The sequence below is a fragment of the Acuticoccus kalidii genome, assembly GCF_021556395.1.
GTDB lineage: Bacteria > Pseudomonadota > Alphaproteobacteria > Rhizobiales > Amorphaceae > Acuticoccus > Acuticoccus kalidii.
The window spans coordinates 55,609-284,646 of the sequence record NZ_JAKGCS010000006.1; the positions used below are offsets into that span (position 1 = coordinate 55,609).

The window sequence follows — 229,038 nt, forward strand, 5'->3', positions numbered from 1 at the left end:
CTCCATCACCGCGATGCCCGGCGCGATCCCTTCGACGCGGCCCTCGACCACCTCGCCGTTCGCCATGAACCGCACGCGGGCCGCGTCGCCATGGCGGATCCGGCCGAGCTGGGTTTCGAGGAAGAAGGCGTCGACGCGAAACGAGTCGGTGTCGACGAGCGCGATCACCGGCGTCCCCGTCGAGGCGAAATCCCCGGTATCGGCGGCGAGGTTGGCGACGATCCCGTTCACCGGCGAGCGAAGGTCCGTGCGCTCGAGATTGACCTCGGCGACGCGCATGGCGGCCTCGGCCGCCTTCAACGAGGCCTCGGCCGCTTTGGTCGCGAGATCGGCGTTGATCACCGCGAGGTCGGACACCGAGACGGAGCCCTCACGCTTCAGCGTGTCGTAACGGGAGGACTGCTGGCGGGCGATTTCAAGCTGCGCCTCCGCCTCGTCGCGGCTCGCGTTGGCTTGGGCGAGGGCGAGCTCATAATCGGTCTTGTCGATGGTGAGGAGGATGTCGCCCCGGTTCACGGTCTGGTTGTTTGTCACCGCGATCTCGGTGATCTCGCCCGAAACGCGCGGGGCGGTCTCCACGATGTCGGCGCGCACGTGGGCGTCTCGGGTCCACGGGTCGTAGAAGATGCCGTCCCACAGATAGAGGCCGGCATAGATCGCGCTGATCGTCAGGATCGTCGTGAGGAGAAGGCGGACGATGATCATCGGCTTCAAAAATCCGGTGTGAGCCAGGCGACGACCCCGAGCGTGACGACATAGAGCGACAGGCGCGCGAGAGCCGGGTGAAAGAAGTAGGACCAGAGGCCGAGCCGCAGCATCGCCGTATCGACGAGATACCAGATGAGCGCCGCGATGACGGCGCAGGCGAGGAGGCTCGGATAGAGCATTCCGATGAACGCGATCTCATGATGCATGGGCGCCCTCCGGCCTGCGCGACAATTGCCCCGTGGCGAGGATGGCGGCAAGCAGCTCGCTCACTGCCGCATAACGCAGCGATTCGAGACGGGCCTCCTCGTCGAGATCGGTGCGGCGATAGAGGCGGCGGAGCGTCTCGCGCAGCTCGGCGAAAACGGTCAAGTCCGCGGGGCCGCGCCGAACCTGCGCCGAGACGAGCACGGCCGTACACAGGCGCGGCCCGAACGCGGCAAGGTCCGCCGGCAGATGCCCCGCCGCCTCGATCCGGCGCTGATGATGGAGCTCGCCCGACACGATCATCGCCGCCCGGGCGCGCGTCCGCAGATGGATGCCCGGCGTATCGCTCGGCGCGATGCTGAGGCCGAGATCGACGAGAATGTCGACGAACTGGGCGATCAAGGTGCCGGCGCCGCCGTCGGTGGTGTTCCGCTTCGTGGTGGCCTCGGTCAGGAGCCGATCGGTCGCGCGGCGCAGATGCCGCCGGATCCAGGCGGCGTCCTCCGGAAAGATCACCGTCAACGCAATAATGAGGACGACCGGCAGGAGGGTGAGCGTGATGGCCGTGTTGACGAGCCCCACGGGTTCGAAGACCGGCGTATTCTGAGGCTGGAATCCCACCGAGATCGCGATGACCGACCCGATGGCATAGGGAATATTCTGCGGTCCCTGGGCGGTATAGAAAATCGCGAAGATCGCGCCGCCGAGGATCAGCGCCAGCGCGCCGAAGCCCTCGACATTCGGCAGCAGGATCATGAGCACCATGGCGATGGCGCCGCCGCACCAGATCCCGATGCCGAGCGCCTTCCCGCCGGCGATCCGCGCTTCACGCGGGGCGAGCATCGGGAAGATGAGCGTCACGGCCGTCGCGATCAGCGCGAGGACGAGCCCGTTGGGCCAGGCCGTCGCGAACCAGATCGCCGAGAGCACGAGGAGCACGATGGTCGGCCGCAAGGCGTATTCGAGCGCGCCGAGACGGTCGAAATAGCGTCCGGCGAACGGGGCGATCGGTTCGGCCGGGCGCGACGGATCGACGAGTGCGGCCTCGGCGCGCATCAGCTCCTCCACCGCGAGCGCCATGATGCGCATGCGGAAAAAGGCCGCGCCGACGCGCAACCCGCGGTCGGACAGGTCGCCGCCTTCGGGTGGCAGCACTTGGCGCGGATGGAGCGTTTCGGCGAGTGCCGCCATGTCGTTCGCGGCGGCAAGACGCTGCTCCGCCGAACTGTCGGCGGCGGGAAGGCGCTCGACGGCGGCGGCGAAACGGCGGCGGGCGGCGCTGATATCGGTGTCGCGCGCCTCGTCCGGGACGTGGGTGAGGGCGAAGCGCCCCGTCTCGGCACGGATCGCGAGCTTGTGGAGCGCGAGGGCGACGGCGGTCATGCGCGGACGCAGATGGTTGCGCCGCGTCCGTTCATAAGCGAGCCCCCGCAAGGCGATATTCGCGGCCGACAGGGAGGGGAGCACCGTCGGCTCGTAGGCGACGCCGACCGCGTCCGGGTCGTAACAGAGAATCGCGTGGACGAGCTTGAGCGTCGCCTCGCGCGTCTCGCGCAGCCGCGCGGCGGCCTGGTCGGAGATCGACCGCGGAAAGACGACGAGCATCACGATGAAGGCGATCACCACGGGGATCGCCGTCTCGGTGGTGCGCGCCAAAGCGAGCGTGAAGGCGTTGTCGACGTTCGGCCCGGTGTCGAGGATGATGATCAGCGTCACCAGCGCGCCGCTGCCATAGCCATAGGCATCGAGCCCGCGCTGCATTCGGCCGAACACCGCCGCGATGAACACGAAGACGGCAGCGGCGAGGACCGCGACCTCGCCGGTCTGGCCGAACAGCACCGCGATCAGAAAGCCGGAGAAGCAGCCGAGAAGGGTGCCGAGGAGGCGGCCGGTGGCGCGCCATACGGTCGTCCCGCCGTCGGGCTGGACGATGAAGGGGATCGTGATCAGCGCCCAATAGGTGTGATCGAGGTCAAGGAGGAAGGCGGCGTAGAGCGAGAGGACGACGACGAGGGCCACCTTCGACGCGTAGATCGCCGGCGATGCGGCGAGCCTCGCGCTCGTGGCGGCGAGCCACGCGCCGGGCGCGGTGCGGGGGGCGGCGTGACGGCGCTCGCCCATCGCGCCGCTGTTCGGCGTATCCGTCACCGTCATCGCGGCGCGGGAGTGGGGCGCGGCCGGCCCGTCATCACGGTCATCGCGAGCCTCCAGTCATGCGCCCGTCTCCTCGGGGAGCGCGCGGATATCCGATCCGCGCTCGTTCCGGGACGCCGTCGCCGGGGACCATAGGCCGGGCGGCGGGGTCGAGGATAGCGTCACCGACGCGAAGCGTGGGCCACCGCGTCTCATGCAGGTTTCGCGCCGGGTCGCCGCCGCCGCGTCGCATCTGCGAGGACATGGCCCGTCGCGGCCCTCGCCCAGCAGAACGCGACGCCACGCGCGCCCTGGACGGGTGGAAGGCGGCATCCCATAGTGGCGCGCCGGTGCGCTCGGGCCGGCGAGGCCGAGCGATGCGTGTCGTACGGAGCCGGTTGTGGGAGAGACTATGCAGAGCGAGACGGTTTTGGGTCGCGAATCCGGCGGACGGGTGGATCCGCGGGCGCATCCGAACGCGGTGAAATTCTTTCGCGGCGTGTTGGCGAGGGTGACGCAGCGCACCGTTCGGACCAACGTCGAAACGTTCGAGGGTCGCTGCCGCGCCTGGTGGACCGAAGAACTCGCGTACGGCGAACCGATCATCTCCTATGACGGCGTGATCTTTCCCTATGTCTCCCGCCGGTCCGAACATCGCGTTCGCTGCCGTGACAGCGAGGGGGATCAGGCCGCCGAACCGTTGCCGGTGTTGGAAGGACAGGTGACCTGTAATTACCGGATCGACGATGAGGGCCGCGTGGTCATCTGGTATCTCGCCGATACATTGCAGCATTTCAGCGAGGTACACGGCGCGCGCCAGCTCGTCGATCTCCTGCGCCGCGGAATCTCCATCCGCTGACGCCACCGCCACCGCCCATGCCCACGCCCGCGGCGCCAGGTCGGATGCGTGTCCCGCATGGCCGAGTCGCTTCGCGGCTGTCGCTGCTTGGCCGAGGCGCGCCGCTCTAGGTCTCCCCGGCGAGACCGCGCAGGGTCTCGAGAAGCGCCGCCTGCACCATGATCGGCCCCGCCTCGCGGCGTTTGGCGTGACGCCGCGCGCCGGGAAGGCGGACGCCCGGCATCGCGGCGAGACGGTCGATGAAGGCGTCCGCACGGGCGCGCGTGCCCGGTCCCCCGATCGCCTCGGGATCGAGAGCCAGCAGGAACACGCCGCCCGGCGGCATGCCGCTGCCCTCCGTTCCTACAGCCGCAAGATCGCTGAACAGGTCGCCGACGACCCCGCCCGAGAGCAGCTCTACCATCAACGCGATGGCCGAGCCCTTGTGCCCGCCGAACGGAAGTTGCGCTCCGCCCGAGAGAATGGCGGCCGGATCGCGCGTCGGCCGCCCTTCGGCGTCGATCCCGACGCCCGGGGGAACGCGTCGCCCGTCGCGCGCCGCGATCTGGATTTCGCCGCGGGCGATCGCGGAGCTCGCGAGATCGATGACGACCGGATCGCCGCCGTCGCGCGGATAGGCGAAGGCGAGCGGATTGGTGCCGAACACCGGCCGCGTCGCGCCGAACGGGGCGAGATAGGGAAGGTTCGCCGTGCAGGCGAGCGCCGCGAACCCGCGCGCGGCGAGCCATTCGACCTCCGGCCAGAGCGCCGCGAAATGCTGCGAGTTGCGGACCGCGAGAACCGCCGCGCCGAGCGCGGCCGTCCGCTCGGCGAGCGCCGGCAAGCCGATCCGATAGGCCGTCGGCGTCACCCCATGATCGCCGTCGACGACGACGACCGCCTTCGGCCCCTCGAGAAGGCGCGGGCGAGCGCTGCCGTTGGTGAGGCCGGTCTTCATGGCTTCCACGTAGCCCGGAATGCGAAAGACGCCGTGCGCCTCGGTGTCGTCGCGCTCAGCGGCGCAGACGGTGTCGGCCACGGCGAGGGCGTTGGTCTCGTCGGCGCGATGGCGGCGGAGGACGGCGACCACGAGGGCGTGCAGGGCGGCATGGTCGATCGGCCGCCGGGCCGGCTTTTCGGCGTCGGCATCGGCGTCGGCAGGGGCGAGGCGCAACGCGGCAATCTTGTGGACCTCGTCGAGCGCGGTGCGGAACTCGGCCTCCGGCGTCCCGTCGACGCGGGCGCGGAAGGCGCGCAGGATCGCCGCCCGGTCGAGGCCCTTGACGGCGATGATGAACGGGAAGCCGAAGCGCACCACATAGCGCGTGTTGAGGGCTTGGAAGGCGGCGAACTCCTCCTCGGTGCACTGGTCGAGGCCGGCGCCGCTCTGTTCATTCGCCGAATGGGCGGTCAGCGAGCGGGCGCCGAGCCGGTTTGCGAGGTCGGGATGGGCGCGGAGCAAAGCGAGCTGTGCTTCCGTTCCCGCGCGCTCCACGATGCGGCGGAAGACTGGGGCGAGCGCCTCGTCGAGAGCGATGCCGCCGTCCCAGGCGCGTTCGGCGACCCAGGGGCTGTGCTCGTAGATCGCCCCGTATCGGGTCACGAATTCGTCGCGTGTCACGAAGCCTCCCCTCGCCGCGCATGGCCGCGGGGCAATTTAGTCGCCCGCCGGCCGGGGCGCCGCAAGAGGCGGGTACGGGGAAATCGTCTCGTCCCGCTCCTCAAGGTTGCGCCGGCGCGTTCCCAAGCGGCCGAAGATTTGCATAGGATCGATCGGTCGAGGCGAGCCGCCGGGGAGACGATGGGCAGCGTGCACGATTTCCTTGCGCTCTTTATCCGCTGGGCGCACGTGGTGGCGGCGATCTCCTGGATCGGCTCGTCTTTCTATTTCATGTGGCTCGATGCCTCGCTCAAGCGCCGGGCCGGGATGCCGGCCGGGGTGAAGGGCGAGAACTGGACCGTCCATGGCGGCGGCTTCTACCACACGCAAAAATATATGATCGCCCCGGCCGAGATGCCGGACGAACTCCACTGGTTCAAGTGGGAGAGCTATTCGACGTGGCTGTCAGGTTTCGCGCTGCTGGCCGTCGTCTATTGGATGAACGCGCCGCTCTATCTGATCGACCCGTCGAAGGCCGATCTCACGGTGTGGCAGGCCGTGCTCTGGTCGGGCGGCGGCCTCGCCGTCGGCTGGGTCGTCTATGACGTGCTGTGCCGCTCGCCGCTCGCCGAACGCCCGGCGGTGCTGTTCGGCGTGCTCTTCGTGCTGATCACGGCGGTGTCCTATTTTTATGGGCACGTCTTCTCCGGCCGTGCCGCCTTCCTTCAGACGGGGGCGATGATCGCGACGGCGATGACCGGCAACGTGTTCTTCGTCATCATCCCCAATCAACGCATCGTGGTCGCCGACCTGAAGGCCGGCCGCACGCCCGATCCGAAATATGGGGCGATCGCGAAGCTCCGGTCGACGCACAACAATTATCTGACGCTGCCGGTCATTTTCCTGATGCTGTCGAACCATTATCCGATGACGTTCGGCCACCCGTCGGCCTGGGTCATCGTCGCCTTCGCGCTGTGCCTCGGCGCGATCGTCCGCCATTGGTTCAACACCTATGAAAGCGGTGCGAGCGGGCTGGCGATCGCCTGGCAATGGCCGGTGGCGCTGGCGCTTGCCGTGGGGATGACGATGTTCGCCAGTGCCGGCCGCAACACGGCTGATATGATCGCCAACGCCTCGGCCGGGGAGGGGGGCGGCGAAGCTCACCTCAACAGCGCCTTGGACGCGGCGGCGTTCGCCATCGTCGAGCGCCGTTGCGCGACGTGTCATGCGGCGAATCCGACATTCGCGGGCTTCGCGGCGGCGCCCGCCGGTGTCGTGCTCGATACGCCCGAGGCGATGCGCCGCCGGGCCGGTCAGATCGTCGCCCAGGCGGTCATGACGGAGGCGATGCCGCTCGGAAACATCACCGAGATGACCGAGGAGGAGCGCGCCGCGCTCGGCGCATGGGCCGGCGTCTCGCGGTAGCGGGCCCTTGGCGCGGCGGCGCTCGGCCGTCGCGCCGCGCTCGGACGGACGAGCGCTCTAGAAGCCGTCCGACAGCAAAAGCGCGATGATCACCAGCCCGACGAGCACGAGGAACCAGCGCCAGATATTGGCGGCGCCGCTGATCGGTTCTTCCACGATCGGCGCGTCTCGGCTCGCCTGGCCGAACGAGGAGGGTGGCGTGTAGGTCATTGGCGTGGCGCGCGCCGGTTCCGCCTCCTGGCGCATGGCGGGCTCGTCACCGGCGGCGGGTCGCTCGGTGGTCGCCTCATGGCCGATATAGGCGCCGGTCGCGTCGGTCATCGGGCCGCTGGTCGCCTCGGTCATCGGGCGAGGGGACGGCTCGACGGACCGCGTTTCGGCGAAGGCAGGCTCCAACTCGGCCCGTTCCGCCTCGCGCGCCATCGCCTCGGCCTCGATCTCGGCCCAGGGGCGCGACGCAACGACAGCGGCGGCCGGCGCGGCGTCCGCCAGGGCCGGCTCGGGATCGGCCTCGCGCTCGTGCGGGCCTTCGATGTGGAGCTGGAGGCGGGAGAAGAACTCGGCGACGAGGGTGCGCGCGGCCGGGTCGAGCACGGCGGTTTCGAGGGAGCCGATCTCACCGCGCAATGAGATGGTGAGGTGATAAGCGAGGTTCGTCGTCCACCCGTCGATCGCGGCGAGGGCGACGTGCGCATTGCCGCGCGCGGTGCCGTTCTCTCCGGCATTGGCCTCGCCGCGGATCGAGTATCCGGCCGGCCGATCCTCGTTATAGACCTCGATCGAGATGACGGGATCGATGCGCAGCGGGCCCACTTTGAGCCCGGCCGTCATCTCGTAACTGTCCTCGTCGAGTTTCCTAAGCGCATGACATCCGGGGATGGCTTGCCGTAGTACGACGGGATCATGCAACGCATCATAGACGGCAGTCTGCGATGCCTTGATGACCTTCTCACCCGTGAGTTCCAATTTCTTGCCTCGCCCCGCCCCGATAATGCGAACATAGGAACGTGCCTTTATGCCGTCAAAGCGAGCCGACGTCTGCCCCATCTGCTCCGGTGTGGAATTTGTCGCCGGGCCGAAGGGGCGCATGTCGCCGGCAGGGACGCCGCCGCGTTGCGCGCATTGCGGCGCGCTCGAGCGCCACCGCGCCTTTCGCTGCGTGTTCGAGGCGATCGCGCCGGCCTTTGCCGGAATGAAAGCGCTGCAATTCAGCGACGACTCGTCCGCGGTGCGGGACGGCTTCGACGTGTTCGAGGTCTCCTCCTATGGCGGATCGAATCATCTCGACATGGCGGCGATCGATCGGCCCGACGCGTCCTATGATCTCGTCATCGCCAATCACGTGCTGGAGCATGTTGCGGACGACCATGCCGCCCTTCGCGAGCTGGCGCGGGTCGCCGGACCGGACGGTGTCGTGTTCCTTTCGGTGCCGGACCTGTTGCGGATGGAGGCGACGGTCGAATACGGCGCGCCGCGGGCCGACAAGCACGGGCATTATCGCCTCTATGGTCCCGATATCGCGGAACGCTGGCGCCGGGCTGTGCCGGATTGGGCGGGTCTCGGCGTCGTCGCCGTCGATCCGGTGACGGGGGCGGAGGATCGCGCAACGCTCCTCGCGCGGAGCGGCGCACGGCTCGACGCGCTCGCCGGGCGCCTCGCAAAGGCCGGTTACGCGCCGTTCGACGCGTTCGCCTGACGGCCGCCTCACATGGCCGGGGCGAGCGCCGCGTCGAGCTTCGGGACGGGGCTCGTCGATGCGGGTTCGGGCTCGATGCCGGACCAATTGCCGTCGGCGGTCCTGACATTGCCGGCAATGTCCTCCTCCCAGAACGTCACGACGTTGGGCGTGATGTTGAGATAGAGCTTGCCGTCGACGATCCGCCACAGGTTCGGATTGCCCGGCACCTTGCCGCCTTGGGCGACGCCATAGGCGCAATGTCCGTCGAATTGCGGCGCGTAGCGGGCCGGATTGGCCTCGAACCGTGCGAGATTGTCGGCCGAGGCGAATGCGAAGGTCGCGCCGTTATAGGTCGTCGTGAATTGCTTCGAACCCGGCTGCGCGGGCGGCTGGTTCTGCCCGACCGGGGCTTGCGTCATGTCGAAATAGGCGACGACGTCATAACCGGAATTGGCGAATCCGCTCGCGTTCACGTACTGCTCGCCGGCAAGAGCCGCTCCAGCGAGCGTTGATAGGGTGACGGCGAGCGACAGAAAAAGGGCCCGTCTCATCGCGATTTCCTCCTGGCGATGCCGCACCGACGGATTCGGTGTGACATAGTGAGAGTTGCGATGCCCGCATGGTGCACGCAAATCACGAGGGTTCACCATTCGGCTCGGCGCGGTGATCGCGCCGTGTCCGGCGAAACGGCGATACGAGACCATTCGATCGGGAAGGGATTGAACGTGCTGCAGGCGCTCAACGACTGGCTTACGAAAATTTCCCACGCCGGAGAGGGGGAGGAGCATTTCTCGGTCGCCGATCCGCGGCTGTCGGTGGCTGCGATCCTCGTCCACATCGTCGCCGTCGACGGTGTCGTCACCGAGGACGAGAAGCGGCGCCTGCGCGAGGTGCTGAGCCAGCATTATGCGCTGTCCCCGAAGGAGACCGAGGAGCTCGTCGAAGAGGCGACACAGCGCGACGACGAGGCCGTCGACCTCTACAGCTTCACGTCGGTCCTCAAGCGCGAGCTCGATGAAGACGGCCGTCGCGAGGTGGTCGAACTCATGTGGGAGATGGTCTACGCCGACGGCGAAGTGTCCGAGTTCGAGGACAATATCGTCTGGCGCGTGGCGGAGCTGATCGGCGTCACCTCGCGCGATCGCGTGACCATCCGCAAGAATATCGAGGCCAAACGGGACGCGCGGTGATAGCGTAAAGGCTATTCGTCTGCTACGTTTTTAGCCCATGACCAGTTTCGCAGCACCTCCTCAACCGGCCGAGGGCGCGGTCAAACGCGAACGGCCCATCCTCATCATCCTTCATCAGGCGCATTCGACGCCGGGGCGCGTGGGGCACATGCTGGTCGAGCGCGGTTATCGGCTCGACATGCGCCGTCCCGCACTCGGCGACACCCTCCCTTCGTCGACGGCGGACTATGCCGGCGTCGTCATCTTCGGCGGCCCGATGAGCGCGAACGACACCGATGCGTTCGTCAAGCGCGAGATCGACTTCATCGACGTCCCGCTCAAGGAGGAGACGCCGTTTCTCGGCATCTGCCTCGGCGCGCAGATGCTCGCCAAGGCGATCGGCGGACGCGTCGGTCCGCATCCGAACGGGCAGGTCGAGATCGGCTATTATGACCTCACGCCGACCGAGGCCGGCCGGGACCTGATGGATTGGCCCGCCAAGGTCTATCAGTGGCACCGCGAGGGCTTCCGCACGCCCGACGGGACCGAGCGCCTCGCGAGCAGCCATCATTATGAGGAGCAGGCCTTCCGCGTCGGTCCGTGCGCCTATGGGCTGCAATTTCACCCCGAGTTGACGCTCGCGATGATGTATCGCTGGACGACGCGGGCGAGCGAGCGGATGAAGTTGCCCGGCGCCCGCCAGCGACGCGACCATTTCTCCGGCCGCGCGATCTACGATCCGCCGGTGAAGGCGTGGCTCAGCCGGTTCCTCGATGGTTGGACCGAGGCGGGCGAGGCGCGCAACGTCTCGGCGGCCGAACCGGCGCTGAAGCTCTCCGCCTGATCGGCGGATTTCCGATCCAAAGGGGCCGGCGCCGTCAGACGGCTGCCGGCACCGGATTGCGGATATAGCCGCCCTCGGTGATCGCGCCGGTCCAGTCGAGCGCGTAGGGGCCGGACATCACGATCCGCCCGTCGACCAGGCTGATCGACAGCGTTCCGCCCGGCAGCGTCACGTCGACTTTCGGATCGAGACGGCCGAGACGGTTGCCGACCGCGGCGATCGCGCAGGCGGCCGTCCCGCAGGCCCGCGTGGGGCCGACGCCACGTTCCCACACCACGGCGCGGACCGATGACGGGCCGTCGATCGTCGCGAACGAGATGTTGGCCCGCTGCGGAAACGCCGCGTGCGTCTCGAAGCGCGGCCCGACGGTGGTAAGCGGCACCACGTCGATGTCCGGGACGAAGAAGACCGCGTGCGGATTGCCGACATTGACGCAGGCCGCCGGCCCGTAGGCTGCGAGATCCGCCTCGTCGAACGTGAGGGCGAGCGGGTCTCCCGCGCCGTCTGCCAGCGGGATCGACGCGGCGTCGAAACGCGGCGGGCCCATGTCGATCGCGATATTGGCGCCCTCGGCGCGCCAGGCGCGGAGGGATCCGCCGGCGCTCGCGATCCGCACCTCGGGGCCGCCAGTCTCGTCGAGGAGGAGCGCCGCGACGCAGCGGGCGGCGTTGCCGCACGCCTCCACCTCGCCCCCGTCGGCGTTGATGATCCGCATCGTGGCGACCGACGGCGCCTCGGCGGGCTCGATCACGATGAACTGATCGAAGCCCGGACCGTTCTCACGGTCGGCGAGGGCGCGGATGCGGTCCGCCGACAGGGTGAGCGGATGGCGCCGCGCATCCACCACCACGAAGTCGTTGCCGAGGCCGTTCATCTTGCGAAATGGGATCATCGTCGTGCGCGTCTCGTGTTTTCGCCGATTACATAGGGGCCGATCGGCACCATCGCACGTCGCCATAACGCAGCGGGGAAGGCGATGCACCCTTCCGTCGGCGTGAGGCCCGGCCTCGCGACGTGGATGAAGATCGCCGAGCCGCCCCGAACGACGCGCGGGCGCTGGTTGTGATCCGTCACCATGACATAGTCATAAAGCGCGTCCTCGCGCATCAGCCGCTCGTGCGATCCGGGCTCCGGCAAACGGCAGGCGCGATTGTAGGTCGCGAAGCGGCCGAGATCGTCGCCCCATCCGTCGGCCGGTCCGACACGGCGGGTCGGGATGGGCGACATCGCCCGCGAGCGGGTCAATAATGCGAGCGGAACGATGCGCGCCCGCGGGCTCGCGCCGTCGCCCTCGCGCTTCAGCGTCTTAATTCCGCCGCGCCCGATCGCGACGATGTGATTGCGCCCGGCGCAGGTGAGGATCGCCTGTCGCGGCCGACCCGGTGCCGGACGGACCACGGCGACCGCGTAAGGCCAGGCATTTCCGGGCCTTTTGCGGCGTTTGCGGGGCGTGCGAATGGGACGCGGAGGGCCCCATGGGCCGCGCAGACGCGCCCCCTCGAGAAGATTTTTTTGCATGTACGACGCGCGGAATGCTCGTTTGCGGCGGATCGAGACCCCACACTAGGCGGGTAAGGATCAATCGACCAGGGGAGGCAGCGGTGACGAAACGGACCATCCTGATCATCGACGACGATGAGGATTTGCGAGAGGGGCTCTCGGAACAGATCGGACTTTACGAGGAATTCACCCCCCTCGCGGTCGACACCGCCGCAAAGGGCGTCGCCGCAACGAAGACCAACGACGTGGCGCTCGCGATCGTGGATGTGGGTCTGCCGGACCTTGATGGACGCGAAGCCGTCCGACTGATGCGCACGGCGGGCTTCAAGGCGCCGATCATCATGCTGACCGGCCACACGACCGACGCCGACGCGATCGTCGGCCTCGAGGCGGGCGCCAACGACTATGTGGCGAAGCCCTTCCGTTTCGCGGTGCTCCTCGCGCGCATCCGGGCGCACCTGCGCCAGTTCGATCAGAGCGAGGACGCGACCTTCGCCATCGGCCACTATATGTTCAAGCCAGCCTCGAAGATCCTGATGGAGCCCGACGGACGGCGCGTGCGGCTCACCGAGAAAGAAACCGCGATCCTCAAATATCTTTACCGCGCCGGTGAAAAACCGATCACGCGGGACGTTCTCTTGCACGAGGTGTGGGGCTACAACTCCGGCGTCACGACTCACACGCTGGAGACTCACATTTACCGTCTGCGCCAAAAAATGGAAAAGAACCCCGCGTCGGCGGAGCTGCTCGTCACCGAAGGTGGCGGCTACAAGCTCATGCCGCGGACGGCGTCACTCTAAGTGAGTCTCGCCCGTCACATGGCGGTGATGCGCAATGCGCCGTTTCTGCGCGTCCTCAGCGACGACGCGCTGAAGCTGCTTGCGTTCGCGAGCGACCCCGTCAATCTCAAGCCGCGCCAGAGCCTGTTTGAAGCGGGCGAGCCGGCCGAGGGCGCCGTTCTGGTCCTCGGCGGTCAACTCCGCCTCTACGGCATGGCGAACGGGGTGGCGCCCCGCGTCGCCGGCGTCGGCCAGCTCATCGACGAGCTCGCCCTCGTCGTGCCGACACAGCGCAGCGTGAGCGCGGTGGCACAAACCACCTGCGAGCTGCTTCTCCTCCCCCGCAGCCAGATGCTGAAGATCCTGGACGAGTACCCGGACGCCGCCGCGCAACTTCAGGGGCTCCTCGCTCAACGGACGTCCGCCTTCATGGCCGAGGTGGAAAATCTAACGACCCGCTTGCGCAAAGCCTGACACGGCCGGCGCGACGGGTCGCAGCAGATCGCGCGCCGGAATGCGGCGACACTGGGGCGGAAATAGGTCCGCGGCTTTATAAGTAGACCAGTTCAAGCAACGTGGGCGAAGCCGAGACATCGCGCTTCGCGCGCGTTGCGCTGCGTCCGGCTGCCGATTTCTATACACGGGCGGGTCGACCGCGCGCAGGATCTCGGCTATGAGCAGCCGACAAGAAAACTGTCCTCGTGTAAATTCACGGCGTTCGATTTGGAATGCACGCTCCGTGCGATACGACGCACTACAGCGGGTCGGCGAAAAGGTACTTCGCCGTCGATGCGGTGGTCGCCGGGTTACGATTGGGTAATCGTCCGAATTTATCGCCCAAAAGCCAATTGTGACAGAGTATGGTCGTATCTTCAGTGCCCGAATCAGACACAAGTTGCTTAGCTGACCGATGACGTCGAACATTCTCGCCAAAGCGATCAGCGCCACCCGGCGCACGTTCATCTCCGTCGGAATGTTCAGTTGCGTCGTCAACATCCTGATGCTGACCGGCCCGCTGTTCATGTTGCAGATCTATGACCGGGTGCTCACCAGTCGCAGCATTCCGACGCTCGTCGCACTCGTGATTCTCGTCATCGGCCTCTACCTTTTCATGGGGATCATCGACCTCGTGCGCTACCGCGTCCTGACGCGGATCGGCCATCGCTTCGATGAGCAGGTCGGCCGTGAGGCGTTCCTCGCGCAGGTTTCCGCGCCGATTCGCCTGGGTCCGCTGGCGCTGAAATCCGAGCCGGTGCGCGACGTCGACCAGCTTCGCCAATTCTTCTCTTCGCCGGGCATCACGGCCCTTTTCGACATGCCGTGGATGCCGATCTATCTCGCGATCGTCTACGCGCTCCATCCCTGGCTCGGCTATCTCGCCATCGTCGGCGCGATCATTCTCTTCATCATCGCGATCGCCACCGACCGGGCCGCGCGGCCCGAGATCCGCAAGAGCGCCGAGCTCGCCGCGCAGCGCAATGCGATCGTCAATGCCGGCCGGCGCAATGCCGAAGTTTTGCACGGCATGGGAATGATGTCGGCGATCGGCAACATCTGGGACCGGACGAACGACAGGTTCCTCACCACCAACGCCGCCGCGGCCGACACGATCGGGCTGTCGTCCGTGCTGTCGAAGGTGTTCCGCCTGTTCCTCCAGTCGGCGATCCTGGCGCTCGGCGCCTATCTCGCGATCGAGCAGATCATCACGCCGGGCGCGATGATCGCGGCGTCGATCATCATGGGGCGCGGCCTGCAGCCGGTCGAAATGGCGGTGCAGAACTGGCGCGGCATGCTGTCGGCGCAGCAATCGTATCGGCGGCTCAAGCAGCTCTTCGAACGTCCCGATCCGGTTGAGCCCATCGAGCTGCCGAACCCGCATCGCGATGTCGTCATCGACACGATCAGCGTCATCCCGCCGGGCTCGCGCACGCCGACGCTGTACGACGTTCGCTTCGGCATCAAGGCCGGTACCGCGATCGGCATCATCGGCCAGTCGGGCTCCGGCAAGTCGACCCTCGCACGCGCGATGGTCGGTGTGTGGCAACCGGTGCGCGGCACAGTCAATCTCGACGGTGCGCCGCTCACCCAGTGGAAGCCCGACCAGCTCGGCCGCCATCTCGGCTATCTGCCGCAGGATGTCGAGCTGTTCGAGGGGACGATCGCGGAGAATATCGCCCGTTTCCGCGACGACGCGACCGACGAGAAGGTCATCGCCGCGGCGAAGATCGCCGGCTGTCACGACCTCATTCTCACCTTCAAAGACGGCTACTCGACGATCGTCGGTGAGCAGGGCGCGACGCTTTCGGCCGGCCAGCGGCAGCGCATCGCGCTCGCGCGGGCGCTCTATGACGATCCGTTCCTGATCGTCCTCGACGAGCCGAACTCCAATCTCGACGGCTATGGCGACAGCGCGCTCAACCGGGCGATCACGTTGACCAAGCAGCGCGGCGCGATCGTGGTGGTCGTGGCGCATCGGCCCTCGGCGCTTTCGGCGACGGATAAACTCGCGTTGATCGAGAACGGGCGCCTCGCCGATTACGGTGAGCGCGATGAGGTGCTAAAGAAGGTGATGCGGCGCGAGAAGGTCGACAACATTCGGCCGACCCCGCAGATCCAAGGGACGACGACCCAAGCCGCCCCGCAAGAGCAGGACGGCGCGACCGACGAGGGCGACGATTCGCCGTCGTCCCAGCAGAACGCCTCGAACTGATGGTGGTTTCCGTATGAAGCTCCTCACCTCAAGCAAACCGGAAAAGCGGTTCTCCGGATCGATCCGTCGCTATGTGCTGATGGGCACGATCACCTGCGCGGTCCTGGTGTTCGGGTTCGGCGGCTGGGCGGCCACGGCGAAATTGTCGTCTGCGATCATCGCTGCCGGTCAGATCGTCGTCGCCTCGAACATCAAACAGGTGCAGCACCCGGACGGCGGGATCGTCGGCGAGATTCTCGTCAAGGACGGTGACGTCGTGAAGGCGGGCGACCTCCTCGTCCGCCTCGACGAGACGCTCGTCGCGGCGAACCGCGCCTTGGTGGACGGGCAGATCATCGCGATGGAAGCGCGTCTTGCCCGCCTCGAGGCCGAGCGGGACGATGCCGAAGAGATCACCCTTTCCGAGGAGCTGAAGCAGCGCGGCGACGATACGCTCGTCAAGCAGGCGATCGCGGCGCAGGAAAAGATGTTCCACGCCCGCAAGGCGACGGTCACCGGACAGGTGGACCGGCTGAACGAGCGGGTGAAGCAGCTCGACCAGCAGATCGACGGCCTGACGGCGCAGCGCAAGGCGAAGGAAGGCGAAATCAAGCTGATCGACGATGAGCTCGAGGTGCTCCAGGGCCTTTATGATCGCGGCCGCACCACGCGCGACAAGATCGTGAATCTGCGCCGCAACCGGCTGCGCCTCGAAGGTGAGGCGGGCGAGTTGGAATCGCAGATCGCCATGGCACGCGGGAAGATCAACGAGACCGAGCTCGAAATCATCCAGATCACGACCGACCAGCGCGAGAAGACCTTCACCGAGATCACCGAGATCGAGCCGGAGCTCGCCAATCTCAAGGAAAAGCGCGTCGCGGCGGACTTCCAGCTCAAGCGGATGGACATCTTCTCGCCGTCCGACGGCACCGTGTTCGAGTCGATCGTCCACACCGTGGGCGGCGTCGTGCAGCCGGCCCAGACGATCATGCAGATCGTCCCCGATTCCGACGTTCTGGTGATCGAGGGGCGGATCGCGCCCGCCGATGTCGACGAGGTGAATGTCGGCCAGGAGGCGCGCGTCGTCCTCTCCGCCTTCGATCACCGCACGACCCCGCAGCTCAACGGGCACGTCTCGTTCGTGTCGGCCGAGGCGAGCCGCGACGAGCAGACCGGGCTGCCCTTCTATCTCCTGCGCGTTTCGCTGGACGACAAGGAGCTCGACCGCCTCCCCGAGGAGCTGGAGATGATGCCGGGGATGCCGGCGGAACTCTATGTGTCGACCGGCGGCAAAACCGTGGTCGGCTATCTGATGCATCCGCTGACCGAGCAGATCCGCCGCGCCTGGCGCGAGAGCTGATCCGCGCACGACCGACCGTTCGAGAAAGGCGCCTTCGGGCGCCTTTTTTCTTGGTCGGCGGCCATCCCGGCATCACAATCCGATCCGTCCACGCTGATCGGGGCCGTCAGGTGTCGCGGGCGGCGGCTTCCACCGCGAGGCGTTCGCGCACCTCCTCCTCGACATCGTCGACCTCCGCCACGACATCGTCCGACATGACGACATCCGGGGCGACATCGTCCGGCGCCCTGTCCTCCGGCGCGCGGCGGACGAAGGGACGCGGCGTCACCTCGCGCCATTTCCGGTGCCCCTCGGCGAGCCCCTCGATGCGCTGCATTTCAAGGCGCTCGCGGTCCCATTTGCGGACCATGATCTCCGTTTCCTTGGCGTCCGTCGCCTCCATGCCCAGCGCGACGAGGGCGTCGCGGCCGAAGCGGATCGCCCCGTCGAAGGTCTCGCGCCGCTCATAGTCGACATTGTGGGCGGCGAGGGTGAGGGAGTGGCGGCGGTCGAACGAGCGCGCGAACAGCTTGGCGTGCGGAAACTGCTCGCGCACCAGGTCGACGATCATGTTGGTCTTCTCCGCCGGAGTCGTGAGCACGGCGATCATCCGGCAGCGGTCGGCCCGCGCGGCGCGCAGCACGTCGAGCCGGCCGCCATCGCCATAATAGACGCGGTTGCCGAACCGGCGCGCCTCCACGACGCGGTTCACGTCATTGTCGAGGATCGTGAGGTCGTGGCCGGCCGCGAGCAGCATTTGCGACACGACCTGCCCGAAGCGCCCGAAGCCGATCACCAACACCTCACCCTTGGCGTCGGAGAAATCCTCCTCGGGCTCGGCGACGGGCCGCTGACGGGCGAGGAATGGAGCGACGAAGCGCACGAGGAACGGGGTCGTCACCATCGACAGGGACACGACGGCGATGAGGAGGCTCGCCATCTCCTGGGTCATGACGCCCTGGGTGGCGGCGGTCGTGTAGAGGACGAAGCCGAATTCGCCGCCTTGCGAGAGCAGGATCGCCGATTTCGCCGACGTCACGTGATCCCCGCCGAACACGCGCACGAGGAAATAGACGACGATCCCTTTCGCCACGAGAAGGAAGGCGAGGCCGAACAGGAGGAGAAGGGCGTTGTCGGCGACGACCGAAAGGTCGATCAGCATTCCGACCGAAAGGAAGAAAAGCCCGAGAAGGACGCCGCGAAACGGCTCGATATCGGCTTCGAGTTCGCGCCGATAGTTGCTTTCGGCGAGGAGCACCCCGGCGAGGAAGGCCCCCATCGCCATCGACAGGCCGACCGCGACCATTGCCGTCCCCGCCGCGATGACGACGAGGAGCGTCCCCGCCGTCATGATCTCGGTGCCGCCATAGCGGGCGAGGGTGCGGAAGTACGGCGTCAGCAGATAGCGCCCGCCGATGACGATCCCCCCGATCGCAAGGAGGGCGACGGCGATGCTCTGCGCCGCCTCGATCCCCTCGATCTCCCCGCCCGGCGAGACGAGGCGCACGACGACGAGGAGCGGCACGATCGCGATGTCCTGCATCAGAAGGACGGCGAAGGTCTTCTGTCCGTAGGGCAGGCGCATCGCGCCCCGCTCCTCGATGATCTGCATGACGATCGCGGTCGAGGAGAGGGCGAGGCCGAGCCCGGCGACGAGCGCGACCTGCCAGTGCGTCCCCTGGACGATGAGGGGGAAGAGCATGATCACCAGCGCGCAAGCGACGACCTGAAGCGCGCCGAGGCCGAAAATATCGCGCCGCATCGACCAAAGCCGCCGGGGCTCGAGCTCGAGACCGATGAGGAACAGCAGGAAGGCGATGCCGAGCTCGGCGAACTGCATCACCTCGTCCGGCTCTTCGACGATGCCGAGAATGCCGGGGCCGAGGATCACCCCGGCGCAGAGATAGCCGAGCACCGGGCCGAGCCCCAGGCGCTTGAAGAGGGGGACGAAGATCACCGCCGCCGCGAGGACCGCGATGGCGATCAGAAAGGCGGAGGTCGGATCGTCCTGCATCTGCGTTGATCCTATGACGGCCAGAGGCCGACGGCGTTAGGCGATCTCCGAGGCGATGTCGATCGTGTCGCGCACGCCGATATCGTCGACGTGATTGTCGAGCCATTCCCGCGCCGATTCTTGCCCGATGTCACGCACATAGCGCAGAAAGCGCCACTCCCCGTTCATCTTGGAGGATGCCGAGAGCGGGTTGAGCGCGGCGCTCGCGATCCGGTGCACGCGGACGCGTCGATACTCCTCCGGGTCGAGCTTGCCCTCGTCGATCAGCCGGGTGACGAAGCGGACGGCGCGCAATTCTTTCAGGAGCGAGGCGTTGAAGGTGATTTCGTTGACGCGGTTGACGATCTCCCGCGCCGTGACCGGCGTTTCGTGCCGCTCGATCGGATTGATCTGAACGAGGACCGTGTCGGCGGTCTCCGTCTCGTAAAACAGCGGAAAGAGCGGCGGGTTGCCCATGAAGCCGCCGTCCCAATAGGGCACGTCGTCGATGAAGACGGGGCCGAAGACCTGCGGGATGCAAGCCGATGCGAGGAGCGCGTCGACTGTGACGGCGGCGCCCGAGAAGATCCGAACTTTTCCGGTCCACACATTGGTTGCGGCGACGAAGAGCTTCATGTCGCCACAGCTCGCGATGAGATCGGTGTCGACATGGCGCTCCACGATCGGGCGCAACGGGTTGATGTCGAGCGGGTTGCTGTAGGCCGGCGAGACGATGCGCGAGGCGATATCGTAGGCGAGATAAGCGGGCGAGGAATCGAGGCTCCAGTTCCCGAACGCGCGGTCGAGAAGGGTGCGCTGGAACGGGCTGAATTGCGCCGCCTTCGAAACGTCCTTCCAGAACGCGGTGAGCGCATCGGCCGCGGCCGCGGTGCCGCCCTTCATGTAGCCGGTTAGGAGGACGGCGGCGTTCATCGCGCCGGCGGATGTCCCCGTCACGGAGTCGATCGCGACATCGTCGCGCTTCAGGATCTCGGTGAGGACACCCCAGGTGAAGGCGCCATGTGCGCCGCCGCCCTGCAATGCGAGATTGATTCGCTTGCGGTTCATCGGTTCCCTCGTCGTTGGCGTCGCTCGGGCCGGAAAATCGTGGTCTCGTCGCGGGAGAGGCAATGATCACGCCAGCTGGCGGCGGAAAGGCGCCGCGTCAGCACGCGTTCGCGTTCGCGGCGCATCGACGTGCTCGTTCCGTCAACGATTGGCCGAGTGCGAAGCTGTTGTCGATGGTGAAGCGGACGACAACCGGAAGATGGTCGGATTCCGTCGGCGCCTCGGTGCCGGCCGAAACGACGTGGATGCCGCGGGAGACGAGCACGTTGTCGATCGGCAGCCCCACCCAGAAGGGAATGGTGTCCAACAGTTTCGGATGCATCCAGGTCGGGCCGATCCCGCCGACGGGCGACGTGCCCGATCGCGCAGCATAGCGGCGGACCGACGCGCTCCACGGCGCGGCGTTGAAGTCGCCGCCGATCATCACCGGCCAGTCGAGAGTGCCGAGCGTCGGCGCGAGTGCGTCGACGACCTCCCACTGGCCGTGCGGCCACGGCCACGACAGATGCTGCGCGACGAGCGTCAGTTCCGCCCCGTCAATCTCGATGCGTTGGGCGAGGAAGCCCGATTCCGGGCGGCAGATCGGCGGTGCGCCAATGAAGGGATGGCGCGACAGGATGGCCTGGCCCGGCGAATAGCCGCTCGCTTTGCACAGGCGCTGGAAGGGGTAGAGATCCCGCACCTCGGCAAACCGGGCGGCGCCGGTCTCGGTGACTTCCTCCAGCGTCACGATGTCGGGGGCGACCGTGCGGATCCGGTCGAGCGCGGCGTCGAGATTGGCGCCGTGAAAGACGTTCATCTGAAGGAGCGTGTAGGTCTGCGGCTGGGCCGAGGCCGTGGAGCCGTAGGTGGTGACATAGGGCGACACCGTCCACAGCGCGGCCATCGCGACGATCGTCGCGAGCCCGCCGACGAAGCGGGACGCCCCGCGCGCGGCGAACACCGACATCAGCCCCGCGATCAGCGTGACGGCGCCGAGCTGAGCCCGAAAATGGGCGAAACTGTCGAAGAAAGGGTGAGCCGGTCCCAGGAAGCCGAGAATGAGCGGAACGCTCGCCAACACGGCGACCAGAGCCAACAATGCTCCCAGCCATCTAGCCAATCGGATTCGCCATCAAATCAAAGCGGTGTGCACCGCGACCAACATGCTTCGCTTGCAATCCGGATACGCGATCGGCCCGTCCGTCGGATGCGCCCGATCGCCGCTGCGATGCGCTCATACGCGTCTGTACGGCGCAGGTCTTGCCTCGGAGGCGCGGGCCTGCGTTGCGGCCCGCGCCTCATCACGATTTCGCGAGCGTCGAGGCCCGCGGTGCGGCTTTATTCCGCCGTCCATCCGCCATCGACCGGCAGCATGGCGCCGGTGATCGACGCGGCCGCGTCCTGACACAGGAACACGGCGAGCGCGGCGACCTGTTCCACCGTCACGAACTGCTTCGTCGGCTGGGCGGCGAGGATCACCTTCTCCTTCACCTCTTCTTCGCTCATGCCACGGGCGCGGGCGGTGTCGGGAATCTGCTTCTCCACGAGCGGCGTCCAGACGTAACCGGGGCAGATCGAGTTGACGGTGATGTTGTCCTTCGCGACCTCGAGCGCGACGGTCTTCGTGATGCCGGCGATGCCGTGCTTGGCCGCGACATAGGCGATCTTGTCGGGCGAGGCGACGAGGGCGTGCGCCGAGGCGGTGTTGATGATGCGCCCCCAGCCGGCTTTGCGCATCAGCGGCACGGCGTGCTTGATCGTATGGAACGCCGATGACAGGTTGATCGCAATAATCGCGTTCCACTTGTCGTCCGGGAACTCCTCGACCGGCGCGACATGCTGAATGCCGGCATTGTTGATGAGAATGTCGCATCCGCCGAGATCGGCAGCGCATTGTTCGATCATGCCGGCGATTTCGTCGGCCTTCGTCATGTCGGCGTTGGAGTAGACCGCTTTGACGCCTGCCGCTTCGAGGCCCTTGCGTTCTTTCTCGATCGCGGCTTCGTCACCGAAGCCGTTGATCATGACATTGACGCCTTCGGCCGCGAGAGCCTTGGCGTAAGCGAGGCCAATGCCGGAGGTGGAGCCGGTAATGACGGCGGATTTTCCCTTGAGCATAATCGAAATCCTCTGACGCGATCAGCGCGACACTACCGCCGTTACCGCAACGCACAAGAGCAAGTGACGTTGTCCGAGCGGTGGCGGGTCGATATATCGGGCAATACGGAACATGCCACGTCGCACACGGACATTGAGGGCGCCATGAACGTCGCAGCACGCATCAGCCAAAGCGGGCCCCTTCCGCGTCGCCGGTCGATCCCGGTCGATGTCGGCGGGGTCACGGTCGGCGGCGGCGCGCCCATCGTCGTCCAGTCGATGACGAACACCGACACCGCCGACATCGCCGCCACCGTCACGCAGGTGGCCGCGCTCGCCGCGCAGGGCTCGGAACTCGTCCGCATCACCGTCGACCGGGACGAATCGGCCGCCGCCGTGCCGAAGATCCGCGATGCGCTCGCCGCGCGCGGGGTCAACGTCCCGCTCGTCGGCGACTTCCATTATATCGGCCACAAGCTGCTCGCCGATCATCCGGCCTGTGCCGAAGCGCTCGCCAAATACCGGATCAATCCGGGCAATGTCGGCTTCAAGGCCAAGCGGGACACGCAGTTCGCCTCGATTATCGAAATGGCGGCGCGGTACGACAAGCCGGTCCGAATCGGCGTCAATTGGGGCTCGCTCGATCAAGAGCTTTTGACCACGCTGATGGATGAGAATTCCCGCTCGGAGACGCCCGTCACCGCGGCCGCCGTGCTGCGCGAGGCGATGGTGGTCTCCGGCGTCTCCTCGGCCGACCGGGCGGTGCAGCTTGGTCTGCCGGCGGACCGGATCCTGATTTCGGCGAAAGTGTCCGACGTTCAGGAGCTGATCGCCGTCTATCGCGACCTTGCGGCGCGTTGTTCCTACGCGCTGCATCTCGGTCTCACCGAGGCGGGGATGGGCTCGAAGGGCATCGTCGCCTCCTCCGCCGCGCTCGGCATCCTCCTCCAGGAGGGGATCGGCGACACGATCCGCATTTCGCTGACGCCCGAGCCCGGCGGCGACCGCACGCTCGAGGTGAAGGTCGCCCAGGAGCTGTTGCAGACGATGGGCTTCCGCGCCTTCCTGCCGGTGGTCTCGGCGTGCCCCGGCTGCGGCCGGACCACTTCGACGGTGTTCCAGGAGCTCGCCCAGGATATTCAGGGCTATATCGGCGAGAAAATGCCGGTCTGGAAGGCCGACTATCCGGGCGTCGAAACGATGAAGGTCGCCGTGATGGGCTGCATCGTGAACGGCCCCGGCGAGAGCAAGCACGCCGATATCGGGATTTCGCTCCCCGGCACCGGCGAGCAGCCGTCCGCGCCGGTTTTCATCGACGGCGAAAAGCGGATGACGCTGCGCGGCGCCGGCATCGCCGACGAGTTCAAGACCATCGTCGAGGATTATGTGATGAAGCGTTACGGCGCGCGGGACGCCGCGGAGTAGACCAAGCTCCCGCACGTGTGGCGAGACCGTTCGGACCGCTCAACCCGGTTCGCGCGTGGTCGGGCGCGGGTGTCGGCGTCCGGCCTCCGCGAGCCCAGCACGCCGAGAACGCCGATGTTCCGCATCATCCTGTCCACCGTCACCACCACAATCACCATCGCCGCGATCGCCGGCGCCGCCACTCCCGTTGCGGCGCAGAACGTGCCCGACGCGTGCATGCCGATCGTCGGCACCTTCCTCTATCTGCGGCCGCGCGCGCCCGATGCGATCGAACCGCAGGTCGGCCGCATCCTCTTGTCGCTCACCGACAGCGGCCAGGCGATGATGACCGATTCGGCCCAGGGCGGCGTCTCGGAGCGCTATCAGCCTTTCAGCGAGGCGCGCGGCGGCTGGACCTGCCGGGTCGAGGGCGGCGACCTCCATCTCGATGCCGTTCTCCTCGACTTCACCTTTCCGACAGTCGAAATGCCGGTCCAAAAGCTCGCGCGGGTCGACATCACCGGCGTCTATGACCGCGACGAGGCGACGATGAAGGGCGACACGCTCGTCTCCTTCTTCCCTCTGGACGCCGATCCGTTGAACGGCGAGGCCGGCGAAAATCCGATGCGCTATCGCTTCACGGGCTTCAAGATCGTTCCGCCACACTGACGCGCCGCGGGGACGAATTGCGCTCGCCGAAGCGAACCCTACATCCGTCTCGACCGTTGTGGAGGTGTGTTGAGGAGCGACGAATGGCCGATCCGATGACGATCGAAGACGCGCGCCAGGCCTTGTCCGAGTTGCCGCAATGGACGCTCGAGGACAGCGGCACGGCGATCGTGCGGGACTTGAAGTTCGCCAATTTCAGCGCCGCGTTCGGGTTCATGACGCGGGTCGCTCTGGCGGCGGAGAAGATGAATCATCATCCGGAATGGTCGAACGTCTATAATCGCGTGTCGATCCGCCTCACGACGCACGACACGGGCGGTCTGACCGAGAAGGACATCGCGCTCGCGCGCGTGGTGGATAAGGTGGCCTCATGATAAAGCCGGCCCTCGATGGCGAGATTCTCGGCCCCGAAATGGTCGACGAGGAGGACCAGGAGCGGGTCGAAGCCAAGATCCGCCGCCGCTTCTGGCCGACCTTGCGCAAGGCGGCGCGGCACATCCCGTTCATGCACGATCTGGTGGCGGCTTATTATTGCGCGCTTGACCCGTCGGTGCCGTGGAAGGTGCGCGGCACGCTGTTCGGCGCGCTGCTCTATTTCGTGACGCCGCTCGACGCCATTCCCGATTTCCTGGTGGGCATCGGCTTCACGGACGATGCGACCGTGCTCCTCGGCGCGATCACGATCGTCGCGGCACATATTACGGCCGAGCATCGGCGGCGCGCAGAAAAGGCGCTCGCCGACTGAAGGCGAGCGCCCTGATGACGCGCCGGCAATGCGGACCTCGTGGGCGCTACCAACCTTGCATCATGCGTTTGGTGGGAGCGTCCCAAGGGGCGCGCTCGCTCTCATATCGCGCCTCGTCCGGGGTGACGCCGATATCTTTCAGGAGCCTGTCGTCGAGCATGGCCAATGCGCGACGCTCGCTCCAAAGGTTGAGCCAAAGGCGGGCCATCAGCGCCGCTTTGCGCGATCCCCACCCCACGGGCCACGTGGCCCGAGCCAAAATCTCGTCCATGAGTCGCCTCCTTGGGCTTACTGTGCGATTGATGTGCTGCGATATCGGCGATAAGTGAAACGAAACGTTCTGATCATATTGATCACGGAGATTGATCGTGGCCCGTTCGCTCGATCTGGCAGCTCTTCGCAGCTTTGTGGCGATCGTCGACGCCGGTGGCGTCACGCGCGCGGCCGCACGGCTGAACCTCACGCAGTCCGCCGTGTCCATGCAGCTCAAGCGGTTGGAGGAGTCGCTCGGCCAGTCCCTCCTGGAGCGTTCGCGCAAGGGGATGACGCCGACGTCCAACGGCGAGCTGCTGCTCTCCTATGCGCGGCGCATGCTTGATCTCAATGACGAAGTGTGGGCGCGCCTCACCGACAAATCCTTCGAGGGCGAGCTCGTCCTCGGGGCGCCGCACGATGTCGTCTATCCGCACGTTCCGGAGGTGCTTCGACATTTCGCGCGCGCCTATCCGCGCGTTCAGGTCTCGCTGCAATCGTCCTACACGCATCAATTGAAGGACGCCTTGGCGCGCGGCGAGGTCGACGTGATCCTGACGACCGAGGCCCATCCCGACCGGGGCGCCGAGGTGCTGCAGATCAGCCCGTTGATCTGGGTGGGTGCGCCGGGCGGCAACGCATGGCGCCAGCGTCCGCTGCCGCTCGCCTTCGAAGGGCGCTGCATTTTCCGCTCGGCGGTGCAGCGCGCTCTGGACGATGCGGGAATCCCCTGGGTGATGGCGGTCGATTCGGTGTCGATTCGCACCGTCGAGGCGAGCGTCGCGGCGGATTTTGCCGTTCATGCCGGGATCGAGTATACGCTTCCCCCGCAGCTCGAAGCGATCGACCATGGCGGCGCGCTGCCGACCCTTCCGGCGACGCAGATCGCGCTTTACGTCAACCGCGGTGCGAATGCGGACCTTGCCGAAAAGCTCGCCGATGTCGTTCGTGAAAAGTGGGCCGCTTCGGACGCCGGCTCTGAAATGCGCCAGTTCGCCGCCGAATGAGTTCAAGCCCCAGGCAAGTTCGTCGGTCTAACCAGAGGACAGCTTCGCGTCAGTTCCGGTCGCTTTTCGCCCGCGCCCTCTTGCGGGGACGGGCGAATTTTGGCCGCATCTGAATTACGATCGAGGCCGACAATGCGTCGCGCCTCATTCACCCCTCCTTCAAGTCGTTCGGGTTAGGGTGGCGTCTGTGCCCTCCTGGACACGGTCAAGAACCTTCTGTTCATGGCCAACCGTTAAGGGGGACAGGACTTGACCCTGGTGCGCGACACCTGAAATGGAGAACGCGTGCCTCGACGGACTTAGGACAAGAACAGACATGCGGTCATTCGCAGCCCTCATACTCATCTTCATGTTGCCCTTCTCCGCCGCCGCGCAGGGCGCTCCGACACTCATGGAGCAGTTCGGAGACTGGGAGGCCTACCGCTACGATGCGAATGGGCAGACCACCTGCTACATCCTGTCGAAGCCGAAGACGCTGTCGCCGTCCAATCGCAATCATGGCGACGTCTTCTTCTTCCTCACGACGCGGCCCGCGGAAAACGTCACGAACGAAGTCAGCATTCTGGTGGGCTACCCCTTCGAGCCCGACTCCACCGTGATCGTCGACGTCGACGGACAGGAATTCAGCCTGTTCACGAAGGATGACGGCGCGTGGGTGGAGTCCACGGCGGAAGAGCAGCAGCTCGTCGCCGCGATGCGCGCTGGCCGTGCGATGTCGGTGCGCGGCACGTCGGCCCGTGGTACGAATACGAGCTACAGCTTCTCCCTGTCCGGGGTGACGGCCGGCTCGAACCGTATCTCCAACGGCTGCGATTGATCCATGGCCAATCTCGCTCTCCTGCGTCGGCGCTCCCGCGAGGCGATCACGCCCGAGGTGCGCGTCGCGCCCGACCGGGCGGAGGGCGAGACACAGCTCCTCGGCGCCTCGCGTGAGGAGCTCGCCGCGTGCCTTGCCGCCGCCGGCGTACCGGACGCGCAGATCAAGATGCGCGTCGCCCAGCTCTGGCACTGGCTCTATATCCGCGGCGTCGACGATTATGGCGCGATGGCCAATGTCGCCGCCCCGGTGCGCGCCGCGCTCGCGGATCGCTTTCCGATCGGCTCCGCCGAAATGGTCGACGAGCAGATCTCGACCGACGGCACGCGCAAATGGCTGTTGCGCTTTCCCGCGCGCGGCCCCGGCGCCCCGGTCGAGGTCGAGACGGTCTATATTCCCGAAGAAAATCGCGGCACGCTGTGCGTGTCGAGCCAGGTGGGCTGCACGCTCAATTGCACCTTCTGCCACACCGGCACGCAGCGCCTCGTGCGCAATCTGACCGCGCACGAGATCGTCGAGCAGGTCGTTTTCGCGCGCCGCCGCCTCGGCGATTTCGCAGGCGGGCCCGGCGCGTCCGGCGGACCGGCGACGGGGCGGATGGTCTCCAACATCGTCCTGATGGGCATGGGCGAGCCGCTCTATAATTTCGACCACGTCAAAGCCGCGATGGCGGTCGCCTCGGACGGAGACGGGCTGTCTTTGTCGAAGCGGCGGATCACATTGTCGACATCGGGCGTCGTGCCGATGATCGAGCGGGTGGGGCGCGAGATGGGCGTAATGCTCGCGATTTCGCTCCATGCCGTGCGGGACGAGGTGCGCGACGTCCTCGTTCCCCTCAACAAAAAATACCCGATCGCCGAGCTGATGGACGCCTGCCGCGCCTATCCGGGCCTGTCCAATGCGCGCCGTATCACGTTCGAGTACGTGATGCTGAAGGGCGTCAATGACAGCCTCGCCGATGCGCGGGCGCTGGTGGAGCTCATCCGCGGCATACCGGCCAAGATCAACCTCATCCCGTTCAATTCCTGGCCTGGCTCTCCATATGAGTGTTCAGACTGGGAAACGATCGAGGACTTTGCAGACATCGTGAACCGTGCCGGTTACGCGTCCCCCGTCCGCACCCCCCGTGGGCAGGACATTCTCGCCGCCTGCGGCCAGCTTCGCTCGGAAAGCAAGAAGCTCTCCGCGCGGGAGCGTCGGGCCGCCGAGCCGGCCTGAGGTCCGGCATGTACGCGATTTGGGCCCTCACGGCGCAGGCGATCATGGTGATGATCGCCTACACCACGGCCGCCCTCGCCGCCGGCACCTTCGCGACCTTCGCGATCACCCGCGTGACATTCGCGCAGTTGCAGGCGAGCTGGCCGGCGTTTGTCGAGACCGTCATCCTCATCACGTCGACGAGCATCACCGCCTTCGCCGCCGCCTTCTGGCCGGCTGCGATCGCCGTTGCCATCACCGAGGGGCTGAAGCTGCGCGGCATCGCGGTCTATCTGGCGGCGGGCGGTCTCGTCGGCCTCGTTCAGGCGTTGCCATTGCGGGCGGCCTTCAATGGCGACGCGTTTCCGCCGATTACCCATGAGGCGGTGATCCTGTGCGTCGCGTGCGGCGCGGTGGGCGGGCTCACATATTGGGCGATCGCCGGGCGAACTGCGGGGCGCTGGCTCGAACTGCCTTGGTTCGCCGAGTATCCGCGCTGATCGGACCGCTCGGCCTGCCGGCCTTTCCCGCGTCCTGAACCGGAAACCCGATCGCGAGCGCGCTCCGGCGGGTCTCAGAGTCTCACATTGATGTGTCCGAGCGTGCGTCTCGCGCGCGCTGCCCGGCCGGCGGCGCTGGTTCGCCGCGCCGTGTCGCCTTACCGCCCCTGCGGGTCGTAAAGGCCTCGGCCGGCGCTCCGTGCCTCGTCGGCGAGCGAAGCGAAGGCGTCGGGCGCGTCGGCGGCGGGGCGGGCCCAGCCCTGTTCGACGAGCCAGCGGGACAGGTCGACCCCGGCCACCGTGCAATTGGCGATGCTGGGGCCGTCGGCGGCGGCCGGCGCGTCTGCTGCGGTTTCGGCGCCCGCATCGAGGTCGAGGCAATCGACCGCGCGGCGCTGCACGAGGCGGCGGAGCGCCGTGCGGGCGCGCATCCCGCACGGCCATTCGCGGCCGTCGGCGGTGGTGCATTTGTCGTCCGCGGCCGGCGCGTCGACATGCGCGAGCTCGATCATATGGGTGCGGGCGTTGATGAGGCCGGCGCTCTCGATGATGACCAGGCGATAGCGGGTCGGATCGGGCGCACGTTCCGGCTCGGCCTCGACCACGACCGGCGATTCGGTGCGGGTGAGGGGGCCTTCGGGCGGGAGGCTGATGATGCCGGACTTGTTCAGATAGCGAACGCCGTCCTGGCGCTCGGTCGTGCCGGCCGGGTCGGCGCGTGCGGCCTCGATGGCGGCCTCGCGTTCCCGCGCACGCTGGCGCGCGCGTTCGGCGACGGCAGGCGCGTCGGCCGAGGCGGTCGCGATCTCGTTGCGGGCGGGCATCTCGGTCAGCGCACGCCAGCCGATGAAGCCGAAGAGCCCGAACAGCCCGAGGGCGCCGAGAAAGAAAATGGATGCGATGAGGCTGCGGATCATTGTGCGCAACAAAGCGCCCGTGCGGCGCGGTGGCCGACGGTTGAGGTCACGCTAGAGAGGTGCCCGCATTTCCGCCGGACCGCCGCCACACCGAGGGATCGGTGGGCGTAGCGGCGGATCATCGTCAGGCTGGCAGGATCAGGCGTTCGCCGCGGCCGGGCGCTTTTCCTTGCGCTCGGTGATGCGGGCAGCCTTACCGGTACGGCCACGCAGATAATAAAGCTTCGCGCGGCGAACCTTACCGCGGCGCACCACCTCGACCGACTCCAGCATGGGGGAGAAGATCGGGAAGACGCGCTCGACGCCCTCGCCATAGGAGAGCTTGCGCACGGTGAAGTTCTCGTTGAGGCCGGCGCCCGAGCGCGCGATGCACACGCCCTCATAGGCCTGCACGCGGGTGCGGGTGCCTTCGGTCACGCGTACGTTCACGCGGACCGTGTCACCGGGCTGAAAAGCAGGCAGCTTACGCTTTTCTTCGATCGCCGCCATCTGCTCGCGGTTGAGCTCGTCGATGATGTTCATGTCGTTGGATCCCGTCACGCCGCCGCGGCGGCGCGTTGCGTCTTGATCGCATCTGAAATGCCAGGCCGCTTTGAATAGTGTGTCTCATCCCCTTTGTCGAGGGTGGCGAGACAGGATTCCGGGCTGAGCCGTTATGCGCCGATCCGCATGGCTCATCCCTCGACCGGCCGTTCGTCCACGATAACCTTTCCGTCATTGGGAAGCGAGCCGGAATCGGCGAGCGCGATCGTGCCGGAAAGCTGGGTGACGGCCTTGAGCGTCGCCTCGATCTGGGCGGGGTCGACGGCGCCTTCCACCATCAGGGTCATCGCGTCGGTGTGGCCGGCGCGGGTGACGACGAGGCGGGCGCGGCGGATCTCGGGATGGCGTTTGACGATCTCGGCGATCTGGGCGGGGTCGACGAACATGCCCTTCACTTTGGTCCGCTGGTCGGCCCGGCCCATCCAGCCGCGGATGCGCAGATTGGTTCGGCCGCACGGGCTCGGGCCGGGAAGGTGGGCCGAAAGATCGCCGGTCGCGAACCGGAAGAGCGGAGCCGTCGGCGAGAAGCGGGTGACGACGATTTCGCCGACCTCGCCTTCGGCGACCGGATCCCCGGTCCCCGGGCGGACGATCTCGAGAATGAGACCCTCATTGAGGATCAACCCCTCCCGCGCGGCGCTCTCATAGGCGACGACGCCGAGATCGGCCGTCGCAAAGCATTGCGAGACGCGGACGCCGCGCGCCTCGATCCGGGCGCGCAGGTCCGGCGGCAAGGCGGCGCCCGAGACGAGCGCTGTCGTGAGGCACGAGAGGTCGGCGCCCACCTCCTCCGCGCGATCGAGCAGGATGTTGAGGTGGTCGGGCACGCCGCAATAGGCGGCGGGACGAAGCGCGGCGAGGAGCGGGACGGCCTCGGCCGCGTTGCCCGGCCCCATCGCGAACACCGTCGCCCCGAGCGCCGCGAGCCCGCTTTCGAGGATGAACGCGCCAGGCGTCAGATGGTAGCCGAAAGCGTTGACGGCGAGCATTCCGGGCCGAAACCCCGCCGCGAAGAGCGCACGGGCGGCGTTCCACGGGTCCGCCTCGCGCCCCTGCGGCACGAACACCGGACCGGGAGAGACGAAGATGCGGGCAAGCTCCGCCGGCGGCACGGTGACATGGTCGAGATAGGCGGGCGGGCCCTCGCCCATGAATGCGCTCTTGCGGGTGACGGGCAGGCGGGCCAGCGCCTCGCGGGAGGTGATCGTGGCCGGGTCGACACCCTCGAGGCGGCGGGCCCAGCCGGGTGCCTTCGAAATCGCCTCGGCGAGCGCGCCGGGGAGCGCGGCGAACAGCGCGGCCTCGCGCTCGGCGGCCGGGCGCGTTTCCTCGGCATCGAACGTCTCGGTCATCGGTTTCCCCCCAAGCCCGAATGCCGTCCGAGCTTTGCGAAAACCGGGCAGGGCGGCAAGAGAAGAGAGGCGCACGGCGACGCTGAATTCTTTTTACTTTGTAGCCATTTTAATTTAGTTGCGCGACAAGTCGACGCATGGTTAGAGATCGTCGTCCGAATGGGCCAAAGCGCATGGTGAGGGCGATGACGCGTCTTTTGATTGTGCTGTTTGGGTTGGTTTCGAGCGCGGCGATGGCGGACGAGGCGCTGGTCGCGCGGGGCGATTATCTCGTCAATACGGTGATGGCCTGTGGCAACTGCCACACGCCGGTCGGACCCACGGGGCCGATGATGGACCGGGCGCTGTCCGGCGGCCTTCGCTTCGACATGCCGGCCTTCGACGTCTATGCCGCCAACATCACCCCGGCCGAGAAGACCGGGATCGGAAGCTGGTCCGACGAGGAGATCGCGACGGCGATCGTCGACGGGATCCGCCCCAACGGGATCAAGCTCGCGGCGGTGATGCCGACGGCCTTCTACAAGGTGCTCTCCGAGCGCGATCTCGACGCGATCGTCGCCTATCTGCGATCGGTCCCCGCGGTCGAGAACGAGGTGCCGATGCCGCACTACAAGATGGCGCTCGACGAGCCAGCCTTTCCGGGCGCGGAAACGCCGATCGACGAGGCGGCGCGGGCCGGGGATCTCGTCAAGGAAGGCTTCTATCTCGCGACGATCGCTCATTGCATGGAGTGCCACACCGGCTGGACCGACGGGCACCCCGATCCGGTCAACCGCATGGGCGCAGGCGGGCTCGAGTTGCCCGGCCCGTGGGGGCTGTCGGTGGCGCGCAACATCACGCCGCATCCGACGCGCGGTATCGGCGCGTGGAGCGACGAGGAGATCGTCACCGCGATCCGCACCGGGACGCGGCCTGACGGCACCAAGCTGAAGCCGCCGATGGCGTTCCCTTATTATGCGCATATCGAAGACGCCGATCTCGCCGCCATCGTCGCATGGCTGCGGACGATCCCGCCCCTCGAATAGAGGCGGGGCCGTCGGCGGCCGGCGTTCTCGAGCGGGCCGCCCATCGCGTCAGGTCAGCCAGCGCTTGCGGCGCTTATAATGTTTGACGTTGCGGAAGGATTTCCGCCCCTCGCCGGCGACGCCGAGATAGAACTCCTTCACGTCCTCGTTCTGGCGGAGTTGCTCGGCGACCCCGTCCATCACGACGCGGCCGGATTCCAGGATATAGCCGTAGGTCGCATAGCGCAGCGCGACGTTGGTGTTCTGCTCGGCGAGGAGGAAGGAGACGCCCTCCTGCGCGTTGATCTCGTGCACGATCTCGAAGATCTGCTCGACGAGTTGCGGGGCGAGGCCCATCGACGGCTCGTCGAGGAGGATCATCTTCGGCCGGCTCATGAGGGCGCGGCCGATGGCGCACATCTGCTGCTCGCCGCCTGAGGTGTATCCGGCCTGGCTGGAGCGCCGCTCCCGCAGGCGGGGAAAATAGGCGTACACCTTATCGAGGTCGGCCTTGATGGCGCTCCAACCGTCGCCCCTTGTATAGGCGCCGGTGAGAAGGTTCTCCTCGATCGTCAGGTGGCCGAAACAGTGCCGCCCCTCCATCACCTGAATGCAGCCTCGGGTGACGAGGGCGTTGGGGCTCATTGCCTGAATCGCCTCTCCCTCGAAGAGGATGGCTCCTTTCGTCACGTCTCCCCGCTCGGCGCGAAGGAGGTTGGAGATCGCCTTCAAGGTGGTCGTCTTCCCGGCGCCGTTGGCGCCGAGCAATGCGACGATGCCGCCGCGCGGCACGGTGAGCGACACGCCCTTGAGGACGAGGATGACGTGATCGTAGATCACCTCGATGTTCGCGACGTCGAGGATCGTGTCGCGGCCGGTGGTGGCGGCCTCCGTCATGCCGGCCGCCGGGATCGGGGAGCGCGGCGCGGAGGCCGGCAGTTGGAAACGCGGCGCGGGCGCCGGCAGGGAGAAACGGGGCGCGGACGCCCCGTTCGGATCAGCTCGCGTTCGCGCATGGCACGTCGCGTTGCGGCCAGGGCTGGTTAGCGGCGACGTATTCCTGCGCCGCCTCCTCCAGCATCGGGCGGACCTTCTCGACCATCGGGGAGAACCAATCGGAGATCTTCTCCCACGATTCACCGTTCCATTGCTGAATGTAGAGGTCGGACTGGCCGGCATGGTCCTCGCAGCTCAGCACCATCGGCTCCATGAACCCTTCGAGGCCGATCTCCTTCAGCCGGTCGGCGGAGATGTTGAGCGCCTCGAGACCGTCCCGCACCTCGGCCGGGGTGACGTTCGGGTGGCCGTGCAGCTCCTGGGCGGTACGGATGGCCTCGGCCATGATCAGCGAATTGACGAGGCCGCGATTATAGAGATTTTCGCCGATCTTCGAGCGGTCGGACACCTGGCTGAGGCCCTTGTCGAAGACATGGGTCACGATGTCCTGGATCGCCGGGAACTCGTCTCCGACAGCATGGAAGTTCAGCATCTTGAAGCCGTCGGCGCCGGCGCCGGCGGGGCGCACGTCGTCCTCGCCGGGCCACCAGACGGAGATGAACTTGTCCATCGGGTAGCGCACTTTGGCCGCTTCGCGCACGGCGGTCGCGTTCATCGCGCCCCAGCCCCACATGATCATGTAGTCCGGCCGGTCGCGGCGGACGTTCAGCCATTGGGACGACTGGTTCTGCATGGTGTCGGCCGGGACGGGATACATCGTCAGCTCGAAGCCGTATTCCTTGGCGAAGTCCTCGAGGAGGGGGATCGGCTCGCGGCCATAGCCGGCATCGAGAAAGAGATAGCCGATCTTCTTGCCCTTGAGGTTCTCGATCCCGCCTTCCTGCTCGCCGATATATTTGATGATGGCAGAGGCTGCGTCCCAATAGCTCGCCGGCGGGTTGAACACCCAGGGAAAGACCGTCCCGTCGGCCGCGGCGGAGAGGCCGTAGGCCATCGAGAGGATGGGCGTCTTGTCGACGGAGGCGCGGGGGATGAGCTGGAGCGTGATGCCCGTCGACCAAGGGTTGACGATCAGCGGATTGCCGGGCTTCACCGAGTCGTAGCACTCGACGCCCTTTTGGGTGTTGTAGCCGGTCTCGCACTCCTCGATCCGGATCTTCACGCCGCCGATGCCGCCATCGCGCTGGTTCAGCATCTCCAGATAGTCCCGCATGCCATTGGCGATCGGGATGCCGGAGCCGGCGAACGGGCCGGTGCGGTAGGTGAAGAGGGGGAGGAAGAGTTCGTCGTTCTGCGCCGAGGCGGGGGTGAGGGGCACGGCCGCGGCCAACGCGGCGACGAGACCCAAGACAAGACTATGCTTCATGCTCGCTTCGTCTCCCTATCGACTTATGTCGCGCGGGCTTATGCGCCCGTCGACCGGGAGGTTACGGCATACGAGGCGAAAGGGGAACGACTTTCGCGCAGAGCGTGCAATCGCGTTGTCGTTCGATAGGGGGTCTCAATACGGGAAAGGCCAGACGCGCAGCTTCTGCCGAAAGACCGCCCACAACCTGGCGAGCCCGTGCGGCTCCACGATCAGAATCGCGATGATGAGCGCGCCGACGATCATGAAATTGAGCTGCTCGGCCGTCGCCGCGCCGATATCGAGGTCGAGCGCCGCCGGCAGCATGCGGATGACGATCGGCAGGATGAAGATAAAGGCTGCGCCCATGAAGGAGCCCGCCATCGAGCCGAGCCCGCCCAGGATCACCATGAAGAGGATCTGGAACGACAAGCGGATATTGAAGCTCGACGGCTCCGCCGCGCCGAGCCACAGGAAGACGAACATCGCCCCCGCCACCCCGCAGACGAAGGAGGAGACGGCGAACGCCGAGAGCTTCGCCGCGAGCGGCCGCACGCCGATCAGCTCGGCGGCGATGTCCATGTCGCGGATCATCATCCAGGTCCGTCCGATGCGGCCGCGGATCAGGTTGCCGATCAGCAACGTGAGGACTGAGACGATGACGAGGACTGTGAAATAGCGCGTCAGCGGATCGGCGGTCGGCCCGGTGATGGCGATCCCCGCGAGCGTGCGCGTCGGCACCTCGATCGCGCCCGAGGCGTTGTTGTTGTAGAGCCAGGGGACGCGGATGAAGCACCATTCGAGGAAGAACTGCGCGGCGAGCGTCGCGACCGCCAGATAGAAGCCCTTGATCCGCAAGGACGGCAGCCCGAAGAGGACGCCGATCCCCGCCGAAAAGATCCCCGAGGCGAGGATCCACACGATGATGTTGATGTCCGGGAACGTCGTGGTGAGCTTGTAGCAGGCGTAGGCCCCGACCCCCATGAACGCCCCGGTGCCGAGCGAGAGCTGCCCGCAATAACCCGTCAGGATGTTGAGCCCGATCGTCGCCAAGGCGAAGATCAGGAACGGGATCATGATCGTGTTGAGGAAGAAATTCGACGCAAGGAGCGGGATGGCGATGACCGCGACGAGCAGAAGGATCGCGATCCCGATGCGGTCTTCGAGGAGGGGGAAGGCGGCTTGGTCCGCCGCATAGCTCGTCTTGAATTGCCCGGCCTCGCGATAGAACACGCGCCACGTCTCCCCGATCTGTTTTTGGGCCGGCACGGGCGTGCACCCGGCTGGCCGTTCGGCGCATTCCGCGCGGGATCGCGTCTCGCGTCAAGATGGTGGCGCGGGGAAGGCGCCACCCTTGCGATCGGTGGGGCGTCAGCCGAAGGCGCGGAGGCCGGCGAGCATCGCGGCGCAGACGAGGACGGTGATCGTCGGGCCGAAGCGGAAGCTGAGGGCGACGGCGACGGAGAGCGTCAGCGCCTCGCGCCAGTCGCCGGAAAAGACGGCGGGGGCGAAGAGCGTCGTGATCACCGCCGGCGGCACGGCCTCGAGCGCGACATTGAGGCGGGGCGGGATCTCGGAGAGGCGGCAGAGAATGAGATAGCCGCCGGCCCGCGTCAGGAAGGTGAGCGCGCCGCAGACGAGAATCACCGTCAGGAAACCGTCGGTCATGACGAGCACTTCGCGGGTTGGAGCGCGGGCGAGGCCGCATGATCGGCGGCCCGCTCGGCCGAACGGCCGGGCCCTTTGGGAGTGGCGAGGAGGACGGCGGTCACGATCCCGCCGATGGCGCCGATCGTGATGTGCCAGGGCGGGCCGAGAAAGGTGAGGCCAAATTGCGGGGCGTAGTAGACGAGGATCGAAAGGAGGCCGCTCACGAGGACGGTCGGCGCCCAGTTGGGGCGGGTGCGGAAGCTCATGACGATCGTCAGGAAGTAGATCGGCAGGAACATGTCGAGCGCGAAGGTGCGCGGATCCTCGATCAGGCTGCCGGACACCGCGCCGAGGAACGTGCCGAGCTGCCACATCGCATAAAGCGACAGCGCGAGGCCCAGATAGAGGGGGACGGAAAAGGCCTTCCCCTCCGCCGTGCGCTTCTCGGTGATTGCGAAGACCGGATCGACGAGGAGCGCGAAGAGGGGGAGCTTGGCGCTCCATTTCAACGGGCGGAACACCGGGGTCAGCGCCGCCGAATAAAGCACGTGGCGGAAATTGAGGGCGAGCACCGACAGGAGGATCGACCAGGCCGGAACGTCCTGGCCGAACAGGTCGACTGCCACGAACTGACTGGCGCCGGCGAAGAGGAGCATGCTCATCAGCACCGCGTCGAACGGGGTGAGTCCGTTGCCGATCGCGACCGCACCGAACAGCGCCGATAACGGCACGATGGCCGCGAGGAGCGGAAGGCTCAGCGCGGCGCCGCGGCGGAAGTCTGTGAGGGTGGTCGACTGCGAGTTGAGCACGTTCATCGCGGTACACAAGGCGGGCGACGCCAGCAAGGGGCATTGATGCAGGGCAGTCATCCCCGCCCGCGTCCGACGGGGGAGCGGGCGCCGGGGCGACCGGGAGCGGGGCGGCGCCCCGCCCATTATGCGGCGCGTCGCCCGCGCGGCGGACGGCGGCTCAGCCGGCGGTCTCGCCGCCGGCGGGCGGGGCCTTCTCGGCAAAGTCCGCGCGTTGTGGATTGACGACGCAGAAGCGATGGCCGGTCGGCGCTTCCATGACGATCCAAGTCTGGATCTCGGCGACGACCTTCGCGCCGAGCGCTTCGAGGCGGGCGACCTCGGCGGCCTTGTCGTCGGTCTCGATGTCGAGATGGACGCGGCTGTCATGGTCGACGGCCTGGAGGATCACGATCGGCTCGCCCTCGACCGGGGCGATTTCAGCGTACTTTCCGCCCGGATCGAGCTTGCCCGGCCGGCCGAGCGCTGCGGACCAATAAGCGAGGGCGGCGGGCAGGTCGTCCGTCTTGCAGTCGATGCAGATGGTGCCGAGGCGGCTTTTGTGGGTCATGTCGGTTCCGTTGGTTCGTCCAGCGACGGGCGGGACAGGAGGTTCAGGGCGTCACCCGGTGAGGGGGCGCGGTTCGCCGGTCCACTGGAACGGCGTGCCGAAGGGCGCGGACGAGGCGAAAGGCGGGACCATCGGCGCGATGTCAGATCCGCTCGATGATCCGTTCGCCGAAGAGGCCCTGCGGACGCACGAGCAGGAAGGCGAGCGCGATCATATAGGCGAACCAGCTTTCGATCCCGCCGCCGACGAGAGGCCCCCAATAGATCTCGCCGAGCTTCTCGCCGATCCCGATGATGAGGCCGCCGACGATCGCGCCGGGGATCGACGTGAGGCCGCCCAGAATGAGGACGGGCAGCGCCTTGAAGGCGATGATCTCCAGCGCGAACGAGACGTCCGACCGGGCGCCCCACATGATCCCGGTGAAGAGGGCGACGACGCCGGCGGCGAACCAGACGATCACCCAGATCTGATTGAGCGAAATGCCCACCGAGAGGGCGGCCTGATGGTCGTCCGCGACGGCGCGCAGGCCGCGACCGATCCGCGTCTTGGAGAAGAAGAAGCCGAGCGCGGCGACGAGGGCGAGCGCGATCGCCGCCGCCGCGACGTCGAGATGCTGGAAGAGGATGAAGCCCGGCTCGCCGTCCGGCCCGAGGCCCGCGGGCTCCCAGACCGAGGAGCCTGTGGGCAGGAACAGCGCTTCGGTGACCATCGTCTTCGGTTCGCCGCCGAAGATCAGCTCGCCGAGCCCGATCAGGAAGAAGGTGAGGCCGATCGTGGCCATGAAGAGGATGATGTCCGGCTGATTGACGAGCGGGCGCAGCACCAACCGCTCCACCCCGATCGCGAGCACCAACATGATGCCGAGGCACAGGAGAAAGGCGATCGGCGCCGGTACGCCGAGCTCGACGAGACCGACGAGGGAGAGGGCGGCGAACACCACCATGATCCCCTGCGCGAAATTGAACACGCCGGAGGCCTTGAAGATGAGCACGAAGCCGAGCGCGATCAGCGCATAGAGGACGCCGGCGACGAAGCCTTCCCAAAGAACCTGAATGAAGAAATCCGGGGTCGACGCCATTTGGACGAACGGGTCGACCAGAACTGCGTAGAGCGTCTCCACGGTGCCTCGCTCAATCCTCGACTGCGACCACCTTTGCGGGAGCGGGGCCGAGGGGCAAGCGCTTTTTCATCCTGCGGGCGACTCGGGAGGCGCGCGCGCCGTCAGGTTGCGGCGTCGAGCGCCGCCTGCCGCCGCACGATCTCGGCGTGGGAGATCCGCTCGGTGTGGGTCGAGATCCACCAGGTGTTGCCGGCCATGTCCCGCACGCCGCTCGCCCGGTCGCCATAGAACTGGTCGGACGGCTCCATGACACTCTCCGCGCCGGCCGCGAGGGCCTTGCGATAAATGGCGTCGCAATCGGGGACGTAGACCTGGAGGAAGGCCGAATGGTGATGTTCGGGGGCGCGCGGGTCGCCGAGCATGATGGTCGTATCGCCGAGCTTGATCGCGGCGTGGGCGAGAGTCCCATCCGCCCGCAGGATCGGCTCCTCGATCGGCTCGGCGCCGAACACGGCCTTGGCGAAGGCGATCACGTCGAGCGCCTTGTCGGACACGATGAACGGGCTGACCGTCGAGCAGCCCGGCCAGATATGATGTTGGATCGTTGCCATGGGGCGCGTTCTCCGCATCATGTTCGACCGCAGACGGAGGGGAAGTAGCGCGCCATCGCCCGCCAGCAACGTGTACCCGCCCGATCGCGCCGGATGTCGGCGCCAGATCAGCGCGTTTCGTCGGACAGCGCCTCCGCGAGGCGGGTGACGAGGCGATGGCCGACCTCTTCCTTGGAGAGGCGCGGCCAATCCTCGACGGCGTCGGCGGTGATCAGATGGACGCTGTTGTCCGCCTCGCCGAAAACGCCGGTTGAGACGTCGTTCGCGAGGATCCAGTCGCAGCCTTTGCGCGCGAGCTTGGCGCGGGCGTGCTCGATGACATTTTCCGTTTCCGCCGCGAAGCCGACGACGAGGCGGGGGCGCGCCGCCGATCGGCTGATGGTTGCGAGGATGTCGGGATTTTCCGACAGCGTCAGCGCGGGCGGGCCGGACGCCGTCTTCTTCAGCTTCTGCGCCGCCGCCTCGACGTGCCAATCGGCGACGGCGGCGGCCATCACGGCGATGTCGGCCGGCATCGCCGCCTCCACCGCGGCGAGCATGTCGCGCGCGCTTTCCACCGCGTGCAGCGTGACGCCGGGCGGGGTCGGGATCGTCACCGGGCCGCTCACCAGCGTGACGCGCGCGCCGGCCCGCGCCGCCGCCGCCGCGATCGCGTGGCCCTGGCGGCCGGACGAGCGGTTCGCGATATAGCGCACCGGGTCGATCGCCTCATGCGTCGGCCCGGAGGTGACGACCACATGGCGGCCGGCGAGCCGGTCGTCGCGTGACAGGTGCATTTCGATCGCGTCGAGGATCGCCTCGGGCGCGGCGAGGCGGCCGAGCCCGGCTTCGCCCCGCTCCGCCATCTCGCCGCGTTCGGGGCCGACAAAGCGGACCCCGTCGGCGCGAAGCTGGGCGACGTTCCGCGCCGTCGCCGGGTGGGCCCACATATGCGGGTTCATCGCCGGGGCGACGAGGATGGGCGCGCCGGTCGCGAGGAGGGCGGCGGTGGCGAGATCGTCCGCCCGGCCGACGGCCATGCGGGCGATGATGTCGGCGGTCGCGGGCGCGACGAGCACGAGGTCGGCGGCACGGGCGAGGCGGATATGGCCGATCTCCCGCTCGCGATCGAGGTCGAACAGATCGGTGAGCACCGGCTGGTTGGACAGCGCGCCGACGGACAGGGGGGTGACGAAGCGGGTCGCCGCCTCGGTGAGGATCGCCGGCGTCTCGTGCCCGCGCTCGCGCAGACGGCGGACGAGCTCCAGCGTCTTGTAAGCGGCGATGCCGCCCGAGATCACGAGGAGAATGCGGGCCATCGGGTCACTCGCCGTTGGCGGCGGGCGAAAAGCCGGCCGCTGCTGAGGGCGCCAGGATTAAAGCATCGCCTCGGTCCGTGGGAAGGGGAAGGCGAGGGAAGGGAGGGACGAAGCGGCGGGCGGCGTCTCGGTGCCGTCCCGCTGGAGCCCGGCCTATCCGCCGTTCCCGAAATTGGTCGGCGCCGGCGAGATCACCCTGTTGCCGCCGCCATTCGTCACTTCGTAGACCGCGAGCCCGCGCTCCGACAGGCCGTTGGCGGTGAGGCGGAAAACGCCGTCGACCCCCAGGAAGCCGTCGCGCGCTTCGAGCGAGGCCGGGTTGAACGCGCCCGGCCCGCGCGCACCGACGAGGCCGTTCGCGAGCAGCGCGGCGTCGTAGACGAGCGAAGCGGTGCGCGGCGGCGTGCTGCCGAATTTTGCCTGATAGCGCTGGGCGAACGCCTCGAAGCCGCCCGGCGCGGGGCCGGGATACCAGGCGCCGACGAGGCTCGGCGAGGCGAGGACCTCGCGGTTGCCCCATTGGCCGCTGCCGAGGAGGCGGGCATTGTTCCCGCCATTGCGCAACTCGCGCGCGGCCGCGGCCGGGTCGTTGCCGCCATTGGGCATGAAGACCGCCTCGAACGCGCCGCGTTGACCGAGCCGGGCCGCGCCCGCCGCGGCGTCGCCCTCGGCATAGCGCTCGACCGCGACGACGGAGCCGCCCGCGGTCGCCACCGCCTCGCGGAATGCAGCCTCCATCACGAGGCCATAGCCGTTGTCGGGCACCAGCGCCGCGAAGGAGCGCAGCCCCTGGCCGGAGGCGTAGGAGATGATCCGCGTCGCGTCCTGTCGCGGCAGGAAGGAGAGGAGATAGACCCCGCGTCCGGCGACGCTCGCGTCGGTGGAAAAGGCGATTACGGGGACGGACGCCGCCCGCGCCGCATCGCCCGCGCCGGCCACCGCCGGAGCGAAGACGGGGCCGAGAAGCAGCTCCGCCCCCGAGTTGACGGCGTTCTCGGCGGCGATCCGCGCCGTATCGGCGTCACCCGCGGTGTCGCTGACGACGATGCGGATATTGTCGGCATTGACCTCTTCGAGGGCGAGCGTCGCCGCGTTCTCGAAGGATTGGGCGAGGCCGCTCGCGCTGCCGCCCGCCGAGATCGGCAGGAGCATCGCGATGGTCGTCCCACCATCGCCGATCACCCGCTGCTCGACCGGAGGCGGTGCTTGCGTCACGATGTTGCTCGGCGACGGCTCGTCCGGGCCGCCCATTCCGAAACACCCGGCGAGTGTGCCGGTCAGTGCGATCGTCGCGATGCGCAGTCCGGCGAATATGTTCTTGATCTTGCCCACCCGGCGATCCTCTACCATTGATCGGCCACCTTTCAAGACGGGAGATCCTGTGCCGGAACGAAGTTATGTGGTGGAGGGAGCGCGATTCGTGGCGCCGACGCCCCAGGCCGGCCTTTATATCGTCGCAACGCCGATCGGCAATTTGGGCGATATCACCCTGCGTGCGCTGAAGACGCTCGCCGCCGCCGATGCCGTCGCGGCCGAGGACACGCGTCATACCGGTCGCCTCCTCGCCCACTTCGAAATCGACGCGACACTCGTCCGCTATGACGAGCACGGCGCGGCGCATCAGCGCCCCAAGCTCCTCGCCCGGCTCGATGCGGGCGAATCGGTCGCGCTGGTGAGCGATGCGGGAACGCCGCTCATTTCCGATCCGGGCTATCGGCTCGTGGAAGAGGCGCGGGCGGCGGGCCATGCGGTTCATGTCGTGCCGGGGCCGTCCGCGCCGGTGGCGGCGCTCTCGGTCTCGGGCCTGCCGACGGACGCCTTCCTGTTCGCCGGCTTTCTGCCGACGAAGAGCGCGGCGCGGCGCTCGCGCATCGGCGAGCTCGCGGCGGTGAAGGCGACGCTCGTCTTCTTCGAGGCGCCGCACCGTGTGGGCGCGGCACTCGCCGATCTCGCCGAGGTGCTCGGCCCGCGCGAGGGCGCCGTCGCGCGCGAGCTTACCAAGCGCTTCGAGACGGTGGAGCGCGGCACCCTCGCCGCGCTCGCCGCCCGCTTCGGCGAAGGTGAGACCAAGGGCGAGATCGTCCTCCTGATCGGTCCGCCCGGCGAGGAGGCCGGCACTCTCGACGAAGCCGATATCGACGCGCTCCTCGTCGCGGCGCTTGCAAAGATGCCCGCGAGCGCCGCCGCGGGCGACGTCGCCAAGGCGACCGGCCTCAACCGGCGCGAGCTTTATCGCCGTGCGCTCGCTCTCAAGGAGACGTGAGCGCGGCGCAATCGCGCAAAGGGCGCTTGCCTTCGTGCGTCGAGGGTCGCATGTGGAGGCGGCAACGGGAGACGTTTTATGGCCAAGGTCGTCGTCCAGATGGACCCCATCGGGGGCATCAACATCGCCGGCGATTCCACCTTCGCGCTGCTTTTGGAGGCCGCGCGGCGGGGACACGAACTGTTCCACACGACGCCCGAACGGCTGTCCATGCGCAATGGCGAGGTGTTCACCGTCGTCGAGCCGCTCACGGTGCGCGACGAGGTCGGCGATCACGCGACGCTGGGTGAGAAGACGACCGTCTCGCTGAAGGACATGGACGTCGTCCTCCTGCGCCAGGATCCGCCGTTCGATATGGCCTATGTCACGTCGACGCATCTCCTCGAGCAGGCCGGCTGCCTCGTGATGAACGACCCGGCCGGGGTGCGCAACGCGCCCGAAAAGCTCTTCGTCATCGAGTTCGCCGATCTGATGCCGGACACGCTGATCACCCGCGACCGGGACATGATCAAGGCGTTCCGCGAGGAGTTCGGGACGATCGTGGTGAAGCCGCTTTACGGCAACGGGGGCGCCGCCGTCTTCAAGCTCGCCGAGGACGACCCGAACGTGAATTCCCTCCTCGATTTCTTCGAGGCGACCTTCCGCGAACCTTATGTCGTGCAACGCTTCCTGCCGCGGGTGACCGACGGGGACAAGCGCATCATCCTGATCGACGGCGAGTTTGCCGGGGCGGTGAACCGCGTCCCGCCGAAGGGCGAGATCCGCTCGAACATGGTGCGCGGCGGCGCGGCGAACGCGACCGAGCTCACCCCGCGCGAGCGGGAGATCTGCGCCCGTGTCGGGCCGCGGCTCAAGGAGGTCGGCCTCGTCTTCGCCGGACTGGACGTGATCGACGGGCTTCTCACCGAGATCAACGTCACCTCTCCGACGGGCATTCGCGCGGTGGAGCGGCTCGGCGGCCCCAACGTCGCGGCCATGTTCTGGGACGCCGTCGAGGGGCGGCTCTGAGAGAGGCTGATCGCGCCGGTTGGCGGGACGGTCAGGCCCAGCGGGCTTTGGCGCGTTCGTCGGCATCCGTCGCGTCGACCCAGGGCCCGACGGTGCCGTCGACGAGATGCTCCCGTTTCCAGAAGGGCGCCTCGGTCTTCAGGAAGTCCATCACGTAGCGCACCGCGTCGAAGGCCGCGTCGCGGTGGCTCGAACGGGCCGCCACGAACACGATCGGCTCGCCCACCTTGACGATCCCAAACCGATGGATCGCGACGATCCCGCGCACCGGCCAGCGCGACATGGCGCTTTCGGCGATCCGCGTGATCTCGGCTTCGGCCATGCCGGGATAATGTTCGAGCTCCAACGCGGACAGCCGTCCGGTCTCGCCTCGGCAGAGGCCGAGAAAGGTGGCGATCGCGCCGGTGTCGGGATCGTCGCCGAGGCGGGCGGCGGCTTCGGCGAGGTCGAGCGCCTCGCCGGTCAGGCGAACGTCGATCATCCGCCGGTCATCGGCGGGAAGAGGGCGACCTCGCGCGCGCCGGAGAGCGGCGCGTCGTGCCGCACGTGCCGCTGGTCGAGGGCGACGCGAATGAAGCGGTCGCGTTCGAGCGCGTGGGCGTACTCTTCCCCGCGGCCCTTCAGCCAGACGATCAGCTCGCCCGCGGTGCCGACATCGGCCGGCAGCTCGATCTCCTCTTCCGCGCGGCCGATGCGCTCGCGGACCCAGGCGAAATATTTCACCTTCACGCCTCTTCCCCCCATGCCTTGCGGGTGCCCCAGATATATTGCCAGCCGCTGACGAGCGTCATCACGACGGCGGCCCACAGGATCACCAGCCCGATGACCACGAACGTCGCCGGCGCCCAGGTGAGCGGCGCGCCGATCAAGACGGCGATCGCGACGAGCTGGATCGTGGTCTTCCATTTCGCGAACAGCGAGGCCGGGACGACGATTCCCTTGGTGCCGAGATGCTCGCGCAGTCCCGAGATGGCGATTTCCCGCATCAGGATCAACGCCGCGGCGAGGGAGTTGAGACCGCCGATCGTCCCTTCGGCGCACAGCATCAAGAGCGCGACGCCGACGAGGAGCTTGTCGGCGATCGAATCGAGCATCCGCCCGAACGCCGAAATCTGGTTGAGCTTGCGGGCGAGATAACCGTCGAGCCAGTCGGTGAGGGCGGCCAGCACGAAGACGATGAGCGCCGCGAGACGCACGTCCCCGAACGGCCACACGAGGAGCACCGCGAGCGCGAAGACGCCGAGACAGCGCAGGATCGTCAGGATATTGGGAATCGTTGTCATCGGGATGCCGGTGCGTTGGCCGCGTGGAAATGATCGTAGACGCGCTTGGCGACGCTTTCGGAAATGCCTTCGACCTCGACGAGATCGTCGACGCCCGCCTTCGCGACCGCCTTCGCTGTACCGAAATGGCGCAGCAGCGCGCGTTTTCGAGCCGCACCGATGCCTGGAATGTCATCGAGCGGGTTCGCGGTGAACGCCTTTTTGCGTTTGGCGCGGTGGGCGCCGATCGCGAAACGGTGCGCTTCGTCGCGCAGACGCTGGACGAAATAGAGCACCGGGTCGCGCGGCGGCAGGCGGAAGGGCGTGCGCCCGGCCTGGTGAAATTCTTCGCGTCCGGCATCGCGGTCGATCCCCTTCGCGACGCCGACGAGCGGCACGTCGGTAATGCCGAGCGCCTCGATGACCTCCCTCGCGGCCGTGAGCTGGCCCGCGCCGCCGTCGATGAGGACGAGATCCGGCCAGGGGCCGAGCGTGCCGTCGTCGATGTCGTCGGCATCGGGTTCGGCGTCGCTGTCGCGCGGCGGCGTCTCGCGCGGCGCCTCTTTGAGGAGGCGGGCGAAGCGGCGCGTCAGCACCTCGCGCATCATGCCGAAATCGTCGCCGGGGGTCAGATCCTCCGACTTGATGTTGAACTTGCGATAATGCGCCTTCGAGAAGCCCTCCGGCCCCGCGACGATCATCCCGCCCACGGCGGACGTGCCCATGATGTGCGAGTTGTCGTAGACCTCGACACGGCGGGGCGGGGCGGGAAGGCCGAAGGTCTCGCCGAGGGCGGCGAGGAGCTTTCCCTGGCTCTGCTTGTCGGACAGGCGCCGACCGAGCGCCTCGCGCGCGTTGGTGAGCGCGTGGTCGACGAGCTCGCGCTTCACGCCGCGTTGCGGCACCGAGACGTCGACCTTGCGGCCGGCCTTTTCGGAGAAAGCGGCGATCATCAACTCGCGCTCCGGCACCTCGTGGGAGAGGAAAAGGGCGCGCGGGACGGGCTTGTCGTCATAGAATTGGGCGAGAAAGGTCTGGAGGACGTCGGGCGCGTCGAGCCCTTCGTCGCGCGGGAAGAAGGCGCGATTGCCCCAGTTCTGCCCGGTGCGGAAGAAGAACACCTGGACGCACGTCTCGCCGCCGTCCTGATGGACGGCGAACACATCCGCCTCCTCGACGCCTTGGGCGTTGATCCCCTGGTGGCTGTCGACATGGGAGAGCGAGGCGAGACGGTCGCGGATGCGGGCCGCGCGCTCGAATTCGAGCGCGTCGGCGGCCGTCTCCATTTCGGCGCCGAGCTTCTTGCGGATCGCCTGCGACTTGCCCGACAGGAACGCCTTCGCCTCACCGACGAGGTCGCCATAATCGGCGAGCGAGATTTCGCCGGTGCATGGCGCCGAGCAGCGCTTGATTTGGTAGAGCAGGCACGGCCGCGTCCGCGTCTCGTACACCGAATCGGAGCAGGAGCGGATGAGGAAGGCCTTCTGCAGCGCGTTGATCGTCCGGTCGACGGCGCCGGCGGAGGCGAAGGGGCCGAAATAGTTGCCCTTCCGCGAGTGTGCGCCGCGATGCTTCAGGATCTGCGGCGCCTCGTGATCGCCCGTGAGGAGGATATAAGGGAACGACTTGTCGTCCCGCAGGAGCACGTTGTAGCGCGGGCGGAAGCGCTTGATGAGGTTCGCCTCGAGCAGAAGCGCCTCGGTCTCCGTGTTGGTGGTGACGAACTCCATCGCGACGGTGCGGTTGACCATCGACATCAGCCGCGCTGACAGACCCACCGGGCGCGAGTAGCTGACGACGCGCTTTTTGAGATTGCGCGCCTTCCCGACATAAAGAACGTCGCCCGCTTCATCGAGCATCCGGTAGACACCGGGCGCGTTCGGCAGGCGCTTCACCGTTTCGGCGATGAGTTCGAAGCCGGTCGCCTCGCTCGTCGGCCGGCGGAAGCGGACCTCTTCGCCGCCGGCGCCACGAGCGGTGCCGTGATCCGGTGCATCGATGATTCGGGTGGGTTGATCCATGTCCTTCAATCTGGCGTCCCAATGCGGCCGCTGCAATCGCCGAGCGCTGGTTGTGGGTGGTGGGCGGTGCTGATAACAATCAAAAGAGGACGAAATATTTTCTGCAATCAAAGGTTGACATAGCGTCGTCATTTGCGTTCAGTTTCGCTAGGGCGCGATTCAAAGGGACGGCAGAGAAATGGCGACACATCATCCGGAAAAAGCCGATAAGTTCCGCGAAGCGGCCATTCGGCGCGTGCGGAACGTGGAAACGACATTGCGGCGGGTCCGCAATTTGTCGAACCCGTCTTCCTACAGCTACACGGAGGACGAGATCGAACGGATCTTCGAGCACCTTCAATCCGTCCTCGACCGGACGCGGGACAGCTTTTCCCGGCCGCAGGGACGGGAGCAATTCTCTCTTTGATCCATTCATTCAGGGACGACGGCGTCCGGGGTCCGCCAGGCGAGGTGCTGCCCCCCGTCGAGGGCGATCATCTGGCCGGTGATCGAGGGCGTGGCGTGAAGAAAGCGTATCGTCGCGCCGAACTCGTCGAGTTGCGGAGCCGTATGGAGGGGGAGCGTTGCGACGAGGTCGGCAAACTCCCTCTCCGTTTGCGCCGCTGACTTCAGCACCGGCCCCGGCCCGAGCGCGACGACGCGAATGTCGGGCGCGAGGGCTTGAGCCAATGTCTGGGTCAGCCACCACAGCGTCGCCTTGGAGGCGCTGTAGCTGAGATAAAGCGGCGTCGGCTTCCACACCCGCTGGTCGATCATGTTGACGACGAGGCCGCGGCATCCGGCAGCGGCGAATGCGCGGGTGAGATGGGCGGGCGCTTCGGCATTGATCGCCATCTGCCGCCGCCACCGCGCGGAGGCGAGGTCCGCGATCGTGTCGGCCTCGAACACCGATGCGTTGTTGACGAGGAGGGAGAGCGGGCCGACCGCCTCGATCGCCGCCGGCAACAGCGTCTCGACCGAGGCGGGATCGGTGAGGTCGGCACGCACCGTCGCCGTCTTCACGCCGTGCGTCTCGGCGAGCTCGACCGCGAGTTTGCGCGCGGCCGCGTCGGAGCGGTTCGCGTGGATCACGACATCGTAACCGTGGGCGGCAAGGTCGGTGGCGATCGCGCGCCCGATGCGGTGGGCGGCTCCCGTCACGAGGGCGCGGCGTGGTGGGGTCGTCAATTTCGTCTCGTTCTTTGTGGCGCGACGGGAGGAGAATACCGGGAGAAGCGGCGAAATTGCGCCGCCGATCTAGAGGTCATTCGCAGCTCGGACGCAACGGGTGGCGACCGTCCGCCCGGCGCCTCGGACGGCGCCTCGCCGACTTCGGCCGCCGCCGTTCGCCCCTCGCGTCCCCATGCGGGGCCCATGCGCTCGCTCTCGGTCGAGCGCCTGGCGCACCATCACGGACGCATCATCCGAGGGGGACGACTTGACGCGGGGGTGATGACAGGCTTTGCCCCAGGGACAGGCCACGAGGCTTCCGCCGGTCCATGACAGCCACGATACGATTTCCTGAGGCACACGCCTTCCGATTGCCGCAGATCGACCGCCTCGCACCGGGAACGGTCGTCGCGGCGATCCTTCTTTATGTCGCGGCGCTCTTTGTGCTTCGCCTGTCGCTCTCGCCCTTTCTCGAGATCGACGAGGCGCAGTTCATGGGCGCTGTCGATTTCCGCCTCGTCTACGACAACTCGCATCCGCCACTTTATAATTGGCTCGTTCGCGTCGCGCTCGATCTGACGGGGTGGCGCTGGGCGCTCGCCGTCGCGTTGGTGAAGGCCGCGCTCCTCGCCGCGACGCATCTTTTCATCTTCGATGCGGCGCGGCGGCTGCTCGGCACCGGCGGCGGCATCGTCGCGCTCGCCGCGGCGGCTCTGCTGCCGCAGGTGAGCTGGATGTCGGCCCATACGCTCGCCCATTCCGTCCTCGTGATGGCCGCCGCCGCGGCGGTGGTGAACGCACTGGTGCGCATCGCGGTGCGGCCGAGCGCGCCGGCGTTCGCACTGCTCGGCCTCGCGGCCGGCATCGGCGCGATCGCGAAGTTCAACATGGCGCTGCTTCTCGTCCCGCTGGCGATCGCGATCGCGACGGATCCGTTCATGCGCGAGCGCTTCCACCGGACCGCGGCGCTGCTTGCCCCGCTGATCGGCCTCGTGATCGCGACGCCGGCCTGGATCGCCGCCGCGCTCGATTTCGCCGACTCGACCGAGCGGATGGAAAAGCTCTACCGCCACAACGTCTTCGAGATCGTCGACCTTCCGGTCCTCGGCATCGACGGCGTTCTGATGCTCACCCTCGCGATCCTCGCTTGGGGTGGCGTCGTGCTCGCCCTCATCGCCGCCTTCGGCGAAACGCCCGAGCATCAAGGCGAAATCGCGACCTCGGTGCGCCGCGTCCTGTGGCGCACGATCGGGATCGGGCTCGTCCTCACCTTCGTCTTCGTGCTCGGCAGCGATATGTCGGCCGTCGCCGAGCGCTATCTGACGCCGCTCCTGATGCCACTGCCGCTGCTCGCGGCGCTGGCGCTCTCGTCCTGGCGGTGGCGCGGCGTGCTGGTGGTCGCCGGTGCGCTCGCCTTCGTGGCGGTGCTGTTCGGGATGGTCGGGATGGTGGCCTTCGACAAACACCGTTGGGCGCGGCCCTATGATGCGGTCGGCGCGGCGATCGCGGCCGACGCGCCGGACGGACGGATCACGGTCGCCTCGCCGGTGCCCGATCTCGCCGCGAACGTCACGCTGGCGCTGCGCCGGGCGGGGCGCCAGGCGGTGGTGGAGGGGGACCGGCTCGCCGAGCAAGGCCCGCTCCTCGTGCTCCTCTGGCTGGGTCACGACCCGTTGCCGGCGGGCGAGTGGGAGGCGCCGGGGCCGCTCTGTCCGGTCGCGACGCTGACGCCCGACCCGAAACTCCTCAACCTCACGGGCCGCACAATGCCCGTCACCGCCGCGATCTATCGGCGGGGGACCTGTCCGGCCGGATAAAGCGCCGCAGGCCGGGGCCGTCCGGTCCGCATCTCGATCGGGGCGGGCGCGCTTGGCACCGCGGCGCACGGCGATCGATGACGCCTGGCGGTCGCGGCTTGCGTCACGCGCGCGCTCGGCGCGCAGTGCGCGGCGGCGCCGGGGAGCGGCGCCGCCGGTTCGGCTCAGGCCGCGGCGTCGGCGGCTTCGAGCTCGTCGATCAGGCCGGCGATCACCGCGAGGCCCTTTTGCCAGAAGGCGGGGTCGCGCGCATCGAGGCCGAAGGGCGTGAGAAGCTCGGAATAATGCTTCGTGCCGCCGGCGGCGAGGAGCGCGAAATACTTGTCCGCGAAGCCGTCCTGGCTGGTCTCGTAGACGCCGTAGAGCGAGTTCACCATGCAATCGCCGAACGCGTAGGCGTAGACATAGAACGGCGCGTTGATGAAGTGCGGGACGTAGGACCAGAACACCTCGTACCCGTCGGACAGGCGCACCGCCGGACCGAGCGACTCGGTCTGCACCTTCAGCCACAATTGGCCGAGGCGCTCGGAGGTGAGCTCGCCCTCACGCCGCTCGGTGTGGACGTGGCGCTCGAAGGTGTAGAACGCGATCTGCCGCACCACGGTGTTGATCATGTCCTCCACCTTGGAGGCGAGCATCACGCGCCGCGTCCGGGCGTCGGGCGCCGCGTCGAGGAGGCGGCGGAAGGTCAGCATCTCGCCGAACACCGAGGCGGTCTCGGCGAGCGTCAACGGCGTCGGCGCCATCAAGGCCCCGTTCGGCGCGGCGAGGATCTGATGCACGCCGTGGCCGAGCTCGTGGGCGAGCGTCATCACGTCCCGCGTGCGGCCCTGATAATTGAGGAGCACATAGGGATGCGCCGACGGCACCGTCGGATGCGAAAAGGCGCCGGGCGCCTTGCCGGGCCGCACCGGCGCGTCGATCCAGGGCTTGTCGAAGAAGTTCTTCGCAAGGTCGGCGAGCTTGGGCGAGAAGTCGCCATAGGCGGAAAGGACGATGTCCTTCGCGTCGTCCCAGGGGATCGTGCGGTCGTCGGCGTCGGGGAGGGGGGCGTTGCGGTCCCACGTGTCGAGCGCGTCCTTGCCGAACCAGCGGGCCTTCATCGCATAATAGCGATGGGACAGGTTCGGGTAGGCCTCGCGCACGGCCGATACCAGCGCGTCGACGACCTCACCCTCCACGCGGTTCGCGAGATGGCGTGAATCGGCGACATCCTTGAAGCCGCGCCAGCGGTCGGAGATCTCCTTGTCCTTCGCGAGGGTGTTGGTGATCAGCGTGAAGGTGCGCTCGCTGCCCTTGAGGGCGGCGCCGATCCCCTCGGACGCCGTCTTGCGGACGGCCTCTTTCGGATCGAGCAGATTGTTGAGCGCCTCCTCGAGCGTCACCTTCTCCTCGCTGCCGACATCGACGCGCAGCGCGGCGATCGTCTCGTCGAAGAGGCGGGACCAGGCGCTGCGGGAGGGCACCGACTTGTCGAGGAAGAGCCGCTCGATATCGTCGGAGAGCTGGAAAGGCCGCTCCTTGCGCAGATCCTCGATGAAGGGGCGATAATGGCCGGCCGCCGCGTCGGCGAGCGCCGTCTCCATCGCCGCATCGTCGATCCGGTTGAGCTCGAGCAGGAAGAAGAGAAGGTGCGCGGAAAGCTGGGTCAGCTTGTCCGACACGTCGCCATAGGTCTTGGCGTAGGCCGGGTTCGTCGTGTCGGTCGCATAGAGGAGGCCGGCATAGGAGCCGATGCGGCCCATGCGGTCCTCGAGCCCCTCATAACGCTTGAGCGCCGCGGCGAGTTTGGCGCCGCCGCCCGCTCCAGCAATCATCTCGGCGAGCTTGCCTTTATATGCGCCCTCGAAGGCGCGTGAATCGTCGGCGAGGGAGGAAAGGTCGTTGGCGAGCGCCGGCGCGTCGGGCGAGGCGTAGAAATCGCTGAGATCCCACTCGGGCAGGCTTCCGAGCGGTGTGCCCCCGCTCGCCCGGTCGACTGTCTCATGTGGCAAAATTGCGCGTGTCGCGTGCAAAGTCATCGGGAAGCCTTCAACGGAATGTGAGGCGGCGGTCTTCAGCCGCCGGACCAATGCTATCTGTCAGCTCCATAGATGGCCATGGGTTTGCGATTGTAAGGCCGGAGTTGCGTGAAATGACAGAAAGGTCGACGGGCAAGGCCACCGTGAGGGTGGGTTTGTCCTTTGCGGCATTGTCCCTGCTGGCGATGTCGCTGGCGTTGCCGGCCGCCCCCGCCATGGCCGAAGTCCCAGTTCCGCGCTTGTCGCCGAAGTCGGACGTCGCGCTCGCGATGCTGACGACGGCGCCGCCGGCCGCACCGATCAGGATGGGGCCACGCCTTCCCCTTCGCTACGCGATCGAGCGCGAGGCCAAGGTCGACGTCTCGATCGCCGTCGCCGAGTTCTACGCCGCGCGCGACTATGAGCCGGTGTGGACGGAGGAGCGCGCCGAAGCCTTGCGCGCGCGCCTCGCCGCGGCGGCGGGCGACGGGCTCGACCCGGACGATTATAGCGTGCCCCGCGCGGCGCCGGGTGTCTTCAGCGCGGCCGCCGAAGACGTGACGCTGACCGAGGCGGCGTTGCGCTATGCGAACGACGCCTATTCCGGCCGCCTGGAGCCGCGCTCGGTCTCGCGGATCATGACGATCGAACCGCCCAAGCTCAACGAGGCGCGCTTCCTGCGGCGCATCGCGCGGGCCGGCAACATCGACGCCGTGCTCGAAAGCGTGCACCCGCAGCATCCGCAATTCCAGGCGCTGCGCGGCAAGCTGCGCGAGATGCTGGGCGAGAGCGAGGAGCGTCCGCCCGCCGTGGGCGCCGGTCCGAACCTCAAGCGCGGCGTCCACGAGCCGCGCGTCGCGATCCTGCGCACCCGCCTCGGCGCGACCCTCGTCGACGGGGACGATCCGAACGTCTTCGACGAAGTGGTCGAGGAGGCGGTGAAGGCCTATCAGCGCGAGCGGGGGCTCATGGCCGATGGCATCGTCGGCCCCCACACGCTGCGTTTGATCGACGAGGGCGCGGGCGAGGCGCCGATCGCTACGCTGATCTCCAACATGGAGCGCTGGCGCTGGATGCCGCGCTCGCTCGGCGAGCACAATGTCTTCGTCAACATCCCGAAATTCGAGGTGACGGTGACGCAGAACGGGGCCGTCACCTACGAGGGCCGCGTGATCGTCGGCGCGCCGGGCACGCCGACGCCGATCTTCTCCGACGAGATCCAGCACATGGTCGTCAATCCATACTGGAATGTGCCTTACTCGATCGCCTCGTCGGAGATGCTGGGCGGCATCCGCGCCAATCCGTCGGGCTATTTCGCGCGACGTGGTTACGAGGCCGTTTACAATGGTCGCGTCGTCAATCCGGCATCGATCTCCTGGAATCGGGACACCTTGCGCCGTGTGCGGATCCGGCAGAAACCGGGGCGGAACAACGCGCTCGGTTCGGTGAAATTCATGTTCCCGAACGAGCATGCCGTCTATCTCCACGACACGCCGACAAAGCACCTCTTCTCGCGGGACGGCCGGGCCCTCAGCCATGGCTGCGTGCGGGTCGATCAGCCCTTCGAATTCGCCGATGCGCTGCTTTCCGAGGAGACCGACCTCTCCGGCAAGGCGCTGGAGCGCATGGTCGGCGGCAAGGAGCGTTGGCTGAAGATGGCGGTCCATATTCCCGTCCACCTCGCCTATTTCACGCGCGAGGTCGGGCCGGACGGCGCGCTCGTCCGCTATGGCGACATTTACGGGTACGACGCCAGAACCCAGCGCGCGCTGGGTCTTTGAGGCGCGCAGACCGTGCACAGGGTCTGCCACCTGATGTTGCGCCGCCGCAACATCAGGTGGCGATTCCCAAGATGGTCTTTCCCAAGGGGGATTGATCGGTTAAGCCTCCGTCAAGTGTTGGCAGGTAATGCGAGTACCACGCCGGATGATCGGTGTGCCCTGGCTATGGGTTCGACAGGGGGCGGTTTGTCTGCATCTCGAGTGATTTCCGGTCATGATGACCAACGGAGCTGTTCCAACGCCGGCATCGCGCGGCGATTTGGGGCGTATGCCTTTGGGCGCATGGACCGATTGATCGCGGCGGCGCTTCTCGTCGCGGCGATCCTGGGTGGAGCGGTGACGCCGGCCTTCGCGGCGAACCGCACGATCGAGCTCTACTTCACCCACACCCGCGAGACGCTGAAGATCGTCTATAAGCGCAACGGCCAATATGTCCCGTCCGCGCTGCGCGATATCAACCGCTTCCTGCGGGATTGGCGGCGCAACGAAGCCACCAAGATGGACCCCGAGCTGCTCGACCTCGTCTGGGACGTGCAGCAGCATTTCGGCGGCCGCACGATCCATGTCGTGTCCGCCTATCGCTCGCCGGCGACGAATTCGATGCTGCGCGGCCGCTCGCGCGGTGTCGCGAAGAATTCGCAGCACATGCTCGGCAAGGCGATGGATTTCTATATCAAGGGCGTGAAGATCTCCGACGTGCGGGCCTACGGCATGTCCCGCCAGGTCGGTGGTGTCGGTTATTATCCGCGCAGCAACAGCCCCTTCGTCCATCTCGATACCGGCAGCGTGCGCGCTTGGCCGCGCATGAGCCGGGGTGAGCTGTCGCGCGTGTTCCCCGACGGAAAGACCTTGCATCTGCCGTCCGACGGCAAGCCGCTGTCCGGTTACGCCGAGGCGCAGCAGCTCGAAAAGTCCGGCAAGCTCGCCAAGCTCGATCGTTCGGGTGGCGGCGGCGGCGGCTCGTTGTTCGGCTTCGGCGGTGGTGGTGGCGGCGGCGGCGGTTCGCGCTCCTCCGGCGGCACCAATGTCGCCAGCCTCAACACCGGCGTCATCCGCCCCGGCAGCGTGAGCGCCCAGGCGCCGACGACGCGGTCGCGTGCGGCGAGCCGCGCCGAGGAAAAGAAAGTCGACGAGCCGGTTCGCGTGCAGACGGCATCGCTCGGAACCGCGGCTTCGTCGTCCTCCAGCAACGATGATAGCAGCCAATCGGGCGGCCTTTTCCGGCAGCTTCCGAACGTGTCGCTCGGTGGCCTGATCGGCCGCTTCCGTGACGATGACGAGGCGGAAGACGAAGCCGATGCCGAAGTCCGGTCGGTCGCGCCGCCCTCGGCGCCTCTGACAGCCGTCGCCTCGCAGGCCCCCGCGACCCCCGCGGCCCCCGAGGAAGCGCCCGCACCGGTGGCGACCGGGCCCGCGCCGATCCCCCGGATCGCGCCGCGGACGGACACCCCCCCGAGCGTTCCGGCGACGGCCGAAGGCGCGCCTGACGAGACGCCGAGCGAGAACGAGCTACCGATCGTCGTCGCCGCGCTTCCGCCGCAGCGCCCGACCTTGGTCAGCGCCACCCCGGCGAGCGACACGACGACACTCGGCTACGCCACCAACAGCGGCCCCGACTTGGACACGGCCTCGCCGCTCAGCCAGACGGCGGCCATGATCCCGCGGAGCGCGTTATCGGAGCCGGTGCCGCCGGCTTCCTCGCCGCAGCTCTCGCGCCAGCTCGCACCGCCGCCCTCCGTCACGCGTCCGATGGTTGACGCGGGTCTGTCTCCCGTGCGCGGGGCGAGCCCGGCGCTGATTGCCGACAGCTCGGGCATCTCCGAAGGCCGCTTCGCGACCCTGACGGCGCCCGATCAGGACAATGCGGCCCGGGGCGGCATCCTGATGGCGCAAGGCTTCCTCGGCACCCCGTCCGGCTTCCAGGACGGCGTCACCGACTGGCCGACCACGGATCGCTTCACCGGCGTGCGGATCACGGTCTTCGCGAAGCCCCGATCCTGACGGTCGCCCGTCTGGTCGGGGCCGCGAGTCGGCCCCGCCGCGCGTTCCTGTTCCGAACTGAAACGTGATTTGAAGGCCGCCGCTTCGGCGGCCTTTTTCGTGGTGCGGTGTCAAGGCGAGGAGCGTCGGACGGTCGTCGGTCGAAAGCGTCGAGCATCGGGCCGTCGGACGAGGGGCGTCGGGCAAGAGCAGAGGACGAGAAGGGCGCGGCATCGTTCGCCTCGCGGCCGGATGCGCGGCGGCGTGGGGCGGGGCGTCCAGTCTATCGGGAAAGGGGACCGCGGGGCGGTGGGGCTCGGCCTCTTCGTCGTGCGGCGCGGGTGGCGGCCGTCTTCGCGAAGCGGAGCGGGTCGTTCAAAGGAGGGTGGAGCGCGATCGCGGCGGTTGATCCGCCTTCAAAGCGGGCGCGCTCCCCGTGTCGTAACCGTTGCGGCGTCGAGTCCGGCTATCAAGCGCACAGGTCGCCGGAGCGGGTGTTACGCGGCTTCGGCGCGTCGCTCGGCGTCGTCTTCGCTGAAGCGCATACCGAGAGCCTGCATATAGAGATCGAGGATCGCCTCGTGCTCCTGGCGTTCGTTGGGCTCCTGCTTCCGCAGACGCACGATTTGTCGCAGGACCTTCGCGTCGAACCCGTTGGCCTTCGCTTCGGCATAGACGTCCTTGATGTCGTCCGCGATGCCTTGCTTCTCTTCCTCGAGCCGCTCGATCCGTTCGACGATCGCGCGAAGCTGATCGCCGGCTACACCACCATTCACCATGGTCGCACTCCTTGTGTTTCTAGCCCAGCGAGCTTGCCGAAGGATGCGGCGGGATCAATTGGGGGAGGCATCTTGGTCCCCGTTGTCCTCGCTTTCTCGGAGCCAGAGTGAATCGCGCGTTAAGTCGGAACGGCGCCTTGCGTCGGCGGAGTGCGCGAGGAGGAAATGCGTGAAGCCAATTGGGCGAGAATTGGTGCGCATATGGGATCACGTTCCGATCGGAATCCGGGTGCCAAACGAGGTTGCTGCGATTTTCTGTTGATAAGCGATTGGCCATCTCGGGTCGTTGCAAAAATAGAACATACTCGAATTGGGTGTGGTCGATTCGCGTGTGGGGGCATTGCTTTGTGCGTCGGCTGCCGCATGTGGGATGTTCAGCACGTTGCAACCCAAAGAAGTTCCCAAAGAACAATTGGTGGAAAATCTTTGACGTTGACGCGGTGTTAAATTTTTCTTCACGCGAGACAGCAATACTGCTGTCCGTCACGGCGTATAAAAACGGATGACTATAATAGGTCGAATTGTCGAGATTTCAGCTTCGCGTCAGCATGATGGGCTATCGATCGACAACATTGTGTTGCGGAATCGATTCGCAGCGGTTAACCAGCAAGTCGGTGTATCCGGCGTGTTAGGCGTGTCCAGTACGACGCGATTGACAAGGAGCGAGCAACCTCGCATGAACGCGTGGGTTAGCGCCGCGAACACGTGTATGATGAACGAAAAAAGGACGGCTCGCAGCACATGTTCCGCTTCTTTGGCCGAGTAGCCTTCTCCGTCTTCCCGCTTCTTCTCGCTGGAGCGGCGCTGGTTTCAGCTCCTACCGAAGCCCGTGCAGAGCTCCGCCTCTGCAACAAGACCCCGGTCCAGATCGGCATCGCCATCGGCTACAAAAGCCATGAGGAGTGGGTCAGCGAAGGCTGGTGGAATCTCGAGGCGGACAGCTGCCAGGTGGTGGTCGAAGGCCCGCTTCCCTCCCGCTATTATTATCTCTACGCGCTCGACTACGAAGAAGGCGGCGCCTGGGGTGGCACGGCATTCATGTGCACGCACGACAAAGAATTCACGATCGAAGGCACCAGCGACTGCGTGGCGCGCGGATATGAGCGTCGCGGCTTCGTCGAAGTCGATACCGGCGACAAACTCTCCTGGACGGTCCAGCTCACCGAGCGCCCGAAAGTGGGTATCGGCGGACAATGAGACGCGAGCGACGGGTTCGAATCGTCGCCACTCTCGGTCCCGCATCTTCCAAGCCTGAACAGATCGACGCCCTTCACAGGGCCGGTGCGGACGTCTTCCGCATCAACATGAGCCACACCGACCACGCTCTCCTGCGCAGCCTCGTGTCCCATATTCGAGGTGTCGAGGAGGCCGTCGGCTCGCCCATCACGATCCTGGCGGACTTGCAGGGGCCGAAGCTTCGCGTCGGCACATTCGAGGATGGCAAGGTCACGCTGGAAAGCGGGCAACGCTTCACGTTCGACCAGGTGGACCAGCCGGGCAACGCAGAACGCGTCTTCCTCCCGCACCCGGAAATCCTGCGCGCCCTGCGGCCCGGACATCGCCTCCTCCTCGACGACGGCAAGCTCTCCCTCAAGGTGATCGAAGCCGGCCCGACAAAGGCGGAGACCGAAGTCGTCCAGGGCGGCGTCCTCTCCAACCGCAAGGGCGTTAGCTGTCCCGACACGCTGCTGCCGGTCGGTGCGCTCACCGAGAAGGACCGCTCCGATCTGGAAGCGGCGATGACCGTCGGCGTCGACTGGGTGGCGCTCTCCTTCGTGCAGCGTCCGGACGATCTCGCCGAGGTGCGCAAGGTGGCGCGCGGCCGGGCCGGCCTCCTGTCGAAGATCGAGAAGCCGCAGGCGATCGACCGGCTGGACGAGATCATCGAGCTTTCCGACGCGATCATGGTGGCGCGCGGCGATCTCGGCGTCGAAATGCCTCTCGAGGTCGTGCCGACACTGCAAAAGCGGATCACTCGCGAGGCGCGCCGCGCGGGCAAGCCCGTCGTCGTCGCGACGCAGATGTTGGAGAGCATGATCACCTCGCCGGTGCCGACCCGCGCCGAGGTCTCCGACGTCGCGACCGCCGTCTATGAGGGCGCCGACGCGGTGATGCTGTCGGCCGAATCGGCGGCCGGACAGTTCCCGGTCGAGGCCGTTTCGATGATGGACAAGGTCGTCCAGGCGGTGGAGCGGGATCCGAATTACCGTTCGATCATCCGCGCCCAGCGGCTCGAACCGGAGGCGACCGGGGCCGACGCTCTCGCCGCCGCCGCGACGCAGATCGCCGAGACGCTGAACGTGTCGACCATCGCATGCTACACGACCTCCGGCTCGACGGCCCTGCGCATGTCGCGCGAGCGGCCGTTCGCCGAGATCCTCGCCCTTTGCCCCGAGCTCGCCACCGCGCGGCGCCTGGGTGTCGCCTGGGGCGTGACGACGGTGGTCTGCGAGCGGGCCAGCGACCTCGAGAATTTCATCGCCATGGCAGGCGCCCGGGCGGTCGATCTCGGTGCGGCGAAGACGGGGGATCGCCTCGTCGCCGTGGCCGGCGTGCCGCTCCATACGCCGGGTGTGACGAACGTTCTTCAACTCGCATTCGTCCGCTCCTCCGACGAGCGCTGACCCGCCCCGCAGGATGATCCTTCGAACGAACTGATTTCGCTCGCTGGCCGCGGGGTGCGGCTCGTCTCTTGCCAATGCAACTCAAGGGTGTTTATGCTACCTTAGGTGTTGCGGCGAGGGAAGGACATGGTGGACTTTTCGTTCGGAGGTCGGTTTCGCCGGCGCTCACGCCCGAAGCACCCGGTCGGGACCGGCTCGGAGGCAGCCCGGCCGCTGCTGTCACGCCCCTTGGGCAGCTTGAGGTCGAGTTGGGGCGGCGGCGTTTTCTTTCGCCGCAAGGCCGCCCGGGATCCGGGTGAGGCGCTGCGCGATCCGCGCCAGGCCGCGATTGTGTTCGGCCTGCGCAATCAACGTCCGCGGGCCACCATGCCGAAGGCCGATGCGCGCCTCGCGGCGCTCCTCGACCGCGCCGCGCCGGATGAATGTCTGAACGCCGCCTTCGTGCTGCGGTGGGGCCGCCCGTCGGAGATCGCGGCTGCCGGCACCTCGTCGGAGCCCGTCAGACCCCCGTTCCGCGACACCGATTATTATGAGGCGCTCGCCCATTGGCTCGGTTGCCGGTTCGACCATGGCCACACATTGAGCGAGCTCGTTCGCGATTCGCGGGCCGAATCGGTGTTCTGCGAGGATGGTGCGATCCTGCGCTTCCTCGTCGACGGGCGGCAGGTCGTGGCGATCGCGCCATCGCCGACGTGGCTGCCGTCGCTCGCAAGCCTCGTCAGCCGCTGTCCGAAGGCCGCCGACCGGATCATCATCGTGCCTCCGCATGCGATCGACGCCGCGGTGGGCGAGGAGAGGCCGCGGATCAGCGCCGGCCGGCTCGATCCGATCCATGAGATCCCCGCCATCGCGCTCGCCGACCGCGTGGTGACTCGGCCGCAGGTGCTGGCCTTCGGCCTCGCGCTCGCCGCCTTCGCCGTCGTCGTCGCGGTGGCGCCGTTCGTGATGCTCGGTTTGCTCTTCGTCACGACGACAGCGATCCTCCTCGCCTATGCGGCGAGCCGGGGTCTCGCGCTCATGCGGCCCGATCGGCCGCGCCAGCCCCGCCGGCGCCTGAAAGCGTCCGAGCTTCCCGAATATTCGATTCTCGTCCCGCTTTTCCGCGAAGGCGAGGGGATCGCCCATCTCGTGCGCGCCCTCCGCCGCCTCGACTACCCACCCGACAAGCTCGACATCCAGTTCCTCGTCGAAGCCGACGACGCGATCACCCGCCGCGCCGTGATGCGCCATGCGCACGATCTGTCGTGCCGGATGACCATCGTTCCCCCAGGCTCACCGCAGACAAAGCCGCGCGCGCTCAATGTCGGTCTGCGTCAGGCCCGCGGCAGCCTCGTGACGATCTATGATGCGGAGGATCGGCCCGAGCTCGATCAGCTCCGCGTCGCCGCCGAGACCTTCGCCGCCGCCGCGCCCGACATGGCCGCGCTGCAAGCCAGACTGTCGATCGATCATGCGGGCGACACCTGGCTGACGCAGATGTTCGCCATCGAATATGCGTGCCTCTTCGACCACGTGATGCCGATGGTCGCGGGCGAGGAGCGGATTCTGCTCCTCGGCGGGACGTCGAACCATTTTCGGACCGACGCCTTGATCCGCGTCGGCGGGTGGGATCCCTACAACGTCACCGAAGACGCCGACCTCGCGATCCGTCTGCGGCGCGGTGGATACCGCATCGCGATGATCGAATCGCGGACCTACGAGGAAGCGCCGATCAGTGTCGATGCCTGGCTGAAGCAGCGCTCACGCTGGTTCAAGGGCTATATGCAGACGTGGCTCGTGCACAACCGCCGGCCACTGGTCTTGCTCCGGGAGCTCGGCTGGGCCGACACGAGCCTCGTCCATCTGTTCATCATCGGCGCTTTGACGGCGGCGCTCGCCCACCTCGTCTTCGTGGGGCAGCTCGTCCTCGCGCTGACCGGCCTCGCGCCGCTTCTCGCCGGCCCGTCCGGCGCGCTCACGGCCATCCAACTCGTCAGCGTGCTCTTCGGCTATGGGGCGAGTTTTGCGCTTGGCGCCGTCAGCATCCAGTCGCGGCGGGGCGAGCGGATCAGTGTCTGGGCGGTGCTATGGTTTCCGCTCTATTGGATCCTGATGGGGGCGGCCGTTCTCCTGGCGCTGCACGACCTCATCCGCTCTCCTCATTATTGGCGCAAGACGATGCACGGTATCGCCTCGCGTCCGGCCCGCCTACGGGCCCGCCCCGTGCCCCTCGCCGGCCATCCGACGAAGCGCGCGCCAACGCCGACCGGGGAGAGGCGATCGACCTCGTCGGATCGTGCCTGATCCGGCGCGGCTCGCCGCCTGCCATCTGCGCTTCGGCGGGCCAGATCGGCCGGACAACCACGGCGCGTCGAGATTGGACGCCGGACGAGCGGTGGATGTGGCGCCAGCGGCGATTGAGCCTGCTCGCAGTCGCAGCCGCAGCCCGTGCCGAGGCCGAGACCTGGCCCGAGGAGCGACTGTTTCGACGGCTCGAAACCGGGGCGTAGCTGCGCAAAAGGCAAGTTTGGCTGCTCGACCTTGGGCAGGTCACTGGTGCTCGGGAGGTGATCGCGGCGTTCGTGTGGTTCGACCTCCTCCCCCTCGAAGCGCCATGGCGAGGCCCGAGCTTCAGGGGCTACGAGAAGGATCGGGGCGTGATTGAAAGGAGGTCGATTGTTTGGCGCCGCTTGTCCGAGCGGGATCGGATAAGCGGCGCCAGCATAAAGCAGGGTGACGCGCGCCATGGCACAAGCGTGGAAGCACAGCGTGTTTCGTTCTGATTAGCGGGTGCGCCACGCACGAAGATGCCCCCTGCCTAGGAGACGCGGCCAGGTCCGAGTGTGGCCGGGCGGCTTTTCCGCCCTCGTGGCCTCGCCGTGCTCGTGGCCTCGCCATGCTCGTGACCTCGCCGTGCTCGTGACCTCGCCGTGCTCGTGGCCTCGCCATGCTCGTGACCTCGCCGTGCTCGTGGCCTCGCCGTGCTCGTGGCCTCGCCGTGCTCGTGGCCTCGCCGTGCTCGTGGCCTCGCCGTGCTCGTGGCCTCGCCGTGCTCGTGACCTCGCCGTACTCGTGGCCTCGCCGTGCTCGTGACCTCGCCATGCTCGTGGCCTCGCCATGCTCGTGGCCTCGCCGTGCCCGCGGCCTCGCCATCCTCGCGGCCTAGCCGAACCCGCCCCCTCCCGGCCGCGACGTCAGTGGGCGAAGACGATCGGCATCTCGGCTTCCTCCATCATGTAGGAGGTGAAACCGCCCACCAGCATTTCGCGGAACACGCTGTGTCCGTAGGCGCCCATGATCATGAAATCGCAGCCGCGGGCGCGCACTTCGTTGAGGACGGCCTCGGCGGCGCTCCCTCCATCGCGCGCCACGGCGGCGATCTGGGCCTTCACCCCGTGGCGGGCGAGATAGTCCATCACGACGGTGTTCTCGTGCGCGTCGAGCGGGCGGTTGCGCTCCGTCGCGACGAGGACGTGAACCTCGTCTGCGTTCACCATCAGATCGCGCGCCGAGAGCACCGCGCGGATCGCCTCCGGACTGTCGTTCCAGGCGAGGGCGCATTTGCGGCCCATCCATGCCGGCTCCCCGTCCGGCTTCGGCCGCACCACGAGGAGCGGCCGGCCGGTCGAGAAGAGGGCGAGCCCGGTGATCGAATTGTCGGAAACGTCGGACGAGCCTTTTTGCGCGCCGATCACCAGGAGATCGCAGAGGCTCATCTCGCGCACGAGATCGCCGTTCGTGCGATTTTCGAGAACGAGGAAGGTGCCGGACGCCTCGCCGATCACCGGCGCCGCCTCGTTGTAGGGAAGGCCGTGCTTACGGCAAAGACGCTCCGACATTTCGCGCGCATGCTTGAGGCGCGCTTCGGCCTGCTTCTCGACGATGCCGTCCCAGCCGCCGCCGACCATGATCGCTTCGCCGAAAAAGCCGGAATAGGAATAAACCGGATACGACACGTGGATGAGGCGAAGCTCGGCCGCGTTCGTTTGGGCGAGCTTGATGGCGGCCTCCACCGCCGTCTCTTCGTGCTCGAATCCGATCACGAGACAAACGATCGATTTGGTGGCCATAGATCTCGCTCCAATCTTCGCGGCGGGCCGGGCGCGGGAGGGTGCGCCAACTCGCGCCATGGCGTGTTGATCCTGGTCAACACCTCATCCGAGCCTGTCACTATAGACACGCAAGATGACAGGTTGGAGTCGGATCTCGATCGCCCCTCTCCCCGATCGGGGCATGCGGCGTTCCTCCCACTTTCCGATCGTTGCGCCATCGGGGCCGACCCGTTCGCGTCGCCCCCGTTCGCCCAGATGAGGAACGCCTCATGACGACCCTGCCCGCGACATCCACCTCGGAGGCGAACCGCGGCGATAGGCGCACCGCCTGGCATTCGATCGACGCGGCGACCGTGCTCGACGATCTCGCGACTTCGCCGCGCGGCCTCACCGCGGCCGAGGTCGAGACCCGGCGCCGCCGCTATGGGCCGAACGCCTTGCCCGAGACCGCGCGGCGGAGCCGCCTCGCGCGCCTCGCGGCCCAGTTCAACAACGTCCTCATCTATGTGCTTCTCGGCGCCGCGTTCGTGACGCTGCTCCTCGGGCACGTCACCGACATGGTGGTGATCCTCGCCGTGGTGCTGCTCAATGCGGCGATCGGCTACTGGCAGGAAGGGCGCGCCGAAGACGCGCTGGCCGCCGTGCGCGGCATGCTGTCGGAGACGGCGGAGGTCATTCGCGCGGGGGAGCGGTCCACCGTCGCCGCGGCCGATCTCGTTCCCGGCGACATCGTTCATTTGGAGCCGGGCTCGCGCGTTCCCGCCGATCTGCGCATCATCGAGGCGCGCGGCCTGACGACGCAGGAAGCCGCGCTCACCGGCGAGGCGATGACCGTCGTCAAATCGGTCCCGCCGGTCGCCGAGGACGCGCCGCTCGGCGACCGCACCTCGCTCGCCTTCTCCGGGACGATGGTGACGTCGGGCCGGGGCACGGGCGTCGTCGTCGCCACCGGCCAGGCGGCGGAAATCGGCCGCATCGGTGCGATGCTCGGCGATATCGAAGAGCTGTCGACCCCGCTCCTCGACCAGATCAACCGCTTCGCGAAGTGGCTGACCATGGTGATCCTCTCGGTCAGCGCGGTGGTCTTTTTGGTCGCCGTCTTCCTGCGCGACTATCCGCTCGACGAAGGGTTCATGGCGATGGTCGGCATGGCCGTCGCGGCGATCCCGGAGGGGCTGCCCGCGGTGATCACGATCACGATGGCGCTCGGCGTGCAGCGGATGGCGAACCGGAACGCGACGGTGCGCCGCCTCACCGCGGTCGAGACGCTCGGCGCCGTTTCCGTGATCTGCACCGACAAGACCGGCACCCTCACCATGAACGAGATGGTGGCGCGCTCGCTCGTCACCCACCCGCTCGCGCCGCCGACCGAGGTGAGCGGTACCGGATACGCCCCCGAAGGCACGATCGAGGGCGACGAGACGCCGGCGCGCGCCCGGCTGATCCGCGCCGGCCTCCTCTGCAACGACGCGCATCTGCGCCAAGAGGGGGACGGCCGATGGGAGGTCGCCGGCGATCCGCTGGAGGGGGCGCTCGTCTCCCTCGCGCGGAAAGCGGGGCTCGATCCGGCGCGCGCCCGTGCGGCGATGCCCCGGCTCGACGAGGTGCCCTTCGATGCGGCGAACCGCTATATGGCGACGCTGAATCGCACCGAGGACGGCAATGTCGTTCTCCTCAAGGGCGCGCTCGACCAGCTTCTGACGATGTGCGCCGATCAGGCGGCCGCAGACGGGGCGGAGCCGCTCGACGCGAACGCCTGGCTGTCCCGCATGGAGACGCTCGCCGCGGACGGGCAGCGCGTCCTCGCCTTCGCCGAAAAGCGCGTCGGCGCCGACGAGGCGATCGCGGAGGGCGCGATGAAGGACGGGTTCACGCTCCTCGGCATCGTCGGCTTCACCGACCCGCCCCGACCCGAGGCGATCGTCGCGGCGCGTGATGCGCTGCGCGCCGGCGTCGCCGTCAAGATGATCACCGGCGACCATGCCGCGACGGCGCTCGCGATCGCCGACCAGCTCGGCATCGACATCACGGCCGGCGCGCTCACCGGCCGTGAGATCGACGAGATGGACGACCAGCATTTGCGCGGCAAAGCGGGCAAGGTCGACGTGTTCGCCCGCGCCGCGCCCGAGCACAAGCTGCGCCTCGTCGAGGCGTTGCAGGCGGAGGGCAACGTCGTCGTGATGACGGGTGACGGGGTGAACGACGCGCCGGCGCTGAAGCGCGCCGATGTCGGCGTCGCGATGGGCATCACCGGCACCGATGCGGCCAAGGACGCCTCGCGCGTCGTGCTCGCGGACGACAATTTCGCCACCATCGTCGCCGCGGTGCGCGAGGGGCGCGCGATCTACGACAATATCAAGAAGGTGATCGCCTGGACGCTGCCGACCAATGGCGGCGAATCGCTCGTGATCACCGGGGCAATTCTCGCCGGGGTGATCCTGCCGATCACCGCTTTGCAGATCCTCTGGATCAATCTCGTGACGGCCATCGCGCTCGGCCTGACGCTCGCGTTCGAGCCGCCGGAGGAGACGATCATGGAGCGCCCGCCCCGGGCGCGTAATGCCGCGCTTCTCGATGCGGAGATGATCTGGCGCGTGGTCTTCGTCTCGGTCCTGATGGCGCTCGGCACGTTCGGGGTCTTCTTCCTGGCGATCGGGCGGGGAGATGATGTCGCCTATGCGCGCACGCTCGCCGTGAACGTGATCGTGGTGATGGAGATCTTCTATCTCTTCTCGGTGCGCTATCTGCACCTCACCTCGCTCACCTTCGTCGGGGTCGTCGGCACACGGGCGGTGCTCATCGGTGTCGCGCTGACGACCGCCTTGCAATTCGCCTTCACCTACGTCCCGTTCTTGCAGCGGGTGTTCGATTCCCGGCCGGTCGTGTTCGCCGACGGGCTCCTCGTCGTCGGGATCGGCGTTGCGCTGTTGCTGGTGCTGGAGGTCGAAAAGTTCGTCCGGCGGTCCCTCGGCCGCCGGATCGGTCGGCGTGGTGCCACCCGCCCGGCCTGAGGCCGTGCGGGTGAACGCTCCGTCAGGGGGTGATCGCCACCTTGAGGACGCCATCGCGCTGGTTGGCGAACAGATCGTAGGCGTCTTCGATCTCGTCGAGCTTGAAACGGTGGGTGACGAGGGCGCGTGTGTCGAGCCGGTCGGAGGCGATCACGTCCATCAGCCGGCGCATCCGCTCCTTGCCGCCGGGACAGAGCGTCGTCACGATCTTGTTGTCGCCCAGGCCGGCATGGAACGCGCCGAGCGGGATCGTGAGATCGTCCGAATAGACGCCGAGCGAGGAGAGCGTACCGCCCGGGCGCAGGATCCTGAGGGCGGCCTCGAACGTCGCCTGCCGTCCCAGCGCCTCGATCGACACGTCGACCCCGCGCCCGCCGGTGAGGCCCATGATCGCCTCGACGGGGTCGACCTTCGAGAAGTCGACGACATGGTCCGCGCCCATCGTGCGGGCGATCTCCTGACGGGCCGGGACGGCTTCGACGGCGATGATGGTGCTCGCCCCCATCAGCCGCGCGCCGGCCGTGGCACACAGCCCGATCGGCCCCTGCGCGAACACGGCGACCGTGTCGCCGATCTTCACGGCGCCGCTCTCCGCGCCGGAAAAGCCCGTCGACATGATGTCGGGGCACATCAGGACCTGCTCGTCCTCGAGACCGTCCGGGATCGGAGCAAGGTTCGTCATCGCGTCCGGGACGAGGAGATATTCGGCCTGCGCGCCGTCGATGGTGTTGCCGAAGCGCCAGCCGCCGAGCGGTTTGAAGCCGTGCGGGGTGTCGGGGCCGTCCTGCGAGTGACAGCCGCACAGGCAGGCGTTCGAGTACCCGCTCGGGGTGATCGCCCCGGCGATGACGCGCTGACCTTCGGTGTAGCCGCGCACCGCCGAGCCGAGCTTCTCGATGATCCCGACCGGCTCATGACCGATCGTGAGCCCGCGCTCGACGGGATATTCCCCCTTCAGAATATGGATGTCGGTGCCGCAAATGGTGGTGGTCGTGATGCGGATCAGCGCGTCGAGCGGCCCCACGTCCGGGATCGGCTTTTCGTCGAGGACGATCCGGTTGGTGTCGACGAAGATGGCGGCTTTCATCGTTTTCGGCATGTGACCTCCCCCAGGCGGGCAATATGTTCGCCGGAAACTTTGCCGATCCCGGAGCGAATTTGTTTGATGGACATCAACGATGCGTCGCGTCGTTTCGTCCATCGGTCGCGCTCGCCGCGCCAGGGCGGGACCCTAAGTCCTGAAAAACCGCACAATGTCTGTGCGGGGGCTCGGTCATGAGCGTGCGATGAGCGACATTACCCTCGACAGGTCGCGTTATGATGGCGCGGTGTTCGATATGGACGGCGTGATCACGACGACGGTCGGCGTGCACGAAGCGGCATGGCGCCGCGTGTTCGAGCCGGCGCTCGCCGCGCATGGCGATCCGCTCCCCTTCACCCACGCCGATTATCGCGCCCATGTCGACGGAAAGGCGCGCGCGGTGGGCGTGCGCGATTTCTTCGCCGCGAGGAGGATCAGCCTCGACGAGGCGGAGATCGCGCGGATCGCGGCCGCGAAGAACGAGGCCTTTCTCGCCGCGCTGGAGGCGACCGGCGTCGCCCCGCTCGACGGGGTGGTGCCGCTCCTGCGCGCCCTCCGCGCTGCGGAGATGAAGGTCGGCCTGTTCTCGGCGAGCCGGAATGCGCGCCACGTCCTCACCACCGCCGGCGTTCTCGGCCTCTTCGACGCGATCGTCGACGGGGTCGTCGCCGCCGAAGAGGGGCTTCGGAGCAAGCCCGCGCCGGATCTGCCCCTCGCGCTCGCCGCCCGGCTCGCCCTCCGCCCGGACCGGACGGTTCTCTTCGAGGATGCCGTCGCGGGGATCGAAGCGGGTCGCGCGGGCGGTTTCGCCCTCGTCGTCGGCGTCGCCAATGCCGAGGATGCGCCGCGCCTTCGCGCCGCGGGCGCGCATACGATCATCGCGGCGCTGTCAGAAGCGCACCTCGACCGATCCGAGGAGATCAACATTTGACCTGGACGCTGACCTACGAGGGTTACGACCCTCAGACCGCCGGATTGCGCGAAGCGCTCTGCACGCTCGGCAATGGCCGCTTCGCGACGCGCGGCGCCTTTCTCGATGTCGATGCGGACGGAACGCATTATCCGGGGACCTATCTCGCCGGCGGCTACGATCGCCTGACGACCGAGATCGCCGGCCGCAGCGTCGAGAACGAGGATCTCGTCAATTGGCCGAACTGGCTGCCGCTCCGCTTGTCGATCGACGGCGAGGCGGAGCTTGCGCCGGGCCGCGAGACGATGATCCGGCACACCCAATCGCTCGACATGAAAGCCGGCGTGCTCCGGCGCGAAAGCGAGATCAAGGACGCCGCGGGCCGCATCACGCGCCTTGCTGAGGAGCGGATCGTCAGCATGAGCGCGCCGCATCTCGCGGCCGTGTCGCTCTCGATCACGCCGGTCAACTGGTCGGGCACGCTGCGCCTGCGCTCCTTCATCGATGGGTCGGTCACGAATTGCGGCGTCAAGCGTTATCGCGACCTCGCCGGCAAGCATCTCGCGGTGGTCGATGCCGACCACACGGAGGCTCATGTCGCGCGGCTCACCTGCCGCACGGTCCAATCGGCCATCGAGGCGACGATCGCGGCGCGCACGTCGCTCTTCAACGCCCACGAGAGCGCGCCGGCCGAGCCCTATATTGACGGCGAGATGGTGGGCACGGTCTTCTCGCTGGCGGCGCGGGAAGGCGCCACGATCCGCGCCGAGAAGACGGTCGCCTTCGTCACCGTGCGCGACTCGGCGATCGCCTCGCCGCTTCTCGCCGCGACCGAGGCCGTCACCACCGCGCCGGACTTCGGCCGCCTCCTCGCCGATCATGAACGCGCTTGGGCGACGCTGTGGGCCGACTTCGACATCTCGGTCGAGGACGGGGCGAGCCAGGCGCAGCTCCATCTGCGCCTTCACCTCTTCCATCTCCTCCAGACGCTGTCGCCCCACACCGCCGAGCGGGACGTCGGCGCGCCGGCGCGGGGGTGGCATGGCGAGGCCTATCGGGGCCACATTTTCTGGGACGAGATCTTCATCTTCCGCGTCCTCAATCTGCGCGCCCCGCGGCTGACGCGCGGTCTTCTGCGCTATCGCTATCGACGGCTCGACGAGGCGCGCAAGCTCGCCGCCGCGCACGGCCTCAAGGGGGCGATGTACCCCTGGCAGAGCGCGTCGAGCGGGCGCGAGGAGACGCAGACGCTCCACCTCAACCCCAATTCCGGCCGATGGCTCCCTGACTCCACCGATCGCCAGCGCCATGTCGGCCTCGCGATCGCTCACAATGTCTGGCGCTATTATGAGGCGACGAACGATCTCGACTTCATGATCGAGGGCGGGGCGGAGATGCTGATCGAGATCAGCCGCTTCTTCGCGAGCCTTGCGAAGCACGATCCCGAGACCGGCCGCTATCATATTCGCGGCGTGATGGGCCCGGACGAGTTCCACACCGCCTATCCCGACCGGGACGACGAGACCGACCAGGGCATCGACGACAACGCCTATACCAACGTCCTCTGCTCCTGGGTGCTGACCCGCACCGTCGACGCCGTCGCCGACCTTCCCGAGCGGCGCAAGCGCCAGCTCGGCGTCTCGCTCGGCCTCACCCGCGAGGAGGTGAATCACTGGCTCGAGATCGGCTCACACCTTTACGTGCCGTTCCTGTCGAACGGGCTGATCGCGCAATTCGAGGGCTATGAGGCGCTCGAAGAGCTCGACTGGGATGCGTACCGGGCGAAATACGGCGATATCCACCGGCTCGACCGGATCCTCGAGGCCGAAGGCAAGGCGGTGAACCGCTACAAGGTCTCCAAACAGGCCGACGTTCTGATGCTGCCCTTCCTGTTCTCCTCCTCCTCGTTGGCGGAGATCTTCGAGCAGCTCGGCTATGGGTTCGACGCCTCGGCCATCCCGCGCCTTGTCGAATATTACGACGCGCGCACTTCGCACGGCTCGACGCTTTCCCTGATCGTCCATGCCTGGGTCGTCGCGCGGACGAACCGGGCGAAATCCTGGGATCTCTTCTGCGACGCGCTCCGCTCCGACGTCGACGACGTGCAGGGCGGCACCACGGAGGAAGGCATCCACCTCGGCGCGATGTGCGGCACCATCGACATGCTGCAGAGCGCCTATGTCGGGTGCGAGGCGCGCAGCAACGGCTTCAACGTCGATCCGGTGCTGCCCGAGACGCTGCGGCGGGTGCACACGAACGTGCGCTATCTCGGCCATGACGTGGAGGTCGAGGCGACGCGCGACACGGTGCGCATCGCCGTCGGCGAAGGCAGCGGCGGGCGCGTCGAGGTCGTCTATCGTGGGCGGGTGCGGCGGGTGTCGCCGGGTTCGGAGACGACCTTCCAGCTCGTCCATCCGCCGGAGAGCCGCCGCCTCATTTCAGGCGATGCCGCCAAGACGGACGGCGCCTGAGCCGCGCCGCTCAGGCGTCGCCGAGCGCGTCGTCCGCTTCGGTCTCCTTCGGCCAGACGCCGCCGATCAGGTTGCGGCCGGCGAGGAATTCCGACGTGAAGCTGTTGCGCACGCGCGGGGTGAGGACCGTCACCCGCTCCGCGATTGCGCGGCGCCGGTCCCGCGCGGCCGCCTCGTCGATCCACTCGAAACGGATGGTGTCGCCCGGCCGATGCTGGGTGAGGCGGGGCCGGTCGGCGCTCGCGACGATCGCGATTTTCGGATAGCCGCCAGTCGGCGCGCGGTCGGCGCAGAGCACGATGGGCTGGCCGTTGCCGGGCACCTGGATCGCCCCCTCGACGATCCCGTCGGAGATGATGTCGTGCCGGATCGCCTCGATCTTCGGCCCTTCGAGGCGGTAGCCCATCCGGTCGAGCGCGTCGGTCAGCGTGAACGGTTCGGCGGCGAAGCGGTCGCGGACGGTTTCGGGGAACATGTGATGTTGCGGGCCGGGAAGAACGCCGATCGTCCCGCCGGTCGGATATGGATCGTCGAAGAGGGCGGGCTCGGCAAAGGCGGGGGCAGGGCAGGGGAAGGCGGTTCCCATGTCGCGCGCGCCGAGGCCGGTGCGGGCGTTGGTCGCGAGCGAGCCGAGAACCGGCGGGCCGAAATCGATCCCCTTGACGGCGACATAGGCCCACATGCCCGTCGAGCCCGGCGTCACCGTCAGCGTCTCGCCCTCTTCGAGCGTGAGGCGCAGCGGCGGCTCGAACGTCGCGGTGCGGCCGCCGCTGATGCGGGCGGTGAAGCCCGGTCCGGTGACGGCGAGCTGCACGCGCCCCTCGGCGAAGAAAGCGGCGCCGGCGACGCCGATCTCGAAGGCGGCGCTGGTGTCGGTCGCGAGGTGGATCGCGAGCTGGAAGCGGACCCAGTCCATCGGGCCGGATTGGGAGACGCCATAGCGCATCGCGCCCTGGCGGCCGGCGTCCTGGACGGTGAGGAGGTGGTTCGGCCGGACCACCTTGAGGCGGGAGGTCTTCGCGCTCACGAGGTCGTGCGGGTCAGCCCGCCATCGTGGGTGGCGGCGAGCCGGTCCAGCTCGTCGAGCGGGACGGCGCGGAAGGCGATGCGATCACCGACCGCGAACGGCACCATGGGCTCCGCCTCGGGCCGGAAGAGGGTGATCGCGGTGCGGCCGATCACGTACCACCCCGTCGGCATCGAGATCGACGTCAGCGCGGCCATGCCGCCGGCGAGGATCAGGCTGCCCGCCGGCATGGGCGGACGGGGCTGCGGCCGGCGCGGGATCGCCAGCGCCTCGTCGACGCCGGAGAGATAGGCAAAGCCCGGCGCGAAGCCGTACATGCCGACCTGATAGGTGCCGGCGAGAAAGATCTCGCGAAGCCGCGCCTCGCTGATGCCGAGACCCGCCGCGCACTCGGCGATATCCTCCGCCGCCTCGCCTTCGAGGCAGACGGGAAGCGTCCAATGGGTGCCGGTCTCGTGCGAAGGATCGTCGTCGGGCGCGGGCAGCGCGGCGAGGAGCGCCTCGCGCGTCGTCCGCTCCGGATCGTAGAGGACGAGGAGGGAGCGGAAGGTCGGCACCACCTCGACGAGGCCGTCCGGCGCCGCGCGGTCGAACGCGTCGGCGAGGGCGGCGACGCGGCGGCCGATCTCGGGCGCGATTTCTTCGCCATATTCGACGACGAACGCATCCTCGCCGCTGCCCCGCAGAACGGCGCCGTCGAGCCAGTCCATCAGCGGCCGGCGAATGGGGCGAGGGTCACGCCCGCGCCTTCGAGCGCGGTGCGGACGGCGCGGGCGGTGTCGACCGCGTGCGGATTGTCGCCATGGACGCAGATCGAATGGATCGCCGTCGGCACGCGCGTGCCGTCATGAGCGAGGATGATGCCGTCCTTCACCATTTCGACGATGCGGCGCGCGGCAAGGTCCGCGTCCTCGATCATTGCGCCCGGCTTGGCGCGGGACATCAGATTGCCGTCCGCTTCATAGGCGCGGTCGGCGAAGATCTCCGAGGCGACGGTGAGGCCGACGGCCGCCCCCGCCCGTTCGAGCTCCGTCGTCGCGACGGCGAGGAGGGTGAGGGTGGGATCCACCGCCTTCGTCGCGCGGGCGATCGCGTCGGCATAGTCGCCTTCGACGCAAGCGAGATTGGAGAGCGCCCCGTGCGCCTTGACGTGCGTCACCGGCACGCCCTCGAGCGCCGCCGTCGCGACGAGCGCGCCGATCTGATAGGCGACCATGCGCTCGACCGCTTGCGGCGTCATCGGGATGATGCGGCGGCCGAAGCCGGCGCGATCCTCGAACCCCGGATGGGCGCCGATCGCGACGCCGTTCGCCTTGGCGAGGCGGATGGTCTCCACCATGGTGTCGGGATCGCCGGCATGGAAGCCGCAGGCGATGTTGGCGGACGTCACGATCGAGAGGATCGCCGGATCGTCCCCCATCGACCAGGGGCCAAAGCTTTCGCCGCAATCGGCGTTGAGGTCGACGGTGGTCATTGGCACTTCGATTGTCGGACTATTCGGTCGGCGGCGATGGTGCCGGGCCGGCGGTGCCCGGTCAACCGGCAGGGCGTCATTGAAGGCGGGGCGCGATGTCTCGGCCGCTTGCGGGCGCGCATGGGCGCGGCCTCACCCGTGCGCCGGAAGGACGTCGGAGATCGCCGCCCCGATCCGCTCGACGATGACGTCGACATCGTCCGCCGTCACGATGAAGGGCGGGGCGACGAGGATATGGTCGCCGAGCGCTCCGTCGATCGTGCCACCCATCGGATAGACCATGATATCGCGGGCCATCGCGGCCTTCTTGATCGCCGCATGGGTCTTCCGTTCCGGCGCGATCGGCGCTTTCGTTTCCCGGTCGGCGACGAGCTCGATGCCGAGAAAAAGGCCTCTGCCGCGAATGTCGCCGACGTTCGGATGCTGGCCGAGGCGGGCCTCGAGGCCTTCCTTCAGCCGCGTTCCCATGGCGCGGACATTGGCGAGGAGGTCGCGATTCTCGATCTCTTCGATCACCGCGATCCCGCCGGCGCAGGCGGTCGGGTGGCCCATATAGGTGTGGCCGTGCTGGAAGAAGCCGCTGCCGGCGGCGATCGTCGCGTGGATCTCTTCGGCAACGAGGGTCGCGCCGATCGGCTGATAGCCGGCGCCGAGGCCCTTGGCGATGAGGATCATGTCCGGCCGCACGCCGTCGGCGTCCGCGGCGAAGAGGTGGCCGGTGCGGCCCATCCCGCACATCACCTCGTCGAGGATGAGGAGGACGCCGTACCGGTCGCAGATCTCGCGGATACGGGTGAAATAGCCCGGCACGGCCGGCACCGCCCCCATCGTCGCCCCGACGACAGGCTCGGCCATGAAGGCGGCGACCGTCTCGGGGCCGAGGCGGAGGATTTCGGTCTCGAGCTCGTCGGCGACGCGGCGACCATAGGCCTCCTCGCTCTCACCGGGCTCGGCGAAGCGCCAATAGTGGCACGGGGCGATGTGGCTCATCGCGTCGGTGAGGAGCGGGGCGAACTGGCGGCGGCGCCACTCGTTGCCGCCGGCGGCGAGGGCGCCCAACGTGTTGCCGTGATAGGACTGCCGCCGCGCGATGATGCGCCGGCGCTCCGGCTCGCCCTTTTCGAGGAAATATTGCCGGGACAGCTTGATCGCCGCCTCCGCCGCCTCGGATCCGCCGGAGACGAAATAGGCGCGGCCGATCCCCTCGGGCGCACGCTCCACGAGCATTGCGGCGAGGCGCTCGGCGCTGTCGGAGGTGAAGAAACCCGTGTGGGCGTAGGGCAGCGCGTCGAGCTGGGCCTTGATCGCGTCGACCACGACCTTGTCGGAATGGCCGAGACAGGAGACCGCCGCCCCGCCGCACGCGTCGAGGATGCGCCGCCCGTCCGCGGTTTCGACGAAGATACCGTCGCCACGAACCGCGACCGGCATATCGGCCGCGCTCGCGCGCTGGAACACATGAGGTGACGCCATCAGAAGGCCGGCTCCGTTTGCCGCCGCCGCTGGAAGAGGATCACCACGGCGAGCAGAAGGAAAGCCGGAATATAGAACACTTCCTTCGGCATCCGCTCGGCCGGCGTCTGGACGGATTGCAGCACCACCGGCTCGTCGGCGTAGAAGTCGAAATCTTGCGACAGGTAGGCGAAGGGCGTGCCGGGGAACGGCTCTTCCATGACCATGTTCTCGCCGTCCTCCATGAACAGGAGATCGGAGCCGAGCTTGTCCTCGCCGGTCGCGCCGTCATTGAGGCGCGTGACGATGAAGATCGTGTTGCGCTTGTTGGGATTGTTGAAGTCCGTGCCGACGAGCTCGAGGCGGAGATTGCTGCCGACCGGCTCCTGCTCGGCGATCTGGAAGACCTCGGACCCGGCGTGCGAATGATAGGGCGGCTGGACCATGTCGAGCCAGATGCCCGGCCGGAAGAGGGTGAGCGCGACGAGGACGAGCGCCGCCGTCTCCACCCAGTTGCAGCGGGTGAAGAAATATCGCTGCGTCGCGGCGGCGAAGGCCAGCATCGCGATCACCGCGATCACGAACGCCTTGAGGCCGATATACCAAGGCACGAAGACGGCCTTGGCGACGCCGTCGACGATTTCGACGTGCATCATCAACAACTCGGTGTTGAAGATGAAGAGGAAGGGCAGCAGCGCCGTCCGGATATCGTAGGCGAAGCCCTGGAAACCGGTCTTGATCGGGTCGCCGCCCGAGATGCCCGCCGCGGCATAGGCGGCGAGACCGACGGGTGGCGTGTCGTCGGCGAGGATGCCGAAATAGAACACGAAGAGGTGCGCGGCGACGAGCGGGATGATCAGCCCCTCCGACGCGCCCAGCGAGACGATGACCGGCGCCATCAGCGAGGCGACGACGATATAGTTCGCCGTCGTCGGCAGGCCCATGCCGAGAATGAGGCTCATCACCGCAACGAGAATGAGCATCACCATCAGCGAGCCGCCCGCGAGCGCCTCGATGAACTCGGCGACGACCTGATGCGCGCCGGTCAGCGAGATGGTGCCGACGATGATGCCGGCGGCGCCCGTCGCGACGGCGATCGGGATCATATTGCGCGCTCCGGCGACCATACCGCGGGCGAACTCGTCCCAGCCGCGCAGGAAGCTGCCGGACAGGCCTTCGCCGCGCCGCAGGACCGCTTTGATCGGATGCTGGGTGAGCGCGATGAAGATCATCGCGAGCGCCGCCCAGAAGGCCGACAGGCTCGGCGAGAGGCGCACGACCATCACGCAATAGAGCAGCACGATGATCGGCAGGATGAAGTGCAGCCCGGTGAGGACGACATCGCCCGCGCGCGGCAGCTCGGTGATCGGCGCGTCCGGATCGTCGACCTCGAGGTCGGGGCGGCGGGCGGCGACCACGAGCGTGCCGAGATAGAAGAGCAGGAAGATCAGGATGCCCGCTTCAAGTGAGGCACCCGGCATCTGCGCCGCCACGAAGCCGAGCACATAGTGGACGAAAAGGCCGAGGGCCGCGATCAACCCGGCGCCGAGCAGGAAGCCGCCGAGCTTGCGGGCGAGCGACTGCGCCTTCGAGGGCGGCCGCGGCAAGCCCTTCAGCCCGAGCTTCAAGGCTTCGAGGTGCACGATATAAACGAGCGCGATGTAGGAGACGACCGCCGGCAGGAAGGCATAGACGATGAGGTCCGTGTAGGGCGTGCCGGTGAACTCGGCGATCAGGAAGGCGGCCGCGCCCATCACCGGCGGGGTGAGCTGCCCGTTGGTCGACGAGGCGACCTCGACGGCGCCGGCCTTCTCGGCCGGGAAGCCGGTGCGCTTCATCAGCGGGATGGTGAACGTGCCCGTCGTCACCGTGTTGGCGATCGAGGAGCCGGAATAGATGCCGGAGAGCGCCGAGGCGACGACCGATGCCTTCGCCGGACCACCGCGCAGGTGACCGAGAAGAGCGAAGGCGATCTTGATGAAGAAGTTGCCGGCCCCCGCTTTTTCGAGAATCGCCCCGAACAGCACGAACAGGAAGATCAGCGAGGCCGACACCCCGAGCGCGACGCCGAAGACGCCCTCGGTCTGCATCCAGAAGTGCCACATCGCCTTGCCGTAGGACGCGCCCTTCCAGCGGATCGCGTCGAGAAGCCATGGCGAGGAGCCGAAGAAGACGTAGGCGAGGAAGATGCTGACGACGATCAGCAGCGGCAATCCGAGCGCGCGATAGACGGCGATGCCGAGCGTGATCAGACCGAGCGTCGAGACGACGAGATCGGTCGTGGTCGGCAGGCCGGGGCGGCTCGCGATCTGATCCTTGAAGACGACGAGATAGAGACAGCAGGCGGCGCCCAGGATCGCGAGGATCCAGTCGTAAATCGGGATCTTGTTGAGCGAGGCGCGGGCGCTCAGCGGAAAGGCCATCGAGACGAGGACCATCGCGAACGAGAGGTGGATGACCCGGACTTCGGTGTTGTTGAAGACGACGTGAAGCCCCGTCGCCTGCTGGATCATGAACGGAAGGGGCGAGGCGGTATAAAGCTGGAACAGCGACCAGACGAAGGCGATGCAGGGGATCAGATATTTCTGCCAACCGATCGGCTGCCGCGCGCCGCTGTCGACCGACGCAACGATATCGTCGCCGGAGGTCGCGGCACCTGGCGCGTGAAGATCCGTGGCCTGCGTCGTCATCGTCCCATCCTGTGCTCGCCTTCCAGTAGCGTTCCATGCTTTGGGTGAGCCGCAAAGGGTTTTTTATCCGCAGACGGCGAGAACGAAATGGATAGCGTTGAGCATCGCGAGGCGTTGGACCTCGTCCACTTCTGGTTGCGCGCGGGTCCGGTGCGTTGGTTCGACCGAAATGACGGGTTCGACGAGGCGTGCCGCGGCTGGGTGAACACTTGGGAACGCGCCTGCAAGGGCTATTGCGATGACTGGGCGCGGACCGCGACCGGCAGCCTCGCGTTGATCATTCTGTTCGATCAGATCCCGCGCAATTCCTTTCGCGGCCTCGCCGATCAGTTCGCCTCGGACGACAAGGCGCTTGCGGCGGCCGACGCGGCTGTCGCCGCGGGGCACGACCGGTCACAGGTGATGCCGGTGCAGAACTTCTTCTATCTGCCCTACCAGCACGCCGAGGACCTCGCCGCCCAGGAGCGCGGCCTCGATCTCTACCGCGTCGCCGGGGACCAGAACGCGTATTTTTACGCCCTCGTCCATGCCGATGCGATCCGCCGCTTCGGGCGCTTTCCGCATCGCAATCCGATCCTCGGCCGCGAGAGCACGGCCGAGGAGATCGCCTACATGGAAAGCGGCGGCTTCGCGAACTGACGCGGGCGCGCCGCGGCGCTCAGATCGGCCAGGCGCGCCGCTGGTGCGCGCCGTTCCAGAACATCCATTCGAGCTGCGTCGCGGTGGTGTAGGCGACATGCATCGCCTCGATCATCCGCGGCGAGGCGGTGGCGGCGGCCTCGTCGGTCGCCGCGCGCATGGCGCGGACGGCCTCGTGAAACTCTTCGCCGGCATAGGTGTCGATCCACGCCTGATAGGCGTTGCCGGCGGAGGCGCGGCCGAGAATGTCGCGTCCGACCTCGGCATAGATCCAGAAGCAGGGCAGAAGCGCGGCGAGCACCACCTCGTAAGGCTCGGCATAGGCCGTCGCCATCAAATACGAGACATAGTGATGACACGTCGGAGAGACGGGGCTCGCCTCGAAATCCTCTGGCGAGATTCCCCAATCGGCGAAGAACGAGCCGTGCAGCGCCCGCTCGACAATGACGGCTTCCTTGGCGGCGTCGCAGAATTGGACCATGCGGTCGGGGTCGGGCGCCTTCGCGGCGGCGATCGCGAGCGCGCGGCCGAAGCCGATCAGATAATGCGCGTCCTGGACGATATAATGCTCGAACTGCGCCCGCGAGAGCGTGCCGGCGGCGAGCTCCTCATTGAAGCCCATCGTGCGGATCGTCTCATAACGGGCGGCGTTGCGGGTCCATGCGTCGTCGGAAAAGGTCATTCGCGCGTTCCGGGTTTGGAAAGTCGCCGCCCGCGCCGGGACATCGGCACGCGTCACCGTTCGTCGGGGGCGGGTGGCGGTCGATCCGGCTTAACATGGCCGGGCACGGTCACGGAACCGGGCCGGCCGCCGCAAGTGTCGCAGCGAGCCAGTCGGGCGCGTCGGAGGCGATCGCGGTGTATTGCGCGCCGGCGAGTTTGGCGAGACGCTCGTAGACGTCGGACCGGCCGGCCGGCTTGATTTCGACCACACGGCTTCCCGAGCGGGACGCGAGTAGGTTGGTGAGCGCGGCGCCATGGCCGCCGACGACGATATCGGCCGCTGCGAAAAGGCCGAGTTGATGAGCCGGCGAAAGATCGGCCGTATCGACCGCGACGAACCCCTTCCGGCCGAGCGCTGCGACGAGCTCGCCTTCATCGGCCACACGGGCATCGGCGATCCCGCGGCGCTCGAGGACGATACGCCGTGTCGGCGTCTCGGGCGCGATGGCGAAACGGGTGATCGCGGCGCGGATCGCCTCCTGCGTGGCAAGGCTCCGTTCGAGGAGCGGATGGGCGATCGGCTTGCCGAACGCGTCGTCAGCATAGATGAGGCGGCGGACGCGATAGGGAACGCCTTCCTTCAGGAAGAGCGCATCCGGCATCACCTCGGCGACGAGCGCGCGGGCGAACGGCCAGGCCGCGCCGTAAAAAGCCACGGGAGCGGCGGCGAACCCACGTCGCGCCTCGACCGCGCGCACCAGATGGTCGACCAGGACGTGGCACATATTGCCGTCGCAGAAGCGGTCACCGGCGAGCACGATCTCGTCGAGCGGCACGGCGTTCGCGGCGAGCGCGCGAAAGAGCTGCGGTCGCCCGACCAGGGTGGAAAGATCAAGGAGCGTTCCGTCGGCACGGAAGACGGCGACGCCGCGCCGGCCGAGCTGCGGCTCGTCCTGGAACGCGTGTTTCGGCCCCGAATAATAGATCAGATGAACATCGTCGAGGACGTGAAACGGCACCGCGCCGTCGTGCCCGCGATAGGCTCCGTCGTGCACGCGGCGTCGGGCGTCCAAATGGGGCTCGGCGGCGTAGCGCGGCCAGTTTGCCCGCTGAGCCTCGGGGACGACGGAGATGCTCGCCTTGTTCAATCCGCGAATGCCCTTGGGCATCGGCTGTGGCGCCGTCGGCGGTTCGTTGCGGTGGGGCATGAAACGATCTGCGGGCTTTGCCGTCCTGAAACGAAACAAGGCCGGCCGATGCCCGGCCGGCCTTGTCCGATCATGCGTCGTCCGAAAGGACGCGCGAATTACATCCAGCCGCGCTCTTTATAATAGCGCTCGGCGCCCGGATGGAGCGGCGCGGACAGGCCGTCCGAGATCATCTCCTCTTCCGACAGGTTCGCGAAGGCGGGGTGGAGCTGCTTGAACTGGTCGAAATTGTCGAACACAGCCTTTACCACGGCATAGACGACATCGTCGGAAACGTCGGCCGAGGTGATCAGCGTCGCGCCGACGCCGAAGGTCGTCGTGTCCTGATCGTTGCCCTTGTACATGCCGCCGGGGATGACAGCGGTCCGGTAATAGGGGTTGTCAGCGACCAGCGTGTCGATCGGCTCGCCGGTGACGTCGATCAGCTTCACGTCGCAGGAGTTCACGGCTTCCTGGATCGCGGCGGCGGGGTGGCCGACGGTGTAGATCATCGCGTCGATCTTCCCGTCGCACAGAGCCTGCGCCATTTCCGAGCCCTTCAGCTCGGTCGCGAGGGAGAAATCGTCCATCGTGATGCCGAACGCATCCATGACGACTTCCATCGTGTAGCGCTGGCCGGAGCCGGGATTGCCGACATTGACGCGCTTGCCCTTCAGATCCTCGAAGCTGTTGATCCCGGAATCGGACTTGGCGAGCAGGGTGAACGGCTCGGGGTGGATCGAGAAGACGGCGCGTTCCTTCTCGAACGGGCCCTGTTCGGCAAAGCTCGAGCTGCCATTATAGGCGTGATACTGCCAGTCGGACTGGGCGACGCCGAAATCGAGCTCGCCGGAGCGCACGGTGTTGATGTTGTAGACCGAGCCGCCGGTGGATTCCGCCGAGCAGCGGATGCCGTGATCGCGGCGGCCGCGATTGACGAGCCGGCAGATCGCGCCACCGGTCGGATAATAGACGCCGGTCACGCCGCCGGTGCCGATCGTCACGAAGGTGTCTTGCGCGGAAGCGCCGGTGGTGGCGCCGGCCGCCGTCATCGTCGCGGCGGCTACGAGCGCCAATACACTCTTTTTCATAGATGCTCTCCCACTCGATGGCCCCGGTCTACGCCGCAGCCAGATCGCGATTGATCGGGGCCGGGCCCCGCTGGCCGACGTTACCCCAACGCTGAGGTTGAACGCCACCCGCAATCCGTCCGGGCCGACCTTGTCAACGTTCGGTCGGCCACTCGCGTCTGGAACGACTCGTCGCGACACGTCGTTACCGCTTCAGGATAGCAAACCTATTCAGAAACGAATTTCTAAACGGAAGGAGCAAGAAATGGCCCGCAACTGGTTAAGCGGAACAGCCCTTGCCGTCCTCTTGGTCGCGTCGCCGGCGATTGCTCAAGACCAGCCGGTCTGCGCCCTTTCGGGTGCAAATGCCGACGGCTCGCTGGCTGAGCGCATTGGCCAGATCGATGCGAACGGGGACGGCGAAATCACGCTGGCCGAATTCGAGGCCTGCCTCGCCGACAACAATGTCGCCGAAGCGGATCGCGCGACCTATCTCGCCGAGTTCGACAATCTAGACGCGAACGCGGACAAAATTCTTTTGATCGCCGAACTCGAGGCGCCGCAGACTGCGGACGCGAACATGGGTGGTCAGCCTGAGGGTCGCGTCGAGGTCACGCAGCAGGCCGCCGAGGTTCAGGTGTCGGAGACCGCGCCGGAGGTGACGGTCGAGGAGGCTGCCCCGCGCATCGCCGTGGACCAGAAGGCGCCGGAGGTCGAAGTCTCCCAGCCGCAGCCCGAGGTGAGCGTGCAGCAGCCCGAGCCCGAGGTGACGGTCGAGCAGGATGAGCCGCAGGTGGCCATCAATCAGCCGGAGCCGCAGATCTCGGTCGACGCGCCGCCGCCGCAGGTCGAGGTTCACCAGGCCGATCCCGAGGTGCGGGTCGAGCAGACCGAGCCGCGCGTGTCGGTGGAGCAGCCCGATCCGGTGGTCAACATCGAGAAGGCCGAGCCGACCGTCGAGGTCGAGACCGAGGAGCCGAAGGTCGTCGTCAATCAGGCCGAGCCCGAGATCATCATCCAGAAGGTGACCGAGGCGGACGCCGGTGGTGACGTCGCCGAGAATGCGGCCACCGAGGCGACCGAGGCCAACACGGACGCGATGGCGCAGGCCGACCAGGCTGCGACCGCCGAGGCCGACACGGCCGCCGCCGATGAAGCCGCGCCGGCCCAGACCGCCGCCGCCGAATCCGCCGAGCCGACCGACGCGGGCGCCGCGACCGCCGGCGTTCCCTTCGACGAGCTCGACGGCGCCGACGCCTACAACGCCAATGGCGACGAGCTCGGCCGGATCAATCAGGTCGTGATGCGGCAGGGGACGAGCGATCTCTATGTCGTGGTGGCTGCCGGTGGCTTTCTCGGCATCGGACAGAGCGAGATCGTCTTCCCCTATGAGGACGTTTCCATCGTCGACGACGAGGTGGTGATCGACACGCCGCTCACGAAGGACACGATCGAAGATCGCGAGGACTACGAAGAGGAGCTCTACGTCGAGGTTCCCGACGATCGCGTAGTGGAGTGATTCCGCCGCGGCGCGCCGGTCCAGGCGCGTCGCACCGACCCGGTGAGACACACGCCACAGATCAACCCGCACACGAAAAAATTTGAGGAGCCCGACCCATGCTCATCCGCACAGCATTCGTCGCGCTGATCGCCACGACACCCGCTCTGGCGCAGGCGCAAAACCCGCAACAGGCCGAGCAGCCGCAGGCCGTCCAGACCGAGGGCGCCGCGACGCCGAACCAGGCCGCCCAGAACGCGCCTGCGGCCCCGGCGACCGATGGGGATGCCGCCGGCGAAGTGGACCGCACCCATGTGACGGTCCGCCAGCCTGCGGCGACGGTCCGCGTGTTCGAGCCGGCGGCGACCGTCACCGTGACGCAGCCCGCGCCGCGCATCACGGTCCGTCAGTATGATCCGGTCGTCACCGTCACGCAGCACGAGCCGGAGGTCACCGTTCGTCCGCGCAAGCCCGATGTTCGCGTCGAGCTGCGTGATCCTGAGGTGAGCGTCGAGCAGGACGCTCCGACGGTCGCCGTCGAGCAGCCGGATCCGCGCGTCTCCGTCGAGCTGCCGGATCCGACCATCGACGTCGATCAGGCGCAGCCGCGCGTCACCGTCGAGCCGGTCGAGCCGCGTGTCGCGGTGACGACGCCCGAGCCGACCGTCGACGTCCAGCAGCCGACCTTCAATGTCGAGGTCCAGCAGGAAGACCCCAAGGTCGCGGTCCAGAAGGCCGATCCCGACGTTGCCGTCGAGGAGACCGGCACGCCGACGGTGACGCAGACGGAAGCGCCGGAGCCGACCGTCGAGACGCGCACCGAGCCCGCCGAGCCGCAAGAGGACGCGGCTGCGGCCCAACCGGCGCAGTCGTCCACGACGGAACAGGATGTCGCCCAGGCCTCGACGCCGGAGGATGCCGCCGAGGCGCAGGCCGGCACCACCACCGAGGCTGAGGCCGACACCAGCGCTGAGGTCGAGGCCGACACCAGCACCGAGCCGCAGACCGAAGCCACCGCGGAAACCGCTGCGACGCCGGAGCCGGTCAAAGTGCCGCGCGACCAGATCGTCGGCATGACGCTCGTCAACACCGAGGGTGACCGGGTCGGCAAGGTGGAGAATGTCCTTCTCGACCCGACGCTCAACGAGCCGGTCTATGTCGTCGGCGTCGGCGGCATTCTCGGCCTCAATCAGAAGCATCTCGTCTTCCCCTATGACGAGATCCGCATCGAGGGTGACGAAGCCATCCTCATGAGCGGCGAGGCCGACAGCGCGTTGGAGGACCGCCCGGAATATCGGGAGGAGAACTATGTCGAGCTTCCCGCCGAAATGGTCGAAACGGCGTCCCAGTAAGACCGATCACGGTTGAATATGAGCGCGCGGATATCCTCGATATCCGCGCGTTTTTCGTTTCGTTGCCGAACCGTAAACCGCCTCTTTCATACAAGGCGGAACGATCGCGGCGTCGCTCGGATTGGTTGGAGAGAACCGCCGGCGTCGCTGTCGTCGCCCCTACAAGACGTCCCCGAGGAGCCTTCTATGACCCCCAATTGGATGCTCGGCACCGCGTTTGCCGCCGTCCTCGTCGCCGCACCGGCGTTTGCACAATCGCCGAATGCGCAAGAACCCGAGAGCTGCTCTCTCGCCGACCTCGATCAGGCGGGGTTCGATCGCCTCGATACCGACGGCGATGGCGCACTGAGCCCGGCGGAGGTCCGCTCGTGCTTCGAGAACACGGAGCTGACGGGCGATCAGGAGAACGCCTTCGACGCGGCCTTCAATCGGGCCGATCTCGATGTGAACGGGAAACTCACCCTCGCCGAGTTGCAGAGCTTCATCGAGAACGAGCGGCAGCGGACGGCTTCGGCGGCCGCCGGCAATGCCACCCAAGGCACGATCACCGTGACGCAGCCCGCGCCGGAAATCACCGTGTCGCAGTCGGCTGCGAAGGTGACGGTGAAGCAGGCCGCCCCGCAGGTCGCGATCGACGACAAGACGCCGCGCGTTTCGGTCTCGCAGCCGGAGCCGGAGGTCGCGGTTACCCAGCCGGAGCCGAAGGTGTCCGTCGAGCAGCCCACGCCCGACGTGACGGTGACGCAGCCCGAGCCCGACGTGACGGTCGAGCAGCCTGAACCCGAGGTCACCGTCGCCGCGAACGAGCCGACGGTTTCGGTCGAACAGGCCGCGCCGGAGGTCGAGGTCGACGAAAGCGCCGAGACGGTCACCGCCGAGACCAACACCGAGGCGTCCCCGGCGAACGAGACCCGTTCGGGTTACACGATCCGTATCGACGACTGGATGGACGCGACGGTCCTCAACGCGGACGGCGAGGAGATCGGCACCGTGACGGATGTCGTCCTCGACCCGGCCGACGATATGCCGATGGTCGTCCTCGCGGTCGGCGGCTTTTTCGGGATCGGCGAGAAGAAAATCGCCTTTCCGTACGAAGATTTCGCCATCGCCAACGGCGCCATCGTCCTCGACAGCACGATGACGCGCCAGGATGTCGAGGGCATGGAGCCTTACGACGCGGCGGCTTACGAGGAGCTGCCGGAGCGGATGGTCGTCCGCTAGGCGCGGGCGCCATCGGAATGCGGAAGAGGCCGGGCCCAGCGCCCGGCCTTTTTCATGGCGCGCCGCGCGTCAGCGGGTGACGATTTCCGGCCCCATCAACGTCGTCGGCAGGAAGGTGGAGAGCGGCGGGAAATAGGTCACGATGATGAGGAAGATGAAGAGCACGCCGACAAAGGGCGCGGCGGCCTTCACCACCTGGACGAGACTCATCCCCGTGATGCCGGACGTCACGAAGAGGTTGAGCCCGATCGGCGGGGTGATCATCCCGATCTCCATGTTGACGACCATGATGATGCCGAGATGGATCGGGTCCACCCCGAGCTCGACCGCGATCGGGAAGACGACCGGCGCGACGATCAACAGAAGGCCCGACGGCTCCATGAACTGGCCGCCGATCAGGAGGAGGATGTTCACCGCGATCAGGAAGGTGAACCAGTTGAAGCCCGCCGAGATCATCCATTCGGTGATCGCCTGCGGGATCCGCTCCGAGGTGAGGACGTGGGCGAACAGCAGCGCGTTGACGATGATGAACATCAGCATGATCGTCGTGCGCGCGGCGTCGATCATCACCTTGCGGGTGTCGCCATGGACGATGGTCCCCGGCGCATGGAAGAGCGCGACCCCGACATTGCGCACGAGGTGGACGAACCCGATCGACAGCGCCGCCGGCACGTTGGCGCTGCCCTGCCGTGCCGAGATGTAGAGAAGCGCGCCGATCAACGCCGCGACGGCGCCGAGAACGAGGCGCCGGTCGAACGCGCCTTCGCCGATCGCGAAATAGCCGATGATGAGAACGATCACGAAGAGGGCGAGGCCGTAGACCCAGGCGAAGAAGCCGGCACGCGCGAGGCCGCTGACATTCTCCGGCAGGAACCGCCTGCCCTTCATCGGCCCCATATCGCGATAGATGAAGAGGGCGATGACGAAGGAGTAGACGGCGGCGACGGCGGCCGCCTCGGTCGGCGTGAAGACGCCGCCATAGATGCCGCCCAGGATGATGACGATGAGGAAGAGCCCCCAGGCCGCGTCTTTGCCGGCGCGCACGAGTTCGCCCCAGCCACCCCATTCGCCCTTGGGCAGCCCCTTGATGCGGGCCATCACGAAGATTGCGCCCATCAGCATCAACCCGGCGACGAGGCCCGGAATGACGCCCGCGAGGAACATGCGGCCGACCGAGACGTCGGTCGCCGCGGCGTAGACGACCATCACGATCGACGGCGGGATCAGGATGCCGAGCGTGCCGGCGTTCGCGATGATGCCGGAGGCGAATTCCTTGGTGTAGCCGACCTGCCGCATCCCGGCGATCGCGATGGTGCCGATCGCCACCACCGTCGCCGGCGAGGAGCCGGAGAGCGCCGCGAACAGCATACAGGCGAGCACCGATGCCATCGCGAGGCCGCCGCGGAACGAGCCGACCGCGGCGATCGCGAAGCGGATGATGCGCTGCGCGACCCCGCCCGTCGACATGAAGGCGGAGGCGAGGATGAAGTAGGGGATCGCGAGCAGCGTGTAATTCTGGCTTGCGGTGAAGAGCTGCAGGGCGACGGAGGAGATCGTGTCCGTCGAGAAGAAGGCGATCAGGAGCAGAGAGGACAGGCCGAGCGAGACCGCGACCGGGACGCCGACGAGAAGAAAGAAGAAGACGAGGGCGAAGAGGATTGCCGGTTCCATCAGTCCCTCAACACGTCTTTGTTTTCGGCGACGAGGTCTTCCGCCTCGTGGCTCGCAATGATCAGGTCGCGTTGACCGCGCGCGATATCGATGAGCGCCTGGAAGGCCCGCATCGTGAAGAGGCCGAGGCCGACCGGCAGGATGAGATAGGCGACCCAGCGGTGAACGCGCACCTGGCCCGCCCATTCCTGCATGAAGCCCGGATAAATGAGATCATCGAGGCCGGTGCCGACGCGGAAAAAGCGCCACCAATAATCGACGGCCCCGCCGCCGCGCGTGGTCGCGCCGAGATATTCGAGCCAGTTCCCCGAAATGAGGATGATGCCGTAGAGCATCGCCGCGAAGGCCCCGAACATTGCGAAGAAGCGGAAGAGGGGGCGCGGCAACGCGCGGATCAGCGTGTCGATACCGAGATGGGCGCCGATGCGCACGGCGTAGCTCATGCCGAACAGGATCAGCCAGGCGAACAGGATGCGGTTGAGCTCCAGCGCCCCGGTGATGCCCGAATTGAAGCCGTAGCGCAGCACCACCTGGACGAACGCGACGAGCGTCATCAAGGCGAGGATGATGGCGATGAAGATCTCTTCGAACGCCGCCATCGTCTCCGGGGCGAGCCGGTCGAGGATGAAGTAGAACACGACGAAGGCGATGAGGATCGGGAGCGGATAGGCGACGAGGAGGTCGTACATGGCCAACCTTGCGAATTCGTGCGGGATTCCCCCTCGGCCGCGAAGCCTCGGAAGCCCGTGCATTCGATCGAGCGCCGGTCCCCGAACGCACCATCACGCGGCGGCGAGCGAGCTCGGTGAGCCGGCTAGCTTAACCGCGAATTGACGGCTGGGCGATCGTCGTGGCGCAAATCGGGTCGATAGCGGCGCACGAGGGCGTGATCGCCTCCGTGCGCCAAGTCGGGCTCAGGCCTCAGGAGCCGCCATTGTTCGCCGCGACCGCGGCGTCGATGAGATCCTTGCCGATCTCGTCCTCGAACTGGGACCAGACGGGCTTCATCGCGTCGACCCAGGCTTGGCGCTGCTCGGGCGTCAGCGTGCGGACGGTGCCGCCGGCGTCGATGATGGCCTGCTTGGCTTCCTCGTTGAGCTGCGCGGACTTCTGATTGTACTCGTCCGACACCTCTTTGAAGATCGTGAGGAACTGCTCGCGGGTTTCGTCGTCGAGGCTGTCGAGGAACTCGTCGGTCGTGACGGCGAAGTAGGTCAGGAGCTGGTGGTTGGTCTCCGTGATGCCGTCCTGCACCTCGAAGAATTTCTGCGTGTAGATGTTGGTGTAGGTGTTTTCCTGCCCGTCGACGACGCCCTGCTGGAGCGCGCCATAGACCTCGTTGAAGGCGAGCTTCTGGGCGTTGGCGCCGAGCGCCTCGATCATCGCCTGGGCGATGTCGGACGTCTGCACGCGGAATTTCAGGCCTTTCGCATCGGACGGCAGGAGCAGCGGCTTATCGGCGGAGAACTGCTTCAGGCCGTTGTTGATGTAGCCGAGGCCGATATAGCCATAGTCCTGCATCGAGGTGAGGAGGCTCTTACCCTCCTCGCTCTCCGTGAACCGGTCCACCGCCTCGAGATCGGCAAACAGGAAGGGCAGATCGAAGAGGCCGAGCGTGCGCGTATAGGCGCCGAATTTCGACAGCGACGGCGCGGCGAGCTGGACGTCGCCGAGGAGAAGGGCCTCCATGACCTTGTCGTCGTCGTAGAGCTGAGAGTTCGGGAAGACTTCCATGCAAGCCTTGCCGTCCATCTCGTCGTTCACGCGTTCGGCGAGGGCGGCGGCCATTTCCCCCTTGGGGTGGCCGCGCTCGGCGACGACGTGGCTGAATTTGATGACGATTTCCCCATCGTCACATGCCGCGAGGGCGGGCGTGGAAGCGACCATCGCCAAGGCGGCGGCGCAGAGAATTGCTTTCATTGGGCGCACTCCTCAGGTTTCTGTGCTTCCCCTGTTACACAGAATATTTGCCCGCGGAAGTACCATTGTCGTTAATTGAGGCATGTGAAAGCAATTCGTGAATTGTTGACAGCGTTCATTCCAATCGAGTGAAACGATCCGCAGTCACCTCGCAAGAGGAGTGATCCCTTTTCAACGACGACAACGTCCGTTGCGCCGCCGGCGAGGGCCAAGGGGCCGCATCGATCGGTCCATGATCATGCGAACGCGACCGATCGCCTCACTGCGAAGGCCGGCGCCGGCATCGCCGAGCGGCACGCCCGCTGCCCGTGCATATCAAAACTGCGAACTTGCGCCCATTCAATGCGAGTTGGCGGTTGCGAGACGGCGCCAACCTCGATATCTGAGGGGCGGCGCAGCGGGCCGCTGTAGCTCAGATGGTAGAGCAACGCATTCGTAATGCGTGGGTCGGCGGTTCGAGTCCGTCCAGCGGCACCACCCTTTCCTCTCCCAGACCTCGATCGGGAGAGCGGCTCGCGCGCCTTCCCGATTTCCGAGCCTCGCACCTCTGCCAAATCCACCATCGCTCAAGCGGTGGCGATCTCCTCCCGCGTCACCTCCGGCAGCAGCCGCTCCATGTCCTCGATCCGGGCAAGTTCGGTGTGCGGCGTGAGGATCGCGGCGGCCCCGGCGGCGCTGCCGCGCGCGACGGCGTCCTCCAGCGATTCGCCGCGCGACAGGCCGATGATCACCCCCGCGACCATCGAATCCCCCGCGCCGACCGCGCTGACGAGATCGACCTTCGGCGCGCTGTAGCGCAGCGCCCGTTCCGGCGTGACGAGAAGCGCGCCGTCTTCGCCCAGCGAAACGAGGACGTTCTTCGAGATCCCCTTGTCGATCATCGCGCGCGCGGCCTTCGCTTGCGTGACGGCGTCGGGCAGGGCCTCGCCGGTATAGCTCTCGAGCTCGACGAGGTTCGGCTTGATGAGATAGGCGCCGAGGCAGGCCGACAGCATGTCGCCGGGCCCGTCGACGATGAGCGCCGCGCCGAGCTCGGCCGCCAGCGCGCCCACATTGGTGCAGCTCCGCGGCTCGATTCCGGGCGGGAGACTGCCGCTCAGGACGATGCAGCGCGGCGCCGGCTCGACCTCGCGCAGCATCGTGAAGAGCGCCTCCGCCTCGGCCTCGGTGATCGACGGTCCGGGCATGACGAAGCGATATTGCTCGCCGCTCTCCTTCTCGGTGACGGTGAGGCTCTCGCGCGTCTGGCCCGCGATCGGCACGGCCTTGGTCGCGATCCCTTCGGCCGCGACGGCGTCCTGAAGGCGCGCGCCGTTGCTGCCGCCGACCGTGAAGATCGCGACGACATCGACACCCGCCCGTCCCACCACGCGGGCGACGTTGATGCCGCCTCCGCCGGCCTGAACCGTCGGCGTCTCGCAGCGCAGCTTCGCGGTCGGGACGACCTTTTGGGTTCGCGTCGAAATGTCGATCGCCGGATTCATTGTAATCGTCGCAACGAGCGTCACGGCGTGTCCTTTCGTTGAGCGTCGTGAGGCGGTCCCACGGGGTCGCCAGTCTCCGAACGGCGCGTATCCTGATCTCGATCCGTCTTAGGCCACGCGATCCTGCGAGGAGAAGGGGGCATCGGAAGGAGCGGCGAGAATGCAAATTTCTTCACACGGCCGGCGGGTTTGTGGCAATCTTGTGCGGCGGTCGACTGCTTCGAGGCAATTTAATAATATGAGCAATATATACCTGGCAAATTATAGCGTTTCGCTATATTAGCGCCGATCCCAGGTTGTGGCTCGACATTCGAGCGTTTGTTCGGGTGGCGTAATGTCGGTGGGGATGGTGGAGAATAGGCCGGCCCGCATGCGCGAATCATTGCAGGACGAGCTAGAGAGCGCGATCGACGCGCTGCGCCGCGTTTCCGATGCGATCGGTTCGCTCTCCGATCGGGACGGCGGCGATGGTCTGGGTGTGGCCGGCGACGGGGTGGGGCAGTCACCCGGCCGCGTGGAGGGGCCGCGCCCGCCGGGATCGGTCGGCGCCTTCTGGCTCGACGCCCGCACCGGGAGTGTTCAACTCTCCCGCGACGCGCGCGATATTCTAGGCCGCACCTCCGACAAAGGCTTCCAGCTCGATGATTTCCTCGCCGCCTTCGATGTGGGGGAGCGCGACGCGCTGCGGGCGGACATCGGCCGGGCGATGGAGATCGGTATCGCCATCGAATGCGAACGGCGCCTTGCCGGCTCCAGCCAAATCGATGCGGCGCGCATGGTGCAGCTCGCCGCGATGCCGGTTCGCGATGGCGCGGGCGAGATGCTCGGCTTCAGCGGCCATGTGCGCGCCCTGTCGTCGCCGGCGGCGTCGTCCGACATCGAGGCGAACCCCATGGCGGCGGGGACGCTCGCCGATGTCGTCCCCGTCAAGGTCTGGATCGCCGATCTCGAGGGGCGGACCGAGCGCGTCAATCAGCGTCTCGCCGACTTTCTCGGCCTCACCAGCCGGACCGCGGAATGGTCGTGGGCGAACCACATCCATCCGGCCGATCTCGAAGGGCTGCTCGCGATGTGGGACGCGAGCAAGAAAAGCGGCGTCGAATCGGATTGCGAATGCCGTTTGAAGCGGCGGGACGGCCGCTATCGGTGGCACAAGCTGCGCATCATCCCGATGCGGGGCGCCGACGGGGCGATCGAGGGGTGGTATGGCGGCGGCGTCGACATCGACGAGCTGAAGGCCGCCGAGGCGCGCACGCGCGAGCTGACGGAGCGCCTCACCGTCACCCTCGGCAGCATCAATGACGGTCTCGCGACCTATGACCGGAACTGGCGCTGCACGTACATGAACAGGGTGGCCGGGGACATTCTCGGCATCGATGCGGTCGCCTTGATCGGCAAGAATGTGTGGGAGGAGTTCCCCCAGGCGGTCGGCGGAGAGATCTACGAGGCGATGCATGCCGCGGCGCGGAGCGGCCGGCGGCATCGGCTGGAATCGACCCGGACCTCGGACGGGCGATGGTTCGACATCACCATGTACCCCTTCCGGGACGGGGTCACCGTGATGTTCCGCGACGTCACCATCGGCCAGTTGCGCGAGGAACGCCTCCGTCTGTTGGAAGCGGCGGTCGCCAACATGCACGACATGGTGGTCATCACCACGGTGGAGACCTCCGCCGAGGGGGACGAGATCGCGGTGATCTACGTCAACGAGGCTTACGAGACGATCACGGGCTTTCGCGCCGATGCGGTCTCCGGCCTTCCGCCGAGTTATCTCGACGCATCGGACGGCCTCGTTTCGCCGGACAAGGTGGCGCAGATCCGCGCCTCGATGGCGCGTGGCGAGCCGGTGCGGACCGAGCTCTATCTTCCGACCGCGGCGGGCGAGGCGATGTGCGTCGACCTCTTCCTCACGCCGATCGAGGGCCGCAGCGGCAAGGCGGTGACCTGGGTCGCCGTGCTGCGCGATCAGACGGAGCGCAAGCGCAACGAGGCGCTCGCCGGATGGCAGGCCTGGATGCTCGACCGCGCGCACGACGCGATCGTCGTCTGTGATCTCGACGGCAGCGTCACCTATTGGAACAAGCGCGCCGAGCAGCTCTATGGCTGGACGGCCGCGGAGGCGATCGGCAAGCCGATGAAGGGCCTGCTCGGCGCCGGGGAGGACGGCGTCGACACGGCGCTCGCGGCGACGCAATCGCTCGGCCACTGGGCCGGGCGGCTCAAGCACGTCACGCGCGAGGGAAAGGTGATCCAGGTCGGCAGCAACTGGTCGCTCATTCCGCCGACGGACGAGCACGACCATTCGATCCTGACGATCAATGTCGACATCACGCAGCGCATCCTCCTCGACGAGGAGTTCATGCGGATGCAGCGGCTCGAAGCCATCGGCAAGATGACCGGCGGGATCGCGCACGACTTCAACAATCTGCTGACGATCATTCTCGGCAGCGCCGACATGATCAACCGCCGTGCCGGGAACGCGCCGGAAATCGTCTCGCTCGCCGGCATGTCGCGATCGGCCGCCGAGCGGGGGCGCGATCTCGTGCGCCGTCTTCTCGCCTTCGCCCGGCGCCAGCAGCTCGATCCGGTGCCGACCGACATCAACCAGGCGCTCGATCAACTCGCCCCGATGCTCGCGAAGGCGGTTCACACCAATGTCGAGTTCGAGCTCGACCGCGAGGGCGGGTTGTGGCTCGCCGAGATCGATCCCGGCCGGCTCGAGGATGCGTTGATCAATCTGTCGCTGAACGCCAGCGACGCGATGCAGCCGAACGGTGGCCGCATCGTCATCGAAACGCGCAATATCGTGCTCGATGGCGTCGACAGCGAACTCTATTTCGACGTCGTGCCGGGCGAATATGTGATGATCGGCGTGTCCGACAACGGCGCCGGCATGGACGCCGAGGTGCAGCGCCGCGTGTTCGAGCCGTTCTTTACGACCAAAGGGGGGCGGGGCTCAGGGCTCGGGCTCAGCATGGTCTACGGCTTCATGAAGCAGTCGGGCGGGCACATCAAAATATATTCGGAGGTCGGCCAAGGCACCGTGGTCCGCCTCTGGCTTCCCCGCTCGAAGGCGGTGAGCACGACCGCGACCGCCGAGCCCCTTTACGACGCCGCGCCCAACGGCACGGAGACGCTCCTTCTCGTGGAGGACGATCCGAGCGTGCGCTACAGCGTGAGCACGATGCTCGAAAGTCTCGGCTATACGATCGTCCAGGCGACGCGCGCCGAGGAAGCGATCACGATCCTGCGGGAGCGGGGCGACATCGACATGCTATTCACCGACGTCATCATGCCGGGGGCGATGAACGGGATGCGTCTCGCTGAGTTGATCCGCGAGCAGAACCCCAATTTGCCGATCCTGTTTACCTCAGGATACTCGAAATCCACGCTGACCCGGCAATTCGAGTTCGATGCGAACATGGATCTTCTGTCGAAACCGTACCGTGTCAGTGATCTCGCGCAGACGGTGCGCCGTCTCTTCGACCGGCCGGATTGAGGCGGTCGCGGCGGGCGACGTGATGGGGCATTCAAACGGAATGCCTCAAACATGCCATAATTGAGACACCATTCGGCCGATATATCGGGATATCAGAAACATTGGGCGTTGATGTCGAGGCGGAATCAGCTAAACGCCTCGCCCAGATGTGGCAGATGCCCGCCCAAGCGGCGCCACTTTTTTGTACGATTTTGTAAAAATTGCCACGCTTTCGTGCGTTTTTGAGGCGTGCTGACGAATTTCGGCCAACCTTCGGCCGATTGGATACAAGTCGATCTTTCTCCTTAAATAAGCGCACAGTTTACTGCTACCGCGACGCAGGCGGATCGATAGGTTTTCTCGAGACAACGCTCGAGGAAACATCATGGTGTCGATTCTGCAGCACGTCCGCGCCGCGGTCCAAGCCATCCGGACGACCGGAGCCTGGGCACTCATGGCCGGCGTGATGTTGACCGCGGTTTCCTCATCCTCGGGGGTCGAGGCGTCGCCTTTGGTGCTCTCCGCAGAACCCGCGACGATTTCCGATCAGGAATGGGCGCTTTATCGCAACCGCTTCGTCGACGGGTCGGGCCGCGTGCTCGACGTGGACAATGGTGGGCAGAGCCATTCCGAAGGCCAGGGCTACGGGATGATCTTCGCCGTCGAGGCGAACGATCCCGCGACGTTCGACCGGATCTGGCGCTTCACCAAGGATAACCTCCAGATCCGCTCCGATTCTCTCCTCGCCTGGCGTTGGCGCCCGGAGACCGCGCCGCACGTCACCGACATCAACAATGCGACCGATGGCGACATTCTCGTCGCCTATGCGCTCCTGCGCGCGGCGATGGTCTGGGACCAGCGCGAATATGCCTACGAGGCCGATCGGATCATCGGCGATATCGGGCGCAAACTGGTCGCCGAGGTCGGTGGTCGGCCGGTGCTGCGCCCCGCGGCGTTCGGCTTCGACGAGACGAGCGGCAATCGCGGTCCGGTCGTGAACCTGTCTTATTATATCTTCTCGGCCTTCCCGCTCTTCGAGATCGTGCGCCCGGAATTCCCGTGGCAGGAGATCGCCGCGGCCGGCTTCACCCTCACCGAAGAGGCGCGTCATGGCCGCCGCGGACTGGTGCCGGATTGGATTTCGGTCTCCGCGCGGGGCACCGCGATCGCCAACGGCTTCGACGCGAAGTCGTCTTATGATGCGGTGCGGATCCCGCTTTACATGGCGCTCGCCGGCGCGCCGGGCGAGCACTTCGCCTCGTTCGACATGGCCTGGAACGTCCATGGTGGCGGGCATCCGATCGATTACATGCTGCGCACGGACAGCGTTCTCGCGCCGATGAACGATCCCGGCTATCGCCTGATCTCCGCGCTCGCAGCCTGCGCCAATCGCGGCGCGCCGATCCCGGCACAGCTTCAGACCTTCCATCCGACGACCTATTTCGCCTCGAGCCTCCAGCTCCTCGGCCTGGTCGCCGTGCGCCGCAATTATGTCGAATGCATCGACACCCCGTCCGTCATCATCGCCACCTCGCGCTCGGTCCCGGCGGCGGTCGCGCCCCGCCCGTATTATGACGTGCCGCGCCCGTCGCCCCGCGATCCGCGCACGACGACGGTCGTCGCCCCGCAGCGACCGACCGCCACACGCGCCCCGGCGCCGATCCGCGCCGCGTTCCATCGCCAGTCGGCGCAATCCTTCAGCGATCGCATCATGCAAAAGAGCTGGCTTCCCGTGACGCGCTAGAGCGTCCGGGCGGTCCGGCGCGCGCCCGTCGGGGCGGGCGCCGGCCGCGATCGTTTCGGCTCGGGTTCACCATGTTGGAAGGTTGCGGGCGGAGGGGCTTGCAATCTTGTCGAGCGCATCGATAGTGAACCATTGTTCCGATTGTAGAGCGCTGGGTGATCTACCCCCTCCCATGACCCGTCTTCACGCACCCACTGCATCCGAGCGCCACGAGCAAATCTTAGTTGTCGACGACGAGGATGACCTGCGCACGCTCGTCGTGATGATGCTGCGCGACGAGGGGTTCGACGTTGCGGAGGCGGCGACGCTGAAGCATGCCGAGCACATCATCGACACCAGCGAGGTGGCGCTCGCGCTCGTCGATCTGCGGCTGACGGACGGGGACGGCCTCGCCCTCGTGCGCCGCCTGTCGACGACGCCGACCACCGGCATCATCATCGTCTCCGGCAAAGCGGATTCGTTCGACCGGATCCTCGGCCTCGAGATCGGCGCGGACGACTATATCACCAAGCCGTTCGAGCATCGCGAGCTCGTCGCGCGGGTGAAGCGGCACATGACGCGGATGCGTTCGATCCGCGAGGGGCATCAGACCCGCGCCGAGCTCGAGCCGATGCTGCTCGGGGAGTGGACCGTCGATCCGAGCCGGCGCTCGGTCTATTGTCGCGGGTCGATCGCGCCTCTGTCCGAGGCGGAATTTCGCACCGTTGCATCTTTATTGAAGCACAAGGGGCAGGTCCTCTCGCGGGACGCGCTCTATCGCGAGGTGATCGGACCGGGCGAACGGGACCCGCTCGACCGGCGTATCGACGTATACGTCTCGAGTATTCGCAAGAAGCTCGGCCTCAACAGCGAAATCCGAACCGTGCACCGGGTTGGATATATCATCGACTGAGGGGTGCGCCCCGGCCTCGCCCGGAATTGTTTTCCCGTTTGGGCGCCTTTCCTTTACAATTCTGTTACAGACTTGACGATGGTTGCGTAGAGATTGCGACCTTGGTGCGGCAGATTGGCGACGCTGGAAGGCCGCTCGACAAACGACCCGTAGGAAGCGGCGCGTTTCGTTCCAAAAAGCGCGCCCATGGCGGCCCTTCTGGAACCGTTCGGAGCACTCGAGGATGTCCTTCGCTAGGGTGGCGATCGTAGACGACGAGGTCTATATCGGCGAGCTGCTGGCGATGGCTCTCTCCAGCAGCGGATTCGAGGTGCGCACCTTCACCCGCGCCGACGACCTGATCGACATCCTGCCGCAGACACGCTTCGATCTCATCCTGTCGGACCTCAAGATGCCGGACTTCGACGGGGTGGAGCTGATCCAGCGCCTCGCGACCGTCGTGCCCGGCCAGCGTATCGCGCTGATGAGTGGCTGCGAGCCTCGGGCCCGCAAGGCCGCCGCCGATCTCGCCACCGCGAGCGGCCTCGTGGTCGCCACCACGTTCCAGAAGCCGCTCGACCTCGAGACCGTCGTCATGACGCTGACGACGGCGTGCCAGAGTCCGAGCTTCGGCGAATTCGACATCGACCGGGCGATCGCGCTGAAACAGCTCTCGATGCACTATCAACCGATCTTCAATGTCGGCGCCGGGCGACGCGGGCTCGCATCCGTCGAGGCGTTGATGCGGTGGTCGCATCCGCAGCATGGGCTCCTCAACCCGGCGGAATTCCTACCTTATGTGCGTTCCCCGGACTCGTGGCTGAAGCTGACCCTCACCGCGCTCGACATCGTCGCCGCGCAGCTCAAGGACTGGGAAAAGGTTAGCTTCTTTCCGGCCGCTTCGGTCAACCTGCCGCCGGAAGTCCTCCATTTCGCGGACCTTCCGGACCAGCTCGACTCGATCCTCAACCGCTATAATCAAAGCGCGAGCCGCCTCAAGCTCGAATTGACGGAAGGCAGCATGTCCTTCTCGGTCGAGGACGCGGTCGCGGCGCTGACGCGATTGCGCATTCGCGGCTACGGCCTCGCGATCGACGATTACGGCTCCGGCTTTTCCTCCCTGCAACGCCTCCACGCGATCCCGTTCGACCAGATCAAGATCGATTCCTCCTTCGTCACGAAGGCCGATCACGACGAGGGGGCGCGGTCGATCGTGGAATCGAGCGTGCAACTCGCTCAGCGGCTCGGCCTCACGGTGTGTGCCGAGGGGATCGAGACGGCGTCGATCATGCGTACAATGATCGATTGCGGCTGCGAGAGCCTTCAGGGCTTCGGCCTCTGCCCGCCGCGCGAGGCGGCGATGATCGAGCTTCAATACAACGTCAACGCCGCATAGGCGCGGCCTCGTCCGCCAGAGCGCGCGTCCGGCGCCGCCGCCGACGGCTCAGAGCGAGGCGAGGGCGCGCAGAGCCGCAGCATCCTCGATGCAATAATAGCCCGAAATCCGCGTGATATAACCTTCGCGCTTCCAGTCGTTCAGCACGCGGCTCACATTCTCGCGGGCCGCGCCGACCATGGCCGCGAGGTCGGCCTGGCTGATCTTGTGGTGCACCAAAATCCGATCCTCGCCGACGGTTTTGCCGAAGAGATCCGACAGATGCAAAATCGTCTGCGCGACGCGGCCGGTGAGCGGCAGGAGCGAACGGGCGGCGAGCGAGGCGTTCGAGGCTCGCAGCCGCCGTCCGACGATGCACAGCATGTGACGGTAGACGGCGGGGTTCTCGTCGGCGAAACGGTAGACGGCATGCTTGTCGAAGAAGGCGAGACGGGAGGCTTTGGTGGCGACGATCGAGGCCGAGCGGGGCTCGCCGTCGAACAGCGCCATTTCGCCGAAGATCGCGCCGGGGGAGAGAAGGGCGAGAACCTGCTCGCCTTCCTCGCCGCGCAGGATCACCCGCAACGAGCCTTCGATGAGTGCATAAAAGCCGTCCGCGGGGTCGCCGGCCTCGAACACCGCGGCGCCGGCCTTGATCGGGCGCATCCGAGCGACCTTGATCAAGGCTTCCGCGAGGTCGTCCGGTAATCCGTCGAGCGTGACGCTCTGGGCCAGAACCTGAGGGTCCATTCGCACGCCCATCCCCCGATTGGTGCCGAAAGGTGCATCGACGACCAAGCCGATGCACGGATCAGCTTCTTATCAATTAAGATACAATGAACACCAGCAGGTGTTCCGTTTCAATCGAAACAGAGGCGCTCACGAACAATTCGAAAAAGTAAGCGGTCGAAAACGGCCGGTCTGCCGCGCCACGTCGGGCGGCGGCGGGACCGGCCGCCGCGTCTCAGCGCAGGACGACGACTTGGGTGCCGACGCCGACCTGGTCGTAAAGCTTGATCACGTCTTCGTTGCGCATACGAATGCAGCCCGACGACACCTCGTGACCGATCGTCCACGGGGCGTTCGAGCCGTGGATGCGGTAGAGCGTGCTGCCGAGATAGAGGGCGCGCGCGCCGAGCGGGTTTTCCGGGCCGCCTTCCATATAAGCGGGCAGCTCCGGCTGGCGCTTGCGCATCTGCGGCGGGGGCGTCCAGCCCGGCCATTCCCGCTTCATGGAGATCCGGTGCGAGCCGGCCCATTGGAAGCCGGGACGCCCGACGCCGACGCCATAGCGCTGCGCCATGCCGTTGGAGCCGACGAGATAAAGATACTTGTCCTCAGTGTCGATCACGATCGTGCCGGCCTTGTATTTGCCGCTATACGGCACTTCGGCGGGCAGGAATTGCGGATCGATCTGGCGCGTGATGGGGCGCGTTTGCGCCGCCGTGCGGGTCGCCACGGCAGCGCCTTGCGGAGCCGGCTGGACGATCGCGTTCTGCGGGATCGCGCGAGCGGGGAGAACGCCGCGCGGCAGGACGCGCTCGGTCTGAACGCGCTCGGTCTGCACCGCGCCGCTGGCGCCGGGCCCGGTGACGGCCGGGGCGGTGCCCCGCGCGGTCATCTGCGCCTTGCGCTGTTCCTGAAGGTAATTCAACCACGCCGCGCGGTCGGTGTTGAACGCCGACGCGGCGCTGACCGACGCGGCGAGCAGTGCGACGCCTAAAGAGGCGCGCAAAGATAATTTTGCGACTTTGGACATCCGGCCCCGAATCCTGATCCCGACGGCCACAAATGTGGCCTTCCCATGGGGATTATGGTGCATTGAGAGGCTGGATCGAAGCGAATGATGGAGACTTGCCTAAGATTTGATGGCGATTGTGGCGCTATGGTTACGAAATCGCTAATGCAGCGGTTCATCTCCGCGGGCGATGCGCGGATCGTCGTGCGTGAAGAGCTGTCCGACGATCGAACGCACGTGCGTGATGACCTCGGGCAGAAGAGGTCGCGCCTCCGCTTCGGTCATTCCCGCTTCGATTCTGCGGTCATACAGCATGTTCAAAATGAACCAATCGAACAGAGCGAAGACGTTGAGATCGGAATCGTCGTTAAAGATGCTGTCCGTGAGGAGGGGGCTGTCATTCGCGGGCCCGAGGCTCTGCGCGATTTCTTCGACGAGACAGTGAGACAGGCCGAGGAAACCTTCATCGGCGACGATATAGATCTGCGCCCGTTCGATGCCCGTCGGCCGCGCCGCGATCACCGCCGAGCAGGCGTTGCCTTCGAGGAAGCCGCCATCGACCCCGCTCCACACCGTCTCGCGGATCGTCCCGATATAGCGCGACCGGTCGACGAGATAGATCACCATGTTGGCGTTCTCGAGCGTCGACGTCTCGATCATGACGAGATTCTGGACGCTCGCGCCGAGCGCCTCGACGAAGGCGCGCGTCGTGTCGCGCCGGTCGACCATCGAGGTCGAGATGATGTGGTAATAAACCGGGCCGGTGAATTTCTTCACGATGCGCGAACCGGGACGACCCCCCTGGAGATCCGCCTCGGCCCCGAAAACCGTGAGGCTGAAGCCGGCGATCAATTCATCATCGGTGAAGGGGACGCGGTGATGCGGGGTGTCGGCGGCCGCGCTCCAAGCGAGCATCGATAGGGCGATCGTGAACAAGACGGTCCGGGCGAGCCTCATACCGGCGCGGCCGGGCGGGCGCACGCATTGGGCGTGTCGATGCTGAAGTGCACCGTCATCCCGCTCCCTGTCGCCCGATCATCGCAAAGCTCCTGCCAATATGGGGCCGACGGCGAAAGAGTCTGCCTTTCGCCGAGTGATGATGAACCATACGCCGATCGATGTCTCCGATCGCGGTGATGAGCGCACGGCAAATTGTCCCGTGTCGTGTCACTTTCGGAAAGCCGGGGCGACCGGATCGGCATGGCCAGCCGAGATCCGCGGCGATCATGCCGTCAGCGTCGGGCCGAGGCCGCGCAACATAACGAGCGCCTGCGAGAGCTGGTCGCGGGTGACGAACTCGTCGATCCGGTGCGCCTGTTCGATCGAGCCCGGTCCGCACACGGCCGCCGACAGGCCGATCGCCTGGAAAAGCCCCGCCTCGGTCCCGAAGGCGACGACGTCGGTCTCGCGGCGTCCGGTGAGGGCGAGCGCGATGTCGCGCGCCGCGTTGACGCTCGCCGGTTCGAGCCCCGCAACCTCGCCGATCACCTCGGTCTCGATCCGCGCCTCGGGATGGACTTCGCGCATCCGCGGCAGGAGGACCTCGCCACAATAGCGGGCGAGGTGCTCCTTGACGAAGACCTGATCGGCATATTGGACGGGCCGCATCTCCCATCCGACACGGCAATGGGCGGCGATCACGTTGCGCGCCGTTCCGCCTTCGATCTCGCCGACCTGGACGGTGGTGTATGGCGGCTCGAAGCGGGAGGCCTCGGGGGCGCGCGTCTTCAGCTCCTCGCCGATATCGAGGAGGCGCGCGATGTAGCGCACCGCCATGTCGATCGCGTTGACGCCCGCGGCCGGGTTCGAGCCGTGCCCGGCGAGGCCGTGAAAGTGCGTCGTGTACTCGCAACACCCTTTGTGGCCCTCGATGACGCGCATTTCGGTCGGCTCGCCGATGATCGCGATCGCGGGCCTTGCGTCGCGCTGCTCGATCAGCTCGCACAGTTGGCGCGCGCCCACGCAGCCCACTTCCTCGTCATAGGTGAAGGCGAAGTGCACCGGGCGCGTCAGGGGAAGGGCGGCAAAATGCGGGGCGAGCGCCAGCGTGGCGGCGATGAAGCCCTTCATGTCGCATGTGCCGCGGCCATAGAGGCGCCCGTCTTCCTCGCGCAGGGTGAAGGGGTCGCCGGTCCATTCCGCCGCCTCCGCCGGGACGACGTCCGTGTGACCGGAGAGGACGATGCCGCCGGCCCGCATCGGGCCGAGCGTTGCGAAGAGATTGGCCTTGCGCCCATCGGCATCGTGCGTCACGTCGAGCCGGGCGCCGAGCTGTCCGAGGCGGCCGACGACATAGTCGATCAAAGCGAGATTCGATTCGGACGAGACCGTCGGAAACGCGACGAGGTCGGCGAGGATCGCGACGGTCTCTTCGAGTCGCTCGTCCATGGTCAATCCTTGACGAAGAGTTTGCGTGGCCGGTTGCACAGGCATTCGGCCGGCCCTTCGGGCCTGATGAGAATGCTTTCGGTGATTTCGAGCCCCCAATCCTTCATCCAGAGGCCGGGCATGAAATGGAAGGTCATGCCCGGTTCGAGGACGGTGGTGTCCTCGAGGCGGATCGAGATGGTGCGCTCGCCCCAGTCCGGCGGATAGGACAGGCCGATCGGATAGCCGGCCCGCGCCGCCCGGTCGATGCCCGCCTTTTCGAGCGGAATCGCCAACGCACGCGCGATATCGGCGGCCGTGTTGCCCGCCCGCGCGGCATCGAGCCCGGCCTCCAGCCCCTCGACGAGAGCCGCCTCCGCGTCGCGCATCGACTGCGGCGGCGTGCCGAGAAAGACGGTGCGGCAGAAGGGGGCGTGATAGCGGCGATAGCAGCCCGCGATTTCGAAGAAGGTCGCGGCCCCCGTCTCGAAGGTGCGCCCGTCCCAGGTGAGGTGCGGCGCCGCCGCGTCCGAACCGCTCGGCAGGAGAGGGACGATGGCGGGATAGTCCCCCCAGTCCTGATCGAGCCCCGACAGCGCCTTGCCGTAGATCCCGGCGACGATATCGCACTTCTTCACCCCCGGCTCGACATGGTCGACGATGAAGTCGACGATGCCTTCGGAGATCGCGGCCGCCTTGCGCATGAAGGCGATCTCCTCGTCGCTCTTCACCGCGCGCTGCCAGTTCACGAGGGCCGTCGCGTCGACGAGAGCGGCGTCCGGCAGCTCACGCTCGAGGACGAGATAGGCCTTGGCCGAGAAATAATAATTTTCGAGCTCGAGCCCGATGCGCTTCGCGCCATAGCCGCGATCGCGGATCATCGCGGCGAGCATCTCCATCGGATGGCAGGTGCGGGACTGGACATAATGGTCAGGATACCAGGCGACATGGTCGTCGCTCATCCAACAGGTGCGGACCGCGCCGTTGGAATCCTGCGAGCGTCCCCACCAGATGGGATCTTCGTCGAGGAAGACGAGAACGCCCTGATGGACGTAGAAGGACCAGCCGTCATAGCCGGTGAGCCAGGCCATGTTGGATGGATCCTCGATGAAGAGAAGGTCGATCCCCTCCGCCTCCATCGCCTCGCGAACCTTGTTGAGGCGGCGCTGATATTCGCCGGCGGAAAAAGGGGTTTCGAGTGCCGGCACGGGTCGCTCCTTCGGCATGACGGGACGGCGGGACGCCTCGCGAACCATCGCCTCCCTCGGGCGCCGCTTCAACCCGAGATCGATGGGCCGGTGGACGCCATTGACCTCCGGTGCCCGATTGAGGAGGGATGGACCGATCCGACACCATGCGGGGCGCTCCGATCCGTCCACCGGACGGCGCCTCCGTTTTCCATGCCGTGGAGGGCACGATGGACGCCACCCTCAAGAACGACCAGCTCGATCAGTGGGACCGGGAGAGCTTTCTCCACCCGGCAACCGCCTGGGGCCAACATGCGCGCGGGGAATCGCCCAACCGCATCGTGACCGGCGGATCCGGCGTCTACATCGAAGATCGCAACGGTACGCGCCTGCTCGACGCGTTCGCCGGCCTCTATTGCGTCAATATCGGCTATGGCCGCCAGGAGGTCGCCGAGGCGATTGCGAAGCAGGCGCGCGAGCTCGCTTATTATCATTCCTATGCCGGGCACGGCACGGAGGCTTCGATCACGCTCGCCCACATGGTGATGGAGCGCGCGCCCGATCATATGGGCAAAGTCTATTTCGGCCTTTCGGGGTCCGACGCCAACGAGACCAACATCAAGCTCGTCTGGTACTACAACAACGTGCAAGGGCGGCCGGAGAAGAGGAAGATCATCTCCCGCTGGCGCGGCTATCACGGCTCGGGGCTGATGAGCGGCTCGCTGACCGGCCTCTCGATGTATCACAAGGCGTTCAACCTGCCGCTGACGCCGGTCTTCCACACCGTCGCGCCGTATTATCTGCGCCGCGAGGACCCGGCGATGAGCGAGGCGGATTTCGTCGCGCATTGCGCGGCCGAACTCGAAGCGCTGATCGCGCGCGAGGGGGCGGACACGATCGCCGCCTTCATCGGCGAGCCGATGCTCGGCACCGGCGGGCTCGTCCCGCCGCCGGCCGGCTATTGGGCGGCGATCGAGCCGATCCTCAGGAAGAACGACATTCTCCTCATCGCCGACGAGGTCGTCACCGGCTTCGGCCGCCTCGGCACGATGTTCGGCTCCGACCATTACGGCATCAAGCCCGACATCATGACGATCGCGAAGGGGCTCACCTCGGCCTACACGCCCCTCTCGGGCTCGATCGTCTCCAAGGACGTCGCCGCCGTCCTCGAGAAGGGAACGGACGAGATGGGGCCGATCGGCCATGGCTGGACCTATTCGGCCCATCCGCTGTGCGCGGCGGCGGGTGTCGCGAACCTTCGCCTTCTCGACGATCTCGGTCTCGTCGCGAACGCGGCGGAGGTCGGCCCCTACCTCCTCAAGGGCCTGAAGGCGGCGCTCGCCGACCATCCGAATGTCGGCGAAGTCCGCGGGGATGGTATGCTCGCGGCGGTCGAATTCGTGAAATCGCGCGAGCCGCTGGCCTTCTTCGACCCGGCGCAGAAGATCGGCGCGCAAATCTCCGCCGCGCTCCTCGCCTCGGGCGTCATCGCCCGCGCGATGCCGCAGGGCGACATGCTGGGCTTCGCCCCGCCACTCTGCCTCACCAAGGAAGAGGCGGATACGATCGTCGCGAAGACGGGCGATGCCGTCCGCTCGGTTCTCGGCGGCTGAAGCAACGGCAGGCTCGCGCCGCCCGTTCGGGGGCGCCGTGGTGGGGGACGCGGCCCGCCGCGCCCCTCTGCCGTGCCCTCCTGCCGTGTGAGGGGGGCTAGAGCGCGGCCGCCTTCTGCGCTGCGAGGAGGAGCATCATCGGCCGCTCGCGCTCTTCGGCGAGCGCGGGCTGTCGCGCCACCTCGTCCGGCGTCGGCGCGAACTCCACGACCCGCCGCAGCGCGAAACCGGCATCGATCAGCGTGTTGATCGTCGTTCCCAGCGTGCGGTGGTATTTCACGACGCCGTTGGTGAACCAGTCGGTCCGGCGCTCGCCCTCGTCGGCATAATGGTCGACGGGCCATGTTTTGCCGCCGGTCGTGGTGATCCAGTCCGGCTTGGCCGCGGCCATGAAAATCGGATGCTCGATCGTGAAGACGAGGTCGCCACCCGGCGCGAGCGCCGCATGGATCATCCGCGCGAGGCGCCCGAAATCGGCGATATAATGGAAGGTCAGCGCGCTATAGACGAGGTCGAAGGCGCCATCGTCGAGCGTCAGCGTGTCGAGATCGGCGATCTGGTAGGCGATCGCCGGGTCGGCGGTGTCGGCTTCGGCGCGGGCGATCATGTTGCGCGACAGATCGAGGCCGAGAACGCGCGCCGCGCCGGCGCTGCTCATCCACCGCGCGGCCCAGCCGAACCCGCAGCCGAGATCGGCGACCCGCTTGCCCGCGAGCGGCGGCAGGAGGGCGCGGATGGCCGGCCATTCGGGCGCGCCGTCGAGCCCGTGGACCTGACGGGGCAGGCGGCTATAGCCGGCGAAGAAGTCCGGATCGTCGTAAATATTCTGCGCCACCTTCGCCTCCGATGCCGAACGCGCCACCCTATCGCATATCGCGCCGGTCCCGGCACGGGGGGCGGGAGGCGGGAGGCCTCCGCGCGTCGTGCACCAAACGGAAAAGCCCCGCCCGAGGGGCGAGGCTTTGCGGTCCGGTATCGCTGGCGGCGGGGCCGGCGGCGGGCAAGGGCGCGCCACCGGAGCCGCGACGGGGATCGGTTATTGCGGCAGCGAGCCGTCGATCCCCTCGATATAGAAGTTCATGCCGAGGAGCTCACCGTCTTCGGCCTTCTGGCCGTCGGCGAGCCACTCGGTGCCGTCCTGTTTGTTGATCGGGCCGGTGAAGGGCTCGAGCGCGCCGGAGGAAATCGCGTCGACGGTCTCCTGCGCCTTGGCCGCCACCTCGTCCGGCATGTTGGTGAAGGGCGCCATCGCGACGTTGCCTTCCGCGAAGCCGTGCCAGGTGTCGGACTGCTCCCAGGTGCCGTCGATCACCGCCTTCACGCGCTCGACATAATAGGGGCCCCAATCGTCGACGATGGCGGTGAGCTGCGTCTCCGGGCCGAACGCGATCTGGTCGGACGCCTGGCCGAATGCGTGCGCCCCGCGCTCGGCGGCGACCTGCATCGGGGCCGTGGAATCGGTGTGCTGCGTCAGGATGTCGACGCCCTGGTCGAGAAGCGCCTTCGCGGCGTCCGCCTCACGGCCGGGATCGAACCAGGAGTTCACCCAAACGATCTTCAGCTCGAACTCCGGATCGACCGAGCGCGCGCCGAGAAGGAACGCGTTGATCCCCCGCACCACCTCGGGAATGGGGAAGGAGGCGATATAGCCGGCCTGACCCGTCTCGCTGACCTCCGCCGCGATCTGCCCGATCACATAACGGCCCTGGTAGAATTTGGAATTGTAGGTCGAGACGTTCGGATGCTCGCGCTTGTATCCCGTGGCGTGCTCGAACTTCACGTCGGGGAAGCGGCCGGCGACCTTGTTGGTCGCGTCCATGTAGCCGAAGGAGGTCGTGAAGATGATGTCGCAGCCGGAGCGGGCGAACCGCTCGATCGCGCGTTCGGCGTCGGCGCCCTCGGGAACCGATTCGAGATAGGCGGTCTCGACCTGGTCGCCGAGCTCCTCTTCCACCTGAAGGCGGCCCTGCTCGTGCTGGTACGACCAGCCGAAGTCGCCGATCGGTCCGACATAGATGAAGCACGCCTTGGTCTTGTCCTGCGCCGCCGCGGTTCCGGCGGCGAGGAGGAGAACGGCCAGGGAAGTCGCCAATCGTTTCATGCAACGAGATCCTTCAAAGGGCGCGGGGCGCGGTCATTGTCTTGGAGGCAAACTAGCTTGCTTTTTGGGCGGACGAAATCATCCGATGCATTTCTCGGCAGAGACTAACGGTCCGGCACGAACGGCTGACCGAGCGCCGCCGGCGTGTTGACCCGCGTGAAGCGACGGTTGCTGGCGATGAGCACGAGGACCAGGATCGTCGCGAGATAGGGAAGCGCGGACAGAAGCTGCGAGGGCACGTTCACCCCGATCGCCTGGACGTGGAACTGGGCGATCGTCACCGCGCCGAAGAGGTAGGCGCCGGCAAGGACGCGGAACGGCCGCCAGCTCGCGAAGACGACGAGGGCGAGCGCGATCCAGCCCCGCCCGGCGGTGATGTTCTCGACCCATTGCGGCGTATAGACGAGGGTGAGCTGCGCGCCGGCGATCCCGGCGCAGACCCCGCCGAACAGCACCGCGAGCGTGCGCACGCGATTGACGTGGAGGCCGAGCGCGTGCGCCGCCTCCGGACGATCGCCGACGGCGCGCAGGCGAAGGCCGGCGCGGGAATAGAAGAGAAACCACGCGACGCCCGCCGTCAGCAGGATCGAAAAATAAAACAGCGGATCCTGATCGAACAGCACCCGTCCGACGATCGGCAGGTCGGACAGAACCGGGATCGCGACGGCTCCCAGCGAAACGCCCGGAAAGCCGACATAGGCTTCCCCGATCATCCCGGCGACGCCGAGGCCGAAGAGGGTGAGGGCGAGGCCCGTCGCGACCTGGTTGGTCACGAACCAGACCGTCAGGATCGCGAACAGCGCCGCCATCAGCGCGCCGATCAGCGCGGCGGCGAGGATCCCGGCATAGGGCGAGCCGGTCTCCTTGGCGACGGCAAAGGCGGCGACCGCGCCGACGACCATCATCCCCTCGACGCCGAGATTGAGGACGCCGGAGCGCTCGGCGACGAGTTCGCCCATCGCCGCGATCAGCAGCGGCGTCGCCGCGGTGATGACCGACAAAAGAATCGCCTCGATCATCGCGCGGTTTCCTTCGCGGCATAATGCGGCCGCGTCAGGCGGACGCGATAGCGGATCAGCGTGTCGCTCGCGAGGACCGCGAAGAGGAGGACGCCCTGGAAGACGCGGGTGATCTCGTCGGTGAGGCCGAGCGAGATCTGCGTCGCCTCGCCGCCGAGATAGGACAAAGCGAGGACGAAGCCGGCGACGACGATCGCCAGCGGATTGAGCCGGCCGAGAAAGGCGACGATGATCGCCGTGAAGCCGTAGCCCGGACTGATCGAGGGGCGAAGCTGGCCGATTGCGCCGGTGACCTCGACGGTCCCCGCCAGTCCGGCGAGCGCGCCGCAAAACAGGAAGGCGAAGAGCGTCGTCCGTTTGGAATCGAAGCCGGCAAAGCGTGCGGCCCGCGGGCTCGCCCCGGTGATCGTGATCTCGAAACCGCGCAGCGTCCGCGCGAGCATGAACCAGACGATGACGGCGACGATCAGCGCGACGACGATCCCGTAATTCGCGCGGCCGCCATAGATGCCGGTCGAGATGATCTCCGGCAGGATCGCGTCCGCCCCGAAATTGCGCGATTCGGGGAAATTGTAGCCCTCGGGATTGCGGAACGGCCCGCGCACCAGCCAATCGAGGAAGAGCCCGGCGACGTAGACGAGCATCAGCGAGACGAGGATCTCGTTGGTGCCGAACCGGTTCTTGAGGAGCGCCGGGATCGCCGCCCAGAGCGCGCCGCCGAGCATCCCGAGAAGGAGCATCGCCGGAAGCACCCAGGCGCCGGCCGCGCTCGGCCACAGGATCGGGAGGGCGGAGGCGAAGATCGCGCCGAGGACGAACTGTCCTTCCGCGCCGATATTCCAGTTGTTCGACCGGAAGCAGACCGACAGGCCGACCGCGATGATGATCAGCGGCGCCGCCTTGATGGTCAGCTCGTGGAGCGACCAGATTTCCGAAAGCGGCTCGATGAAATAGGCGTGCAGCGCCCGCAGCGGGGGATGGCCGAGGGCGGCGAACAGGATCGCCCCGATCACCACCGTCATCGCGAGGGCGATGAGGGGCGCGCCGAGTTCGGCCCACCAGGCGATGCGCGGTCGGCGCTCGAGCTCAAGTCGCAAGGGTCTCGCCTCCGGGTGCCGCGTCGGCGGGTTCGTGGACGCCGCCCATCAGGATGCCGATCGCCTCGCGCGTCATCGTCGCGGCCGGCTCCGGCGGGCTGAGGCGACCTCCGGCGATGACCGCGATCCGGTCCGCGATCTCGAACAACTCGTCGAGATCCTGGCTGATCGCGACGACGCCGGCGCCGGTGGCGGCAAGGTCGATCAGTGCCTGGCGGATGTTCGCGGCCGCGCCCGCATCGACGCCCCAGGTCGGCTGATTGATCACGAGAAGGCGCGGCGCGCGGTCGAGCTCGCGCCCGACGACGAATTTCTGGAGGTTGCCGCCGGAGAGGGCGCGCGCCGGCGGATTGTCGCCCGAGGAGCGCACGTCCATCCGTTCGACCACCCGCCGCATGATGCGTCGGGCGCGTCCCCTGCGCAGCAATCCGCCGGCCGTCACGGTGCCGTCCTCACGCCGATGGCGCGACAAGAGGACGTTCTCGGCAAGGTCGAAGCCGGGCACGGCGCCGTGCCCGAGACGCTCCTCCGGGACGAAGGCGGCGCCGAGCGCGCGGCGACCGTCGACGCCGAGCCGTTCGGCCGAGACGCCGAAGATCTGGAGCCGGCCGTCGACCGTCGCGATCTCGCCGGACAGGCAGTCGAAGAGTTCGGCCTGGCCATTGCCCGCCATGCCGGCGATGCCGACGACCTCGCCGGCTCGCACAGTCAGCGAGATGTCGGCGAGGGAGACGCCGAACTGATGCTCGGCCGGCGTGTTGAGCGCCGCGATGTCGAGCGCCGGGACCGCCTCGGCGGGCGGCGGAGCGCGGTGGCGGACGGCCGGGACTTCGCCGCCCACCATCGCGGCAGCGAGCGAGGCGGCGGTTTCGGTCTTCGGGTCGGCCTCCGCGACGAGCCTTCCGGCGCGCATCACGATCGCCCTGTCGCAGAGCGCGCGGACCTCTTCGAGCTTGTGGGAGATATAAAGGACGGTCCGCCCCTCGGCCTTCAACTTGCGCAGCGTGACGAACAGGCGGTCGACCTCCTGCGGCGTCAGCACCGAGGTCGGCTCGTCCATGATGACGAGGGTCGGATTTTGGAGGAGGCAGCGCACGATCTCGATCCGCTGCCGCTCGCCGACGGACAGATCGGCGACGAGGGCATAGGGATCGAGCGGCAGGCCATAGGCGCGGCTCGTCTCCCGGGCGCGCTCGGCGAGGCCCTTCATCGGCTCGTCGGGCAGGCCGAGGGCGATATTTTCCGCCGCGGTGAACGCCTCGAACAGCGAAAAATGCTGATGCACCATGCCGATGCCGAGATGCCGGGCGACCGCCGGCTCGGCCATCACCACCGGCGCGCCGCGCCACAGGATCTCGCCCTCGTCGGGCTGGAGCGCGCCGAAAAGTTGCTTGACGAGGGTCGACTTGCCGGCGCCATTCTCGCCGAGCAGCGCGACGATCTCACCCGTCCCGAGAGACAGTGAGACCTCGTCGCATGCGCGAAGCGAGCCGAAAACCTTCGTCAGTCCCCGCGTTTCCAAGAGCGTGTCTTCGCTCACGCGCCAGTTCTTCCGCTGCGATCCATCACGCCCAACCTAAGCGAGTTTCGTGCCACACGTCACTTCGCACGGCCGGCGTCGCGCAACTTTTGCCCGCCTTCCGACGGTCCGCCCCGTCGGCTCCACGCCCTACGGCCCCACTCCTTACGGCCAACGCACGAGCGGGCCGAGCCACGGCAGGCGGTCGAACAGACGGGCGAACACGTCCCGCTCCAGGATCGAGCGGCCCATCGCGGCGACCTCGGACGGAACGTCGCCGAGCTCGCCCGCCCGCGCCACCAAGGTGACATTGCGCGAGAAGCGGCCGCGCACCAGCGGCGCCACCGTGAGGCCCGGCAGCCGGGCCTGTTCCTGCGCGAGGCAGAGCGGTGTCGTGATCGACCAGCCCATTCCGTCGGCGACGGCGGTGAGTTGCCCGGTCGCGGTGTCGAACTCGGCATGGATCGGCACGTCGAGTCGCATCCGCGTGAGTTGCCGCTCGATTTGCCGGCCGATCGAGGAGCGGAGCGAATAGCGCACGAACGGCTTGCCGGTGAGCCGGGCGAGATCGACGGGCGACTCGGACGGCGCCGCGCCCTTGGCGAAGACGAGCACGAACGGCTCGGTGACGATCGGGTGCCGTTCGAGGCCCTCCACCGCGTCGAGTTCATCGCCGGTGGTGACGATCATGTCGACGGCGTGGGAGAGCAAGGCGGCCTGATGGTCGGGCGAAATGCCGGACCAGATCCGCCAGCGGTCCGCGATGTCGACCATCTCGTGCACGAGGCGGGGGCCGACGGTGTTCGCGAAGCTCTCGGCCATCGCGATGGTGAGCGAACCGATGCGCCGCGCGCCGGTGGCCCTCACGGAGGCGAAGGCATCGTTCGCTGCGGCGATCACGGCGCGCGCTTTGTCATGCAGGATCGCGCCGGCATTGGTGAGCGCAATCGGCCGGATGGTCCGATCGAAGAGGGCGGCGCCCGTCGCCTCCTCGAGATTGGAAATCGCCTGCGAGACGGTCGATTGCGTCATGCCGAGCCGCCGTGCCGCAGCCGTCATGCCGCCGGCATCGACGACCGCCACGAAGATGCGCAACGCGCGGACATCGAAAGCGTGGGGCAAGTCCATGACGGCGATATTGCGAGATGGCTCTGGGGGCGGCAAGCGGCCAACGCCCCGAGGTGCCGCGAGGCGCGGCCGTGGGCTCGGGCTTCAACAAGAAAGCTAAGGCGCCGCCGTGTTTTCGCGGGGAGCCGGCGCCGTGCCCGTGATGGGGCGACCATCCTCGCCTCCGGCCACGATCAGCCAGTCGAGGAGGGCGCGGGCGAAGCCGCGATAGGGGTAGAGATCATACGCGCTCTCATCGGCACGGCGGAGGATCACGCCGACATGGGCGATCTCGGTCGTCACCGCCATGCCGACCGGAAAGGCGTCGGGATGAAGGTCGATCGCGACGCCCTTCGACAGCACCCAGCGGGCGCGTGCGCCCTCGATCCGAAGCGCGATGCGCGCCGCGCCGAGGTCGGTCACGGTGGCGATCTCGGCGGGGATGACGGAATCGAGCGCGGCGAAGAGGTCCGGCCGCGCGGCCTCCACGAGCATCCTGCCGGGGCCGGCATCGATCGCGATCGCGTCGTCGCGGGTGGTGGAGGCACGTAAGGCGGGGATCGGCGGCAGCCCCTCGCGCGACAGCGCGGCGGCGAGGGCGTCGACCGTATCCGGCCAGGCGGCAATCGCGACGAGGCCGACGAGCGGTCGCTCGGCGATGCGGAGCGCCGGAAGGGCCGGGATCGCGATGCCGGCGAGCGGAGAGCGGGGCCCCGCCGATATATGGTCAGCCATGGAGGCGGCTCCCTTCGGGATCGACATGGCGATAGGGGGTGACGATGACGGGCGTTTCACCACCGCGCACCGGATCGGCCGCGACGAGGCGTTCGCCATGGCGCGCCGGCCCGTTCGCGAGGAGGGCGAGGGCGATCTGCGCGCCGAGGACGGGGCTGTAGGTCGAGGCGGTGACGTGGCCTTCCGACCGGCCGCTCGGGCCGACGAGATGGGCGCCGGTGCGGATCGGCGCGTTGCCATCGGCACGCAGGCCGACGAGGCGGAGACGCTCCGGCGCACAAAGGGCGGGCCGGTTCATCAACACTGAGCCGACGAAGGGTTTCGCCGCGGCGAGCTTTTCGAGGCCGAGATCGTGGAGCGTGGTGCGCCCGTCGAGCTCGCCGCCCGCGACGTGTCCCTTCTCGATGCGGAGTGCGCCGAGCGCCTCGGTGCCATAGGGCTGAATGCCGTGCGGCGCACCGGCGGCGAGGATCGTCTCCCAGACGCCGAGCCCGTGATGGGCGCCGCAGAACACCTCATAGGCGTTCTCGCCCGAGAAGGAGAGGCGGGCGATGCGCACGTCCGCCGCGCCGATGCGGCCGGTGCGGATCGCCATCATCGGAAACGCGTCGGCCGCGAGGTCGATGCCGTCCACCACCGCCGCCAGGGTCGCGCGGGCGAGGGGGCCGGCGACGGCCATCGTCGCATACGCCTCGCTCACCGAGGTGACGTGCACGCGCAGCTCCGGCCACGCGGTGGCGAGGAGATAGTCGAGATGGGCGAGCACCTTCGCCGCGTTCTGCGTGGTGGTTGTCATCAGATAGCGGTGCTCGGCGAGGCGCCAGGTGGTGCCGTCGTCGAAGACGAAGCCGTCTTCGCGCAGCATCACGCCATAGCGCGCCTTTCCGACCGGGAGCTTGCCCCAGGCGTTGACATAGATGCGGTCGAGAAAGGCGGCGGCGTCGGGCCCCGCGACCTCGATCTTGCCGAGCGTCGAAACGTCGACGAGGCCGACCGCCTCGCGCACCGCCGTTGCCTCACGGACATAGGCGGTGGTGACGCTCTCGCCGGGACGGAGATAGGCGCGGGGGCGCAGATAGGCGCCGGCGGCGACCATCTCGGCGCCGTTCGCGATATGCCAATCGTGCATCGGTGTGCGCCGGACGGGGCGCAGATGCGCCCCCGTCGTCTCGCCCGCGAGGGCGCCGATGGCGACCGGGGTGTAAGGCGGGCGGTAGCGCGTCGTGCCGACGTCCGGGATCGGGCGGGACAGGTGCGCGGCCATCAGGGCGAGGCCGTTGAGATTGCTGGTCTTGCCCTGGTCGGTCGCCATGCCGAGCGTCGTGTAGCGCTTCAGATGCTCGACCGCCTCGAAGCCTTCGTCACGGGCGAGTGCGATGTCCTTCGCGGTGACGTCGTGCTGCATGTCGACGAACGCCTTGCCCTTGCCCGGAACATGGAAGAGGGGGGCGGGACGGTCGGCGAGGAGGTCGTCGTCGGTCTCGGGGAGTGTGGTGTCGGGCACGGCGAGGCCGAGCGCCGTCAGCGCCGCGGCGCCGGCCCGCGCGCCGGAGGCGAGCGCCTCGCCGGTGCCGAACGTGCCGTCGACCGCGCCCGCGACATGCCAATGGGTGGGAAGCGCGCCGGGGCGGAAGGCGGACAAAGCGGCGTCCCATTCGGGCTTGCCGCCGAGCTGGGCCGTGAGGTGAAGCGTCGGCATGAAGCCCGCCGAGACGCCGAGCGCGTCGGCCGCGATCCGCCGCCCGTCGGTGGTGACGATCGTCTCGACGCGCTTGCCGCCGCCGACCGCCGCGACCGTCGCTCCGGCGAGGAGTTCGGCACCGGCCGCCTCGGCAACGGCCTTGGCGGCGTGCGGAACGTCCGGCCGCGCGTCGATGATGGCGGCGACCGTGACGCCCGCCGCGGCGAGATCGCGGACGGTGCGGTAGGCGCCGTCATGGGTGGTGAAGATCGCGACGCGGCGACCGGGGGCGACGCCATATTGGTTCACGTAGGCGCGCATCGCGTCGGCGAGCATGACGCCCGGCCGGTCGTTGCTGGCGAAGACGATCGGCCGTTCGATCGCGCCGGCGGCGAGGATCACCTCGCGTGGGCGGATCGTCCAATGGCGCTGGCGCGGGAGCGGGCCGGGATCATTAGAGCCGTCGACGACCCGCTCGACCGCGCCGAAAGCGCCGTCATACTGGCCGTAGACGGTGGTGCGCGGCAGAATTTGGACGCCGCGGGTCGCAAGCTCGGCGGCGAGGGCGGCGGCGAAGTGCGGTGCGGGGCGGCCGTCGATGGCGGCGCGCTCATGGCGCAGCGCACCGCCGAAGCCGTCGCGCTCGTCGGCGATCAGGACGCGGGCGCCGGCCTCGGCCGCGGCCTTCGCCGCCATCAGCCCGGCAGGGCCGCCGCCGATTACGAGAACGTCGCAGAAGTGGTGCGCGCTTTCATAGCGGTCGGGATCGGGCTCGGTCGGGGCCTCGCCCATCCCGGCGGCGCGGCGGATCATCGGCTCGAAGAACCGCGTCCAGGTGCCGCGCGGGCCGCCGATGAAGGTCTTATAGTAGAAGCCCGCGCCGATCAGGCCGCCGGCGAGGCCGTTCACCGCCATCAGATCGTGCCGGAGGGAGGGCCAGGCATTCTGCCCGCCCGCGACGAGGCCGTCATGGAGCGGCACCATCGTCGCGCGGGTGTTGGGCTCGCTCCGGGCACCGACGCCGAGCGAGACGAGGGCGTTGGGCTCCTCCGGCCCGGCCGAGACGACGCCGCGCGGACGGTGATATTTGAACGAGCGGGCGACGATTTCGACACCGTTCGCAAGGAGCGCGGAGGCGAGCGTGTCGCCGGCATAACCAGTCAATGATTTGCCGGCAAAGGAAAATCGGACCGGCGTCGTCCGGTCGATGCCGGAGCCGCCCGCGGCGAGACGATGGCCGCTCATCGGGCTTCTCCTTCGCCCCATGGGCCGGCGAGCGATGCGCCGTACACCGCGTGCGTGACCGTATCGCGGGTGACGCGGACGATGGCGCGGCAGCCGGCGGTGTGTTGCCAGTGTTCGGCGTGGCGGCCGCGCGGATTGCGGCGGGCGTGGACGAAGTCGGACCAGGCGTCGGCGGAGGCGTCCGGCGCGGGGCGGACCTTTGTGGCGTCGCCGATATAGGTGAACTCGCTCACCTCGCGCGGGCCGCAATGGGGGCAGGGGATCAGCATGGCAAGGCCTAGTGAAGCTGCGGGACGGGGCCGGTGCCCGCCTCGTCGATGACGCGGCCGGTGCGGAAGCGGTCCAGCGTGAAGGCGGCGTTCTGCGGGTGGGGCGTATCGCGGGCGATGGTGTGGGCGAAGCAAAAGCCCGAGGCGGGCGTCGCCTTGAACCCGCCATAACACCAGCCGGCATTGAGATAGAGCCCGTCGATCGGCCCCTTGGTGATGATCGGCGAGCCGTCCATCGACATGTCCATGATGCCGCCCCATTGGCGCAGGAGCCGAACGCGGGAGATGTTGGGGAACATCGCCGTCGCGAGCGCGGCGACGTCGCGCACGATCGGCAGATTGCCGCGCTGGGCGTAGGAGTTGTAGCCGTCAATGTCGCCGCCGAAGACGAGGCCGCCTTTGTCGGATTGCGAGATATAAAGATGCCCCGCGCCGAGCGTGACGACGGTGTCGATGATCGGCTTCAACGGCTCCGACACGAAGGCCTGGAGGACGTGGCTCTCGATCGGCAGATCGTCGAGGCCGGCGAGCGCCATCACCTGGCTCGTCGAACCGGCGACCGCGACGCCGACCTTCGGCGCGCGGATCTCCCCGCGGCTCGTGGCGACGCCGACGATCCGGTCGCCCTCCCGCAGGAAGCCCGTCACCTCGGCATTCTCGACGATGTCGACGCCGAGACGGTCGGCCCCACGCGCATAGCCCCAGGCGACGGCATCGTGCCGAGCGGTGCCGGCGCGCGGTTGGAGAAGGCCGCCGACGATGGGGAACCGCGCCGAAGGGCTCGTGTCGAGATGGGGGACCATCGCGGTGACGGCGTCGCGGTCGAGGAGTTCGGCGTCGATCCCCTCGAAGCGCATCGCGTTGCCGCGCGCGGCATAGGCGTCGAGTTGGGCCGGCGTGTGAGCGAGATTGAGGACGCCGCGCTGGGAGAACATCACATTGTAATTGAGGTCGCGCGAGAGGCCCTCCCAGAGCTTCATCGACAGCTCATAGAAGGCCGCGTTCTGCGGCAGGCGGTAGTTCGAGCGCACGATGGTCGTGTTACGGCCGACATTGCCGCCGCCGATCCAGCCCTTCTCGACGACGGCGATGTCGGTGAGGCCGTGCTCCTTGGCGAGATAATAGGCGGTCGCGAGGCCGTGGCCGCCGCCGCCGACGATGATTGCGTCATAGGTCGGCTTGGGCGCGGCGGCGCGCCATTGGCGCGGCCAGTCCCGATTGCCTGTAAGCGCGCCTCTGACCAGCGCGGCGGCCGAAAATCGCATCCTGCCCCTCCCGAAACCGGGGCCGCTTTAACCGGATGGACGGCGCCGCGTCACGCAGGATCGGAAAATTGCGTGGCCATCATCGGCGATTGCGATCGCGCAATATTCGTACGCAACGATGATGCTATGATGTCCAAAGCATACAACCATCGATAATCGCGATCGCACCGAAATCTGCGTCGCATTTCTATTCTTATACGTCGTGTTTTGGGTGATTTGCCGTCCGAGCGGCGCGCACGCCTTTATGGCCATGTCCGAGGAGTGTTGCGATGGCCTTCCCGACTTCTGCGCGTTTCGTGATCATCGGGGCCGGTATTCACGGCCTGTCGACGGCGCTTCATCTCGCCCGCGGCCTCAAGGCCCGCCAGGCCGGGACCGGCGCGGATATCCTCGTGATCGACAAAGGCGGCATCGCCGCCGGCGCATCCGGTATCGCGTGCGGCGTGGTGCGCAACAACTATTTCCAGCCGGCGATGCGCGAGCTGATGGCCCATTCCGTGGCGCTCTGGGAGGAGAACCGGGAGGCGCTGCACTATAATCCGGTCGGCTATATGCAAATCAGCCCCGAGGCGATGCACGGCGACGTCGCCGCGATCCACGCCGAGCAGCAGGCGATCGGCTATGAGAGCACCTTCGTGGAAGGGGAGGCGGACAGCGCGCGCTATATGCGCGGCCTCTTCGACGACTGGCAGGCGAAGGGCATCACCTCCGTTCTGCACGAGAAGCGCGGCGGATACGCCCACAATGCCGCCGCGATCTGCGGCCTTGCCGGCATGGCGGAGGCGGAAGGCGTCCGCATTCTCACCGGCGTGACCGTGAAGGGCTTCACCTTCGGCCACAACAGCGACGCGATCGTCGCCGTGGAGACCGACCGGGGGCGCATCGAATGCGGCGAAATCGTCGTCGCGCCGGGTCCATGGGTGCGCGATTTCTGGGCGATGCTCGACCTGCCCGGCCGGATCACGGTGCGTGACGCCACGGGCGAGGATATCGACGACGTGCCGATGTGGCGCTTCTGGCAGCTCGAAGAAGGGGTGCTCGGCGTGCCGCTCTCGGACTTTCGGACCAACGAAGGCCAAGCCCCGCCGGTCCTCCATGTGGACAGCGACGCGCCGCTGGTGAGCGATGTCGACGGTTCGCTCATCACCGAAGAAATGTGGGGAATTTATTATAAGCCCGATCCGCAATTTGGCGGGATCCAAGGCGGCGCGTCACCCTATCCGGTGGAGGGCGATGCCGACACCGTGGCGCTCGATCCATACGGACCGGCCTCGCCGGAGTTCGTCTCCTCGCCTGAATTCGCCCATATGTGGGCGTCTGCGCTCGCCCATTGCCACAAGCGTTTCGAGGGGATGTCGCATCGCTATAAGCGGGAGCCGTCGGGCGGGCTCGGGTGCTTCACGCCCGACTCGTTCCCGGTGTTCGATCGCATGCGTCCAAATGCATATATGATCGCCGATTCCAACCATGGATATAAAATGCTCGGCGTGGGACAACTTGTGGCATGTGAGTTGTTGGGCGAACCGAGCGCGCTCCTGGCGCCGTTCCGATTCGACCGATACGCGGCGGGCGCGCTGCATCCCGTCTCCCACAGCCCATTTCCTTGGAGCTGAGCAACCGGATGAACAATGGTCGACACCGATCTTCACCGCATCGCTGACGACGACGGCGGGGGCATCCGGACGAAAACGATCCTGGTCGTCCTCGTCGATGCCTTCTCGCTCCTGAGCCTTGCTTCTTTCATCGAGCCCTTCCGCTCGGCCAACCGCATTCTCGGCCAGGCCGCTTACGATGTGCAGCTCGCGACGCTGTCGGGCGCCCCGGCGATGTCCTCCGGCGGCATCGCGATCGCGCCGGGCCATGCGCTCGCCGACGCGCCGCCCGCGAATGTCGTGATGCTGTGCACCGGCCTCATCGTCGAGCCGCCGGGGCGGGACGATATCGTCGCCCAATTGCGGCGGCGCGTGCGGGCCGGAGAGTGCGTCGGGGCGATCGCGACGGGCGCCTGGCTTCTCGGCGCGGCGAAACTTCTCGACGGCTATCGTGCGACGATCCATTGGGAGAGCCGGGCCGCTTTCGCTGCGGCGCATCCCGAGGTGGACGTGACGGAGTCTCTCTACGAGATCGACCGGACGCGGCTCACCTCCGCCGGCGGCACCGCCTCGATCGATCTCGTCGCCGCCATCGTCACCGCCGATCACGGGGTCGGCGTCTCGCGTCAGATGGCGAACCTCGTGCAGCATGAGCGCATCCGCGCCAAAGGCGATCGGCAGCGGCCGGCCAACGAGCCCGATCTCGTCGGCAAGCCGGAGGCGATCGCGCGGATCATCCAGCGCATGGCGGCGAATTTGGAGGATCCACTCGCCGCAAGCGTCCTCGCCGACGAGGCGGGCCTGTCGGTGCGTCAGGTCGAGCGCCTGTTTCGGCGGCATGTCGAGATGACGCCGACCGCCTATTATATCCGCCTGCGCCTCACGCGCGCGCGAGAGCTATTGCGCCAGACGAGCGCCTCGATCCTCGATGTCGCCATCGCGACCGGATTTTCGTCGCAATCCCATTTCGCGCAGGCCTATCGGGGCGCGTTCGGCATCAGCCCCTCCGAGGAGCGGCGCGGCGGCTGACGGCCGCAACCTCTATCGCGTGGGCGGGTCGAGCCATTATCCTGTCGCAAACCGCAACGAGGCCGGGCGGCGCGGTTCGCCCGCGAAGGAGCCATGCCCGACACCAACGCTACCGACACCAACGCCGTCGACGCGAGCGAGCGGACGCAGGCGGCGGTGGTCGCCTATCTCTCGACCCTATCCGACACGGCGCCGATCACGACGCATCTGTCGCGCGTCTTCCTGCTTCCCGATCGGGTGCTGAAGCTGAAGCGGGCCCGGACGTTGCCCTTCGTCGACTATGAAGCGCTCGCGACGCGGGAGCATTTTTGCCGTCACGAGGTCGAGGTGAACCGCCGTTTCGCCCCGGCGCTCTACAGCGCGGCGCGCCCCGTCACGCGCGAGGGGGACCGGCTCTCGCTCGATGGACCGGGCGAGGTCGTCGACTGGGTGGTCGACATGAAGCGTTTCGACGGGGACAGCCAGTTCGACACGATGGTCGAGCGGGGGACACTCGACGGCGACATGGTCGACGCGCTCGCCGTCCGAATCGCGGCGCTCCACCGCGAGGCGCCGGTCGCGCGCCTCACCGACCAGGCGGAGCGGGTCGCAGAACTGTGCCGCCAGCTCCACGACGATCTCGCGCCGCAGCTCGCGAGCGAAGCCGACCGTGCCGCGCTCGGCCGGTGGCGGGCGGCGGCGGAGACGGCGCTTGCGCGCCAGAGGGACGAGCTCGGCCGCCGGGCGCGGCATGGTTTCGTCCGCCGCTGCCATGCCGATCTTCACCTGTCCAATATCTGCCTGTGGCAAGGCGAGCCGACCCCCTTCGACGCGATCGAGTTCGACGAGGATATGGCGACGATCGACGTCCTCTATGACGTCGCGTTCGTTCTCATCGACCTTGCCCATCGCGGGCGGCGCGATCTGTCGATGCGTCTCCTCTCGCGTTATCTCGAGGCGACGCGCGACTATCGCGGTCTTGCCGTGCTGCCGCTCTTCATGGCGAACCGGTTGATGGTTCGCGCGCTCGTCGGGGCCATCAAGGGCCGCGACCCGCGCCCCTATCTCGACGAGGCGCTCGCCGCGATCGCCCGGCCACCCGCACCGCACCTCGTCGCGATCGGAGGGCGGTCCGGTACCGGCAAGACGACGATCGCCCGCGCCCTCGCGCCGACGCTGAACGCGGTGGTGATCCGCACCGACGCGGTGCGCAAGGAGCTCACGGACGCGGGCGTGGGGGCTCACCTTCCGGCGAGCGCCTACGTTTTGGCGCAGCGCGCCGCGGTCTACCGGCGGATGCTTGTCGACGCGCGCCGCGCGATCCGGGCGGGCTGGCCGGTCATCCTCGACGGCACCTTCCTCGAGCCTGAGTGGCGCGAGGCGGTGGGGGAGGCCGCGGCCGCATGGGGCGTCGCCTTTTCCGGGATCTGGCTCGAGGCGGGCACGGAGACGCTCGCGGCCCGCGTCACCGCCCGCACCAACGATCTATCCGACGCCGACGCCGCCGTGGTCCGCGCCCAGGCCGACGCCGAGATCGGCCCGATGCGCTGGAGCCGCGTCGACGCCTCGGGCTCCGCCGAGCGCGTCGCGATGCGGGCCGAGGCGGCGCTCGGCGAGACGGGCTGACGCCGCGGCCGGTGCGATCCGCGCAAGCGGGGGCGTCAGTCCTTCGGCAGGAGGCGGCTCAGCGTGTCGATGGTGTCGGCCTCGCCGGGTGGTTTGTCCCACCTGAGGCGGGCGACGCGGGGAAAGCGCATCGCGACGCCGGACTTGTGGCGCGTCGAGCGCTGCAATCCCTCGAACGCGACTTCGAGGACGAGGCCGGTCTCGCGCGTGTGGACGACCTCGCGCACCGGGCCGAAGCGGTCGACCGTGTTGTTGCGCACGAACTTGTCGATTTCCTTCAGCTCGTCGTCGGTGAAGCCGAAATAGGCCTTGCCGACGGGGACGAGCCCATCCGCCCCGTTCTCGCCGGTCCAGACGCCGAAAGTGTAGTCCGAATAAAAGGACGAGCGCTTTCCCGATCCGCGCTGCGCGTACATGAGGACGGCGTCGACCGTGAAGGGATCGCGCTTCCATTTGTACCACGGGCCTTTCGGCCGGCCGGGCACATAGAGGCTGTCGAGCCGCTTCAGCATCACCCCTTCGACCGCGGCGGCGTCCGAGCCCGCCCCGGCGCTCGCCGGATCGGCGCGTGCGGCGGCGATATCGGCCCATGTCTCGAAGGCGAGTGTGGGGGAGATGTCGAACATCGGACCCGCCGTTTCGAGGAAGGCGGCGAGCCGGGCGCGCCGCTCGACATAGGGAAGGGCGCGCAGATCCTCCGTGCCGTCACTCAGGATGTCGTAGGCGCGGATCCGGGGCGGAAACTCGCGCATCAGCTTGGGGCTCACCGTCTTCCGGTTGAGCCGCTGCTGGAGGACGTTGAACGACTGGACGGCGTCGTCGCGCACGATCAGAAGCTCGCCGTCGAGCGCGCCCTCGAAATCGACGGCGTCGACGATGTCGGGGAAGGTCGCCGAGATGTCCTCCCCGGTGCGCGAATAGAGCCGGACGACGCGGCGGCCGGACGGCTCGCGCCCCGCCGCGACTTCGAGACGGATTCCGTCCCACTTCCATTCCGCGGCGAAGGCGGCCGGATCTTCGGTGCGTTCGAGCTCGTCGAGATCGGTGGCGTTCGCCAGCATCGGCGGGCGGAACGGAGCCGGGTTGGTGTTGGAGGGGGCGGGTCCGCGGCCTTCGATCCAGGCAAAGAGCGGCTCGTAAGGCGGCGACAGGCCGTGCCAGACCTCCTCGACCGCATTCACCTCGATGCCGCCATAGCGGGCGACGGCGGTCTTCGCGAGCCGTGCGCTGACGCCGACGCGCAACGCGCCCGTGATCAATTTGAGGAGCGCCCAACGGCCGATTTCGTCGAGATGGTCGAGCCATTCGGCGAGCTGACCGGGGAGGGCGGCCTTTCCCATCGTCTCCAATGTGCGGATCACCTCGGACAAAGCCGGGCTCGATGGGGGATCGTTGTGGCCGATGAGCGGCGGCGTTTCCGGCGGCGGCTTGCGCGGCCACATGAGAGCGACCGTTTCGGACAGATCGCCGACATAATCGCGCGACAGGGCGAAGAGGACCGGATCCGTCCGCTCGGCGATGAGCGCGCGGATCAGGCCGGGCTTGGCGTTCTGAAACGACAGCGAATCAGTGAGCGCGGCGAGCGCATAGCCCCGCTCGGGATCGGGGGCGGCGCGGAAATACGCCTCCATGAGGGCGAGCTTGCCGTTGCGGCGCGGCTCGTAGCTCAATCGGTCGAGGAGAAGGGCGAAGGCCTGCATCGCATCAGAAGTAGGATCCTCACCCCCGAAAGGACAGATGCGCCGCGCGAGCGGGAGAGGATGGGCCGGCCCTCGGTCCGTGTCGCGTCACGCCGGCGCCGACTGGGCGCCGATCCGAAGAGCGGCGTCCGCGGCCGGATCGCATGGTGGATTACCAGCGGCAGATCCGGCGGGTCTCGAACACATAGGTCCCGGAATGAGGCGACCAGACGCGGACGCGCTTTGCGATGCAACGGCGGCCGTAAAAGTCGGTCACGAGGAAGGGCGTGACGTGGCGGTGGTGGCGATGGCCGTGGCCGTGCCGGGCGTCATGCCGCCGCCGCTCCCTTTTCCGCCGGCGCGGCCGCCGCAAAAGAAAACGCGGCCGAAGCCGCGTTGTCAGGGTCGCGATGATGGCGCCGCGATTATTGGGCGGGCGCCGTCTCGGCCGGGGTCTCCGGCGCGCTCTGCGTGGGAGCGGAGTTCGAGGGAGCCGGGGTCGGTTCGGACTGTGCCGGTTCGGACTGTGCCGGTTCCGAGGGCGCCGGTTCCGCGGGCGCCGGCGCGGAGGGGGCCGGTTCAGCCGGGGCCGGGGCCGCCTGGGCCGGAGCGGTAGCGGCCGGCGCGGCCGGCGCCGGCGGCGCGTTTTCCGCCGCGCGACGCGAGCGCTGGAGCGCATCGATTTCGGAGATCAGATCGTTCCGCTGGCGGCGCCACAGATCGACGTCCTTGCGCAGCGAATCGACCTCGTTCTCCAGCGTCGCCTTCCGGCCGCCGAACTCGCCTTCCATGCTCGTGAGGCGGCGCTGAACGTCCGACAACTCGGCCTCGGCGCGGGCGATCTGTTGCTGAACGTCGAACTGATCGCTCTTCAACTGCTCGACCTCGCCCTTCAGCGTGTCGCGCTGCTGGGTCAGATCGTCGACCGAATCCTGCGCGCTGTCCTGCTGCCGGCTGAGCGAGGCGGTCGCGTCCTCAAGGCTCGCTTGCGCCGCCTCGAGCTCTGCGAGCGCGGCCTGCACGGTCGCGTGCCGGCTCTCGAGATCGTCGACTTCGCCGCTCGTCGCGTCACGCGACTTCGTCAGCTCCGCGATCTCGTCATTGAGCGCCGACAAGTCGGCCTCGAGCGCGCTCTTCGTCTCGGTCATGGTAGCGACGTCGCTCTTCGCCGTTTCGAGCGCGGCCGCGGCCGTGTCGCTTTCGCTCTGCAGCGTGGCGACTGCGTCGGACAGCGTGTCGCGCTCCTTCGTGAGGTCGGCGACCTCGGCTTCGAGCGCCGACTTCTCCTCGGTGAGCGCGTCGGTTTCGTTCGTGAGGTCGGCCTTGTCGTCGTTGAGGTCTTCGACCTCGTCGGAGAGCGCGGCCTTCTCGCTCTGCAGCGTTTCGATCTCCGCCGTCAGGTTGTCGTGCTCGGCGCTCGTGGTCTCGAGCTCGCTCCGCGCAGTGGCGATGCGCTCTTCCGTTTCGGACAGGGTCGCCGTGATCTCTTCGGCCTGGCTCTCCAGCGCGGCGAGCTCCTCGCGTGCCTTCGCCTCTGCGGCGGCCGCCTCGTCGCGGTTTGCGCTGGCGGTCTCGGCGCCGGCCTCGGCTTCGGCGAGGCTCGCGCGGGCCGCTTCCAGATTGGTCTGCAGCTCTTGCAGCTCGCTCTTCGCCGTTTCGGCGGAGGTGCGGGCGGTGTTCATGTCGTTGGTGAGCGAGGCGATGGTGCCTTCGAGGTCGGACCGCTCTGCCTCGCGGGACTGCAACGAGCCCTCCGCGGTGGACAGGCGCGCGTCCAACGTGGCCTCCTGGCCGGTCAGATCCTCGATCGTCGCTTCGAGCGTCGTGCGCTCTTCGGTGGCTTTCTCGATCGCCGCCTCGATCTCCTCGAGCGAGCCGGACCGGTCGGTCAGGGTCGATATCTCGTCCTGGAGGCGGGACGCTTCGGACTCGGCAGTGGCCGTGGCGTCGGCGAGACGGGCCGAAAGATCCTCACTCTCGCGATAGAAATAGACGGCGGCGCCGAGCGCCGCGAGCGCGACGACGACGAGGACGACGACCGAAGGGCTACGAGCGTACATATCGCTGCAAGTCTCCTTTTTAGCGATTGACGTCTGCCTCTATGGAGCGACGACAGGCTGTTGTCGACCAGGTGTTGGCCCTCCATCCAATTTTCTTGCGCCTGTCACAATTTTGGTGACGCTTCTCCTCACAAACATTTTAGATCGCGGCCGCCTTACTGTAGTCGACCTGTTAACATTCTGGGCTATCGGGCGATCTTGCCTGCAACGCCCTGTTCGTCAGGCGAACGAATAGTCCGCAACGGGGGCGCTGCGACCGCCAAGGCTGCGGCATGAATGGGGCGCAGGCCGAGTTCTGTTGACGGCGCGCGGGCGGTCACGCTCTTCTGGGCAACATGGTTCGCATTGCGCGAAGGGGGATCGATCCATGACGCTTCGGACTATGGTTCGGCCGGCTGTCCTGCCGTGCCTTTTGATGACGGCAATGTCGGCTCCGGCCCTCGCACAGGATGCCGAGCCCGCCGTCACCCTGCAGCTTCTCCATACCTCCGATCTCGAAGGCAACGCCGACGCGGTGGAGAATGCGCCGAACTTCGCCGCGATCGTCGAATCCCTGATGGGCGATTACGAGACGAGCCTCCTCATCTCCGCCGGTGACAACTTCATCCCGAGCCCCTTTTCCCTCGCCGCGGGCACCAGCGATCCGGACGTGCGCGCCCGCCTCAACGCCGCGCTCAACGCCGCGATGTCCGAGGTGACGGGCGAGACGCACGAGGCGCTCGAAAGCGCGCCGGGCCGGTTCGACATCGCGATCATGAACGTGATCGGCTTCGATGCCTCCGCCCTCGGCAACCACGAACTCGATTTCGGCCAGGCGTCCCTCCTCGACGTGATCGCCCCGGCCGGCGACGGCAAGACCTGGGTCGGCAGCCTCTTTCCCTTTCTGTCGGCCAATCTCACCGTCGGGCCGCAAAGCGTGCTCGACCCGATCTTCTCCCCCGGCATCGGTGCGGACGAGGACGGCGCGGGGACGATCGCGCCCTATACGGTGATCGAGAAGAATGGCGAGCGTTTCGGCGTGATCGGCATCACGACGCCTCTTCTCGCGACCATCTCGTCGACCAAAGGCGACCCCAACAATCCGCACGACGATATCGGCACGAGGCCCAACCGTGACGATATGCTGGCGCTCGCGGGCGTCATTCAACCCATCATCGACGAAGTGGAGGCGCAAGGGATCGACAAGATCATCCTCACCTCGCACCTCCAACAGATCGCGCTCGAGGTGGAGCTCGCCGAGCTTCTCGACGGGGTCGATATCATCATCGCCGGCGGCTCGGACACGCGCCTTGCCGACGACACGGACCGGCTGCGGGACGGCGACGAGGCACAGGGCCCCTATCCGATCTTCCGCGAGGACGAGATGGGCAACCCCGTCGCGATCGTCTCGACCGATGGGCAGCTCACTTATGTCGGCCGCCTGGTGATCGGCTTCGATGCGGACGGGCGCATCATACCGTCGACCGTCGATCCCGCGGTGTCGGGTGCCTACGCGAGCGACGACGAGGCCGTGCTGGAGGCGACCGGCGCTCCCGATATCAGCGCGGCGATCACCGCATCGCCGAAGGGGCGCGTGGTGCGCGATCTCGTCCGCGTCATCGAGGAATCGGCGCTCGACGTGTCGGGCCGCAACTATTTCGCCGACGTCACGGTCGATCTCAATGGCGATCGCGAGCCCGGCGTGCGGACGGAGGAGACCAATCTCGGCAACCTCACCGCGGACGCCAATCTCGCTTATGCGAACGAATTGTCCGACAGCCCGGTGCTGATCTCGCTGAAGAATGGCGGCGGCATCCGCGATTCGATCCCGAACGACGACGGAAAGATCTCCGAGCTCGAAATCCAGCAGGCCCTCGCCTTCAACAACGGGCTGACGCTCATCACCCTGTCGCCGCAGCAGCTCCTCGAGGTGTTGGATTACGCCGTGTCCGGGAGCGAGTACGACGCCCAAGGCAAGCCGCTCAACGCGCAAGGTCGCTTTCCGCAGGTGGCCGGCCTGCGCTTTTCCTTCGATCCGCTCCTGGAGCCCGGCGAACGGGTGCAGGACGTCACGCTTCTCGGCACGGGGCCCGAGGGGGTGGACGTCAAGATCATCGAGAATGGCGACCTGACGCGAGCGGCTGATCAATTCGCGGTCGGCATCCGCGCGGTCTCGCTGAATTTCCTGGTCGATGGCGGGGATGGCTATCCTTACCCGTCCTTCGTCTCGAAGGATCCGAAATTCGCCAACGTCGTGCAGCTTCTGAAGCGCGACGTGATCGCCGACGGGGCGGCGACCTTCACCAATGTCGGGACCGAGCAGGACGCGCTCGCCGAATATCTCGCCGCCCAAGAGGGCCCTGTGTCGATCGCGGACACGAAGCCGGCCGAGGATCAGCGGATCCTCAATCTCGCCGTCCCCGGCGTCGTCGACACCGACGATCTCTGACGGCGGCGGGTGCGGGCGGCGTCAGCCGTCGCCCGTCGGCAGGATCTCCGGCCCGCCGACGATCGTCGGATCGGGCGGGCCGGCGACGCGCTCGATGCGCGAATCGTAGTTGATCGCACTGAGGATAATCTGCTGCGTCGCAATCCGCGCGCGCCGCTTGTCGTCCGCCCGCACGACGCGCCAGGGCGACTCGGGCGTATGGGTCCGGGCGAACATCTCGCCGATGGCGAGGGAGTAGGAATCCCAGCGCTTCAGACCCTCGACGTCGATCGAGGACAGCTTCCATTGTTTGAGCGGATCATCCTCGCGCGCCAACATGCGCCGCATCTGTTCGGCCCGGCTCACGGTGAGCCAGATCTTGAACAGGTGGATGCCGTCGGCGACGAGCATCCGCTCGAACTCCGGCGCCTGGCGGAAAAAGAGCGAGCGCGCCTCCTCGCTCGAAAAGTCGAAGACGCGCTCCACCACGGCGCGATTGTACCAGGAGCGGTCGAAGAACACGATCTCACCGGCGGTGGGCAGGTGATCGATATAGCGCTGGAAATACCATTGGCCCGCCTCCTGCTCGCTCGGCTTGCCGAGCGCGACGACGCGCGCACCCCGTGGATTGAGATTTTCGCGCAGGCGCTTGATCGATCCGCCTTTACCCGCGGCGTCCCGTCCCTCGAACACCACCGCGACCCGGGCGCCGGTCTTCCTGACCCATGACTGGAGCTTCACCAGCTCGATCTGCAACGCCTTGCGCGCGTCGTTATAGGCCTTGTCCTCCATCGCCCCGTCATAGGGATATTTGGTCGACAGGATGTCGTCCTTGCCGGCGGCCTGGATCGCCTTTTTCAGCGGTTTGGGAAGCTCCTTGTTGAAATAGCGGGAGATTTCTCCGTCGAAGGGTAGGTCGGCCATATCGAATCCATCGGGTTGCAGGCATTCGCCCCGCCTCGTCGGCAGCTTGGGGTCAATTCGCGTCGGGCCGCAATGGATCGACCGGCGGCGCGAAAAAGGTCTGTCGCTCCGGCCACCAACGCACTACGTTCCGCCCTGTGCAGAATGTTCTTGATCCGTCCCATCCTGTGCGCACGCTGCCCGAACCGTTCGCCGGATGGTTCGCGCACCGCGGCTGGACGCCGCGCGACCACCAGCTCGACCTCGTGGAGAAGGCCGAGGCGGGGCGGTCATCGCTCCTCATCGCACCGACGGGGGCGGGCAAGACGCTCGCCGGCTTCCTGCCGAGCCTCATCGATCTCGACCGGGAGAAACGGCGCCGCAACACGCCGCTGCGCGATGGGCCGCACACGCTTTATGTCTCGCCCCTCAAGGCGCTCGCGGTCGACATCGCGCGCAATCTCGGCGCGCCGATTGCGGAGATGGATCTTCCGATCACCATCGAGACGCGCACCGGCGACACGCCGCAAAGCCGCCGGCGACGCCAGAAGGAAAAGCCGCCCGACATCATGCTGACGACGGCCGAGCAGGTCGCCCTCCTGATCAGCCAAACGGACGCGGAGCGCTATTTCTCCGAGTTGAAGGTCGTCATCGTCGACGAGCTGCATTCGCTCGTCACCTCCAAGCGCGGCGATCTTCTCGCCCTCTGCCTCGCCCGGCTGCGGCGCTATGCGCCCGGTCTTCGCACCGTCGGCCTCTCCGCGACCGTCGCCGACCCCGATGCGCTGCGGGCCTGGCTGATGCCGCAGGACGGCGACCCGCCGGCACTGTCCGATCTCATCGTGGTGGAGGGCGGCGCGAAACCGGATCTGTCGATCCTGAAGACCGATCAGCGCGTCCCCTGGTCCGGCCATATGACGCGCTGGGCGGTGGGTGACGTCTATGGCCTCATCAAGGCGCACAAGACGACGCTCGTCTTCGTCAACACGCGCTCCCAGGCCGAGCTCCTGTTCCACGAATTGTGGCGCATCAACGAGGATACGCTGCCGATCGCCCTCCATCATGGTTCGCTCCAGGTCGAGCAGCGGCGCAAGGTGGAGGCCGCGATGGGGCGCAACGCCCTGCGCGCGGTGGTCTGCACCTCGACGCTCGATCTCGGGATCGACTGGGGCGATGTCGATCTCGTCGTCCATGTCGGCGCGCCGAAGGGCGCGTCGCGTCTCGCCCAGCGGATCGGGCGGGCGAACCACCGGATGGACGAGCCGTCGAAGGCGATCCTCGTGCCGTCGAACCGCTTCGAGGTGATGGAGTGCCAGGCCGCGCTCGACGCGAGCTATCTCGGCCACCAGGACACGCCGGCGATCAATGACGGCGCGATCGACGTCCTGTGCCAGCATGTTCTCGGCAGCGCCGTCGCGGAGGCCTTCGACGCCCTCGAACTCTATGACGAGATCGTCTCCACCTACGCCTACCGCAAACTCGATTGGGAGACGTTCGAGCGCGTGGTCGATTTCGTCGCCACCGGCGGTTACGCGCTACGGGCCTATGAGCGCTATCAGAAGATCCGTCGGCGCAAAGACGGGCGCTGGCGGATCTCCCATCCGGCGATCGCCCAGCAATATCGTCTCAATATCGGGACGATCGTCGAGCTCGCGTCGCTGCCGGTGCGGCTCGTGTCGCGCAAGAACGGCGTTCTCAAGGGGCGGGGGCCGATTCTCGGCCAGCTTGAAGAATATTTTCTGAACTCGCTCGCGCCGGGCGACACCTTCCTGTTCGCCGGCCAGGTGCTGCGGCTCGAGGCGGTGCGGGAGAACGAGGTTCTCGTCACCCGCACGACGCAGACCGAGCCGAAGATTCCCTATTATGGCGGCTCGAAATTCCCGCTCACCACTTATCTCGCGAGCCGCGTCAGGGCGATGCTCGCCGACCCGGAGCGCCGCGCCGCGCTGCCCGACCAGGTGAAGGACTGGCTGGCCCTCCAAGGCGAGCGGTCGCGGCTTCCGAAGATGGACGAGCTCCTCGTCGAGACCTTTCCGCGCGCGAACCGGCACTATCTCGTCGCCTACCCGTTCGAGGGACGCCTCGCCCATCAGACGCTCGGGATGCTTCTGACGCGGCGGCTCGAGCGGCTCGGGCTCCACCCGATGGGCTTCGTCGCCTCCGACTATGCGATCGCGATCTGGTCCGTCGGCGACCTCTCCGCCTTCTTCGACGGCAAGCGCCACACGATGGCTTCGCTCTTCGCCGAGGACATGCTGGGTGACGATCTCGACGAATGGCTCGCCGATTCGATGCTCCTGAAACGGACCTTCCGGGCGTGCGCCCAGGTCGCCCAGCTCATCGAACGGCGCCATCCCGGCAAGGAGAAGACCGGGCGGCAGATCACCGTGTCGACCGATCTCGTCTATGACGTCCTGCGCTCGCACGAGCCGGACCATGTGCTCCTGCGCGCGACATGGGCCGACGCGGCGACGGGGCTTCTCGACATCCGGCGCCTCGGGCAAATGCTCGCGCGCGTCAAACACGATATCGTGCACCAGCGACTTGAGAAGATATCCCCACTCGCGGTGCCGATCATGCTCGAAATCGGGCGCGAGGTCGTTCAGGGTGAGGGCTCCGAGACCCTTCTCGCCGAAGCGGCGGATGCGTTGGTTCAGGAGGCGATGGCGTGAGTTTGGACGACCGGCGTTCCCCGTATGGCATCGGTGCGATGACGGCCTTTTCGCTGCCCGGACCGCAGGCTCCGGGGCGGACGACGCGCCGCCCGCGCCGCCCGGCCGAGCCGCTCGCGGCCCGTCTCGCCGGCATCGAGGCCGTGCTCGATCCGACCGGGGCGCTCTATTGGCCGGCGGAGGGAACGCTCGTCGTCTCCGATCTCCACCTCGAAACCGGCTCGTCCTATGCCCGCTCCGGTCAGATGCTGCCGCCTTACGACACCGGCCTGACGCTCGCCCGCCTCGCCGAGGCGATGGCGCGCCACCGGCCGGACCGCGTCATCTCGCTGGGCGATTCCTTCCACGACCGGCGCGGGGCGGAGCGGATCGCGGGCGCGGATCGGAAGCGCCTCCTCGCCCTCACGGAGGCGGCGCACTTCATCTGGGTGACGGGCAACCACGAGGCCGACAGTGCGCGCATCCTGCCGGGTGAGGTGCACGAGGCCTACGCGCTCGGCGGCGTCACCTTCCGCCATATCCCGACCGAGGGGACGCCCGCCGGCCGGGAGGTCGCCGGTCATCTCCACCCTGCGGCGTGGGTGACGGTGCGCGGGCGCACCTTGCGCCGGCGCTGCTTTTTCGGTTGTGCGGAGCGGCTCGTGATGCCGGCCTTCGGCTGTCTGACCGGCGGGCTGAGTGTCGCGGACGCGGCCTTTCGCGCACTCTGGCCCGATCCCAGCGGCACGCGGGCGCTGCTCCTCGGCCAGGATCGGGTCTACGCGTTGCCCGTGGCGCGACGCTAGCGCGGCTCGCGGGGGCGGCGTTTCGATGCGTGCCGACGCGAAAGTTGCGAACTTTTTGTGCGAAGGCGTTCCCTCGCGCGTCGATCGGTTCTAGAAGCGCCTCGACACGAGAGGCCGCCACGATGGATGCGACGCAACGAGCGGAGGGGCTCCGCACCCCTCTGCGTCATGTTCTCTCTTCCAGCCAGTTCGACCGGCAGTTCCTAGACTATCTCTATCAGCTCACGACGACGATCCGCCGTTTCGACAAGTCGCGAGAAGGGATCGTCTATCTACGGAGCCTTCTGCCGCACAAGCGGGGGATGCTCTATTTCACGCAGCCCTCGACGCGCACCTTCCTCTCCTTCCAATCCGCCTGCCACATTCTCGGAATCACCGCCTCGGAGATCCGCGACGCGGCGACCTCGTCGGAGCGGAAGGGCGAGAGCGTCGAAGATTCGCTGCGCACCTTTTCGAGCTATGTCGATCTCATCATCATGCGCTCGCCGATCGCGGGGCTGTGCGACCGCGTCGCCCAGCTTCTCGACGACACGCCGCGCCCGGTGCCGATCGTCAATGCCGGGTCGGGGCCGGACGAGCATCCGACCCAGGCCCTCCTCGACATCTACACGCTGACCCGGAGCCTGCGCCTGCGCGGGGGGATCGACGGGAAGACCATCTGCATGGTCGGCGATCTGAAGCGCGGGCGGACGGTGCGATCCCTCTCCCGCCTCCTCACCAACTATGAGGACGTGAAGATCGTCTTCGCCTCGCCCGAGGCCTACCGCATCTCGGACGACCTGCGCCGCGATCTCATCAAAGCCGGTACCGCATTCGAGGAGACGACGGATTTCCTTCCCGCCATCGCCGAGGCCGACGCGATCTATATGACGCGGATCCAGGACGAGTACGATGTCGGCGGGGAGAATGCGACCGAGTACACGCGCTATCACCTCAAGGAACAGCATCTCTCGCTGCTCAAGGACGATTGCGTGATCATGCACCCGCTGCCGCGACGCGACGAGCTCGACCCCGCGATCGACAAGGATCCGCGGGCGAAATATTGGCGTCAGGAGCGCAATGGGATGTGGGTGCGGGTCGCCGTCCTCACGATGCTCTTCGGCGTCGACGACCGCGTGCAACTCCCAGACCTTTGAAGGTCGGCACGCGGTTGATCAGACTGTGAATGACGCGGCTCACCGTCGGCGGCCGGATCGGGTCGGCGACGTCCGATTCCGCGAAGACCTCCTCCGCCTCGGACAGCGGCCGCCGCGGGATCGGGGTGAGGTGGTTGCGCCGTTCGCTGTTGAGATCGTCGATCAGCGCGATCAGTGATCCCGTTTCGGCGAGCGCCGTGGTGATCTTCTCTTCGGGCAGGCCGAGATGCTCGGCGATCAGGCTATCGCGAATGCCGGCGATCCGCTCGCGCACGTCTGGCCGCTCGCGCCCGTCGATGATGAGGTCGCACTCGCTGTCATAACCCATCGAGCGGTTGTTGAGGTTCGCCGAGCCGACCTTGAGGAGCCGGTCGTCGGCGATCATCACCTTGGCGTGCACATAGATCGGCGTTCCGGCTGCATTTTCCGGATAGTAGGCGCGAAAGCGTCCATACCGATCGGCCTTCTCGACGAGGGAGAGGAGGCGAAGGCGCGCCGTGTCCATCGCCTCGGTTTCAAGCCATCCGTCGGCCGAGTCCGGGTTGACGAGGACGATCTCCGGCCCGTTCTCCTCCCCGAGGCGGGCGGCGATTACCTCCGCGATCGGGCGGGAGGCGAAATATTGGCTCTCGATATAAAGAAGCCGTTCGGCCGCCTCGATGATCGCGACGGTGGCCTTCTCGATCTCGCTGATCTGGGGACGGTCGTCGTATTCCGGGATGGTGCGGGCGATCGCGACGTCGATATCGCGGAAATCGGTCAGGATATCGTCCGGCCAGGGGTCGTTCTCGGCGGTGACCGGATCGAGCGTCTCGCCGGTCGCCCAGCGCCAGCGATCGCGCGCCAATTCGGCAAGCGCCACAGCCGCGGGGCCGGACACGCAACTCGTCACATCGTGCCACGGCATCAGCGGTTCGCCACGCGGCGAGGCGCGACCCTTGCGGCCTTCCTCATGATCGCGCGTGTCCCAGCGCTGCACCGTCATGTCGATGCCGCCGCAAAAGGCGATCTTGTCGTCGATGACGAGGATCTTCATGTGCTGGGCCGAGAGGGGCGGGTGCGCGCTGTCGAGGCGGAAGTCGATTTCGCCGCCGAAGAACCATTGCAGCAGCACGTGCGGCGTCTCCCCGCGCGCCAGCGAGTGCACGAGGCCGATGTCCCATTTGAGGATCCGCACGTCGAGCGCGGGCCGGCTCTTGGCGAGCCATTCGAGGAACTTGCCGATCGGGTTCGGGCCGCGCACCGTCTGCTCTTCCGGTTCGAGCAGAATGCGGGCGTCGAAATCCCAGCCGATGAGGAGGATCGACCGCTCGGCCTTCAGCATCGCCTGCTTGGCGAGGCGGAAAAAGTCCGCCGCGTCGACGATCAGCGCGAAGCGATCCGCGCGATCGACGCGCCAGCACTCGCGATCGGGCACGACGACGGGCGAGGCTGCCGTCTCGGCGGAACGCGGCTCACCATGTTCTGACATTGTTGGTTGTTCCGACATTACCCGTCGACGGTCGCCTCGTCGTGGATCGAAACCAGGCGATCGAGGAAACGGCGCGACCATGCGGACGCGGTGTTGGTCATCACCTTGTCGTAGAGCGCTTCCCAGCGCTCGCGCCGTTCTTCGAGCGGCATCTGGATCGCCTGGCGCAAGCCGTCGGCGAGTTCGTCGATCGAGTAGGGGTTTACGATGACGGCCTCGGTCATCTCCTCCGCCGCGCCGGCGAAGCGGGAGAGGACGAGGACGCCCGGATCCTCGGGGTCCTGTGCCGCGATATACTCCTTCGCGACGAGGTTCATCCCGTCGCGCAACGGGGTCACCAAGCCGACCGACGAGGCGCGATAGATGCCGGCGAGCGAACGGCGCGGAAACGAGCGCGTGATGAAATGGATCGGCGTCCAGTCGAGATCGGAAAAGCGCCCGTTGATCCGGCCCGACAGCCCCTCGAGAAGCCGCTGGATTTCGAGATAGGCGCGCACCTCCGAGCGGGACGGCGGCGCGATTTGGAGGAGCGTGACCTCGCCTTTCGAATCGGGATGGAGTTCGAGGAGGCGCTCGAACGCGGTGAAGCGCTCCGGCAGGCCCTTCGAGTAGTCGATCCGGTCGACGCCGACGATCTGCTTCTGGTCGCCGAGCTCGTTCTTCATGAGGGCGTAGTGCTCGTGCCCCTCGCTCGTCTCGTGGAAGTTGGAGAAGGCGCTGGCGTCGATGCCGATCGGGAAGGCATCGGCGACGACTTGGCGCCCCATCGCGCGGATCGACCCGTCCGCCTCACGCTCGCCGTCCACCTCCTCGAAGAGATACCGCTCGAACGCGGACAGATGCTGGCCGGTCTGGAAGCCGACGAGATCGTAGGAGAGGAGCGCGCGGGTCAGCTCCTTGTGGTTCGGCAGCGCGGTCAGGATTTCCGGCACCGGAAAGGGGATGTGGAGGAAGAAGCCGATCGGGTTCTTCACCCCCGCATTGCGCAGCATCTCGCCGAGAAAGAAGAAGTGATAGTCGTGCACCCAGACGATATCGTCCGGCCGCAGGAGCGGGATCAGGCGATCGGCGAACCGCTCGTTGACGCGGCGATAGCCCTGCTCGAGACGCCGGTCGAAATCGGTGAGATCGAGCCGGTAATGGAGGGTCGGCCACAAGGCACGGTTCGCGAACCCGGCATAGGACTCGTCATAGTCGGCCTGGGCGACGTCGATCGTCGCGGTCGACACATTGCCCGACTCGTTGAACCGAAGCGGGCCATATGTGCCTTCTTCGGACACCTCACCGGACCAGCCGAACCAGAGCCCGCCCCGTTCACGCAGAACGTCGACGAGGGCGACAGCGAGGCCCCCGGCCCGCCCCGTATCGGTCAGTGGGCCGACGCGGTTCGAGACGACAACGATGCGGGACATGCTTAGGGCCTCATGGGTCTGCTGCCTGGAACGGCACTAAATCACTTTATCCCAGCGCCTGGAAAGGCGCACGGCACCGTTGATGATCCCGACCATCGAATAAGTCTGTGGGAAGTTGCCCCAAAGCTGGTTCGTCTGCGGGTCGGTGTCTTCCGACAAGAGCCCGAGATGATTGCGGCAGGAGAGCATCGTTTCGTAGATCTCACGCGCCTCTTCGCGCCGATCCATTCGACCGAGCGCGTCGATGAACCAGAACGTGCACACGTTGAACGCGGTTTCAGGGCGACCGAAATCATCAGCGGCGTGGTATCGATACAAATGATTTCCTCGGCGCAACTTTTCGCCAATCCGGTCGACGGTGGAGACGAAACGAGGATCGAGCGGGTCGATGAAACCCACTTCGGCCATCAGAAGGAGGGATGCGTCGAGATCCTCGCCACCGAAGGACTCAACAAAGGCGCCGGCTTTTTCGTTCCATGCTTCGGCGCAGATTTTGGCGTGCACCTCGTTCGCTCGCGCGCGCCAATGTTTCGGGCTGAGGCCGAGCTGATTGGCGATCTTGGCGAGACGGTCGAGCGCGGCCCAGCACATCAGCGAAGAGGAGGTGTGGACGCGGGCACGCGTGCGCAGCTCCCAGATGCCCGCGTCCGGTGCGTTGTGGAGCATGTAGGCGCGATCGCCGATCACCTCGAGATGGCGGAAATCCTCCATCGTGCCTTGGCGCATCAGGCGCTTGTCGAAAAAGGCCTGTGCGGCGGCGAGGACGATGTTGCCATAGACGTCGTGCTGGTGGTGTTCGTGCGCCTGGTTGCCGACGCGCACCGGCCCCATGCCGAGAAAGCCGGGGAGCTCGGCCGTGCGCTCCAGAAGATCCGCTTCGAGGCCGATCCCGAAGACCGGCTGAACATGGTCGCCCCGCGTCAGAGCGATCACGTCGCGGATATAGGTGAGATAGTTCTCCATCGTCTCGAGGTCGGACAGCGCGTTGAGCGCGCGGACCACGAAGAAGGCGTCACGCAGCCAACAATAACGATAATCCCAATTGCGCTCCGAATAGGGCGCCTCCGGGATCGACGTCGTGACGGCGGCGACGATCGCGCCCGTTTCCTCGAAGGTGCACAGCTTCAGCGTGATCGCGGCGCGGATCACCGCCTCCTGCCATTCGAGCGGAAGGCCGAGGCGGAGCGACCAGCGCTTCCAATAATATTCGGTCTCTTCCTGGAATTCGCGGCCGATGGTGGCGGGCCGCTCGGTCAGCGTTTCGTCCGGGCCGAGGAAAAGGTTGTACTCGCGCTCGAGTGCGAAGAACGTCTCGTCGCGGATGTAGGTGATCGGCGCATCCGTCGACAGGCGCAGCGTCGTCCCGTCGGAGACGAAGCGGACATGGTTCGAGCCGGAGGTGATCTGCGGCCGGGCCGTGCCCCAGCTGAAGCGCGGGCGCAGCACGATCCGCACGCGCGGCCGGCCGGAGACGGGCCGGATCCGGCGCACGATCTGCGCCGGACGGAACACGCGGCCGCGCGCGAAGAAGCGCGGGCAGAAATCGTCGATCTCGACCGTCGATCCGTCGGTCGCGATGAGGCGGGTCCGAAGGATCGCTGTGTTCTCGATATAATGCTGCTCGGAGTGGGAATAATCTTCCACTTCGATCGCGAACGCGCCGTCCTCCGGCTCGCCGTTGGAGCCGAGAAGGGCGTGGAAGACGGGGTCGCCATCGGGCCGCGGCAAACACCACCACAGGATCCGTGCCTTGTCGTCGACGAGCGCCGAGATCGAGCAGTTGCCGATAATGCCGAGTGCGAGGGTGCTCATGAGGCTTGCTCCGCGACGGTGTCGAGCCAGTGGTGCACCGCCGTGACTGTAGACAGTCGGTATTGCGCGGCGCTGGGGCCGTCACCGACTTTGATGCCGAAACCGCCGATGGCGGCGGCGGCGCGAATGCCGTCTTCGTCGGTCGTGTCGTCGCCGATGAAGATCGGTGTGCGACCGGCGAAGGGGGCGCGTTCCATGAAGAAATCGACCGCGGCGCCCTTGTCGAAGCCTTTGCCCTTCGCCTCGACGACCATCTTGCCGTCGATGAGCTGAAGGGCCGGGAGATCGGCGATCAACGCGTTCATGGTGGCGAGAACCTCGTCCCGCCGGTCGGGTGCGGCGCGATAATGGACGGCGAGCCCCGCGCCCTTGTCCTCGAGCTTCACGCCGTTGCCGATGAGCGGAGAGGCCTGCAATCGCTCCCGCAACGTCTCCATCTCGGCCGGCGGCGGCGCAGCTTCCACGGCCTCGCCCGGCTTCAGCCGTCGCTCCAGCCCGTGCATCCCCGCGACGGGAACCGGCACGCTGAGATATTGGTCGATCTGCGCGACCTGCCGTCCGCTGACGACGGCGACGGCGCCGCCGAGCGCATCGACCAGTCGCATGAGGATCTCGGGCAAATCGGACGCGACGACGATACCGTCAGGCCGTTCGGCGATTTCGACCAAGGTGCCGTCGAAGTCGAGGAACAGCGCCGGATGGTCCGGCACAGGTGGTGTCATTTTATCGGTCCGGGCTGTTGTCAGGAGCGGGAACGGGCGACGAGTGCGCGGCCGCCGGGGCGACAATGCCGTCTCACCCGTGGTTCGGCAACACGCGTCGTTCGGGAGATTTGCACAAATCGTAGACGACGCAGGCCTCGCAAATGGGCCGGCGCGCCTTGCACACGTGCCGGCCATGGAGGATCAGCCAGTGGTGCGCGCCATGGAGATAGCGCTCCGGTACGATCTTTTCGAGACCGCGCTCGACATCGTCCGGCGTCTTGCCCGGCGCGAGACCGAGCCTGTTGCCGATCCTGAAAATGTGCGTGTCGACCGCGATCGTCGGCTGCCCGAACGCGACGTTGAGAACGACGTTCGCCGTCTTCCGGCCGACGCCGGGAAGCGCCTGGAGCGCGTCGCGGTCGGCCGGGACCTCGCCGCCATATTCGTCGACCAGCGTTCGGGAGAGGGCGATGACGTTCTTCGCCTTGGTGTTGAAGAGGCCGATCGTCTTGATGTAGTCGCGCAGCCGCTCTTCGCCGAGATCGACCATCTTTTGCGGGGTATCGGCGACCTCGAAGAGGGCGCGAGTGGCGCGATTGACGCCGACATCGGTCGCTTGTGCCGAGAGGGCGACGGCGACGAGCAGCGTGTACGGGTTCTTGTATTCGAGCTCGGTCTTCGGCTCGGGCAGCGCGTCGGCGAGGCGCTTGAAGAACGCCTCGGCCTCCGCCTTGGTGTAGCGCGAGCGGGGCGCCGATTTGGACCGCTTGGCGGCGGGTTTCGCGGCGCTCGCACGGGCCGCCTTGGTCGGCGTCGTCTTGGTTGCCGTCGCCTCGGTCGGCGTCGGTGCGGTGGGCTTCGTGGCGCCCGCTGGCTTGGCGCGCGTCCGTGCCGGGGGCGTCTTCACGGGATCGGTGGGCTCGGTCATTTCAGATATTCTTCGGCCCATACCGTTTCGATGATCTCGGTCCAGCTCGCGTGCGGCTCCGACAGGGTGGGGGCGTCGACCGCCGCCTCGCCGGCAAAGAGAGCACGCGTTTCACCCGGAAGTCCATCGATGTCGAGCACCGTCGGATCACCCCATATCGCGGGATCGGCCTTTCGCGCCTGCGCTTCGGGCGACAGGAGAACGTTCGCGACCACCAACGCGCCGGCCTTCGCGTTGGCGTTCGCCGGGATCGCGACGAAGTGCACATTGCCGAGCGAGCCGTCGGCGAATGTCGTCACGCGGGTGGTCGGCGGCAGCGTTCCGGCGCGAATGGCGGTCTGCGCATCGGAGGGGTTGAAGGTGAGGGCGAGGAGGATCTCGCCGTCGGCGAACAGCCGGCGCAGCTCCGCGACGCCTTGCGGAAAGGCTTTGCCGGAGCGCCAGAGATGGGGATGCAGCCGCTCCAGCACCGGCAGGAGCGCGTTGCGGACGAGCGCCTCGGCGTCCGCGCCGGCGGGCTCCTGGAGGCGCGCCGGGTCCGGCACCGTGTCGAGCAGGATCTGCTTCAGGAAGGACGTGCCGAGAAAATTCGGCGGCTGCGGGTAGGTGAAGCGGCCGGGGTGGGCGGCGGCGAAGCGGATCAGCTCTTCGAGCGAGCGGGGCGGCTGAGGCGTCTTCCCCTCGTCGTAGAGATAAACGAGCTGGGCGCGGCCCCAGGGCGATTGCTGACCGTCCACCGGCACGGCGAAATCGGTGAGGATCGGGGCGCCATACCGGCTGAGATCGACGAGGGCGCGGTTCGGCAGCGCCTCCGCCCACGGCTCGGCGAGGAGGAGGCCGTTGTCTTTCATGGCGACGAAATTCTCGCCGTTGATCCAGACGAGGTCCACCGCGCCGCCGTCCGTCTTCCCGGCGACCGTCTCGGCGAGGACGCGGGCGACCGCCTCGGCGGTGTCGGCGACCTTCACCTGGACGAGATTGATCCCGTAGCGCTCGGAAACGACCTCGCCCACCCAGGCGATATAGTCGTTGATGTGGGTCTCGCCGCCCCAGGCGTACCAGTGGACGGCCTGTCCTCTGGCGGCGGCCTCGATGGCCGGCCAGTCGCCGAGCGGGGGGAGAGGCTCGGCGGCGGCCGGCGCGACCGCGACGAGGCCCGCGAGGAGGGCGCCGACGGCGCGGCGGCGCGCGGTGCGGAGGAGCCGTCTCATCGGGTGAAGGTGGTGTCGAGCTTCGTCATGGTCAGGATCTGCGGCAGGATCTCGGGCTCTCCTCCGGCCGGATAAAAGACGTAGAGGGGAACGCCCGCCCGGCCGAACTCGCCGATATAGCGGGTGATGTCCGGGTCGCGGCGGGTCCAGTCGGCCTCGAGATAGGTGATGTCGTTCTCGGCGAGGAGACGGGCAAAATCCGGATCGTCGAACACCACGCGCTCGTTCACCTTGCAGGTGATGCACCAGGCGGCGGTGACGTTCACGAACACCGCCCGTTCCGTCCCCCGCAGCTCCGCGAGGCGCATCGGCGAGAAGGGCTCGGCGCGGCCCATCGTGGCGGCGAGCGCGATGTTGGGCGGCTCGGCATTGGTCGCCGGCCAGATCACGAACCCCGCGCCGACGAGGCTGAGCGCGGCCAGGCCGGAGGCGATGCGGTGGGACGCCCGCGTCCCGCGCTGGGAGAGGCCGAAGAGCCAGGCGGAGAAGGCGAGGAGCACGAAGGCGGCGAACACCGACAGGAGCGCGTCGATGCCGACGAGTTGGGCGAGCACCCAGACGAGCCACGCCGCCGTCGCGTAAAGGGGGAAGGCCAGCACCTGCTTAAGCCGCACCATCCAGACGCCGGGTTTCGGCATGATGCGGGCGAGCCCCGGCACGAGCGACAGCAGCACGAAGGGCGTCGCGAGGCCGAGCCCGAGGGCGAGGAAAACGGCGAAGGCGAACGGCGCGGACGCCGCCACCGCGACGCCGATCGCCACCGCCATGAACGGCGCGGTGCACGGCGTCGCGACGATCGTCGCGAGCGCGCCGGTGGCGAAGGAGCCGGCAAGCCCGTCCCGCTGCGCGGCGCTGCCGCCGAGCCGGGTGAGGCTCGCCCCGACCTCGAAGACGCCGGACAGGTTGAGCCCCACGGCGAAGACGAGGAGCGCCATCACCGCGACGAAGGTCGGGCTCTGGAGCTGGAAGCCCCAGCCGATCGCGACACCGCCGGCCTTCAGCGCGAGAAGCACCCCGGCCAGCACCGCAAAGCTCGCCAGAATGCCGGCCGTATAGGCCCCGCCGATTGCCGCGCGGCGGGAAAATGGCGCATCGGCGTGGGCGATGAGCCCGAGCGCCTTCAGCGCCAGTACCGGGAAGACGCAGGGCATCAGATTGAGAATGAGCCCGCCCGCGAAGGCGAGAAGCAATGCGCGGAAGAGGCCCGTGTCGGCGAGATCAGCGGCCGGAGTGGCAGGAGACGCGGCATTCGCCGCCTGGAGCGGGGCGAGGGGGGCGAGCGTGCCGCCACCGCCGCCGCCCGCCGTGTTCTGGGCGGTCGCGGGCGCCGCCGGCGCCGGATCCGGGTCGCCCTTGGCGGTGATCCACCAGCTTCCCTCGTCCGTCCGCAACACGCCGCGGAGCGTCCCGTCGAGCCGGCCGCGGGCGCTTTCGAGCTGCAGCGTCATGCCGTCCCCGTCGGCGGCGGCGATGGCGGTCTGCTCGGCCACATGGTCGATCACATCGCGATCGAGGGGGAAGAAGGCGGCGTTCTCGGGCGTGCCGAGCGGCACCGTCAGGAAGATGCGGTGATCGTCGCGGGTGTAGGTCGCTTCGGCGTCGCTCGCCTTCGGCAGCGCCCATTCGGCCTTGACGAAATCGAACGCGACGGCCGAATCGAGCTCCGTTTCCGGCCCCGTCGGGATCGAGAAATCGACTTCGCCACCCTCCGGGATGCAGATCTCGTAACAGACGAGCCAGTCCATCTGGAGCGTGACGGGATAGGGTGTGCCGACGGGCCAGTCGGCCGGCACGGTCACCGACGCGAGGAGCGTGAAGGCGTCCTTGTAGCCGAAATTCATCAGCGGCCCGTAGGGCATCCGGTTCGGCGCGGGGAAGCGCAGCGGACCGGCCGTGCCGCCGTCCTTCAACGTCCAATCCGCGATCGGCGGCTCACCGGAATCGCCGGGATTCAGCCAATAAGTGTGCCAGTTCGGCGCGATCGTGTGCGTGATCGCGATGTCGGTCGAATCGCCGGGCCGCGTCGCGATGTTGCGGATCTCGATATCGGCGGCGATATGCTCCGTCTCGATTCGCGGCGCCGCTTCGGCGACGGCGACGGACGAGACGAGCATTGCAGCCCCGGCGAGGGTGAGAGCGAGCGAACGCAACATCGAGCGGTACAATTCCTAACTGACCTCGCGAGGGAAATTTCGCATCAGTGCGAGTTAACCGGCTGCTAAAACGACACGCCAGAATTTTCCCTCGCGGCCCGTTTCCGGGGCCAGAACGACGTGCTCGACCATTAGAGGGCGTCGTCCGTCAAAGCAAAGCAACAGGCCTCACGATCGCGCGACGTGGCGTCGCCCCGCAGGCTCCGCGACAGCGCGGGCGGCGAAACGAAAACGCCCCGCACGGGTGGCGGGGCGTTTTCGGAGTTTGCCGCCCCGCGCGAAGGCGGGGCTTGTTCGCATTTCGCCGCACCGGAGCGCCCGGCGGCGCGACGGCGAGCGGCCGATCGAGGACGACGGCTTAGAGCCGGCGCTCGACCATCAGCGCCTTGATCTCGGCGATCGCCTTGGCGGGGTTCAGACCCTTCGGGCAGGCGTTGGCGCAGTTCATGATGGTGTGGCAGCGATAGAGGCGGAACGGATCCTCGAGCGCGTCGAGACGCTCGCCGGTCCGCTCGTCGCGGCTGTCGACGATCCAGCGGTGCGCCTGGAGAAGCGCGGCCGGACCGAGATAGCGATCGCCGTTCCACCAGTAGCTCGGGCACGAGGTCGAGCAGCAGGCGCACAGGATGCACTCGTACAGGCCGTTCAGCTTCTCGCGGTCGTCATGGCTCTGGCGCCATTCCTTTTGCGGCTGGGGCGTGTCGGTCTTCAGCCAGGGCTCGACTTCGCGAAGCTGGGCATAAAATTTCGTGAGATCCGGGATGAGATCGCGCACGATCTCCATGTGCGGCAGCGGATAGAGGGTAACGGGCCCCTCGACCTCGTCCATGCCCGTGGTGCAGGCGAGGCCGTTCAGCCCGTTGATGTTCATCGAGCAGGAGCCGCAAATGCCCTCACGGCACGAGCGGCGGAAGCTCAACGTCGGATCGATCTTGTTCTTGATATAGAGCAGGCCGTCCAGAATCATCGGCCCACAGTCGTCGATGTTGACGTGGTAGGTATCGATCCGCGGGTTTTCGTCACCCTCTTCTTGCCAGCGGTAGACGCGGAACTCACGCAGATTGCTGGCGTCGGCCGGTTTGGGCCACGTCTTGCCATCTTGAACGACTGAATTCTTCGGTAGCGTCAGCTGGACCATGGTTCACTCTGTCTCGTCAGTTCGAGCGGCGGGCGATCAGCGCGTTCTCGTCCGTCTGTTCCATAAGCTCATAGCCTCTCTGGAACAGTTCTTGAAGACAGTCTCGATCCCAAACCGCCCGATGAAGCGTTTCGATCACCACCGCGCGAGGCCATCGGTCCGCCGCCGTCTCCTCGAAATAGGGCAGGAGCGCCTTGTCTTCGAAGCCTTCGACGTCGATTTTGATCGCCGCCGGAGCCTCGTCGAGAAGCTCCGACAACGGCCGGACCTCAACGCTCGGCCCAGCCTCGCCCCCCTCGAAGGGGAGGAGCGACGACCGACCGGCATTGCGGCTCTCGTGCAATGTGAGCCGGCCCGTCGGCCCGACCGCCTCGGCGCGGATGGAAACGCGCTCCAAGAGGCCGTTCAAAGCGAGATTGTCAAGTTGTCGGCGGCGCAGCCGTTCGAGCGGCTCGAACGTCACCGCCTTGAGGCCGGGAATGGCGGCGAGCAAGGTCACGGGATAAAGCCCGATATTCGCCCCGATATCGACGAAGACGTCGCCCGCCTTCAGATGCCGCGCGAGGAAGGCGCGCTCGGCCGCCTCGTCGAGCCTCTCTTTGTACCAGATGTCGAAATCGACCTTGTTGTCCGCCGGCGCGAGGCGCCAGGCGAGACCCTCGACCGTGCGCGTCACCGGCCCCCGCGGCGCGTGGCGCTTGGCAAAACGTCGCAGCCGCTCGCGCACGAGCGGGGCGCGGCGCAGCCAGCGCGGCGGGTGGGGCAGGTCGATCATGGGCGGACGGCGCGGGGGTGCGAATCGCGCCATGCCTCGAGGAGGCGGCGATCGTCGACGGCGGTATAGACCTGGGTCGTCGATAGGCTCGAATGCCCGAGAAGCTCCTGGATCGCGCGCAGATCGCCGCCATGGGCGAGGATGTGGGAGGCGAAGGCGTGGCGCAGCGCGTGCGGCGTCGCGGTGTCCGGCAGGCCGAGCGCGGCGCGCCAGTTGGCGACGACGCGTTGCACGATCCGCGCCGACAGCCGCCCGCCTTTCTCGCCGCGAAAGAACGGCCCGTCGACGAGCGCGAAGGGAGCGAGCGCGCGATACCGGTCGCACGCCTCGGCGACGGTCGGAAGGATCGGGACGATCCGCTCCTTCCCGCCTTTGCCGCGGACGCGCAAAATCTCGATCGGCGGCGCGAGGTCGATGCAGTCGAGCCCAACCGCCTCGCCGACGCGCAGGCCCGCCCCATACAGCAGCGAGAGCACCGCGACGTCGCGCATTTCGGTCCAGCTTGTGCCGTTCCCCGTCAGCATGGTCGTCGCGGCCTCGACCGGAACGGGGCGCGGCAGGCCGCGCGGCTTGGAGGGAGCGCTGACCGCACGGGCGGCTGCGGCGTTGATGCCGTGATGGCGCTCGAAATGGCCGAGCATCGTCCGCACCCCGGCGAGAATGCGCGCGAGCGAGGCGGGGCCCGCCCCCTCGCGGCGGCGCTGAGCCAGGAAGGCGCGCAGGTCCATGGGCTTCAACCCGTCGAGATCGGCGAGCTCGGCCGGGCCGCCCCAATGCTGGGCGAGGAAAATCAGGAACTGGCGCGTGTCGCGCTCATAGGCGTCGATCGTATGGTCGGACAGGCCGCGCTCGTCGGCGAGCATGTCGAGCCACGCTTTGCGCGCGGCAAGCAGCGTCGGCGCGGCCGGAAGGAGACAGGTCGGCGAGGATGCAGTGGATGCCATGCCGGTATCTTGACCGATCGGCATCAACACTGTGCCACCAACTATCCTTAACGCGGCGTGGAATGGACCGGCCGCAGTGATGCGATCGGCGCGATCGGCCGGCCGCGAAGCCCCGTCGCGGCGACGCTTCGGAGCGCCGCCGGACGTCGCGACCGGGGAACGGCGCGTCAGAGGATCGACTGACCCGTCTTCTTCCAGTCCGTGAGGAACTGGGCGAGGCCCTTGTCGGTGAGCGGATGCTCGATCAGCTTCGACAGGACCGCGGGCGGAAGCGTCGCGACATCGGCGCCGGCGATCGCGGCCTGCTGCACATGATCCACAGTGCGGACCGACGCGGCGAGGATCTGAGTCTCGAGATCCTCATAATTGTCGTAAATGGCCCGGATGTCTTCGATGAGCTTCATACCGTCGAGGCCGATATCGTCGAGCCGGCCGATGAACGGTGAGATGAATGTCGCCCCCGCCTTCGCCGCCAGCAGCGCCTGCGCCGCCGAGAAGCAGAGCGTCACGTTCACCATGTGCCCGTCGCCGGTCAGCCGGCGGCAAGCCTTCAACCCGTCCCAGGTGAGGGGGAGCTTGACCGCGATGTTGGGTGCGATCCCCGCGAGCTTCTCGCCCTCGGCGACCATTTGGTCGGCCTCGGTCGCCGTGACTTCGGCACTCACCGGACCCTCGACGAGATCGGCGATCTCGGCGATGACGTCCAGCATCGGCCGGCCGGCCTTCATGATGAGTGAGGGGTTGGTCGTCACCCCGTCGAGCATGCCGGTCTCGGTCAGTGCCTTGATCTCTCCGACATCCGCCGTGTCGACAAAGAATTGCATCCGCGCCACTCCAAAAGCATCATTCTCCCCCTCTCCTACAGGATTGCGGCCGACATGACACCCGAGCCTCGCCGCGTTTCGGTGCTCTTGCCGCATCAGCTCGGTCTCCTCACCTACGCCGCACCCGAGGCGCTCGCGCCGGGCCTCGTCGTCACCGTGCCGCTCGGCCGGCGCGACGTGATCGGCGTGGTGTGGGACGATGCGCCCGACCCCACGATCGACGCCGAGCGGCTGAAGCCGGTGCGCGGCGTCGCGAGTGCGATCACGCTCGGGGACGATCTGCGCCGGTTCGTCGATTTCGTCGCGCGCTATACGATGACGCCGCGCGGGGCGATCCTGAAGATGGTGCTGCGCTCGGGCGAGGGGCTCGTCGAGCCGAAGCCGCAGATGGCGCTGCGCCTCACCGGCGCCGAGCCCGACCGCTGGACGCCCGCGCGCCTTGCCGTGCGCGATGCGCTCGCCGCCGGCCCGCTCGCCCGCAAGGCGCTCGCCGATGCCTCGGGCGCGTCCGCGGCGGTGATCACCGGGCTCATGAAGGCGGGCGTGATCGCCGAGGAGGCGATGGCGCGCGAGGCGCTGCCGGCGCCCGATCTGTCGAAGCGCCCCGATCTCACCGCCGACCAGGCGGACGCCTCTGCGCGGCTCCGCGCGATCGTCGAGGCGAAGCGGTTCGAGACGGTGCTCCTCGAGGGCGTCACCGGGTCGGGCAAGACGGAAGTGTTCTTCGAGGCGATCGCCGCCGCCTTCGCCGCGGGGCGGCAGGCGCTGGTGCTGATGCCGGAAATCGCGCTCACCCCGATGGTGACGGCGCGCCTCGCGAGCCGCTTCGGCATCGTTCCGGGCGAATGGCATTCGGACCGGACCCCCGCCGCGCGGGTCGCCCTCTGGCGCGATGTCGCAATGGGGCGCGAGCCGATCGTCGTCGGCGCGCGCTCGGCCCTCTTCCTGCCGTTCGCCGATCTCGGCGTCATCGTCGTCGACGAGGAGCACGACCAGAGCTTCAAGCAGGAGGACGGCGTCATCTATCATGCCCGCGACATGGCGATCGTGCGGGCGCAGGCGGCGGGGATTCCGGTGGTGCTCGCCTCGGCGACGCCGTCGGTGGAAAGCCGCATCAACGCCGATCGCGGGCGCTATGAGCGTCTCGTCCTCCCCTCACGCTATGGGGCGGTCTCGATGCCGCATGTCGAGGCGGTCGACCTGCGCCGCGATGCGCCGCCCAAGGGCGAGTGGATCTCCCCGCCGGTCCGCGCCGCCGTCTCCGAGACCCTGGAGCGCGGCGAACAGGCGCTGTTCTTCCTCAACCGGCGTGGCTACGCCCCGCTCACCGTGTGCCGGCGCTGTGGGCACCGTTTCCATTGCCCCAACTGCGCGGCCTCGCTCGTCGAACACCGATTGCGCGGCCGCCTCGTCTGCCACCATTGCGGCCACGAAGAGGGGCGGCCGCGAGTCTGTCCCTCATGCCAGGGCGAGGACACGCTCGCCCCGTGCGGGCCCGGCGTCGAGCGGCTCGAGGAGGAGGCGCGGATGCTATGGCCGAAGGCGCGCACGACCGTGCTCTCGTCCGATCTCGCGGGGGGGTCCAAGGCGCTCGGCGCAGCGCTCGGGGCGGTGGCGCGCGGCGAGGTCGACATCATCGTCGGCACCCAGCTCGTCGCCAAAGGCTACACCTTTCCGAACCTTCAGCTCGTCGCGGTGGTGGATGCCGATCTCGGCCTCGAGAACGGTGACCCAAGGGCGGCGGAGCGCACCTTCCAGCTCCTCACCCAGGTGACGGGCCGTGCCGGCCGTGTCCACGAAGGCGGCCGTGCGCTCCTCCAGACCCACGCGCCGGACCATCCGGTGATCCAGGCGATGCTGCGCGGCGATCAAGAGGCGTTCTATCGCGAGGAGACCGAGGTGCGCCGCCAGGGAGCGCTGCCGCCTTATCACCGGCTGGCGGCGGTCATCGTCTCGGCGACCGACCGGGCCGAGGCGCACGGCCATGCCGCCGCGCTCGCCCGCACCGCGCCGCACGGGCCGGATGTCGAGATTCTCGGACCGGCGGAGGCGCCGCTCTCGATCCTGCGCGGCCGCTTCCGCTACCGCCTCCTGGTGCGCGCCCCGCGCGCGACGCCGTTGCAGGACATCATGGCTGCCTGGCTCGCCGAAGTTCCGGTGCGGGGGACGGTGCGCCGCGCGGTCGATATCGACCCGCAATCCTTCCTCTGAATGAGCGGGGGCTCATGCGCGCCCCCGCTCGCCAGCGCCTCAGAGCCTTAGAGCCTCAGAGCCTCAGAGATACTGCCAGGGGGCGGGCACGAAGGCATAGCCGTCCCCGTCGGTCTTCACGTGGCCGAAGCCGGGGAAGGGCAGGTGCATCCCGGCGATCATCGTCCGCTCGTCCGCCACCTTCTGCAGGATCGCCTTGCGGGTGGCGACGGCCTCCTCCGGCGCGGCGTCGAAGGCGATGAAGACGTTCGGATCGGGGAATTGCAGCGGCGCGATATGGACGATATCGCCCCAGACGAGGAGCGAATCGTCGCCGCTGGCGATGCGGTAGCCGGTGTGGCCCGGCGTGTGGCCCGGCAGCGGCACCGCCTCGATCCCGTCGACGCCGAGATCGCCGTCGAAGGTGCGCAGACGTCCGCCATAGGCCTCTTGCACGGCGATCGCCGCGTCGACCATCCCCTTCGCGCCGTCGGGAAGCATGTCGCGCGTCTCGGAGGAGGTCCAGAACGCGACCTCGTTTGCCGCGATGACGAGTTCGGCGTTCGCGAAGAAGGGATTGCCGTCGCCGTCGAGCAGTCCGCCGATATGGTCGGGATGCATGTGGGTGATGAGAACGACGTCGATCGTCTCGGGATCGAACCCGGCCGCGGCGAGATTTTGCGGCATCTTCGCGACGGTCGGCCCCATTGCCGGCGCACCGCCGGCATCGATCAGGATGGTGCGCTGCCCGTCGGTGACGACATAGGTGTTGAGCGAGGCGGTGTAGGAGCCTGCGGGCAGAAAGGCGGCCTCCATCGCCTCGTCGAAGGCCTCCTGGGACACCTCTGGCAGGACCGCGGGGCCGAGCGAGAGGCTGCCGTCATTGATGGTGGTGACGGTGAAGTCGCCAACCGTCATGCGGTGGAAGGCGGGGGCCTGAGACGTGGCCGGGGCACCGCTCGCCGGGGTGGCGGCGCTCTGGGCCCGGACGGTGAGGGGAATGGCACTCGCGGCACCGGCCATGGCGGTGGTGGCGAGGAGATGGCGGCGCGTGATCGTCATGAACTGTCTCCGAGGCCTTGCGCCTTCCGGCGCGTGCTGATGGATCGGGGCCGGCGGCCCGTTGAACGCGGGGTCGTGGCGGGCCATAACAGGGTCATGGCTCAACACGACAATTCCAAACCCGAGCGCCCGCCGTTGACGGAAGCGGCCAAGCGAGCGCTCGCCGAAGCCGAAGCGCGCCGCGAGGCGGCTGCGCAGGAGGCGCGCCCGGTCGAACGTGGCGGACGCAACGGGCCGGAGCCCGTCCGCTATGGGGACTGGGAAAACAAAGGCATCGCGGTCGATTTCTGACCGACCGCGACAGAGGACGCGCGGGCGCGAAGGGTGGCGCCCGGCGGCTCACCAGGTGCCGGAGTTCGGCATCGACGACCAAGGCTCGGCCGGCGGCTTCGCGTCGCCCGCCTGGAGCAGCTCGATCGAAATGTTGTCCGGCGATTTGACGAACGCCATGCGCCCGTCGCGCGGGGGCCGGTTGATCGTGACACCGGCATCCATCAGGCGCTGGCAAGTGGCGTAGATGTCGTCGACCCGATAGGCGAGGTGGCCGAAATTGCGGCCGCCCGAATAATCCTCCGGATCCCAATTGTAGGTCAGCTCCACGAGCGGGGCGGACGCGTCGCTCTTCGCGCGCTCCACGTCGTTCGGGGCGGCGAGGAAGATCAGCGTGTAGCGGCCTTGCTCGTTCTCCACCCGCCGCACTTCCTTGAGGCCGAGCTTGTTGCAGTAGAAGTCGAGCGACTGGTCGATGTCGGTCACGCGGACCATCGTGTGCAGATAATGCATGACGTTCTGCTCCCGATTGGAGTTTCTGTGGACTTAGAGCCGAGGGGCCGGCGCGCCAACGGTTGGTGTCAGCGCGACGCGCACGAGAAGGTCGTGCAGGTGAGACGGTCGGGCTGCGGCGCCGCCTGCCGGACGACGGGCGCGGGGCGGCGCACGGTCGGCGCGGGCGCCGGCGCGGTGCGATACCAATAGCGCTCTTTCACCGCCTGCGTTTCGCGCGTGACGACGCTGGTGCGGCAGGGGGGGCCGCATGGCTGCGTCGCCGGCGGCGCGACGAGGATCGTCGTCGGCGCGTAGACGTCCTGGCGGACGAAGACGGTCTCTCCGGCGAGGGCCGGCGTCGCGCAGACGAATGCGGCGAACGATAAAGCGAGGTGACGCCGAAAGGCGCGCGGTCGTGTCGGCATGATCGCTCCCGTGCGAACGGTTCGGGTCGACGGCGCCGGCCTCGCGTCGGCCGGCACCATCGACCCATTATGCCGAAGCGGTCGTCATCGACAACGCGTCACGGTTCCAGCTCGGTGTCCCAATAGAGGAAGTCGAGCCAGCTCTCGTGCAGATAGTTCGGCGGGAAGAGGCGGCCATTATTGTGAAGGTCTTGCACCGTCGGCCGGAACGGGTGCTGGCGGGGAAACATCTCCGCGACCTTGCAGCTCTTGTTGCCCTTTTTCAGATTGCAGGGCGAGCAGGCGGTGATGACATTGTCCCAGGTGGTGAGGCCACCTTTGGAGCGGGGGATCAGATGGTCGAAGGTGAGATCTTCGAGATCCCCGCAATATTGGCACTCGAACCGGTCGCGAAGGAACACGTTGAAGCGTGTGAAGGCGGGGTAGCGGGCCGGTCGGATATAGGTCTTCAACGAGACCACGGAGGGAAGGCGCATTCGGAAGGACGGACTTCGCACTTCCGAAGCGTATTCTGAAACGATGTTCACCCTGTCGAGGAACACCGCTTTGATCGCATCCTGCCAGGACCAGAGCGACAGCGGATAGTAGCTGAGCGGTCTGTAGTCCGCGTTGAGCACAAGCGTTGGATGCGCATCGGGATGAACCGCGATGGTCAACCTACTGTCTCCATCTTCGCCGAATCGCGAATTGCATGGCGTTCTTATGGTGCGCCAACGTGACGGAGATGTGAAGGCTTTCTCCTCGCCCGGGCGCGTCTCTATGTGGGCAAATGTCGCGCAAGATGATCTCCTGCCATTGCTAATCCCTCCTGGTCGATGCCGTGACCGAGTCCGGGACGAAAGTGAAATTCTACAGGGACGCCTGCCCCGCCGAGCGCCTCGGCCGCCTGCAAGGTGAGCCCCGCGGGAAGGAGCTCGTCCGCCGTGCCATGGATGAGGAGGGTGGGCGTCTCCGTCAGCGTTTCGGCGTCCCGATCGGCGAGAAGGCCCGAGAAGCCGACGATCGCTGCGAGCGGGCGCGCGCGGCGCAGGCCCACATGGAGCGACATCATGGTGCCCTGGCTGAAACCGACCAGAGCGAGGCGGCTCTCGTCGAGCCCGTAGCGTTCGAGCTCGGCGTCGAGAAACCGGTCGATCGACGGGGCGGCGGCGACGACGCCGCGCACATATTCGGACGGATCGCGCATCGTGAGGGGGAACCACTCGCGCCCGCCCATCGGGGTCGTGCCGGGGGCGTCGGGCGAGACGAATTGCGTGTCGGGAAGCGCGCGGGAAAACACGTCGGCGAGGCTGATGAGATCCGAGCCGTCCGCGCCATAGCCATGCAGGAAGACGACGAGAGAGGACGGCGGTCGGCCGGAGCGCGGGGCGCGGCGGGGACCGGAAAGCGGCTTCATAACGGGAATCCTGCAGGCGTTTGGGTCGTTCGGGTGGCGGCGCCGGACGCACGGTCGACGCGATAATAGGCCCACATCAGCCGCGCCGCCGTGGAGCGGTGCGGCGACCAGGCCTCGGCGATCGCCGCCAGCGCGGCGAAGCCGGGCTCGTCGTCGAGGCCGAGCGCGCGCTGTGCGGCGCGGCGGACGGCGAGGTCGCCGACGGGGAAGATGTCGGGGTGTCCGGCGCAGAACATGAGGTAGAGGTCCGCCGTCCAGCGGCCGATGCCGGAGATCGTCTCGAGGCTGTCCCGCGCCGTGTCGGGGTCCATCTCCGCGAGGGCCGAAAGGTCGAGCCCGTCCGCCACGGCGGCAGCGACGGCGCGGAAGGTCTTGGCCTTCTGGCGCGAGAGGCCGGCGGCGCGAAGCGCGTCATCGTCGGTTGCGAGGATTGCCTCAGCGGTCAGCGGATCGAACGTGGCGGTGAAGCGGGAGAACACCGCGTCGGCTGACTGGGTGGAGAGCTGTTGTCCGGCGACGATGCGCAGGAGCCCGGCGAAACCGGCCGGCATCAGGCGGAGCGGAACAACGGGAACCGAAGCCCTTATCGCGGCGAGACGGGGATCCATCGCCGCAAGGGCATAAAGAGCAGCGTCGATATCGGCATCGCATCGGATCCGGTCGGCCATAGCGAGATCCATACTCGCTATCTCGCCGCGATTCCATCGCTTTTCGCGTGGCATCTTGCCCGCCATCATGGGTATGGCGGGCCGCATCATGTGGCGGGCCCACCCACTGGAGACCTCATGCTGCGCTTCGCTCCCAGCCCGAACGGCCTGCTTCATCTCGGTCATGCGCTGAGCGCCATCGCCAACGAGCGCATGGCCGAGGCGGTCGGCCGGCCGCTGACGTTGCGGATCGAGGATATCGACCAGACCCGCGCCCGCCCGCATTTCGAGGCGGCGATCATCGCCGATCTCGCCTGGCTCGGCGTCGACTGGACGCCGCCAATGCGCCGCCAGTCGGAGCATTTCGCCGCCTATCGTGACGCGCTGGAGCGGCTGAAGGCGCGCGGGCTCGTCTATCCGACCTTCGCGAGTCGGCGCGAGTTCGCGGAGGTGGCGCGGATGACAGGGCTCGCGCGCGACCCCGACGGCGCGCCGCTCTTTCCGGGCGATGCCGCGATCCTCGGCGCGCGGGAGGCCGCGCGGCGTCTCGCCGAGGCGGAGCCGGCCGCATGGCGGCTCGACATGACGCGGGCTCTCGCGGACCTGCCTCCGCTCACCTGGACCGAGACGGATGCGGCCGGCGGCGCGGCGCGCACCATCGGGTCCGAGCCCGCGGCGTGGGGCGACGTCATCCTCGCGCGCAAGGATGTCCCGACGAGCTATCACCTCTCGGTGGTCGTCGATGATGCCGTCCAAGGGATCAGCCATGTGGTCCGCGGGATGGACCTTTATCCGTCGACCTCGGTCCACCGGGTGCTTCAGACGCTCCTCGGTCTTCCGGCGCCGCTTTATTACCATCACCCGCTGATCCTCGGCGAGGACGGGCGCAAGCTCTCGAAATCCAACGGCGCCGAGAGCCTCGCGGCGCTGCGCGAGGCGGGGGCGACGCGGGCGGCGGTGCGGGCGCGCGTCGCCGCCCGCCTCGCCGAGCCGTCATAGGGCGGACCCGCGACGTCAGCTCTCCATCACGAAATGGTCCGGCCCGACCTCGACCATGCGCCGCTCAGGCGGTGTCCAGTCCACCGGCCGCACCGCGCTCGCGATCTCGTCGGCGAGGAGCGGCCGCCGCGTTCCCTTGCGCGCCGGATCCGGGACGGGCACGGCCGAAATCAGCTTCTGCGTATAAGGATGGCGCGGATTGGCGAGCACGGCATCGCGCGGGCCGATCTCCACGATCTCGCCGAGCAGCATGACGGCGACGCGGTGGCTGATGCGCTCCACGACGGCGATGTCGTGGCTGATGAAGATGTAAGCGAGGCCGAGATCCTTCTGGAGATCAAGCATCAGGTTGACCACCTGGGCCTTCACCGACGCGTCGAGGGCGGAGACCGATTCATCGGCCACGATCAGCTTCGGATCGAGCGCCAGGCTGCGGGCGATGCACACGCGCTGACGCTGGCCGCCGGAGAACTCGTGCGGAAAGCGCAACGCGTGCTCCGGGGGAAGGCCCACCCGGTCGAGCATCGCGACGACCTTCGCCTCCACCTCCTCGCCATGGGCGACGCCATGAACGCGCAGCGGCTCGCCGATCGCCGAGCCGACGGTCTTCCGCGGATTGAGCGAGCCGTAGGGATCCTGAAAGATCATCTGCATCTGGCGGCGCACGTCGCGCATCTCGGTGGGCGTCGCGGCCATCACGTCGCGCCCGTCGAACCGGATCGCGCCGGCGCGCGGCTCGATGAGGCGCAGGATCGAGCGTCCGGTGGTGGACTTGCCGCACCCCGATTCGCCGACGAGGGCGAGCGTTTCCCCGGCGCGCACCGAGAAGGACACGTTCTCGACCGCATGGACGCGGCCGACCGGGCGCCCGAACACGCCGCCGCGAATGTCGAACCGGGTGACGAGACCGTCGACGGCGAGGATCTCGTCGGCGCGCAGGTCGGGTTCGTTCGCCGGATCGGCGCTGTCCGGGTCGCCTTTGAGGTCGGGGAAGCGGCGCGGGGTGGCGCTTCCATCGAGCGATCCGAGCTTCGGCACCGCCGAAAGGAGCATCCGCGTATAGGCGACGCGTGGCGCGGCGAAGATCTCCGCCGCCGGCCCGTCCTCGACCTTGTCGCCGCGCAGCATGACGACGACGCGGTCGGCGATCTCCGCCACCACGCCCATATCGTGGGTGATGAACATCACCGCCATGCCGGTGTCGGCCTGAAGCTCGCGGATGAGCTCCAGGATCTGCGCCTGGATCGTGACGTCGAGCGCGGTGGTCGGTTCGTCGGCGATCAGGAGCTTCGGGCGGCATGCCATCGCCATCGCGATCATCACGCGCTGGCGCATTCCGCCCGAGAAGGTGTGCGGATGCTGGTCGAGGCGGCGCTTGGCGTCGGGGATGCGCACGAGATCGAAGAGGCGGAGTGCCTCGGCGCGGGCCGCCGCCCGGTCCATCCCGCGATGGCGGCGGAGCGCCTCGACGACCTGGAAACCGGCGGTCATCACCGGGTTGAGGCTCGTCATCGGCTCCTGGAAGATCATGCCGATCTCGGCCCCGCGCACGTCGCGCATCGTCTCGTCGGGCAGGGCGAGGAGGTCGCCGCGCCCTTCGAGCATTACCTTGCCCTCGATCTTCGACACGCCCTCCTGGAGGAGGCGCATGATCGAGAGCGCGGTGACCGACTTGCCGGAGCCCGATTCGCCGACGACGGCGACGGTCTCCCCGCCGCCGATCTCGAAGGAGAGATCGCGCACGACGCTCGCCCAAGCCCCTTCGGAGCGGAACGAGACGGTGAGGCCTTCGACGGACAGGACGCTCATTCTTCGCCCTTCAGGCGCGGGTCGATCGCATCGCGCAGCCCGTCGCCGAGAAGGTTCAGCGAGAAGACGACGATGAGGATCGCGAGGGAGGGGAAGAGGGCGAGCCAGAAGGAATCGAGAATGTTCTCGAAGCCCTCACGGATCATGCCGCCCCAGGTCGCGGTCGGCGGTGAGACGCCGAGCCCGATGAAGGCGAGCGAGGCCTCGACACGGATCGCGGTGGCGAGCCAGAGCGAGCCCATCACCAGGATCTCCGGCAGGATGTTCGGCAAAATGTGGCCGAACAGGATACGCGGATTGGAGTAGCCGAGCGCCCGCCCCGCCTCGACGAACTCGCGTTCCTTGACGGCGATCGTCGGCGCGCGGGCGATCCGCGCGAAGGGCGGGATCGCCGTCAACGAGATCGCGATCACGAGATTGGCGACCGACGGGCCGAGCATCGCGACGACGATGAGGCCGAGGATCAGCGAGGGGAAGGCGAGGAGGACGTCCATGATCTGCATGATCACGATGTCGACCGACCCGCCATAATAGCCGGCGATCATGCCGATAAAGGAGCCGATGATCATCGCCGAGGTGATCGCGAAGAGGCCGATCATCAAAGAGATGCGGGCGCCATAGAGGATGCGCGAGAGGGTGTCGCGGCCATAATAGTCGGTGCCGAGCCAGTGTTCCGCCGACGGAGGCTTGAGGCGAAAGAGGATGTTCTGGTCGATCGGGTCGTAGGGCGCGATCCACGGCGCGAGGATCGCGAGAAGGCAGACGAAGAGGAAGAGGCCGAGCCCCACCCACGATGTCTTGTTGGTGTTGAAGGCGGCGAGGAGGCCGCTGCCGATCGCGGCGAGCGAGCGGCGCCAATAGGCCGGGCGCGGTGCGGGAAGGACCGTCATTGATATTTGATCCTCGGATCGATCAGCCCGTAGACGAGGTCGGTCGCAAGGTTCACGAGCACGACGATCAGCGTGTAGATCACCATCATCCCTTGCAGCATCGTATAGTCGCGCTGGTTGAGCGCGCCGATGATCAGCTTGCCGAGTCCGGGCCGGTTGAAGACGATCTCCGTCAGCACCGAATTGCCGATGAGAATGCCGAGATAGAGACCGACGACCGTCACGACCGGGATCAGCGCGTTACGCAGGCAGTGGCGCCAGACGATGACCGCGAAGGAGAGCCCCTTGGCGCGCGCGGTCCGCACATAGTCCTGGTTGAGGACTTCGAGCATCGCCGAGCGCGCGACGCGGGTGATGTAGGCCGCCATGATGAGGCCGAGATTGATCGCCGGAAGCGCGAGATCACGCAGCCGCGCGCCGATCGTGTCCCCCTGGCCGGAGGAGATGACGGGAAACCAGCGAAGCTGGATCGCGAACGCCATCAACAGCAGGATCGCCGAGACGAAGGCCGGCAGCGACAGGCCGAGCAGCGAGGCGATGCGGACGATATAATCCGGCACCTTGTTACGCTTGATCGCCGACCACACGCCGAGCGGCACGCCGACGACGACGCCGAGGATCAGCGAGACGACGGTGAGCTCGATCGTGTCCGGCAGGACGTTCATGATCTCCTGGATCACCGGCCGGCCGGAGACCATAGAGACCCCCCAATCGCCGACCACCACACCGCCCAGAAAGTCGAGATATTGGACGAAGAGCGGCTGATCGAGGCCGAGGCGGGCGCGCAACGCCTCGATGGACGCCTGGTTCGCCTGGTCGCCCAGAATGACGAGCGCGGGGTCGCCCGGCAGCACGCGTACGATGAAAAAGACGATCGTGAGCACACCGAAGAGGGTCACGATGGCGAAGGCTAATCGCTTGATGACGAAAGCTGTCATGATCGATGGCGGAGGGCGCGGCGTGCGGACCGCGCCCCGACCGCTTACTCGGTGAAGTGAGCTTCTTCGGTGACCGGCGGCGACAGGTTCAGCGACCCGTCCACCTCGACACCGAGATCCAGATTGTCCTTCCAGGCCCAGAGCTGGAGATTCTGGTAGATCGGGATGGCGCAGACCTCGTCCATGATCTTGCGCTGCGCCTCGGCCCAGAGGGCGTTCTGCTTGTCGGGATCCTGCTCGACGCGGGCGCCGAGGATCTCGTCGTCGGCGACGTCGCAGTGGGAGAAGTTCGTCACCGCCGTCGGGGTGCCGACGATCGAATCCGACAGGAAGAACTGGGTGAGGTAGACGTCCGCCACGGGAAAGCGGGCGGCCGAGTAGTGCACCACCTGGCTCGCATCGTCACGGATCTGGCTGTGGAAGGTCGCGTGCTCCACGGTCTCGATCTCGAGATTGATGTTCGCCGCGCGCAGCAACGCCTGGACGGCCTCCATGGTGGTGAGCATCCCCGGCAGCGTCGTGTGGATCGCCTTGATCGTGATGCCGTCCGGATGGCCGGCCTCGGCGAGCAGCTCTTTCGCCTTCTCGATCGAATACTCGTATTGCGGAACGTCGTCCGTGAAGCCGAGATAGCCTTCCGGCACCGGCGAGATCGCGGCGATCGTCACCTGGTCGCCCTTGAATTGGACCATCGTGTCCCGATCGATCGCGTGGGCGATCGCCCGGCGGACGTTGACGTCGTCGAGCGGCGGCATCGACATGTTGAGGTGGATGACGCTCATCTCACCCGGCTTCATGACCGCCACCTTGGTGCCCGGCACCTCGGCGATGCGCTCGACCCAGGTCTGTTCCTGCTTGCCGTAGATCATGTCGATCTCACCGGACTGGAACGCGAGATCGCGCGAGGAATCGGACGGGATATAGCGATAGAAGATTTCTTTGATCGCCGGTTCGCCGCGGAAATATTCCGGATTGGCGACGAGCTTCACATATTGCTGCGGCTGATACTCCGCGAACATGAACGGCCCGGTGCCGATCGGCTCGGACTGGAATGTGTCGCCGAGCGCCTCGACGGCGTCCTGACAGACGATATTGCCGCCATGATAGGGCACGAGCAGGCCGAGAAGGCTCGGGACGGGCTCCGACAGCGTGATCGTCACCTCGTAGGGGCCGGTCGCCTCGACGGAGGAGAAGGCGCCATAGTCCTTGGCGAAGGAGGAGGAGTCGGCATCCATCGCGCGGTTCAGCGAAAAGACGACATCCTCGGCGTCGAGATTGCCGTAATCGCCATGGCAGGCGACATCCTCGCGCATCGTGAAGGTCCAGGTGAGACCATCCTCCGAGGAGGTCCAGCTCTCGGCGATGTCGGGCTCGATGAATTCCGGGCTCGCCTGGCCGGGCTTGATCCGCACGAGGCCGTTGAACATCCAGTGCAGAAGCCCCTTGTCGGGCGTCGTCGTCGCGCGGTGGGGGTCGAGCGTGCCGGCATCGGCGCTCGCCATGCCGACGCTGAGCGTCGTTCCGTCGGCCTGGGCGCCTGAGAGGGCTGCGCTCGCGAGGAGTGCGGCGAGCGAGAGCGACAGGGCAGCATGTTTCACGGATCTCACCTCCTTCGATAGGCCCGTCTGGTGCCGTTCCGGCGTATGCGGGCTCTTTGTGGCCGGGCCGAGCGTGGCCCGCGTCTCAACTCAGAATAGATCCTCCAATTTGCAGTTGACCAGCATCTCGGCCATCACCGCATTGTTCGGCAGCGCAATTGCCGTCGCGACCAGCTCGGCGAGGTCGGCTGGATCGATCATGTCCTCGCGGCGCACCTTGGTGACGTCGGCCGTGAGATCGGTCGCGACGAAGCTCGGACAGACGGCGGTGGCGCGCACGCCGTCGTCCCAGCCGATGCGGCGGGTTGAATGGGTGAGGGCCATCAGCGCGTGCTTGGTCATCGCGTAGGCGACGTTCGCATTGGCGACGCGCTTGCCGGAGAGCGAGGAGATGTTGACGATCCGCCCGTGCCCGACCTTCCGCAGATGCGGCATGACGAGCCGCGTCATGAAGAGCGGGCCCTTGAGATTGATCGTCACCAGGCGGTCGAAATCGGCTTCGTCGCCGTCCTCGATCGAAAAGGTGTTCGACGTCCCGGCATTGTTCACGAGGCCGTCGATCCGGCCGAAGGTCGTGAGGGTCGCCTCGACCCATGCCTTGTAGGTCGCGCGCGTCTCCGCATCGTACTGGGCGCAGAGGAGGTGCGCGTTGGCGACAGGGGCGAGCACGTCCTTCAGCCCGGCGACGTCGCGCGCCCCGGCGCTGACCCGGTAGCCTTTGGACAACAACTTCTCGGTGATGGCGCGGCCGATCCCGCGGTTGGCGCCGGACACCATGATCACCCGGCCGGCGGGATCAAGCATCAAGGTTCTCTCCCATCGAATACCGCGCTCGCTCAGGCGAAGGCGGATGAGGCGCAAGACTATCCGCCTCGGGCACGATGATGTCTGCAAGGACGGGCCCGATCAAGGGAGGAGATGCGAATTGGCGACCGGAAAATCCAAAGGGATGAAGGCGTTGCAACACGGCTCTACTTTCCGAAATAGCCAGGAATTGGTCCCTGACCATCCCGTCGCGTGACGACGACATTGCCGCATTCGGGCGCGGCGAAGGCAACGCGAAAAGAGTGGCAAGCCTGCCCCGAATGTGGGCAACACGCATAGGCTGCGGGCGAATCGCCGGTTCGGGGCCGGCTTCGCCGCGCGGCGCGATCAGCCGTGGAGGGTGAGCGGCGCCTGAGTGCCGCCGTCGTTGAAGCGGGCGAAGCGGAAGGCGTCGAGGGCGTGGCGCGGCGGGCGGCCGAGCGCGAGATCGGCCGCCAGCGGTCCCGTCACCGGGCCGATGCAGAAGCCGTGACCCGAGAAGCCCGCCGCCACGACGAGATTGTCGTAGCCCGGCACGTGATCGATGACCGGCAGCGCGTCCGGCGTGAGGTCGAGAAGGCCGCCCCAGACCGCTTCGAGCTCGCATTCCGCGACCAACGGAAGGACGGCCGAAACCCGGTCCAGCGTGTCCCGCAGGCGGCCGAGATGGGGGGCGGCGACGGGGCGGGCGCCGGATTCGTCGAGCGTGCCGGTGAAGGGCTCGGCCCCGGAGGTGAAGCGCAGCCGCCCGGTCCACTCCTGCCGTGCCGCGAAAACTGCGCCGGCGGTGCCGAGCACGGGCGCGAGGACCGGATCGATCGGCCGCGTGCGGATCACCGTGACGATCGGGATCGTGAGGGGAATGCGCGCGCCGAGCGGTTCGAGCAGGCGGTTGACGTGGATGCCGCCGGCGAGCACCACCGCGCCCGGCTCGATGCGCCGCGTCGGGGTGATCGCCGCGGTGATCCGCCCACCGGACGCCTCGAAACGCTCGACCGGCTCACCCTCCGAGAGGCTGACGCCCTTGCGCTTGCCGGCCGCGATGAAGGCGCCGACCGTGGCGACCGGGTCGGCATGTCCGTCGCTCGGGCAGAAGGATGCGGCCATCACCTTGTCGGACAAAGCCGGCGTGACGGCGCGCACCGCCTCGAGGGTCGGCAGGAAATCGATGTCGAGCCCTTCGGCCCGGTGGGCCTCGACGAGCGATCGGATGTGCGCGACCTCGCTTTCGGTGCAGGCGAGGCGGAGATTGCCGTCCTGGCGATAGTGGGTCTCGCCGTCGAGGCGCTCGGCAAGGCTCGGCCAGCCGGCGACGGCCGCCTTCGCGATCGGAAGCTCGGTGGCATGGCGGCCGGATTGGCGCACGCCGGCGAGCGTCCAGCCAGAGGCCATCGCGGCCGGGCCGTAGGTGTCGACGATCTCGACCCGCGCGCCCTGCTCGGCGAGTTCCAGCGCGGCGGCGGCCCCGGTGATCCCGGCGCCGACGACGAGGACGTCGGGCGCGCTCACGCCGCGGCCTTGCGACCGGACTTGAAGCGGTCGAGCCGGAACTGGGTGGTGTCGAAGCTCGGCGTGCGGCCGGTCGCGAGCTCGGCGGCGAGCATCCCGGCGCCCGGTCCGATGCCGAAGCCGTGGCCGGACAGCCCCGTTGCGATCCACAGGCCCGGCACCGTGGGCGCCTCGTCGATGATCGGCACCTCGTCGGGCGTGACGTCGATCATGCCGCCCCACGCCTCCAGGATGTCGATCTCGCCGAGCGAGGGATAGAACGTCATCGCGGTTTTGCGGACGGTGTTCAAAAGCTCCATGTCGGGCTCAGGATCGAAGACGCGGATCGCCTCGAACGGGCTCGTGTCGTCGGCCGTCCAGCGGTGATGGCCGAGCGGGCCGAAAAACGAGCTGTTGCCGCGGATCTTCAGCATCTTCCAGCGCTTCTTGATCACCGGCATGAACGGGACGAGATGGCGGAAGGCGGCGGGAATGAGCTCGAAGGTCGCGGCGTTGGAGCGGGCGACGGTGTAGCCGCCGTCCGGCCGGCGGCGCAGCGAGGCGCCGGTCGCGCCGAAACCGCCGGTGTGGATCTCCGGCAGCGGGCTCGTCCGAAAGGCGGAGGCGCGCACCGCGAGCTGCGGGATATAGATGCCGAGATTCTCGAGGAAGGTGCGCGACCACGCTCCGCCCGACAGGATCGCCGCCTCGCACTGGATCTCGCCCCGCTCCGTCGCGACGGATTTGATGCGGCCGCCTTCCATCTCGACCGTGCGCGCCGCGCAGCCTTCGACCACGGTGACGCCCTCCGCCGCCGCGAGGCGGGCGAAGGCCGGCGCGGCGAGGCGCGGCTCCGCCGTCATGTCGGACGGGGTGTGCAGCGCGCCCTTGAAGCGGCGGCCTTCGAGACCGAGAAGCGCGTCCACCTCGGCGGGGGAGAGGAGCTTGGTGTCGAGCTGGAAGCCCTCCGCGGAGGCGAGCCAGGCCTCGCGCTCGGCGAGTTCGGCCTCGTTCAGCGCGAGATAGGTGGTGCCGTTGACGCCGAAGCCGATATCCTCGCCGCATTCCGAGGCGAGGCGCTGCCACAGCCGGGCGCTCTCGATCATCATCGGCAGCTCGCGCGGGTCGCGGCCCTGCTTCCGAATCCAGCCCCAGTTGCGTGAGGATTGCTCCCCGGCAATCCGCCCCTTCTCCAGGAGGACGACCTTCCGACCCATCCGGTTGAGGAAGATCGCAGTGCTGACACCGAGAATACCGCCGCCGATGACGACGATATCGGCGTTTCGGGGAAGGGATTCGGGAGTGTTCATGGAGACGGCCAGCCGGGTTGGAACGTTCGCATCGAAACAATATTCATGCCATGACGGCGCGCGCCGGGCGGCGCGTTCGCCCATCATAGGCCCGGCCGATCGCAGGTTGAAAGATGCTTTGCCGATCGCGCTCGGTCGGCTGCCAGGGGCGAAACGGGGATGGATGCAGGCAGGCTGTCATCCTCCTGTCATGCGGGGCGGGGAGAGGCTCTCTTGCGACATGACGAGGAGGCTCCGTTGGCGGGCGAGACGACAGCGAAAAACGGCACGGCGCGCGAGGTCTTTCTCGCCTTCCTGCCGCTCGGCTTCACCTCCTTCGGCGGGCCGGTCGCCCATCTCGGCTTTTTCCGCACCGCCTTCGTGGAGCGGCGGGGTTGGTTCACCGACGCCGCCTATGCCGATCTCGTCGCGCTCTGCCAGTTTCTGCCGGGGCCGGCGTCGAGCCAGGTCGGCATGGCGATCGGACTGACGCGCGCCGGCTTCGCGGGAATGCTGGCGGCCTGGATCGCCTTCACCCTGCCGAGCGCCGTCGCGCTGACCCTTTTCGGGCTGTTGATCGGGACGACCGGGGTCGTCGAGGGGGCGGGCTGGCTCGTCGGCCTCAAGGCTGCGGCGGTCGCGGTGGTCGCGCACGCCCTTCTCGGCATGACCCGTTCGCTCGCGGCGACGCGGGAACGGGCGGCGATCGCGGGCCTTGCGGCGATCATCGTCCTCCTCGCGCCCGATCGCGGCATGGCCCAGCTCGCCGTGATCGCCCTCGGCGCTCTCGCCGGCCTCGTCTTGCCCGATGTCGCATCGCCCGAGCCGGGCGGCGCGCGGGCGCCGGTCGGTCGGCGGGTCGGCGTCGCCGCGCTCCTCGCCTTCGCGCTCCTCCTCGCCGGCTTGCCGCTCCTCGCCCCGCTCGGTGCGCCGCTCGATCTGTTCGACCGCACCTATCGGGCCGGCGCGCTCGTGTTCGGTGGCGGCCATGTCGTCCTGCCGCTCCTCGAAGGCGAATTGGCCGGGATGGTCGATCAGGCGACGTTCCTCGCCGGTTATGGGGCGGCGCAGGCGGTGCCGGGGCCGCTCTTCACCTTCGCCGCCTTTCTCGGCACGGTCGCCGAGCCGTTTGGCGGCGTTCCGGGGGCGGTGGTGGCGCTCGTCGGGATCTTCCTACCGTCGATGCTCCTCGTTCTCGGCGTGTTGCCCTTTTGGGACGACCTGCGGCGCATGGCGGTGGCACGCCGGGCGCTCGCGGGGGTCAACGCGGCGGTGGTCGGGCTTCTCGGGGCGGCGTTCTACGATCCGGTCTTCACGCGGGGCATCCCCGACGTCGGCGCGCTGTCGCTGGCGATCGCCGCCTTCGCGGCACTCGCGGCGTGGCGGACACCGGCCTGGCTCGTGGTGATCGTCGCCGGAGCGATCGGCGGTTTCGTTCTTTGAGCCGTTTGGGCTCCACAAAAAGAACAAAACGAGTCAATCTAAGCGCCCCGCCGGTTGCACGTTCCCGCGCACCGGATCGTCAAAAAAGGTGCGCGAAGGTTGAGTATGCCGCTCCTCAGTACATTCGACGTCGATGCGATGATCGACGGGCGCCAGTCGCCGCAGGCGATGAAGGTGCGTCGCGGCGTCGGGCGGTTGCTGCGTGAAATGGGTTGGGCGGTGGTGCCGGAGTTGATTCTGTCGAGCGGCCGGCGCGCCGATCTCGTGGCGATCGACGGGCGCGGAGAGGTGACGATCGTCGAGATCAAGTCGTCGATCGCCGACTTCCGCGCCGATTCCAAGTGGCACCATTATAAGAGTGCCTGCGACCGGCTCTATTTCGCCTCGACCCCGGACGTCGGCGATATCTTCCCGCCCGAGGAAGGCCTCATCATGACCGACGGGTTCATGGCCGAGATCGTGCGCGAGGCCCAACATTCCCGCCTCGCTGCGTCGACGCGGCGGGCGATGACGCTGCGCATCGCGCAGACCGCCGCCCGCCGCCTCCACGAGCTCGAAGACCCGAACCCCTGGGTCTCGGCGCCCGTCTGACGCCCCTCAGGGCCAGCGGACGGTGGGCGGCATCGAGGACAGGATCGAGTTGGTGTTGCCGCCGGTTTTGAGCCCGAAGATCGTGCCGCGGTCGTAAAGGAGATTGAACTCCACATAGCGGCCGCGCCGGATCTCCTGCTCTTCCCGGTCCGCGGGGGTCCACGGCTCGTGCATCGTCCGGCGGACGATCGTGGCATACACGTCCATGAACGTGCGGCCGATGTCCTGGGTGAAGGCGAAATCGGCGTCCCAGGTCCCGCTCGCTTGATAATCGTAGAACACGCCGCCGACGCCGCGCATCTCTCCGCCGCGATGGGGGAGGGAGAAATAATCGTCGCACCAGGCCCTGTCGCGCGGATAGTCTGCGACCGGGTGGCGAGCGTACATTTCGCGAAACGCTTCGTGGAAGAGGACCGTGTCAGGGTGGTCCTGCCCACGCCGCCGGTCGAGCATCGGGGTGAGATCCGCCCCGCCGCCGAACCAGTGGCGCGTGGTGACGACATAGCGCGTGTTGATGTGCACCGTCGGCACGTGCGGATTGCGCGGATGGGCGATCAGCGAGAGGCCGGAGGCCCAGAAGCGCGGATCCTCGTCGGCGCCAGGGATCTGTTTGCGGAAGGCTTCGGAAAAGGTGCCGTGCACCGTGGAGGTGTGGACGCCGGCCTTTTCGAACAGGCGGCCGTGCAGCATCCCCATGACCCCGCCGCCGCCTTCGCTGCCGTCGCTGCCGGTGCGGGACCATGGCTCGCGGGTGAAGCGCCCGGCCGGGTCGACACCCGACGCCTCGTCCTCGAGCGTTTCGAAAAGCGCGTGGATTTGGTCGCGGAGCGATTCGAACCAAGCGCGCGCCGTCTCCTGTTGAGCGCCGAGCGTCGCCGGGTCGGGGAGGGGGCCGCCTTTGCGGGCGTGGTCAAGGGTCATGCAAGGCCTTTGAGCTGGATCGTCGCAGAGGAGCGGAGGCCTTCGATGAGCCCGATCCCGACCGAGACGGCAAGGTTAAGGGACCGCGTGTCGGCCGCCATCGGAATGCGCACGGTGGCGCCGGCGGCGGCGTGAACGTCATCCGGGACGCCGGCGCTCTCTTGTCCAAAGAGAAGAATATCGTCGGCCTCGAAGGCGAATTCGGTGACGAATGTCGACGCCCGTGTCGTGAAGAGGACCGTTCGTCGCGTCCCGATCGCGTCTAAAAAGCTCGTCCAATTCGAATGCCGGACGAGTGTTGCGCGGGCAGCATAGTCGAGCCCAGCCCGGCGCACCGCACGGTCGGACAAATCGAAAGCGGCCGGTCCGACGATATGGACAGCCGCGTTGAAACAGCGCGCCGTCCTCAGGATCGCCGCGGTGTTTTGAGGAATATCAGGCTGGTAGAGGGCAACATCCATGTTGCGATTTTCGCAAACTGTCCACGAAGAATGAGCGACCCCCTAGGCGGCTCGCCCCCCCTTGCGCTATCAGGTTTCAGACTTTTCAAAAACCACCGCCCGTTTAGGATAGTTTGCGACAAGGTGTCTAACTGAATGTCATCTGGACACCAGCAGCGGGGGCGTGCACACCGCTACGGCACCAGCGCTAGGGGCGGACAAGGAGACAAGCGTGGCGACGACGGAGCACACTGACAACACCCATGGGACAACGCGGCGCGACTTTCTATTCATCGCGACGGGCGCTGTCGGCGCCGTCGGTGTAGCCGGGGTCGCCTGGCCGTTCATCGACCAGATGAACCCGGACGCCTCGACCCAGGCACTCGCCTCCATCGAGGTCGATATCAGCGCCCTCGCCACCGGCGAATCGATGACGGTCATGTGGCGTGGCCGCCCGATCTTCATCCGTCGCCGCACCGAGACGGAAGTGCAGGAAGCCAAGGACACGCCGCTCTCCGAGCTGCGCGATCCGGTGGCCCGCAACCCGAATCTCGGCGGCGAAGAGCCGGCGACGGACGTGAACCGTGCGGCCGAAGGGCAGGAAGATCTCCTCGTGATGATCGGCATCTGCACCCATCTCGGCTGCGTTCCGCTCGGCCAGCAGGGCGATTATGGCGGTTGGTTCTGCCCCTGCCACGGCTCCCACTATGATACCGCGGGCCGCATCCGTAAGGGCCCCGCACCGTTGAATCTCGAAATCCCGCCCTACACGTTCGCGTCGGAATCGACGCTCGTCATCGGCTGATCGGAGGAGAGCCCATGTCCGGTCACGGAAGTTCCAACTTTCAGCCCAACTCGAAAGTCGTTCGCTGGATCGATTCGCGTTTGCCGCTGTTCTCGCTCGCGAACGAGCAGGCGATCGAATTCCCGACGCCCAAGAATCTCAACTACATGTGGACGTTCGGCGCGATCCTCATGTTCATGCTCATCACCATGATGGTGTCGGGCATCGTGCTCGCGATGCATTATGCCGCGAACACGGAGCTCGCCTTCGATCGCGTCGAGCACATCATGCGTAACGTCAACTTCGGTTGGCTGATCCGCTATATCCACGCGGTCGGCGCGTCGATGTTCTTCTTCGCCGTCTATATGCACATCGCCCGCGGCATCTATTACGGCTCCTACAAGGCGCCGCGCGAGGTGCTGTGGATGCTCGGCGTGGTGATCCTGATCCTCATGATGGCGACCGCCTTCATGGGCTACGTCCTGCCCTGGGGCCAGATGTCCTTCTGGGGCGCGACGGTGATCACGAACCTCTTCTCCGCGATTCCGCTCGTCGGGCCGACGATCGTGGAGTGGCTCTGGGGCGGCTTCGCGGTCGACAATCCGACGCTGAACCGCTTCTTCGCGCTCCATTATCTCCTGCCGTTCGTGATCCTCGGCGTGGTGATCCTCCACATCTGGGCGCTGCACATTTCGGGCAACAACAACCCGACCGGCGTGTCCGTGAAGTCCTCTAAGGACACGGTGCCGTTCCACCCCTACATCACCATCAAAGACCTGTTCGCGATGGTGCTGTTCATGCTCCTCTACGCCTACTTCGTCTTCTACATCCCGAACTATCTCGGCCACCCGGACAACTACATCCAGGCCGACCCGCTGGTGACCCCGGCGCACATCGTGCCCGAATGGTATCTCCTGCCGTTCTACGCGATGCTGCGCGCCATTCCGTCCAAGCTCGGCGGCGTGGTGGTGATGTTCGCCTCGCTCCTCATCCTCTTCGTCATTCCCTGGCTCGACACCTCGCGCGTTCGCTCGGCGAAGTACCGCCCGATGTTCAAGATCGCATTCTGGGTCTGGGTGGTGGCGTGCATCGCGCTCGGTTGGCTCGGTGCGCAACCGGCCGAAGGCATCTACGTGCTCCTCGCGCGGATCGGAACGGCCTACTACTTCCTGTTCTTCCTGATCCTGATGCCCGTGATCGGCCTGTTCGAAACGCCGAAGCCCGTGCCGAACTCCATTTCCGAAGCCGTGTTGAAGGGGAAGAGCGGACTGTCCCACGAGGATGAAGCGGCTCTCCGCGGAAGTGAGAAACCCGCTGGTTCTGGTGATGTGCGCCCCGACGGGGCCCCGGCTGCGCCCAAGAAGGATTGATCGATGCTTGAGACCACGAAGATCGGGGGGGCGGTCGTCCCCCGCATCGCGCGCGCAGCATTCGGCGGTGTCCTCGCGCTGGCCCTTCTGGGCGGCGCGGCTCAGGCGGCGGGAGAAGCGCCCCATATCGAGAAGCAGGACTGGTCGTTCTCCGGCATTTTCGGCCGGTACGACCGGGCCCAGCTCCAGCGCGGCTTCAAGATCTACCGCGAGAGCTGCGGCCTGTGCCATTCGCTCGACTATATCGCGTTCCGTAACCTGACCGATCCGTCGGGCCCGGCCTTCTCCGAGGAAGCGGCCAAGCAGATCGCCAGCGAGTATACGATCACCGATATCTCGAACGAGACCGGCCAGCCGTTCGATCGCCCGGCGACGCTGACCGACCACGTGCCGTCGCCCTATCCGAACTCGACCGCGGCTGCGGCCGCGAACGGTGGCGCCGTGCCGCCGGACTTCTCGCTGATCGCCAAGGCGCGCGCCGTCCATCGCGGCTTCCCCGGCTTCATCGTCGACGCCTTCGCGAACTATGCCGAGAACGGGCCGGATTATATCCACGCCCTTCTCCTCGGCTACGAGGATCCGCCGGCGGACGTCGAGCCCGTCCCGGCCAAATTCTACAATCCGGTCTTCCTCGCGGGGAACTGGATCGCGATGCCGCCGCCCTTGCAGGACGGACAGTTCGAGTACACTGACGGCACGCCCGAGACGGTCGAGCAATACTCCACCGACATCTCCGCGTTCCTGATGTGGGCCGCCGAGCCGCATCTCGTCGAGCGCAAGGAGTTCGGCTTCCGCGCGATGATCTTCCTCGCCGTGTTCGCCCTGCTTCTCTACCTCACGAAGCGCAAACTCTGGCGCAACATCGCCCATTGATCCGAAAGGCCCACCCTCGCGGTGGGCCTTTTTCGTTGGGGGTGACGGGCGGCCAGACCCCGCGCTCGCCCCCGGTCCGGCGTCCCGCTCGGCAAAGGCGGCCGCGGTCGACCCTCGAGCGGCTGTCAGACGATTGTCAGAGTATCGGGCTATAACGGATGCGATCGCCCACTCGGCGATCACGCCGCATTGCGCCGATGCGCGCGACGGTGCACGCAGTGTGCGTCCGGTGCGTCCGGTGCGTCCGGTGCGTCCGGTGCGTCCGGTGCGTCCGGTCCGCCCGCTCCGTCCATTGCGGCGGCGCGGGTCGGGGCCAGGCATCGGGGCGCGACGCGGCGGGGGTGCCCGCCTTCGGAGCGCTCGCCGGGGCTCGTCGGTGGCGGACCGGCGATCTGTTCGTGCGCCTTGTCAGGCCCGCTCGTGCCGGCGGACCATGCGACGATCGGGGCGCGGTTCGGGGCCGCTCCGGCCCCATGAGACGATGAAGAGCGGCACAGGTCGACGTAAGGAGTGAACGCGCGTGCGGGGTGTACTCTTCCTCGTGGTCGGTCCGAGCGGGGTCGGCAAGGATACGCTGATCGATGCCGCGCGCGATCATCTGACCGGCGACCCGGACTTCCTCTTCGCCCGCCGCGTGATCACGCGCCCGGCCGACGCCGGTGGTGAAATCCACGAGGCGGTGGACGCGGCGGCGTTCGAGACCGCCGAGGCCGCCGGCGCCTTCCTCGTGTCGTGGCAGGCGCACGGCCTCTCTTACGGCATCCGCACCGATATCCTCGACGCGCTCGACGAGGGGCGGAATGTCGTCGTCAACATCTCGCGCCGGATGATCGGCGCGTTCGCCGCGCACGTTGCCAATCTCGTCGTCTTGTCCGTCACCGCTCCGCCGGAGATCGTTCGCGCCCGCCTCGAGGCGCGCGGGCGGGAGGACGCCGCCGACGTCGCCGCCCGCCTTGCCCGCACCGTCCCGATCGACGCCGGCGGGGCACGGGTCATCGAGATCCACAATGGCGGCGCGCTCGAGGAGGGGGTCGCCCGCTTCGAGGCGGCGCTCGTCGGCGCGGCGGTCCTACCGCTTGCGGTCCGCCATGCCTCGCTTCATATGCCGGGCGAGGCGCTGTGCCTCCTGCACCGCGAGGCGCGACCCGTGCGCGTCGAACGCCTCGCCGAGACGACGCTCGTCGAAGTGACCGCCGGCGCCGCCTCGGCGCGCGCCCGTCTCGTCCTCACCGACGACGATCGCCTCGTCGGCCGTCACGATATCGGCCTCAGCCCCGACGCCTTCGCGCGGCTCGGCGTGCCGGACGGGACGAAGGCCCTCGTCCAGCGCTCGCCCTCGCCGAGGAGCCGGGACGTTCTGCGCAAGAAGGTCGCCGGTGATGCGCTGAGCGCTGGCGAGATCGGCCGGGTCGTCCGCGATATCGTCGAGGGCCGCTATGCGCCCGCCGAGATCGCCGGCTTCCTCGTCGCCGCCTCCAACGCGCTCACGATCGAGGAGGTCGTCGCCCTGACGGCGGTGCGCGCGGAGTTCTTCGACCGCTTCCGCTGGGACGGCCGTATCGTCGTCGACAAGCATTCGATGGGCGGCGTGCCAGGGAGCCGGATCACGATGATCCTGGTGCCCATCGTCGCCGCTCACGGTCTCACCATCCCGAAGACCTCCTCGCGTGCGATCACCTCCGCCGCGGGGACCGCAGACGTGATGGAGTGTCTCGCCCGCGTCGATCTCTCCCCGGCCGAATTGCGCCATGTCGTCGACGCGACCAATGGGGCGATCGCCTGGAGCGGCCGGATCAGCCACAGCGCGCTCGACGACGTGATGAACGCGATCAACCGCCCCCTCGGCATCCGCTCGGCCCATCTCGACGTGTCGTCGATCCTGTCGAAGAAGCTCGCCGTCGGCTCCACCCACGTCATCGTCGACATTCCGGTCGGCCCGCACGCCAAGACGAAGACCTTGGAGGATGGGCGCGCGCTCGCCGCTCTGTTCGAGACGGTCGGGCGTGGGGTGGGGCTCGATGTGCGCGCGCTCGTGACCGACGGGCGCAGTCCGATCGGCGTCGGCGTCGGTCCGGCGCTCGAGCTCGCGGACGTCTGCGCGGTCCTCGCCGGTGCGGCGGATGCGCCGACGGCGTTGCGCGAGAAGGCGCTCGATTTCGCGGGGATCGTGCTGGAGTGGGACCCGGCCGTGCAAGCGGGGGCCGGCCGGGCGCGTGCGGCGGAACTGCTCGATTCGGGGGCGGCGCTCGACGCGTTCGAGCGGATCGCCGCTGCCCAAGGCGTGCGCGCGCCGGTGGAGCCCGGCGTCTTCTCGCGCACGATGGTGGCGCCCCGGTCCGGCCGCGTCGATGCGATCGACGGTTATGCCCTCGCCGGGCTCGCCCGCGCGGCCGGCGCACCTGGCGACAAGGGGGCCGGCGCGCGGCTCCGCGTCGCCGTGGGTGACGGGGTGGCGAAGGGCGATCCGCTCCTCGATGTCCTCGCGAGCAGCCGGACGGGGGTCGACGAACTCGGCCGGCTTCGGGTGGAGGAGGTGTTTGCGATCGGATGAGCCGCCGCCCGGACCGTCGGGGCCTCGATGCGCGGAGGCACGACGGCGCCGGGGAGCGCGCTAGCTGAAGAGCCCGACGAACACCAGCGTCAACAAAAGGTCGACCACCACGAGCCCGATCGAGAGCCCCACCGTCGTCTCGAGCGCGAGGCGCACGACGAGATAGTGGTAGCGCAACACCAGACCCATCGAGATGAGTGACAAGAGGATCGAGGTCGTCGGCCCGATCCACCCCGCACCTTGCAGGATCACGGGGATCGCGAGGATCGCCGCCGCCACCGGCGCCATCCAGTTGCGGGCCACGATGTAGCTCGTATAGGTCCGCTTCACGCCGAGCATTCCGGCGGCGAACGCCAACACGATCGGAAAGGCCACCCAGTCGAGCGCGAGCACCGGCAGGCCTTCGAGGAACATCTCGTTGAAGGGCTTGTCGACGCCCTGCGAGCGCGCCACGGCGAGGATCGTCACCGCGTTGAGCGGCAAGAGGAGGAGGATGACGGCGAACGAGCGCCAGAAGCCCTCCGCCGAGCGGTCGAGAAGGTCGAGCCCCTCGCGGCGGCCGAGGAACAGGAGCCAAGCGCCGTTCAGCGACCGCACGATCTCGGAGACCGTCAGCACCCTCGCTCCTCCGCGCCCGTCATTCCGCCAGCACGGTGTCGATGATCGCGCGATAGGTCTCGGCGAGGCGGCGCAGCTCGGACACGGGCGTGCGCTCGTTCACCTGATGGAGAAGATCGCCGACGCCACCGAATTCGAGGACCGGGCAATAATCCTTGATGAACCGCGCATCGGAGGTGCCGCCGCCGGTGTTCGGCTCCGGCGTGACGCCGGTGACGCCTTCGACCGCCTTGGTGACGGCGGCGATCAGCGCCTCGTCCCGCGTGACGAACGCGTCGCCATGGCCCGATTCCCAGGCGATGGCGACCGTGGCGGCGGGGGCGGCGGTCTCGATCCGGCGCGTCAGCTCCGATTTCAGCGAGTCTCGTGTCCAGCGATCGTTGAAGCGCACGTTGAAGCGAAGCGTCGCGGAAGCGGGGATGACGTTCCAGGCCGGGTTGCCGACATCGATCGAGACGATCTCGAGATTGGACGGGGCGAAGGGGCCCGAGCCCGCGTCGAGCGTCGCGTTGAGGGCCTGACCGATCGCGAGGAGCGCCGGCACCGGATTGTCGGCAAGCTCCTGATAGGCGACATGGCCCTGTCGCCCGCTGACCGTGACGGTCGCCGACAAGGAGCCGCGACGGCCGACTTTGATCGTGTCGCCCAGCACCTTGCGCGAGGTCGGTTCGCCGACGATGGCCGCGTCGAAACGCGTGCGGCTGTCGCACCATTCCATCAGCGCCGCGGTGCCGTTGATCGCGACCCCCTCTTCGTCGCCGGTGATGAGGAAGGAGAGGCGGCCGGAGCCGTTCGCCTCCGCCCAGTCGGTGGCGGCGGCGATCATCGCGGCGACGGCGCCTTTCATGTCCTGCGCGCCGCGTCCGTGCAGGGTGTCGCCCTCCACGATGGCGGCGAACGGGTCGTGCGACCACGCCTCGATCGGGCCGGGGGGCACCACGTCGACATGGCCGGCGAAGGCGAGATGACGGCCTTCGCCGCGGGTCGCGAAGAGATTCTCGACCGGCGGCGACCCGTCCTTCGCGAAGGTGATGCGCTCGACCGCGAACCCGGCCGCACCGAGCGCCGCCTCGACGACGTCGAAGACGGCGGGCGCGGCGGGGGTGACGCTTTCGGCGCGGATCAGGGATTGGGCGATGGGAAGCGGATCGGTCGCCATGATGTCAGGCTGGGCCTCTGGAGTTGGTCGCAGGGCCGTAACGATTGGGGCCCTTGTTCCCCGGTATCAGCCCGATCGCGAAGAAAGCGACGAAGCCCACCACGGGGATCGCGAACGCCACGGCGAGCCATCCCGTCAGGCTGCGATCGTGCAGGCGTTTCACCGCGAGCGCGATCCCGGGCCAGAACAGCACGGCCGAGACGAACGGAGCGATGGGGCTCAGCAGCAGCGCCCCCGTGTCCGGGTCGATATGGGGCAGCATAAAAGCCACCCCGACGAGCGCGCACAGGAGATTGCCGAGCCAGAAGACCTCGCGGTTCACGCGCCCGTCGACCCCGATGAGGGCCCACAGGACACTCGGCTCGCGGCCTCGTTGGCTCACGCCGTCAATCTCTCAAAAGTTCGTTGATCGAGGTCTTGAGGCGCGTCCGCTCGTCGACGCGCTTCACGATGATCGCGGCGGACAGTGCGAGGTCGTCGCTCCCGCCGCTCTTGGTCGCGATCGTGCCGGGCACGACGACGGAGAAGGGCGGCACCTCGCCGCGGAAGGTCTCGCCGGTCGCCCGGTCGATGATCTTGGTCGACGCGCCGATAAAGACGCCCATGGACAGGACGCTGCCGCGACCGATGCGAACGCCCTCGGCGACCTCGGACCGGGCGCCGATGAAGCAATCGTCCTCGATGACGACGGGCGCGGCCTGGAGCGGCTCCAGCACGCCACCGATGCCGGCGCCGCCGGAGATGTGGCAATTCTTGCCGATCTGGGCGCAGGAGCCGACCGTCGCCCACGTGTCGATCATCGTGCCCTCGTCGACATAGGCGCCGAGATTGACGAAGGACGGCATCAGGACGACGCCGGGCGCGACGAAGGCCGAGCGACGCACGATCGCGCCCGGAACCGCGCGGAAGCCGGCGCCCTCGAAATCGACCTCACCCCAACCGTCGAATTTGGAGGGCACCTTGTCCCACCAATGCGAGCCGCCGGGCCCTCCGTCGATCGCCTCCATCGGGGTGAGGCGGAAGGAGAGGAGCACGGCCTTTTTGAGCCATTCGTTCACCTGCCAGCCGTTCGGCGTCGGCTCGGCGACGCGGACCACACCGCGATCGAGAAGGCCCAGCGCCTTCTCGACGGCGTCGCGCACACGACCCGTCGTGCGCGCGGTGATGGTGGCGCGCTCCTCGAACGCGCTGTCGATGGTGGCCGCGAGGCGGTCGCGTTCGGAGGGAGAGAGCTGCATCGAAAACCTTATGACGTGACGTTCATTTTTCCTGCCTCACATAGGCGATCGAGGCGAGGAAGGATAGACGCCGCGGCCATCGGACCGACGAGGCGGACGGGCGCCGCGCGCGGTCCGACCATAGCAAGTCTCGGGGCCGATGAAACCTCAGGCTCGCGCGCGCCGCGTCGTGTGGCCCCGATCACCGCACGCGGGCGCATGCGGTCGCCGTCTTCAGCGGTCGGCGGCTGGGGGCGTTTGGAGCAAGCCGCGCATCGTCGCGCCGATCCGCTCGAGAAAGGCGGGCAGGTCATCGGTGACATATTCGACGTGCGGGGCCGACCGGCCTTCGAGCTCCCAGTCCTCCCGGAAGACCTCGCGCGTGCCCTCCGGCACCACGAGCACGGTGCGCATCCCCCGGCTGTGCGGCACCTCGAGATTGCGCGACAGATCCTCGAACATCGCGGCGCGGGCGGGGTCGATCCCGTACCGATCCCAGAAACGGGAATAGGTGTCGGCCGCGGGCTTCGGGATGAGATCGGCGGCGACGATGTCGAAGATGTCCTCGAAATGGTTGCCGACGCCGAGCCGGTCGGCGACGGCCTTGGCGTGCGCCACGGTGCCGTTGGTCATGATGAAGCGGCGGCCGGGAAGCGCCTCGATCGCGGAGGAGAGGCGCGGATCCGCATCGACCTTCGAGTGGTCGATATCGTGCACGAACTCCAAGAACCCGTCGGGCTTGATGTCGTGCTCGATCATCAATCCCCGCAAGGTCGTGCCGTAGCGACGATAATAATCCTTTTGGAGCGCGTGCGCGGCGTCCCGCTCCATGTCGAGGAGCTTGGCCACATAGTCGCCGATCCGCTGGTCGACCTGCGCGAAAAGGTTGGTGTGGGAGGGGTAGAGCGTGTTGTCGAGATCGAAGATCCACGTGTCGACCCGACCGAAGGCCGAAAGGTCGCGCGGATTGTCTCTCGGATCCTCGGAAGGGAGGGGCGTCGCGTGGCTCATCGGGAAATGCCTAAACAATGAGCCGACCGGCACGCGCTCGAGACGCTGCCGGCAATCCCGGCCCAACAGAGAAGTCCCGCAAACGCGAACACGATCGGCATGGGCCTCCCCCACTATCCCGGCCAGCCCGCGCGCGCAAGTTGTCGCGGGGGTGGCGGCGCTGGGGATGCGGACCAGCGCCGGGTCGGTCCATCGCGCCGGGGCGCCTCAGCGCTTGATCAGCGTACCCGCGCCCGCGTCGGTGAAGAGCTCCAGCAGGACGGCGTGCGGGGTCTTGCCGTTGAGGATGACGACGCCTTCGACGCCGCGTTCCAGGGCGGCGATGCAGGTCTCGACCTTCGGCACCATGCCGCCGGAGATGACGCCGGAGGCCATCAGGCGGCGCGCTTCGGCGACGGTCAGTTCCTTGATGAGGTTGCCGTCGGCGCCGAGCACCCCGTCGACGTCGGTCAGGAAGAGGAGCCGCGTCGCGCCGAGCGCGCCGGCGATGGCGCCGGCGAAGGTATCGGCGTTGATGTTGTAGGTCTCGCCGTCCGAGCCCTGGGCGACGGGCGCGATCACCGGGATGATCTCCTGGCGGGCCAGAACGTCGAGGACGTCGCGGCGGACTTCGACCGGCTCACCGACGAAGCCGAGATCGACGACCTTCTCGATATTGGAATCGGGATCGCGCGTGGTCCGCTTCAAGGGCTCGGCGAGGACCATGCGGCCGTCTTTGCCGCAGAGGCCGACGGCACGGCCGCCGGCGGCGTTGATCTTGCGGACGATCTCTTTGTTGATCGACCCGGCGAGCACCATCTCGACGATCTCGACCGTCGCCCGGTCAGTGACGCGCAGACCATCGCGAAACTCGGAGCGGATATTGAGACGCTCGAGCATGCTGCCGATCTGCGGGCCGCCGCCATGGACGACAACGGCATTGATGCCGGACAGGGTGAGTAACGTGATGTCTTCGGCGAAATCGTCGGCGAGCTCGGGGTCGCCCATCGCGTGCCCGCCATATTTCACGACGATCGTCTTGTCGTCATAGCGCAGCATGTAGGGCAGCGCGGTCGCTATGATCTCGGCCCGCAGCGGGGCGTCGGCGGTCAGATTGTCGATGGTCGTCGCGGCGGAGTCGGTCATGGCATCCAGATGGCTGGCGTTTTGCGTCAGTGTGCTATCCCGCGGATAGATAGGGCGCAAGGTTTGCGGCGCACCGCGCGGCGCGTCAGCCCTTGAGCCGCTCCGCCTCGGGGAAGGGACCGTAGCGCAGGCGGCTGCACGGCTCCTCGTCGGCCGGGACCACGAGCGATCCGGTGACGATGTTCTTCGCGTTCACCGTCACGAGGTGCGTCTCCGTTCCGGTATAACTGCCGTCCTTGGTCTTCGAATCGTAGCGGGCGCAGACGACGCGGCGCTCGTTGACGCCCTTGTCGAGGGTGATCACCGTCGACAGCTCGGCATTGCGGATGCTGAACGGGTCGTAGAGCTCGTTCCGCGCGTTCTGGATGAAGACGTGCTTCTCGGACGCGGTCGCCTCTCGCTGGGTTCCATAGGGGCCGCTTTGGCAGCCGACGAGAGCGAGCGGGAGTGCGATGAAGAGGAGATGACGCAGCAACATTCGATCCTCGATGATGCTGCATCTCTTCGCACCGAACGCCCGGGCGCGGAAGACGGCCCGCGTCAAATCTTGGCCGTTGTTGCCCGCCCGACACGAGCGGTCACGGCCCGTCGGGTGGGAAGAGGACCGGGTTGAGGAAGGCGGCCAAGGCGGCGTTCGACTGGACGCGGACCGTTTCGTCCGAGCCGATCAGATAGCCGTCCCGGTTGGAGCAGAAGGCGAGGATCGCCGCCCGCATGGCCGGGTCGGTCATCATGAGCATGGTGCGCTCGTCGGACACGGTCCCGTCGCGGCCGACGCGGAAGCGACAATCGGCGATGTGCACCGGCGCGCGCCAGCTCCGCCCGGTCCCGTCCCAGCGATGGCGAGCGTCGAAGCGGGCGATCGTGACGGCCGAGCCGCCATTGCGCAGGTCCCCGGCGAGTGTTTCGCACGCTTCGGAATCCATGATCTCGTCCTGGTCGCCCCACAGCATCAGGATCGGCGCGCCGGTGGTGGTCGCGTCCTCGAAGCGGGCGATGCAGGGGCCGTAAAAGGCGACATGGGCGGCGAAGGCGTTGTCCGGCCGGTAGGTGTCGACGACCTGCCGGTAGGCGGCATAGATCGAGGACATCCCGCCATAGGAGAAGCCGATGAGGGCGACGCGGTCGGCGTCGATCTCGGGGCGGTCGGCGAGCCAATCGAGCGTCGCGAACGCGTCCGACAGCGCCATCGCCTCGGTCGTCTTCATGAGACGCTCGACGAACCCGCCGCCCTCGCGCGCGCCGAACACGTCGATCACGGCGGTGGCGATCCCCTGGGCGGCGAATTCGCGCGCATAGCGGCCCTCGCGCCGTTGGCTCACGCCGCCGGCGCCGTGGAGGAGGATGACGGCGGGCGCCGGGTTCTCCGCGCTCGCGCCGTCCGCCGGATAATACGTGACATTGGCGGCGATCGGCGCCGCGGCGCCGCCGACATCGGTGAGGGTGAAGGGGCTGGCGCTCGCGATATCGGGGCGCATCGGGGTGACGTCCGCCGACGGCCAGCGCCCGTCGGGGGCGAGCCCCGCGGCGCTCACGGTGGCCGTGGCGGCGAAAACGGCGAGGATGCTGAGCGCGGCGAGACGGCGTGGAGGCGTCGATCGGGTCATGCGGGGTTAAATTGGTCCCGGAGGCGCCCGATGAACGCGACCGATCGCTGCAGGCGGGCCGGGGCTCAGGGGCACTCGGAATAATCGACGAAGCGACGCTTGACCCAGGCCTCGGTCGAGCCGCCATCGAAGATGGTCACGGGACACCAGCGCGCGCCGACGGGCAGATTGGCCGGAACACAGACGCGCATCTCGGCGCGATAGACGTCGAAGAGGCTGTTCTCGACGCCCTCACCACGGGCGAGCCCCTCGGACAGGGCGATGATCGGCCCGTCATTCCAGTCGTACGTGGCGACGACTTCGGATTCGGAGGTCGGCCCGGCGCGGAATTGCAACGGATCGCTCGGCCCGACATTGACGCGATAGCAGCCGAAACCGCTCGTCGCCGCTGCGGGCGTGGCGCCGAGGAGCGTGGCGGTTAGGACAATCGTCATAGATGCGCGCATATCGGCTCGTCTCCACTTGCACCCTGCCCGGCGCGTTGCGATTGTCGCCGCCGCGGCAGAATGTGCCGCTCAGCTCGGGTCTCTGACGTTGCCAACATTTTATCTGCATATCGGTATGCCGAAAACCGGCACGACATCGATTCAGCGCTACTTTCATCTGAACCGTGATGCGACGCGTGCTGGCGGGATCGCCTATCCCAATATGCCCGGTGCAAATCAGAACGCGTTTTTGGAGGCACAATTCCGTCGTCCGCGGGGATTGTCGGACGAGCGCCTGATTCGTCGCGGTCAGGGCGGTTTCGTCGAACGGCGCGACGAAATGCGCGCCGCTTTCGTCTCCGAGATGAACGCCGCGGCGGACGAGGGGCTCGACGGGCTGCTCTCCGCCGAGACGGGCAGCGCCATGCAGCGGGCCGGGGTCGCCGAGCTTCACGAACTCATGTCGATGTTCGACAAGGTCGTCACGCTCGCATTCGTGCGGCCCCCGCGTTCCTGGAGAGGCAGCAAGTGCCAGCAGGGCCTGAAAGACGGCGGCACGATGGCGGACTTCCTGACGTCGGTGCCCGCCGCGCTCTATCGTGGCTCGATCGAGCCGCACGACAAGGTGAGCCCGAATGTTCGCCTCGCCGTCTTCCATCCCTCGCGCATGAAGGATGGCTGCGTCCTGCAGACGCTTTTGTCGATGATGGACGGTGAACGCCCCGCGTTCGCGAATGCGCGGGCCGGTCGCTCCAACGAATCGATGAGCATGACGGGGGCGAAGTTCTTCTCGATGATCAACGGCGCCCAGAAGGCGGGCGCGCTGCCGGCCGATCTGCCGGATGCGCTCCGCCGGGCACTCGGCGAGGGGCTGATGGGCGATTATCTGAAGGCGGTTTTCGCCGAGCCGCGCTTCATTCGCCCGCCGAACGCCATGATGCGCGTGCTGATTCCGATGCCGGGGCCGAAATTCCGGCTTCCGGTCGAGGTGGAGGCGGCGGCGATCAAAGCCGAAGGCGACGAGATCGCGTGGATCTGCGACCGTCTCGGAGAGGATTTGACCGCGTTTGACTCCGATACGGACACGCCGCTGCCCACGCTCGCTTCGTTCGACCGTTTCGACGACGAGGAGGTCGCCGCGATCGTCACCACCATCGAGACGATGAACGCGACGATCACCGACCCGATCGAAGCGCTTCTCGCGCGCGGGCGGAAGGGCAAGCGGCGCCGCGTCGAGCGCTATCTCAACGAAAACGGGATCGAAGCGCCTGCCGAAAACGACAGCAAGCCGAAAGCGAAAGCCCGGCCGGCCGGCCGGGATGCGGAGGCGCCGGCGCCTCAACCCGGCGACCGTGCCGCCTTCCGGGAAGCGCGCCGCGCACGAATGATGGAGCGCCGCGCCGCGGCGGTGGAAGCCAAACGGGCGGCCCGGCGCGGCGATAAGGCGGCCGAATAGGACCGGCCATCGGCCCGGCCGGATCGCGTCCGGTCCGCTTGTCGGCGGGCCGCTGTCTATCGTCGTGCGGATTGTGCCCTATATGGCGCAAGGGTGGATGAGGATCCGGGATGGACGATAGGAAGACCCTCGTGCTGACCGGAGCGAGCCGAGGCATCGGCCATGCGACGGTGAAGCGCTTTTCGGCCGACAATTGGCGGATCGTCACCTGTTCGCGCCATCCCTTCTCCGACAAGTGCCCGTGGCCTGCCGGTGAAGACGATCACATCCAGCTCGACCTCAACGATCCGGATGGGCTCGGCACCGCGATCGCCGAGATCCGCCAGCGTCTGACGCAGAATGGCGGCCGCCTCGATGCGCTCGTCAACAACGCCGCGATCAGCCCGAAAGGGGAGGGTGGGGCGCGGCTCAACTCGATCGAGACGCCGATGCAGCTCTGGCGCTCGGTGTTCCAGGTGAATTTCTTCGCCCCGATCATGCTGGGGCGCGGGCTCCTCAAGGAGCTGAAGGCGGCGAAGGGCTCGATCGTCAACGTCTCGTCGATCGCCGGGAGCCGGGTCCATCCCTTCGCGGGCACCGCCTATGCGACGTCGAAAGCGGCGCTCGCGGCGCTGACGCGGGAGATGGCGGCGGATTTCGGGCCGCTCGGCATCCGCGTCAACGCGATCGCGCCGGGGGAGATCGAAACGGCGATCCTGTCGCCGGGGACGGACGCGCTGATCGACGATATTCCGCTCGGCCGTCTCGGTTCGCCCGTGGAGGTCGCCGAGGCGATCTTTTTTCTCTGCTCGGGCGCGTCGAGCTACGTGAACGGCGCGGAAATCCACGTGAACGGCGGCCAGCACGTCTGACGTGCCGGCCGGCCGGCGATCAGGTCGCGAACTTGAAGTGGACGATGTCGCCGTCGACGATCCGGTATTCCTTGCCTTCGTCGCGGGCGCGGCCCGCATCTCTGGCACCGGTCTCGCCGCCGAGGGTGATGAAATCGTCATAGCCGATCGTCTGGGCGCGGATGAAGCCGCGCTCGAAGTCGGTGTGGATGACGCCGGCGGCCTGCGGGGCGTGCGTGCCGGCGCGGATCGTCCAGGCGCGCGTCTCTTTCGGGCCGGCGGTGAAGAACGTGATGAGATCGAGCAGCCCGTAGCCGGCGCGGATCAGCCGGTCGAGGCCCGGCTCTTCGAGGCCGAGGCTTTCGAGATAGTCCGTCTGCTCATCGGTCGGGAGCTGGGCGATTTCCGCCTCGATCGCCGCTGAGATCACCACCGACGGCGCGCCCCGCTCGGCCGCCATCTTGGCGGCCCGCTCGGAGATCGCATTGCCGGTGCCGGCCGACGCCTCGTCCACGTTGAGGACGTAGAGCATCGGCTTGCTGGTGAGGAGGTTCAGCATCTTGAAGGCCTTGCGGTCCTCCGGGGCGACCTCGAGCTCGCGCGCCGGGCGACCGTCACGCAGAAGCTCCAGCGCGCCGTCCATCAGCGCGAGTTCGGTCTTCGCGTCCTTGTCGCCCGATTGGGCGCGCTTGCGCAGGTTCGTCGACCGCCGCTCCAGGCTTTCGAGATCGGCGAGCATCAGCTCGGTCTCGACCGTCTCCGCGTCGGCGATCGGATCGACGACGTTCGCGACATGGGTCACGTCGTCATCCTCGAAGCAGCGCAGGACGTGGGCGATGGCGTCCACCTCGCGGATGTTGGCGAGGAACTGATTGCCGAGCCCTTCGCCCGCCGACGCGCCGCGCACAAGGCCGGCGATGTCGACGAAGGTGAGGCGCGTCGGGATGATCTCCGCCGATTTCGCGACCTCGGCGATCGCCGTCAGGCGCGGGTCGGGCACCGCGACGTCACCCGTGTTCGGCTCGATGGTGCAGAACGGGTAATTCGCGGCCTGCGCGGCGGCCGTCTTCGTGAGGGCGTTGAAGAGCGTGGACTTGCCCACGTTGGGCAAGCCGACGATCCCGCATTTGAATCCCATTGTTACTTCCGCAAAAGATGCGCCAAGGCGGAGAACGGACCTTGCGCCGGGCGCTGGTCGCTCTCGCGCTTGGCAAGAACCGAGACGGGGCGCTCGTCGGCCGAGGATCGTGCCGCGTCCGACGAGTCTCGGGGCGCGGACGGCTTGGCCGCCTGGTCCTTCGACAGCCGGACGTGAACGCGCGAGGAGAATGTCGAATCCTGACCGGTCGCGAGCAGCGTGGCCTCTTCGGCGATGGCGTCGAGCATCGGCTCCAGCCAGTCGAAGTCGGACTTGGCGAAGTCGTGCAGAACATAGTTCGGCACGAGCTCCTTGCGGCCGGGATGGCCGACGCCGATTCGCAGGCGCCGGAACCCGTCTCGCATGTGCGCGATGATCGATTTGAGGCCGTTATGACCGCCGGTGCCGCCGCCGGTCTTCATCCGGAACTTGGCGGGCGGCAGGTCGATCTCGTCGTGGATCACGACGATGTCCGACGGATCGACCTTGTAGAAACGAGCCGCTTCCGCGACGGCGCGGCCGGACTCGTTCATATAGGTCAACGGCTTCAGGAACATCACCCGCGTGCCGTGGATGTTGGCCTCGGAGACATCGCTCTGGAATTTGCGTCGCCAGGGACCGCCACGCCACCGTTCATGGATGCGGTCGACCGCCATGAAGCCGACATTGTGCCGGTTCATGGCGTACGTGCTTCCAGGATTTCCGAGGCCGACCATCAATTTCAACATGGCGCAGCCTCGTTCGCTATCCGGTTAGCTTTCGCTCGACTCGTCGCCGTCGCCGGACTCGCCTTCGGTCTCGGCGCCCTCACCGGCCTCGGCCTCGGCGTCTTCCTCGACCTCTTCCGGCTCTTCGGCGATCGGCGCGGTGATCGTCGCGACGGTGAACTCTTCCTCGTTCGCGAAGTGCACGTCGGAGGGGAGCTTGACCTGTGCGCTGGTGATCGTGGCACCGATCTCGAGGCCGCTGACGTCGATCTCGACCGAATCGGGGATCCGGGTCGCGGCGGCGTTCACGGACACCGTGTGCGAGACGAGATTGAGCACGCCGTCATTCTGCTTGATGCCGGGGCTGTCCTCTTCGCCGACGACATGGACCGGCACGTCGACCGTGACGCGCGAGCGCGCGGTGACGCGCAGGAAGTCCACGTGAACGAGGAAATCCTTCACCGGCTCGAGCTGATAGTCGCGGGCCAACGCCTGGATGGTTTCTCCCCCGACTTCGATGTTCCACAGGTTGGTCAGGAAGCCACCGCTATACAGCCGGAGTTCGGCTTGCTTGTGCGAAATGGCAATCGCAACGGGGGGTTGATTGTCGCCGTAGATCACGGCGGGAATAAGTCCTTCCCGCCTCAGTGCGCGCGCGGCCCCCTTGCCCGTCCGTTCGCGCACGGCGGCCTTCAGCTGAAAGGCGTCAGCCATCATGCATCTCCTAATTTGCAAACAACTGAAGCTGAGTCGCGAAATGCGCTCAGCTTCTGCGCTCAAAGGCGCGCCTCGCCTCCAGGGGTGCGAGGTGAACGGGGTATAGGCGAGCGATGGTACGAAGACAAGTGTGCGCGTTAGAGATATCGCGCGCCTTCGGTGCCGAAATCGAAGGCGATCACGTCCCCCGATCTTTCGCGCGATGCCGAACGATACATGGGAGACCCTATGTCTTGTCGCGCCGACCCCGCGGGATGCGCGCGGATGCGGTCAGGCGTTGACCACGCGGCGGGCGGCAAGGTCGATCGGCCGGTCGGGAATGGTGAGCTCGAACGAGGCACCGACCGGCGTGTCGAGGAGGGTGAGGGAACCGCCATGCGCGCGGACGAGTTCCGCCGCGATGGCGAGGCCGAGCCCGGTTCCGCCGCGCCGCCCGTTTCCCTTGAACGGCTGAAACAGCGTCATCCGCACCGCTTCGGGAACGCCGGGCCCCGTGTCGGACACGACGATGCGCACGACGGAGCCGGTGCGCTCCGCGGCGATCGCGAGGCGCCGGACGATGGCGGCATGCGGGTTGCTCTCCAGCGCCTCCATCGCATTGCGGCACAGGTTCATGAGGACGCGATAGAGCTGATCGGGGTCGGAATCGATCTCGAGCCCTTCCTCGACGAGGATGCGGAAATCGATCGTCGGATGCGTGTCGAGGCCGAGAATCTCGCCGACATCGGCCGCGAGCAGCTCGAGGTCGATCAGCCGACGTTGCGGCGGCGCTTCGCCGGCGCGGCCATATGCGAGGACGCCGCTGGTATAGCCGACTGCCCGGTCGAGCGCGCGCACGAGCTTCGGCACGAAGCGCTGCACCGTGGGATCGGGGATGACGGCGAGGCGGTCGGAAAAGAGCTGCGCCGAGGCGAGGAGATTGCGCAGATCATGGTTGATCTTCGAGACCGCCATGCCGAGTTCGGCGAGGCGGCGGCGCTGGATGATCGTATCGGTGAGCTGGTGCTGCATCGCCGCCAAGGACCGTTCGGCCTCGCCGATCTCGTCGGTCCGCCGGGATGGGGTGATGGTACGCCGCTCGTCCTCCGGGTCCTCCGCGAAGTCGACCATCGCGTGAGCGAGCCGCTTGACCGGACGGACGAAGAGCCAGCGCAGGCTCATATAGACGAGGCCCGCAGTGATCGCCGAGATCACGAGCGACAGGAACAGGATGTTGGTCGAATAGGCGATCATGTCGTGCCGCAGGAGCGTCTCGTCGAGGACGACGTCGACCTCCTCGGAGCGGCCGGCGGGCATCGCCGTGACGCGGATGATGCGCCCATTCGGCGCGAACAGGGTGTCGAACGCGGCGATGATCGACTGAAGGGGCGTCTGATGTCCGAGCTCGACATGCCGGTCGACCATGGTCGGCGGGGCAGCCATCGCGAGAAGCCGGCGGCGATTGCCCTCGCGGTGGGCGATCGCGATCGTGTCCGTCGCCTCGAGGAGGCGCATCTTGAGCTGTTCGGGCACATTCTTGGTGTTGGCGATGATCGCCGCGGCGACGGAGGCGTTACGGTGCGCGTCGGCCAGCCAGTTGTTGCGGAAATTCGCGATCGACGGAACGAAGATCAGAACTTCCGACAACATGACGAACAGAACCGTGAGCAGGAGCAGCTTGCTCCCCAGCCCTAGGCGCATACGCGGGCGCCACCGTTCGCCGTGGTGTTCCATTGCGGGCCATCATACCGCGTGTTGAAGACGGCGGTACACAGCGCGCAACACTGCCGCATTTGCCAAGTGACGCGTCCGGTTCCCATCTCGGCGCATCTTAGCGCATGCGATTTGAGGATTGAACAGACGGGATTCCGATTTTGCCCGCCCAATCAGAGACGCTTCAGCCACCGCAGCAATCGGCGGATCCAAAGCGCGTCGAGTTTGGCCGCGAAGTGGCCGACAGCGGCGCGTTTTCCGGCCTCGGCGAGCGTCGGATAAGGCGGCACATAACTCGCGAGGGTCGAGAGCTTCACCTTCGCGGCGAGCGCCAAGGCGTAGGTCGAGGCGATGTCGCCCGCGGTCGGAGCGACGATGGTGGCGCCGAGCAGCCGCCCGCGGCCGGAAATGACGAGTTTGACGAAGCCGTCGGTCGCGCCGTCGGTGCGGCCGCGGTCGGTCTCGCAGAGCGCGGCGGTCTGGGTCGTAGCGCTTGGATCGCGCGCCGCCGCCTCGGCCGCGGTGAGCCCGACCTGGGCGATCTCGGGCATGGTGTAAGTGACGCGCGGCATGGTGTCCGGTGCGTAGCGGACGGGCAGGCGAAACACGATCGAGCGCACCACGAGGCTGGCCTGATGGCCCGCGACATGGGTGAATTGAAGTCCGCCGGTCACGTCGCCGATCGCGTAGATGCGCCGGTTGGTGGTTCGCATCGCGTGATCGACGGTGATGCCGTGCGCATCATGAGCGACGCCGACGGCGTCGAGCGCCAGACCCTCGATATTGGGACGGCGGCCGGTCGCGACGAGGATCTCGTCGGCCTCGATGGTTCGCCCGTCCGAAAGCGTCAGGGTGCGCGTCCCGTCGCGGGCGCTGCAACGAAGGAGCCGCGTCTCCTCCATGATCTCGACGCCGCCCTCCTGAAGCGCCCGCCGCACGATGGCGACCGCCTCCGGGTCCTCCTTGCTGAGAAGATGACCCTCCTCGATGATCGTGACTCCGGCGCCGAGCGCGGCGAACGCCTGTCCGAGCTCCACGCCGACCGCCCCGCCACCGATGATCGCGAGCCGCGCGGGAAGCCGGGTGAGATCGAAGACGCTCTCGTTGGTGAGGGGCGCGCAGTCGGCGAGCCCCTCGATGGGCGGAATGAAGGGGCGCGAGCCGGTCGCGATGACGGTTCGGCGCGCGCGGACCGAGGCCGGGCCGGCGACGACGGTTCCGTCCGCCTCGAAATGCGCCCGTTCGCGCAGCACCGTCACGCCGAGGGATTCGAAGCGCTCCACCGAATCGTGCGGCGCGATCGAAGCCACCACGTCGACCACCCGGGTCTGGACCGCCGGAAAGTCGATCCGCGGCTCGGCGTAGACGCCGAAGCGCGCCCCGTCGCGCGCGGCGGCGGCGTGGCGAGCGGCCGCGATCAGCGATTTCGAGGGGACGCAGCCGGTGTTGAGGCAGTCGCCGCCCATCTTTCCGGCCTCGATCAGGACGACGGTCTGCTCGAGGCTCGCGCTTGCGGCGGCGACGGTCAGCCCCGCGGATCCGGCGCCGATGACGCAGATATCGGCCTTGATTTCGTTCATTGGGAAGCCTCGCCGACGCCTGCCGCCGGGTCGCGCCGCGCCCGGTATCGCCGCACGAATACCGGCACGAGGGCGAGCAGGGAAAGGGCTGCGAGGGCCGTCATGATCTGCCAGGTCCAGAGCGCGCCGATATCGATCGTGCACGTCTTGGCGGCGAGGCAGCCGGGATCGGCCTCCTCCTGGGCCTTGATCAACCCGCCGAGACCGCTGCCCAGAAAGGCGTAGACGAATGTTCCCGGCACGATCCCGAGAAGGGTCGCGAGGAGGAAGGTGCCGAGGCGCACATTGAAGAGCGCCGGCGCGACATTGATCAACCAGAAGGGAAAGACCGGAACGAGGCGCAGGAAGAGAAGATAGCTGAACGCATCCGCCTCGAAGCCTTCCGCGAGGCGTTGTGCGGCCGGTCCGGCCCGCGCCCGGAGCGCCTCGCCGATCGAGCTCTTCGCCGCGAGGAAGATGATGGCGCCCCCGAGGGTCGCCGACACGATGGTGAGGAGCGTCGCGACGAACGGTCCGAACAGGAAGCCGCCGATGATCGTGAGAAGGCTTGCCCCCGGAAAGGAAACCGCGACGGCGATCACATAGGCCGCGCAATAGATGAGGCACATCAGGACGAAGTTGGCGGCGACCGCGGCGAGCAGCCCCTCGCGCTTATAAATGACGTGCGTCAGCGAGACCTTGTCGTCGAGGCCGAGAGCGTAAAAGGCGGCCGTCGCGATCGCGAGCGCGACGAGCGGCCACAGGCGCCACCAGCGCCAGCGTTTGCGGTCCGCTCCCAACGTCGCTCGCGGCGGCAAGTCCTTGCCTGCTGACGTGTCGTCATCGATGGGGTTCAACGCCTCTGCCTTCCTGTCGCTACGGCAATCCAAGTGACGTTGGGGGAGGGTGCGACACAAGGGCGGGGGCGCTCACGTCACGTGAGCCCTTTTCAAGCCTGCGTGACGGAGCCGCGAATTGCAGATCGCCCACGCGCTTGCGTTGACAGCGCGGGGCGCCATTTCTATACCCCATGCGTCGAGGAACCCGCGGGGTCCTCTCTTTCCATTTTTTCTGTGTGTCCTGCGCTGCGGCGTGCGCTCGGCCACGGCGAGAGGCTGTCATGACGAAACGTACCTATCAACCCAGCAAGCTTGTTCGGAAGCGTCGTCACGGTTTCCGTGCGCGCATGGCCACCAAAGGCGGCCGCCGCGTCCTCAACGCGCGTCGCGCGAAGGGCCGCAAGTCGCTGTCCGCTTGATCCGATACGGATGAACCGGCTCAAGAAACGGGCCGCGTTCAAGGCCGTCGCCAAAGGCGTGCGCATCAATCGTGAGGCGTTCACGCTGCAGGCGCTACGGCGCAACGATACGAACGAGCTTCGCGGGGGCGACCCGCGAATTGGCTTCACTGTGACCAAGAAGGTCGGTAACGCCGTCGTGCGCAATCGCATCAAACGGCGTTTTCGCGCGCTCAGCGACACGATGCGCGATGAATTCTGCGATCAGACCGACTATGTGATCGTGGCGCGACGAGCGGCGCTCGACGCTCCGTTCACCGACCTCGGCGACGAGCTCGCCATGGCGATCGGCGCTGCGCGCGACAAAATCGAAAGACCCGCGGTTCAAAAGAGAGCGTAATGGGCGACAACCGTAACATGTTCATCGCGATCGGCCTGTCGCTGGCGGTGATCATCCTGTGGCAGTTCTTCTTCATTGAACCGCGGATGGAGGCCGAACGGGCCGTCCAGCGTCAGGAAACGATCGAAACGCAGCAGACCGACGCCGTGACGGGCAATGCCGGTTCGGTGGGCACCGGCTCGGGAGATATCCCGGCGGCGCCGCAAGCCGAGGGCACGGCCGGCGGCGCGCCGGCGACCGGCGCTCCCGCTGCGGGCACCCCGGCCGAGGTCGCGTCCATCCCCCGCCTTCCGATCGAGACGCCGAGCGTCGATGGTTCGATCAGTCTCGTCGGCGCACGCCTCGACGATCTGAAGCTCAAGAATTATCGCGTCACCGTCGATCCGGAGAGCGCGGAGATCACGCTGCTCTCGCCGATGGGGACCGTGAGCCCCTATTTCGTGGAAAGCGGCTGGGTTCCCGCCGACGGGTCGACCGTCGTGCCGAACTCCGAAACGCTGTGGACCGTCGAGACCGGCGAAACGCTGACCCCCGACACCCCCGTCACGCTGACCTGGGACAACGGCGCCGGCCTTCTCTTCCGCCGGACGATCGAGATCGACGAGAACTACATGTTCCGCGTCACCCAGCAGATCGTGAACCAGACGGAAGCGGCCGTCACGCTCTATCCCTACAGCCGGGTCCGCCGGCAGGGCCAGATCGAGACCTCGGGCTTCTTCATCCTGCACGAGGGCATGATCGGTATCGCCGGCGATGCGGGCCTCGAGCAGACCTCTTATGGCGACCTCGCCGACGAGGGCGTCATCAACCTGCCGCACTCCAACAGCGGCTGGGTCGGCATCACCGACAAATATTGGGCGACGTCGGTCATCCCCGAGGCGGGCACCCCGTTCCAGCCGCGCTTCCTCTATGCGGGCAGCGGCAACGTCCCCGCCTATCAGGCCGACTATCTCGCCGACGCGGTCGAGGTCGCCCCGGGGGCGACCGCCGAGGCCGTCGGCCTCGTGTTCGCCGGCGCCAAGCAGGCCAACCTCATTCGCGCCTATGAGGAGGCCGACAACATCGACCGCTTCAATCTGCTGATCGATTGGGGCTGGTTCTACTTCATCACGAAGCCGATGTTTTTCCTGATCGACTGGATCTACAGCCATGTCGGGAACTTTGGCGTCGCCATCCTGATCACGACGGTTCTGATCAAGCTGCTCTTCTTCCCGCTGGCCCAGCGCGCCTACACGTCGATGGCGAAGATGAAGGCGCTGCAGCCGAAAATCATGCAGATGCGGGAGCGTTACAAAGACGACCGCATGAAGCAGCAGCAAGAGATGATGGAGCTGTACAAGAAGGAAAAGGTGAACCCGCTCGCCGGGTGTATCCCGATCCTTATTCAGATCCCGGTCTTCTTCTCGCTCTACAAGACCATCTTTATCTCGATCGACATGCGCCATGCGCCGTTCTTCGGCTGGATCCAGGATCTTTCGGCGCCCGATCCGACGTCGATCTTCAACCTGTTCGGTCTCATCCCGTACGATCCGGCCAGCGTGCCCATGATCGGCGCCTTCCTCATGGTCGGTGTGTGGCCGCTCATCATGGGCATCACGATGTGGGTGCAGATGAAGATGAATCCGGCGCCGCCGGATCCGACGCAGGCGATGATCTTCAACTGGATGCCGTTGTTCTTCACCTTCCTGCTCGCCTCGTTCCCGGCCGGCCTCGTGATCTACTGGGCGTGGAACAACCTTCTGTCGGTGACGCAGCAATACGTCATCATGCGCCGCCAGGGTGTGAAGGTCGAATTGTGGGACAACGTCACCGGCATCTTCCGCAGGTCGAAACAGAAGGGCGCGACCTGACGAGAACACGCGCCTCCGCCCTCGCGGCGGAGGCGACATCACCGGTCGCGCCCCCGCCACCGGTCGGGTCCGGGCCGCCGGCGAAAGTCCGGCCCTAGCGAGAGTCGACCCGCCAGGCGCGGCTGAGCGCCGCCCGGCCGGCTTTGACCGAGTTGCCCAGCTCCCAGCCTCGTCGGACCAGTCCCGATTGGCCGAACGTCCGCCATCCAGCGGCGAACTGGCGCGACGGTAAGCGGGCCGACTTGCGCAGCGCGCCGCGCGCCTGACCCCCACCCGGCCGATCTGACTTCGGCAACCCGTGTCGGTCGGACCCGGCCGCGACTGACTTTGCTTCCACGGCCCGCACACGGTGCGTGAAAACGAGGGCGGAGCGAGTCGCCGACGTGGCTCGAACGGGTCCACGTTGGACGCTGAACGCGCACCGGTCGGACGCCGCGCGCCGGCCATTGCGCGCTCCCGCAAAGCGTTGAACGCGAATCGTGCGCCGGAGCGTTCGCCGCCCGTTCGAAGGCGGGATCGACCCGAGAGAAGGGAGCCGCCGGCTTTGTCTCGCTCGATCATTTCCGATACAGCGAAGGCTGTTTTAAACTGGGGCCGACACCACGTGAGGGAGCCCCGATCCCGGCAACGCTCGCCGGCATGACAGGCGAGGCCGCAATCGCGGCGATCTTGGCGCGCGCCACCCGCATGACCGCCGGTAAGGACATGACCGAAATGCCATCGACGCCCCGGCCAGACGGTGCCCCCACTCCCGCCGCGGAGAACAGCGATCGCGACAGCGCCGTCGACGAGACGAACGACGTCGGCGAGGCGACGGACACCGCCAGCGAAGGACGCCCGGCCGACGCCATAGCCGGCGCCGATTTCGCCGACGCGCCTGAGCCGACGCCCGAGAACGCCGCCCATGCGGCGTCTCTCGAGGCCGGCCGGCTGATGTTCGCGGGGCCCTGGGACTTCCAGCGCGCGTGCCATGCCATCGACCAACTCCCGGCGTCCGGGCCCATGGAGGTCGCGTTCGCTGGCCGCTCCAATGTGGGCAAGTCGACACTTCTCAACGCGCTCACCGGGCGCAAACAGCTCGCGCGGTCGTCCAACACGCCGGGCCGCACCCGCGCCCTCAACCTGTTCGGGCGGACCGACGGGATCGGCCCGGTGATCGTCGACATGCCGGGCTATGGCTACGCCAAGGCGCCAAAAACCGAAGTCGCGGCCTGGACGAAGCTCGTGTTCGACTACCTGCGCGGCCGCCCGAATCTGCGCCGGGTCTATCTGCTGATCGATGCTCGCCATGGTCCTAAGCCGGTCGACATCGAAGCAATGTCGGTGATGGACGAGGCGGCCATCAGCTACCAGGCGGTCCTCACGAAGGCGGACAAAGGCGGTTCGCAGCGTCGCGACGTGATCCGCAAGACCGAGGAGGCGCTCCGCCGCCGTGCCGCCGCGCATCCGGAAATTATCGTCACCTCGTCCAACAAGAGTGACGGGATCGCCGAATTGCGGGCCGCGATCGCCGACCTCGAGACGAATTAGCGCATCGCGGCTCTCCCGCTCTGTCCGGTCGAGGCGTTTCGATGGTGTGACCTGAAGGCAACGGGTCAGCCTTCCTTGCGCGGAGATGTTGTGCTCTCCGACCGCGTCGTCCAATAACGGAGTGTCGCGCGTAGAGTGAGGGACGCAGCAGCCATGTTGAGCCGTATCGTCTCGGCGATCGTATTCGTCTTTGTCGCCGTGAACGGAGCTTCCGCCGCGGATCTTGGGGCCGAACCGGTCTCCGCTCCGCCGGAAAAGCGCTGCAATACGTTCACCAATCTTTGGATCTTCGGCGACCCCACCAACTGCGACGGTGATCAACTCGCCCCCGCATGCGACGCCGAGTCCGTCGTCAGCGCGGCGGTGCGCTTCGCGAATCGCGCGGAGGACGTCTACCGCCTCCCGCGTGTCACCGAATTCGTGCCCCAAGGCGAAGTTCCGCAGACGGTCTACAACCCGAGCCCGCTGGTCCGTCGCTATTGCATGGCGTCCGCAACGCTCGACACCGGGGCCCGGACGACGGCCTACTACTTCCTCGAAGAGGACGCCGGCTTCGTCGGTTTCGGGTGGAAGGTCTATGTCTGCCTGGACGGCTATGATTCCTGGCGCGTCTATGACGGTCGCTGCCGTGTCGCTCGGCCCGCGACGGCGAACTGAAGCCGCGCACCGCACAACCGGTCCGCTACGAGGCGCGTGGTCGAACCATGCGCCTTTTTCGTTTGCCGCTCGGTCCATCTCGAAAGACTGAGCCGCCGATTTCGGCGTGCTGCCGGCCCTGTTGCAACGAGGCTGCTCGTCGCCGAGGGCCTCCGCGATCGCCAGCCTCCGACGCGCCTCGCCTGTCGGTGTTCTGTCCGGTTCGAGCCATCCGTGCGGGCGCCCATGGCTTGAGCGGTCGAGCCGCATCGTCCTCAATGACGTCATATGCGCGGCAGAGTTTCCCGTCGCGACAGTCGGCCGAGACGGGATCCGCCTCTCCGGATCGCCGGATGCGACGGCCATCGCCGCTGATCTCCATCGGCCTTCAGGCGGTGGCAAGGGGGCCGAGAACCGTCCTCCTTGCGGCGGTATGGCGGTGAAACGTAACGTGTCCGGGGGCTCAATTCGGAGCGCCCGGTGGTCCGCCGACGCGCTGAGAGGTGAGGCAGGATGACGTCCCGATCGACACCCACCCTTCGGGCCAGGAATTCTCAAAACATTTCTGCGGGGCGGCAGGCGACCGGCAGGATGATGCTCGCCGTGGCGCTTTGCATCATGGCTGCGGCCGGCATGGATCGCTCGGCTTGGGGGCAATCGTCTCGGCCGGATGTCGACTATTATGTGTTGGCTCTCTCCTGGTCGCCGAGCTTTTGCGAGACGCATCAAGGCGGTGGCGAACGGCTTCAATGTGGTGGCGACGCCGACTTCCACTTCGTCGTTCACGGTCTGTGGCCGTCGAACGATGCCCGCCGATTGCAATATTGCGAGTCGAACCACGCGAATCCGACGCGCCGCGAGGTCGACGCCATGCTCGACATCATGCCGAGCGCAAGCCTCGTCCGGTATCAGTGGCGCAAGCATGGCCGCTGTTCCGGTCGGTCGCCGCGGCGTTATTTTCAGTTCGTCCGCCAGGCTTTCGAGCGGATAACCATCCCGCCCGGCCTTACCTCGATGGAGCGCGGGCTGGATGCGAGGCCGTCGGTCGTGCGCGAGGCGTTTCGGCGGGCCAATCCGGGTCTCGACGAGGACGACATCTATCTGAGATGTACCGGGGGGCAGCTCACGGAGGTTCGCATTTGCCTCGATGCGGATCTCGATTTCCGATCCTGCTCGGATGTGGGGCGAAACCGCTGCCGTGCACGCCTGATCGACATCCCCGCGCCACGCTGAAGCGCGCTCGGACCGATAAAGGTGCGATCGGCGATGCGGATCCTGAAGCGTCGGATGGGCCGCCTTGGACGCAAAGATCCTTCCGATCCGGGCGAGTGGTGTTCCGAGATCCGCGCGTTTCAGTCCGCGCCGACCACATCCGTGCGCGCATCGCGCAGCACCCGCGACGGTGCGAGGCGGCCCTGCGACGAAGTGGCCGGCGGTATTCAGACCATGAGGAGAGGCGGCGGCGACGAGGCGTTGGGCGAGAGCCGGCGGCGATCGGACGGCCGCCGGCAAGATCCCGAGTGAAGCTGCCACATTCCGCGAAAACGATAGAAGATCGAGGCTTGCCGAAAGGGCGGGGGTCGGCGCGATACGGTCATCGAGCGGGCCGTATCTGGCGTGAGTTGCCGGCAAATCGCGCCGTAACGCCGACGCGTGGCGCGCGCGACGGTCACCGCCATTTGATCGAACGGAACCGGCGCCACCATTGTGCTGTTCACGACAGTCGCGCGACACGCTTCGACGGCCCGCCGCGACCTTTCGAGCGCCGTTCCGTGCCCTTCGCGTGCGGCCCGCGCCAACGCTTCGCATTGTGATGTGGGTCAAGGCGCCGGCACAATGGCGGCGAATTTGGTGCCAGTGGGCGAAACAGAGCGTGAGTAGGCTATGGATGAGCTGCCAATGATCGACGTGCGCGACGTACATGTCAGCCTCGGACGGGGGGCGGCCGCTGTTTCCGTTCTGCGTGGGGTCGATCTCGCCATCCCGGCGGGGCGCTCGATCGGGATCATCGGGCCGTCGGGCTCGGGCAAATCCACTCTTCTCATGCTGCTGGCGGGGTTGGAGCGCCCCGATCGTGGGCGGATCTCGATCGCCGGCCGCGATATCGCGGCGATGAGCGAGGACGACCTTGCCACCTTCAGGGGGCGCGAGATCGGCATCGTCTTCCAGTCCTTTCATCTGATCCCGACCATGACGGCGCTCGAGAATGCTTCGGTCCCGCTGGAGCTCGCGGGTGCCATTGATGCCCATGACCGCGCGCGCGAGGAACTCGCCGCGGTGGGGCTTGGGGAGCGCGTGCATCATTATCCTTCCGAGCTTTCGGGCGGCGAGCAGCAGCGCGTGGCGATCGCGCGCGCACTCGTGTCGCGGCCGCCGCTGCTCCTTGCGGACGAGCCGACCGGTAATCTCGACGAGGCGACCGGTCGCGAAATCATCGATCTGATGTTCGAGGCCCACAAAGCGCGCGGCCAGACGCTTGTTCTCGTGACACACGACCGGCAGCTCGCGGCGCGGTGCGATGAGGTGGTGCGCGTCCGCGATGGCCGCATTGCGACGCCCACCCTCGCGGAAGCCACTCTGTGAGTGGCGCGAATCTCGCCGATCACGCGGCGACGAGACGACCCAAGCCGGTGTCTCTCCCTCTCGCGCTGCGGTTCGCGCTGCGAGAGATGCGTGGGGGTTTGCGCGGCTTTTATATCTTCATCGCGTGTATCGCGCTCGGAACAGGGACGATCGCGGCCGTCAACTCGCTCGCGTCCGGCCTGTCTGAAGGCATTCGCGCCGAAGGGCAGTCTCTCTTGGGTGGTGACGTCGCGTTCTCGCTGATCCATCGCCAGGCGACGCCCGAGGAGCGCGACTTTCTGGAGCGACAGGGACGTGTCTCGTCGATCGCGACCTTGCGGGCCATGGCGCGGCCGGAGACGGGGCGTCAAAGCCTCGTCGAGCTGAAGGGGGTCGACGGCGCCTATCCGCTTTACGGCGATCTCGTGCTGAGGTCCGGCGGAACGCTCGACCGGGCGTTCGCGTCCACCACGGATGCGGTTCCCGCCGTCGTGGACGAGAGCTTGATGACGACATCGGCGCTTTCGGTCGGGGACAGGTTCGGGCTCGGGCGGCTGACGGTCGAGATCGTGGATGTGATCGAGCGTGAGCCCGATCGGTTGTCCGGCGGCATCGCATTCGGGCCGCGGGTGATGATCCCGGTGGGGGCGCTCGCCGATTCCGGCCTCGTCGCGACCGGAAGCCTCGTGCGGTGGCGCTATGCGATCGTCGGGGCCGACGGTCCGCTCGACGATGCGGCGATCGAATCGATCCTCGCGGCGGCGAAGAGCGATTTCCCGTCCGCCGGGTGGCGAATCGAAACGCGGACCGAAGCGGCGCCGGGCTTGCGCCGGTCGATCGATCGGTTCGCGCAGTTCCTGACACTCGTCGGATTGACCTCGCTCGCCGTGGGCGGGGTCGGCGTCGCGAACGCGGTGCAGGCCTTTCTCGCCCGTAAGCGTTCGACCATCGCGACGTTGCGTTCGCTCGGTGCGAGCGCTCGTTTCATCGTTTGGCTCTATCTCTGTCAGATTTTGCTTCTCGCGATGATCGGGATCGCGATCGGGCTCGTTCTGGGCGCCGTCGCACCGCCGATCGCGGGGTCTCTGCTCGTTGGGATCCTGCCTGTTTCCGCGCTGTTTTCCGTGTTCCCCGGCGCGTTGATGCTGGCGGCTCTCTATGGTGCGTTGACCGCGCTCGCCTTCGCGCTCTGGCCTCTTTCGCGAGCCTATGGCGTTCGGCCGATCGCCTTGTTCCGCGACGACACGGCGGAGGCGGCGACGGCGGGGCGGCGGGGCTTCGTGCTCGCGACCGCCATCGTCGGAGCGCTCCTCGCGGGATCCGCCGTCGCCGGCGCCTATGATCGTCAGCTCGCGCTCGTCTACATTGTCGGTGCAGGGATGATCTTTGCGCTCCTGCGCGGCACGGCGGTTCTCGTCACGATTCTGGCGCGTCGCGCGCCGCGGAGTCGTTCGGTGATCGTGAGAATGGCGCTTGCCAATATCCATCGCCGGGGCGCGTTGACGCCTACTGTAACGCTTGCTCTCGGCCTCAGCCTCACGCTTTTGGTGACGCTGTCGCTGCTCGACGGCAACTTGCGGGAGACATTAACGTCGCGCTTGCCCGAGAGAGCGCCGAGTTTCTTCTTTCTCGATATCCAGAACAGTGAAATCGCATCGTTCACGGCGTTGCTGGATGAGGTCGCGCCCGATGCGCGGACCGAGACGCAGCCGATGCTGCGCGGGCGGATCGTCTCCATCAACGGAGTGGCGGCGGCGGACTGGCCCGAGGGAGAGGCATCTTGGGTGCTGCGCGGCGATCGCGGCATCACTTACGCGGCCGAGCCGCCGCAGGACAGCATGATCGTTGAGGGGGCTTGGTGGCCTCGTGAGGGTGCTTCGGGCAACGAAGTGTCCTTTGCGGCCGATCTTGCCGAAGAGCTCGGCGTGACGGTGGGCGACGTCATTCGCGTCAACGTCCTGGGGCGTGAGATGGATGCGACCATCAGCAACCTGCGGACAGTCGAATGGGAGTCGCTCTCCATCAATTTCGTCATGGTCTTCTCGCCGAACATGTTCGCCGGCGCTCCGCACGCGCATCTCGCGACGCTGACATTCGGCGATGGTGGCGAGGACGCGAATGAACTCCGGGTGCTGAAGGCGGTTTCGGACGCCTTTCCGACGGTGACGAGCATCAGGGTCAAAGACGCGCTCGAGTCGGTGAACCGCATCGTATCCGATCTCGCGCTTGCCATTCGTGCGGCGGCCGCGGTGACGTTGGTGTCGTCGATCCTGGTGCTGGCGGGGACGTTGGCGGCCACGCATCGCAGCCGGATCTATGACGCCGTGATCATGAAGACGTTGGGCGCGCGGCGCTGGACGCTCCTTGCGACCTATGGGCTCGAATACGCCCTTCTCGGCGTCGGGGCGGCGATTTTCGGGATCGCCGCGGGCACGTTGGCCGCCTGGTTCATCGCGGTCGATTTGATGGAGCTGGAGTTCGTCTTCTTGCCGATGAGCGCGGTGCTCGCCGTGACCGTCGCCATCATCGTGACGGTGGGGCTCGGCCTCGTCGGCACGTGGCGGGCGCTCGGGGAGAAGCCGGCGCCGGTGCTTCGCGACCTTTGAGAGGAGGGCGCTGAGGGCGCGCCGAAGATCATCCATGTGCGACTCGCCTCCCAATCACCTCATTCAGACTCTCTTTTAGATTGTGTTTTTTGGGTTGACAAGAGGCGGGTCTTGTTATGTTCTATTTGTAAGTGGAACATTAAGCACGAGTAGAGTGGCGCCATGTCTCGCCTGGACGATCGGACCTCTTTGCGCGCTCCGTTTTCGACCGGCGTTCCGGCGGGGATGGGGCGCGCCGGCGGTGCGGGTGCGCCTCCGGAGATGCTGCGGAGAGATTTTGAGAGCGAGAGCGGCGTTCACATCGTCTCCTCCGGCGACGTCTCGGGTTTCGGTGCCGTTTCGGGTTTTTTCCTCGTTTGCATGACTAAAGCCGCTGCAAGGCGAAGGAGGACGCTTTGGATTTCCGGGCGGGCTGGGCGGGGGGAGCTCGGCGGGCTCTACCAAGAGGGGCTTTCTCAGCTCGGGGTCGATGTCGCCCGCCTGATCTCCGTTACTGCCAACGGGGCGGGGGACGGTCTATGGGCGGCCGAAAAAGCCTTGGAAATGGCGGCTGTCGGAGCGGTCGTCGCCGAAATCTATGATCCGGATATTCTGGATTTGACGGTTACCCGGCGCCTCGCATTGCGGAGTCATCGTCTGAAGGTGCCGGTATATCTCCTTTGTCCGGCGCCGATATCTTGGAGCACTGCAGCGCAACGGCATTGGTGTGTAAGGCCTGCGAGAAGCAGGCCGTATGCTGGTTATTCCGGCCTCCTCGGTGACCCTGTGTGGTCCGTGGCGTTGACGAAGAATCGAGAGGGGCGCTGTGGGCGTTGGCTGCTCGGTCTTTCGCAGAGCGGAGAACTTTTCGAAATTTCTGATGAGCGGGCCTCCGAAAGGTCGAAAAAGGCTTGCTCCCAAAAAGAACATTTAATGAACAAAAGTGAGCTAAATAACGCCGCTGTTATTCCATTTAGGGCTCGGAGGGAGTTCCGACCCCATGAATGAGCGCATGACGCATTGCGATCGACGGCGGGTTCTATATCTATGGTTGTTCTCGCTGTCGATGGACCGGCTGGCGCGGGAGCGCTCACGGATGGTCACGCCGGAGGCGGATTCGGATGAGGGGAATGCGGCGATCGATCGAGAGCCTCGGGGCACGTTTGCGAAGAGGGGCGGCGCGCTCGTTCTCGATGCGGTGGACCAGGCTGGCCAAGAGGCGGGCCTCGTTCCGGGTCTTACGCTCGCCGAAGCGCGGATGCAGGTGCCTCATTTGCGCGTTACCCCCTCGGATCCCGCCGCCGACAACCGTCTTCTGCTGTCACTCGCGCGTGCCGTCGATCGCTATACCCCTTTCGTCGGGATCGATCAGCCGAATGGACTGTTTCTCGACATTACGGGGTGCGCTCATCTCTTCGGCGGTGAGGACGGGCTCGTCGACGATCTCCGGAGCCGTTTCGCGCGGTGGCGGCTGAATGTTCGGACCGGCATCGCGGACAATCCCGGCACGGCATGGGCGATCACGCGCCATGCTGGCGGCGGGATCGTGCCGCCGGGGGACGGGGCGCGGCGTCTCGCGCCGCTTCCCGTCGAGGCGCTCCGGCTTCCGGAGGAAATGGCGGCCGCTCTCTCGCGCCTCGGCCTCAAGAGTGTGGGGCACCTCAGGCAGCAGTCCCGAGCGGCGCTGACGCGGCGATTCGGCTCCCGTCTCACCCAGCGGCTCGATCAGGCCGAGGGTCGCGAAGGGGAGCCCATCGAGCCGCTTTCGCCGTCTCCTCTGCTCGTTGTCGAGCACCGTTTCGCCGAGCCTTTGGCGGAGATGGAGGGCGTGTTCGTCGCGCTCGAGGAGCTTGCGAAAGAACTTGCCGGGCGGGTGAGGGAGCGAGGCAGAGGCGCGCGCCGTCTCGCCTTTCGCCTCCTTCAAGCGGACGGGATGGTTCACGATGTGTGGGCGGGGGCGAGCGAGTCACTGGCCGATCCTGCGAGGATGGCGGCTTTGTTGCGGCCTCGCCTGGAGAGGCTTTCGAGTCGGGTCGAACGGGACAGCGGTATCGATTCGGTGCGTCTTTGGGCGGTGGAGACGGCGCTTTTGAACCCCCGGCAGATCCGTCTCGACGGCGAGGACGAGATGAGCGCCGATCTCGCCCGGCTCATCGACACGTTGACGGCGCGGCTCGGCGCCGGGAGCGTTCGCGAGGCTGTCCGAACCGATACGCATCAGCCGGCTCAGTCGGTCGCATGGCGCCCGATCGAGGTGGCGCCCCAGCAAGAGGCGAGGAAAGCGCGGAGGCGCGCGCCGGGGGACGGGGAGGCTGTTTCTCCAACGAGGCCGGAGCTTCCATTTCTGCCCCGTGTCGCGACGCGGCCGATACGTCTCTTCGACCCGCCGGAGCGGGTGGAGACCCTTGCAAGCGTCCCGGACGGGCCGCCGATCCGGTTCGTTTGGCGGCGGATATTCTATCATGTCCGTGCTGCCGAAGGGCCGGAACGTATCGCGCCGAGCTGGTGGGAGGGGGATGGCGAGACCTGCGATTATTTCCGCGTCGAAGATCAAGCCGGCCGCCGCTTCTGGATGTTTCGCCAGGGTCTTTATGGCGCAAACGAAGAAGCCCCACGCTGGTTCGTTCATGGGCTGTTTGCGTGATGGAAGGGCAGGTCGACGCGTTCGCCGAGCTCGGGGCGGCGAGCAATTTTTCGTTTCTCCACGGCGCGTCCCATCCCGAGGAGCTCGTGGTGACGGCGGCGTCGTTCGGCTATCGCGGGATTGCGGTGTGCGATCGCAACTCCCTCGCGGGTGTCGTGCGGGCGCATCTCGCCGCGCGGCAGATCGGCTTGAAAAGCGCGGTCGGTTGCCGCCTCGTTTTCCGTGATGGAACGCCCGATTGCCTCGTCTGGCCAACCGACCGGGCCGCTTATGGGCGCCTGTGCCGCCTTCTGACGGTCGGCAATATGCGCGGAGAAAAAGGTGTGTGCCGGCTCGATCTCGGCGACCTCGTCGACTGGTGCGAGGGGCTCGTCATCGCGATCGTCGCGGAAACGGGTTGCGCGGGCGCCATCGAGAAGGTGGTCGCGGCGCTTCCTGAGGGCGGCGAGCCGCTGCGCCTTGCGGTCAATCGGCCCTACGGCCCGCAGGACGAGCGTCGGTTGCGCCATTATGCCGAACTCGCCCGCTCGTTCGGTCTGCGTCCGCTTGCGACCAATCTCCCACTTTATCACGATCCGTGTCGCCGCCCCTTGCAGGACGTCCTGACCGCGATCCGCGAGCACACCACGATCGACGCCGCAGGACGGCGCCTGATGGCGAATGCGGAGCATCATCTCAAGCGTCCCAGCGAAATGGCGCGGCTTTTCCAGGATTGGCCGGAGGCTCTCGACGAAACGATCGCGGTGCTGGAGCGTCTTTCCTTCTCGCTCGACACCTTGCGTTACGAATACCCCGAAGAGCCGAGCGATCCGGGGCGCACTCCTCACGAAACGCTCGTGCGTCTCGTCGAGGACGGCGCGCGTATACGCTATCTCGGCACTCCGCCAAAACACGTCGCCGACCAGATCAGGTATGAGCTCGATCTCGTCGAGCAGCTCGCGTACGCGCCTTATTTCCTGACCGTCTATGACATTGTCCGCTTCGCGCGAACGCGGGGGATCTTGGCGCAAGGGCGCGGCTCGGCGGCCAATTCGACGATTTGTTATTGTCTCGGCATCACCGATGTCGACCCGGAGCACTTCAGTCTTCTGTTCGAGCGTTTCATCTCGCCCGACCGGCGCGAGCCGCCCGATATCGACGTCGATTTCGAGCATGAGCGGCGTGAAGAGGTCATCCAATATATTTACAACAAATATGGACGGGATCGGGCGGGCATTGCGGCGACCGTGATCAGCTATCGCGCGCGGTCGGCGGCGCGTGAGATCGGCAAGGCGCTCGGCCTTTCGGAGGATTCGGTGTCCGCCCTGTCGAGCCGCGTATGGGGACGTTCCGACAAGGGAATCGGCGCGCAGGAGGCCGCCCGGTCGGGCTTCGATCCGGGCGAGCGGCGGATGGGACACCTCATCCGCCTGTCGCGTGAGATCGCCGGTTTCCCGCGGCATTTGTCGCAACATGTCGGCGGGTTCGTGATCACCCGCGGCCGGCTCGACGAGTTGGTCCCCATCGTTAAGGCGGCGATGGACGACCGCACCCATATCGAATGGGACAAGGACGATCTCGACGCGCTCGGGATCCTGAAGATCGACGTCCTCGCGCTCGGAATGCTGACGTGCCTGCGCAAGGCGTTGGCGCTGATTGCCGAGCATTATTCGGAAGATTTCGCCCTTCGAACGGGCGATCGGGCGGCCCTTTCCTCGCCGCACCCGAGGGCTGGGGAGGCCATCGGGGCAACGACGCTCGCCTTGAGGGGAAGAGGGGCGAGGGAAGGGAAGGAAGAGGCGGGCCATGGGCAGCCTCCTCCACCATGGCCGGCTCGCGGCGGAGCGGTCGGCGGGTTTGCGGGCGCAGCCTCCGCTTCAGCCTCTACCTCCGCGTCCGCTTTGTGCGGGAGCGCATCTGGGGCCGGGGGCCCTGCGTCCACTTGGGGCGCGCTGCGCGGAGCGGCGTCCCACGGAACGGCCCGGCCCGCATTCGGCGCGGCGGCAGGGGGCGCCGGCCTCGCGGCCTGCTCTATGGCGCGCGAGCGTGGCGCGCTCGATCCGGTGCTCGCGGCGGACGGGGAGCGTCTCGACACGGTGGCCCCGCGCCGGGCAGAAGGCGCGTTCACGGATCGTGAGCCGATTTCCTTCGAGAAGGCGGTCGGAGACGCCGGCATGGCACGGCCCGCGAGGGCCGTCCGGCAAGGGGAGGGCGGCGCTTCGGGGACGGTGATCGCGCTGCCGAGCGCGCAGCACGCGCCGCCAATCCGACGGAGAGAGGCCGAGCAGGGCGTTCCTCAATATGAGGCGTGGCCGGTGACGCTCGCGACGATCCCGAGCGAGGATCCGGCCGTTTACGCCATGATCTCAAGGGCCGATACGCTCGGCGTCTTTCAGATCGAGAGCCGCGCCCAGATGACCATGCTGCCGCGCCTGCGGCCGCACACCTTCTATGACCTCGTGATCGAGGTTGCGATCGTGCGACCCGGTCCGATCCAAGGGGATATGGTCCATCCTTATTTGAGGCGACGCCAAAAGAAGGAGATCGTGGCCTATCCCTCCAAAGAGCTCGAAGGAGTGCTCTCCAAAACGCTCGGCGTTCCGCTTTTCCAAGAGCAGGCGATGCGCATCGCGATCGTCGCCGCCGGCTTCACGCCCAGCGAGGCCGATCAGCTTCGCCGGGCGATGGCGACCTTCAAGAAGGTCGGCACTATCGGCACCTTCCGGGATAAAATGGTCGATGGCATGGTCAAGCGCGGCTATGATCCGACGTTTGCCGCCCGCTGTTTCAAGCAGATCGAAGGTTTCGGTGAGTATGGTTTTCCAGAAAGCCATGCCACGAGTTTCGCGCTTCTGGTGTATGGTTCGTGCTGGCTGAAATGTTATTATCCGGATGTGTTCTGCGCGGCGCTTCTCAACAGTCAGCCGATGGGGTTTTACGCGCCTTCGCAGATCGTCCGTGACGCGCGGCAGCATGGTGTCGAGGTTCGCCCTGTCGACGTCAATCTGTCCGATTGGGATGCGCGGTTGGAGGCGGGGGAGTGGTCGGTGGAGCGTCTCCATCCCGACCATGCCTCGATGCGTGATGTGATCCGCTCACGGCGAGCGGTGCGGCTCGGCTTCCGCCAGGTGAAGGGGCTCGAGGAGGAGGCGCTGACGCGTCTCGTCGCCCTGCGCGGGAAGGGGTACGATTCCGTGCGGGACCTGTGGCTGCGGACAGGCCTATCCCGTGCAACAATCGAGCGATTGGCCGATGCGGACGCGTTCGCCTCTATCGGTCTTTCGCGGCGCGACGCGGCGTGGGCCGCGCGTGGGCTCGACCGGGACAGCCGCCCGGAGGATCTGCCGCTGTTCGCCGCGGCCGACTACACGGATCTTCAATACGAGGCTCCGGCGAACTTGCCGCCCATGCCGCCCGGCGAAGAGGTCATCAACGATTACAGGTTCTTGTCTCTCTCCTTGAAGGGGCATCCCGTGGCGTTCGTCCGCCGGCATCTGCAGCGCGAGAGGATCATTGCGGCCGAGAATGTGGGTGCGGCGAACCAGCGCCGGATCAGCGTGGCGGGGCTCGTTCTCGTGCGTCAGCGGCCGGGCTCGGCGAAGGGCGTCATCTTCATGACCTTGGAGGACGAGACCGGCGTCGCCAACGTGATCGTGTGGCCGAAGGTGTTCGAGGCGTACCGCCAGATCGTCCTCGGTGCGCGCTTCGTGAAGGTGACGGGGCGCGTGCAGGCGCAGGACGGCGTGATCCACGTCGTCGCCGAAAGGCTCGACGACCGCACGGACCTCCTCTCGGAGCTCGCCGAGAAGTATGACGATTGGAGCGTTCTCGATCGCGCCGACGAGGTGAAGCGTCCGGGCGTCGACGCCCGCACCGAAAATGGATCGATGCAACGCCTGGCACGGCTTCTCGATGCGATGGCGCATTATCAGAACGACACCCCCCTTCAGGATCCGGCGGTCTCCGCAGCGCTCGATGCGCACCGGCGCGCCGCGGCCCGGATCGCCGGCGGCGCCGCGCCGACGGAGCGCGAGGCGGAGACCATCCGGCCAGCCCCGCGCGCGACCTGGGGCACGGCGCGCACCGCCGCCTCGGACGTCTCCAAGCTCGGCGACAAGGGCGCGGCGAAATCGCTACGCCGCGCCCTGCCCAAAGGGAGGAACTTTCATTGAGCGCCCGCTCAGCGCGCGATGCCCTCGACGGCCGCCAGCATGCGGGCAATATCCGCATCGCGAGAAAGGCGGTGGTCGCCATCCTTGACGAGCGTCAAGACGACGTCGTCATGGGCAAGATGCTCGACGAGCTCGAGCGTATGGCCATAGGGCACGTCGGGATCCTCGATGCCCTGCAGGATGTGGACCGGACAGCCGGTCTCGATCGGCGTATCCCCGTAGAGGAGATGATCGCGACCGTCCTCGAAAAGGCGCCGCGTGATCGCGAGCGGCTCGCCATACTCGGACGGAAGATAGGTCACGCCGTTGTCTTCGATCTCCCGGCGCGCCGCCTCCGGGAGCCGCGGCCACATCAACAGCTCGGTGAAGTCGGCGGCCGGCGCGATCAGGACGAGGCCGGCGAGCGGCCGCCTCGCCGCGAGCCGCTCGCGTGCGAGGAGAAGGGCGATCCACCCCCCCATCGACGAGCCGACCGCGATCGTCGGCCCCTTGCATTCCGCCTCCATCACGAGGCGGGCGTCCGCGAGCCAGTCCGAAAGGGCGAGGTCCTCGAACCGGCCGCCCGATTCGCCATGCCCACGATAGTCGAAGCGGACCACCCTGCGACCGTTCGCAGCACCCCATTCGGCGAGCGCGGCCGCCTTGCTCCCCAGCATGTCGGACCGGAAACCGCCGAGCCACAAGATCGTGGGATCCTCGCCCGCGGTAATGCGCACGGCGAGCTCGGTGTCGCCGGTCTCGATGCGAGCCGCTTCGTCGTCAACCATTGGCCTATGTCTCTTTGCTATGCTGAAAGCTTCGCGGGGCTTGGCCGGCGTCAGCCGCCCACGACGCCCCTAACAAGGTTGAAGGGCAAATGGCATGAGTGCGCGGCCGATGACGATCCTGCAAGTGGTGCCCGAGCTCGAAACGGGCGGTGCGGAGCGGACGACCATCGATATCGCGGCCGCCCTCGTCGAGCATGGGGACCGGGCGATCGTCGTCTCCGAAGGCGGGCGGATGCTCGAGGAGCTGCGTGCGACCGGCGCCGAGCACGTGACGATGCCTGTCGCCACCAAGGCGCCTTTGCGGATGCGCTCGAATGCCGTTCGCCTCGCCGACCTCATGGAGCGCGAGGGCGTCGACATCATCCATGCCCGATCGCGTGCGCCGGCCTGGTCGGCCTTGTGGGCGGCCAACTGGACGCGGCGGCGCTTCGTAACCACCTATCACGGCGCCTACAATGCGCGGACGGTCTTGAAAAACCGCTACAATTCCGTGATGGCGCGCGGCGATATCGTCATCGCCAACTCGGCTTTCACCGCCGAGCGGATCGTCAGTCAGCATCCCTTCGCGGCCTCGCGCATCGTCACCATCCACCGTGGGATCGATCTGTCGGCCTTCGACGAGGACGCGAGTGCGCGGGCCGACGGATTTCGGCGCGCCTGGAATGTCGATGCACGGATCCCGATCCTGCTGAACGTCGCGAGGCTGACGCCCTGGAAGGGGCAGGAGGATCTCCTCGACGCCCTCGCTCTCCTCAAGGCGCGCAACGCGCGGGAGTGGGTGTGCGTCCTCGCAGGGGACGATCAGGGCCGGGCGGCCTACACCCAGAAACTCCGGGACAAGATGCGGCAATTGGGCCTCGAAGACCGCGTTCGGCTCGTCGGTCATGTCGACGATATTCCGGGGGCGCTCGCGGCGGCGACGCTCGCCGTTCAGCCGGCGATCGAGCCGGAAGCCTTCGGCAGGGCGGCTGTGGAGGCGCAGGCCGCTGGCAGGCCCGTGGTGGTGACGGATCTCGGCGCGGTGCGGGAGACGGTGCTCGCGCCCCCCGATGTCGGGCGCGACAAACGCACCGGATGGCGGGTTCCGCCGCACGATCCGGTGGCCCTCGCCGAGGCGATGTTCCAGGCATTGCAGGCCTCGAACGACAGCCGCAGCGATGTCGGAATGCGCGGTCGCGCGCATGCTCTCAGCCACTTTTCGCTGGATGTGATGAAGCGAAAAACGCTAGGGGTCTACCATTCTCTTTTGGAAGACGACATTTCCGCGCTATATTGAGACTTAAGCCTGCGCGTGGTCATGTGGCGATGCCGTATCGATCCGCGTTCCATGCTCGGGTGAACGAGACCAACGATTTGTGGAGACACTGCCATTCGCCGACCCCACCGTGCTCCTGCGCCGGTCCTGAAGCAAGGCCCTCGCACCAACAGGGATATCCGTGTTCCTCGCGTCCAGCTCGTGGACGCAGACGGTTCCAATCGCGGCATCGTTTCGATCGACGAAGCGATTCAGCTGGCGGAAGATGCCGGCCTCGACCTCGTCGAGGTCGCGCCGAACTCCGACCCGCCGGTCTGTAAGATTCTCGATTATGGGCGCTTCAAGTTCCAGACGCAGAAGAAGGCCGCCGAGGCGCGCAAGAAGCAAAAGACCTTCGAGGTCAAAGAGATCAAGATGCGCCCGAACATCGACACGCACGATTACGACGTGAAGATGAAGGCCATTCGCAAATTTTTCGAAGGGGGCGACAAGGTCAAGGTCACGTTGCGTTTCCGCGGTCGCGAGATGGCGCATCAGAATCTCGGCATGGAGCTCCTCAACAAAGTGCGCGACGACACGCAGGAAATCGCCAAGGTGGAGGCCGAGCCAAAGCTCGAAGGCCGCCAGATGGTGATGGTCCTCGCACCCACCGCGCGCTGAGCGAACCACCACCGGCCGAATTTCGCGCCGGTGGTCCGAACAGGTCTCGTCCGGCCCGCAACGCGGCGGGCCGGCGCGATTTGGGTTGTGATGTCGACCGGGCTCCGCGCTGTGGCTGGGCGACACATCATCGGCAGAACTGGATAACGTCGGCCTGATACAGCCGATGTCATATGTCGACCGGCCGTATCGATATCGGCCCTTTCTCGCCCGGACCGAGAAGCTCCAACGCTCTCCGAGAGCGGCACCGGCTATCCCCCGCGAATTGACCTTCTTCAGCGGCCGAGATGTCGGACCGTTTGCCTGTGTCTCGGCGGGCGCTTCGCGTCGGACCGCGTTCTCCATGATCATGGAGCAACGGTTGCGCTTGGGGGCGCGCAACCGTTTCTCGCGCATCCGCATATCGGAGCTCGCGGCAACCGGTTATCCGATCGCGCGGCCGCGCGCCTCCCCTGTTCATGATGCACCGCGCGCCGATCATGAGAACGGTATCATGGTACCGCTAGGGGCGAGACGCGCACACGAACGCCTTCACGCCCAAGCGGCCAAAGCCCGCCCTGCAGCCCCTGGGTTCTCCTTGATCCGATAGACCGTCTGCCGCGACACTTTGGCCACCTTTGCGACCTCTGCAGGCCCTCGGCCCTCCCCAAGGAGCGCGACGACCTGGTCGAGCTGCTCTCTGCTGAAGCTCGGCTTCCGACCCCGATACGCCCCCTTCGACCTCGCGAGCGCGATACCGGCGGCCTGCGCCTCCTTCATCGTCTCGGCCTGGGCCTCCGCCATCGCGGCCATGAACCCCAGGAGCGCGTCCCGCACCGCCTTCGACATCGGGTCCTTGGCCGAGCCATCGAAGGACATGCCGTTGATAACGGTCCTGATGGTCACCCCACGATCCAGAAGCTCCCGCACGGTCGCTGTGACGTCGACATAGTTGCGCCCGAGCCTATCGAGTCAGCGCACGACGAGCGTGTCGCCCTCGCGAAGGAGATCGAAGAGGCGTCGACCCTCCGGCCTCTCCTTGATGGGCACCGACACGCCAGACACGCCATGATCGGCGATCACGTAGTCGAACGAGAACCCTGAGGCCTCCGCTTGGGCCTGTTGGTGCTCCAGGGTCTGCTCGGTGGTTGAGACGCGGGCGTAGAGGATCGTCTTGGTCATGGCGGTGTCCGTAGAGGTGATGTCCGGGGCTGAGGCGTCCGAAAGGGCGATGTCGACCCTCACGGACGCGCTGGTGCTGTCTGGCTGAACGACCGTTGGCCTATGCCCTATCGGTCGCTGAGGGGCCGTACTCGACCCGGTTAGCTTCCGATCGCGAGGCGTCACGCCAAGGAGCGAAGGGCCGCGCCTCTACGTCATTACTGGCCAACTCCCCCACGAAAGGGATGCGGAGAAAGAGCGAGTACGGTCGAGGCTCGATCGCAACTCGGTGGTGTCGGTCAATGATAGGAAGAATGATGGGTAGCTTAGTCAGTCTTGTCGTGGTGCGATCAATGTAATGGTTCGCTGACTACCAAGCAACCTGGTTGATATATCAGAAGAACTTCATCGATCCCAGCTAAAGCATGCCTGCCTATAAGATGACTAGGTACCCCTACGGGGGAAACTGGGGCGCAAAGAGGATCTAGATACCCACTCAGATCCGTGGTGCAAAACCACCGATAGGCCTACAAGGGGCCGCCAAGGTGTCGAGTGGAGTGCTGGAGCGCCCCGGCGGCCTCGGAGCGAGGTACGGAAAGAGCCTTCTTCGGGCAGTTTACGCGTGCAGTGTGTCGACGATCGGCGTGTGCTCAACGGCATCTTTTGGGTGCTCCGATCAGGAGCGCCGTGGCGCGATCTGCCCGAACGCTACGGCCCGCGTACCACCTGCTACAACCGATTTGTTCGATGGCGGAAAGCAGGTGTGTGGGACCGCCTCATGGAACGCAGTTGTCAGTCTACGCCCTAGGATGGCTGGGGTGGACAACTAAGGACAAGGAACCGAGTGGCTGACGCTCGGTGAACCGAATGAAAAAACGCCTCGAGGCTAGCGCCGAAACTCCGACTTATGCAACTTGGATTGAATTTGAGGCTGCATTAAATAAAATACTCGCCGAGTCTGCAGCTATTCCGAACGAAATTGTAGCGGGCGCGAGAACCTTGATCGAATATTCATTCGGAAGATACCGGGTTCCAACATGGGTCTCTGAGGGGTACTGGCCCACAATACGATTAGGGTGGGCGTTGGAGCGAAATACAATCGAAGTTGAGATCTTCAAAAATCACTATGAGGTATATCAATATTTCTACCGTGAAACAACTATTCGGTGTGTGCCATTCGACCGAGGGGAGTTTCCTGATTCTCTCAAGTTAATCCTCGACGACGTCATCGCTTAGCCTAAGGCGATGGATGCGGACGGGCGCGACGAATGAATCTTGGTTTGCGGAGAATCTATGAAAATAAGCTCGCGGTCATGATATCTCGGTGGCTGCGTCCTGCTTTCTCAATTCTATCAGGTCGTCCAGATTAGCTTCTTCCGTTGTTTGCTTCGTCGAGGTTGATTAGCGGCACAGCGTCGATCACCCGGGCCATTGCTGCGATGGTATGGTCGCCATAGCGGTCGTGAACGTCGCGCCCTGCATGGCCGACAACTGCCCGAACCATGGCGTCGTCACAGCCAAGCTCGCGTGCGAGCGTCGTGAAGCGATGGTGCCACGCGTGGAACGGCTGGACGTTCTCGTCCGGCACGACCTCCCGCATGATGCGTCTCAGGCGGTTCGTGAGGCCCTTGAGGGCGCCATGGGGGTCCGAGGGGTCTGGGGTTACGAACAGATGCCCGTCTGCCGATCCTGCGACGAAGCCCAAGAAGCCACGCTCGACGATCTGCCGGTGGAGGGGGACCAGCCGAGTTTGCCCGGTCTTCACATTCCCCGCCTCAGGTGTGATCCGGATTACCCAGCGACCCGACTGCTCAAACACATCCTCCTTGCGAAGTTGCACGATCTCGCCAACCCGTGCCCCGGTGAGGGCGAGAATCCAAGGGACCCACTGGCGAGCCGCAGTGGTCTTCGGCTTCTCCGTACGGGAAGGCTCATGGGTGCTGGCCTCTTTAAGGATCGCCAGAACCTCAGCGTCGGTAAAGCCCTTGAGGCGACTCTGGTCCTTCCGGTCGCCACGCCCCACCCGGATCGTCACCCCCTCGGCAGGGTTCGAGGGCAGTCGATCGTTCTCGACAGCCCAGCCGAAGACGGATTTGAAGCTGGACAGATCGCTGCCCTTGACGGTTTTCACCGACACGCCCTGGGAGAGTCGATGGTCCTTGTAGGCGAGTATGTCCGCGCGCGTGACCTGTTGTGCGTCGTCGTGTCCAAGGAAAGTCGCCAGGTGTTGGAAGCTCGTCCTCCAGGCGCTCAGCGTGCTCCGCGAGCCACCGGTCGCTTGGGCCTCAGCCCATCGAGCATTGATCAGTTCGTCAAACGTTAGGGTAGAGTGAGACGGTCTCTCCTTCTTACCGGTCGAGACAGCCTCTGCAGGCATCGATGGGAAGCGATCTGCATCGGGATCGGGCCTGAAGTCGCCCTCGGCATGCCGCTGCAGCTCCTCACCGAATTGCTCCATGGCCTTTGCCACGTCGGCGATGGGGAGCTGTCGAGACGCTTCATCCACGACTAGACTGTGGCGAGCGAGGAGAAGGTCTGCCCACTCTCCGAAGCGAGCCTCCATGGAACGGCGCCGCTTGGTATCTTCGCCGATCATGAACTCGGCAGCGCCGATCTCACCCGCCCGCGCGCTTGCGTTCACCTCGCTGAACCGCTGCCACACCTCGGCGTCTCCTGGGTCATCACCCGAGATGTCCATCCATTCACGATAGAGTTCGCCGGAGAGTGCCACGGCCTCGCGTTTCGTCAGACGCTTCGGCCCTTGGCGCATTGCCTCCCACGTCTTGTCGAGGTGGGCGAGGGCGGCCGCTTCTCGGGCCTTGGCCTCCCTGGGGTCACGGGTGTCGAAGGAAAAGCCAATCTCGGTTGCCTTGGCACCGATAACCTTCTGGACCGTCCGATCCCCCACGAGAACGGAGATCGTCTGCCCGCGCGCGCCTTCTCGACGATGTCGCGAGGGATTCGTCGGCGGAACTGGAAGACGGAGGACTGCGGTCGCCTCATGGGTGACGGCATGCGGAGGGGCATGTGTGGGTACCTGTGTGTAGCAGGTAGTCCCCAAAAACTCCGCGGAAACCTTGGCGATCAGACATCCCGGCCGGATCGGCCGGGAATGGTGCCCAGAAGAGGACTCGAACCTCCACGCCTTGCGGCACACGGACCTGAACCGTGCGCGTCTACCAATTCCGCCATCTGGGCGCGGCCATCGGAAGCCGCGAGGTAGAGGGTTCGGGAGGGAAAGTCAACGCTCAATCGTCCCAATCCGTTTGCGTCGTTGCCCTTGCGCCGCGAAGCCAATAACGCTTCTAAGGAACACAACGATGTGGAGCGGTCGCGAAACCTCGGGGCAAGTCACCCGGCGCATTGGCGGCCGGGTGGGGAACGGCGGGCGAAGGCCGTCGGCGTGGTGCGCGCCGGCAGCGCGCGGCCGGCCCCGTTCGGGATCTGAGTGAGAGGCACAATGGAGCGCAATCCATCCAAGCTCGTCACGGTCTTCGGCGGATCGGGCTTTGTCGGGCGGTATCTCATCCGCGCATTGGCGCGGAGCGGCTGGCGCATTCGCGTCGCGGTCCGCCGTCCCGATCTCGTCGGACACCTTCAGCCCATGGGCACGGTCGGTCAGATCCAGCCGATCCAGGCCAATGTCCGTGATGCGCATAGCGTGCGCGCCGCGGTCGCCAACGCCGATGCGGTCGTGAATTTCGTCGGCATCCTCGCCCAGTCGCGCAAGCAGACCTTCGAAGGCGTCCACGCCGAGGGTGCGCGGCTCGTCGCCGAGGCGACGCGGGACGCTGGGATCGAACGGCTCGTCCACATGTCGGCGCTCGGCGCGGACGCGAACGCCTCGTCCGAATATGCCCGCACCAAAGCCGCCGGTGAGGACGCCGTGCGCGCTGTGATGCCGGGCGCGACGATCCTGCGTCCGTCGATCGTGTTCGGGCCGGAGGATACGTTCTTCAACCGCTTCGCCCGGATGGCGCAGATTTCGCCGATCCTGCCGATCGTCGGGGAGGAAACCCGGTTCCAGCCGGTTTATGTCGCCGATGTCGGGGCGTTCTCCGCGGCCGCGGTGGAGGGGCGCGTCGCCGCCGGCACGTACGAGCTCGGCGGGCCCGACATCAAATCGATGCGGGCGCTGATGGAGTTGATGCTCGAGATCACGCATCATAAGCGGAAGATCGTGTCGCTGCCCTTCGGTCTCGCGCGCTTCAACGCCAAGTTCTTGGAACTGATGCCGAATGCGCCGTTGACGACCGATCAGGTCGAGATGCTGAAGTCGGACAATGTGGTGTCCGATGCCGCGATCGAAGAGGGGCGCACGTTCGCCGCTGCCGGGATCGGCCCGCACAGCCTCGCGGCGATCCTGCCGACCTATCTGTGGACCTATCGCCGGGGTGGCCAGTTCGCCGAACCCGGAAGCGCCGCCTAGAGCGCCTCTCGGCGACGTGGGCGCGCGTCTCTGCCCGAGCGGTGGGATGCGCTCCCGCCGATGCGGCGGGAACGTACGCGCATCTGACGGCGTCTCAGCGTCGCCTCGCAGCTCTCCTGTGCGAGGCTGGTTCAAGACGGCCTCCTGCCGGACCGGGCGCGCGAGCGCGAGGGACGAGCCGACACCAAAGCGAGGGGCGGATGAACCGGCTTCCTCGCAAAGTGGCGCCGATGGAGCGCGGCGCGCGACGATGCGGTGCGGCGGGGCGGTCGGACCGTGAGGCGGGCCGGTGTCGTCCGGCCCTTTGATCGCGCGGCCGCTGTCGTCCGGCCTCTGTGGCGTGCGGACGGTGTGGAGCCGTCCTTCGCGGCGAGGGTCAGCCCGAATAATGGAGGAGTGCGAGGCCGAGAACGCCGACCACGATGCGCCACCACGCGAAGGGCGTGAAGCCGTGCCGCGAGACGAAATCGAGCAGGGTGCGCACCACGAGGAGGGCGGCGAAAAAAGCGGTGACGAAGCCGATCGTGATAATCACCGCATCGTCGACGGAGAGCTGGTTGCGGTTGACATAGAGATCGTACACGAAGGCGCCGCCCATCGTCGGAAGGGCGAGGAAGAACGAGAATTCAGCGGCCGAGCGCTTGTCGGTGCCGAACAGGAGAGCGCCGCCGATCGTCGCGCCCGAGCGCGAGACGCCCGGCACCAGCGCCAGCATCTGGCAACAGCCGATCGCAAAGGCGAGCCAGACGGGATATTGCGTCGCGTTGGTATAGCGCGGCTCGGGCGACGCGCGCCGGTCGATCCACAACAGCACGATGCCGCCCAGGATGAGCGTCGTGCAAATCAGCGAGGGACTTTCATACAAGACCTCTTTGATGAAGCCGTGGAGCATGACGCCCGCGAAGGCGGCCGGTAAGAAGGCGACGACGATGCCGGCGACAAAGCGGCGCGCGGCCGGATCGTGCGGCGTCGCGAGAACGATCGTGGTGAGGCGGTTGGTGTAGACTGCCAGAATCGCGCAGATCGCGCCGAGCTGGATGAGGACTTCGAACGTTTTGCCCGATGAATCGAACCCGAGAAAATGGCCCAAGAGCAGGATGTGCCCCGTGGACGATACGGGAATAAACTCCGTCAGCCCCTCGACAATGCCGAGAATGACGGCCGACACGATGGTTTCGGGTTCCATTGACCACCCTTCATTTGTTGCGTTTCGCCCGCTATATCGCCTGGTGCGCGTCAGCGCCTGATCGCGAAATGCGTGCCAGTTGGTTAGTTCAGCGTTAGGCGCAGGTATGATCGTCCATCACCACCCCTTCCTCGCTCCGTGTCGCTTCATCCGCCTCGCTTTGGCGGAGCACTCGCTCGATGTCGACCTCGTGGCGGAGCCCTTTTGGGAAGCCCGGCCGGACTTCACGGCCGTCAATCCCGGCCTCACTCTGCCGATGGCCTATGACGGCGATCGCGGGCCGCTGATCGGCGCGAGCGTCCTCATGGAGTATCTGAGCGAGCGATATGGCGCGACCCGGCCGGGTCACAGCCTGATGCCGCCGGGCCCGCTCCAGCGGGCCGAGGTGCGCCGCCTCGTCGAGTGGTTCCTCGTGAAGTTCGAGGAGGAGGTCTCCGGCCCGTTCGTGACCGAGCGGATCCTCAAGATCGAAATTCCGGCCAAGCATGGCGGCGGCGCGCCCGATTCGGCGGCGCTGAGGGCCGCGCGGCAGAATATCGTCGGTCACATGCATTATCTCGGCGTCCTCACCGCGTCGCGAAACTGGATGGCGGGGGACACACTGTCCTTCGCCGATCTCGCGGCGGCATCGGCGCTGTCGGTCGTCGATTATCTCGGCGAGGTGCCGTGGGATGCCGATCCGGCCGTGAAGGCGTGGTATCAGAAGCTGAAATCGCGCCCCGCATTTCGTCCGCTGCTCGGGGACATGGCACGGCTCGTGAAGCCGGCCGCCCATTATGCCGATCTCGACTTCTGACGGACAGAAGGCCAGGCAATTCATCCTCGCCGAGGCGGGGCGGGCGGGCTTCGACGATGCGCGGATCCTCGCCGCGGACGCCGTCGGCGCGGCGCTGTCCGAGCGGCTCGCCGACGCGCTCGCCCACGGCCACCATGGCGACATGGACTGGCTCGCCGAAACGGCCGAGCGGCGCGGCCATCCGAAGGCGCTGTGGCCGGACGTCAGCTCCATCATCATGCTCGGTATGAATTACGGACCGCGCACCGATCCCCTCAAAGGACTCGCCGAGACCGATCGGGGCCTTATCTCCGTCTATGCACGGGGGCGGGATTATCATGACGTCATGAAGGGGCGCATGAAGACCCTCGCCCAGCGCTTCGTCTCCCGCTTCGGCGGGGACATCAAGGTGTTCGTCGACACCGCGCCGGTGATGGAGAAGCCGCTCGCCCAACTCGCCGGGATCGGTTGGCAGGGCAAGCACACCAATCTCGTCTCCCGCCGGCACGGCTCGTGGCTCTTTCTGGGGGCGGTGTTCACCACCCTCGATCTGCCGCCGGACGAGGGGGAGAGCGACCATTGCGGCTCCTGCCGGCGTTGCCTCGACGTCTGTCCGACGGACGCCTTTCCCGCCCCTTATGCGCTCGATGCGCGGCGCTGTCTCGCTTATTGGACGGTTGAGGCGAAGGGGATGATCCCGCGGGCTTTGCGGCCGGCGATGGGAAATCGCATCTTCGGCTGCGACGACTGCCTCGCCGTGTGTCCGTGGAACCGCTTCGCTCACGCGGCCTCGGATGCCAAGCTCGCGGGGGACGAGGCGGCGGAGCGGCCGCGATTGCGCGATCTCGCGCGGCTCGATGACGCGGCCTTCCGCACGCGGTATGCGGGGACACCGGTCAAGCGCATCGGGCGCGAGCGGTTCGTGCGCAATGTGATGATTGCGATAGGCAACGCCGGGGAGGCGCGGCTGATGGACGTGGTGGAGGAGCGGCTCGCCGACGCGGCGCCGCAAGTGAGAGCAGCGGCCGCCTGGGCGGCCGGACGATTGATGACCGAAGAACGATTCGCCGATGCGCGGGTGCGACGGCTCGGCGAGGAAGAGGATCCGATGGTGAGGGCGGAGTGGCTGGCGTGAGCGAGAGCCGGCATGACGACAGGCAGGACATGCGCCTCGTGGCGCTCGGGTGCGGCTATTCGGCCCGCACGTTCATCCGCGTGGTCCGACCCGACAGCGTCGTCGGCACGACGCGATCGGTGCAGCGCGCCGACGATCTGCACCGAAGGGGCATCCGTTCGGTGGTGTTCGATGGCGGCAGCAGCGAGACCCTCTCCGAGGCGCTGCGGGAGGCGACGCACATCGTCGTCTCGGCCGGGCCGGAGGCGGACGGGGACCCCTTCCTCCACCTCTTCGAGCGCGACATCGCCCACGCCGAGAGCCTTCAATGGATCGGCTATCTGTCGACGGTCGGCGTTTATGGCGACCATCGCGGCGAGGAAGTCGACGAGCGGGCGCTGTGCCATCCGACGGCCGATCGCGGCGTCTGGCGTCTCGAGGCGGAGGCCGCATGGTCCGCTCTCGGCCGCCGGCTCGACGTGCCGGTCGGTATCTTCCGGCTCGCCGGCATTTATGGGCCGGGGCGCAATGCGTTCGTCAATCTCGCGGCGGGCAAGGCGCGTCGGATCATCAAGCCCGGCCAGGTGTTCAATCGCATCCATGTCGAGGACATCGCGCAGACATTGGTGGCGGCAGTGGGGCGGCCGGCGCACCGCGTGTACAATGTCGCGGACGACGAGCCCGCGCCACCACAGGACGTGATCACCTACGCCGCCGAGCTGATGGGCACCGAGCCGCCGCCGGAGATCGCGTTCGACGAGGCCGACCTCTCCCCCATGGCGCGCTCTTTCTATGGCGAGGTGAAGCGGATCTCCAACCGTCGCATCCGCTCGGAGTTGGGCGTGCGCCTGCGCTACCCCACATATCGGGAAGGCCTCGAAGCGTTGTGGGAGAGTGGATTATGGCGCGAGCACGGCTGATCGCGATTGCGCTCACCGGAACGATGCTCGGCATCGGCCCCGTGGCGGCGCAATCCTATGATCAATATCAGAACCGGATGCAGCTCCAGCAGTCCCAGCGTCAGCTCGATAATTCGAGCCGGACGCGGGACTTCGAGGCGCGGCAGAGAGACCGCGATATCGACACGCGGATCCAAAATCTCGACACGAACCAGCGGCTGAACTCACCGCCGATCCTGCGCCAGCCGCCCATCGTCACGCCGACCCGCTAGCGGGCCCGGCGACCGGCTACCGCCCGCGACCGGCTTTTCGGGAGCGGGCGGCGTTCTTGATGTTGCCGGTCGTCAGAAGTGGGTCTTGGCGACGCGGGCGCGGGCCGCCTCGTCGGCGTTGCCGCGAAAGATGCTCGACGCCATCATCGCGATGAAGTCGCCCTTCTCGGCGCGCCACAATTCGGCGCGGCCCGGATCGAAGCGCAACATTGCGAGATCGGGATCCTCGCGCCCCTTGTCGTACCAGGCCGAGACGATGGGCGACCAGAACTTGTCGATGATCGCCGGATCGTTGTCGAGCGTCAGCGTGCCGTGCACCGAGGCGAACAGGTGGTGCCCCTTGGATGAAAAGTTGAGGATCGCGTCGTGGCTCGTGGCGAGCGCACGGACGAGCCGATTCTGGCGGTTCGTATAGAACCAGATGCGGTTCGGCAGGTCATCGTCGAACTGCGCCGTCATCGGCTGGGTGTGGGCCTCGTCGACACCGGCGAGCCCCAGCATGACGAAGGGGCTCTCGTCGAGCTCGTCCCAGAACTTTTCCTTCAGGTCCATTTCGGTGGCCATGGGAAACTCCTTTGGCATTCTGGGAGAGAACGCGCCGCCGGCAAAATATGTTTCCGGCGAGTCTCAAGGAGTGTGTCGGCCTGACCCGGAGCGCGGGCCGTGCGCTCGGCTCGTGGAGTACGGGGCCGCGCGCGGCGGCCTCGTTCTGCGTCCGAGCCGTGGCGCCCCTCGGGGGAGGGGCGGGAGCGGGGCTTACGCCGCGTTCACACCTTGGGCGTGGATCCGCTTGCGGGCCATCAGCTTGTTCACCGCTGCGACATAGGCCTTCGCCGAGGCGACCAGCGTGTCGACATCCGCGCCGCGGCCCGATTCGATGCGGCCATTCTGCTCGAGGCGGACCGAGACTTCGGCCTGTGCGTCGGTTCCCTCGGTCACGGCGTGGACCTGATAGAGGGACAGCTTCGCCTCGTGCGGCATGATCTTCTTCACCGCATTGAAGACGGCATCGACCGGACCCGATCCCGTCGCCTCCTGGGTGACGTGGCGCCCGCCCATGTCCATCACGAGGATCGCCTTTTGCGGGCCGCCGGTGCCGGCGATCACCGTGAGGCTCATCACGCGAGCGAGCTCGTTCTCCTCGGTGATGTGGTCCTCGATCAGGGCCTCGATGTCCTCGTCATAGACGTGCTTCTTGCGGTCGGCGAGCTCCTTGAAGCGGCGGAACGCGTCCTGCAGGGCGTTGTCGCCGATCTCGAAGCCCAGCTCCGCGAGCTTCTGCTTGAAGGCGTGGCGGCCGGAATGCTTGCCCATGATCAGCGAGGTCGCGCGCACGCCGACATCCTCGGGGCGCATGATCTCGTAGGTTTCGGCGTGCTTCAGCATCCCGTCCTGGTGGATGCCGCTCTCGTGCGCGAACGCGTTCTTGCCGACGATCGCCTTGTTGTACTGAACCGAGAAACCGGAGGCCATCGCGACGAGCTTGGAGGCACGCGTGAGCTGGGTGGTCTCGATCCGGGTGGAGTAGGGCAGCACGTCGCCGCGGGTGCGGATCGCCATCACGATCTCTTCGAGCGCCGCATTGCCCGCCCGTTCGCCGAGACCGTTGATCGTGCACTCTACCTGTCGGGCGCCGCCTTCGACGCCGGCGAGCGAGTTCGCGACCGCCATGCCGAGATCGTTGTGGCAGTGCACCGAGAAAATCGCCTGGTCGGCGTCGGCGACGTGATTGCGGACATGCTCGAACATCGCCCGATACTCGGACGGGACGCAGTAGCCGACGGTATCCGGCAGATTGATGGTGGTGGCGCCCGCGCGGATCGCGGCGTCGACGCATTTGACCAGATAGTCGAGCGGGGTGCGCGTCGCGTCCATCGCCGACCATTCGACATTGTCGCACAGATTGCGCGCCTGTCGGACGGTGGCGTCGATGATCTCGAGGACCTGCTCCTCGCTCTTCTTCATCTGGTGTTCCAGATGGATCGGCGAGGTCGATACGAAGGTGTGGATGCGGGGGCGCTTGGCGTGCCGCACGGCTTCGCCGGCGCGGTCGATATCGGCCGGGATCGCGCGGGCGAGGCCGGCGACGACGCTGTTCTCCACCTGACGGGCGATCTCGGAGACCGCCTCGAAGTCGCCTTCGGAGGCGATCGGGAAGCCGGCTTCGATGACGTCGACGCCCATTTCGTCGAGCAGCGTGGCGATTTGGACCTTCTCGTCCAGCGTCATCGATGCGCCGGGGCTCTGCTCACCGTCGCGCAGGGTGGTGTCGAAGATGATGATGTGGTCGCTCATGGCTTCGTCCTTGATGGCGGCGGTTGGCCGCATGATCGGTTCGTTTCGGTTCGATCATCCCCTGAACGTGCGCCCGTCTGCCGGGCCGCCGACGCTCAGGGGCTAGTAAGGAGAAGGAGAAGGCCGAGCGGCATCACGCCGGCGGAAAGGGCCGGTGCGCGTGCGCTGTTATGGGACTCGGGCGTCATCATGGCGCGTTCTTGTACAATGGTGGCGCGCATTTGGCCAGCGTCAATGCGCGCACCGAGTGCTTTTTCGCCCTGGCGCGTGAGCGATCGGTTTCCGGCCGATCAGTTTTCGGCCGGCTGCTGCCCGCCCGGCGTCAGGAGCACGCGGACGCGCGATTTCGATTCCACCCGCGCGATCCCGGTGTTGAGGTCGACGGTGATGGTGTCGCCGGTGATCACGTTGTTGTCTTGCGTGAGGGTGACGTTGCCGTTCAGCGCCAGCGTCCGCGAGTCGAAATTGACGATTCCGGTGTCGCCCGTCGCGGCCTGACCGTTCGTGGTCAGAAGCACGTTGCCGGTCGCTTCGAGCTTCGAGATGCGCTGGTTCTGGTTGGTCGCCGGCGCGTTCGAGCCGCGCGCCGCCTCGGCGGTGAGGGCGGCCTGCGCGTAATGGACGACGAGGCGCGCGGTCTGGAGCGCCGCATCGTTCTGCTTCACCGTCACGTTGCCGGTGAAGACGGCGACGTTGTTGCGGTCCTGCACCTCGAGCTCGTCGGCCTCGATTTCGATGGGCGTCGATTGGTCGGATCCGAAATCGGCGAATCCCGTCTGCAGCGTCTGGGCCGCGGCGGTGCCCGCTGCGGCGCCCAGAAGAAGGGCGGCGAGGCCGGCGCGGATGATGGGCAGGAGCATGGGCGGGTCTCCGTGGAACTCGCTAGGGCGCGGGGTTGATGGTTATGGAAACGCCGCCCGTGAACCGGATCAAGCCGCCACCGTCGGTTACGTCGATGCGGCCGGCGCGGATGCGTCCGCGCGGCGAGTCGATATCGATGCCGCCTTCGCCTTCGACGCGTCCCTCGCTGAGATGGACCGTGGCGTTGTCGAGCTTGGCGTGGTTGCCGTCGGAGGAGTTGATCGACACCCCCTCGGACAGTTCGAGGATCTCCGTCCCCGTATCGTATTTGGCGATGTCGCCGTGAATGTTGACGGTCTGCCCGTCGCCCATGTCGAGGTTGACGTTCAACGCCTCGAGGCTGAGGCGCGACGGGGTGAGGAGGCTCTGCACCGCCCGCTCGGCGACCACCTCATAGCGCCGCCCCTCGCCGAGATGGCCGGACAGGCGCGGCTCGTTCATCACGAGCCCGTCGGAGGTGAGGCTCAGCCCGGCGAGCATCGACAGCGGCACGAGCTTCGGGATGATCGCGGCGCCGGCGAGGCCGAGCACGATGATCCCGCTGACGATTGGCAACAGGACGCGGAGCCGCTTCACCCGCCGCGTATGACGGCGGGCCCGATTCTGCTCGATCCGACGGGTGTCGGCGATTCCGGGATAGGTGGCGGCGGCGTCGGTCATGAGTGGGCGAAGATGTCCTCTTCGGGCCAGCCCGCGAGGTCGAGCTCGACCCGCGTCGGCAGGAAGGCGAACAGCGCCGCGGCGAGGTCGGTCCGCTCTTCGCGGGCGAGCATCGTGTTCAGCACGTCGCGGATCCGGTGGAGAAAGAGAACGTCGGAGGCGGCGTAGGCCTTCTGCGCGTCGGTGAGGGTCGGTGCGCCCCAGTCGGAGCTTTGCTGCTGCTTGGAGATCTCCTCGCCGACGAGTTCGCGCGCGAGATCCCGCAGGCCGTGCCGGTCGGTGTAGGTGCGGACGAGCTTCGAGGCGATCTTGGTGCAATAAATCGGCGCCGGCATGACCCCGAAGGTCGCCATCAAGAGGCCCATATCGAAGCGGCCAAAATGGAAGATCTTCTGGATCGACGGGTCGGCGAGCATCGCCGTGAGGTTCGGCGCCTCGGTCTGCCCGCGATCGATCTGCACGAGGTCCACCGTCCCGTCGCCGCTCGACATCTGCACGAGACACAAGCGATCCCGCCCGTGATTGAGGCCCATCGCCTCGGTATCGACGGCCATCGCGGTCACGCCCTGCACGGGCCGCGGCAAATCCCCTTGGTGGAGCCTGATCGTCACCCTATCCTCGTCTTTCACGTTCATGGCCCCTGTCATGGCGATCGCATGAGGGCTTGACAATGCTTTGCGGGCGCCGAGGTGCATGGAGGCCCTCGGCGGCCGGACTTTAAGAACCTTATTCTTAATCTGGTTTGGCAGGGGTTGCGGGAAGGGCAACGTGGAGTGGCGTATGCTTCGAAGGCGAGGCGAGTTCGACGGTTTTGTGAGCCGACGTGTCGCTGCGATCACAGTCTTTGCCGGGCTGATGCTGGCTTTCAGCATCGGTCCTTCCTTTGCGCGCGATGGTGACTCCTGCGAACCCGATCTCACGGCGTGCGAGACGCCGTCCGGCGAGCCGGCGAAGGGGGAGGTAGCGACGGAGGAGGACGATCGCAAGGATGTCGCTGCATTGTGTGGTCTCATGACGACCGCGGCGGCGAAACATTCGGTGCCTTTGGACTTCTTTATTCGATTGATTTGGAAGGAAAGTCGCTTCAATCCCGGCGCGGTGAGCCCTGTCGGCGCCCAGGGTATTGCACAATTCATGCCGGGCACCGCGCGCATCAGGGGGCTCAAGGATCCGTTCGATCCCGAGCAGGCGCTGGAGGCTTCGGCGTCTTTCCTCGCCGATCTGCGGCATCGGTTCGGCTCGTGGGGGCTCGCCGCGGCCGGCTATAATGGCGGGCCGAACCGGGTGCCGCGCTTCGTCGCCGGTGAGGGCGGTTTACCATACGAGACGATCGACTACGTCTTTTCGATCACCGGCCGGTCCGCGGACTATTGGGCGGGCCGAGCCCGGACGGCGGCGGAGCGGGCGGCGAGCGGCCTCTCCGCGGTGGAGCAACCGTCGTCGAACGCTCCGACGATCGTCCGCGTGGCGCAGCCGACGCCGACGGAGATCGATCTCGCGATGGCGCTCGCGGAGAGGGCGCCGATCCGGCCGGCGAGCCGGGAGCGCACCTATTGGGCGCTCGCGATCTCGATCGCCGCGAACCGGCTCGCACAGCGGGAGAGCGTGAGCGGCAAGGCGGCGAAGCCGGACGAGATCGCCGCGGCGCTCGCATCGGCCCGCGCCGCGGTCGAGCGCGTCGCGGAGGGGCCGCCCATCGCGGCGCTGCGCTCCCCGATGCGGGTGCCGCAGCCGCCTCCGCCGCGGCCGGATTATGAGCCCGAGATCAACTGTCGCCAGCTCGTCGCCCGACTCGGGCGTGCGCGGTCGGTGCCGCCGCCGTCCGGCACCTCGACCGGATGGACGCCGTGGGGCGCTCAGGTCGCCGGCCACCCGCAGCGGGCGATCGCGCTTCGCCAATATGCGCGGATCAAGGCGCGCCTCCCGCGCGATCTCGCCGACAAGGGCCCGAATATCGTCGTGCGGCGCTTCGCGGCCCGCGGTCGCCGGCCGATCCACGCGGTCCAATTCGCCGCATCGAGCCGGGCGGAGGCGGCCGCGCTGTGTCGCCGGGTGGCGCAGTCGCTCGTCCCGTGCGTGGTGGTCAAGAACGGCTGAGCGCCACGGAGGCCGCCGTTTTTCGTCTTAGCGGGGTGCCATGCGGATCGCGCCATCGAGGCGGATCACCTCACCGTTGAGAAGCGGATTCTCGACGATCGCCACGACAAGATCGGCATATTCGGACGGACGGCCGAGGCGCTTGGGGAACGGCACCTGCTCGCCCAGCGAGTTGACCACCTTCTCACCGAGCCCGATCATCATCGGCGTCTCGAAAATGCCGGGGGCGATCGTCATCACCCGGATCCCGTATTGGGAGAGGTCGCGCGCCAGCGGCAGGGTGAGGGCGGCGACGCCGCCTTTCGAGGCGGCATAGGCGGCCTGGCCGATCTGCCCGTCATAGGCGGCGACCGATGCGGTCGAGACGATGACGCCGCGTTCGCCGTCCTCGGTCATCGGCTCGGTCGCCGACATGCCGAGCGCCGCGATGGCCGATGCGCGGAAGGTGCCGACGAGGTTCACGTCGATCACCTTGGCGAACATGTCGAACGGATGGGCGGCGCCGCGCGACACGGTCTTCGCGACGGGCGCGATGCCGGCGCAATTGACGAGGATGCGCTCTTGCCCGTGAGCGGCGCGGGCGGCCTCGAACCCCGCCTTCAGGCTGTCTTCGCTGGTTACGTCGACGTGGGCGTAGATGCCGCCGATCTCATCCGCGACGGCCTTGCCGGCCTCGTCAGACATGTCGAAGATCGCCACCTTGGCGCCGTCCGCGGCGAGGCGCCGGGCGGTCGCGGCGCCGAGGCCCGAAGCGCCGCCGGTGACGACGGCGGCGGGGGATTGGGTGAGTTTCATCGCTCTCGATCTCCCTCGTGCACCCGGCGCGCGGGCGGCCGGATGTTGAACGTTCGCGCCTCATCCCCTGGCACAGTGCGGGATGGCCGGTCCGTCTGCTTGGCCGAGATCGGCGTCGGTGTCGAGAGGGAGGCGCCGCGCGTCAGGCGGGGGCGGCGAAGGCGGCTTCTGGCGCGTCGATGCGCTCGCCATTGCGCAGCGTGATCGTCATCCGCTCGCGCGCGACTTCGGCGGTCGGCATCTGGCGCACGAGGTCGGCGCGCAGCGCGTCGAGCGCGTCGTCGGTCCGGTCGGGATCGTGGTGGAAGATTACCGGCATCGTGACGCCGGCCTTCGCGGCAAGCGCCAAAGCGTGTGTCGGCGTGGAATGGCCCCAGCCGACGAAGCGCGGATACTCGGTGTCGAGATACATCGCATCGTAGATCATCACGTCGACCCCGGCGACGAACGCGGCAACCGCGGCGTCCATCTTCGGATTGCCGTGCTCGTGATCGGTGATGATGGCGATGGAGGATCCACGCCAGTCGATGCGATAGCCGCAGCAATTTCCGGGATGATTGAGGCGGGTGGAGGACACGGTCAGCCCGCATCCGAGCGTGATCGGATCGCCCCCGTGAAAGCGGCGAAAATAGGTGTTGTTGAGCGCCGAGGTCGCGACCGGGAAGATCGGCGGGCTCATCATCCGCTCGACGATCTCCTCGAAGGTCGAGCCTTCGGGCAGGTGCCCGCCCCACAGGTTCACCTCGACGGTCGGATCATAGGCGAGGCAGAAGAAGGGAAGCCCGCAAATATGGTCCATGTGCGTGTGGGTAAAGAGAATATCGAGCTGGTCGATGCCGCGCCGGGCGAGCGCCCGCCCGCAGGCGCGCGCGCCCGATCCGCAGTCGATCACCAGCGTGTGCGGCCCGGCGCGTACCTCGAAGCACGTCGTCTCGCCGCCATAACGCACGGTGGCGCGTCCCGGCGCCGGGATCGACCCACGCACCCCCCAGATCGTGAGGGAGAGGGTGTCCTCTTCGGTCTCAGCCATCGGTCAGGGCGGCGCGCAGTCGCGAGAACTCGCGTGTCGTCCGCTCCAATCGGTGGGCGAGGGCTCGCATGACCTCCACCGCCATGTCGGGGAAGTTCGTCAGGAGCTTGAAGAAATGTTCCTTGCTGACCGCGAGCGCCGTGACCTCGTTGGTCGCACGGACGGTCGCGGTACGCGGAACGTCGATCAAAATGGCGATCTCGCCGACGAAGTCGTTCTCTTTGACGGTGGCGACGAGCTGCTCGCCCTGAGGGCTCGAAACCATGACGTCGGCCGAGCCCGAAAGGATGATATAGGCAGTGTCGCCGAAGTCGCCTTCGACGACGATATTCTCTCCCGCTTCGAACCGTACCCGCTCCGACAAGAAGGCCAACAGGCGCAGCTTCTGGTCGTCGACGCCGCGAAAGAGCGGAATCTTGCGCAGCGCAGCGGCGTCGCTGTCGAGGCTCATGATGCCTCCTTCTCTAAGTCGACGGACGCCCCGTCTATGGCGATTTGTTGCACGCTATCCCATCCCCCGGTCGCGACCAACCGGCCGTCCCGCATCACGGCAACGGTCTCGAGGGTCTTCGCGACCTGCGGATCGGCCGTGCCGACAATCAAAGTATGACCGTTCCCAGCTTCCACAATGCGGGACATTAACGCGCGGTCCCCGTCCGCAACGGCGTCGAAGATGAGAATAGACGGCCGCTTGACGAGCGCGCGCACGAGGCCGATGCGGCGGCGCTGGGTCGCCGACAGGCGCCCGCCGGCGACGCCGACCTCGAAATTGAGGCCGGCGCGGGCGATGGCTTCGCGCAGGCCGAGCTCGTTGACGGTGTCGCGCAGGAAGGCATCGATCCGATCCGACGCGCCCCGCCGATCGACGCGCGGCTTGCCGAAGAGGATGTTCTCCTCGATCGAGAGCGGCGCGATATAGGCGTCTTCTGCGAAGAGGGCGTAGGCCGAATTGCCTTCGAGCGTCGCGTGGACCGGCGCGCGGGCCGCGATCAGCTTCTTCTCCTGCTCCTCGGTGAGGGTGAGGATCCGGTGACGGCCGGGGATCAGGCGGAAGGCGAGGCCCACGAAGGCGGCGATGTCCTCCTCGGTGAGGCCCATCTTTTTCTTCTTCTTGGTGGTGTCGTCCTCGGCCTTCTTGCCCTTCTGGCGATAGCGGCGCAGGCGCTGCTCGAAGAGCGGCAGCTCGTCGTTGGTGACGAAGGAATGATCGCCGATCAGCGAGGCGTCGGCCCCGGTATCGGCGAAGAGTTCGATCATCGTCTCGGCGACGGTCGCGCCCATCTCGACCAGCATCTCGAGAATGCCGGCGTCCTTGAGGGCGCCGCGCACGACCGGATCGTTCGCCGCGTCCCAGACCGACCGGGTCGGATCGCTCGGCACGGCGAAGAGGATGTTCTCGCCGAGCGTCGCGGAGTTATTGAATTGGCCTGAGCTCCACAGCTCGACGAGGCCGGCCCAGTTCTTGTCCTCGGCCGCCCGGCGGGCGACTTCGGCGCGGGCCGTGAGGATCTTGTCGACGAACGCGGAATCGAGGTCGGAATCGAGGTGGGCGGCGAGGCCGAGCCGGTAGAGATCGCCCTCGAGCCCGACGAGGGAGAAGAGCTGGAGGAGCCGGTCGTCGAGCTGGGCGGGGCTTTCGACACCCGCCCGCTCATAGTCCTCCCAGGGCTCGGTCACATCGAGGAGCGAATTGCCGGTCAGGCTCGCTTCGTTGTGGCGGATCTTGGCGATGTCTTCGTCGGAGGCGTCATCCTGGTCGAGGCGCGTCTGCGGCTTGGTCTTGAGGGCGTAGATGACGTTGCCGCGGATCGAATCGTTGAAGATGAACGGGTCGTTGCCGACATAGGACAGGTAGCGCGAGACCACGGTGTGCGGCAGCTCCTCGAACCGTCGCCCGCCGAACGTCGCTCGCCCGGCAACGGGTTCGAGGAGGCCGGCGGCCGCGAGAAGAAGCTCCGTGCGGCCGGACCCGTCCCGCCCATAGACGGCGATGTGGCTGCCGTCTTTCGCTTCGAGCGACACGTCGACGACGGCGAGGCCGCTGCCGCCAGAGCTCACGCTGATATTGGAGAGCTTGATCTCGGTGTTCTCGAGCTCGATCGACGCGGTATCGCTGCCCTGCAATTTGTCGTGCGCGATCGCATCGTCCACATCAAAATTCTCAACCACCGTCTGGTATTTAACCGTGACGTTGGCAAGGTTCTGATACCAGTTCAAGAGCTCCTTCCAGGGCGAGGCGAGATCCTTGTAGGCGGCGAGCACGGCGACGAGCGCGCCGAAGGTCATCTGCCCCTGAATCACGAGGATGCCGCCCACCGAGTAGAAGAAGAACGGTGGAAGCTGGTTCAGAAAATTGTTGAGAAATTTGATCATGAACTTGCGACGGAAAATCGCGAGTCTGATCCGATAGTTGATGAACAGGCGGTCCGACAGGTCTGCGAGATGGTAACGCGAGGTGTCGTTCGCGTGAATGTCGGCAGCGGCGTTCACGGTTTCGGCGATGCGATCGGAAATGACGCGGACATTCTTGATCCGGTCGCGTGTCAGGAGGATGACACGCCGTTGCAGCTTGGGGATCACGTACGCCTGCAACGGGTAGAGCGAAATCGCCGCCGCGCCGAGGAACGGATCCTGCGCGAAAATAAACACGATGTAGACGAGAAGCGTTCCGCCCTGGAACGCCGGTGTCGCGATCGCTTCGCCGATGAACACGCCGACGTCCTCGACCTCGGCCGTGATCATCGGGATAATCTCGCCCCCGGAGACCTTGCGGAACCGAGAAAGCGGAAAGCGAAGGACGTAATTGTAGAGCATATAGCGCAGGCGCCGGAGCATACGCTCGCCGGACACGCCTTTGTATATGTTCAGGAAATACTTGACCGCGTTGTTGAGGATTACCAGCCCCAGAAAAACGCAGCACAAGGCGATCAGGTAGGGGATCTGCCCGAGTTCGTATCCCATAAACTGCTTTGGAAAGTCGCTGCCCGAAATGGCGTCATTGACGATCCACTTCGGGAGTTCCAAAGTCATGTAGAGGATGGGAAAAGATATAACCGTCATCGCAAGGATGACGATTTGCTGGCGCTTCGAGTACCGCCAAATGAAGCCGAATAAGGTGCGTTCCATCGGGTCGAGACGTTATCACCGGCATGATCTGCGGGAAAGCATTGTTGTCACCATTATGCAGTCAATTTCAAGTTGTTGCGCGGCGGAGTTGACTGTCGCATAGCTAGAGTTTGGTTGGGGTGGTCATGACGGCGCCTCGCCGGATTCCGGATGGCCAGCCTTATGCCGACCGAACACCCTCGTATCCTGATCTACTCGCACGACTCGTTCGGGCTCGGTCACTTGCGCCGATGTCGTGCCATCGCCCATGCGATGGTGGAGCGCATGCCGCGCCTGTCGGTGATCATTCTCTCCGGCTCACCGATCATCGGCAGCTTCGACTTCCGCTCGCGGGTCGATTTCGTGCGCGTTCCCGGTGTCATCAAATTGCGGGACGGCGCCTATTCGTCCCACTCGCTCCGGCTCGACATCGAGGACATGCTGAAGCTGCGCGCCTCGATCATCGAGCACACGGCCGACGTGTTCGATCCCGACATCTTCATCGTCGACAAGGAGCCGCTCGGTCTGCGCGGCGAGGTCGAGGGGACGCTGCGGATGCTGAAGGGGCGCGGCAGCCGCCTCGTTCTCGGCCTGCGCGACGTGATGGACGATCCGGCGTCGCTCGCCGGCGAGTGGGAGCGCAAGCACGCCGTGCGCGCCCTCGAATCGATCTATGACGATATCTGGGTCTATGGCCGCAAGGAGATCCACGACCCGCTCGAGGGCATCGACGTGTCCGACCGCGTTCGCGAAAAGATGCTCTTCACCGGCTATCTCCGGCGCGAGATCCCAGCGAGCGATGGGGCGGTGCAGAACCGACCCTTCGGCGAGGAGCCTTTTATCCTCGTCACGCCGGGCGGCGGCGGCGATGGGATGGAGCTGGTCGATTGGGTTCTGCGCGCCTATGAGGCGCACGAACGGCCATTGTTCCCGGCGCTCGTCGTCCTCGGTCCCTTCATGCCGGCCGAGGCGCAGGCTGCCTTCAAGGCGCGCGCCGAAGCGCTTCGCCATGTCGAGGTGCTGCGCTTCACGCCGGTGATCGAGCGGCTGATGGCCGAAGCCACCGCGATCGTCGGGATGGGCGGGTACAATATTTTCTGCGAGATCCTCTCCTTCGACAAGCCGACCCTTCTCGTCCCGCGCGTCGTGCCGCGGCGCGAGCAGGCGATCCGCGCCCACAAGGCCGAGGCGGCGGGGCTCGTCACCTGCTTGCCGATCGACGCCTATCCCGACGTCGACATCATGGTCGATGCGCTCGCCGGGTTGCCGGAGCAGACCGCGCCGTCGGCTGCCGGCCATAACGAGCTGTTGTCGGGTCTCGAGGTGATCAACGATCGGGCCGAGGAGATCCTGCGCACCGGGACGCCGGCCAAGTCCCAACTTTCACTGGTGCGATGATGCGGCCAGGTGTCGATCGCGAGCGGTGAAAGTGGGTCTATCGTGACGGGCAAGCGGCGCATCGCCATCGTCGTCAAAGGGTATCCGCGTCTGTCGGAGACCTTCATCGCACAGGAAATCCTAGGCCTTCAGCGGACCGGGCTCGATATCCTCATCGTCTCGCTCCGTCATCCGACCGACGGGGCCGTGCACGATCTCCATCGCGAGATCACCGCGCCCGTCCTTTATTTGCCCGAATATCTGCGCGACGA

Annotated in this window: 195 protein-coding genes, 2 tRNA genes and 2 pseudogenes (2 of these 199 cut by a window edge); 79 read left to right on the forward strand and 120 right to left on the reverse strand. The window is 67.0% G+C overall.

All coding sequences use genetic code 11. From position 1 onward, the window contains the following. The 3 genes in view from L1787_RS01635 to L1787_RS01645 are tightly spaced (at most 5 nt apart) and all read right to left on the reverse strand, a layout consistent with a single transcriptional unit that may run on beyond the window. Nucleotides 1-705, reverse strand: the 5' portion of a protein-coding gene (locus tag L1787_RS01635) for an HlyD family secretion protein (protein WP_235706736.1). It extends 372 nt beyond the left edge of the window; the window shows 705 of its 1,077 coding nt (coding positions 1-705); it begins with the start codon at nucleotides 703-705; its stop codon lies beyond the left edge, outside the window. Nucleotides 706-710: 5 nt separating this feature from the next. Further along, on the reverse strand, nucleotides 711-914 hold the full coding sequence (locus L1787_RS01640; RefSeq protein ID WP_235706737.1) for a DUF1656 domain-containing protein: 204 nt from the start codon (nucleotides 912-914) through the stop codon (nucleotides 711-713). Beyond that, nucleotides 904-3,066: an FUSC family protein gene (locus L1787_RS01645; RefSeq protein WP_235706738.1), complete on the reverse strand. Its 2,163-nt coding sequence runs from the start codon at nucleotides 3,064-3,066 to the stop codon at nucleotides 904-906. The genes L1787_RS01640 and L1787_RS01645 overlap by 11 nt, the downstream gene beginning before the upstream one ends. Nucleotides 3,067-3,445: 379 nt before the next feature. On the opposite strand from L1787_RS01645, the gene L1787_RS01650 reads away from it, so the two are divergent. Continuing rightward, entirely contained in the window at nucleotides 3,446-3,904 is a 459-nt protein-coding gene (locus L1787_RS01650; RefSeq protein WP_235706739.1) for a hypothetical protein, read from the forward strand. A gap of 106 nt (nucleotides 3,905-4,010) precedes the next feature. On the opposite strand, the gene uraD is transcribed toward L1787_RS01650, so the two are convergent. Continuing rightward, the gene (gene uraD, locus L1787_RS01655) at nucleotides 4,011-5,504 is read right to left on the reverse strand and encodes a 2-oxo-4-hydroxy-4-carboxy-5-ureidoimidazoline decarboxylase (protein WP_235706740.1); all 1,494 of its coding nucleotides are present in this window, start codon (nucleotides 5,502-5,504) and stop codon (nucleotides 4,011-4,013) included. 180 nt (nucleotides 5,505-5,684) lie between these two features. On the opposite strand from uraD, the gene L1787_RS01660 reads away from it, so the two are divergent. After that, nucleotides 5,685-6,908: a urate hydroxylase PuuD gene (locus tag L1787_RS01660; protein ID WP_304523952.1), complete on the forward strand. Its 1,224-nt coding sequence runs from the start codon at nucleotides 5,685-5,687 to the stop codon at nucleotides 6,906-6,908. Between the two features lie 57 nt (nucleotides 6,909-6,965). Here the strand turns inward: L1787_RS01660 and L1787_RS01665 are convergent, their stop codons facing one another. Beyond that, complete coding sequence (locus tag L1787_RS01665; protein WP_369415043.1) at nucleotides 6,966-7,997, reverse strand: SRPBCC family protein; 1,032 nt, start codon at nucleotides 7,995-7,997, stop codon at nucleotides 6,966-6,968. Here L1787_RS01665 and L1787_RS01670 point away from each other — a divergent pair. After that, on the forward strand, nucleotides 7,924-8,604 hold the full coding sequence (locus L1787_RS01670) for a class I SAM-dependent methyltransferase (RefSeq protein WP_235706743.1): 681 nt from the start codon (nucleotides 7,924-7,926) through the stop codon (nucleotides 8,602-8,604). The genes L1787_RS01665 and L1787_RS01670 overlap by 74 nt on opposite strands. An 8-nt stretch (nucleotides 8,605-8,612) precedes the next feature. On the opposite strand, the gene L1787_RS01675 is transcribed toward L1787_RS01670, so the two are convergent. Then, on the reverse strand, nucleotides 8,613-9,137 hold the full coding sequence (locus L1787_RS01675) for a YHS domain-containing (seleno)protein (protein ID WP_235706744.1): 525 nt from the start codon (nucleotides 9,135-9,137) through the stop codon (nucleotides 8,613-8,615). A 174-nt stretch (nucleotides 9,138-9,311) separates the two neighbouring features. Between L1787_RS01675 and L1787_RS01680 the strand changes: the two genes are divergently transcribed. Both L1787_RS01680 and L1787_RS01685 read left to right on the forward strand, forming a co-directional pair. Further along, nucleotides 9,312-9,776 (forward strand): tellurite resistance TerB family protein, encoded by a 465-nt coding sequence (locus L1787_RS01680; protein WP_235706745.1) that lies wholly within the window; start codon nucleotides 9,312-9,314, stop codon nucleotides 9,774-9,776. A 37-nt stretch (nucleotides 9,777-9,813) separates the two neighbouring features. Then, on the forward strand, nucleotides 9,814-10,599 hold the full coding sequence (locus L1787_RS01685; RefSeq protein ID WP_235706746.1) for a glutamine amidotransferase: 786 nt from the start codon (nucleotides 9,814-9,816) through the stop codon (nucleotides 10,597-10,599). A 34-nt stretch (nucleotides 10,600-10,633) separates the two neighbouring features. Here the strand turns inward: L1787_RS01685 and dapF are convergent, their stop codons facing one another. Continuing rightward, complete coding sequence (gene dapF, locus L1787_RS01690; RefSeq protein ID WP_235706747.1) at nucleotides 10,634-11,491, reverse strand: diaminopimelate epimerase; 858 nt, start codon at nucleotides 11,489-11,491, stop codon at nucleotides 10,634-10,636. Further along, nucleotides 11,488-11,997, reverse strand: coding sequence for a L,D-transpeptidase family protein (locus L1787_RS01695; protein ID WP_235706748.1), 510 nt, complete (start codon nucleotides 11,995-11,997; stop codon nucleotides 11,488-11,490). Before L1787_RS01695 ends, dapF begins: the two co-directional genes overlap by 4 nt. A gap of 203 nt (nucleotides 11,998-12,200) precedes the next feature. Here L1787_RS01695 and L1787_RS01700 point away from each other — a divergent pair, with 203 nt between their 5' ends. The 4 genes from L1787_RS01700 to L1787_RS01715 all read left to right on the forward strand — a co-directional run bounded on the left by L1787_RS01700 (nucleotide 12,201) and on the right by L1787_RS01715 (nucleotide 16,927). Further along, on the forward strand, nucleotides 12,201-12,899 hold the full coding sequence (locus L1787_RS01700; protein ID WP_235706749.1) for a response regulator transcription factor: 699 nt from the start codon (nucleotides 12,201-12,203) through the stop codon (nucleotides 12,897-12,899). After that, the gene (locus L1787_RS01705) at nucleotides 12,900-13,352 is read left to right on the forward strand and encodes a Crp/Fnr family transcriptional regulator (RefSeq protein ID WP_235706750.1); all 453 of its coding nucleotides are present in this window, start codon (nucleotides 12,900-12,902) and stop codon (nucleotides 13,350-13,352) included. It abuts the gene before it with no gap. Between the two features lie 436 nt (nucleotides 13,353-13,788). Continuing rightward, nucleotides 13,789-15,588: a type I secretion system permease/ATPase gene (locus L1787_RS01710; protein ID WP_235706751.1), complete on the forward strand. Its 1,800-nt coding sequence runs from the start codon at nucleotides 13,789-13,791 to the stop codon at nucleotides 15,586-15,588. A gap of 13 nt (nucleotides 15,589-15,601) precedes the next feature. Continuing rightward, nucleotides 15,602-16,927: an HlyD family type I secretion periplasmic adaptor subunit gene (locus L1787_RS01715; protein ID WP_235706752.1), complete on the forward strand. Its 1,326-nt coding sequence runs from the start codon at nucleotides 15,602-15,604 to the stop codon at nucleotides 16,925-16,927. Nucleotides 16,928-17,033: 106 nt separating this feature from the next. On the opposite strand, the gene L1787_RS01720 is transcribed toward L1787_RS01715, so the two are convergent. The 4 genes from L1787_RS01720 to L1787_RS01735 all read right to left on the reverse strand — a co-directional run bounded on the left by L1787_RS01720 (nucleotide 17,034) and on the right by L1787_RS01735 (nucleotide 22,067). Beyond that, nucleotides 17,034-18,920, reverse strand: a complete 1,887-nt coding sequence (locus tag L1787_RS01720; RefSeq protein WP_235706753.1) for a monovalent cation:proton antiporter-2 (CPA2) family protein — start codon at nucleotides 18,918-18,920, stop codon at nucleotides 17,034-17,036. Nucleotides 18,921-18,956: 36 nt separating this feature from the next. Continuing rightward, nucleotides 18,957-19,967 carry a patatin-like phospholipase family protein gene (locus L1787_RS01725; RefSeq protein ID WP_235706754.1) on the reverse strand — a complete coding sequence of 337 codons (1,011 nt, stop codon included), beginning with the start codon at nucleotides 19,965-19,967 and terminating at the stop codon, nucleotides 18,957-18,959. Between the two features lie 97 nt (nucleotides 19,968-20,064). Then, on the reverse strand, nucleotides 20,065-21,045 hold the full coding sequence (locus L1787_RS01730) for an endonuclease/exonuclease/phosphatase family protein (RefSeq protein WP_235706755.1): 981 nt from the start codon (nucleotides 21,043-21,045) through the stop codon (nucleotides 20,065-20,067). Between the two features lie 242 nt (nucleotides 21,046-21,287). Continuing rightward, a complete protein-coding gene (locus L1787_RS01735) occupies nucleotides 21,288-22,067 on the reverse strand; it encodes a 3-hydroxybutyrate dehydrogenase (RefSeq protein WP_255720178.1) in 780 nt (259 codons plus the stop codon). 144 nt (nucleotides 22,068-22,211) lie between these two features. Between L1787_RS01735 and ispG the strand changes: the two genes are divergently transcribed. The 4 genes from ispG to L1787_RS01755 all read left to right on the forward strand — a co-directional run bounded on the left by ispG (nucleotide 22,212) and on the right by L1787_RS01755 (nucleotide 24,864). After that, the gene (gene ispG / locus L1787_RS01740; protein WP_235706756.1) at nucleotides 22,212-23,471 is read left to right on the forward strand and encodes a flavodoxin-dependent (E)-4-hydroxy-3-methylbut-2-enyl-diphosphate synthase; all 1,260 of its coding nucleotides are present in this window, start codon (nucleotides 22,212-22,214) and stop codon (nucleotides 23,469-23,471) included. Nucleotides 23,472-23,585: 114 nt separating this feature from the next. Continuing rightward, entirely contained in the window at nucleotides 23,586-24,119 is a 534-nt protein-coding gene (locus L1787_RS01745; RefSeq protein ID WP_235706757.1) for a hypothetical protein, read from the forward strand. An 83-nt stretch (nucleotides 24,120-24,202) separates the two neighbouring features. Then, a complete protein-coding gene (locus tag L1787_RS01750) occupies nucleotides 24,203-24,493 on the forward strand; it encodes a 4a-hydroxytetrahydrobiopterin dehydratase (RefSeq protein ID WP_235706758.1) in 291 nt (96 codons plus the stop codon). Beyond that, entirely contained in the window at nucleotides 24,490-24,864 is a 375-nt protein-coding gene (locus L1787_RS01755; protein WP_235706759.1) for a YkvA family protein, read from the forward strand. Before L1787_RS01750 ends, L1787_RS01755 begins: the two co-directional genes overlap by 4 nt. A 46-nt stretch (nucleotides 24,865-24,910) precedes the next feature. On the opposite strand, the gene L1787_RS01760 is transcribed toward L1787_RS01755, so the two are convergent. Further along, nucleotides 24,911-25,135, reverse strand: a complete 225-nt coding sequence (locus L1787_RS01760) for a DUF1127 domain-containing protein (RefSeq protein WP_235706760.1) — start codon at nucleotides 25,133-25,135, stop codon at nucleotides 24,911-24,913. A 97-nt stretch (nucleotides 25,136-25,232) separates the two neighbouring features. On the opposite strand from L1787_RS01760, the gene L1787_RS01765 reads away from it, so the two are divergent. The 4 genes from L1787_RS01765 (at nucleotide 25,233) to L1787_RS01780 (ending at nucleotide 28,637) form a co-directional block, all read left to right on the forward strand. Further along, complete coding sequence (locus L1787_RS01765) at nucleotides 25,233-26,123, forward strand: LysR family transcriptional regulator (RefSeq protein WP_235706761.1); 891 nt, start codon at nucleotides 25,233-25,235, stop codon at nucleotides 26,121-26,123. Between the two features lie 316 nt (nucleotides 26,124-26,439). Continuing rightward, the gene (locus L1787_RS01770) at nucleotides 26,440-26,940 is read left to right on the forward strand and encodes an invasion associated locus B family protein (protein ID WP_235706762.1); all 501 of its coding nucleotides are present in this window, start codon (nucleotides 26,440-26,442) and stop codon (nucleotides 26,938-26,940) included. Nucleotides 26,941-26,943: 3 nt separating this feature from the next. After that, complete coding sequence (gene rlmN, locus L1787_RS01775) at nucleotides 26,944-28,158, forward strand: dual-specificity RNA methyltransferase RlmN (RefSeq protein ID WP_235706763.1); 1,215 nt, start codon at nucleotides 26,944-26,946, stop codon at nucleotides 28,156-28,158. Nucleotides 28,159-28,166: 8 nt separating this feature from the next. Then, nucleotides 28,167-28,637, forward strand: coding sequence for a hypothetical protein (locus tag L1787_RS01780; protein WP_235706764.1), 471 nt, complete (start codon nucleotides 28,167-28,169; stop codon nucleotides 28,635-28,637). 158 nt (nucleotides 28,638-28,795) lie between these two features. On the opposite strand, the gene L1787_RS01785 is transcribed toward L1787_RS01780, so the two are convergent. The 3 genes from L1787_RS01785 to L1787_RS01795 form a co-directional block, all read right to left on the reverse strand. Then, the gene (locus L1787_RS01785) at nucleotides 28,796-29,554 is read right to left on the reverse strand and encodes a thermonuclease family protein (RefSeq protein ID WP_235706765.1); all 759 of its coding nucleotides are present in this window, start codon (nucleotides 29,552-29,554) and stop codon (nucleotides 28,796-28,798) included. Between the two features lie 138 nt (nucleotides 29,555-29,692). Continuing rightward, nucleotides 29,693-30,076 carry a 50S ribosomal protein L19 gene (rplS, locus tag L1787_RS01790; RefSeq protein ID WP_235706766.1) on the reverse strand — a complete coding sequence of 128 codons (384 nt, stop codon included), beginning with the start codon at nucleotides 30,074-30,076 and terminating at the stop codon, nucleotides 29,693-29,695. Between the two features lie 152 nt (nucleotides 30,077-30,228). Beyond that, nucleotides 30,229-31,449 carry a phenylacetate--CoA ligase family protein gene (locus L1787_RS01795; RefSeq protein ID WP_235706767.1) on the reverse strand — a complete coding sequence of 407 codons (1,221 nt, stop codon included), beginning with the start codon at nucleotides 31,447-31,449 and terminating at the stop codon, nucleotides 30,229-30,231. A 185-nt stretch (nucleotides 31,450-31,634) separates the two neighbouring features. On the opposite strand from L1787_RS01795, the gene L1787_RS01800 reads away from it, so the two are divergent. Then, nucleotides 31,635-32,474, forward strand: coding sequence for a c-type cytochrome (locus L1787_RS01800; RefSeq protein ID WP_235706768.1), 840 nt, complete (start codon nucleotides 31,635-31,637; stop codon nucleotides 32,472-32,474). Nucleotides 32,475-32,522: 48 nt separating this feature from the next. Here L1787_RS01800 and L1787_RS01805 read toward each other — a convergent pair whose 3' ends face one another. The 10 genes from L1787_RS01805 to L1787_RS01850 all read right to left on the reverse strand — a co-directional run bounded on the left by L1787_RS01805 (nucleotide 32,523) and on the right by L1787_RS01850 (nucleotide 42,065). Beyond that, entirely contained in the window at nucleotides 32,523-33,350 is an 828-nt protein-coding gene (locus L1787_RS01805) for an ABC transporter ATP-binding protein (protein ID WP_235706769.1), read from the reverse strand. A gap of 100 nt (nucleotides 33,351-33,450) precedes the next feature. Beyond that, nucleotides 33,451-34,776 carry an ABC transporter substrate-binding protein gene (locus L1787_RS01810; protein WP_235706770.1) on the reverse strand — a complete coding sequence of 442 codons (1,326 nt, stop codon included), beginning with the start codon at nucleotides 34,774-34,776 and terminating at the stop codon, nucleotides 33,451-33,453. 135 nt (nucleotides 34,777-34,911) lie between these two features. After that, nucleotides 34,912-35,988, reverse strand: coding sequence for a branched-chain amino acid ABC transporter permease (locus tag L1787_RS01815; RefSeq protein ID WP_235707149.1), 1,077 nt, complete (start codon nucleotides 35,986-35,988; stop codon nucleotides 34,912-34,914). Nucleotides 35,989-36,126: 138 nt separating this feature from the next. Further along, entirely contained in the window at nucleotides 36,127-36,423 is a 297-nt protein-coding gene (locus tag L1787_RS01820) for an AzlD family protein (RefSeq protein WP_235706771.1), read from the reverse strand. After that, complete coding sequence (locus L1787_RS01825) at nucleotides 36,420-37,220, reverse strand: AzlC family ABC transporter permease (RefSeq protein WP_235706772.1); 801 nt, start codon at nucleotides 37,218-37,220, stop codon at nucleotides 36,420-36,422. Before L1787_RS01825 ends, L1787_RS01820 begins: the two co-directional genes overlap by 4 nt. Nucleotides 37,221-37,374: 154 nt before the next feature. Next, the gene (locus tag L1787_RS01830) at nucleotides 37,375-37,764 is read right to left on the reverse strand and encodes a VOC family protein (protein WP_235706773.1); all 390 of its coding nucleotides are present in this window, start codon (nucleotides 37,762-37,764) and stop codon (nucleotides 37,375-37,377) included. Nucleotides 37,765-37,906: 142 nt separating this feature from the next. Beyond that, a complete protein-coding gene (locus L1787_RS01835) occupies nucleotides 37,907-38,884 on the reverse strand; it encodes a branched-chain amino acid ABC transporter permease (RefSeq protein WP_235706774.1) in 978 nt (325 codons plus the stop codon). A gap of 101 nt (nucleotides 38,885-38,985) precedes the next feature. Continuing rightward, complete coding sequence (locus tag L1787_RS01840; protein WP_235706775.1) at nucleotides 38,986-39,435, reverse strand: VOC family protein; 450 nt, start codon at nucleotides 39,433-39,435, stop codon at nucleotides 38,986-38,988. A 107-nt stretch (nucleotides 39,436-39,542) separates the two neighbouring features. Further along, entirely contained in the window at nucleotides 39,543-40,733 is a 1,191-nt protein-coding gene (gene coaBC, locus L1787_RS01845; RefSeq protein WP_235706776.1) for a bifunctional phosphopantothenoylcysteine decarboxylase/phosphopantothenate--cysteine ligase CoaBC, read from the reverse strand. Nucleotides 40,734-40,886: 153 nt separating this feature from the next. Continuing rightward, on the reverse strand, nucleotides 40,887-42,065 hold the full coding sequence (locus L1787_RS01850) for a penicillin-binding protein activator (protein WP_235706777.1): 1,179 nt from the start codon (nucleotides 42,063-42,065) through the stop codon (nucleotides 40,887-40,889). A gap of 88 nt (nucleotides 42,066-42,153) precedes the next feature. On the opposite strand from L1787_RS01850, the gene rsmI reads away from it, so the two are divergent. Both rsmI and gshB read left to right on the forward strand, forming a co-directional pair. After that, entirely contained in the window at nucleotides 42,154-42,996 is an 843-nt protein-coding gene (rsmI, locus tag L1787_RS01855; protein ID WP_235706778.1) for a 16S rRNA (cytidine(1402)-2'-O)-methyltransferase, read from the forward strand. Between the two features lie 78 nt (nucleotides 42,997-43,074). After that, on the forward strand, nucleotides 43,075-44,004 hold the full coding sequence (gene gshB / locus L1787_RS01860) for a glutathione synthase (protein WP_235706779.1): 930 nt from the start codon (nucleotides 43,075-43,077) through the stop codon (nucleotides 44,002-44,004). Nucleotides 44,005-44,035: 31 nt separating this feature from the next. On the opposite strand, the gene L1787_RS01865 is transcribed toward gshB, so the two are convergent. Genes L1787_RS01865 through uvrC form a run of 4 tightly spaced genes read right to left on the reverse strand, consistent with a single transcriptional unit; the run spans nucleotide 44,036 to nucleotide 47,287 of the window. Beyond that, entirely contained in the window at nucleotides 44,036-44,485 is a 450-nt protein-coding gene (locus tag L1787_RS01865; protein WP_235706780.1) for a molybdenum cofactor biosynthesis protein MoaE, read from the reverse strand. Beyond that, nucleotides 44,482-44,733 (reverse strand): molybdopterin converting factor subunit 1, encoded by a 252-nt coding sequence (gene moaD, locus L1787_RS01870; RefSeq protein ID WP_235706781.1) that lies wholly within the window; start codon nucleotides 44,731-44,733, stop codon nucleotides 44,482-44,484. Before moaD ends, L1787_RS01865 begins: the two co-directional genes overlap by 4 nt. Beyond that, complete coding sequence (pgsA, locus tag L1787_RS01875) at nucleotides 44,730-45,287, reverse strand: CDP-diacylglycerol--glycerol-3-phosphate 3-phosphatidyltransferase (protein ID WP_235706782.1); 558 nt, start codon at nucleotides 45,285-45,287, stop codon at nucleotides 44,730-44,732. Before pgsA ends, moaD begins: the two co-directional genes overlap by 4 nt. Then, on the reverse strand, nucleotides 45,284-47,287 hold the full coding sequence (gene uvrC, locus L1787_RS01880) for an excinuclease ABC subunit UvrC (RefSeq protein WP_235706783.1): 2,004 nt from the start codon (nucleotides 47,285-47,287) through the stop codon (nucleotides 45,284-45,286). The genes pgsA and uvrC overlap by 4 nt, the downstream gene beginning before the upstream one ends. Before the next feature lie 178 nt (nucleotides 47,288-47,465). On the opposite strand from uvrC, the gene L1787_RS01885 reads away from it, so the two are divergent. Beyond that, complete coding sequence (locus L1787_RS01885; protein ID WP_235706784.1) at nucleotides 47,466-47,693, forward strand: hypothetical protein; 228 nt, start codon at nucleotides 47,466-47,468, stop codon at nucleotides 47,691-47,693. 5 nt (nucleotides 47,694-47,698) lie between these two features. Here L1787_RS01885 and L1787_RS01890 read toward each other — a convergent pair whose 3' ends face one another. Beyond that, on the reverse strand, nucleotides 47,699-48,454 hold the full coding sequence (locus L1787_RS01890) for an SDR family oxidoreductase (protein WP_235706785.1): 756 nt from the start codon (nucleotides 48,452-48,454) through the stop codon (nucleotides 47,699-47,701). 311 nt (nucleotides 48,455-48,765) lie between these two features. Here L1787_RS01890 and L1787_RS01895 point away from each other — a divergent pair, with 311 nt between their 5' ends. After that, nucleotides 48,766-50,253 carry a glycosyltransferase family 39 protein gene (locus L1787_RS01895; protein WP_235706786.1) on the forward strand — a complete coding sequence of 496 codons (1,488 nt, stop codon included), beginning with the start codon at nucleotides 48,766-48,768 and terminating at the stop codon, nucleotides 50,251-50,253. A 164-nt stretch (nucleotides 50,254-50,417) separates the two neighbouring features. Here the strand turns inward: L1787_RS01895 and L1787_RS01900 are convergent, their stop codons facing one another. Continuing rightward, a complete protein-coding gene (locus L1787_RS01900) occupies nucleotides 50,418-52,274 on the reverse strand; it encodes a M3 family oligoendopeptidase (protein WP_235706787.1) in 1,857 nt (618 codons plus the stop codon). Nucleotides 52,275-52,387: 113 nt separating this feature from the next. On the opposite strand from L1787_RS01900, the gene L1787_RS01905 reads away from it, so the two are divergent. Together L1787_RS01905 and L1787_RS01910 are read left to right on the forward strand one after the other, a co-directional pair. Then, on the forward strand, nucleotides 52,388-54,034 hold the full coding sequence (locus L1787_RS01905) for a L,D-transpeptidase family protein (RefSeq protein WP_235706788.1): 1,647 nt from the start codon (nucleotides 52,388-52,390) through the stop codon (nucleotides 54,032-54,034). A 282-nt stretch (nucleotides 54,035-54,316) separates the two neighbouring features. After that, the gene (locus L1787_RS01910) at nucleotides 54,317-56,035 is read left to right on the forward strand and encodes a peptidoglycan L,D-endopeptidase MepK (RefSeq protein ID WP_235706789.1); all 1,719 of its coding nucleotides are present in this window, start codon (nucleotides 54,317-54,319) and stop codon (nucleotides 56,033-56,035) included. A 476-nt stretch (nucleotides 56,036-56,511) separates the two neighbouring features. On the opposite strand, the gene L1787_RS01915 is transcribed toward L1787_RS01910, so the two are convergent. Then, a complete protein-coding gene (locus L1787_RS01915; RefSeq protein WP_235706790.1) occupies nucleotides 56,512-56,793 on the reverse strand; it encodes a DUF2312 domain-containing protein in 282 nt (93 codons plus the stop codon). Nucleotides 56,794-57,534: 741 nt separating this feature from the next. On the opposite strand from L1787_RS01915, the gene L1787_RS01920 reads away from it, so the two are divergent. The 3 genes from L1787_RS01920 to L1787_RS01930 all read left to right on the forward strand — a co-directional run bounded on the left by L1787_RS01920 (nucleotide 57,535) and on the right by L1787_RS01930 (nucleotide 61,700). After that, nucleotides 57,535-57,990, forward strand: coding sequence for a DUF1036 domain-containing protein (locus tag L1787_RS01920; RefSeq protein ID WP_235706791.1), 456 nt, complete (start codon nucleotides 57,535-57,537; stop codon nucleotides 57,988-57,990). Beyond that, nucleotides 57,987-59,417, forward strand: a complete 1,431-nt coding sequence (gene pyk / locus L1787_RS01925; protein ID WP_235706792.1) for a pyruvate kinase — start codon at nucleotides 57,987-57,989, stop codon at nucleotides 59,415-59,417. The genes L1787_RS01920 and pyk overlap by 4 nt, the downstream gene beginning before the upstream one ends. A gap of 237 nt (nucleotides 59,418-59,654) precedes the next feature. Next, a complete protein-coding gene (locus L1787_RS01930; protein ID WP_235706793.1) occupies nucleotides 59,655-61,700 on the forward strand; it encodes a glycosyltransferase in 2,046 nt (681 codons plus the stop codon). Nucleotides 61,701-62,590: 890 nt separating this feature from the next. On the opposite strand, the gene L1787_RS01935 is transcribed toward L1787_RS01930, so the two are convergent. Next, the gene (locus L1787_RS01935; RefSeq protein ID WP_235706794.1) at nucleotides 62,591-63,466 is read right to left on the reverse strand and encodes a universal stress protein; all 876 of its coding nucleotides are present in this window, start codon (nucleotides 63,464-63,466) and stop codon (nucleotides 62,591-62,593) included. 251 nt (nucleotides 63,467-63,717) lie between these two features. On the opposite strand from L1787_RS01935, the gene L1787_RS01940 reads away from it, so the two are divergent. Next, complete coding sequence (locus L1787_RS01940) at nucleotides 63,718-66,459, forward strand: cation-translocating P-type ATPase (RefSeq protein ID WP_235706795.1); 2,742 nt, start codon at nucleotides 63,718-63,720, stop codon at nucleotides 66,457-66,459. Nucleotides 66,460-66,481: 22 nt separating this feature from the next. Here the strand turns inward: L1787_RS01940 and L1787_RS01945 are convergent, their stop codons facing one another. After that, nucleotides 66,482-67,558 (reverse strand): NAD(P)-dependent alcohol dehydrogenase, encoded by a 1,077-nt coding sequence (locus L1787_RS01945; RefSeq protein WP_235706796.1) that lies wholly within the window; start codon nucleotides 67,556-67,558, stop codon nucleotides 66,482-66,484. A gap of 187 nt (nucleotides 67,559-67,745) precedes the next feature. Between L1787_RS01945 and L1787_RS01950 the strand changes: the two genes are divergently transcribed. After that, nucleotides 67,746-68,471, forward strand: coding sequence for an HAD family hydrolase (locus tag L1787_RS01950; protein WP_235706797.1), 726 nt, complete (start codon nucleotides 67,746-67,748; stop codon nucleotides 68,469-68,471). Further along, nucleotides 68,468-70,921, forward strand: coding sequence for a glycoside hydrolase family 65 protein (locus tag L1787_RS01955; protein WP_235706798.1), 2,454 nt, complete (start codon nucleotides 68,468-68,470; stop codon nucleotides 70,919-70,921). Before L1787_RS01950 ends, L1787_RS01955 begins: the two co-directional genes overlap by 4 nt. Nucleotides 70,922-70,931: 10 nt before the next feature. Here the strand turns inward: L1787_RS01955 and L1787_RS01960 are convergent, their stop codons facing one another. The 5 genes from L1787_RS01960 to L1787_RS01980 form a co-directional block, all read right to left on the reverse strand. Continuing rightward, nucleotides 70,932-71,948 carry a 5-oxoprolinase subunit C family protein gene (locus L1787_RS01960; RefSeq protein WP_235706799.1) on the reverse strand — a complete coding sequence of 339 codons (1,017 nt, stop codon included), beginning with the start codon at nucleotides 71,946-71,948 and terminating at the stop codon, nucleotides 70,932-70,934. Further along, complete coding sequence (locus L1787_RS01965) at nucleotides 71,945-72,658, reverse strand: 5-oxoprolinase subunit B family protein (protein WP_235706800.1); 714 nt, start codon at nucleotides 72,656-72,658, stop codon at nucleotides 71,945-71,947. The genes L1787_RS01960 and L1787_RS01965 overlap by 4 nt, the downstream gene beginning before the upstream one ends. Further along, nucleotides 72,658-73,422, reverse strand: coding sequence for a LamB/YcsF family protein (locus tag L1787_RS01970; protein ID WP_235706801.1), 765 nt, complete (start codon nucleotides 73,420-73,422; stop codon nucleotides 72,658-72,660). Before L1787_RS01970 ends, L1787_RS01965 begins: the two co-directional genes overlap by 1 nt. A gap of 132 nt (nucleotides 73,423-73,554) precedes the next feature. Then, a complete protein-coding gene (locus L1787_RS01975) occupies nucleotides 73,555-74,895 on the reverse strand; it encodes an aspartate aminotransferase family protein (RefSeq protein WP_235706802.1) in 1,341 nt (446 codons plus the stop codon). Next, the gene (locus L1787_RS01980) at nucleotides 74,895-77,564 is read right to left on the reverse strand and encodes a TRAP transporter permease (RefSeq protein WP_235706803.1); all 2,670 of its coding nucleotides are present in this window, start codon (nucleotides 77,562-77,564) and stop codon (nucleotides 74,895-74,897) included. The genes L1787_RS01975 and L1787_RS01980 overlap by 1 nt, the downstream gene beginning before the upstream one ends. An 87-nt stretch (nucleotides 77,565-77,651) precedes the next feature. On the opposite strand from L1787_RS01980, the gene L1787_RS01985 reads away from it, so the two are divergent. Next, nucleotides 77,652-78,203 (forward strand): DUF924 family protein, encoded by a 552-nt coding sequence (locus L1787_RS01985; RefSeq protein WP_235706804.1) that lies wholly within the window; start codon nucleotides 77,652-77,654, stop codon nucleotides 78,201-78,203. 19 nt (nucleotides 78,204-78,222) lie between these two features. Here the strand turns inward: L1787_RS01985 and tenA are convergent, their stop codons facing one another. The 3 genes from tenA to L1787_RS02000 all read right to left on the reverse strand — a co-directional run bounded on the left by tenA (nucleotide 78,223) and on the right by L1787_RS02000 (nucleotide 81,144). Continuing rightward, a complete protein-coding gene (tenA, locus tag L1787_RS01990; RefSeq protein ID WP_235706805.1) occupies nucleotides 78,223-78,885 on the reverse strand; it encodes a thiaminase II in 663 nt (220 codons plus the stop codon). A 109-nt stretch (nucleotides 78,886-78,994) separates the two neighbouring features. Continuing rightward, nucleotides 78,995-80,035: a glycosyltransferase family 61 protein gene (locus tag L1787_RS01995; RefSeq protein WP_235706806.1), complete on the reverse strand. Its 1,041-nt coding sequence runs from the start codon at nucleotides 80,033-80,035 to the stop codon at nucleotides 78,995-78,997. Nucleotides 80,036-80,172: 137 nt separating this feature from the next. Further along, nucleotides 80,173-81,144, reverse strand: coding sequence for a TAXI family TRAP transporter solute-binding subunit (locus L1787_RS02000; RefSeq protein ID WP_235706807.1), 972 nt, complete (start codon nucleotides 81,142-81,144; stop codon nucleotides 80,173-80,175). A gap of 244 nt (nucleotides 81,145-81,388) precedes the next feature. Between L1787_RS02000 and L1787_RS02005 the strand changes: the two genes are divergently transcribed. From L1787_RS02005 to L1787_RS02015, 3 genes are all read left to right on the forward strand, one after another. Further along, complete coding sequence (locus L1787_RS02005) at nucleotides 81,389-82,642, forward strand: PRC-barrel domain-containing protein (protein WP_235706808.1); 1,254 nt, start codon at nucleotides 81,389-81,391, stop codon at nucleotides 82,640-82,642. Between the two features lie 98 nt (nucleotides 82,643-82,740). Further along, entirely contained in the window at nucleotides 82,741-83,973 is a 1,233-nt protein-coding gene (locus L1787_RS02010; protein ID WP_235706809.1) for a PRC-barrel domain-containing protein, read from the forward strand. A 186-nt stretch (nucleotides 83,974-84,159) separates the two neighbouring features. Further along, a complete protein-coding gene (locus L1787_RS02015; protein WP_235706810.1) occupies nucleotides 84,160-85,194 on the forward strand; it encodes a PRC-barrel domain-containing protein in 1,035 nt (344 codons plus the stop codon). Nucleotides 85,195-85,263: 69 nt separating this feature from the next. Here L1787_RS02015 and L1787_RS02020 read toward each other — a convergent pair whose 3' ends face one another. The 3 genes from L1787_RS02020 to L1787_RS02030 form a co-directional block, all read right to left on the reverse strand. Next, entirely contained in the window at nucleotides 85,264-86,865 is a 1,602-nt protein-coding gene (locus tag L1787_RS02020) for a TRAP transporter large permease (protein ID WP_235706811.1), read from the reverse strand. Continuing rightward, complete coding sequence (locus L1787_RS02025) at nucleotides 86,865-87,554, reverse strand: TRAP transporter small permease (RefSeq protein WP_235706812.1); 690 nt, start codon at nucleotides 87,552-87,554, stop codon at nucleotides 86,865-86,867. Before L1787_RS02025 ends, L1787_RS02020 begins: the two co-directional genes overlap by 1 nt. Before the next feature lie 232 nt (nucleotides 87,555-87,786). Beyond that, on the reverse strand, nucleotides 87,787-88,785 hold the full coding sequence (locus L1787_RS02030; RefSeq protein ID WP_235706813.1) for a DctP family TRAP transporter solute-binding subunit: 999 nt from the start codon (nucleotides 88,783-88,785) through the stop codon (nucleotides 87,787-87,789). A 401-nt stretch (nucleotides 88,786-89,186) separates the two neighbouring features. Here L1787_RS02030 and L1787_RS02035 point away from each other — a divergent pair. Beyond that, nucleotides 89,187-89,262 (forward strand) — tRNA-Thr (locus L1787_RS02035). A gap of 89 nt (nucleotides 89,263-89,351) precedes the next feature. On the opposite strand, the gene L1787_RS02040 is transcribed toward L1787_RS02035, so the two are convergent. Beyond that, nucleotides 89,352-90,293: a 1-phosphofructokinase family hexose kinase gene (locus L1787_RS02040; protein ID WP_235706814.1), complete on the reverse strand. Its 942-nt coding sequence runs from the start codon at nucleotides 90,291-90,293 to the stop codon at nucleotides 89,352-89,354. Between the two features lie 346 nt (nucleotides 90,294-90,639). Here L1787_RS02040 and L1787_RS02045 point away from each other — a divergent pair, with 346 nt between their 5' ends. The 4 genes from L1787_RS02045 (at nucleotide 90,640) to L1787_RS02060 (ending at nucleotide 97,758) form a co-directional block, all read left to right on the forward strand. Next, entirely contained in the window at nucleotides 90,640-93,768 is a 3,129-nt protein-coding gene (locus L1787_RS02045) for a hybrid sensor histidine kinase/response regulator (protein ID WP_235706815.1), read from the forward strand. A 364-nt stretch (nucleotides 93,769-94,132) separates the two neighbouring features. Further along, nucleotides 94,133-95,491, forward strand: coding sequence for a family 8 glycosyl hydrolase (locus L1787_RS02050; RefSeq protein WP_235706816.1), 1,359 nt, complete (start codon nucleotides 94,133-94,135; stop codon nucleotides 95,489-95,491). Nucleotides 95,492-95,663: 172 nt separating this feature from the next. After that, nucleotides 95,664-96,383: a response regulator transcription factor gene (locus L1787_RS02055; RefSeq protein WP_235706817.1), complete on the forward strand. Its 720-nt coding sequence runs from the start codon at nucleotides 95,664-95,666 to the stop codon at nucleotides 96,381-96,383. Between the two features lie 223 nt (nucleotides 96,384-96,606). After that, complete coding sequence (locus tag L1787_RS02060) at nucleotides 96,607-97,758, forward strand: EAL domain-containing response regulator (RefSeq protein ID WP_235706818.1); 1,152 nt, start codon at nucleotides 96,607-96,609, stop codon at nucleotides 97,756-97,758. Between the two features lie 48 nt (nucleotides 97,759-97,806). Here the strand turns inward: L1787_RS02060 and L1787_RS02065 are convergent, their stop codons facing one another. From L1787_RS02065 to L1787_RS02085, 5 genes are all read right to left on the reverse strand, one after another. Further along, nucleotides 97,807-98,487 carry a Crp/Fnr family transcriptional regulator gene (locus tag L1787_RS02065; RefSeq protein ID WP_235706819.1) on the reverse strand — a complete coding sequence of 227 codons (681 nt, stop codon included), beginning with the start codon at nucleotides 98,485-98,487 and terminating at the stop codon, nucleotides 97,807-97,809. Nucleotides 98,488-98,701: 214 nt separating this feature from the next. After that, nucleotides 98,702-99,496 (reverse strand): L,D-transpeptidase, encoded by a 795-nt coding sequence (locus tag L1787_RS02070; protein WP_235706820.1) that lies wholly within the window; start codon nucleotides 99,494-99,496, stop codon nucleotides 98,702-98,704. Between the two features lie 141 nt (nucleotides 99,497-99,637). After that, nucleotides 99,638-100,432: a DUF2927 domain-containing protein gene (locus tag L1787_RS02075; protein ID WP_235706821.1), complete on the reverse strand. Its 795-nt coding sequence runs from the start codon at nucleotides 100,430-100,432 to the stop codon at nucleotides 99,638-99,640. Between the two features lie 267 nt (nucleotides 100,433-100,699). Further along, complete coding sequence (gene argE / locus L1787_RS02080) at nucleotides 100,700-101,863, reverse strand: acetylornithine deacetylase (RefSeq protein WP_235706822.1); 1,164 nt, start codon at nucleotides 101,861-101,863, stop codon at nucleotides 100,700-100,702. 2 nt (nucleotides 101,864-101,865) lie between these two features. Further along, nucleotides 101,866-103,068, reverse strand: coding sequence for a M24 family metallopeptidase (locus L1787_RS02085; RefSeq protein ID WP_439648258.1), 1,203 nt, complete (start codon nucleotides 103,066-103,068; stop codon nucleotides 101,866-101,868). A gap of 191 nt (nucleotides 103,069-103,259) precedes the next feature. Here L1787_RS02085 and L1787_RS02090 point away from each other — a divergent pair, with 191 nt between their 5' ends. Beyond that, nucleotides 103,260-104,642: an aspartate aminotransferase family protein gene (locus L1787_RS02090; RefSeq protein ID WP_235706824.1), complete on the forward strand. Its 1,383-nt coding sequence runs from the start codon at nucleotides 103,260-103,262 to the stop codon at nucleotides 104,640-104,642. Nucleotides 104,643-104,739: 97 nt separating this feature from the next. Here L1787_RS02090 and L1787_RS02095 read toward each other — a convergent pair whose 3' ends face one another. From L1787_RS02095 to L1787_RS02140, 10 genes are all read right to left on the reverse strand, one after another. Continuing rightward, nucleotides 104,740-105,477 carry a class I SAM-dependent methyltransferase gene (locus tag L1787_RS02095; RefSeq protein ID WP_235706825.1) on the reverse strand — a complete coding sequence of 246 codons (738 nt, stop codon included), beginning with the start codon at nucleotides 105,475-105,477 and terminating at the stop codon, nucleotides 104,740-104,742. A gap of 201 nt (nucleotides 105,478-105,678) precedes the next feature. Further along, on the reverse strand, nucleotides 105,679-106,743 hold the full coding sequence (locus L1787_RS02100; protein WP_235706826.1) for a BMP family ABC transporter substrate-binding protein: 1,065 nt from the start codon (nucleotides 106,741-106,743) through the stop codon (nucleotides 105,679-105,681). Between the two features lie 104 nt (nucleotides 106,744-106,847). Next, entirely contained in the window at nucleotides 106,848-107,762 is a 915-nt protein-coding gene (locus L1787_RS02105; protein ID WP_235706827.1) for an ABC transporter permease, read from the reverse strand. Further along, complete coding sequence (locus tag L1787_RS02110; RefSeq protein WP_235706828.1) at nucleotides 107,759-108,859, reverse strand: ABC transporter permease; 1,101 nt, start codon at nucleotides 108,857-108,859, stop codon at nucleotides 107,759-107,761. The genes L1787_RS02105 and L1787_RS02110 overlap by 4 nt, the downstream gene beginning before the upstream one ends. Further along, a complete protein-coding gene (locus tag L1787_RS02115) occupies nucleotides 108,849-110,399 on the reverse strand; it encodes an ABC transporter ATP-binding protein (RefSeq protein ID WP_235706829.1) in 1,551 nt (516 codons plus the stop codon). Before L1787_RS02115 ends, L1787_RS02110 begins: the two co-directional genes overlap by 11 nt. 144 nt (nucleotides 110,400-110,543) lie before the next feature. Further along, on the reverse strand, nucleotides 110,544-111,506 hold the full coding sequence (locus tag L1787_RS02120; protein ID WP_235706830.1) for a LysR family transcriptional regulator: 963 nt from the start codon (nucleotides 111,504-111,506) through the stop codon (nucleotides 110,544-110,546). A 96-nt stretch (nucleotides 111,507-111,602) separates the two neighbouring features. Next, complete coding sequence (locus tag L1787_RS02125) at nucleotides 111,603-112,220, reverse strand: sarcosine oxidase subunit gamma (protein WP_235706831.1); 618 nt, start codon at nucleotides 112,218-112,220, stop codon at nucleotides 111,603-111,605. Then, nucleotides 112,213-115,146: a sarcosine oxidase subunit alpha family protein gene (locus L1787_RS02130; protein WP_235706832.1), complete on the reverse strand. Its 2,934-nt coding sequence runs from the start codon at nucleotides 115,144-115,146 to the stop codon at nucleotides 112,213-112,215. The genes L1787_RS02125 and L1787_RS02130 overlap by 8 nt, the downstream gene beginning before the upstream one ends. Continuing rightward, complete coding sequence (locus L1787_RS02135; protein ID WP_235706833.1) at nucleotides 115,143-115,415, reverse strand: sarcosine oxidase subunit delta; 273 nt, start codon at nucleotides 115,413-115,415, stop codon at nucleotides 115,143-115,145. The genes L1787_RS02130 and L1787_RS02135 overlap by 4 nt, the downstream gene beginning before the upstream one ends. Nucleotides 115,416-115,423: 8 nt before the next feature. Continuing rightward, nucleotides 115,424-116,680, reverse strand: a complete 1,257-nt coding sequence (locus tag L1787_RS02140) for a sarcosine oxidase subunit beta family protein (RefSeq protein WP_235706834.1) — start codon at nucleotides 116,678-116,680, stop codon at nucleotides 115,424-115,426. A gap of 269 nt (nucleotides 116,681-116,949) precedes the next feature. Here L1787_RS02140 and L1787_RS02145 point away from each other — a divergent pair, with 269 nt between their 5' ends. The 3 genes from L1787_RS02145 to L1787_RS02155 all read left to right on the forward strand — a co-directional run bounded on the left by L1787_RS02145 (nucleotide 116,950) and on the right by L1787_RS02155 (nucleotide 120,906). Beyond that, a complete protein-coding gene (locus L1787_RS02145) occupies nucleotides 116,950-118,293 on the forward strand; it encodes an NAD(P)/FAD-dependent oxidoreductase (protein ID WP_235706835.1) in 1,344 nt (447 codons plus the stop codon). A 15-nt stretch (nucleotides 118,294-118,308) separates the two neighbouring features. Beyond that, nucleotides 118,309-119,301 carry a GlxA family transcriptional regulator gene (locus L1787_RS02150; RefSeq protein WP_235706836.1) on the forward strand — a complete coding sequence of 331 codons (993 nt, stop codon included), beginning with the start codon at nucleotides 118,309-118,311 and terminating at the stop codon, nucleotides 119,299-119,301. A 93-nt stretch (nucleotides 119,302-119,394) separates the two neighbouring features. After that, nucleotides 119,395-120,906, forward strand: a complete 1,512-nt coding sequence (locus L1787_RS02155) for a bifunctional aminoglycoside phosphotransferase/ATP-binding protein (protein WP_235706837.1) — start codon at nucleotides 119,395-119,397, stop codon at nucleotides 120,904-120,906. A 35-nt stretch (nucleotides 120,907-120,941) separates the two neighbouring features. On the opposite strand, the gene L1787_RS02160 is transcribed toward L1787_RS02155, so the two are convergent. Both L1787_RS02160 and L1787_RS02165 read right to left on the reverse strand, forming a co-directional pair. Then, nucleotides 120,942-122,606: a cisplatin damage response ATP-dependent DNA ligase gene (locus L1787_RS02160; RefSeq protein ID WP_235706838.1), complete on the reverse strand. Its 1,665-nt coding sequence runs from the start codon at nucleotides 122,604-122,606 to the stop codon at nucleotides 120,942-120,944. Nucleotides 122,607-123,010: 404 nt separating this feature from the next. Continuing rightward, the gene (locus tag L1787_RS02165; protein ID WP_235706839.1) at nucleotides 123,011-124,645 is read right to left on the reverse strand and encodes a coiled-coil domain-containing protein; all 1,635 of its coding nucleotides are present in this window, start codon (nucleotides 124,643-124,645) and stop codon (nucleotides 123,011-123,013) included. Between the two features lie 367 nt (nucleotides 124,646-125,012). Here L1787_RS02165 and L1787_RS02170 point away from each other — a divergent pair, with 367 nt between their 5' ends. Continuing rightward, nucleotides 125,013-127,073, forward strand: coding sequence for a bifunctional metallophosphatase/5'-nucleotidase (locus tag L1787_RS02170; protein WP_235706840.1), 2,061 nt, complete (start codon nucleotides 125,013-125,015; stop codon nucleotides 127,071-127,073). Nucleotides 127,074-127,094: 21 nt separating this feature from the next. Here L1787_RS02170 and ppk2 read toward each other — a convergent pair whose 3' ends face one another. Then, nucleotides 127,095-127,976 carry a polyphosphate kinase 2 gene (ppk2, locus tag L1787_RS02175; protein WP_235706841.1) on the reverse strand — a complete coding sequence of 294 codons (882 nt, stop codon included), beginning with the start codon at nucleotides 127,974-127,976 and terminating at the stop codon, nucleotides 127,095-127,097. A 137-nt stretch (nucleotides 127,977-128,113) separates the two neighbouring features. Here ppk2 and L1787_RS02180 point away from each other — a divergent pair, with 137 nt between their 5' ends. The 3 genes from L1787_RS02180 to pyrB all read left to right on the forward strand — a co-directional run bounded on the left by L1787_RS02180 (nucleotide 128,114) and on the right by pyrB (nucleotide 132,548). Then, nucleotides 128,114-130,627, forward strand: coding sequence for a ligase-associated DNA damage response DEXH box helicase (locus L1787_RS02180; protein WP_235706842.1), 2,514 nt, complete (start codon nucleotides 128,114-128,116; stop codon nucleotides 130,625-130,627). Further along, complete coding sequence (gene pdeM / locus L1787_RS02185; RefSeq protein ID WP_235706843.1) at nucleotides 130,624-131,412, forward strand: ligase-associated DNA damage response endonuclease PdeM; 789 nt, start codon at nucleotides 130,624-130,626, stop codon at nucleotides 131,410-131,412. The genes L1787_RS02180 and pdeM overlap by 4 nt, the downstream gene beginning before the upstream one ends. Nucleotides 131,413-131,534: 122 nt before the next feature. Then, nucleotides 131,535-132,548, forward strand: a complete 1,014-nt coding sequence (pyrB, locus tag L1787_RS02190) for an aspartate carbamoyltransferase (RefSeq protein WP_235706844.1) — start codon at nucleotides 131,535-131,537, stop codon at nucleotides 132,546-132,548. Here the strand turns inward: pyrB and L1787_RS02195 are convergent. The 11 genes from L1787_RS02195 to fsa form a co-directional block, all read right to left on the reverse strand. Continuing rightward, entirely contained in the window at nucleotides 132,499-134,019 is a 1,521-nt protein-coding gene (locus L1787_RS02195) for a phospholipase D-like domain-containing protein (protein WP_235706845.1), read from the reverse strand. The genes pyrB and L1787_RS02195 overlap by 50 nt on opposite strands. A gap of 17 nt (nucleotides 134,020-134,036) precedes the next feature. After that, the gene (locus tag L1787_RS02200) at nucleotides 134,037-135,431 is read right to left on the reverse strand and encodes an alpha,alpha-trehalose-phosphate synthase (UDP-forming) (RefSeq protein ID WP_235706846.1); all 1,395 of its coding nucleotides are present in this window, start codon (nucleotides 135,429-135,431) and stop codon (nucleotides 134,037-134,039) included. A 36-nt stretch (nucleotides 135,432-135,467) separates the two neighbouring features. Continuing rightward, nucleotides 135,468-137,243, reverse strand: a complete 1,776-nt coding sequence (locus L1787_RS02205; protein WP_235706847.1) for a glycoside hydrolase family 15 protein — start codon at nucleotides 137,241-137,243, stop codon at nucleotides 135,468-135,470. Further along, the gene (gene otsB / locus L1787_RS02210) at nucleotides 137,240-137,965 is read right to left on the reverse strand and encodes a trehalose-phosphatase (protein ID WP_235706848.1); all 726 of its coding nucleotides are present in this window, start codon (nucleotides 137,963-137,965) and stop codon (nucleotides 137,240-137,242) included. The genes L1787_RS02205 and otsB overlap by 4 nt, the downstream gene beginning before the upstream one ends. A gap of 73 nt (nucleotides 137,966-138,038) precedes the next feature. Next, on the reverse strand, nucleotides 138,039-138,875 hold the full coding sequence (gene nth / locus L1787_RS02215) for an endonuclease III (RefSeq protein ID WP_235706849.1): 837 nt from the start codon (nucleotides 138,873-138,875) through the stop codon (nucleotides 138,039-138,041). After that, nucleotides 138,872-140,086: an ABC transporter substrate-binding protein gene (locus L1787_RS02220; RefSeq protein WP_235706850.1), complete on the reverse strand. Its 1,215-nt coding sequence runs from the start codon at nucleotides 140,084-140,086 to the stop codon at nucleotides 138,872-138,874. The genes nth and L1787_RS02220 overlap by 4 nt, the downstream gene beginning before the upstream one ends. Next, nucleotides 140,083-142,239, reverse strand: coding sequence for a protein-disulfide reductase DsbD family protein (locus L1787_RS02225; protein WP_235706851.1), 2,157 nt, complete (start codon nucleotides 142,237-142,239; stop codon nucleotides 140,083-140,085). The genes L1787_RS02220 and L1787_RS02225 overlap by 4 nt, the downstream gene beginning before the upstream one ends. Before the next feature lie 358 nt (nucleotides 142,240-142,597). Next, nucleotides 142,598-143,377: a succinate dehydrogenase iron-sulfur subunit gene (locus L1787_RS02230; protein WP_235706852.1), complete on the reverse strand. Its 780-nt coding sequence runs from the start codon at nucleotides 143,375-143,377 to the stop codon at nucleotides 142,598-142,600. A gap of 16 nt (nucleotides 143,378-143,393) precedes the next feature. Beyond that, the gene (locus L1787_RS02235) at nucleotides 143,394-144,152 is read right to left on the reverse strand and encodes an FkbM family methyltransferase (RefSeq protein WP_235706853.1); all 759 of its coding nucleotides are present in this window, start codon (nucleotides 144,150-144,152) and stop codon (nucleotides 143,394-143,396) included. Then, nucleotides 144,149-145,096 carry a tyrosine recombinase XerC gene (locus L1787_RS02240; RefSeq protein ID WP_235706854.1) on the reverse strand — a complete coding sequence of 316 codons (948 nt, stop codon included), beginning with the start codon at nucleotides 145,094-145,096 and terminating at the stop codon, nucleotides 144,149-144,151. The genes L1787_RS02235 and L1787_RS02240 overlap by 4 nt, the downstream gene beginning before the upstream one ends. A gap of 167 nt (nucleotides 145,097-145,263) precedes the next feature. Beyond that, entirely contained in the window at nucleotides 145,264-145,920 is a 657-nt protein-coding gene (gene fsa, locus L1787_RS02245; protein WP_235706855.1) for a fructose-6-phosphate aldolase, read from the reverse strand. A gap of 54 nt (nucleotides 145,921-145,974) precedes the next feature. On the opposite strand from fsa, the gene L1787_RS02250 reads away from it, so the two are divergent. Continuing rightward, a complete protein-coding gene (locus tag L1787_RS02250; protein ID WP_235706856.1) occupies nucleotides 145,975-148,131 on the forward strand; it encodes a primosomal protein N' in 2,157 nt (718 codons plus the stop codon). Between the two features lie 63 nt (nucleotides 148,132-148,194). On the opposite strand, the gene L1787_RS02255 is transcribed toward L1787_RS02250, so the two are convergent. Then, entirely contained in the window at nucleotides 148,195-149,172 is a 978-nt protein-coding gene (locus tag L1787_RS02255) for an MBL fold metallo-hydrolase (RefSeq protein WP_235706857.1), read from the reverse strand. Nucleotides 149,173-149,268: 96 nt separating this feature from the next. On the opposite strand from L1787_RS02255, the gene L1787_RS02260 reads away from it, so the two are divergent. After that, entirely contained in the window at nucleotides 149,269-149,463 is a 195-nt protein-coding gene (locus L1787_RS02260; protein WP_235706858.1) for a DUF1674 domain-containing protein, read from the forward strand. A 48-nt stretch (nucleotides 149,464-149,511) separates the two neighbouring features. Here the strand turns inward: L1787_RS02260 and L1787_RS02265 are convergent, their stop codons facing one another. The 5 genes from L1787_RS02265 to L1787_RS02285 form a co-directional block, all read right to left on the reverse strand. Next, nucleotides 149,512-149,955, reverse strand: coding sequence for a VOC family protein (locus tag L1787_RS02265; protein ID WP_235706859.1), 444 nt, complete (start codon nucleotides 149,953-149,955; stop codon nucleotides 149,512-149,514). A gap of 68 nt (nucleotides 149,956-150,023) precedes the next feature. After that, complete coding sequence (locus L1787_RS02270; RefSeq protein ID WP_235706860.1) at nucleotides 150,024-150,362, reverse strand: hypothetical protein; 339 nt, start codon at nucleotides 150,360-150,362, stop codon at nucleotides 150,024-150,026. Between the two features lie 98 nt (nucleotides 150,363-150,460). After that, nucleotides 150,461-151,018 (reverse strand): HNH endonuclease, encoded by a 558-nt coding sequence (locus L1787_RS02275; protein ID WP_235706861.1) that lies wholly within the window; start codon nucleotides 151,016-151,018, stop codon nucleotides 150,461-150,463. Between the two features lie 101 nt (nucleotides 151,019-151,119). After that, complete coding sequence (locus tag L1787_RS02280) at nucleotides 151,120-151,758, reverse strand: alpha/beta hydrolase (RefSeq protein ID WP_235706862.1); 639 nt, start codon at nucleotides 151,756-151,758, stop codon at nucleotides 151,120-151,122. After that, nucleotides 151,755-152,426 carry a DNA-3-methyladenine glycosylase family protein gene (locus tag L1787_RS02285; RefSeq protein WP_235706863.1) on the reverse strand — a complete coding sequence of 224 codons (672 nt, stop codon included), beginning with the start codon at nucleotides 152,424-152,426 and terminating at the stop codon, nucleotides 151,755-151,757. Before L1787_RS02285 ends, L1787_RS02280 begins: the two co-directional genes overlap by 4 nt. Nucleotides 152,427-152,543: 117 nt before the next feature. Between L1787_RS02285 and gluQRS the strand changes: the two genes are divergently transcribed. Then, entirely contained in the window at nucleotides 152,544-153,404 is an 861-nt protein-coding gene (gluQRS, locus tag L1787_RS02290) for a tRNA glutamyl-Q(34) synthetase GluQRS (protein WP_235706864.1), read from the forward strand. Between the two features lie 15 nt (nucleotides 153,405-153,419). Here the strand turns inward: gluQRS and L1787_RS02295 are convergent, their stop codons facing one another. The 7 genes from L1787_RS02295 to L1787_RS02325 form a co-directional block, all read right to left on the reverse strand. Then, a complete protein-coding gene (locus L1787_RS02295; protein WP_235706865.1) occupies nucleotides 153,420-155,213 on the reverse strand; it encodes an ABC transporter ATP-binding protein in 1,794 nt (597 codons plus the stop codon). Further along, a complete protein-coding gene (locus L1787_RS02300; protein WP_235706866.1) occupies nucleotides 155,210-156,103 on the reverse strand; it encodes an ABC transporter permease in 894 nt (297 codons plus the stop codon). Before L1787_RS02300 ends, L1787_RS02295 begins: the two co-directional genes overlap by 4 nt. Then, nucleotides 156,100-157,041 (reverse strand): ABC transporter permease, encoded by a 942-nt coding sequence (locus L1787_RS02305; RefSeq protein ID WP_235706867.1) that lies wholly within the window; start codon nucleotides 157,039-157,041, stop codon nucleotides 156,100-156,102. Before L1787_RS02305 ends, L1787_RS02300 begins: the two co-directional genes overlap by 4 nt. Nucleotides 157,042-157,085: 44 nt before the next feature. Beyond that, nucleotides 157,086-158,639: an ABC transporter substrate-binding protein gene (locus tag L1787_RS02310; RefSeq protein ID WP_235706868.1), complete on the reverse strand. Its 1,554-nt coding sequence runs from the start codon at nucleotides 158,637-158,639 to the stop codon at nucleotides 157,086-157,088. A gap of 90 nt (nucleotides 158,640-158,729) precedes the next feature. Next, the gene (locus L1787_RS02315; protein ID WP_235706869.1) at nucleotides 158,730-159,443 is read right to left on the reverse strand and encodes an SDR family NAD(P)-dependent oxidoreductase; all 714 of its coding nucleotides are present in this window, start codon (nucleotides 159,441-159,443) and stop codon (nucleotides 158,730-158,732) included. Nucleotides 159,444-159,791: 348 nt separating this feature from the next. After that, on the reverse strand, nucleotides 159,792-160,952 hold the full coding sequence (locus L1787_RS02320; protein ID WP_235706870.1) for an NAD(P)/FAD-dependent oxidoreductase: 1,161 nt from the start codon (nucleotides 160,950-160,952) through the stop codon (nucleotides 159,792-159,794). After that, the gene (locus tag L1787_RS02325) at nucleotides 160,949-162,241 is read right to left on the reverse strand and encodes an NAD(P)/FAD-dependent oxidoreductase (protein WP_235706871.1); all 1,293 of its coding nucleotides are present in this window, start codon (nucleotides 162,239-162,241) and stop codon (nucleotides 160,949-160,951) included. The genes L1787_RS02320 and L1787_RS02325 overlap by 4 nt, the downstream gene beginning before the upstream one ends. A 237-nt stretch (nucleotides 162,242-162,478) precedes the next feature. Between L1787_RS02325 and chrA the strand changes: the two genes are divergently transcribed. Further along, on the forward strand, nucleotides 162,479-163,663 hold the full coding sequence (gene chrA / locus L1787_RS02330) for a chromate efflux transporter (protein ID WP_235706872.1): 1,185 nt from the start codon (nucleotides 162,479-162,481) through the stop codon (nucleotides 163,661-163,663). Nucleotides 163,664-163,768: 105 nt separating this feature from the next. Then, on the forward strand, nucleotides 163,769-164,254 hold the full coding sequence (locus tag L1787_RS02335; protein ID WP_235707150.1) for an MmcB family DNA repair protein: 486 nt from the start codon (nucleotides 163,769-163,771) through the stop codon (nucleotides 164,252-164,254). Between the two features lie 6 nt (nucleotides 164,255-164,260). Here the strand turns inward: L1787_RS02335 and hemF are convergent, their stop codons facing one another. After that, nucleotides 164,261-165,175: an oxygen-dependent coproporphyrinogen oxidase gene (hemF, locus tag L1787_RS02340; RefSeq protein ID WP_235706873.1), complete on the reverse strand. Its 915-nt coding sequence runs from the start codon at nucleotides 165,173-165,175 to the stop codon at nucleotides 164,261-164,263. Next, complete coding sequence (locus tag L1787_RS02345) at nucleotides 165,172-165,636, reverse strand: tRNA (cytidine(34)-2'-O)-methyltransferase (protein ID WP_235706874.1); 465 nt, start codon at nucleotides 165,634-165,636, stop codon at nucleotides 165,172-165,174. Before L1787_RS02345 ends, hemF begins: the two co-directional genes overlap by 4 nt. 211 nt (nucleotides 165,637-165,847) lie before the next feature. Here L1787_RS02345 and petA point away from each other — a divergent pair, with 211 nt between their 5' ends. The 4 genes from petA (at nucleotide 165,848) to phnN (ending at nucleotide 171,193) form a co-directional block, all read left to right on the forward strand. Further along, nucleotides 165,848-166,420 (forward strand): ubiquinol-cytochrome c reductase iron-sulfur subunit, encoded by a 573-nt coding sequence (gene petA, locus L1787_RS02350; protein ID WP_235706875.1) that lies wholly within the window; start codon nucleotides 165,848-165,850, stop codon nucleotides 166,418-166,420. 14 nt (nucleotides 166,421-166,434) lie between these two features. Then, entirely contained in the window at nucleotides 166,435-167,769 is a 1,335-nt protein-coding gene (locus L1787_RS02355; protein WP_235706876.1) for a cytochrome b, read from the forward strand. Between the two features lie 3 nt (nucleotides 167,770-167,772). Continuing rightward, nucleotides 167,773-168,642 (forward strand): cytochrome c1, encoded by an 870-nt coding sequence (locus L1787_RS02360; protein WP_235706877.1) that lies wholly within the window; start codon nucleotides 167,773-167,775, stop codon nucleotides 168,640-168,642. 520 nt (nucleotides 168,643-169,162) lie between these two features. Beyond that, nucleotides 169,163-171,193, forward strand: coding sequence for a phosphonate metabolism protein/1,5-bisphosphokinase (PRPP-forming) PhnN (gene phnN, locus L1787_RS02365; RefSeq protein ID WP_235706878.1), 2,031 nt, complete (start codon nucleotides 169,163-169,165; stop codon nucleotides 171,191-171,193). Between the two features lie 60 nt (nucleotides 171,194-171,253). Here phnN and L1787_RS02370 read toward each other — a convergent pair whose 3' ends face one another. The 9 genes from L1787_RS02370 to L1787_RS02410 form a co-directional block, all read right to left on the reverse strand. Beyond that, nucleotides 171,254-171,811: a hypothetical protein gene (locus L1787_RS02370; protein WP_235706879.1), complete on the reverse strand. Its 558-nt coding sequence runs from the start codon at nucleotides 171,809-171,811 to the stop codon at nucleotides 171,254-171,256. A 19-nt stretch (nucleotides 171,812-171,830) separates the two neighbouring features. Then, nucleotides 171,831-172,973 (reverse strand): succinyl-diaminopimelate desuccinylase, encoded by a 1,143-nt coding sequence (gene dapE, locus L1787_RS02375; protein WP_235707151.1) that lies wholly within the window; start codon nucleotides 172,971-172,973, stop codon nucleotides 171,831-171,833. Between the two features lies 1 nt (nucleotide 172,974). Beyond that, entirely contained in the window at nucleotides 172,975-173,352 is a 378-nt protein-coding gene (locus L1787_RS02380) for a DUF805 domain-containing protein (RefSeq protein ID WP_235706880.1), read from the reverse strand. A 4-nt stretch (nucleotides 173,353-173,356) separates the two neighbouring features. Continuing rightward, on the reverse strand, nucleotides 173,357-174,208 hold the full coding sequence (dapD, locus tag L1787_RS02385) for a 2,3,4,5-tetrahydropyridine-2,6-dicarboxylate N-succinyltransferase (RefSeq protein WP_235706881.1): 852 nt from the start codon (nucleotides 174,206-174,208) through the stop codon (nucleotides 173,357-173,359). Nucleotides 174,209-174,421: 213 nt separating this feature from the next. Then, nucleotides 174,422-175,198, reverse strand: coding sequence for a pyrimidine 5'-nucleotidase (locus tag L1787_RS02390; RefSeq protein ID WP_235706882.1), 777 nt, complete (start codon nucleotides 175,196-175,198; stop codon nucleotides 174,422-174,424). Between the two features lie 207 nt (nucleotides 175,199-175,405). Beyond that, nucleotides 175,406-176,323 carry an acetylglutamate kinase gene (gene argB, locus L1787_RS02395; protein ID WP_235706883.1) on the reverse strand — a complete coding sequence of 306 codons (918 nt, stop codon included), beginning with the start codon at nucleotides 176,321-176,323 and terminating at the stop codon, nucleotides 175,406-175,408. A gap of 85 nt (nucleotides 176,324-176,408) precedes the next feature. Beyond that, nucleotides 176,409-176,801: a hypothetical protein gene (locus L1787_RS02400; protein ID WP_235706884.1), complete on the reverse strand. Its 393-nt coding sequence runs from the start codon at nucleotides 176,799-176,801 to the stop codon at nucleotides 176,409-176,411. 100 nt (nucleotides 176,802-176,901) lie between these two features. Beyond that, a complete protein-coding gene (locus L1787_RS02405; protein WP_235706885.1) occupies nucleotides 176,902-177,930 on the reverse strand; it encodes a dienelactone hydrolase family protein in 1,029 nt (342 codons plus the stop codon). A gap of 65 nt (nucleotides 177,931-177,995) precedes the next feature. Beyond that, a complete protein-coding gene (locus L1787_RS02410; protein ID WP_235706886.1) occupies nucleotides 177,996-178,364 on the reverse strand; it encodes a hypothetical protein in 369 nt (122 codons plus the stop codon). Between the two features lie 331 nt (nucleotides 178,365-178,695). Between L1787_RS02410 and L1787_RS02415 the strand changes: the two genes are divergently transcribed. Then, entirely contained in the window at nucleotides 178,696-179,811 is a 1,116-nt protein-coding gene (locus L1787_RS02415; protein ID WP_235706887.1) for a hypothetical protein, read from the forward strand. A gap of 110 nt (nucleotides 179,812-179,921) precedes the next feature. Further along, nucleotides 179,922-180,662: an SDR family NAD(P)-dependent oxidoreductase gene (locus tag L1787_RS02420; protein ID WP_235706888.1), complete on the forward strand. Its 741-nt coding sequence runs from the start codon at nucleotides 179,922-179,924 to the stop codon at nucleotides 180,660-180,662. A gap of 19 nt (nucleotides 180,663-180,681) precedes the next feature. Here L1787_RS02420 and ychF read toward each other — a convergent pair whose 3' ends face one another. The 6 genes from ychF to L1787_RS02450 form a co-directional block, all read right to left on the reverse strand. Then, the gene (ychF, locus tag L1787_RS02425; RefSeq protein WP_235706889.1) at nucleotides 180,682-181,779 is read right to left on the reverse strand and encodes a redox-regulated ATPase YchF; all 1,098 of its coding nucleotides are present in this window, start codon (nucleotides 181,777-181,779) and stop codon (nucleotides 180,682-180,684) included. 2 nt (nucleotides 181,780-181,781) lie between these two features. Then, on the reverse strand, nucleotides 181,782-182,507 hold the full coding sequence (pth, locus tag L1787_RS02430) for an aminoacyl-tRNA hydrolase (protein ID WP_369415044.1): 726 nt from the start codon (nucleotides 182,505-182,507) through the stop codon (nucleotides 181,782-181,784). 24 nt (nucleotides 182,508-182,531) lie between these two features. After that, complete coding sequence (locus L1787_RS02435; RefSeq protein WP_235706890.1) at nucleotides 182,532-183,266, reverse strand: 50S ribosomal protein L25/general stress protein Ctc; 735 nt, start codon at nucleotides 183,264-183,266, stop codon at nucleotides 182,532-182,534. Nucleotides 183,267-183,473: 207 nt separating this feature from the next. Beyond that, nucleotides 183,474-184,883, reverse strand: a complete 1,410-nt coding sequence (locus L1787_RS02440; protein ID WP_235706891.1) for a sensor histidine kinase — start codon at nucleotides 184,881-184,883, stop codon at nucleotides 183,474-183,476. A 185-nt stretch (nucleotides 184,884-185,068) separates the two neighbouring features. Next, nucleotides 185,069-186,475 carry a dihydrolipoyl dehydrogenase family protein gene (locus L1787_RS02445; protein ID WP_235706892.1) on the reverse strand — a complete coding sequence of 469 codons (1,407 nt, stop codon included), beginning with the start codon at nucleotides 186,473-186,475 and terminating at the stop codon, nucleotides 185,069-185,071. Next, complete coding sequence (locus L1787_RS02450; RefSeq protein ID WP_235706893.1) at nucleotides 186,472-187,311, reverse strand: TVP38/TMEM64 family protein; 840 nt, start codon at nucleotides 187,309-187,311, stop codon at nucleotides 186,472-186,474. Before L1787_RS02450 ends, L1787_RS02445 begins: the two co-directional genes overlap by 4 nt. Nucleotides 187,312-187,574: 263 nt before the next feature. Between L1787_RS02450 and rpmH the strand changes: the two genes are divergently transcribed. From rpmH to L1787_RS02500, 10 genes are all read left to right on the forward strand, one after another. Then, the gene (gene rpmH, locus L1787_RS02455; RefSeq protein ID WP_235706894.1) at nucleotides 187,575-187,712 is read left to right on the forward strand and encodes a 50S ribosomal protein L34; all 138 of its coding nucleotides are present in this window, start codon (nucleotides 187,575-187,577) and stop codon (nucleotides 187,710-187,712) included. A 10-nt stretch (nucleotides 187,713-187,722) separates the two neighbouring features. Beyond that, on the forward strand, nucleotides 187,723-188,091 hold the full coding sequence (gene rnpA, locus L1787_RS02460) for a ribonuclease P protein component (RefSeq protein ID WP_235706895.1): 369 nt from the start codon (nucleotides 187,723-187,725) through the stop codon (nucleotides 188,089-188,091). Next, nucleotides 188,091-189,941 (forward strand): membrane protein insertase YidC, encoded by a 1,851-nt coding sequence (gene yidC / locus L1787_RS02465; RefSeq protein WP_235706896.1) that lies wholly within the window; start codon nucleotides 188,091-188,093, stop codon nucleotides 189,939-189,941. Before rnpA ends, yidC begins: the two co-directional genes overlap by 1 nt. A 639-nt stretch (nucleotides 189,942-190,580) precedes the next feature. After that, nucleotides 190,581-191,471 (forward strand): ribosome biogenesis GTP-binding protein YihA/YsxC, encoded by an 891-nt coding sequence (gene yihA, locus L1787_RS02470; RefSeq protein ID WP_369415045.1) that lies wholly within the window; start codon nucleotides 190,581-190,583, stop codon nucleotides 191,469-191,471. 153 nt (nucleotides 191,472-191,624) lie between these two features. Then, nucleotides 191,625-192,128: a hypothetical protein gene (locus tag L1787_RS02475; protein WP_235706897.1), complete on the forward strand. Its 504-nt coding sequence runs from the start codon at nucleotides 191,625-191,627 to the stop codon at nucleotides 192,126-192,128. Nucleotides 192,129-192,740: 612 nt separating this feature from the next. Continuing rightward, the gene (locus tag L1787_RS02480; protein WP_235707154.1) at nucleotides 192,741-193,340 is read left to right on the forward strand and encodes a ribonuclease T2 family protein; all 600 of its coding nucleotides are present in this window, start codon (nucleotides 192,741-192,743) and stop codon (nucleotides 193,338-193,340) included. A 666-nt stretch (nucleotides 193,341-194,006) separates the two neighbouring features. Then, complete coding sequence (locus L1787_RS02485) at nucleotides 194,007-194,690, forward strand: ABC transporter ATP-binding protein (RefSeq protein WP_369415046.1); 684 nt, start codon at nucleotides 194,007-194,009, stop codon at nucleotides 194,688-194,690. 86 nt (nucleotides 194,691-194,776) lie between these two features. Further along, nucleotides 194,777-197,275, forward strand: a complete 2,499-nt coding sequence (locus L1787_RS02490) for an ABC transporter permease (protein WP_235707155.1) — start codon at nucleotides 194,777-194,779, stop codon at nucleotides 197,273-197,275. A gap of 979 nt (nucleotides 197,276-198,254) precedes the next feature. Then, nucleotides 198,255-199,898 carry a Y-family DNA polymerase gene (locus tag L1787_RS02495; RefSeq protein WP_235706899.1) on the forward strand — a complete coding sequence of 548 codons (1,644 nt, stop codon included), beginning with the start codon at nucleotides 198,255-198,257 and terminating at the stop codon, nucleotides 199,896-199,898. Next, a complete protein-coding gene (locus tag L1787_RS02500) occupies nucleotides 199,898-204,049 on the forward strand; it encodes a helix-hairpin-helix domain-containing protein (protein WP_235707156.1) in 4,152 nt (1,383 codons plus the stop codon). Before L1787_RS02495 ends, L1787_RS02500 begins: the two co-directional genes overlap by 1 nt. A gap of 8 nt (nucleotides 204,050-204,057) precedes the next feature. On the opposite strand, the gene L1787_RS02505 is transcribed toward L1787_RS02500, so the two are convergent. Further along, complete coding sequence (locus L1787_RS02505) at nucleotides 204,058-204,816, reverse strand: alpha/beta hydrolase (protein WP_235706900.1); 759 nt, start codon at nucleotides 204,814-204,816, stop codon at nucleotides 204,058-204,060. A 94-nt stretch (nucleotides 204,817-204,910) separates the two neighbouring features. Between L1787_RS02505 and L1787_RS02510 the strand changes: the two genes are divergently transcribed. Next, nucleotides 204,911-206,092 carry a glycosyltransferase family 4 protein gene (locus L1787_RS02510; protein WP_235706901.1) on the forward strand — a complete coding sequence of 394 codons (1,182 nt, stop codon included), beginning with the start codon at nucleotides 204,911-204,913 and terminating at the stop codon, nucleotides 206,090-206,092. A 93-nt stretch (nucleotides 206,093-206,185) separates the two neighbouring features. After that, complete coding sequence (gene infC, locus L1787_RS02515) at nucleotides 206,186-206,731, forward strand: translation initiation factor IF-3 (RefSeq protein ID WP_235707157.1); 546 nt, start codon at nucleotides 206,186-206,188, stop codon at nucleotides 206,729-206,731. A gap of 531 nt (nucleotides 206,732-207,262) precedes the next feature. Here the strand turns inward: infC and L1787_RS02520 are convergent. Continuing rightward, nucleotides 207,263-207,892 (reverse strand): annotated as a pseudogene (locus tag L1787_RS02520) (recombinase family protein). Nucleotides 207,893-208,421: 529 nt separating this feature from the next. On the opposite strand from L1787_RS02520, the pseudogene L1787_RS25585 reads away from it, so the two are divergent. After that, nucleotides 208,422-208,655, forward strand: a pseudogene (locus tag L1787_RS25585) (transposase); the annotation flags it as partial. Nucleotides 208,656-209,237: 582 nt separating this feature from the next. On the opposite strand, the gene L1787_RS02530 reads toward L1787_RS25585, so the two are convergent. Both L1787_RS02530 and L1787_RS02535 read right to left on the reverse strand, forming a co-directional pair. Beyond that, nucleotides 209,238-210,779 (reverse strand): tyrosine-type recombinase/integrase, encoded by a 1,542-nt coding sequence (locus L1787_RS02530; RefSeq protein WP_235706902.1) that lies wholly within the window; start codon nucleotides 210,777-210,779, stop codon nucleotides 209,238-209,240. A gap of 205 nt (nucleotides 210,780-210,984) precedes the next feature. Further along, nucleotides 210,985-211,069: transfer RNA gene (locus tag L1787_RS02535), tRNA-Leu, on the reverse strand. Nucleotides 211,070-211,331: 262 nt separating this feature from the next. On the opposite strand from L1787_RS02535, the gene L1787_RS02540 reads away from it, so the two are divergent. Continuing rightward, a complete protein-coding gene (locus L1787_RS02540) occupies nucleotides 211,332-212,300 on the forward strand; it encodes a complex I NDUFA9 subunit family protein (RefSeq protein WP_235706903.1) in 969 nt (322 codons plus the stop codon). Between the two features lie 376 nt (nucleotides 212,301-212,676). On the opposite strand, the gene L1787_RS02545 is transcribed toward L1787_RS02540, so the two are convergent. Further along, on the reverse strand, nucleotides 212,677-213,486 hold the full coding sequence (locus tag L1787_RS02545) for an undecaprenyl-diphosphate phosphatase (RefSeq protein ID WP_235706904.1): 810 nt from the start codon (nucleotides 213,484-213,486) through the stop codon (nucleotides 212,677-212,679). A 106-nt stretch (nucleotides 213,487-213,592) separates the two neighbouring features. On the opposite strand from L1787_RS02545, the gene L1787_RS02550 reads away from it, so the two are divergent. The 4 genes from L1787_RS02550 to L1787_RS02565 are packed head-to-tail and all read left to right on the forward strand — an operon-like array spanning nucleotide 213,593 to nucleotide 216,546. Next, the gene (locus tag L1787_RS02550; RefSeq protein WP_235706905.1) at nucleotides 213,593-214,282 is read left to right on the forward strand and encodes a glutathione S-transferase family protein; all 690 of its coding nucleotides are present in this window, start codon (nucleotides 213,593-213,595) and stop codon (nucleotides 214,280-214,282) included. Continuing rightward, a complete protein-coding gene (gene queG / locus L1787_RS02555) occupies nucleotides 214,263-215,396 on the forward strand; it encodes a tRNA epoxyqueuosine(34) reductase QueG (RefSeq protein WP_235706906.1) in 1,134 nt (377 codons plus the stop codon). Before L1787_RS02550 ends, queG begins: the two co-directional genes overlap by 20 nt. After that, complete coding sequence (locus L1787_RS02560; protein WP_369415048.1) at nucleotides 215,393-216,295, forward strand: SDR family oxidoreductase; 903 nt, start codon at nucleotides 215,393-215,395, stop codon at nucleotides 216,293-216,295. Before queG ends, L1787_RS02560 begins: the two co-directional genes overlap by 4 nt. Further along, the gene (locus tag L1787_RS02565) at nucleotides 216,277-216,546 is read left to right on the forward strand and encodes a hypothetical protein (protein WP_235706907.1); all 270 of its coding nucleotides are present in this window, start codon (nucleotides 216,277-216,279) and stop codon (nucleotides 216,544-216,546) included. The genes L1787_RS02560 and L1787_RS02565 overlap by 19 nt, the downstream gene beginning before the upstream one ends. Before the next feature lie 72 nt (nucleotides 216,547-216,618). Here the strand turns inward: L1787_RS02565 and L1787_RS02570 are convergent, their stop codons facing one another. The 5 genes from L1787_RS02570 to L1787_RS02590 all read right to left on the reverse strand — a co-directional run bounded on the left by L1787_RS02570 (nucleotide 216,619) and on the right by L1787_RS02590 (nucleotide 220,973). Continuing rightward, entirely contained in the window at nucleotides 216,619-217,110 is a 492-nt protein-coding gene (locus L1787_RS02570; RefSeq protein WP_235706908.1) for a pyridoxamine 5'-phosphate oxidase family protein, read from the reverse strand. Between the two features lie 192 nt (nucleotides 217,111-217,302). Then, nucleotides 217,303-218,841 carry a 2-isopropylmalate synthase gene (locus L1787_RS02575; RefSeq protein ID WP_235706909.1) on the reverse strand — a complete coding sequence of 513 codons (1,539 nt, stop codon included), beginning with the start codon at nucleotides 218,839-218,841 and terminating at the stop codon, nucleotides 217,303-217,305. 290 nt (nucleotides 218,842-219,131) lie between these two features. Then, on the reverse strand, nucleotides 219,132-219,701 hold the full coding sequence (locus L1787_RS02580; protein ID WP_235706910.1) for an LptA/OstA family protein: 570 nt from the start codon (nucleotides 219,699-219,701) through the stop codon (nucleotides 219,132-219,134). A gap of 22 nt (nucleotides 219,702-219,723) precedes the next feature. Next, nucleotides 219,724-220,362, reverse strand: a complete 639-nt coding sequence (lptC, locus tag L1787_RS02585; protein WP_235706911.1) for an LPS export ABC transporter periplasmic protein LptC — start codon at nucleotides 220,360-220,362, stop codon at nucleotides 219,724-219,726. Next, entirely contained in the window at nucleotides 220,359-220,973 is a 615-nt protein-coding gene (locus L1787_RS02590; protein WP_235707159.1) for a ribonuclease D, read from the reverse strand. Before L1787_RS02590 ends, lptC begins: the two co-directional genes overlap by 4 nt. Nucleotides 220,974-221,424: 451 nt before the next feature. On the opposite strand from L1787_RS02590, the gene L1787_RS26200 reads away from it, so the two are divergent. Beyond that, nucleotides 221,425-222,459, forward strand: a complete 1,035-nt coding sequence (locus L1787_RS26200) for a lytic transglycosylase domain-containing protein (protein ID WP_439648255.1) — start codon at nucleotides 221,425-221,427, stop codon at nucleotides 222,457-222,459. Between the two features lie 27 nt (nucleotides 222,460-222,486). Here L1787_RS26200 and L1787_RS02600 read toward each other — a convergent pair whose 3' ends face one another. From L1787_RS02600 to L1787_RS02615, 4 genes are all read right to left on the reverse strand, one after another. Beyond that, entirely contained in the window at nucleotides 222,487-223,254 is a 768-nt protein-coding gene (locus L1787_RS02600; protein ID WP_235706912.1) for an SDR family NAD(P)-dependent oxidoreductase, read from the reverse strand. Between the two features lie 142 nt (nucleotides 223,255-223,396). Continuing rightward, complete coding sequence (locus L1787_RS02605; RefSeq protein WP_235706913.1) at nucleotides 223,397-224,284, reverse strand: MBL fold metallo-hydrolase; 888 nt, start codon at nucleotides 224,282-224,284, stop codon at nucleotides 223,397-223,399. Beyond that, on the reverse strand, nucleotides 224,277-224,735 hold the full coding sequence (locus L1787_RS02610; RefSeq protein ID WP_235706914.1) for a cyclic nucleotide-binding domain-containing protein: 459 nt from the start codon (nucleotides 224,733-224,735) through the stop codon (nucleotides 224,277-224,279). Before L1787_RS02610 ends, L1787_RS02605 begins: the two co-directional genes overlap by 8 nt. Next, nucleotides 224,732-227,245, reverse strand: coding sequence for an ABC transporter transmembrane domain-containing protein (locus L1787_RS02615; RefSeq protein WP_235706915.1), 2,514 nt, complete (start codon nucleotides 227,243-227,245; stop codon nucleotides 224,732-224,734). Before L1787_RS02615 ends, L1787_RS02610 begins: the two co-directional genes overlap by 4 nt. A 327-nt stretch (nucleotides 227,246-227,572) precedes the next feature. Here L1787_RS02615 and L1787_RS02620 point away from each other — a divergent pair, with 327 nt between their 5' ends. Together L1787_RS02620 and L1787_RS02625 are read left to right on the forward strand one after the other, a co-directional pair. Next, on the forward strand, nucleotides 227,573-228,787 hold the full coding sequence (locus L1787_RS02620) for a glycosyltransferase family protein (RefSeq protein WP_235707160.1): 1,215 nt from the start codon (nucleotides 227,573-227,575) through the stop codon (nucleotides 228,785-228,787). A 9-nt stretch (nucleotides 228,788-228,796) separates the two neighbouring features. After that, on the forward strand, nucleotides 228,797-229,038 hold the 5' portion of the coding sequence (locus L1787_RS02625) for a glycosyltransferase family 4 protein (protein ID WP_235706916.1). It continues 1,030 nt past the right edge of the window; 242 of the gene's 1,272 nt are visible here — the first part of the coding sequence; the start codon lies at nucleotides 228,797-228,799; its stop codon lies beyond the right edge, outside the window.

What these genes read in the sequence shown, in the direction of transcription:
- rplS (WP_235706766.1), bottom strand. Translation starts at nt 30,076, where the DNA reads ATGAACATCATCGACGAGCTCAACCGCGAGCAGATGGCGGCGATCGAA.
- L1787_RS01975 (WP_235706802.1), bottom strand. Translation starts at nt 74,895, where the DNA reads ATGGCGTCACCTCATGTGTTCCAGCGCGCGAGCGCGGCCGATATGCCG.
- L1787_RS02280 (WP_235706862.1), bottom strand. Translation starts at nt 151,758, where the DNA reads ATGAAGCCGCTTTCCGGTCCCCGCCGCGCCCCGCGCTCCGGCCGACCG.
- dapF (WP_235706747.1), bottom strand. Translation starts at nt 11,491, where the DNA reads ATGATCCCATTTCGCAAGATGAACGGCCTCGGCAACGACTTCGTGGTG.
- L1787_RS02410 (WP_235706886.1), bottom strand. Translation starts at nt 178,364, where the DNA reads ATGACGATTGTCCTAACCGCCACGCTCCTCGGCGCCACGCCCGCAGCG.
- L1787_RS02495 (WP_235706899.1), top strand. Translation starts at nt 198,255, where the DNA reads ATGAATGAGCGCATGACGCATTGCGATCGACGGCGGGTTCTATATCTA.
- L1787_RS01915 (WP_235706790.1), bottom strand. Translation starts at nt 56,793, where the DNA reads ATGGTGAATGGTGGTGTAGCCGGCGATCAGCTTCGCGCGATCGTCGAA.
- L1787_RS01750 (WP_235706758.1), top strand. Translation starts at nt 24,203, where the DNA reads ATGGCCGATCCGATGACGATCGAAGACGCGCGCCAGGCCTTGTCCGAG.
- coaBC (WP_235706776.1), bottom strand. Translation starts at nt 40,733, where the DNA reads ATGGCCCGCATTCTCCTCGTGATCTCGGGCGGCATCGCCGCTTACAAG.
- L1787_RS01935 (WP_235706794.1), bottom strand. Translation starts at nt 63,466, where the DNA reads ATGGCCACCAAATCGATCGTTTGTCTCGTGATCGGATTCGAGCACGAA.
- L1787_RS02120 (WP_235706830.1), bottom strand. Translation starts at nt 111,506, where the DNA reads ATGGACTTGCCCCACGCTTTCGATGTCCGCGCGTTGCGCATCTTCGTG.
- L1787_RS02055 (WP_235706817.1), top strand. Translation starts at nt 95,664, where the DNA reads ATGACCCGTCTTCACGCACCCACTGCATCCGAGCGCCACGAGCAAATC.
- L1787_RS02445 (WP_235706892.1), bottom strand. Translation starts at nt 186,475, where the DNA reads ATGAACGAAATCAAGGCCGATATCTGCGTCATCGGCGCCGGATCCGCG.
- L1787_RS02550 (WP_235706905.1), top strand. Translation starts at nt 213,593, where the DNA reads ATGATCGTCCATCACCACCCCTTCCTCGCTCCGTGTCGCTTCATCCGC.
- L1787_RS02575 (WP_235706909.1), bottom strand. Translation starts at nt 218,841, where the DNA reads ATGAGCGACCACATCATCATCTTCGACACCACCCTGCGCGACGGTGAG.
- L1787_RS01945 (WP_235706796.1), bottom strand. Translation starts at nt 67,558, where the DNA reads ATGCCGAAAACGATGAAAGCCGCCATCTTCGTCGACACCAACCGGATC.
- L1787_RS01755 (WP_235706759.1), top strand. Translation starts at nt 24,490, where the DNA reads ATGATAAAGCCGGCCCTCGATGGCGAGATTCTCGGCCCCGAAATGGTC.
- rpmH (WP_235706894.1), top strand. Translation starts at nt 187,575, where the DNA reads ATGACGAAACGTACCTATCAACCCAGCAAGCTTGTTCGGAAGCGTCGT.
- pyk (WP_235706792.1), top strand. Translation starts at nt 57,987, where the DNA reads ATGAGACGCGAGCGACGGGTTCGAATCGTCGCCACTCTCGGTCCCGCA.
- L1787_RS02085 (WP_439648258.1), bottom strand. Translation starts at nt 103,068, where the DNA reads ATGCCGAAGGAGCGACCCGTGCCGGCACTCGAAACCCCTTTTTCCGCC.
- lptC (WP_235706911.1), bottom strand. Translation starts at nt 220,362, where the DNA reads ATGACCGACGCCGCCGCCACCTATCCCGGAATCGCCGACACCCGTCGG.
- L1787_RS01660 (WP_304523952.1), top strand. Translation starts at nt 5,685, where the DNA reads ATGGGCAGCGTGCACGATTTCCTTGCGCTCTTTATCCGCTGGGCGCAC.
- rnpA (WP_235706895.1), top strand. Translation starts at nt 187,723, where the DNA reads ATGAACCGGCTCAAGAAACGGGCCGCGTTCAAGGCCGTCGCCAAAGGC.
- nth (WP_235706849.1), bottom strand. Translation starts at nt 138,875, where the DNA reads ATGACCGAGCCCACCGATCCCGTGAAGACGCCCCCGGCACGGACGCGC.
- argE (WP_235706822.1), bottom strand. Translation starts at nt 101,863, where the DNA reads ATGGACGAGCGACTCGAAGAGACCGTCGCGATCCTCGCCGACCTCGTC.
- L1787_RS02220 (WP_235706850.1), bottom strand. Translation starts at nt 140,086, where the DNA reads ATGAGACGGCTCCTCCGCACCGCGCGCCGCCGCGCCGTCGGCGCCCTC.
- L1787_RS02060 (WP_235706818.1), top strand. Translation starts at nt 96,607, where the DNA reads ATGTCCTTCGCTAGGGTGGCGATCGTAGACGACGAGGTCTATATCGGC.
- ychF (WP_235706889.1), bottom strand. Translation starts at nt 181,779, where the DNA reads ATGGGATTCAAATGCGGGATCGTCGGCTTGCCCAACGTGGGCAAGTCC.
- L1787_RS01760 (WP_235706760.1), bottom strand. Translation starts at nt 25,135, where the DNA reads ATGGACGAGATTTTGGCTCGGGCCACGTGGCCCGTGGGGTGGGGATCG.
- L1787_RS02135 (WP_235706833.1), bottom strand. Translation starts at nt 115,415, where the DNA reads ATGCTGATCCCCTGCCCCCATTGCGGCCCGCGCGAGGTGAGCGAGTTC.
- L1787_RS01800 (WP_235706768.1), top strand. Translation starts at nt 31,635, where the DNA reads ATGACGCGTCTTTTGATTGTGCTGTTTGGGTTGGTTTCGAGCGCGGCG.
- hemF (WP_235706873.1), bottom strand. Translation starts at nt 165,175, where the DNA reads ATGACCCTTGACCACGCCCGCAAAGGCGGCCCCCTCCCCGACCCGGCG.
- L1787_RS02195 (WP_235706845.1), bottom strand. Translation starts at nt 134,019, where the DNA reads ATGTCAGAACATGGTGAGCCGCGTTCCGCCGAGACGGCAGCCTCGCCC.
- L1787_RS02045 (WP_235706815.1), top strand. Translation starts at nt 90,640, where the DNA reads ATGCGCGAATCATTGCAGGACGAGCTAGAGAGCGCGATCGACGCGCTG.
- dapD (WP_235706881.1), bottom strand. Translation starts at nt 174,208, where the DNA reads ATGCAGCTCTCTCCCTCCGAACGCGACCGCCTCGCGGCCACCATCGAC.
- L1787_RS01840 (WP_235706775.1), bottom strand. Translation starts at nt 39,435, where the DNA reads ATGGCAACGATCCAACATCATATCTGGCCGGGCTGCTCGACGGTCAGC.
- L1787_RS02020 (WP_235706811.1), bottom strand. Translation starts at nt 86,865, where the DNA reads ATGGAACCGGCAATCCTCTTCGCCCTCGTCTTCTTCTTTCTTCTCGTC.
- yihA (WP_369415045.1), top strand. Translation starts at nt 190,581, where the DNA reads ATGACAGGCGAGGCCGCAATCGCGGCGATCTTGGCGCGCGCCACCCGC.
- L1787_RS02390 (WP_235706882.1), bottom strand. Translation starts at nt 175,198, where the DNA reads ATGAGCCACGCGACGCCCCTCCCTTCCGAGGATCCGAGAGACAATCCG.
- L1787_RS02240 (WP_235706854.1), bottom strand. Translation starts at nt 145,096, where the DNA reads ATGGCATCCACTGCATCCTCGCCGACCTGTCTCCTTCCGGCCGCGCCG.
- L1787_RS01675 (WP_235706744.1), bottom strand. Translation starts at nt 9,137, where the DNA reads ATGAGACGGGCCCTTTTTCTGTCGCTCGCCGTCACCCTATCAACGCTC.
- L1787_RS02345 (WP_235706874.1), bottom strand. Translation starts at nt 165,636, where the DNA reads ATGGATGTTGCCCTCTACCAGCCTGATATTCCTCAAAACACCGCGGCG.
- L1787_RS01685 (WP_235706746.1), top strand. Translation starts at nt 9,814, where the DNA reads ATGACCAGTTTCGCAGCACCTCCTCAACCGGCCGAGGGCGCGGTCAAA.
- ppk2 (WP_235706841.1), bottom strand. Translation starts at nt 127,976, where the DNA reads ATGGCCGACCTACCCTTCGACGGAGAAATCTCCCGCTATTTCAACAAG.
- L1787_RS02150 (WP_235706836.1), top strand. Translation starts at nt 118,309, where the DNA reads ATGGTCGACACCGATCTTCACCGCATCGCTGACGACGACGGCGGGGGC.
- L1787_RS02355 (WP_235706876.1), top strand. Translation starts at nt 166,435, where the DNA reads ATGTCCGGTCACGGAAGTTCCAACTTTCAGCCCAACTCGAAAGTCGTT.
- L1787_RS02415 (WP_235706887.1), top strand. Translation starts at nt 178,696, where the DNA reads ATGCGCGCCGCTTTCGTCTCCGAGATGAACGCCGCGGCGGACGAGGGG.
- L1787_RS02145 (WP_235706835.1), top strand. Translation starts at nt 116,950, where the DNA reads ATGGCCTTCCCGACTTCTGCGCGTTTCGTGATCATCGGGGCCGGTATT.
- L1787_RS02000 (WP_235706807.1), bottom strand. Translation starts at nt 81,144, where the DNA reads ATGAAAAAGAGTGTATTGGCGCTCGTAGCCGCCGCGACGATGACGGCG.
- L1787_RS02130 (WP_235706832.1), bottom strand. Translation starts at nt 115,146, where the DNA reads ATGAGCGGCCATCGTCTCGCCGCGGGCGGCTCCGGCATCGACCGGACG.
- L1787_RS02305 (WP_235706867.1), bottom strand. Translation starts at nt 157,041, where the DNA reads ATGACAGCTTTCGTCATCAAGCGATTAGCCTTCGCCATCGTGACCCTC.
- L1787_RS02050 (WP_235706816.1), top strand. Translation starts at nt 94,133, where the DNA reads ATGGTGTCGATTCTGCAGCACGTCCGCGCCGCGGTCCAAGCCATCCGG.
- L1787_RS01965 (WP_235706800.1), bottom strand. Translation starts at nt 72,658, where the DNA reads ATGGACTGGCTCGACGGCGCCGTTCTGCGGGGCAGCGGCGAGGATGCG.
- L1787_RS02620 (WP_235707160.1), top strand. Translation starts at nt 227,573, where the DNA reads ATGCCGACCGAACACCCTCGTATCCTGATCTACTCGCACGACTCGTTC.
- L1787_RS02480 (WP_235707154.1), top strand. Translation starts at nt 192,741, where the DNA reads ATGGATCGCTCGGCTTGGGGGCAATCGTCTCGGCCGGATGTCGACTAT.
- L1787_RS01905 (WP_235706788.1), top strand. Translation starts at nt 52,388, where the DNA reads ATGACAGAAAGGTCGACGGGCAAGGCCACCGTGAGGGTGGGTTTGTCC.
- pgsA (WP_235706782.1), bottom strand. Translation starts at nt 45,287, where the DNA reads ATGACAACGATTCCCAATATCCTGACGATCCTGCGCTGTCTCGGCGTC.
- L1787_RS02090 (WP_235706824.1), top strand. Translation starts at nt 103,260, where the DNA reads ATGGACGCCACCCTCAAGAACGACCAGCTCGATCAGTGGGACCGGGAG.
- L1787_RS01805 (WP_235706769.1), bottom strand. Translation starts at nt 33,350, where the DNA reads ATGACGGAGGCCGCCACCACCGGCCGCGACACGATCCTCGACGTCGCG.
- L1787_RS02015 (WP_235706810.1), top strand. Translation starts at nt 84,160, where the DNA reads ATGACCCCCAATTGGATGCTCGGCACCGCGTTTGCCGCCGTCCTCGTC.
- L1787_RS02615 (WP_235706915.1), bottom strand. Translation starts at nt 227,245, where the DNA reads ATGGGATACGAACTCGGGCAGATCCCCTACCTGATCGCCTTGTGCTGC.
- L1787_RS02140 (WP_235706834.1), bottom strand. Translation starts at nt 116,680, where the DNA reads ATGCGATTTTCGGCCGCCGCGCTGGTCAGAGGCGCGCTTACAGGCAAT.
- L1787_RS02235 (WP_235706853.1), bottom strand. Translation starts at nt 144,152, where the DNA reads ATGATCGACCTGCCCCACCCGCCGCGCTGGCTGCGCCGCGCCCCGCTC.
- L1787_RS02155 (WP_235706837.1), top strand. Translation starts at nt 119,395, where the DNA reads ATGCCCGACACCAACGCTACCGACACCAACGCCGTCGACGCGAGCGAG.
- yidC (WP_235706896.1), top strand. Translation starts at nt 188,091, where the DNA reads ATGGGCGACAACCGTAACATGTTCATCGCGATCGGCCTGTCGCTGGCG.
- L1787_RS02075 (WP_235706821.1), bottom strand. Translation starts at nt 100,432, where the DNA reads ATGAGGCTCGCCCGGACCGTCTTGTTCACGATCGCCCTATCGATGCTC.
- ispG (WP_235706756.1), top strand. Translation starts at nt 22,212, where the DNA reads ATGAACGTCGCAGCACGCATCAGCCAAAGCGGGCCCCTTCCGCGTCGC.
- L1787_RS02225 (WP_235706851.1), bottom strand. Translation starts at nt 142,239, where the DNA reads ATGTTGCGTTCGCTCGCTCTCACCCTCGCCGGGGCTGCAATGCTCGTC.
- argB (WP_235706883.1), bottom strand. Translation starts at nt 176,323, where the DNA reads ATGACCGACTCCGCCGCGACGACCATCGACAATCTGACCGCCGACGCC.
- L1787_RS01910 (WP_235706789.1), top strand. Translation starts at nt 54,317, where the DNA reads ATGGACCGATTGATCGCGGCGGCGCTTCTCGTCGCGGCGATCCTGGGT.
- L1787_RS02065 (WP_235706819.1), bottom strand. Translation starts at nt 98,487, where the DNA reads ATGGACCCTCAGGTTCTGGCCCAGAGCGTCACGCTCGACGGATTACCG.
- L1787_RS02285 (WP_235706863.1), bottom strand. Translation starts at nt 152,426, where the DNA reads ATGGCCGACCGGATCCGATGCGATGCCGATATCGACGCTGCTCTTTAT.
- L1787_RS01980 (WP_235706803.1), bottom strand. Translation starts at nt 77,564, where the DNA reads ATGACGACGCAGGCCACGGATCTTCACGCGCCAGGTGCCGCGACCTCC.
- L1787_RS02510 (WP_235706901.1), top strand. Translation starts at nt 204,911, where the DNA reads ATGAGTGCGCGGCCGATGACGATCCTGCAAGTGGTGCCCGAGCTCGAA.
- L1787_RS02315 (WP_235706869.1), bottom strand. Translation starts at nt 159,443, where the DNA reads ATGCTTGATCCCGCCGGCCGGGTGATCATGGTGTCCGGCGCCAACCGC.
- L1787_RS02070 (WP_235706820.1), bottom strand. Translation starts at nt 99,496, where the DNA reads ATGTCCAAAGTCGCAAAATTATCTTTGCGCGCCTCTTTAGGCGTCGCA.
- L1787_RS02010 (WP_235706809.1), top strand. Translation starts at nt 82,741, where the DNA reads ATGCTCATCCGCACAGCATTCGTCGCGCTGATCGCCACGACACCCGCT.
- pyrB (WP_235706844.1), top strand. Translation starts at nt 131,535, where the DNA reads ATGGATGCGACGCAACGAGCGGAGGGGCTCCGCACCCCTCTGCGTCAT.
- L1787_RS01865 (WP_235706780.1), bottom strand. Translation starts at nt 44,485, where the DNA reads ATGATCGACGTTCGCCTGACCGGCGAGGCGCTCGACCTCGCCGAAGCC.
- gluQRS (WP_235706864.1), top strand. Translation starts at nt 152,544, where the DNA reads ATGCTGCGCTTCGCTCCCAGCCCGAACGGCCTGCTTCATCTCGGTCAT.
- L1787_RS01970 (WP_235706801.1), bottom strand. Translation starts at nt 73,422, where the DNA reads ATGACCACCGTCGACCTCAACGCCGATTGCGGCGAAAGCTTTGGCCCC.
- L1787_RS02250 (WP_235706856.1), top strand. Translation starts at nt 145,975, where the DNA reads ATGACACCCGAGCCTCGCCGCGTTTCGGTGCTCTTGCCGCATCAGCTC.
- L1787_RS02475 (WP_235706897.1), top strand. Translation starts at nt 191,625, where the DNA reads ATGTTGAGCCGTATCGTCTCGGCGATCGTATTCGTCTTTGTCGCCGTG.
- L1787_RS01735 (WP_255720178.1), bottom strand. Translation starts at nt 22,067, where the DNA reads ATGCTCAAGGGAAAATCCGCCGTCATTACCGGCTCCACCTCCGGCATT.
- L1787_RS02230 (WP_235706852.1), bottom strand. Translation starts at nt 143,377, where the DNA reads ATGGTCCAGCTGACGCTACCGAAGAATTCAGTCGTTCAAGATGGCAAG.
- L1787_RS01900 (WP_235706787.1), bottom strand. Translation starts at nt 52,274, where the DNA reads ATGACTTTGCACGCGACACGCGCAATTTTGCCACATGAGACAGTCGAC.
- otsB (WP_235706848.1), bottom strand. Translation starts at nt 137,965, where the DNA reads ATGACACCACCTGTGCCGGACCATCCGGCGCTGTTCCTCGACTTCGAC.
- L1787_RS01895 (WP_235706786.1), top strand. Translation starts at nt 48,766, where the DNA reads ATGACAGCCACGATACGATTTCCTGAGGCACACGCCTTCCGATTGCCG.
- L1787_RS01940 (WP_235706795.1), top strand. Translation starts at nt 63,718, where the DNA reads ATGACGACCCTGCCCGCGACATCCACCTCGGAGGCGAACCGCGGCGAT.
- L1787_RS02605 (WP_235706913.1), bottom strand. Translation starts at nt 224,284, where the DNA reads ATGGCTGAGACCGAAGAGGACACCCTCTCCCTCACGATCTGGGGGGTG.
- L1787_RS02545 (WP_235706904.1), bottom strand. Translation starts at nt 213,486, where the DNA reads ATGGAACCCGAAACCATCGTGTCGGCCGTCATTCTCGGCATTGTCGAG.
- L1787_RS01795 (WP_235706767.1), bottom strand. Translation starts at nt 31,449, where the DNA reads ATGACCGAGACGTTCGATGCCGAGGAAACGCGCCCGGCCGCCGAGCGC.
- L1787_RS02200 (WP_235706846.1), bottom strand. Translation starts at nt 135,431, where the DNA reads ATGTCCCGCATCGTTGTCGTCTCGAACCGCGTCGGCCCACTGACCGAT.
- L1787_RS02600 (WP_235706912.1), bottom strand. Translation starts at nt 223,254, where the DNA reads ATGAAACTCACCCAATCCCCCGCCGCCGTCGTCACCGGCGGCGCTTCG.
- L1787_RS01825 (WP_235706772.1), bottom strand. Translation starts at nt 37,220, where the DNA reads ATGAACGTGCTCAACTCGCAGTCGACCACCCTCACAGACTTCCGCCGC.
- L1787_RS01770 (WP_235706762.1), top strand. Translation starts at nt 26,440, where the DNA reads ATGCGGTCATTCGCAGCCCTCATACTCATCTTCATGTTGCCCTTCTCC.
- L1787_RS02270 (WP_235706860.1), bottom strand. Translation starts at nt 150,362, where the DNA reads ATGCCGACACGACCGCGCGCCTTTCGGCGTCACCTCGCTTTATCGTTC.
- L1787_RS02570 (WP_235706908.1), bottom strand. Translation starts at nt 217,110, where the DNA reads ATGGCCACCGAAATGGACCTGAAGGAAAAGTTCTGGGACGAGCTCGAC.
- L1787_RS02400 (WP_235706884.1), bottom strand. Translation starts at nt 176,801, where the DNA reads ATGTTGCTGCGTCATCTCCTCTTCATCGCACTCCCGCTCGCTCTCGTC.
- L1787_RS01725 (WP_235706754.1), bottom strand. Translation starts at nt 19,967, where the DNA reads ATGAACCGCAAGCGAATCAATCTCGCATTGCAGGGCGGCGGCGCACAT.
- L1787_RS02610 (WP_235706914.1), bottom strand. Translation starts at nt 224,735, where the DNA reads ATGAGCCTCGACAGCGACGCCGCTGCGCTGCGCAAGATTCCGCTCTTT.
- L1787_RS01745 (WP_235706757.1), top strand. Translation starts at nt 23,586, where the DNA reads ATGTTCCGCATCATCCTGTCCACCGTCACCACCACAATCACCATCGCC.
- L1787_RS02005 (WP_235706808.1), top strand. Translation starts at nt 81,389, where the DNA reads ATGGCCCGCAACTGGTTAAGCGGAACAGCCCTTGCCGTCCTCTTGGTC.
- gshB (WP_235706779.1), top strand. Translation starts at nt 43,075, where the DNA reads ATGGCCAAGGTCGTCGTCCAGATGGACCCCATCGGGGGCATCAACATC.
- L1787_RS02490 (WP_235707155.1), top strand. Translation starts at nt 194,777, where the DNA reads ATGCGTGGGGGTTTGCGCGGCTTTTATATCTTCATCGCGTGTATCGCG.
- L1787_RS01830 (WP_235706773.1), bottom strand. Translation starts at nt 37,764, where the DNA reads ATGACCCACAAAAGCCGCCTCGGCACCATCTGCATCGACTGCAAGACG.
- L1787_RS01640 (WP_235706737.1), bottom strand. Translation starts at nt 914, where the DNA reads ATGCATCATGAGATCGCGTTCATCGGAATGCTCTATCCGAGCCTCCTC.
- L1787_RS02360 (WP_235706877.1), top strand. Translation starts at nt 167,773, where the DNA reads ATGCTTGAGACCACGAAGATCGGGGGGGCGGTCGTCCCCCGCATCGCG.
- L1787_RS02540 (WP_235706903.1), top strand. Translation starts at nt 211,332, where the DNA reads ATGGAGCGCAATCCATCCAAGCTCGTCACGGTCTTCGGCGGATCGGGC.
- L1787_RS02100 (WP_235706826.1), bottom strand. Translation starts at nt 106,743, where the DNA reads ATGAAACGATTGGCGACTTCCCTGGCCGTTCTCCTCCTCGCCGCCGGA.
- L1787_RS01715 (WP_235706752.1), top strand. Translation starts at nt 15,602, where the DNA reads ATGAAGCTCCTCACCTCAAGCAAACCGGAAAAGCGGTTCTCCGGATCG.
- L1787_RS01645 (WP_235706738.1), bottom strand. Translation starts at nt 3,066, where the DNA reads ATGACGGTGACGGATACGCCGAACAGCGGCGCGATGGGCGAGCGCCGT.
- L1787_RS02325 (WP_235706871.1), bottom strand. Translation starts at nt 162,241, where the DNA reads ATGAACACTCCCGAATCCCTTCCCCGAAACGCCGATATCGTCGTCATC.
- L1787_RS01950 (WP_235706797.1), top strand. Translation starts at nt 67,746, where the DNA reads ATGAGCGACATTACCCTCGACAGGTCGCGTTATGATGGCGCGGTGTTC.
- L1787_RS02205 (WP_235706847.1), bottom strand. Translation starts at nt 137,243, where the DNA reads ATGAGCACCCTCGCACTCGGCATTATCGGCAACTGCTCGATCTCGGCG.
- fsa (WP_235706855.1), bottom strand. Translation starts at nt 145,920, where the DNA reads ATGCAATTCTTTGTCGACACGGCGGATGTCGGAGAGATCAAGGCACTG.
- L1787_RS02160 (WP_235706838.1), bottom strand. Translation starts at nt 122,606, where the DNA reads ATGCAGGCCTTCGCCCTTCTCCTCGACCGATTGAGCTACGAGCCGCGC.
- L1787_RS01820 (WP_235706771.1), bottom strand. Translation starts at nt 36,423, where the DNA reads ATGACCGACGGTTTCCTGACGGTGATTCTCGTCTGCGGCGCGCTCACC.
- L1787_RS02440 (WP_235706891.1), bottom strand. Translation starts at nt 184,883, where the DNA reads ATGCGCCTAGGGCTGGGGAGCAAGCTGCTCCTGCTCACGGTTCTGTTC.
- L1787_RS02105 (WP_235706827.1), bottom strand. Translation starts at nt 107,762, where the DNA reads ATGATCGAGGCGATTCTTTTGTCGGTCATCACCGCGGCGACGCCGCTG.
- L1787_RS02260 (WP_235706858.1), top strand. Translation starts at nt 149,269, where the DNA reads ATGGCTCAACACGACAATTCCAAACCCGAGCGCCCGCCGTTGACGGAA.
- L1787_RS02295 (WP_235706865.1), bottom strand. Translation starts at nt 155,213, where the DNA reads ATGAGCGTCCTGTCCGTCGAAGGCCTCACCGTCTCGTTCCGCTCCGAA.
- L1787_RS01670 (WP_235706743.1), top strand. Translation starts at nt 7,924, where the DNA reads ATGCCGTCAAAGCGAGCCGACGTCTGCCCCATCTGCTCCGGTGTGGAA.
- L1787_RS02255 (WP_235706857.1), bottom strand. Translation starts at nt 149,172, where the DNA reads ATGACGATCACGCGCCGCCATCTCCTCGCCACCACCGCCATGGCCGGT.
- L1787_RS02025 (WP_235706812.1), bottom strand. Translation starts at nt 87,554, where the DNA reads ATGTACGACCTCCTCGTCGCCTATCCGCTCCCGATCCTCATCGCCTTC.
- L1787_RS02170 (WP_235706840.1), top strand. Translation starts at nt 125,013, where the DNA reads ATGACGCTTCGGACTATGGTTCGGCCGGCTGTCCTGCCGTGCCTTTTG.
- L1787_RS01885 (WP_235706784.1), top strand. Translation starts at nt 47,466, where the DNA reads ATGGCGACACATCATCCGGAAAAAGCCGATAAGTTCCGCGAAGCGGCC.
- L1787_RS01785 (WP_235706765.1), bottom strand. Translation starts at nt 29,554, where the DNA reads ATGATCCGCAGCCTCATCGCATCCATTTTCTTTCTCGGCGCCCTCGGG.
- L1787_RS02165 (WP_235706839.1), bottom strand. Translation starts at nt 124,645, where the DNA reads ATGTACGCTCGTAGCCCTTCGGTCGTCGTCCTCGTCGTCGTCGCGCTC.
- uvrC (WP_235706783.1), bottom strand. Translation starts at nt 47,287, where the DNA reads ATGGATCAACCCACCCGAATCATCGATGCACCGGATCACGGCACCGCT.
- L1787_RS01780 (WP_235706764.1), top strand. Translation starts at nt 28,167, where the DNA reads ATGTACGCGATTTGGGCCCTCACGGCGCAGGCGATCATGGTGATGATC.
- L1787_RS02300 (WP_235706866.1), bottom strand. Translation starts at nt 156,103, where the DNA reads ATGACGGTCCTTCCCGCACCGCGCCCGGCCTATTGGCGCCGCTCGCTC.
- L1787_RS01710 (WP_235706751.1), top strand. Translation starts at nt 13,789, where the DNA reads ATGACGTCGAACATTCTCGCCAAAGCGATCAGCGCCACCCGGCGCACG.
- L1787_RS01920 (WP_235706791.1), top strand. Translation starts at nt 57,535, where the DNA reads ATGTTCCGCTTCTTTGGCCGAGTAGCCTTCTCCGTCTTCCCGCTTCTT.
- L1787_RS02030 (WP_235706813.1), bottom strand. Translation starts at nt 88,785, where the DNA reads ATGAAAGCAATTCTCTGCGCCGCCGCCTTGGCGATGGTCGCTTCCACG.
- L1787_RS02405 (WP_235706885.1), bottom strand. Translation starts at nt 177,930, where the DNA reads ATGACCCGATCGACGCCTCCACGCCGTCTCGCCGCGCTCAGCATCCTC.
- L1787_RS02265 (WP_235706859.1), bottom strand. Translation starts at nt 149,955, where the DNA reads ATGCATTATCTGCACACGATGGTCCGCGTGACCGACATCGACCAGTCG.
- L1787_RS02505 (WP_235706900.1), bottom strand. Translation starts at nt 204,816, where the DNA reads ATGGTTGACGACGAAGCGGCTCGCATCGAGACCGGCGACACCGAGCTC.
- L1787_RS01720 (WP_235706753.1), bottom strand. Translation starts at nt 18,920, where the DNA reads ATGCAGGACGATCCGACCTCCGCCTTTCTGATCGCCATCGCGGTCCTC.
- rlmN (WP_235706763.1), top strand. Translation starts at nt 26,944, where the DNA reads ATGGCCAATCTCGCTCTCCTGCGTCGGCGCTCCCGCGAGGCGATCACG.
- queG (WP_235706906.1), top strand. Translation starts at nt 214,263, where the DNA reads ATGCCGATCTCGACTTCTGACGGACAGAAGGCCAGGCAATTCATCCTC.
- pth (WP_369415044.1), bottom strand. Translation starts at nt 182,507, where the DNA reads ATGTTGAAATTGATGGTCGGCCTCGGAAATCCTGGAAGCACGTACGCC.
- L1787_RS01995 (WP_235706806.1), bottom strand. Translation starts at nt 80,035, where the DNA reads ATGCCCAAGGGCATTCGCGGATTGAACAAGGCGAGCATCTCCGTCGTC.
- L1787_RS02335 (WP_235707150.1), top strand. Translation starts at nt 163,769, where the DNA reads ATGCCGCTCCTCAGTACATTCGACGTCGATGCGATGATCGACGGGCGC.
- L1787_RS02420 (WP_235706888.1), top strand. Translation starts at nt 179,922, where the DNA reads ATGGACGATAGGAAGACCCTCGTGCTGACCGGAGCGAGCCGAGGCATC.
- tenA (WP_235706805.1), bottom strand. Translation starts at nt 78,885, where the DNA reads ATGACCTTTTCCGACGACGCATGGACCCGCAACGCCGCCCGTTATGAG.
- L1787_RS01810 (WP_235706770.1), bottom strand. Translation starts at nt 34,776, where the DNA reads ATGAAGCATAGTCTTGTCTTGGGTCTCGTCGCCGCGTTGGCCGCGGCC.
- L1787_RS02565 (WP_235706907.1), top strand. Translation starts at nt 216,277, where the DNA reads ATGGCGCGAGCACGGCTGATCGCGATTGCGCTCACCGGAACGATGCTC.
- L1787_RS02125 (WP_235706831.1), bottom strand. Translation starts at nt 112,220, where the DNA reads ATGGCTGACCATATATCGGCGGGGCCCCGCTCTCCGCTCGCCGGCATC.
- L1787_RS02500 (WP_235707156.1), top strand. Translation starts at nt 199,898, where the DNA reads ATGGAAGGGCAGGTCGACGCGTTCGCCGAGCTCGGGGCGGCGAGCAAT.
- L1787_RS01985 (WP_235706804.1), top strand. Translation starts at nt 77,652, where the DNA reads ATGGATAGCGTTGAGCATCGCGAGGCGTTGGACCTCGTCCACTTCTGG.
- L1787_RS02580 (WP_235706910.1), bottom strand. Translation starts at nt 219,701, where the DNA reads ATGCTCCTGCCCATCATCCGCGCCGGCCTCGCCGCCCTTCTTCTGGGC.
- L1787_RS02485 (WP_369415046.1), top strand. Translation starts at nt 194,007, where the DNA reads ATGATCGACGTGCGCGACGTACATGTCAGCCTCGGACGGGGGGCGGCC.
- L1787_RS01665 (WP_369415043.1), bottom strand. Translation starts at nt 7,997, where the DNA reads ATGCGCCCCTTCGGCCCGGCGACAAATTCCACACCGGAGCAGATGGGG.